We start from the raw sequence: 229355 nt of genomic DNA, 5'->3' as shown, positions 1-229355 counted from the left end.
GGGTCGCACCGGCCCGATGGGCCATTCGTGCGCATGCCCTGTTACAGTTCATCTCGACATGGCCGACAGGAATTCCCCCGAGCGCAAGCCCCAGCCCAGCGGCTCAGACATGGGCTGGCGCGCTCTGGGATATCTGTTGTCCGGCATCATCTTCTGGGGTGGTGTCGGCTATCTCGTCGACCTGTGGCTCGGACTGCCCAAAGTCGGGCTCTTGGTTGGAATGCTTGTCGGTGCGGCAGCTGGTATCTACCTGCTGCTCAAACAGATGTCGCCGTTATTGACCGACACTGACTGAGAGGCGTGACTCGGTGACCGACTCAGCCATGGTGCTGGCCTCAGAATTCCCCCCGGGCGTGGACAGCTTCGATTACCGCGACTGGTTCACGGGACTCAGCGACACCGCACTGACCAACGTCTTCACGACAGTGACCTTCGGCGTGTGGCTGGCCGCCGCCGTCCTGATCGTGTTCTTCCTCTGGGCCTACCGCAAGCCCCGCCTCGTTCCCACGCGCATGCAGTGGATGGCCGAATCGGCCTACGGCGTCGTCCGCAACTCGATCTCCGTCGACATCCTCGGCAAAGAGGTCGGCGTCCGCTTCGCCCCGTACCTGACGACGCTGTTCATGTTCGTCCTGCTGACGAACTTCCTGGCGATCGTGCCGGTCATGCAGATCTCCCCGAACTCCCACATCGCCTTCCCGGCGGTCCTGGCCATCATCACATGGGTCATCTACGTCTCGGTCGGCATCAGGAAGCACGGCCTCGGCCAGTTCCTGAAGATCACGGTCATCCCCCCGGGCGCCCCGGCGTTCATCCTGCCGCTGCTGATCCCGCTGGAATTCCTCCAGAACCTGGTCCTGCGGCCGCTGACGCTGGCGCTGCGACTGTTCGCGAACATGTTCGCCGGACACCTCATCCTCCTGGTGTTCATCCTCGGCGGCTTCGCGATGCTCGAATCGGGCAACGTCTTCATCCAGGGCCTGTCGTTCGTCTCCATGCTCATGGGGATCGGCCTGACGCTCTTCGAGCTCATCGTGATCGTCCTGCAGGCGTACGTCTTCACTCTGCTGACCACGCTCTACATCCAAGGCTCGCTGGCAGACGAGCACTAGGGACGAGATCCCCCGCACCCCCCAGATTTTCGACAAATGAAACACAACGTGCGCGTGACGGACACGCCACGCTGACACCTAGGAGAAAACGCCATGGAAGGCTCTCTCAACGTCATCGGTTACGGTCTTTCCGCCATCGGTCCGGGCATCGGCGTTGGCATCATGTTCGCCGCCTGGATGACCGCCACCGCCCGCCAGCCCGAGTCGGCCGGGGTCACCCGCCCGATGCTGTTCATGGGCTTCGCCCTGGTCGAGGTGATGATGCTGTTCGGTCTCGTCCTCGCCTTCATCCTTCCTGTTTAGCCGAGACACACGGAGCGATCATGATTCTCGCCGCCGAAGGAGGGATCGGGATTCTCATCCCGGTCTGGCAGGAGATCGTCGTAGGCGCGATCGCCTTCGGTCTGCTGTGCTTCGTGCTCATGAAGTTCGTCTTCCCCCGCATGGAGGCGACCTTCGAGGCACGAGTGGACGCGATCGAAGGCGGCATCGAGCGTGCCGAGAAGGCCCAGGAAGAGGCCGCTCAGACGCTCGAGGAGTACCGCCGGAGGCTCTCCGGAGCCCAGGACGAGGCCGCCGCGATCCGCGACGAGGCCCGCGCCGACGCCGTCTCCGCCAAGGAGGAGATCCTCGCCTCCGCCCGCGAAGAGGCCAACCGCATCATCGCGGCGGGCCACGCCAATGTCGAGGCCTCAAGGCAGCAGCTCGTCCGCGAGCTGCGCGGCGAGGTCGGCAACCTGGCGGTCGACCTGGCCGGGAAGATCATCGGCCAGCGACTGGCCGGCGAAGCCTCGACCGAGCGGACCGTCGACCAGTTCCTCGCCGAATTGAGCGACGACACCGCTAACGAAACGAGCGGAGCTCGCTGATGTCGACGACTGGACGCGAAAGCATCGAGGCCGGTCGCGCCACCCTGGAGGCGTTCGCCTCCGGGGCCACGGCCGAGCAGCTCACCGAGTGCGGCGAACAGCTGCTGGACGTGACGCGATTCCTCGTCGACCAGCCTCGGCTGCGTCGCGCCCTGTCCGACCCCGCCCGCGAAGCGGACGACCGGGAGGGCCTGGTCAGGCGGCTCATCGCCGACCAGGTCGGCGCGGCCGCGACCGACATCACCGCCACGCTGGTGCGCGGCCGCTGGGGCGCCCCGTCCGAGCTCGTCGACGGCTGCGAGACCCTCGCCGTCGAGTCGCTGCTCGGTGCGGGAGCGAAGGAAGGCACCCTGGCCGACATCGAAGACCAGCTGTTCCGCTTCGGACGCCTGGTTGACGGAGACGCCGAACTGTCGTCAGTATTGGGTGCGACGGGCACCGACCCGAAGGGCCGCGCGGCCCTGGTCGAGCGCCTGCTCGACGGCAAGGCCGAGCAGGTGACGGTCGAGTTGGCCGTCGCCGCCTGCTACGGCATCGGCGGCCGCGGCTTCCACGCCTCGCTCGAACACCTCGTCGAGGCCGCCGCGTCGGCCCGCGACGAGGCCGTGGCGTACGTGACCGTGGCCGGGCCGCTCGACGAGGCCGGCGAGCGCAAGCTCGCCGCCAAGCTCAGCCTCGTCTACGGCCGCCCCGTCGGTGTCAAGGTCACCGTCGACCCCGCGATCGTCGGAGGCATCCGAGTGCAGGTCGGCTCGGACCTGTGGGACGGCAGCGTCTCGCGCCGCCTCGACGAAGCCCGCCAAGCCTTGGCCGGACGCTGATCCAGCCGGTAATACCAGAAAGGGAAACGTTCAGATGGCTGAATTGACCATCTCCTCTGACGAGATTCGTAGTGCGCTCGACGACTACGTCTCGTCGTACCGGCCGGAGATCACCCGCGAAGAGGTCGGTACCGTGACCAGCGCCGGCGACGGCATCGCCTTCGTTGAAGGCCTGCCCTCGACCATGGCCAACGAGCTGCTCGAATTCGAGGGCGGCGTCATGGGCCTGGCGCTGAACCTCGACGTCCGCGAGATCGGCGTCGTCCTCCTGGGCGACCCGGTCAAGGTCGCCGAGGGCCAGACCGTCAAGCGCACCGGCAAGGTCCTGTCCGTGCCGGTCGGCGAGGGCTACCTCGGCCGCGTCGTCGACGCGCTGGGCAACCCCATCGACGACCTCGGCGAGATCGAGACCGAGACCGAGCGCGAGCTCGAAGCCCAAGCCCCCAACGTCATCGATCGCCAGTCGGTGTCCGAGCCGGTCGAGACCGGCATCAAGGCGATCGACTCGATGACCCCGATCGGGCGCGGCCAGCGCCAGCTCATCATCGGCGACCGCAAGACCGGCAAGACGCAGGTCTGCATCGACACGATCATCAACCAGCGCGCCAACTGGGAGTCCGGCGACCCGAAGAAGCAGCTGCGCTGCATCTACGTCGCCGTCGGCCAGAAGGGCACGACCGTCGCGGGCATCAAGTCGATGCTGGAGGCCCACGGCGCGATGGAGTACACCACCATCGTCGCGGCCAACGCCGACGAGCCGGCGGGCCTGAAGTACCTGGCCCCCTACACCGGTTCGGCCATCGGCCAGCACTGGATGTACCAGGGCAAGCACGTCCTCATCGTCTTCGACGACCTGTCGAAGCAGGCCGAGGCCTACCGCACCGTCTCGCTGCTGCTGCGCCGCCCGCCGGGCCGCGAGGCCTTCCCCGGCGACGTGTTCTACCTGCACTCGCGCCTGCTGGAGCGCTGCGCGAAGCTCTCCGACGAGCTCGGCGCGGGCTCGATGACCGGTCTGCCGATCATCGAGACCAAGGCCGGCGACATCTCGCAGTTCATCCCGACCAACGTCATCTCGATCACCGACGGCCAGGTCTTCCTCGAAGAGGGCCTGTTCAACTCGGGTGTGCGTCCGGCGATCAACGTCGGCACGTCCGTCTCCCGTGTCGGTGGCGCCGCCCAGACCAAGGGCATGCGCTCGGTCGCCGGTTCGCTGCGACTCGACCTGGCCCAGTACCGCGAGCTGGAGGCCTTCGCGGCCTTCGCCTCGGACCTCGACGCGGCGTCCAAGGCGCAGCTCGAACGCGGTCTGCGCATGGTCGAACTGCTCAAGCAGGGCGTGGCCGAGCCGTACCCGATGGGCGAGGAGACCATCGCCATCTGGATCGGCGTCTCCGGTTCGATCGACGACGTCCCGGTCGGCGAGGTCCGCCGCTTCGAGTCCGAGTTCCTGTCCTACATGCGGTCGAACCACGCCGACATCGTCGCGACGCTCGGCGAGGGCAAGACCAAGGTCGAAGGCGACATCGAGGAGAGCCTGAAGAGCGCCGTCGCCAAGTTCAAGAAGATGTTCAAGGCCGCGGCCGACGACATCCACCTGAACGAGGCGCCCGAGGAAGCGCTCGAGGGCGACGTCGACGTCGAGACCGTCAAGCGCGTCAAGAGGGGTTAGCCATGTCAGCGCAGCTTCGAGTGCTGCGGCAGCGGCTCAAGTCCACCCAGTCCATCAAGAAGATCACCAAGGCGATGGAACTGGTGGCCACGAGCCGCATCGCCAAGGCCCAGGAGCGGGTGGAGGCGTCGCTGCCGTACGCCCGCGCCATGACCGGCGTCATGACCTCACTGGCGTCCAACGCCTCGGTCGACCACCCGCTGCTCCAGCCGCGGGAGCGCCCGAGGCGCGCCGGTGTGCTCTTGGTCACGTCCGACAAGGGCATGTGCGGAGCGTACAACGCGAACCTCCTGCGCAACGCCGAGCAGCTCATCACGCGCCTGACCGAAGAGGGCAAGGTGCCGGTGCTGTACGTGACCGGACGCAACGGCGTGCGCTACTTCCAGTTCCGCGACCGCCCGGTCGAGGCGTCGTGGACCGGGTTCTCCGACGTGCCGAGGGTCGCCGACGCCCAGGAGATCACCAGGACGCTGCTCGCGGCGTTCATGGCCGGCGCCGACGATGGGGACGACGGACCGGGTGAAGACGGTATCCTCGGAGTGGACGAACTGCACATCGTCCACACCAGGTTCGTCTCGCTGCTGACGCAGACCCCCGAACCGCGCCAGCTGGCGCCCCTCGAGGTCGAGGAGGTCGAGGAGCACGAGCTCGAAGAGGGCACGCTGCTCCCCGACTACGAGTTCGAGCCGGACGCCGAGGTGCTGTTGGACGCGCTGCTGCCGAAGTACCTGACGACTCGCATCTACGCGGCGCTGATCGACGCCGCGGCCAGCGAGCTGGCGTCCAGGCGCAGGGCCATGAAGGCGGCGACCGACAACGCCGAAGAGTTGATCAAGACCCTGCGGCGGAGCGCGAACGCGGCGCGGCAGGCGGCGATCACGCAGGAGATCAGCGAAATCGTGGGCGGGGCCAGTGCCCTTTCCTCCGCAGGAAGAGAGTGACGATGACTGACACTGATGGAGTGGGACGCGTCGTACGGGTCATCGGGCCGGTCGTCGACGTCGAGTTCCCGCGCAACGCCATCCCGGAGATCTACAACGCGCTGCACACCGACATCGAGTACGGCGGCGAGAAGAACACGCTGACCATGGAGGTGGCCCAGCACCTGGGCGACAACCAGGTCCGCGCGATCTGCATGGCGCCGACCGACGGCCTGGTCCGCGGCACCGAGGTGCGCGACACCGGCTCGCAGATCAAGGTGCCCGTCGGCGACGGCATCAAGGGCAAGGTCTTCAACGCCATCGGCGAGTGCCTCAACCTCGAAGAGGGCCAGGAGCTCCAGGCCGACGACTACTGGGAGATCCACCGCCACGCCCCCGCGTTCGCGCAGCTGGAGCCGAAGACCGAGATGCTGGAGACCGGCATCAAGGTCATCGACCTGCTCGCCCCGTACGTCAAGGGCGGCAAGATCGGCCTGTTCGGCGGCGCCGGCGTGGGCAAGACGGTGCTCATCCAGGAGATGATCATCCGCGTCGCCCAGAACTTCGGCGGTTCGTCCGTGTTCGCCGGTGTCGGCGAGCGCACCCGTGAGGGCAACGACCTCATCGCGGAGATGGACGAGTCCGGCGTGCTGGACAAGACCTCCCTGGTGTACGGCCAGATGGACGAGCCGCCGGGGGTGCGCCTCCGCGTCGCCCTGTCGGCCCTGACGATGGCCGAGTACTTCCGGGACGTCAAGAACCAGGAGGTGCTGCTCTTCATCGACAACATCTTCCGGTTCACCCAGGCCGGCTCCGAGGTCTCGGCCCTGCTGGGCCGCATGCCCTCGGCGGTGGGCTACCAGCCGACCCTGGCCGACGAGATGGGTGAGCTCCAGGAGCGCATCACCTCGCTGCGCGGCAAGGCCATCACCTCGATGCAGGCCGTGTACGTCCCCGCGGACGACTACACCGACCCGGCGCCGTTCACCGCGTTCACCCACCTGGACGCGACGACGAACCTGGAGCGGAAGATCTCCGACAAGGGCATCTACCCGGCGGTCGACCCGCTGGCGTCGAACTCCCGCATCCTCGAGCCCGAGGTGGTCGGCAGCGAGCACTACGCCGTGGCCAGCCAGGTGAAGCAGATCCTGCAGAAGTACAACGAGCTGCAGGACATCATCGCCATCCTCGGCATGGACGAGCTGTCCGAAGAGGACCGGCTCGTCGTCGGCCGGGCCCGCCGCATCGAGCGGTTCCTGTCGCAGAACACCTACGCGGCCAAGCAGTTCACCGGCGTCGAAGGTTCCTTCGTCCCGGTGAAGGAGACCGTGGAGGCGTTCAAGAAGATCGCCGAGGGCGAGTACGACCACTTCCCCGAGCAGGCGTTCTTCATGTGCGGTGGTCTCGACGACCTCCACAAGAACGAAGAGGAGCTCCGCAAGAAGGCCTGAGGCCCGCAACGGAGCAACGACTGCGGCCCCCGACCTCGCGCGAGGTCGGGGGCCGCAGTGTCTCGTGGCTCAGTCGCCTCCGCCGTCGTCATCGTCGCCGTCGGCGTGCGCGCTGGCCTGCGGGCTGCCGTCGACGCAGGCGATCGTGTACTCGGCCTCGCCGTCGTCGTCGCTGTCGCCCTCGAACTCGATCTCGGCGTCCTCGTCGGGGCCGGGGTCGACCGACGAGATCCGCCAGCCTTGAGCGGCCGACCACCACACCAGCTCGATTCGGCCGTCGGCGCCGCAGCGGGCCATGACGGTGCCGCCGTCGACGGCGATGACCTGCTCGTTGGTGCCCGCCCCGTCCGAGGGCGCCGTCTCCAGCTCCCCGGTGGGCGTGGGCGAGACTTCGGGGGAGGACGACGTGCCCGGCGTGGCCGACTGCGCCTGCTCCAGCTCCCTGAGCGCCTCCTCCTGCGTCATCGGCTCGGACGCGGGGTCGAGCGTGCCGCCCTGCGCCAGCGCCACCGCCCCGATCCCGGCGGCCACGGCCACCGCCGCCGCGCTCGCCCAACCGGCCACCACCCACTTCTGTCGCATGGTCCCAGCTTGCCGCCACCGGCGTTAAGAAAGCGATAAGGGGCCCTTAAGTCCCCGCCGCGCCGCCCTCGGCAGTGGACCGGCGCCGCCGGGGCGGCATAGAGTCCCTGCATGGCCCAGCTGCTCCTGATCGAAGACGACGAGCGCGTCCGCACCGCACTCCTGCGGGCACTGCGGGACCTCGACCACCAGGTCGCCTCCGCGCCCGACGCGATGACCGGGCTGCGGGCCGCCGTCGACCACCGGCCCGACCTGGTGGTGCTCGATCTCGGCCTGCCCGACCTCGACGGCGGCGAGATGCTGCGGATGCTGCGCGGCGTCTCCGACGTGCCGGTGATCGTCGCGACCGCCCGCGACGACGAGGACGAGATCGTGCGGGCGCTCGGCGCGGGCGCCGACGACTACGTGGTGAAGCCGTTCACGGCCAGGCAGCTGGACGCGCGCATCCAGGCGGTGCTGCGACGCTCCGCATCGGGCGCCCAAGCGGAACAGGCGGTCGCGGTCGGGCCGCTGCGGATCGACCCGAGGGGCCGGTCGGCCCACCTCGACGGCCGCGCGCTCGAACTGAGCCCCAAGGAGTTCGACCTGCTCCACTACCTGGCCTCCCGCGCCGGGGAGGTCGTCGCGAAGCGGCAGCTGCTCACCGACGTGTGGAACCTGCCGTTCGGCGGCGCGGACAAGACCGTCGACGTGCACCTGGCGTGGCTGCGCCGCAAGCTCGGCGAGACCGCGCAGCGTCCGCGGCTGCTGCACACCGTGCGCGGCGTCGGCGTCAAGCTCGTCGACCCCGGCGAAGGGGACGCCTCATGAGGGCGAGGCTGACGCTCCTGGTGGCCGCGACGACGACGCTCATTCTGCTGGCGTTCGCGATCCCGACGGCGATCCTGCTGCGCAACACCGCCGCCGAACGGGCCGTCGCCGCCGCCTCGCAGGAGGCGCAGCTGCTCACCACCGCCGTCGCCACCGGCGACAAGGCCGACGTCGCGACCTACCTCCAGGGCGCCAACGTCTCCTACGACCACCCGATCACCGTGTTCTGGCCCGACGGCACCGTCATCGGCGCCGAGGCGCCGCGCTCGGCGGCCGTCGAGCTCGCCGCGATCGGCCGCTCGCTGACCGCCGAGGTCGACGGCGGCCGCGAGATCCTCTTCGGCGTGCAGAACCGCGAGGGCGCCACCGCGGTCATCCGCGTCTACGTGGACGATGCGGACCTGATGGAGGGCGTCGGCCGGTCGTGGCTGCTGCTCGGCGCGATCGCGGTGGCGCTGCTGGGCTTCGGGCTGCTCCTGGCCGCGCGCATGGCGCGGGTGCTGCTGGTGCCGCTCGCCGACCTGGAGGCCGTCTCGAACCGCCTCGCGAGCGGCGACCTGGAGGCCAGGGCCGCCGCCTCGGGACCGCCCGAGGCACGGAACGTCGGCACCGCCCTCAACACGCTCGCCGACCGCATCAAGGACCTCCTCGAAGCCGAGCGCGAGCGCGTCGCCGACCTCTCGCACCGGCTGCGCACGCCGCTGACGGTGCTGCGCCTGGAGGCCGAGGCGCTCGCGGACTCGTCCGAGCGCGAGACCGTCGACCAGGCCGTCGGCGAGGTCGAGCGGGCTGTGGGCGCCGCGATCCGCGACGCCCGCAACCCCGGCGCTTCGGGCGCCGCATGCGACGCGGCGGCCGTGGTGGCCGAGCGCGTCGAGTTCTGGTCGGCCCTCGCCGAGGACACCGACCGCGAATGCCGCGCCGACCTGGATCCGGGGCCACTGCCGGTGCGGCTCTCGGCCGAGGAACTGGCCGCGGCGATGGACGCGCTGCTGGCCAACGTCTTCGCCCACACCCCGGACGGGACCGCGTTCGCGGTGCGGCTGCGCCCGCGCGAGGGCGGCGGGGCCGTGGTCGACGTGGCCGACGAGGGTCCGGGGCCGCCGGACCCGGCGCTGTTCGAGCGCGGGCGCAGCGGCGGCGGCTCGACCGGCCTGGGGCTCGACATCGCCCGCCGCGCGGCCGCGTCCTCGGGCGGGCGCATCGCCTTCGGGCAGGGGCCGGGCGGCACCGGCGCGCTCATCGGCCTCGAACTGGGCGCGCCGTGAACGAGAGCGCTCAGATGCCGCGTCCGCGGCGGTGGAGCGCCGCCATGACCGTCGGGACGCCGACGAGCCCGGCCGCCGCGGCGGCGGCGACGGCCGCCCGCGGCTCGCCCGGGTTCGACCGCGCCGCCTTGAGCGCCCAGCGCAGCGCCTCCCTGCGGTCGCCGATCGCGGCGTGCCAGCAGGCTATCTGTCCGTAGACGCGGGCCGAGCCCTCGGGGCTGCCGTGGATCTCCGGGTGCCGGTCCAGGATCCACCGCAGCGAGGAGATCTTGGTGTCCCAACGGGTCTCGAAGTGCGATCCGGCCCAGTTGACGAGCGCCAGCGGCGTGTCGACGTGCGCGATCGGGCGGCGCCTGGCCGCCCGCAGCAGCATGTCCCAGTCCTCGTTCTGGCTGCCGGGCGCGTCCTCGGCGACGAGCCCGAGGCCGCCCATGAGCGCCGAGCGGCGGAAGACGAACGTGGAGGAGTGCAGCATCATCATCCGCGACCTGAGCAGGTCCGCGTGCCGCACGGCCGTCCGCTCGGCCAGGCGCGCGTTGCGCCGCCCCCGGTAGTCGACCTCGATGGCCGTCGTGCACATCTCCGCGTCGGTGCCCAGCGCGGCCACCTGCGCGGGCAGCTTGCCCGGCAGCCACTCGTCGTCGTCGTCGAGGAAGGCCACGAGGTCGGTCTCCAGCGCTGCGATCCCGGTGTTGCGGGCCCCGGCCAGCCCGGGCGTGCGCTCGTTCTTGACCACCCGCACCGGACGCTCCCCATCGGCCGCGAGCTCCTCGTCGGGCTTGGCGCGGTCGAAGACGACGACCGCCTCGATCCGCCCCGGGTAGAACTGGGTCAGCACCGAGCGCAGCGCCGCCCGCACCTGCCGCGGCCGGTCGTGCGTCGGGATGACCACCCCGATCGAGGGCCACTCACTCACGCGCGGCCACCTCCGCGGGGAGCTCTTCGGGCACCCGCTCGTCCTCGGCGAGGTAGCCGTAGCGGCCCAGGAGCGGGCGCGTCAGCGTCGACACCATCCGGCGGGTGCCGTGTGCCATGTCCTCGGCCCACGCCTCGTCCGGCCGGATGGGGATGCGCCCGACGGTGAACCGCATCGGGTTCCCGGCGGCCGAGTGGCTCGGGCCCAGGTCGGCCCAGCCGGGGCCGATGAAGTTGAGGTCGGACTCGACCAGGTCGAGCCCGCAGAAGCGGGCCAGGGAGGCGATGACCCGGCGCGGGCGCTCGATGACCCGCTCGTAGCGCACGCGCCGCACCGGCACGCCGCGCCTGGCGAGCAGGCTGAACGCGGCGTTCTGCGCGTTCCACAGCATCGCGGCCTTGGCGGGGGAGTAGCGGGTCATCTGGTCGCCGGTGGGCGACTCGGGGCGCCGCACCTGCTTCGTCCACGAGTAGGCCACGCCGCGGGAGTCGCGCACGACGTGCAGCACCCGCAGGTCGATGTTCGGCGACCATCGCAGGCAGTACGCCAGGGAGGCGTGCTTGGAGGAGTCGACGATGACGCGGGCGTTCGTGTCGGCGGCCGCGGCCCGGTAGACCCGCTCGAAATAGGAGACGTACTCGCGGACCAGTTGGTGCTGGGCGGGGGCGAGCTTCTTCGCGGCGAGCGCCGGGATGTGCCGAGTTCGGTCCACAGTGGCCTTGAGGGCGCCCAGGCGCTCCACGTCGACCTCGTCCCAGGACCCGAACGCGGCCCCGCCGACCCGCTGCCAGAACTCGCAGTACGAGAACGTCGCCCCGCAGGCGCACATCTCGTTGCCGAGCAGGTCCCGCTCCCACAGATGGGTGATCTCGCCCAGCGGCATCACGCCCGGCAGCTGCCCCAGCAGCCGCTCCAGGAGCGTCGTGCCGCTGCGACCCAGACCACCGATGAACACCACCCTGACGGGGTCATCGGACTGCTCGGCCGTGTCGGCGATCTTGACGCTCACTGCTGCCTCATCCCTCTCGATCGGACGGTTCCGGTACGGGTATAACGATGCTGGGTGGGGTCGAGGACACGCCCTGAAGTGAAAAAACCCGGAAAGTGCGGCCCGGGCCCTTACCGTCTGATGGCATGGAGCGGTTCGGCCCTGCGGGGCACGGCGGGCGCGGTGACGCGGCACCGCCTCGAATTCGACTGGGCGGCATCGGCATCGACCGAGTCGACGAACAACAGGCCGTGGCCCGCGTGCTCGACGCGCTCGAGTCCGGCCGCGGCGGGCAGATCGTGACGCCCAATGTCGACATCGTGGCCGCCGCCAGGCGCAGCAGCGAACTGCGCGCCCTCATCGAGGCCGCGGACCTCGTCGTGGCCGACGGCGCGCCCCTGGTGTGGGCCTCCAGGCTCGCCGGGACGCCGCTGCCCGAGCGGGTGGCCGGGTCCGACCTGGTGTGGAGCCTGTCGGTGGCGGCCTCCGAGCGCGGCCTGCGGATCGCGCTGCTGGGCGGCACTCCCGACGGGGCGGCGCGTCCCACCGAGCGGGCCGCGGCGGTCTTGGAGGAGCGCTACCCGGGCCTGAAGGCCGTCGGCGCGTGGTGCCCGCCGATGGGCTTCGAACACGACGACTCGCACTGGAGCGCACTGGTCGACCGCCTCGACGCGGCGGCCCCCGACCTGGTGTACGTGGGCCTGGGCTTCCCCAAGCAGGAGCAGGTGATGGCGCGCCTGGGCGCGGTGGCGCCGCGCGCGTGGTTCCTCGGCTGCGGCGCGAGCATCGACTTCATCGCCGGATACCGGCGCCGGGCCCCGGAGTGGATGCGGCGCAGCGGCACCGAGTGGCTGTTCCGCCTGGCCTCCGAACCGGGCCGCCTCGCCCGCCGCTACCTCCTCGACGACGTCCCCGAAGCCCTGCGCCTCCTCGCCGAGGCCGCTCGCTCGCGCCGCTCCTAAGGTCTGTCCTGTGGATCAGACCGGTCGTTATCCGGCCCATTCGGCCCGCCCGTCGCCCGCCCCCGCCCGAGATCGCGCTCTGTATAAAGACTGCGTTGTCGAGGCGCCCAGATACAACACCGGTATCTGGGCGCCCCTCCGCCCTCTCGGCAGTGCCGCTTTACGGCTTGCAAGCTTCGCCAAGGGTGCTTGCGAGCCGTAAAGCGGCATCGCGAGCGAACAAGCGGACTCGAATACCACCTCGCCCTGATCCACAGGACAGACCTGGCGCTCCGCGCACACTCAGAGGCATACTTTCGACATGGGCGGTTCAGCTGCGATCAAAGTTTCGGTGGAGCTCCGTGACCGGATCGCCAAGTTGGCGGAGGACCGCCATCTGACCATGGCCGATGTCGTCGAGCACGCACTCGATGTCGCCGAGGAATCGGAGTTCTGGACCGAGTCCAGATCCGCCATGGGAACTCACGCGGCCGTGGCCGACCTACGGAGCCAGAGTGAGCGATTCGCCTCCTCGCTCTCGGACGGACTGGAGCGAGAAGACTGGAGCGACGTGCTGTGAGGACGTGCTATGAGACTGTGGCGCGATGACCATCGGTGTGATCACGGCGATCCGATCGGCCACGATCGCAGGGCCACATGCGGGTCGAGCTCATCCTGCGTCGGATCCTCGGCCTGACCTGACGACTCAGCGGCGGCGGGCGATGTAGACGACGTCGGTGCACCGCTTCGACATCGCCGAGGCCAGCGCCGCGTCGGCGCACTTCGAGGCCCACGCCCACGGCCCGCGGTAGCACCCCTGCGTGAACAGCGTGAAGCCCTGCATCCCGACCAGTTCGAAGCCGTGCCGGTCGAACAGGGCCCGCATCTGCCCGTGCGAGAGCTCCCGGAACCACGTCGAGGCGTCCACGCGCCCGAACGTCTTGCGCAGGTGCCGCAGCGACGCGGCGTTGCCGTGGTTCTCGACCATGAGCAGCCCGGCGTCCGCATCGGGCAGCGCCAGGGAGGCGAACTCCATCATCTGGTCCCGCAGGAACCCGTCCGCGTTGAGCGCGAAGCGGAACGCCGTCACCAGCGCGGGCCTGCCCGGCACGGCCTCGGGGACCGCCCGGCCGGGCCGCACCAGGTGCGCGTGCCCCGGCGTGCCCACCTCGACGCCCTTGGCCAGCATCGCCTCCGAGGTGTCGTACCCGTGCGAGACCTCCACCAGGCCGCACAGCATCCGCGCCACCCGCCCGGTGCCGCAGGCGAAGTCGTGGTGCACCGGCGGCACCGCGAACGCGGTCGGCACGAACCCGCGCAGCCAACCGGTCTGCCGCGAGCCCACGATCGACGAGAACGTGCCGGGCGCGTACGTGTACTCGGCGTACTTCTCGACCGTGGAAAGGTCCTGGAACACCTCGGTGTAATCGGCGGCCATGCGCCATCCTCCATCGGGGTTTAGGGGGTGTGCGGTGGGTCAGACCGGGCGTTATCCGGCCCGTTTGCCCGCTCGCTGCGTTGTCGGGCTCCCAGATCCAACACCGGGATCTGGAAGCCCTTCCGCCTTGCGAGCGAACAAACGGACTCGGATACCGCCTCGCCCTGACCCACCACACACCCCCTAAATTCTGCGTCGGTAACGCAGCAGCACCCCCGCCCACGCGAGGCCCGCCGCCACGAGCGCTGTCAATGTCCACCCCGCGCCGAGCAGACCCATCGCCGCCGGCACCGCACCGAAGCCGAGGCCGGTCGCCAGCAGCGACCGCCTGGTCAACGCGCCGAACGGATGCAATCCGAAGGTCCGCCACAATTGCGCGAGTGGAATCAGATTATTCACCACAACGGCCGCCGACCACGCGATCGCCGCGCCGACGACGCCGAGCGAAGGAATCAAGAGCAGGTTCAACGACACGTTGACCGCGAGCGCGATCGCCACGTCGGCCAGCTGCCACGAGGTCTTCCCCGCCATCGACAGCATCGAGTCCACCACGCCGCACGCCGCGCCGGTCATCATCGCGGGCACCAGGACCCACACCACCGCGCGCGCCGTCTCGGTGGCGTACCCGCCGCCGAACAGCCGCAGGTAGTAATCGGCCCCGAGCCCCACGGTCAGGTAGACCGGCCACGTGAGCGCCACGATCCACGCCGTCGACTCCTGGTAGAGCCGCTTTGCCGACAGCGCTTCACCGGCGGCCATCGCCGCCGCCGCGCGCGGCTGCACCGCGTGCCCGACCGCCCCCGACGCCAACTGCCCCACGATGACGAACCGCGTCGCCACCGTGTACACCGCGGCCGCCCCGAGCCCGGCCAGGGCCGCCACCAGGATGATGTCGAGGCGCTGCAATCCGATCTGCGCCACCCCCGCGACCGCGCGCGGTGCGGTGAAGCCCCAGAACGCCCTGGCCTGCACCCGGTCGGGGAACCCCGGGTCGCTCGCCCCGCGCCGTCGCCGCCACAGGTACCACCCGGCCGCGGCCGCCGCGGGCAGGTACGGGAGCGCCCAGGCGGCGGTGACCGCGAGCGCCGACGACGCGCCGGTCAAGACGACCGCGCCGAGCGCCGCCAGCTGCGTCAGCGTCCGCCCGAACTTGTCGATCAGGACCGTCGGCCCCATGAGCCGGTAGCCGCGCGTGGCCGCCAGGAGCGCCTCCATCGCCACCGAGGCCGGCAGGAAGACCGCCACTAGACGTACGAGCTCGGGGCGGGCGAACATCGGCGCCGCCGCGAACAGGCCGATCGCGGCGGCCACGGCGACCGCGACGGCCGGGCGCAGCGCGATCCGCAGCACCGAGCCGATCGCCGCCTCCCGGCCCGCCTGGCGCAGCCGCGCCACCCAGTACACGAGCCCCGTCGGCGTGCCCAGGCGCGCCAGCGCCGCGGCGAGGAGGAACACCGACGTCACCGAGAAGAACGCGCCCGCGTCGGACGGCGAGAGCGCCATGGCCACCAGCCAGGTGACCGCCAGGCCGCCGCCGCCCGCGACCGCCGCGCCGACGAGGTTCACCAGGCCGCCGCGCGCGGTGCCGCGCAGCTCGGCCCGGTCCGGTTCGGCGCGTGGTGCGGTCAGCGTCTCCAACTCGGCGCCCCGCCCAGCCAGTCGGCGAGCCGCTCGTCGTACGGCTCGTAGTGCTCGCTCAATCGCTCGCGCAGCGCGGGCGGCATCGGCGAGGGGCGGCCGCGGGCGTTGTGCCTGGCGAAGGCGAACTCGCCCAGCCACGGCAGCCCGAGGAACCGCAGGACCCGCTCGAAGGCGTCCTCGGGCCTGGTGAAGAACTCGCCGGAGTCGAGCACCAGGACCCGGTCGCGGCCCACCGCCTCGGCGAGCGGCTCCAGGTAGTCGGTGTATCGGCCGCGCGCGGTGTAGGCGTGGTGCTGGTGGTCGAAGCTGTAGTGGCCCTCATCGGCGCGCAGCCGCTCCTCGGCGCCGCGCAGCCGCTCGTCCTCGGCCGCGACGGCCGATGCGAAGTCGGCGAGGTCCTCGAAGCCGCGGGCCACCTCGTGGGCGTGGTGGGACCAGGCCCGCTCGACGGGGTCGCGGACGAGCACGATGACCTTGACGCCGGGCAGGTCCCGGGCGAAGCGCCGCGCGGCGAGCGGATGGTAGAGGTAGTACGGGCTCGACTCGAAGCCGATGGGCGCGAGCCCGGTGTGGTCGGCGACGCGGCGGGCGGCGGCCTTGGTGGGGAAGTGCGCCCGGTACCAGGCGAGGTCGTGGCCGTAAGCGGTGTCGAAGTAGTGGACGCCCTTGTGGCAGATGGGCTTGAGGATCGCCGGATGCTGGGCGAGGGCCCGGTACAGCGACGTGGTGCCGCAGCGCTGGCCGCCGCACAGCAGCAGGCCCGGCAGGATCCGGGACGAGGAGGTCAGGCGCCCGAAGGTCCGCGTGGAGTGGCCGACGACGGCCTTGACGGAGGTCGGGACGCGCTCCCGCAGTGTTCGCTCGCTCAAACGGTGCTCCTCAATAGTCCACAGTGGTCAAATCATGTCGCGATGCCGTTCCGTGCGCCTCGCACCTTCGGTCGCCGCGCGCTGTGCTTCACGCGTCGCGCCGTCTCGCTTTGGGCTTCACGCATCGCGCTGGCGCGCGCCCTGCTTCATGCATCGCGCTGGCGCGCACTCTGCTTCATGCATCGCGCTGGCGCGCGCCCTGCTTCATGCATCGCGCTGGCGCGCGATGTGCCTCAGCAGCGTCGGCAGCAGCCAGCTCCCGAGCGCCCCCAGCGCGGCACCCGCCTGCTCAGCCTGGTCGCTCATGTAGCGCGCCGCCAGGTCCACCAGGTACAGCAGCGTCGTCGGCTCCGCCTCCGACGGCGCGACCCCCATGGGCGTCAGCACCGCCGAGGCGTTGGCCGCCAGCAGCAGCACCGCCGTGGTCGGGTCCACCTGGTGGGTCACGATGTCGGCTTGGAGCCGGTAGTGCACCGCGTCGAACCCGTACGGGACGCCGGTCTCGAACCGCTCCAGGTCCCACAGGTAGATCACGTCGGCGGCCTCGCACGTGTTCCACGGCGACCAGTCGCCGTGCCAGGCACCGAAGGTCAGCTCGGTGCGGGCGAACCGGTCCAGCAGCGTCGCCCCGGCCGCCACCAGCGTGTCGGCGTCGGTGCCGGTCTCACCGGCGGCGCGGCTCCGCGCCGCGAGCGCGTCGAGCCGGGCCCGCAGCCTCGCGGCGTACTCCGACGCGCCCAGCGGCGACCGCACTGTGCCGCCGACCCGTGCCAGCTCGCGCATCGCCGCGACGCGGCGCGCGTCGCCGTGCTCGACCGGCTCGGTCCAGGCCGGGAGCGCCGAGGTGACCATGAGGTTGTGTCCACGCCACGTCCCCGAGTGCAGCAGTGCGGGCACGCGGAGCATCTTCAGCCGCCCGAACTCGCCGAGGCGCCGCGTCGCCGCCGTCTCGGCCTCCACGAGCTCGCGCGTCAGCTCGTTGACGCCGAGCTTGGCGAAGGCGACGGTCCTGGCCTCGCCGTCGAGGATCTGGAGCACCGGCTTGCGGTTCGCCCTAGCGGGTCCGATGTGGATGCTCAGGTGGACCTCGTGGCCGAGCACCGTGCTCAGGTGGTCGTCGATGCCCTCGGCCGCCGACACCTCGATGCGGTGCGGCAGCAGCAGCCGGTCCAGGCCCAGGCGCAGCGCCCACACCGCGGCGTCGCGCTTGGCGCGGGCCGCGCGCGCGGCGGGCCGGGAGTACCGCGACAGCGCCCCGGCGGCGACCTTCCGCGTCGAGGCCGGGATCAGCACCCGCGGCCGGCGCCGGTTCGGCACGACGATGTACGGGCGCGTCTCGCGCTCGGCCCGCCGCTCCCGCGCGGACGCGAACCGGCCCGGCCCGGGGTACAGCTGGCCGACCACCTCGGCGAGGTAGGTGGCGCGCCGACGCAGGTCGTCGGCGGTCTGCAGGGCTCTGCTCATGACTTCTCCGTGGTTGTTCCCAGTGGCACCGGTATGCGGTTGGCGGCGAGGAGCGCGTAACTGAGGAGGGTGAGCAGCAGCGGGGTGACCAGGGCGTTGTAGTAGAACATCGAGAGCAGCGACAGCCAGATGACCGACGACCCGGCGATGCCGACGGCGGAGTGGTCGGATCGGAAGCGCCACAGCGCGACCAGGGAGAACCCGAGGTAGGCCACGGTCCCCGCGAGGCCATGCGCGAACAGGACCTGCCACAGCTGGCCGTTGCCGCCCAGCGTGCGGGCGCCGCACCGCGGGCACTCCGGCGTGGGCCCCACGGCGATCGACTCGGCGGAGCCGAGCGTCTTGCGGGTCGAGCCGAAGCCCAGCACGGGGGAGTGGCTGATCACCAGTTCGGCGGCGGTCTCCGAGGAGAAGGCGCGCCCCTCGTTGGAGTGGCCGTGGTCGAGCCGCGCCTGCACGACCGTCCCCAGTGGCGTGAGCACCACCAGCAGGACGGCGGCGATCCCGGCGCCGCCGAGCGCGGCGAGCCCTGCGGGCCTGCCGGAGACGAGCAGCCGCAGTGACGCGAAGACCGCGATCGCGGCCAGGCCGAGCCACAGACCCCGGTTCATCGAGTACACGGCCGGGACGAGCGAGACGGCGAGGAGCGCGGTGGCCGCGATGCGCCAGCGCGTGGCGACCGGCAGGCAGAAGGCGGCCACGACGAGCCACACGACGGTGATGGCGAAGTTGTTGCCCCACGTGTTGGTGTAGCCCCACGGCGCGGCCGGGCGCGGCGTCTCGTACCCGAGGAAGTCCATGGTCTGCGCGGCGGCCGGGTGGACCAGCGACTGCACGAAGCCGTCCGAGGCCACCGACTTCGGCAGCAGCGCCTCCACCGGCGAGGTGTACTCGAAGCCGCCCGCGAAGGTCCCGAGCAGGCCCCCGGCGACGGTGACGACGAACAGCCACGCCAGCAGCCGGATGAGCCGCTCCCTGGGATAGCGGCCCTCGGCGAGGAGGTTGTGGGCCCACAGGACGATGAGCGTGACGCAGCAGTAGAAGCCGAGCCGGAACGTCGCCCCCGGCAGGTTGGAGACCCACGACTCGGCGACGGTGCCTGGCGGGTCGACGCCGAGGTTGGCCAGGCTGAGCACGACGGTCAGCAGGAACAGCAGCCACCAGCCGAAGGCGGGCGGGACGGCGACGGACCTGCGGCGCAGCAGGTGCACGGCCGCGACGGCGGCCACGAACGGGACGACGAGGACGCCCATGCCCAGCGCCCACCACAGCGGGTAGGCGGCGAGCAGCCAGGTGAGCGGCCGTCCTTCCCTTGAGGACGCGGGGCCGTCCGGCCGGGCGCGGCCGGTCCGCACCGCTCCGGTGAGGGTCATCGCGTCTCTGCCGCCGGCTGCCGCCCCGGACTCGGCTTCCTCGCCGCTTTCGGCGGCGCTTGCGAGTCGTTGATCGGCAGGGGCGGCGCCTCGGCGGGCTCGTCCCTGCGGGGCGGCTCGTGCTCAGCCTCCTCGACGACATCGAGCGAGTCGGTGGGCGTCTCGTCGGCGGGCGCGTCGGGCCGCCGCGAGCGCGGGAGCTCGCGCACCTGCCCGCCGGGCATCGGCGCGTTGTTCATCGGGCCCAGCGCGTTCGGCAGCAGGACCGCGCCGAGCAGCGGCGTGTCGATCTGGCGCATCGCGACGGCGGCGGCCGAGGTCTCCGAGACCGAGTCGCGCTGCGACTGGACGGCGAGGATGACGGCGTCGGCGTGCGCGGCCAGCAGCTGGGCGTCGGCCGAGCACGACAGCGGCGGCGCGTCGACGACGACGAACCGCCCCGCCTCGGCGAGCTTCGCGAACGTCTCGGCGGCGGCCTCGCTGGTGGGTCCGGCGGCCCGCGCGGCGGCGCCGGGGCCGACGACCGACAGGCTCGGCTGCCTCGGTGCGGCCTGCATGGTCTCGGACAGGTCGACGCGCCCGGACCACACGTCGGCCAGGCCGGGGACCGACGCGGTGCCGAACAGCTCGGGCAGGCCGACGGTGGTGCTGGGGTCGGCGGCGACGGCGGTGACGCGGTCCCCGGCGCGGGCCATCGCGGTGGCGAGGTTCGCGGCGACGACACTGGCGGCCGGGCCGGGCGCGACCCCGGCGACGACCACGACGCGCTGATCGCCGGTGAGCTGTGAGGCGATGACGTTGCGCATCTGGGAGAAGACGCGGCCGCCGGGGCTGTAGGCGCCGAAGACCTCGCGCCGCTGGAACTTGACCGACTTCGGCACCGAGCCGAGGACGTCGAGCTCGCACCGGTCGACCAGGTCGGCGGGGTAGCGGACGCGGCGGGCCAGGCGGTGGCGGGCCCAGGCGAGCATGAGGCCGAGCGGCAGGCCCGCGCCGAGCGCGGCGGCGAGGTTGAACAGCGGGTTGGGCGAGATGGGCGACTCGGGCGCGGGGGGCTGGTTGATGATGCGCCCGGGCGTGGTGGCGCTCAACTCGGCCTCCATCGCCGCGATCGTCGACTCGACCTCTCCGGCCTGGCGGTTCAGGTTGTCCAGGCTGGATTCCAGGGCGGCGCTGTCGTCACCGCCGTCGAGTGAGTCCAGTTCGTCTTCGACGCCGTCAATCTCGGTGTTGATGGCGTCGAGTCCGGTCTGCTCGGCGGTGATCGCGCCCTCGATCGAGGCGGTGGCCGCCGCCATGCGGTGGGCGAGGTAGGCCTCGCTGAAGGCGATGGTGCCCGCCTGGGCGGTCTCGGGGTCGTCGGCGCGGAAGCTGATCTTCAGCACCGAGGTGTTGGGCGGCACGGCGACCGAGACCTGTTCGGACAGTTCGTCGGCGGACGGCGCGCCGAGGCGCTCGGCGGCGGCCTGGGCGACCTCGGTGGACTTGACGATCTGGGCCTCGGTGTCGAGGTTGACCTGCCCGGAGGTGCGCGCCCCGGCGACGTCGGTGTCGGTGGCGGTGGGCATCACCAGGACCGAGGCGGTGGACTCGTAGACCTCGTCCGTGGCCGCGGTGTAGCAGATCCCGGCCGCGAGGGCGGCGGCGACGGTGCCGACGATGAGCCACCACGAGCGGCGGGCGATGATGCCGTAGTCGGCGAGGGTGCGGGCGGCAGGGGTCCTCAACGCGAAAGCCTTTCTCGTTCACGGGATCTCGCCCATGTAACGAGTCAGTGAGAGGAAAGGTGACGGGCACGGGGGTCCGTCCGAAAAGTATCGCCGGTGCGGACGGGGTCGTTGTGCCGCGAGAGTCGATTAAAACCATTATGTTCGCTATCATGTGAATCACGGTATTTGAGGGTGTATCGCGTGAAACTCCCGTGAGGTGGGGACGAAGATGGGCAATTCACACAAGCAGCAGGCCTCGCTGAGGACGGGCCGCGGCCTGATCGCGCTGCTGGCCGCCGTCCCACTGGTCTTGGGCGGCTTCGTCGTCGGCTACAGCGTCGGCACCGAGCAGGGACCGAGCACCCGGAACGCGTCAGCCGGAGACGAGCTGCCCGGCCAGGTCGACCACGAGCCGGTCATCGCCTCCTACACCGCCACCGAGGTCGACCATGCCGCCCCGGCCGGGTCGCCCGCCCTGCCCGTCGGCACCACCGAGGACCTCGGCATCGCCGTCACCCACCTCCAGTTCGTCGTCGACGAGTCCACAGTGGCTCCAGAACACACCGCCGAGCTGCGCATGCCGGTCCTCGTCCCGCCCGACACCGATGCGATGACCATCGAGGTCTCCTCGGTCCACGCACTCCCGTGCACCTGCGCGCTCACCGCCGACTCCGCCCCGCCCTACGGCCGCGTCTGGGACACGGCCGTGGTCGGCTCCACCACCACTGAGGTCGTCTTCGACGTCACCGGCGCGATCGACGCCCCCGGACGCTACGGCTTCGCCGTCTCCACGCCCGACCTCGACGACTACCTCGAATTCGAGGGCACGCAACTGGCCGGCCGCGGCCCGATCCTGCGCACCGTCCCCGCGGCGCCCGAGCCCTCGCCCGGCGTCCTCGACCCGCCCAGCCCCGGCCGGCCCAGTCCGGACCAGCCCAGCCTGACTCCGGCGCCCGCCGCCGACCGGCCCGACCCGCTCCTGCCCGAGGCCGGCCAGGCCGAGGGCAACCTCGCCACCTGCACCACCGGCGAGAAGCTCATCCCCACCTGCGGCGCCCTCATCGGCGTCGCGCCCGCCGCCCACACCAGCCGCCCCAAGGAGGAGGCGCTCCTGGAGTTCGAGCAGGCCGCCGGGCAGACCCAGCACATCTACCACGCCTATGAACGGGCCGACGAGGAGCTGTTCCCCACCCCCGAGCAGATCGCGCTCACCGAGGACCCCGAGCACCCGCGGACGCTGTTCATCAACTGGAAGCCGCAGATGGCCACCTGGGCCGAGATCGCCGCGGGCGACCCGGACGTCGACGCGTTCCTCCTCAGGCTCGCCGACCACATCAACGCGAACTTCGACAAGCCGTTCTTCTTCACCGTCCACCACGAGCCCGAGAACGACGTCGTGCAGGAGGACGGCTCGGGCATGGAGGCCGGCGACTACGCCGAGATGTTCCGCTACGTGGTGACCTTCCTGCGCGGCCACGGCGTCGACAACCTCGTCACCGTCATGAACTACATGGGCTACCTGAAGTGGGTCGAGATGCCCTGGCACAACCAGCTCTACCCCGGGGACGACGTCGTCGACTGGATCGGCCTGTCGGGCTACAACCAGTCCCTCAAGGACGACGGCCACTCCGACTTCACCGAGATCGTCGACGAGACCGACGAGGACTCGTGGCCCGGTTTCTACCACTGGATCGCCCGCCACCACCCGGACAAGCCGATGATGCTCGCCGAATGGGGCGTGTTCCACGAGAGCGAGTACCCCGACCACCAGCGGACCGTGTTCGCGTCCGCCGACGAGCAGTTCGCGCACTACCCGAGGCTCAAGGCGATCGTCTACTTCTCCTCGCCGGACGCCGAGGGCCGCAACTCCGAGATCGACCGCGACTCCGAGGCGAACCAGGCGTTCCGCGAACTGATGAACTCGCCGCGCTTCGACGTCACCCTCGAATGAGACGCCCTTGAACGACGCTCACTCCTCAGACGCCGTTATACCCTATAAGATATAGCAAGCCTACGCCTTCGTGCCTTCAAATCTTATAGGATATAGAGTATAGGATAAAGGGGAGTTTATGCCTCGGATGCGAGCGCCTTCGGGTGGCGCTTGTACGGGGAGACGAACGCGTCGCCGTCGATCCAGAACCGCCACGGCACCTCGGCGGCCTTCGTGATCCCCGTCCGGGGACCCGACCGCACCGCGAGATCGCCTGCTCCGCGCCGCACCGAGCCGACCATGTCGGCGCCGTCGTCGTCGCGGTCCCAGCCCATCGCCTGCGCCAGCCGCGCCGGGCCCCTCCCCAGGTCCCTGAACGCGATCCGCTCGCCGCGCCTGGCCTGGGCGGTCGCGACGCCGTCGACGACCTCACCGGCGCGCAGGAGCACCGCCGCGCCGAAACCCTCCGGGCCGCACGAGATGTTGGCGCAGTAGTGCATCCCGTAAGTGAAGTAGACGTACAGGTGCCCGGCAGGACCGAACATGACCGCCGTGCGGGCGGTGCGGCCCCGGAACGAGTGCGACGCCGGATCGTCCTGCCGGTAGGCCTCGACCTCGGTCAGGCGCACCGTCACCCCGTTCGCGGTCACCAGGCAGCCCAGCAGCTCCGGCGCCACCGCCACCGAATCGCGGTCGAAGAACGACCGGTCCACCGGTCCGCCCCCGTCCGTCCGAACCGGACCGGACGCCGCGCTCACGAGCAGCCCGACGGCGCGTCCTGCGACGCGGGCACCGCCTCCGCGATCGTCTTCGACAGCCCGCTCAGCACGTCCACCGGCTGCGGGTAGTCGTCGGGGACGGTCACGCCGACCGGCACCTGCCGGTCCACGGTCGTCCACTCGGTGCCGCCGTTCTCCTCGGTGAACCAGCAGACGCCGTTCAGCAGGTACACCACCGCGGTGTCCTCGACCTCCACCGCGTCGGCCCCGCACGTGGCCACCACCGCCGGATCGCCGTAGGCGAGCACGAACTCCGAGGCGTGCGCCTCGCCCTCGACCGGCCTGGCGGGCAGATCGGCGACGCTCTCGGGCGCCTTCGCGGTCATCGCCAGGCACACCACGGCGTCCTCGTCACTCAACCGCGGCACCTCGACGCTCACCGGCGACAGGTCCTCGTCGAAACGGGAGTCATCGGCGGCGGGCGCGATCGCGTTGAACACGACGACGCCCGCGACGGCGGCCACCGGCACCGCCACGGCCGTGGCCACCACGGCCGGAAGCTTCGCCTTCCCCACGGCACTCCTCAGAGACGCAGAATCGAACAGGTCAGCGTGCGGGTAACACCCGCCACCCGCTGGACTCTACTCACCACGGACGCGTCCAATCGGTCACCGGAGTCGGTCTCGGTGAGGATCACCACGTCGTACGGGCCGGTCACGGTGTCCACCCGCACCACGCCGTCGAGCTTCGCGACGGCCTCGGACACCGCCGCGGCCATTCCGACCTCGGTCTGCACCAGAATGTACGCCTGCACCATCGACAGGCCTCCCAACGCTCGCGGGAAAGGGGTCGGCGGCCGGAAGACGATGCCCGGCGGGCCTGACCGGCTCACGATCGCCGTTGAGCGAAGATTACGCAGTGATCTCCAGACCGTCAACTGCCCGAGACTGGAAGCAACCGTGAGCGAAACCGTCGCCGAGGTCGGGGAATTCCGGCTCATCGAGCGCTTCACCAGGCACTTCACCACCACCGACGCCGTCGAGCTCGGCCCCGGCGACGACGCCGCCGTCGTGACCGCCCCCGACGGCCGGGTCGTCGCCTGCACCGACATGCTCGTCGAAGGACGCCACTTCCGCCTCGACTGGTGCTCGGCCGCCGACGTCGGCCACCGCGCCGCCGCCGCCAACATCGCCGACATCGCGGCGATGGGCGCGGCGCCCACCGCGCTCCTCGCCGCCGTCTCGGCCCCCCAGGACACGCCCGCCGCATGGATCGAGGAGTTCGCCTCCGGCCTGGCCGCCGAGGCCGCCGCCGCGGGCGCGGCCGTCGTCGGCGGCGACACCACCCGCGGCTCGCAGCTCACCGTCACCGTCACCGCGCTCGGCGACCTCGAAGGCCGACCACCGGTCACCAGGTCCGGTGCGCGGCCGGGGGACGTGCTTGCGCTGGCGGGCAGGACCGGCTGGGCCGCCGCGGGACTGCACATCCTCTCCCGCGGGTTCCGCTCGCCCGGCGCCCTGGTCGGCGCCTATCGGCGCCCGCACCCGCCGTACGCGGCCGGGCGCGACGCCGCCCTCATGGGCGCCAGAGCCATGATCGACGTCTCGGACGGGCTCTTGGCGGACGTCGGCCACCTCGCCGAGTCCTCGGGCGTGGCCGTCGACATCGACACCGCCGTGCTCGACGTCCCCGAGGCGATGGCCAACGCCGCCGAGGCGCTCGGTGCCGACTCGCTCACATGGCTGCTGTCGGGAGGCGAGGATCACGCCCTGGCCGCGGCCTTCCCGCCCGGCGTGATCCTGCCCGAGGGCTGGCGGCGCATCGGCACGGTCGCCGAAGGCGCGGGCGTCACCGTCGACGGGCAGCCGTGGACGGGCCCGACCGGCTGGGACCACTTCCAAGGGCAGTGAAGGCCGCCGGCCACGACGAAACGCCGCCGGGAACGGGCCCGGCGGCGTGAAGTCTTGATCGTCCCTTAGCGGGTCACCTTGTTGGCCTTGAGGCACGAGGTGCAGACCTTGGCGCGGCGCTTGTTGTCGCCGGAGCCAGTCGCGATGCGAATGGTCTGGAGGTTCGGGTTCCAACGACGCTTGGTCTTCTTGTGGGACCACGGGACGTTGTTGCCGAAGCCCGGGCGCTTGCCGCAGACTTCACACACGCTCGACATTTTCCAAACTCCTGCGTTGACGATTCAGCGGCCCGCCCCCACGGCGGGCAACCCGGCAATTCTAACGGACCTGCACCGCACTGCCCCATCCAGGGCCGAGGGGCCGCGTCACAATCCATTCGGACGCCCAATACAGACGATTCCGACGTACCGCTCGAAGGACTTCGCCGAGGTGACGGGCATCGATGCACTGTGGTGGCTGCCGCGAGCCGCCACGGTCGACCACTCTAGGATTGGTCCTGATCCCGTAGGCTACCCACATACAGTGATGTGCCGATGCCCATATTTTCGTTGGTGAGTCGATCATGAGCAACACCCCGCAGCCGCCGGCCGACGGCTGGCAGCCGCCGCAGTCTCCGCAAGAGCCACCGGTGTACCGGCCCCACGAGCAGCCTCCGACCGAGGAGCCTCCGCCGTGGTCGCCGGAGAGCCAGCGCGTGTCCCCTCCGCCGAACCAGCAGATGCCGGTCGAGGACGTCGACGGCACGGTGAAGTACGCGAGCGGACCGGGGAGCCAGCCGCAGGCGCCGTTCGGGCCGCCCCCCGGCGTGCCGGTGTCGCCGTTCGACGCCCCGCCGCAGCACCCGGGCATGCCGCCCGTCTCGGGCATGCCGGGACAGGGCATGCCCGGACAAGGCATGCCTCCCGTGTCGGGGATGCCCGCTCCCGGCATGCCGCCGGTCTCCGGGATGCCCGCCTCGGGCATGCCGGTCTCGCCCGGCCAGGGCCAGTTCGGCCCGCAGGGCGGCCAGCTCGTCCCCGTCTCGGGACCGGCCGGGCAGCAGCCGTGGGGCGGCGCCCAGCCCGGCCAGATCCAGCGCAAGAAGAAGAGCGGCGGCAAAGGCCCGCTGTGGATCCTGCTCGTGGGCGTCGTCGTGATCGCCGCCGCGCTCGGCGTCGGCGGGTTCATCCTGTTCAACCCCGACGACGGCGAGCCCGCCGACGACAAGACCGCGACCATCGAGGAACCCCCGGCCGCCGAGCCCGCGCTGATCAGTGACGAGTCCGCGGGCCTGAAGTTCGTCGTCCCCGACGGCGCCGCCTGGGCCGAGTCGACCGAGATCCCCCCGGTGTTCTCCAGTGCCGCCGGGCGCGCGGTCGAGGACGGCAGCGCCTCGGCGTTCGTCGGCGCGATCAACCCCGAGGCCATCGGCGCCACCGCCGAGACGGGCCTGGACGACGTCGGCCCGGCCTTCGAGGCCGCGATCGCCGAGCACCTGGGCGGCGAGATCAGCGGCGAGTCCGAGACCGTCAACTACTGGATCGACGCCCGCCAGGCCGAGTTCCACACCTTCACCGTCGGCGACACGACCGTCTACGCCGCGCTCGTCCAGGTCGACGGCGGCTTCGAGGGCTTCGTCGGCTTCGCCACCGGCGACCGGGGCGAGGCCGTCGACGCACTGCGCAACACGCTGCGCTACGGCGACCTCTAGACCTCCCGCGGGCCCGTGGCGCCCGGCCGATCACGGTGGCGACGCCACGGCCCCGGGGAGGCGCGTATCCTCATGGCCCGTGGCAGACATCCCTGAACACGGCCCGCACGGCCTCGACGCCGACACCATGCGAGAGTGGGCCGCGCGCGGCATCGACACATTGACGCGGCACCGGCGCGGCGTCGACGAGCTCAACGTGTTCCCCGTCGCCGACTCCGACACGGCGACCAACATGGTCGCCACGCTCCAGGCCGCCTTCCAGGGCGCGACGCCGAAGCCGACGCTGCACGCCCTGCTCGACGAGGCCGCCGGACGCGCGCTCCTCTCGGCCCGCGGCAACTCCGGGGTCATCCTCGCCCAGATGCTCCGCGGCCTGGCCGACGCCTGGACCGCGGAGGCGGTCGACGCCAAGGGCTTCGCCGCCGGACTGCGCTCGGCCACCGACGCGGCCACCGCCGCCGTCGCGGTCCCCACCGCGGGCACCATCCTCACCGTCGCCGAGGCCGCCTCCTCGGCCGCCGCGAAGGCCGCGCCGTTCGGGCTCGTCTCGGCCGCCCGCGCCGCCGCCGAGGCCGCCGCCGAGGCCGTCGCCGCCACCCCGACCCAGCTGCCCGCCCTGGCCCGCGCGGGCGTGGTCGACGCGGGCGGGCTCGGCCTGGCGCTGCTCTTGGAGGCCCTGGTCGAGACGCTCACCGGCTCCACCTCGACCGGTGCGCTCGACCTGCTCGAGAGCCACCGCACCAGGGCCGCCGGGCCCGTCGAGGAGGTCCCGCGCGAGACCGGCTCCGAAGCCTACGACTACGAGGTCCAGTACCTGCTCGAAGCGTCCGCCGAGTCGGCCGCCGACCTGCGCCGCCGCCTGACCGAGCTGGGAGACTCGGTCGTCATCATCGGCTCGCGCGCCGATCGGGCGGCCACGACGTTCAACGTCCACGTCCACGTCAACGACGTCGGCGCGGCCGTCGAGGCCGGGATCGAGCGCGGCCGCGTCCACCGGATCTCGGTGACCCGCTTCGATGACGCCTACTCGCGTCACCCCACACAGGACCTCGACCGTGCCGTCGTCGCGGTCACCTCGCAGCCGCAGCTGCGCGCGCTGCTGGAGAACGAGGGCTGCCGCATGGCCGCCACCGGCGCCGTCGACGACGTCCTCATGGCCGTCCGCGCGGGGGGCGGCCCGAACGCGACCGTGCTCGTCGACGACCCCGCCGCGGTCGACGCGGTCCGCGGCGCCGCGCACGCCGCCCGCGGCGACGGCTACCGGGTCGCGGTCATCCCCACCGGGTCGATCATGCAGAGCCTGGCCGCGTTCGCCGTGCACGACCCCGAGCGGCCCTTCGACGACGACGTCATCGCCATGGCCGAGGCCGCCGCCTCCTGCCGCACCGCCGAGGTCCGCTACGAGGGCGGCAGGGCGCTCGGCCTGGTCGACGGCGACGTCGTCCACACCGGAACCGACCCGGCCGTGGCCGCCCTCGACCTGGTCGACCGGCTGTGTTCGGCCGGGGCCGAACTCATCACGCTGCTGGTCGGCGCTGAGTCGGACCCCGAAACTGTCACAGCCCTCAGCGATCATGTGGGAAGGGCGTGGCCGCTGGTGGAGATCCAGCAGCTGCCCGCCGGGCAGGACCGTCCGCTCATGCTCATCGGAGCCGAGTGATGGCCCTGGGCACGAGCCGCCGGCGGCCGAGACGGCGGTGAGACCGGGTGAGATCGAACGCGAACAGTGGAGAGGTGACCGTTGGCTGTAGGTTTGGACGCCCGCCTGCGAGACGTCGTCGGCGCGAAGACCGCCGCCGCGCTCGACAAGGGACTGGGACTGGAGACCGTCGGAGACCTGCTGTCCCACTACCCGTTCCGCTACGCCCAGCGCGGCGAGCAGGCCGACCTCGGCTCGCTGCGGATCGGCGAGGAGGTCACCGTCTTCGCGCAGGTGCGCGCCGCGGTGCCCAAGCCGCTGCCGCCCAAGCCGCCGCGGCCCGGCAAGCGCGCGATCAAGCGCGACCTGCTGGAGGTCATCGTCGCCGACGAGATGGGCCGCACCGTCACCCTGACCTATTTCAACCAGGGCTGGCGGGCCAAGGAGCTCAGGCCCGGGCGCTGGGGCCTGTTCGCCGGGAAGGTCGGCCAGTTCCGCGGCCGGCTCCAGCTGAACTCGCCGCAGTACCGGCTGCTCGCCGAGGACGCCTCCGACCCGGCCGAGGCGGTCGAGGAGTTCGCCGGGGCGTTCATCCCCGTCTACCCGGCCACGGCCGACCTGCCGACGTGGAAGATCGGCCAGTGCGTGCGCATCGCCCTCGACCTGCTGGAGGACCCGCCGGACCCGCTGCCCGCCGCGATCCGCTCCCGCCACCGCCTGATGGGCTACGGCGCCGCGCTCCACCAGATCCACCGCCCCGAGTCGTTCGAGTCCCTCGGCGCGGCCAAGAAGCGCCTCAAATGGCAGGAGGCACTGGTCATGCAGGCCGCGCTGGTGCGCCGCAAGGCCGAGGCCGCCGTTGAGCCCGCCACGCCGCGGCCGAAGGGCGGGGCGATCCTGGAGGCCTTCGACGCCTCGCTGCCGTTCCCGCTCACCGACGGGCAGCGCCGCGTCGGCGCCGAGATCGCCGACGAACTCGCCGGGGAGCATCCGATGCACCGGCTCCTCCAAGGCGACGTCGGCTCCGGCAAGACGCTCGTGGCCCTGCGCGCCATGCTCCAGGTCGTCGCCCACGGCGGCCAGGCCGCGATGCTCGCGCCCACCGAGGTCCTCGCCGGGCAGCACCACCGCTCGATAGCCGAGATGCTCGGCGACCTCGCCAAAGGCGGCGAACTCGGCGCCCCGATGGAGGCCACCCGCGTCGCCCTGCTCACCGGCTCGGCCACCGCCGCGCAGCGCCGCGCCACGCTCGAAGCCGTCGAATCCGGCGAGGCCGGGATCGTCGTCGGCACGCACGCCCTGCTCTACGACGGCGTCGACTTCCACGACCTCGGCCTCGTCGTCGTCGACGAGCAGCACCGCTTCGGCGTCGAGCAGCGCGACGCCCTGCGCTCCAAGGCCGAGCGTCCGCCGCACACGCTCGTCATGACGGCCACCCCGATCCCCAGGACCGTCGCCATGACCGTCTACGGCGACCTGGAGACCAGCCGCCTCACCGAGCTCCCGGCCGGGCGCAGCCCGATCGCCACGCACGTCGTGCCCTACACCGACCAGCGGTGGATGGCCCGCACGTGGACGCGCGTCCGCGAAGAGGTCGCCGCCGGACGCCAGGCCTACGTCGTCTGCCCGCGCGTGGGCGGTGAGGACACCGAGGACACCGGCGGCGGCGACGACCGCCGCCCGCCGCTGGCCGTCACCGACATGATCGAGCAGCTGCGCAGCGGGCCCCTCCACGGCCTGCGTCTCGGCCTCCTCCACGGCCGCCTCGACGCCGAGGAGAAGGACCGCGTCATGCGCGCCTACGCCGCGGGCGAGATCGACGTCCTGGTCGCCACCACCGTCATCGAGGTCGGCGTCAACGTCCCGAACGCCACCGCCATGGTCATCCTCGACGCCGAGCGCTTCGGCATCTCCCAGCTCCACCAGCTGCGCGGCCGCGTCGGGCGCGGCAGTCACCCGGGCCTGTGCCTGCTGGTCAGCGAGGCCGCCGAGGGCACCGCCTCCCGCGATCGGCTCGACGCCGTCGCCTCCACCACCGACGGGTTCGCGCTCGCCGAGCTCGACTTGGAGCAGCGCCGCGAGGGCGACGTCCTCGGCGCGGCCCAGTCCGGCACGAAATCGCACGTCAAGCTCTTGTCGCTGCTGCGCGACGTCGACATCATCGAGGAGGCCAGGGCCGACGCGGTCAAGCTGATCGCCGCGGACCCGCGGATGCGCTCGGAACCGGCGTTCGCGGCCCTCGTCGACGACCTGGCCGCCGACCGAGGCGAATATCTGGAGAAGGGGTGAGGCGCCGCCCCTGGGTTAGAGTGGTCATCTCATGACTAGGATCATCGCCGGCGCCCTCAAGGGCCGCCGCCTCGCCACGCCTTCGGGTGACCGCACGCGGCCCACCTCCGATCGGGTCCGCGAAGCGCTGTTCAACTCCCTCGCGCCCGGCGGCGACCTCGAAGGACTCCGCTTCGCCGACCTCTACGCCGGGTCGGGCGCGGTCGGGATCGAGGCGCTCTCGCGGGGCGCCGCGCACGCCCTGTTCGTCGAGTCCCACGCCCAGACCGCGAAGCTGCTGCGGCGCAATATCGCCGATCTGGGCATCGCCGACGCGCATGTGATATCCGCCCCTGTCGAGAAGGCGCTTGCCTCAGGCGCCGCCGAGCCCTACGACATCGTCTTCGCCGATCCGCCCTATGCGGTGACCGATCAGGCGATCGGCGCCATGCTCGCCGCCCTGGTCGAACACGGCTGGCTGGCCGACGGCGCCGACGTCGTGATCGAGCGAGCCGGGCGCGACGCGGACGTGCCGTGGCCCGAGAAGGTCGCAGAAGACCGCGTCCGCCGCTACGGCACCACCGCCCTTTGCTACGGTCACCGGCTGTGAAACCTGAAGCTCGGCACGCCGTCTGTCCCGGATCGTTCGATCCGGTGACATACGGTCATCTCGATATCATCCGCCGCACCTCACAGCTGTACGATGAGGTGTGGGTCGCGGTCTTCCACAACGCCTCCAAGAACGCGGTGTTCACCGTAGAGGAGCGAGTCGAGCTCCTCAGGGAGACCACGACCGACATGCCGAACGTCCGAGTGGCGTCATTCCGCGGGCTGGTCGTCGACTTCTGCGAAGAGCACGGAGTCGGCGTCATCGTCAAAGGGGTCCGCGCCGTCTCGGACTTCGACTACGAACTGCAAATGGCCCAGATGAACTACGGCTTGAGGGGCATTGAGACGGTGATGATGCCCACCAATCCGCTGTACTCTTTCCTTTCGTCCTCGATGGTCAAAGACGCGGCGAAGTGGGGCGGGGACATCTCCCCCCATGTGCCGGAAATCGTCCAAAGGCGACTGGTGGAACGCATGCGTCAGGATTGACACATGGCAAGGCCCCGATACGGGACAATAGCCTCATGACAGATATCGACGGGAGCAAATCGGTGGGTTCGCTCGACAGGATCGAAGAGATCATCGCCTATGTGGAGGCGGCCAAGGCCGTCCCGATGTCCCGCAGCTGCAAGGTGGACCGCGCCGAGCTCATCGCGATGCTGGAGGAGCTCCAGAACGATCTGCCCTCGGACATCCGCCGCGCCGAGGCCATGCTCCAGGAGCGCGACAAGATCATCGAGGCGGGGGAGCGCGAGGCCGAGCGGATCATCTCCGAAGGCGAGGCCGAGCACGCCAGGCTCGTCTCGCGCCACGAGGTGACGGTCTCGGCCGAGCACGAGGGCAACCGCATCATCGGCGAGGCCCGCGGCGAGGCGCAGCGGCTGCGCGACGAGGTGGACGAGTACGTCGACACGACGCTCGCCAACTTCGAGCAGTTCCTGCACCGCGCCCTCTCCGGCGTCGAGCGCGGGCGCGACAAGATGCACACGCTCCGCGAGATCGGCACCTTCGCCCCGCACCAGCACGACGAGATCGAGGACGAGCGCCCGCTCCCGCAGCTCTAGCGCCGGACCGCCGTCCCGATGCGGGAGCGAGTCCACCCGACGCGCGCTGAGCCGCGCTCACGCGGCCGATGGCGGCCGCATCCCGCCGCCCTGCCGGACGGAGCGGGACTCGACGAGACCCGACGTGTCGGCCCGCCACACGCCCCGCCGGGCCGCCCGCCTGCTTTGAGACGTCCGCGACGCTGAGGTAGCATTGTCGGTCGGCCTCGATCGAGGCGCATCTCCCTGACGAAGGACTGCCGTTCACCGATGACCAACACTGCCCTGGATCCCGCTTCTCCGCTGGTGGTCGACACCGCGGAGCTCGAGCGCAGCGCCGGCGCGACCATGCGGGTCGAACGCGAGGTCGCCGCACCCGAGGCGCTCGGTCCCGACGTGTTTCAGGTCCCGGAGTCGTCCCCGCTGTCCATCGACGTCACGTTCACCTCGGTGAGCGAGGGCGTCCTCGCCGACGGCGACGTCGAGGCCACCGCCGAGGGCGAGTGTGCGAGGTGCCTCGCACCTGTCGAGGACACCCTCAGGGTCCGAGTGCAGGAGCTGTACGCTTATGAAGGCTCCGTCACCGAAGAGACCACTGACGCCGACGAGATTCTGCGGCTCCAGGGGGATCTGCTCGATCTGGAGCCCGCGGTTCGGGACGCGCTGGTGCTGGCGATGCCGGTCACCCCGCTGTGCCGACCTGACTGCCCGGGGCTGTGCGCCGAATGCGGCGTCCCCTGGGATGAGCTGCCCGACGACCACCGTCACGAGACGGTGGACCCGCGTTGGGCGGCATTGGACAAGTTGCGGTCAGTCGACGCCGAAGGCGACGACAGGCCCGAGTAGCACAGCGTAAAAGTATGGAGTTCTGAAGTGGCTGTTCCGAAGCGTCGTATGTCGCGTAGCAACACCCGGCACCGCCGTTCGCAGTGGAAGGCTGCGCCGGTGCGTCTGGTCGAGTGCCCGCAGTGCCACGCCAAGAAGCGCGGCCACCAGGTCTGCGATGTCTGCGGCACCTATAAAGGCCGCCAGGTCTTCGAGGCCTAGTTGAGTTAAGCGCCGTTGTAGTCGGGCAGGGCCGCCTCAGAGCAAATCTGAGCCGCGGCTCGCTCGTCGCAAGTACCGCTCCGCTGCGCTCCGCTTTTGTACTAGCTCCTCACGACCCTTGTCAGATTTGCCCTGAAACGGCCCCGTTGGGCCTGGCAACCCTGACGCGGTCGGTGGACACGGAGATAATCCAGGCCGGCGTTGAGGTGGGAGGCTCATGGGCGACAAGGCAGTACAACATTTCGAAGCGGTGTTCGGGGTCAGTGACATCGACCCCGAACTGCTGCGTCTTGCCCTGACCCACCGGTCGTACGCCTACGAGCACGGCGGCATCCCCACGAACGAGCGCCTCGAATTCCTCGGCGACTCGGTGCTCAGCCTGGTCATCACCACCGCGCTCTACACCAACCACCCCGAACTCCCCGAAGGGCAGCTCGCACGGCTCCGGGCGTCGGTGGTGAACATGAAGGCGCTGGCCGTCGTCGCGCGCCGCATGGGCGCCGGCGGGATCGGCCCGCACCTGTACCTCGGCAAAGGCGAAGAGTCCTCGGGCGGGCGCAACAAGAACTCGATCCTCGCCGACGCCGTGGAGGCGCTGCTCGGCGCGGTCTACCTCCAGTACGGCGTCGAGACCGCCAAGCGGGTGGTCCACCACTTCTTCGACCCGCTCATGGAGCGCGCCGCCGGACAGGGCGCCGCCCTGGACTGGAAGACCAGCCTCCAGGAGCTCACCGCCGACTCCGGGCTCGGCGTCCCCGAATACCGGATCAGCGAGTCGGGCCCCGACCACGCCAAGGAGTTCACCGCCTGGGCCGTCGTGGCCGGCGAGGAGTTCGGCGAGGGCACCGGCGGCTCGAAGAAGGACGCCGAGCAGATCGCGGCCGAACTGGCCTGGCGCGTCCTCTCGGACCGCCTCGGCGTCAAGCAGCGCTGAGCCTCAGCGCTGGCACGCCGGGCAGTAGTGCGCCGAGCGGTCCCCGATCACTTCCCTGCGGATCGAGGTGCCGCACCGTCGGCACGGCTGGCCCGCCCTGCCGTACACCGCGAGCTCCCGCGAGAAGTACCCCGACTCGCCGTTGACCCGCACATACAGCGGGTCGAACGACGTCCCGCCCGCCTCCAGCGCCTCCTCCAGGACCGCCCGGACGTGTCCGAGCAGCTCCAAGGCCTTGCGCCGCGAGATCCGCTCGCCGAGCCGCCGCCCGCGGATCCCGGCCCGCCACAGCGCCTCGTCGGCGTAGATGTTCCCCACGCCGCTGACCCACCCCTGGTCCAGCAGAGCCTTCTTCACCTCGATGCGCCGCGAGCGCAGCCTGGCCGCGCACCGCTCGGCGTCGAACTCCGCCTCGAACACGTCCGGCGCGATGTGCCCGAGCGTCTTCGGCACCGTCCCGTCGGAGTCGACGACCTCCAGGAAGCCGAAGGTCCGCTGGTCGACGAACCACAGCTCGCGATCGTCCTCGAACCGCAGCCGCACCCGCAGGTGCCGGTGCGCCTCGGCCCCGGCATCCATGACGCGGAACTGCCCGCTCATGCCCAGGTGGCACACCAGGACGCGGTCCCCTCCGGGAAGAGCGCCGTCATCGGCGAACGGCTCCGCGTCCAGGTGCAGCCACATGAACTTTCCGCGCCGCCCGCTGCCGGTGACCGTCAGGCCGCGCAGGCTCGCGGTGAAATCGTCGATGCCCGCCGCATGGCGGCGCACCGACCTCGGGTTGTAGACCTCGACGGCGCTGATGCGTCCGCCGCGGAAGGCCGCGTCGACCCCGCGGCGGACCGTCTCGACTTCGGGAAGCTCTGGCACCGCTCAATTATGCGCGCGCCTCAGCTGAGCTGCGGATGCTGCTCCCGCACCGACTCCAGGCCGTAGTTGATCGCGAAGGCGATCGCGGCCAGGCGCGAGTTCACGCCGAGCTTGCCCAGGACGTTCTGGACGTGGGAGCGCACGGTCGAGACCGACACGCCCATCGAGTCGGCCATGTAGCTGGTGGCCTCGCCCCGGATGATGCGGCGCAGCACGTCGTCCTCGCGGGGAGTGAGGTGATGTGCCAGCTCATGGGCGTCTTGCGCGCCGAGGAGCGGCGCCGGTTGGAGGGCGGCCCGAAGGAGCTGCGGGTCGTAGTACGGGGGACTGTTGATGCCCTGGTCGATCGCGTGGAGCAGATCCCTCGGGAGGATGTGCGTGCACGCGATCCCGGCCGCGGCGACCGAGACGGCCTTGCGCAGGACCGAGCCGTCGTCGCGATCGGTGATGAGGAACACCGGCCTCTTGCAGTCGGTCAGGATCCTGCTCCTGGAGACCGCCTCCAGGGCGATCAGGCAGCAGTCGACATGCTCGTCCGCGGCGAGCGCCTTGGCGTTCTTCGCCTCGATCGCGATGTCGCCTCGGCGGTGGAGCAACGGTCGGATGCTGGCTGAGAACACCTGATTGGGGTCGTACAGCATTACACGCACGGTGGCACCTCGTCCTTCAGGTTTTTGGTCGCCTCCCCAGTCGCGCGCCCATGCAGGCGGCCATCCCAGAATGACCGGTTGTAATCGCCGAGTCCAGCTTTGAGTCAGATGCCCGACACAACTGGGTATGAAGCGGGTCCGAGCTGCGATAATGCGAGTCCGGTGCGTTGCGGACGGTGACCGCCGCACCGGCGAGACGCCGGGCCGGGGCCGCAAGGTCGCTTGGTGGGTCTGCCATGCGGCCGAAGCGGTTCCGGTCCGGCCCCGAGCAGATGTGGTGCGGTGCTCGGGGCGGTTTCCGCGCGACCCGCTGTGTCGGTGCTCGGGTTCCTACGCCGGCCGTTGCTCCCTCTGTTCGGCTTCTGCCGCGATCCGCTGTGCCTTCTGTTCGGGTTCCTACGTCACCCGCTGCGCTCTCTGTTCGGGTTCCTCCGTCACCCGAAATCCTGCACCCAGTACTTGGAGTACGTGGAGCCCTCGACGCCGTCGGCGACGCCGAGGCCGATCACGTCGTAGTCGCAGTTCAGGATGTTCGCCCTGTGGCCTTCGGAGTTCATCCAGCCCTCCATGACCGCGGCGACGTCCGGGTATCCGGCGGCGATGTTCTCGCCGACGCCGCCGCTGTAGCCCTGCTCGGCCGCGCGGTCGGTGGGGCTGCGGCCGTCGAGTGAGGTGTGGCTGAAGTAGTCCTGCTCCGCCATGTCCTCGGCGTGGAGGCGCGCGGCGGCGTCGAGGGTCGTGTCGCCCTCCAGCGCCCCGCAGCCGGCGTCGGCCCGTTCGCCGTTGACCGCGGCGAGGAGGGCCTCTTCGGTGGTGCGGTCTTCATCGGGCTCGGACCCGCCGTCGTCCCCACCGCCGCCATCGCCTCCGCCATCGTCCTCGTCGGGCTCCGGTTCGGACGACGTCTCGTCCTCCGCGGGCGCCTCGGTCGTGGGTTCGACCTCGGCGTCCTGGGGTTGGACGGCGGAGTCGCCGAGCTGCAGATCGGGCAGCGTGCCACCGTCCGGGGCGTCGGTGGTCTCGGCGGTGGCGTCGCCTTCACTCGAAGCGGTGGTCTCTTCGAGTGGCGAGTCGAGTGCCCAAAGTGAGGTGGCCGCCGCGCTGAGCCCGAAGGCCAGGAGGATCGCGAGGAACATCCGGCGTCGGCTCTCGGCGGGATCGCGGTGGCGCCCGCCCCTGGGTCTGCTCATCGGAGTGTGGGGGCCTCGTTACGGGAGGTTGCGTGAGGTATGTTCCGATTTTCAGGCACCTTATCAGGCGCGAAGGCGTAGCGCGAGCCACGCGGTGTGACCCCGGTCGAATCCGTGGGGCAAAGCCTGTGTAAAGCTTGACGAGAACCGCCGTGTAGGCGGATGATGTTGAGAGACCGCCGGTGTTCACGAGCCGTGCTCCACCGGTCCCGCGGGGGCAGTTGGCTCTTGCGGCAAAAATTCACTCAAGCTATATGCGACGTTATTCATGGTGCGTACACCACCGTCACCAAACGACGCGATCGCAAGGAGAAACTATGGCGAAAGCCCTCTATGGCCACATCGGCCAGGCCCCGAACAAGCGCCTGCTCGAAGAAGTGGTCCAGCTACGTGCGCGAGTACGCAACCTCGAGAGCGAGCTCGCCGAGCTGCGCGCTCGTGAGAGCGAGGTACAGCACGACGAGGCCGAGGAGTTGATGCGGCTGTCAGAGCCCGCGTTGACCTAGCCGTCACTCGCACAACGAAACACCAGCGCGCCAGCTGCACTACAGCCGGCGCGCATCGTCGTGTCCGGGCCCGTTTCCCACCGCCGACGTCCTCCCTCGTCTCGACGACAGGCGGCCTCCGCCGTTTCGGAGCGGTCCTCGGACCCCCGACCCCCGGCCGCGCCTCCACCGCCTCCCGTGCGGTCCCGCGCCTCGAAAGCGCTTGACCCCGAACGAGATCAGTCCGTCGCGGCCGTCCCCGCTCCTTCGCCCCCCGCCGTCCACCTCTGCGAACGTCCTTCTCGACCGGCACGCCGACCGTCTTGGCAGGCGAGCGCCGCGAGCCGATGTACCCGCTCCCGTCGGGGCCTCCTTGTAGTCTTGGACCGACCCAGCCACGCAGAGCCGCGCCACGGAGTTGACCGTTGTACCTCAAGAGCCTCACGCTGAAGGGATTCAAGTCCTTCGCCTCGGCCACGACCCTGCGCTTCGAGCCCGGCATCACCTGCGTCGTCGGCCCCAACGGCTCCGGCAAGTCCAACGTCGTCGACGCCATCGCCTGGGTCCTCGGCGAGCAGGGCGCCAAGTCCCTGCGCGGCGGCAAGATGGAGGACGTCATCTTCGCCGGCACCACCGGCCGTCCCGCGCTCGGCCGCGCCGAGGTCACCCTGACCATCGACAACTCCGACGGCGCCATCCCCATCGACTACACCGAGGTCTCCATCACCCGCCGCATGTTCCGCTCCGGCGAGGGCGAGTACGAGATCAACGGCGACCGCTGCCGCCTCCTCGACGTCCAGGACCTCCTCTCCGACGCAGGGATAGGCCGCGAGATGCACGTCCTGGTCGGCCAGGGCAAGCTCGACTCCTACCTCCACGCCCGCCCCGAGGACCGCCGCTCCTTCATCGAGGAGGCCGCGGGCGTCCTCAAGCACCGCAAACGCAAAGAGAAGGCCCTGCGCAAGCTCGAAGGCATGCAGGGCAACCTCGACCGGCTCTCCGACCTCACCGCCGAGCTGCGCCGCCAGCTCAAGCCCCTCGGCCGCCAGGCCGAGCTCGCCCGCCGCGCCCAGACCATCCAGGCCGACCTGCGCGAGGCCCGCCTGCGCCTCCTCGCCGACGACCTCCACGGCCTGCGCACCGACATCGCCAAGGACCTCGCCGACGAAGCGGCCCTGCGCGAGCGCAAGGCCGTCCTCGCCGAGGAGCACGAGCGCCTCGCCGCCGGGATCGGCGAGATCGAGACCGCCCACGCCGCCGACAAGCCGCGCCTGGCCCGCCTCCAGGAGACCTGGTACCGCCTCCAGGCCGTCGCCGAGCGCCTGCGCTCGACCGCCCAGGTCGCCGCCGAGCGCCGCCGCTACCTCTCCGAGAACACCGGCGACGACCGCCCCGGACGCGACCCCGACGTCCTGGAGACCGAGGCGCAGCGCATCCGCGAGCAGGAGGTCGACCTGCGCGAGGGCATCGCCGAGGACTCCGAGCGCCTCGCCGCCGCCGCCCTGACCCGCGAGGAGACCGAGGCGGCCCTGTCCGGGGCCGAGCAGCGCATCGTGGGCGCCGTCAAGGCCGCCGCCGAGCGCCGCGAGGCCCTCGCGAAGCTGCGCGGCCGCGTCGACTCCCTGCGCTCGCGCACCGCGGCCGCCGCCGAGGAGCTCGAACGCGCCGCCGTCGCGCTCGCGGAGTCCAGGGAGCGCGCCGAGGCCGCCGCCGAGGCCGTGGCCGAAGCGGAGGCCGAGGACGAGGCCGCCCTGGCCACCACCGAGTTCGACGAGCACGACGCCGCCGTCAAGGCCCGCGTGGCCGCCGCCAAGGCCGAGGTCGACCGGCTCGCGGGCGCCGAGCGCGAGGCCGACCGCGAGGCCTCCCAGTGGACCGCCCGCGAGGAGGCCCTCGCCGTCGGCCTGCGCCGCAAGGACGGCGCCGCCGCACTCCTCGCCCGCGGCGAGGCCGTCCCCGGCCTGCTCGGCTCCGTGGCCGCCCTGCTCACCGTCGAGCCCGGCTACGAGGCCGTCCTCGCCGCCGCGCTCGGCCGCCTGGCCGACGCCATCGCCGTCACCGGAGCCGACGGCGCGGCCGCGGCCCTCCAGATCCTGCGCGACGAGGACGGCGGGCAGGCTTCCTTCTTGATTGAGCACAGTGCTCCGGCCGCCCATGCCGCGGTGCCGCCGCAGTTCAAGGCCGTCGCCGACACCGTCTCGGCCCCCGCCGGGCTCGCCGGGGCCGTCCGCGCCGTCCTGGCGGGCATGGTCGTCGCCGACGACCTCGACGAGGCCCGCGCCGTCGTCGCCGCCCACCCCGAGCTCACCGCCGTCACCCGCGAGGGCGACGTCCTCGGCGCCGCCACCGCCCACGGCGGCTCCGCGGGGGCCCAGTCCTACATCGAGATCCAGGCCGCCGTCGACGAGGCCCGCGACCGCAAGATCGCCGCCGAGTCCCTCGCCGCGCAGCTGCGCGAGCAGCTCGACGAGGCCCGCGACGCCCTCGGCGAGGCCGAAGCGGCCGCCGAGGAGGTCCGCGCGGCCAGGCGCCAGGCCGAGGCCGCCCACAACGCCGCCGGTCGCCGCCTCGCCGAACTCGGCGCGGCCGCCCGCAGCGCCGAAGCCGAGGTCGCCCGCCTCGCCCAGGCCAAGGACCGCGCCCAGACCGCCCGCGAGTCCGACACCGCGGGCCTGGCCGACCTCGAGGCGCAGCTCGAAGACCTTGAGGCCGAACCGGAGATCGAGGAGCCCTCCACCGATGAGCGCGACGCCCTCGCCCGCGAACTCGAGGCCGCCCGCCAGAACGAGATGGAGACCCGCCTGGCCGTCCGCACCGCCGAGGAGCGCGCCTCCGCGCTCGCCGGTCGCGCCGACGCCCTGGCCCGCCAGGCCCAGTCCGAGCGCGCCGCCCGGGCTCGCGCGCAGGCCCGCCGTGCCGCGCGCGCCAGAGGCGCCGCCGTCGCCGCACTCGTCGCCGAGGCCGCCGAGGCCACGGGCGTCCATCTCACCGACTCCCTCGAAGAGGCCGCCATCGAACGCGACCGGATCGCCGCCGAGCAGTCCCGCCGCGAGGCGCAGCTCGCCGAGCTGCGCGAACGCGCGAACACCACGGCCGCCGAACTCGAGCGGATCACCTCCGCGGCCCACCGCGACGAGGTCGCCCGCGCCGAGCAGCGCCTGCGCATCGAGCAGCTCGAAGAGAAGGCCGCCACCGACTTCGGCATCGACATCGAGACGCTCCTGGCCGAGTACGGGCCCGAGCAGCCGGTCCCGCCCACCGCCGACGAGATCGCCACGGCGGAGGAGAAGGGACGGCCCGAGCCCGAGCCGCACCCGTTCGACCGGGCGACGATGGAGAAGCGCGCCGCCAGGGGCGAGCGGGAGCTCAAACTGCTCGGCAAGGTCAACCCGCTCGCGCTGGAGGAGTTCGCCGCGCTCGAAGAGCGCTACCGGTTCCTGGGCGAGCAGCTTGAAGACGTCAAGAAGACCCGCGCCGACCTGCACCACGTGGTCAAGGAGGTCGACGAGCGCATCCAGACGGTCTTCGCCGAGGCGTACGAGGACACCGCCCGCGAGTTCGAGCACGTCTTCCAGACGGTCTTCCCCGGCGGGGAGGGGCGGCTGATTTTGACGGACCCGGAGGACCTGCTGCACACCGGCGTCGAAGTCGAGGCCAGGCCGCCGGGCAAGAAGGTCAAGCGGCTCTCGCTGCTGTCGGGCGGGGAGCGGTCGCTGACGGCGCTGGCGCTGCTGTGCGCGATCTTCCGCGCCCGGCCCAGCCCGTTCTACCTCATGGACGAGGTCGAGGCCGCGCTCGACGACGTCAACCTCGGGCGCCTGCTGGACCTGCTGCGCCAGCTCCAGGACCATTCGCAGCTGCTGGTGATCACGCACCAGAAGCGCACGATGGAGATCGCCGACGCCCTGTACGGCGTGACGATGCGATCGGGCGTGACGCAGGTGATCAGCCAGAAGTTCGTGAAGGAAGAGGTCTGAGCGCCGCACTGCGGGAGTGCACAGCGGCGGAAGCTCACGGCCCCCGGCCGACGGCCGCCAGTACAGTGGTGAGGCACTGCGACTTCCTGGAGGGTGACAACCGTGGACAACCTGTGGATCTGGCTCGTGGCGGCGATCGCCCTCGTGGCGGCCGTCGTCGGCGGGGTGCTGCTCGCGCGCCGATCCGGGTCGAAGGCCGTCGAGACACGGCCGACGGCAGAGCCGACGGCGAAACCGGAGGTCGAGGCTGAACCCGAGGCGGAACCGGAAGGGGAAGCCGAGCCCGCCGCTCCCGCGGTCGAGACCCCCGCGCCCACGGCCGGGCGCCTCGTCAGGCTCCGCTCGCGGCTCTCGCGCTCCAACAACGCCCTCGGCAAGGGCCTGCTCGCGTTGCTGTCCAGCGACAAGCTCGACGACGACGTCTGGGAGGAGGTCGAGGACACGCTCCTCGCCGCCGACGTCGGCGTCACCGACACCACCCAGATCGTCGAGCGCCTCCGCGAGCGCGTCAAGGTCCTCGGCACCCGCAGCCCCGCCGAGCTGCGAGCGCTCCTGACCGAGGAGCTCACCGCCGCGCTCGAACCCGGCCTCGACCGCTCCCTGGCCACCGCCTCTCCCTCCGGCGAGGGCCCGGCCACGGTCATGGTCGTCGGCGTCAACGGCTCGGGCAAGACCACCACCTGCGGCAAGATCGCCCGGGTCCTCATCGCCGACGGCCACACGGTCCTCCTCGGCGCCGCCGACACCTTCCGCGCCGCCGCCGCCGAGCAGCTCGAGACGTGGGGGAGCCGCGTCGGCGCCAAGGTGATCCGCCGCGGCGAGGGCGCCGATCCCGCCTCGGTGGCCTTCGACGCCGTCAAGGCGGGCGCCGACGAGGGCGCCGACGTGGTCCTGATCGACACCGCCGGGCGCCTCCAGAACAAGACCGGCCTGATGGACGAGCTCGGCAAGGTCAAGCGCGTCGTCGAGAAGCAGGGCCCGGTGGCCGAGACGCTGCTGGTCCTGGACGCGACCACCGGCCAGAACGGACTCCAGCAGGCCAAGGTGTTCGGTGAGGTCTGCCAGATCACCGGCGTGGTGCTCACCAAGCTCGACGGGACCGCCAAAGGCGGGATCGTCATCGCGGTTCAGCGGCAGTTGGGGGTACCGGTTAAGCTGGTCGGACTCGGGGAGGGTCCGGATGATCTGGCCCCGTTCGAAGTAGGAGAGTTCGTCGGCGCCATCGTCGACGGCACCGAGGGCTGATTCAGCACACGGCGGGCACTGCGGGGACCGGTGAGCCAAGACGAGATTCCGCTTATTGGCGGTAACACGAGCACCGTGGTCCGGTTGGGCGACACGGTCCGGCGGAACACCGGCCCGTGGACGCCATCGGTCCACGCCCTGCTGCGGCATCTCGAGCAGGCGGGGTTCACCGGCGCGCCCAGGCCGCTCGGGATCGACGAGCACGACCGCGAGGTGCTGTCGTTCGTCGAGGGCGAGCCGGGGAAGTACCCGCTGGCGCCGCACTGGACGACCGACGAGACGCTGACCGCGGTGGCGAAGATGCTGCGGATGTTCCACGACGCCCAGTACGGGTTCCGGCCGGCGCCGGGCGCGACGTGGCGCTCGTTCGGGCCGCCGCCGCCGGACACCGAGATCATCTGCCACCACGACGCGGCGCCCCACAACGTGGTCTGGCGGCCCGACGGGACGCTGTCGCTCATCGACTTCGACCTGGCGAGCCCGGGGGCGCGGATCTACGACGTGGCGTACGCGGCGTGGACGTGGGTGCCGGTCTTCACCGACCGGGACTCGATGACGCTGGGCTGGAAGAAGCCGGACCGGGCCAGGCGGCTGCGGCTGTTCGCCGACGCGTACGGGCTGACCGACCGGGACCGGGCCAGGTTCATCAAGGTGATCCGCAAGCGCATCGTCGACCACATCGAGGGGATCCGCCGCATGGCGCAGGCGGGCGACCCGACGTTCGAGCGGATCGTACAGAAGGGCCACCTCCGCCGCCCCGCGAGGGACCTGCGCCTGCTCGACGCCGAGCGGTACATCCTCGACGAGGCGCTCCGCTGACAGAAGACGCCTGGTCGGGTGCCGCTGCTCCGGTCGGTGCAAGACCTCCGAACGGGCGTTATGCGGCCCGGTCGTCGGCCCGTCACCACCGCTTTTCCGGAGGGCCGATCGTCTTCGCGGCCGTGAGCGGCGGCGCGGCTTCGCCGTCTCCGCTCGTCGCGGCGTTTCGGGGGAGCGGTGCTGACCGAACGCCGTCCGCCCGCCCTTCGAATTATGCGGCGAGGGGCCGCCGACGAGCCGGGAGCCGACGGTTGCCCTCACCGCACACTTGCGTCCCTCCGCGGCGCATTGCGCCGCAAATCCACTGGAGCGCTCCCAAGGAATTGCGAAAAAGCAGGGGCCCCGGTAGTCCGAGTGTTGATTCTCGAAGGATTTTGAGGGATTTGAATATGAACATACCTTGGGAGCGCTTGCCTGTCAATACATCGGGTCACATCAATATCTAGATCTTGGTGAGGCCCCTGCTCACCCCGCGGTCCACCGCAGCTCCCGTGAGGACAGCTCGCCGTACGGCGTCACGGCCGCCAGGTCGGCGCGGTGCTCCCCGGGCGCCGTGCCGAGCGCCCAGGCGCCCTCGGCGCTCGCCCGCCCCTCCATGGCCCCGCCCACGGCGTACGGATGGGTCGGCACCACCCGCACCGCGGGCGAGCCGTCCAGCGAGGTCACCGCCACCGCGATGTCCGACAGGCGCGGATAGGCGTCGGCCGCGTCGCGCAGCAGCCGCTCGGTCTCCACGACGGACCGGTGCTGGAAGACCGGCACGAATCCCTCGGGGTCCCAGGCCGCGCCGGTCACCGAGGCGTGCCGGAAGTAGGCCGCCCACAGCGCCACGTCCTCGATGCCGTCCCGCGGGCCGACGCTCACCGGCCGGGCGGGCCGCTCGCGGGCCTGGAGTTCGGGCAGAGCGAGCGGCCGCGCGTCCTCGTCGACCCAGTAGCTGCCGTGCTGCCCGTCGAGCACCACCCACGAGTCGAGGTCGTCGATCCACGCCTCCGCCACGGCGTGGCCCTTCCCGACGCCGTCGTGGTAGTCCCCGCGCCGCAGATCCGCCTTCCTGGCCGGGATGCGCAGCGCGTTGAGGCTCTGCGCCAGCACGATCGAATACTCGACGCAGCTGTAGCGCGCCCCGAGCGCCACCTGTTCGAGGATGTCGAGCGAATCCCCGGCGTTGATCCGCGCGTTCGCGTGCCGCCACAGCCCGTTCGTCCAGGCCAGGAGCGTCCGCGCGGTCTCCCAGGCGCTCGCGGCCGGGCCCGGCAGGCGGCCCCGCAGCTGGGCCTCGCGGTGCGCGGCGATCGCTTCGAGCCGCAGCGGCGCGGCCGCTCGCGGCTCGGGCCAGGCGGTGATGCGCAGCGGCGGCCCCGGGACGTTGGCGCGGGCCCGCTCCAGCACGCCGTCCCAGTCCCCGTCGCGGCCGAACGCGGCCGAGAGCTCCGGCTCGAACAGGTCGACCTGGTGGAAACCGGCGTCGATGGCCTCGTCGAGCCGCTCGCGCGCGGTCGGCAGGCCCACCTTGTGGGCGGCGATCGCCAGGCTCGGGGCCCACAGGTCGCGCCAGAACTCGGTGTCGGCCCGCAGCGTCCGCTCCAGGTCGAGGAGCGTCCACCAGCGCCCTCCGCGCATGGCGTCCTGGGCGGCGGTCCGGACGCGCGCGAGAGCGGCGGGGCGGGGCGTGCTCATGCTGAGAAGGGTAGCCAGTCGCCGGAACGACGTCCCGCGAGCTGCGCCGCCGCAATCCCGCTTGTCGGCGGTGGGCCGGGGCGCTAGAGTGTTGGGCATGATCCTTTAGATGAGATTCGGCCGTATTCCGATCGGCCGCGCCGTGCGCGCCCTCCAGGTTGCCGCGCACGACTGAGTGTTCCAAATCTTCTCGACGCTGGGCCACTCCGGGCGACATCACGGCTCGCCGAATCCGTCTGGTGCTCGCGTCGTTTCCAATTCGACCCGCGAAGGGATCCACATGACCACCGAATCGCCAGAATCCGCTGAGCCGCAAGAAGAGGCCGACCAGCCGCTCAACCGCGAAGAGCGCCGGGCCGCCGCCCGCGGCAAAAAGGGCGCGAAGGGCGGCAAGCAGCCCATCGGCTCCAAGAAGTCCAAGGTCCGCTCGCAGATGCCGAAAGGCGGCGTGGGCAAGTTCCAGCTGCCGACCAAGAACGGCTGACCCAGCGCATCGAAGAGGGCGGCGGGCATCGTGCCCGCCGCCCTCTGCTCGTGCGGTCGTTATGCGGCGTTGCAGGTCACGTCAGGCGTGGCCGCGGTGCCGGTGCCGATGAAGCCGAAGACCTCCTTGGTCTGGCCGGAGGCGATCGAGCCGTTCCAGCCGACGTCGGAGGCGGTCACCGAGCTGCCCGAGGTGGTCAGGTCGGCGTTCCAGTGGCTCTGGACGGACTGGCCCCCCGGCCAGGTCCAGTCCAGCGTCCAACCGGACAGGTCGGCCTCGGCGGTGACGGTCACCGACGCCTGCCAGCCCGAGCCCCAGTCGTTGACGATCGCGATCGCGGCGGTGCAGTCGCCGTCGCCGGTGGGCGGCGGCGTGGTCTCGTCGTCAGGGGGAGTGGTCTCGTCGTCCGGAGGCGTGGTGTCGTCGTCGCCCGGATCGTCGCCGAAGACCGAGGCGCGCTCGGCGGTGTTGGCGACGCCGTACTGGCTGTCGAAGACGTGCTCGCCCCAGGTGGTCTTCTGTGCCGGGTCGAAGTCGAGCACCTGGTCGAGCCTGTTGTCGGAGTTGCCCGAATAGGACCAGGCGATCCAGCCGATGCCGCGGGCCTGGGCCTCGGCCTGGATGGTGTCCCACGGGACCGGCTGGTCGCCGAAGGCGTCGCCGTACTCGCCGACGATGAGCGGCAGGCCCATCGCCTCGAAGGCGTCGAAGTAGTCGATGACCGTCTGCGGGTCGGTGAAGACGCCGTACATGTGGATCGAGAACAGCGTGTTGCCGTCCTCGTCGGCCGCGGCCACCGCGGGGGCGTTGTCGCGCATCACGTACTGCCAGTCCTGGCCCCAGTTGGGGGCGTCGACGACCAGGGTGTGCTCGAAGCCGATGCCGCGCATCCGCTGGACGGCGGCGATGGTCGCGTCGGTCCACTGGGCGGCGTCGGTGTTGCCGATCGGCTCGTTGCCGATGTTGATGAGGACGTACTCCTCCTCACCGGCGAGGACGTCGTACAGGCCCTCCCAGAAGTCGACGGACTGGTCGAGACTGGCCGCGCCGGCCTGCTCGCCGTAGCCGGTGGTGTCGTGGTTCTCCAGGACGCAGATGACGCGCTGCGCCTTGCATTCGGCGACGATCTGGGCGACGCGGTCGGGCGTGGAGACGCCCCAGGCGCGCTCGCCGGAGCCGAGGACGACGCGGACGGTGTTCACGCCGAAGTCGCTGAGCTCGCCGATGCTGTCGAGCTCGCTCTGGAACCACACGTCGGGGTGCGTCGAGCCGCGCATGATGAACGGGTTGCCGTTCGCGTCGATCAGTTGCGTGCCGTTGATGGAGAACCCGCCCTCGGTCTGAGCGCTGGCCGGCAGCAGCGCCCAGATGCCGGCGAGGGCGACGGCGAGCGCGGTCGCCGCGGCGAGCAGCCACTTGCGCAGCGCCCGTCCGCGCGGAAGCGCTCCCGCCGTGGGGTCGATATTGCTCATGGTCATCCTTCGGAAGAAGCGGATCAGTGAATCCCAACCTCAACATAGAAAACCATAAATGTCTTTTGATGGCAAGGAAAACTTAGGCGGGTAAAGAAAAAGGGGCGGCAGGTCAGACCCGCCGCCCGCGCGTATTCCGTTGGGGTTAAGCGGCGCTGCAGGTCACCTCGGGCGCGGCCGCGGGGCCGCTGGCGATGAAGCCGAAGACCTCCTTGGTCTGGCCGGAGGCGATCGAGCCGTTCCAGCCGACGTCGGAGGCGGTCACCGAGCTACCCGACTGGCTCAGGTCGGCGTTCCACTGGCTCTGGACGGTCTGGCCGCCCGGCCAGGTCCACGTCAGCGTCCAGCCGCCGAGGCTCTCGCCCGCGGTGACGGAGACGTTGCCCTGCCAGCCCGAGCCCCAGTCGTTGACCACGTCGATGGCGGCGGTGCAGTCGCCGTCGCCGGCGGGCGGCGGCGTGGTCTCGTCGTCGTCCGGAGGCGTCGTGTCGTCATCGGGCGGGGTGGTGTCGTCGTCCGGCGGGGTGCCGCCGAAGACCGACGCGCGCTCGGCGGTGTTGGCGATCCCGTACTGGCTGTTGAAGACGCGGTCGCCCCAGGTGGTCATCCGGTTCGGGTCGAAACCCAGCACCTGGTCGAGGTTCTCGGCGCCGCTGCCGTTGCCCGAGTAGGACCAGGCGAGCCAGCCGATGCCGCGCGCCTGCGCCTCGCTCTGGACGGTCTGCCACGCGACCGGCTGGCCCTGGTGCTCGTCGCCGTACTCGCCGACGATGAGCGGCAGGTCCATCGCCTCGAAGGCGTCGAAGTAGTCGATCACGGTCTGGCTGGTGCCGAAGACCTGGTACATGTGGACCGAGAAGAGGGTGTTGCCCTGGCTGTCGGCGGCGGCCACCTCGGGAGCGTTGTCCCGCATGATGTGCTCCCAGTCCTGCCCCCAGTTGGGGGCGTCGACGACGAGCGTGTGGTCGAAGCCCGCCGCGCGCATCTCCTGGATGGCGCTCTTGGTGGCGTCGGTCCACTGGGCGGCGTCGGTGTTGCCGATCGGCTCGTTGCCGATGTTGATGAGCACGTAGGCCTCCTGGCCCTCCAGGACGCTCTGGATGCTCTTCCAGTAGTCCACGGCCTGGTCGAGCGTGGCGGCCGCGCCGTCCTCGCCGTAACCGGTGGTGTCGTGGACCTCCAGGACGCAGATGAGCTGGTTCGCCTTGCACTCGTCGATGATGTCCGCGACCGTGGACGCCGGGCTCGGTCCCCAGCGCTGGCCGGAGCCGAGCACGACGCGGACGGTGTTGGCGCCCAGGTCGCTCAGCTCGCTGTAGCTGTCGAACTCGCCCTGGTACCAGACTTGGGCGTGCGAGGATCCGCGCATGACGAACGGGTTGCCGTTCGCGTCGATCAGCTGCGTGCCGTTGATGGAGAACCCGCCCCCGGTCTGGGCGCCGGCCGGCAGCAGCGCCCAGGCGCCGGCGAGGGCGACGGTGAGTGCGGTGACGGCGGCGAGCAGCCACTTGCGCAGCGGCCTGCCGCGAGGGGCCGTTCCGGCCCGGGAATTGATGTTATTCATGTAAATCCTTCGATCTAAGATGAATCGGTTAATCCTGACCTCAATATAGAGAAACACAAATATCTATAGAGGTCAATATCGAAGTGCGAAGGTCTTGCGCGCAACGGTATCGACGTCAGTGCGCACTGTTGCTGAACCGAGAAAGTCGTTCAGTGATGGGCGGTGCCGCGTCCTCAGACCGCCAGCGGCCCCGTGGATCCTCGCGGCGAGAGCTGCGCCGGGGCGCACCGCACCGAGAACGCCGGTTCCTCCAGCCCCGAGGGCTCCCCGCCGATGATCGACAGCAGCAGCTCCACCGACTTCGAGCCGTACGCCGGTATGTCGCGGCTGAACGCCGTCAGCGACGGATGCGTGAAGCGGCACAGCGGCGAGTCGTCCCAGGCCACGATGGACAGCTGGTCGGGCACCGCCAGCCCCAGCTCGTGCGACACGCCGAGCCCCGAGATCGCCATGACGTCGTTGTCGTAGATCAGCGCCGTCGGCCGCACCGAGTGCGTCAGCAGCCGCCGCGTGATGCGCGCCCCCTGCTCGCCGGAGTAATCGCTGTGGACCGTCTCGAACGACTCGAAGTCGAGCCCGCCCGCCACCTCGGTGAAGGCGGCGTCCCTGATGGTGGTGTGCAGCAGCCGCGGCAGCCCCGCCACGCGCGCCACCCGCCGGTGCCCGAGCGCGAACAGGTACTCCAGCACCTCCCGGCACGGCTCGGCGTCGTCGTGCCACACCGACGGCAGCGCCGCGCCCCCGATCGGGCCGCCCACGGCCACCGCCGGGAGCCCCAGCCGCGCCACCGCCTCCAGACGCCGGTCGTCCACGCCGATGTCGCACAGGAGCACCCCGTCGACCCGCCGCTCGGCCCACCACCGCCGGTACACCTCGAGCTCCTCGTCCACCGAGCCGACGATCTGCAGCGTCAGGCCGAGTGAACCGGCCGACAGCGTCGCCTCGATGCCGCTGATGAGCTCCATGAAGTACGGCTCGATGCCGAGCGTGCGGGCCGAGCGGCGCAGTGCGATGCCGACGGCTTGGGCGGAGGAGACCGACAGCGAGCGAGCCGCCCGGTTCGGCACGAAACCCATCTCGGAGGCGATCGCCAGGATCCGCTCCCTGGTCGCCGCCGAGACGCCCGGACGCCCGTTGAGCGCGTACGAGACCGCGCCCTTGGACACGCCGGCCGCCTGGGCGATGTCGGCGATGGTCGTGCGTCTGCTCATGTCGTCTCCTCCTGCCCCCGCGTGCGGATCAGGACCCGGCCGCCGCCCAGTGGTCCTCGTCCACCTGGGTGAGCGCGGGCGGGGCGAGTTCCCGGTCCCCGTCCGGTTCGAGCTCTTCGAGCTCGTCCGGCGCATCGGCCCACTTGCGGTGGAGCTGCGGCACCGAGGCCAGCAGGTTCCGCGAGTACGGGTGCCGGGGGTCGCCGAACACCTTGCCCGTGGCACCCATCTCGACCACGGCGCCGTGCCGCATGATGATGACCCGCTCGCTGATGTAGTTCGCCAGCGACAGGTCGTGAGTGACGAACAGCACTCCCAGGCCGCGTTCCTTGAGGTCCCCCAGCAGGTTGAGCACGTCGATCCTCGTCGAGGCGTCGAGCATGCTGATGATCTCGTCGGCCACCAGGACCTCGATGTCGAGCAGCAGCGCCCGGGCGATGAGCATCCGCTGGAGCTGCCCGCCGCTGAGCTGGTGCGGGTACTTGCCCCGCACCGCGGTCGGGTCGAGCCCCACCGACAGCAGCGTCCGCTCGACCTTGTCGCCCCACTCGGAGCGGCTCGTGCCCGGGAAGAACGACTCCCGGACGGTCTCCAGCACCCGGTCGGCCTTGAAGATCGGGTTGTAGCTGCTGAACGGGTCCTGGAACACGCCCTGCACGCGCCGGTAGTACTCCTTGCGCTGGGCGTGCCGCGCGGCGGTGATGTCCTGCCCGTTCAATCGGATGGTGCCCTTGCTGACCGAGATCAGCTGCAGGACCATCTTCCCGATCGTGGTCTTGCCGCTGCCGGACTCGCCGACGACCGAGAGCACCTCGCCGGGGGCGATGGTGAAGCTGACGTCCCGCACGGCGGTCAGCCGCTTCGAGCCGAGCGAGCCGACCCGGTAGGACTTCCACACGTTCTCGAGTTCGAGCATGTCAGCTCTCCACCTTCCAGCACGACGCCACGTGGTCGTCGGCGATCTGCACCGCGGGGGGCTCCTCGGCGCAGCGGTCGTGCGCGAGCGGGCACCGGGCGCGGAACCGGCATCCGGTGGGCGGGTTGAGCAGCTGCGGCGGCTTGCCGGGGATGCTCTTGAGCCGCTTGTCGCCGTATTCGAGCCCCACCTCGGGCAGGGCCCCGATGAGGGCCTGCGTGTAGGGATGGCTGGGCGACTTGATGATCGTGTCGGCCGGGGCCTTCTCGACGACCTGCCCGGCGTACATGATCATGATCGTGTCGGCGATCTGGTAGACCAGGGACAGGTCGTGGGTCACCACGATCATGCTCTTGACGAAGCCGAGGTCGCGGAACCGCACGAGCGTCTCGGCGACGGCCTTCTGGTTGGACACGTCGAGCGCCGAGGTCACCTCGTCGGCGATGAGCAGGCTCGGGTCCAGCAGCGTCGACAGCACCATGACCATCCGCTGCTTCATGCCGCCGGACAGCTCGATCGGGTAGTTGTCGAGCACCTTCTCCGACAGCCCCACCAGTTCGAGGCGCCGCACGAGCTCGGGCTTCACCTCGCGGTAGGACTTGCCCTTGGCGCGCAGCAGGTCGGCGGTCAGCTTCCCGATCTTGCGGGTCGGGTTCATCGCGCTCATCGAGTACTGCGGGATGATCGACACGTCGTTGAACCGGCGGGCGTTCATCGCCTTGTCGTCGTTGATCGGCAGCTCCTCGCCGTCGAGCACGGCGGTGCCGCCGACGTGCCGCATGCGGCCGTCGAGCCGGATCAGGCTCTTGCCCAGCGTGGTCTTCCCGCAGCCGGACTCGCCGGCGAGACCCATGATCTCGCCGTCTTCGAGCCCGAACGAGACCCCGTCGAGGGCGCGGACGTCGCCGCGCATGGTGCGGTAGTGGACGCGCAGGTCCTCCACTTGCAGTGCCATGGCTACATCTCCCTCAGCTTGGGGTTGAAGACCTCGTCGAGGCCGACGTTGGTGATGTACAGCGAGCCGACGATCGCGGTGATCGCCACCCCGGGCGGGACGAACCACCACCACAGTCCGAGGTGGAGCGCGCTCCAGGCCATGGACTGCTGCATCATGGTGCCCAGCGAGACGGCGTTGGTCGGGCCCAGGCCGATGAAGTCGAGCATGGCGGCGAACAGGATCGCGCCGCCGAACAGCAGGATCACCGACATCAGCAGGTAGGAGGCCATGTTCGGCATGATCTCCTTGATGATGATCTGCGGGGCGCGCTTGCCGGTCAGCTTCGCCAGGTCCACGTAGTCGCGGTTGCGCAGCGTGAACGACTGGGCCCGCACGGCTCTGGCGACCCACGGCCACGAGAACAGCCCGATGATGATCCCCTGGCTGACCACGCCGCGGACCTCCAGGTAGGAGCTGATGACGATGAGGACGGCCAGTGCGGGGAGGACGAGGACGACGTTGGTGAGCATGTTGAGCAGCTCGTCGACGATGCCGCCGCGGTAGCCCGCGGTGAAGCCGACGCTCAGCCCGATGGCGAAGGCGATGACGGCGCCCAGGCCCCCCACGAGGTAGGACGAGCGCAGGCCGTGCACGAACTGCGAGAACACGTCTTGCCCGAAGTAGGTCGTGCCCAACCAGAAGTCGCCCGAGGGCCCTTCGGACTTGGGCCCGATGTACTCGTTGGGGTCGTTGTTCAGGAAGAACGGGCCGATGACGCCGAGCAGCAGCAGCCCGATCACGATCGTGAGCCCGATGACGACCTTGGGGTTGCGCAGCGCGAAGTACAGGTGCTCGCTGCGTTTGCCGATCACGTCGGCGTCGGGAGTGACGCTGGTGGTCATGACTGGCCTCCTTCGAGTCCGAGGCGGGTGCGCGGGTCGACCAGGACGTAGACGACGTCGGCCAGGAAGTTGAACAGGAGCACGCCGATCACGATGAACAGCAGGATGCCCTGGAGCAGGAAGAAGTCCTGGTTCTGGATGGCGTTGAGCATGAGGCTCCCGAGCCCGGGGTAGGCGAAGACCGCCTCGGTGACCAGGGCGCCGCCGACGACGACGCCGAGCTGGAGCGCCAGGCCGCTGATCTGGGGCAGCATCGCGTTGCGGAACGCGTAGCGCCGCACCAGCCGCTGCGGCGCGCCGAGCGCCTGCATGTAGTTCGTGTAATCGGACTCGAGCTCGTAGATCACGAGGTTCCGCATGCCGATCGCCCAACCGCCGAGCGCGACGACGAACAGCGACAGGAACGGCAGGAACCAGTGCTGGACGAGGTCGACGAAGAACGTCCACGTCGGCGCGGGAAGGAGCGCGAAGCTGTAGCCCCCGGCGACGGGGAACCATCCGAGGATGATGCCGCCGGTCCAGGCGAGCAGGATCGCCAGCCACATGTACGGCACGGCCGTGAACAGGTAGCCGATCGGCAGGACGGTGTTGTCGAGCAGTTTGTTGCGGGCGGCCATGGCGCCCAGGCCGTTGCCGACGAACCAGCTGAGCAGGATCGAGGGCAGCAGCAGCGCGAGCGTGTACGGCAGCGCGTCGAGCACGACGCTGGAGACCGAGGAGGGGAACGCGAAGATGCTGACGCCCAGGTCGCCCTGGAAGAGCGCTCCCCAGTAGTTGAGGTACTGCTGCCACATCGGCACATCGAGGCCGAACAGGTTGTCGAAGTAGGAGCGCAGCGCCTCCGAGCTCTCCGGATTGGACACCGCGTTGCGGGAGAGCATGCGCGCCACGGGATCCCCTGGCATGAGCCGGGGGATGGCGAAGTTGATGGTGACGGCGATGAAGAAGGTGATGCCGTAGATGAGGAGTTTGCGCCTGAAGTAGCGGCCCATCGTGGCTCCTTGAGGTCGGGCCGGGGCCCCGCCGTACGCGACGGCGGGGCCCCGGGGGCTGCTATTCGGCGAGTTTGAGTTCGGTGATCATGTAGATCGCGCCCATGTTCCACATCCCGTTCCAGGTGCACGGGTAGGCGTCCGGGGTGTCCTCGGCCTCGGAGGGCCAGTTCGTCCAGACCTGGTTGCTGGCCTGGGCCCAGATGCCGTTGTACCAGATCGGGATGGCCGGCAGCTCCTCCAGGGAGATGCGCTGGAGCTCGGAGAGGACCTCCTGGAAGCGCGGGTCGTCGCTCGCGGTGCCGGCGAGCTCCTCGGTCAGGTCCCACGCCTCCTGGGACTCCCAGCGCTGGAAGTTGGCGTCGTGCTGCTCCTCGTTGATCGGCAGCTGGAACATGTAGCGGTAGTGGGTCCACGGCGAGTGGCTCACACCGCTCTGGTTGTTGAGGATCAGCTGGAAGCTGCCGGAGGTGCGGGCGTCGTCGACGGCGGCGGCGTCGATGAACTCCTCGGTGACGTTGATGCCGACGTCGCGCAGGTCGCTGGCGATGGACCGGGAGGCCTCCTCCCAGTCGGTCCAGCCCGCCGGGACGTTGAGCTTGAACTCGAACGCGTTGCCGTCCTTGTCCTCGACGAAGCCGTCGCCGTCGTTGTCCTCGTAGCCCGCCGCGGCGAGCATGTCCGCGGCCTTCGAGGGCTCGAACTGGAAGCCGTGCTCGGCCACGACGTCCTGGTCGACGTAGCGGTCCCACAGCGGGAGGAGACCGGTGGGGTTGGACGCGGCGACCATGCCGCCGTACACCGTGTCGACGACCTCGCCGGCGCTGATGGCGAAGGCCATCGCGCGGCGGAAGGCGGGGTCGTCGAGCGGCTTGAGCGTGGTGTTGGGGATGAGCATGGCCGTGTTGCCCGGCAGCATGTAGGGCGGGCCGTCGAAGTAGGTGCTCAGCGCCGGCTGGCCTTCGAGGAGGTCGGTGATGCCGGGCAGGAAGTTGTTCGACAGGTCGACCTCGCTCTGCATCAGCATGTTGAGGGTGACCTCGTTGCTGGTGTTGACGATGTCGACGATGAAGGTCGGCTTGGCCTCCAGGTCGAGGTGCTCGGTGGCCCACCAGTCGTCGCGCTTGACCCAGGCGACGCGGTCCTGGTCGTAGCTGTGGATGGTGTAGGGGCCGGTGACGACGGGGTCCTCGTTGGTGCCGGTGAGGATGTCCTCTTCGGAGTACTGCGACCAGACGTGCTCGGGCACGATCACGTTCGAGTACAGGAAGTTGTCCCACTCCTGGTGCCGCGCGTCGGTGAAGTTGACCCGGACGGTCAGGTCGTCGACGGCCTCGACCGACTCGACCCAGCCCCAGATGTTGTGGTACGGGACCGACTCGATCTGGCCGATCTCGAGCGTGTGCTTGACGTCGTCGGCGGTCAGCTGCTCGCCGTCGCTCCACTTGACGCCGCTGCGGAGCTTGAGCTCGTAGACCAGCTCCTCGGTCCACGAGCCCGACTCGGCGAGCCACGGCGTGAGGACGGCCTCTTGCGGGTCGAACAGGAAGAGGGATTCGAAGCCGAGCCCTCGGAGGCCCGTGACCTCGCCGGGCGTGATCGGGTTCCAGTCTCCGGGCGGCGCCCAGGCCGCACCGGTGGTGTAGAGGGTCTGATTGCGGGGGAACTCGCCCATGGAGAGGTCTTCGGGATTGCCGCTCGCACCTTGGCTGTCGTCGGTGCATGCCGAGGCCGTGGCCGCGACGGCGGTACCCGCCATGAGGGCGATGACGTGTCGCCTGTTCGTCATGATCTGCTCAACTTTCACATTGAGGGATGGTCGGTTCCCGGCATCTGACGATGCACCGGCGTTCTGGAGGGGTCCAGGAGTTTGTGACGGGGGCATCTTAACCGGGTCAGTGAGGTTTACTGAATCATGAGTGTATTTCAATGTCAAGCCGCCGTGTGACCCGGTCGGCGGGAGCGGTCCCGCGGTCCCCCGCGACCCGATGCTGGAAAACCTGTATACATACTGGTAGCACCCAGTGACGTGAAGGAAAACGGCGCGTTTTGTTGCAATATGGTCACGGCGGTGCCGGCCCATTGACGGGACTGGATATGGTCGATAGATTCTGGTCACTTACCCGGTTAAGTTCGTGCCGGATCACCCCTGACAGCGAACGAGAGCGAACGCACAGTGAACCCGAGAGCCAGACGCACCTGAACACCGCCATCGCCGCAAGCCCGAGCCGCCGGTCGCCGCGAAGGCGGCGAGGGCACGGCATCAAGGGCATGGCCCTGTCCGGCACCAAGGCGCGGGCCTCAACGGCGAGACCTACCCGATCATCAAGAAAATATAAGGAGCCTCATTGAGCGCCAAGCGAACCCTCCACGAAGGCTGGACCGTCACCGCGGGCGGGGAAAGCCCGATCGCGGTGGACGATCTGGTCGCGTCCGTACCCGGATGCATCCACACCGACCTCCTGGCGGGCGACCTCATCGACGACCCGTACGTCGACGACGCCGAACGCGAGCTGTCGTGGATCGGGCGCACCGACTGGACCTACCGCACGTCCTTCGACTACCGGGCCGAGCCCTGGGACGGCGTCGACCTGGTCTTCGACGGGCTCGACACGGTGGCGCAGGTCAGACTCAACGGCGAGGCCGTCGGCGAGACGGCCAACATGCACCGCCGCCACCGCTTCGACGTGAAAAGCCTGCTGCGCGAGGGCGCCAACGAGCTCGAAGTGGCCTTCACCTCGCCGTACGCCTACGCCGAGGCGCAGCGCGAGCGGCTCGGGGCCCGGCCCAACGCCTACGACCCCGAGCCGGGCAACTTCATCCGCAAGGCCGCCTGCAACTTCGGCTGGGACTGGGGCCCGAACCTCGCCGGCGTCGGCATCTGGCGGCCGGTGCGCCTGGAGCAGTGGAACCTCGCCCGCATCGACGAGGTCGTCCCGCGGGTCCGCGTCGAGGACGGGCGCGGCATCGTCGACCTCGCCGTCCGGCTTCACAAGGCCGTCGCCACCGACGTCGAGCTCGTCTGCGAGGCCGCCGGGCAGCGGGTCGAGGTCCTCCTGGCCGCCGACCAGACCGCCGCCGAGGTCAGGATCGAGGTCGACGGGCCGGAGCTGTGGTGGCCCCGCGGCCACGGCGAGCAGCCGCTCTACCCCGCCTCGGTCGCCGTGCGGGCCCTCGGCGCCGAACTCGACTCCTGGGAGCGCCGGATCGGCTTCCGCACCGCCGAGATCGACAACGCCCCCGACGACGAGGGCCGCCCCTACACGCTGAAGGTCAACGGCGAGCCGATCTGGATCAAGGGCGTCAACTGGATCCCCGACGACGTCTTCTTCTCCCGCATCGACGCAGGCCGCTACGAGCGCCGCCTGCGGCAGGCGGCCGACGCGGGCGTCAACTACGTGCGCATCTGGGGCGGCGGCATCTACGAGTCCGAGGACTTCTACGACGCGTGCGACCGGCTCGGCCTCATGGTGGGCCAGGACTTCGCGTTCGCCTGCGCGGCCTACCCCGAGGAGGAGCCGTTCTGGTCCGAAGTGGAAGCCGAGGCGCGGGACAACCTCGCCCGCCTCGCGCCCCACCCGAGCCTGGTGACGTGGACGGGCAACAACGAGAACATCTGGGGCTGGCACGACTGGGACTGGCAGCGCCGCCTCGACGACCGCAGCTGGGGCGAGGGCTACTACCTCGACCTGCTCCCCAAACTCGTCGCCGAAGTGGACGGCACGCGGCCCTACTGGCCCGGCAGCCCCTACTCCGGCGACCCCGAGCTCCACCCCAACGACCAGCGCAACGGCTCGATCCACATCTGGGACGTGTGGAACGACCTCGACTACGCCCACTACCGCGACTGGAAGCCCCGCTTCGTGGCCGAGTTCGGCTACCAGGCGCCCCCCACGTGGGCGACGGTGCGGCGCATGGTCACCGACTCCCCGCTCCAGGCCGAGACGCCGAACATGCTGTGGCACCAGAAGGCCGTCGACGGCCAGGCCAAGCTCCAGCGCGGCCTCGACGCCCACCTGCCGCCCGCCGCCGACTTCGACGACTGGCTGTACTACACGCAGGTCAACCAGGCCAGGGCGATGCGGCTCGGCATCGAGTACTTCCGCTCGCTCCAGCCCTACTGCATGGGCGCGGTCATGTGGCAGCTCAACGACTGCTGGCCGGTGACCTCCTGGGCCGCGGTCGACGGCGAGGAGCGGCCCAAGCCGATGTGGTACGCCCTCCGCGACGTCTTCGCCGACCGCATCGCCACCTTCCAGCCCGACGGCGAGCGGGGCGTGAAGCTCGTGGCCGTCAACGACTCCGCCGAACCGTGGAACGACGTGATCGGCTTCTGGAAGTGCAGCGCCGAAGGGCAGATCCTCGGCCGCGCCCTGCTCAAGCTCGACATCGACCCGAGGGACGCCGCCGACGTCGAACTGGGCGAGGACGTCCTGCCCGCCGACGGCGAATTCCTGGTGACCGGCCGCGACGACATCCCGCGCGCCACCTGGTTCACCAAGGAGGACAAGGACATGGACTGGCCGAAGGCCCGCTGGACCGCCGAGACCGAACCGGTCGACGGGGGAGTGGCGGTCACGGTCACCGCCGAGACCGTCCTGCGGGATCTGTGCCTGTTCGCCGACCGGCTCGACCCCGACGCGCACGTGGACAAGGCGCTCCTCACGCTCATCCCGGGGGAGACGGCGACCTTCACCGTCACCAGCGAGAAACTCAGGACCGCACCGGAACTGGCCGAGGCACTGACCTCGAAGCCGGTCCTGCGGGCGGTCAACGACTAGGACGTCGCAGTCCGAGGGAAAGGGAGGGCCCCGCCGAGCGCGGCGGGGCCCTCTATTCGCATGCTTCGCTGCGAGCGCCGTCGACGGCCCCGCTCGGGGGCCGCGCTATTCGGACTCGTTCTCGACGACGTTGTCCGCATCGCTCTGCGGCGCGTCCCCGGCCTCCTCGGCGGCCAGCGGCAGGGCCGCCGACAACCGCAGGGACTGCTGGAGCAGCTCCCAGCCGAGCACCAGGCCCGCGCCGTCGCCCAAGCCGAGCCCCAGACCGACGTCGTCGGCCAGGCCGCCCTGCTTGGCCAGCTTCGCCACCACCGGGTGCGGCGAGCGGTTCGGCATGTAGCACCACTTCGGCGACGCCAGGCCGTAGTCGCGCGCGAGCGTCATCGCCGCCACGGCGGCCGGGCCGTCCAGCAGCATCGGCGTCGACCGCGTCGCCGCGGTCAGGATCGCCCCGGCCATCGCCCCGACCTCGGCGCCGCCCAGGCGCGAGACGAGCGAGGCGGGCTTGCGCTTGAAACCGTGGTTGAACGCCAGGTGGTCGCGCAGCGCCGCGACGCGCCGCATCCACGACGAGTCGTCGACCAGGCCGCCCGGCGCGTGCAGCTGCGGCATGTACGCCGTGATGTCCTCCTTGGCGACGAACGAGCAGACCGCCACCGCGGCCGTCGCCGCCCCCGCCCCGAGCCCGGCGATGAGCAGGAGGTCCGCACCGCCGTCGACCGCCCGGTCGGCCGTCTCGCGGCCCAGCGCCAGCGCCTCCTCCAGCGCCGACTCGTCCAGCAGGGGGCCCTCGCCGCCGCCGCTCGCGCCCGTCTCGATGACCTCGACCGGGATCCCGGCCCGCGTCACCTCGGCGCCGATCAGCCCCTCGCCGCGCTGCACCGCCAGCACCTGGTCGGCCAGCGGCGACGCGTCGCCCGCGTCCCAGTCCTCCGGGTACTCGCCCGCGAACAGCAGCATCCTCGGCGACGTGAACGGCTCCGGCGCGTCGGTGGCCTGCATCCTCGCGGCCCAGCCGACGGCGGCGTGGAGGTTCCCGAGCCCGGTGCCTTCGATGAGCGCGTCCTGGAGCCGCGCGTTCGCGCGCGTCGTCCACACCCCGTTGGGGAACTTCGGCTTCAGATCGTCGAGGGGTCCGGCGTCGGTCGTATCAGTCACGGGACAAGGCTATCTCGGAGCCATGCGGCACAATTGGCGTGTGACCACGATCCACTTCGCCAAGGGGCACGGCACCGGCAACGACTTCGTCATCGTCCCCGACCTGGCCGACGAACGCCCGCTCGCGCCCGCCGACGTGGCCGCGCTGTGCGACCGCCGCTTCGGCATCGGCGGCGACGGCCTCCTGCGCGTCGCGCCGTCGTCCGAACCCGGGACCAAGTGGTTCATGGACTACCGCAACGCCGACGGCTCGATCGCCGAGATGTGCGGCAACGGCGTCCGCGTGTTCGCCCGCTACCTGCTCGAACAGGGCCTCGCCGACGGGCCCGAGATCCCCGTGGCCACCCGCGGCGGCGTCAAGCACGTGCGCCTCGAAGGCGACCAGTTCAGCGTCGACATGGGCCCGGCGACGTTCGGCCCCACCTCACAGGCCGGCCTCGAAGGCTTCGAGTGGCCCGGTCAGGCCGTCTCCATGGGCAACCCGCACCTGGTCTGCCACCTCGGCGAGACCGACGAGCTCGACGCGCTCGACCTGCACCGGCAGCCGCGCTTCGACCCCGCGGTCTTCCCCGACGGCGTCAACGTCGAATTCGTCGTCGGCACCGCCCCCCACGTCCGCATGCGCGTCCACGAGCGCGGCGTCGGCGAGACCTTCTCCTGCGGCACCGGCGCCTGCGCCGTCGCCGCCGTCGCGCTGCGCCGCGCCGGGAGCGACACCGGCACCTGCGAGGTCGACGTCCCCGGCGGGACCCTCACGGTCACCGTCGCGGACGAGACGATCCACCTCGCCGGGCCCGCCGCCATCGTCGCCGAAGGCACCGCCCGCCTCTAACGCATGACCTCCTTGACGGCGGCCGCCACCGCCGGGGCCACGTGCGGGTCGAACACGCTCGGCACGATGTACGTCGCGTTCACCTGCTCCTCGCCGACGCTGTCGGCGATCGCCATCGCCGCCGCCAGCGCGGCCTCGTCGTTCCACCCGCGCGCCTGGGCGTCCAGCAGCCCCCGGAACACCCCCGGGAACGCCAGCACGTTGTTGATCTGGTTCGGCTGGTCCGACCGGCCCGTCGCCACGATCGCCGCATAGCGCGCCGCCTCGGTCGGGCTGATCTCCGGGTCCGGGTTGGCCAGCGCGAACACGATCGGGTCCTTCGCCATCTTCGCCACGTCCGAGCCCTTGAGAATGTTCGGCGCGCTCACCCCGATGAACACGTCCGAGCCCTCGACCGCGCCCGACAGGTCCCCGGCGTAGCCGTCCTTGTTGAAGTTCTCGGCCAGCCACTTCCACGTCTCGTTGTCGGTCTCCAGCTCCCGGTGCAGCGCCCCGTCCCGGTCCACCGGCACGATGTCGCCGATCCCCGCCTTCGCCAGCAGCCGCATGATCGCCGTCCCGGCCGCGCCGCAGCCCACGACCGTCGCCCGCACGTCCGCGAAGTCCTTGCCGACCACGCGGAGCGCGTTCGTCAGCGCCGCGAGCACCACGATCGCCGTCCCGTGCTGGTCGTCGTGGAACACCGGGATGTCGAGCTTCTCGCGCAGGCGCGCCTCGATCTCGAAGCAGCGCGGCGCGGCGATGTCCTCCAGGTTGATGCCCCCGTACGTCGGCGCCAGCGCCGTCACGATGTCCACGATCTCGTCGGTGTCCTGCGTGTCCAGGCACACCGGCCACGCGTCCACCCCCGCGAACTTCTTGAACAGGGCCGCCTTGCCCTCCATGACCGGCATCGCCGCCTCGGGGCCGATGTTGCCCAGTCCCAGCACCGCCGAGCCGTCCGAGACCACCGCGACCGTGTTGCGCTTGATCGTCAGGCGCCGCGCGTCGTCGGGGTTCTCGGCGATCGCCATGCACACCCGCGCCACGCCCGGCGTGTACGCCATCGACAGGTCGTCGCGGTTCTTCAGCGGCACCTTCGGCTGCACCTCGATCTTGCCGCCCAAGTGCATCAGGAACGTCCGGTCCGAGACCTTCTTGACGTCGAAGTCCGGCATCGCCCCGAGGATCTGGGTCACCTGCTCGGCGTGCGCGGCGTCGGAGGTGTCGCACGTGAGGTCCACGACCATGCGCCTGCTGTCAGAGGAGACCACGTCGAGCGCGGTGACGATGGCCCCCGCCTGCCCTACGACGGTGGCCAGCCGCCCGGCCGCGCCGGGATCGGCCGAGAGCGCCAACCGGACCGTGATCGAGAAACCGGCGCTGGTCAGTCGCGCAGAAGTCATGCCACTCCTTGATAGTCACCACGCTGTGAACTGGAAAACGAGCACCGCGAGGCCGAAACGCCACGTCGTGGGCGCAGCACCCGGGTACGGCAATTCTGCCACCGTTTCTCCCGGGGCCGCCCGCGCGCCCGCCCCGGCCGTGACCGCCGCCCGCGCGCCTCCCGCCCCGGGCGACCCCGGACACAGCCCCACCGCCGCCCCCGCCCGATCGGGCGTGTCCCCGCCCACACCGGACAAAGGGCGAGCGCGGCACCGAATATTCGCTTCGTATCGACGCGAATACGTGTCAAGCTTGAGGCGATGCAGATGGAGTATCAGAACTTGAACGAACAATCTTCCGCGAACACCACGGAGACCCCGTCCACCGGGGAACTGGACCTGGAGGCGCGCCAGGCGCTGCGACGCGTCTCCGGTCTGGCCTCCACCGAACTCGCCGACGTCAGCGACGCCGAATACCGGCGCCTGCGCCTCGAGCAGGTCGTCCTCGTCGGCGTCTGGACCGAGGGCACCGCCGAAGACGCCGAGAACTCCCTGAACGAACTGGCCGCCCTGGCCGAAACCGCCGGATCCGTCGTCGTCGACGGCCTCATCCAGCGCCGCTCCAAGCCCGACCCCGGCACGTTCATCGGCTCCGGCAAGGTCCGCGAGGTCAAGGACGTCGTCGAGGCGCTCGGCGCCGACACCGTCATCTGCGACGGCGAGCTCTCGCCCGGCCAGCTGATCGCCCTGGAGAAGGCCGTCAACGTCAAGGTCATCGACCGCACCGCCCTGATCCTCGACATCTTCGCCCAGCACGCCAAGAGCGCCGAGGGCAAGGCCCAGGTCGAACTCGCCCAGCTCCAGTACCTCCTGCCGCGCCTGCGCGGCTGGGGCGAGGCCATGAGCCGCCAGGCCGGCGGCCGCGCCGGATCCAACGGCGGCGTCGGCCTCCGCGGACCCGGCGAGACCAAGCTCGAGACCGACCGCCGCCGCATCCGCGCCAAGGTCGCCAAGCTCCGCCGCGAACTGGCCAAGCTCACCGTCACCCGCGAGACCAAGCGCGACTCGCGCACCCGCAACCGCGTCCCGGGCGCCGTCATCGCCGGCTACACCAACGCCGGCAAGTCGAGCCTGCTCAACGCCCTCACCGGCGCGGGCATCCTCGTCCAGGACGCCCTGTTCGCCACGCTCGACACCTCCACGAGGCGCTCGCGCACCGCCGAAGGCCGCGAGTACACCGTCTCCGACACCGTCGGCTTCGTCCGCCACCTGCCGCACCAGCTCGTCGAGGCGTTCCGCTCGACCCTCGAAGAGGTCGCCGAGTCCGACCTCGTCGTGCACGTCGTCGACGGCTCGCACCCCGACCCCGTCGGCCAGGCCGACGCGGTCCGCGAGGTGCTCGCCGAGGTCGGCGCCGAGGACGTCCCCGAACTGCTCGTGGTCAACAAGGTCGACGCGGTCGACCCCGACCGCCTGCTCCAGCTGCGGTCCGACTGGCCCGACGCGGTGTTCGTCTCCGCCCGCACCGGCGAAGGCGTCGACAAGCTGCGCGACGCGATCGAGCGGGCCCTGCCGCAGCCGGACGTGACGCTGCGGGTCTGCGTGCCGTACGTCCGCGGCGACCTGGTCTCGCGCGTGCGCTCGCGCGGCGAGGTCCTCTCCACCGAGCACCGCGGTGACGGGACGGTGATGGACGTCCGCGTCGACCCCGCACTCGCAGGGGAATTGCGGCCTTTCGTCCTTGAATCGGACTTATCTCCCGTGGCCTTGAACATGTCTCACCGGGGTCCCGCTATCGTGCAGGCGTGTTCTGGAACACTTGCCTGATGCGAGAGCGCCGTGGGATCCGTCCTGCCTGGACAACGCGACTCGTCGCCGGGGCGGCAGGTGCCCTCCTGGCGACGGCCGCGTCTCCGGCATATGCCCAAGACAATGAAGAGGCGACCGGCCCGGAGCAGCTCTGCGGCCTGCACGACTACCGACTGCGCGGCGCCTCCGGCATCACCACCGCGGGCGACGACGGCTGGTGGGTCGTCGTCAACGGCGAGAACCAGGACCCGACCCTGTCCGTCGAGCACGTCGGCGCCGACTGCAACCCCCGCACCGAAGACGAGGTCTTCATCGACCACCAGCCGCGCGACCCCGAGGCGCTGGCGCTCGACACCGACGGCTACCTCTGGGTCGCCGACACCGGCGAGGCGACCGACCGCGACAGCATCGCCCTCAACCAGGTCGAGCCGGGCAACCTGTCCAACAACGTCATGTACCGGTTCGTCTTCCCCGACGGCCCGGAGGAGACCGCGGCGTTCCTGATCCTCCCCGACGTCGACACGCCGGTGTTCATCACCGCGGGCGACGGCGAGGCGAACCTGTACCAGCCGACCGGCGACATGCTCGAATACGACACTCCCATGGAGAAGGCGGGAGCGGTCACCCTCGCGAACGGCGGCTCGGTCACCGGCGCGGCCCTCAACGCCGACGCCACGAAGGTGGTGCTCCGCACCGCCGACACCGCCTACGAATGGCCCGTCGAAGGCGGCGACGTCCTCGGCGCGCTGACCGGCGGCGAACCCACCCTCACCCCCCTCGCCGACGAAGGCGACGCCCAGGACATCACCTACGACGCCGAGGGCAACTTCATCACGCTCTCGCAACTGGACAGCGAGGACACCTTCGCCTCGATCAACAAGTACACCCCGGCCGCCCCCGAGGCCCCTGCCACCGAGGACACCGCCGAAGCCGCCGACGACCAGGCCGCCGGCGAGAAGAGCGGCGGCGGCATCGTCGACTTCATCCTCGACCTCGGATTCGACAACATCGTCAGGATCCTGGCCGCGATCGCCGTCGTCGGCTTCATCGTGATGGTCGGCGGCATCTTCGCCATCCGCAAATCACGGCGCCAGCGCGCCGCCGCCGAAGAGGACGACGACACCGAGACCGCCGCCGCCGAGGAATCGCCCTTCGGCGACCTCAAGGGCGGCCCTCCCGACCCGGTCGACATCGGACTCGAGGCCGGCCAGCCCGACGCCGAGGTCGGCCAGATCGCCCAAGGCGGATCGGTCTACGGCGCTCCCAAAGCCGAGGCGGCCGGGAACGTCTACGGCGCCAAACGGGCCGAAGCGGGAGGCAACGTCTACGGCGGCGCCAGGCCCGAGGCGGCCGGAAGCGTCTACGGCGCGGCCGAACCCAAGGCCGAGCAGCCGGGCACGGCGTACGGCGCCCGCTCCGAACCCCAGTACGGGGCCTTCGAAGGCGCGGGACAGGGCAGCATCTACAACAACGCCGGCGAATCCTTCGCGGCCGAACCGGCACCGCCCGCGGGCGGCACCTACGGCACCCCCCGCCAAGGCGGCGTCTACGGCGCGGGCGGGCAGTCCCCCGATGTCGAATCGCCCGGGACGGTCTACGGGGCCGGCGGCGGGCGGGGAGACGAGCGGGAGGCCGACGAGGGCTATTGGGGCCCGCCGCAAGACGACGGACGACGGCGCTAACGGCGCACCCACTCACTGGTGCGACCGCGCGCCTATCGGTGTGCGGCCCACCGGGCCGCGGGGCGGATCAGATCTTCCGGAGGACGGCGACGACCCGGCCGAGGATCTCGGCCTCCGAGGCGTCGATCGGGTCGTACAGCGAGTTGGCGGGCATCAGCCACGGCTTGCCGCCCTTGCGCTTCCACGTCTTGACGGTGGCCTCGCCATCGATCATGGCGGCCACGATCTCGCCGTTGAGCGCGTCGGGCTGCTGACGCACCACGACCCAGTCCCCGTCGGTGATGGCCGCTTCGATCATCGAGTCGCCTTTGACCCGAAGCAGGAAGTGGATGCCCTCGCCGACGAACTCCGCCGGCAGCGGCATGACGTCGTAGTCGCGCTCCTCGGCGAGGATCGGCTGCCCCGCGGCGATCTCGCCGACCATCGGGACATAGCGCGGACGCGGGTGCTGCGAGCAGGTCTGCACGCCCCCCGGCGTCGACTGCTTGACGCCGACGGCGCGCGGACGCCCCGCCAGGCGGTTCAGGTATCCCTTGCGTTCGAGCTGCTTCATCTGGTAGGCGACGCTCGAAGCCGACGCCAGGCCGACCTCCGCGCCGATCTCCCGGACGCTGGGGGGATACCCCTTGTTGTTGATGAACTCCTCGATGTACTCGAGGACTTGCTGTTGCCGGCGAGTCAGCTTGCGCGTCTTCGCCCTGGCTGTCGTGGTCTCGGTAGCCACAGGAAGCTCCTGTAAGACAAATGGGACGGTATGTCTGATTCCGACAATGTAACTCAGGCTCGGTGTCAAGTCAAACATTCGTGCGACTTCGGCGTGTCGCCGCAGTCGCCTGAATGTGGGCGTGATCGTCTTTCCCCGTTCCCCGCACGGGTGTTCGCCTCGAATATGGTGAGCTGAACGGCATCCGGCGACCCTCCTCGCTCGAATATGTGCCAAATCGAGCTACCATTGCCACTAGATCTTGTGGTGTGATGTATCGTCTCTCACTAGGTGTTGGGGTTTTAGCCCACGCACGGTGACCGGGCCCCGCGATTCGCGGAACCGAGCCGATCAGCGGCCCGCAGGCTTCACCGGGAAGACGACCGCCAAGAAGGAGAGTAGCGATGCGATGCCCTTACTGTCGTCATCCCGACAGCCGCGTGGTCGACTCCCGAGAGGCCGAAGACGGAAAGATCATCCGCCGCCGCCGGGTCTGCCAGCAGTGCGAGAAGCGCTTCACCACCGTCGAGGAATCCGTCCTCGCCGTGGTCAAGCGCAGCGGCGCCACCGAGCCGTTCAGCCGCGCCAAGGTCAAGCAGGGCGTCTGGAAGGCCTGCCAGGGGCGGCCGGTCGACACCGACGATGTGGCGAAGCTCGCACAGGCCGTTGAGGACGAGATCCGCTCGCGCGGCGCCGCCGAAGTGCCGAGCCACGAGGTCGGCCTCGCGATCCTCGAACCGCTGCGCCAGCTCGACGAGGTCGCCTACCTGCGCTTCGCCAGCGTCTACCGCGGCTTCGAATCACTCGAGGACTTCGAGGCCGCCATCGCGCGGCTGCGCGAGCAGAACGCCGCCAACCACGACGGCTAGAACACCAGCACAACCGAAATCACCAGGGCATGAGAGACAGGGGCGAGGAGACATGCCGAAGACCGCCAAGAACGCCGTGAAGAAGACCGGCGAGGGCCTGCGAATCGAACGTGTGTTCACTACCGAGGGCGTCCACCCGTACGACGAAGTGCAGTGGGAGTCCCGCGACGTCGTCATGACGAACTGGCGCGACGGCTCGGTCAACTTCGAGCAGCGCGGCGTCGAGTTCCCGGAGTTCTGGAGCCAGAACGCCACCCAGATCGTCACCTCGAAGTACTTCCGCGGCGCCGTGGACACCCCCCAGAGGGAACGGAGCCTCAAGCAGCTCATCGACCGCGTCGTCCACGCCTACCACACCGCGGGCGAGAAGAACGGCTACTTCGCCACCAGCGCCGACGCCCAGATCTTCGCCGACGAACTCACCTGGCTCCTCCTCCACCAGTACTTCAGCTTCAACTCTCCAGTGTGGTTCAACGTCGGGACCGAAGCGTCGCAACAGGTATCAGCGTGTTTCATCCTCAGTGTCGACGACACCATGGACTCGATCCTGGACTGGTACAAGGAAGAGGGGATGATCTTCAAGGGCGGCTCCGGCGCCGGGGTCAACCTCTCCAAGATCCGGGCCTCGGCCGAGCTGCTGTCCTCCGGCGGCAACGCCTCCGGTCCGATCAGCTTCATGCGCGGCGCCGACGCCTCGGCCGGGACCATCAAGTCCGGCGGCGCCACCCGCCGGGCCGCCAAGATGGTCGTCCTCGACGTCGACCACCCCGACATCGAGGACTTCATCGCCACCAAGGCCCGCGAAGAGGACAAGATCCGGGCCCTGCGCGACGCCGGCTTCGACGTCGACCTCGGCGGCGAGGACATGTTCTCGGTCCAGTACCAGAACGCCAACAACTCGGTGCGCGTCTCCGACGAGTTCATGCGCGCCGTTGAAGACGGCACGGACTACGCCCTGACCGGCCGCCTCGACGGCAAGGAGATCGCCCGCCGCGACGCCCGCGAGGTCTTCCGCAAGATGGCCGAGGCCGCCTGGGAGTGCGCCGACCCGGGCATCCAGTACGACGACATCATCAACGACTGGCACACCAACCCCAACACCGACCGCATCTACGCGTCCAACCCCTGCTTCCCCGCGGATGAGCGCGTGGTCACCGACAAGGGCCTCATCAAGATCGGCGATCTGGTGCGGCGCTCGGCCGAAGGCGAGACGTTCGCCGTCTTCACCAACGACGTCACCGCCGAGACCGACGCGGCGGACCGCGTCGTGGCGACCAACCCGGTCCAGTACATGGTCACCGGCACCAACGAGATCGTCGAACTCCGCTTCTCGGACGGCTCGCGGCTCCGCTGCACCCCGAACCACCGGCTCTGGACGAAGAACCGCGGATGGGTCCACGCCGACCAGCTCCAGCCGGAGGACAAGGTCGTCCGCTCCAACCAGTATGCGCCGCGCGCCTCGTCCAGCGTTCAGATCCCGCGAGCCGCCCTGGACGCGGCGCAGCAGCGTGGCGTGCACAACAACATCGCCGCCGTCAACCTGCCTGAGAAGTGGGGCGAAGACCCTGACCTCGCCCACTTCATGGGCTGGCTGGTCGGCGACGGCTGCCTTAAGAAGAACGGTGTCGTCACGGTGTACGGGACCGAGGAGGAGCAGCGGGAGCTCCTGCCTCGTCACCAGCGAATGCTGGAGCGGTTCACCGGGCATGTGAGCAAGCCGAGTCTGCAGCCCAATGGCACGCAGCAACTCCGAGCACTGCGTTCGAATCTCGCGGAGTTCTTCAAAGCGCTCGGTTTCTCGACCGAGAGAGCGGCGCAGAAGGTGTTTCCGGAGTCGCTTTTCGAAGCCCCGGAGGAAACTCTCACCGATTTCCTGCAGGGGTTGTTCGACGCTGACGGCTGTGTCGTCGAACAGGACAACGGGACCCGGTACGTGGGGCTTGGAAGCAAGTCCGAGGAGCTGCTGCTCGGGGTGCAGGAAACCCTGTCTTCTCTAGGTATCAGCGCGCGGATCTACCGCACCGAGAACAAGGACGCGAAGTTCCAGTACACGAGGAAGGACGGCACCGAGGTCGAGTACGCGTCTGAAGGGCCGTTCTTCGACCTTCGGATCAGCGGGCCGTCGATGGTCGAGTTCGCCGCGCTCATCGGCTTCGCCCTGCCCCGGAAGTCCGCGAAGCTCGCGTCGATGCTCGACTTCAAGACCCGCTACAACACCGACCGCACGGTGCGGCTCACCAGCCGCGAGAGCGTCGGATTCGAGACGACCTACAACCTCACCGAGCCGCGCAACCACTCCTACATCGTCAGCGGCGTCGTCGTCTCCAACTGCTCGGAGTACATGAGTCTCGATGACTCGTCTTGCAACCTCGCGAGTCTCAACCTCATGAAGTTCCTCGGCGATGACGGCTCGTTCGACGTCGAGCGGTTCGTGAAGACCGTCGAGTTCGTCATCACCGCCATGGAGGTCTCGATCTCCTTCGCGGACTTCCCGACCGAGAAGATCGGGCAGACCACCCGCGACTTCCGCCAGCTCGGGATCGGGTACTCGAACCTGGGCGCCCTCCTCATGGCCTCGGGCCACGCCTACGACTCCGATGAGGGCCGCGCGATCGCCGCGGCGATCACCTCGTTGATGACCGGCGTGTCCTATCGCCGCTCGGCCGAGTTGGCCGGTGCCGTCGGCCCGTACGCGGGCTATGCGATCAACGCCGAACCGCACCAGCGCGTCATGCGCAAGCACGCCGAGGCGGCCGCCGAGGTCCGCACCTTCGGCGACGTCGACGCGTCCATCATCGAAGCGGCCAAGTCCGAATGGGACCGCGGCAATGGCATTGGGGCGCAGCAGGGATGGCGCAATGCGCAGGCCTCGGTGCTCGCGCCGACCGGCACCATCTCCTTCATGATGGACTGCGACACCACGGGCATCGAGCCGGACCTGGCGCTGGTCAAGCACAAGAAGCTCGTGGGCGGCGGTTCGATGGAGATCGTCAACCAGACCGTGCCGCGCGCCCTCGCCAGCCTCGGATACAACGAGGAGGACGCGAAGGCCATCGTCGACTACATCGCCGAGCACGGCCATGTGGTGGGCGCTCCGGCGCTCGCCGAGGAGCACTACTCGGTGTTCGACTGCGCCATGGGCGAGCGGGCCATCTCCCCGATGGGCCACGTCCACATGATGGCCGCCGTGCAGCCGTTCCTGTCCGGCGCCATCAGCAAGACCGTGAACGTCCCCGAGAGCGCCACCGTGGCCGACTTCGAGGAGATCTACTTCCAGGGCTGGAAGCTCGGCCTCAAGGCGCTGGCGGTCTACCGCGACAACTGCAAGGTCGGGCAGCCGCTGTCCGCCAAGAAGAAGGAGATCGACGCCGCGGTCGAGGAGGTCGTGGAGAAGGTCGTCGAGGAGATGTCCGTCCACAGCCCGGTGCGCCGCAAGCTCCCCAAGCGCCGCCCGAGCCAGACCACGTCGTTCACCGTCGGCGGCGCGGAGGGCTACATGACCTCGTCGTCGTACCCCGACGACGGGCTCGGCGAGGTCTTCCTCAAGATGTCCAAGCAGGGCTCGACCCTGGCGGGCGTCATGGACGCGTTCTCGGTGGCGATCTCGATCGCGCTGCAGTACGGCGTGCCGCTTGAGAAGTACGTGGAGAAGTTCACCAACATGCGGTTCGAGCCGGCGGGCATGACCGACGACCCGGACATCCGCATGGCCGCTTCGGTGGTGGACTACATTTTCCGGCGCCTGGCGCTGGACTACCTGCCCTACGACGAGCGGGCGGCGCTGGGGATCCTGACGACGGACGAGCGCACGGCCGAGGTCAACGGCGAGGACCCGTCCAAGGTCAATGCGGAGTCCGCCGTCGACCTCGACGAGATGCGGGCGTCCGCGCCGATCGAGGAGGCCGCGAAGCAGCAGCTGAAGCTGGAGTCGAAGCCCGCAGGCGACGACGTCTTGAACTCGGCCCAGGCCAGGAGCGCCGATGCGCCGCTGTGCATGAACTGCGGCACGAAGATGCGTCCGGCCGGTTCGTGCTATGCCTGCGAGGGCTGCGGCGCGACCAGCGGTTGCAGTTAGCCGTTCTGGAGCGGGGCGGGGAGCGCGAGGCGTTCTTCGCCCCGTTTCGCGTCTGCATCCGATCGTCGGAAGCCGACGGGACCCGGGTCCGGTCGGAGCGGACCGCGGTCATCGCCGTTCGGGATGCGGAAAAGGGCCCGGCCCCCGCCGTACTGGACGGCAGGGACCGGGCGTCTGGTGACGGGCGAGCGGGGTCACTCGTCGTCGTCGTGTTTCTCCTTGAAGTCGTGGACGGCGCCTGCGGCCTTGTCGCGCAGGTCGTGACCGGCCTCCTCGGCTTCGCCGACGACCTGGTCGCGTTTGCCCGAGTTCTCGAGGTCTTCGTTGTCGGTGGCGTCGCCCACCTTCTCCTTGGCCTCGCCCATCTTCTGCTTGGCCTTGTCCTTCGCCTGGTCGAACCCCATGGCTCGTCCCTTCCCTCGAGTGCGTCTTGCCGGCAGTGGATACCCGTCTGGGCGGGGCTCAATCGTGACGGTGAGGACACGCCTCGATTTTTCAGCACGACCGTGCTAGTTTTATGGCGTGCGCAAGGGCGAACTCACCAGGCAGGCGATTCTCGACGTCGCCGTCCGCATGGCCCGCTACAGCGGCCTGTCGGGGCTGACCATCGGGTCGCTGGCCGCCGCAGCCGACATGTCGAAGTCGGGGGTCTACGCGCATTTCAAGTCGAAAGAGGCGCTGCAACTGGCGTGCATGGAGCGCAACGCCGAGCAGTTCGTCGACGAGGTGATCAGGCCCGCGCTGGCCAAGCCGCGCGGGGTCACCCGGCTCCGGGCGATCGTGGAGTACTGGATGCGCTGGTACGCCCACCCGGGCGGCTGCCTGTTCCTGGCCGCCGCCGCCGAGTTCGACGATCTGCCCGGCCCGCTGCACGACCTCATGGTCACCGAGCAGCGGGACATGCTCGACTCGCTCGCCAGGATCACCGCCACGGCGGTCGCCGAGGGCGAGTTCCGCGAAGGCACCGACGTCTCGCAGGTGGCGCAGGAGGTCTTCGGCATCCTGCTGTCCTACAACTGGATGAGCCGCATTCTCAGCAATCCCGACGCCGCCGATCGCGCCTGGGAGGCGTTCGACCGGCTCGTCGACGGTCGCAGCAACTGATCGGGAAGGTCGATACATGGCGCAGCAGCAAGGGGCCGCCGCCCCCGCAAAGAAAAGCACGACCGTTCGTGCCCCTTGGCATGTGCGTGCCGCCTTCGCCGCCGCCGAGCGCTTCGCGCCCGGCCCGGCGGCCAAGGTCCTGAGCAAGCTGTGGTTCAAGGTCCCCGGCGGCCCCGAGAAGCGCCTGCGGGGCAAGGCCCCCGCCGGAGCCGAGGTCTTCACCCTCGACTGCCTCGGCAGCGAAGTGTGGGGCTACGACTGGGGCGAGGGACCCCTGGTCTACCTCGTCCACGGCTGGGGCGGATGCACCGGCGACCTCGACTTCATCGGCGCGAGCCTGGTGGCGAACGGCATGCGCGTGGTGGCCTTCGACGCCCCCAGCCACGGCAACTCCGGCCCGGGCCCGTGGGGGCCGGACTACTCCAACGGCCCGCATCTGGTCGGCGCCATGAGCGCCGCACTGGACAAGTTCGGCGCGCCGCACGCGGTCGTGGCGCACTCCATGGGCTGCCTGACCTCGGTGCTCGCCATGCGCGAGGCCGGGTTCGACCCGGTCGGCACCCGCCTGGCCATGATCGCCCCGTTCATCGGCGGCACCAGCGGCTTCAACGACACCCTCGGCGCCATCGTCCCGGTCGGCCCGCGCATCATCGGGCGCCTCATCCCGATGGCCGAGCAGCGCGCCGACGTCGAGCTCTCGAAGATCACCCTCCTGGACCCGCCCGTGGAGGCCCCCGCGCTCATCGTCCACGACAAGGGCGACCGGCCCAACCCGTTCCGCCACGCCGAGGAGCTGGCCGCCGCCTGGCCGAACGCCGAGCTGGTGGGCACCAGCGGGCTCGGGCACCGCAAGGTCCTGGTCAGCCCCGAGGTCAACCGGCGCGTCACCGCGTTCATCACCGGCAGGTAGACGAAACGGGGGCCGGACTCGCGTCCGGCCCCCGTTTGCGGTCTGCTAGCCCTCGTAGTGGATCGTCAGGCGCGTCCAGGCCCCGATGTTGAGGTAGGAGCCGTCGCCGATCACGATCTCCACGTTCGGCGCCAGCGGCTCGTCCGAGCCGTTGAGGAACGTCCCGTTCGAGGAGCCCACGTCCATGATCGTCCAGGAGCCGTCCGGCTTGGCGAACAGCTTCGCGTGCTGCGCGCTCACACCGGGGTCGGCCACGTCGCCGGACAGGTCGATGTCCGGCGTGACGCCGCGCTTGGCGCTGTAGCGGCCGATCGTCAGCTCGCCCTTGTCCAGCGGGAAGCGCCGCGGCTTGGCGAACGACGGGTACTGCAGCTGCGAGGCCCCGTCCGAGGCGGCCACCTTGTTGAAGTAGCCCTGGTCGGCCGTCACGGCCACGATCCAGCGCGTCGCCGTGGCCTGGCCGGGCGGCGCGTAGTTCGACGCCAGGTCGTGCGGCTGCGAGTCGGGGACGCTGAACCCGCTGGTCGGCGACGCGGACGGGGGAGCGGAGGTCGGGGCGCCGAACGGCGCGGCCGGGACGCCCGGAGGCGGCCCGGGAGGCGCCGACGTGGGCGCGGGCGGAGCCGAGGCCGGGGCGCCGTACTGCTGCGCGTACGGGTCCTGCTGCGGCTGCCCGTAGGGGTCTTGCTGCTGCGGTTGGCCGTAGGGATCCTGCTGACCGTAGCCGGGCTGCTGTCCGTACGGGTCCTGCTGCTGGGGCTGGCCGTAGGGGTCTTGCTGCCCGTATCCCGGCTGCTGGCCGTAGGGGTCCTGTTGCTGCGGCGGCTGCCCGTACGGGTCCTGCTGCTGCGGCTGGCCGTAGGGGTCCTGCTGACCGTATCCCGGCTGCTGGCCGTACGGGTCCTGCTGCTGGGGCTGACCGTACGGATCCTGCTGGCCGTACCCCTGCTGCTGCGGTTGGCCGTAGGGGTCCTGTTGACCGTAGCCGGGCTGCTGGCCGTAGGGGTCCTGCTGCTGCTGCGGCTGCCCGTACGGATCCTGCTGGCCGTAACCGGGCTGCTGCTGGCCGTAGGGGTCCTGCTGCTGCGGCTGGGCGTACGGGTCGTTCGGCGGGTAGCCCTGCCCGAACGCGGCCGGCGACTGCGGGGGTTGGCCTTGCTGCCACGCCGGGTTCGGCGTACCGCACTGCTCGCAGAACTGGGCCTGGGGGAACGCCCCGCAGGCACACTGGTATCCGCCCGGCTGTGGGGCACCGCCGCCGGGGTAGGTCGGCTGGTAGGTCAAGGTCGTCCCCCTCCAAGCAGTTCCGTGTACTCGGCCTCACTGGCGACACCGAGCAGCGATGTGGAATCACCCTGCTCGGGATCCGGATCGGCATGTTCCTGCGCATGCTCGTCGACCTGGACCGAACCGGGGGATTCGAGTTCCACCACCGCGACACTGATGTTGTCGTGCCCGCCGTGCGCGAGCGCTTGTCGTGTCAACGCTACAGCCTTGTCGCCAACACCGCCGTCCGGCAAGGGCAGCAGATCGGCGTCCTCGTCGAAATAGCGTGACAGACCGTCACTGCACACTACGACATGTCCGCCGCCGAGGTCCACTCGGAGGAGGTTCGGGTTCAGGGTCGGCGCGTCGGCCCCCAGCCAGGCCAGCAGCGCCTTCGAGTACGGGTTCTTGTACCGGTCGTCCGAGGGGTCCACGCCCTGGTATTCGAGCCGGGCGTGAATCGTGTCATCGACGGTGAGGCACCTGGCCTCCTTCTCCCCGGCCCAGTAGGCGCGCGAATCGCCCACCCAGCACAGGACGGCCTGGTTTCCCTCCACCACCGCGGAGACGTACGTCGAGGACGGCGGCGAGTTCGGGTACTGCTTGCCGACCGCGGCCACCGCCGAGTGGGCCGCGCTCACGCCGCGCCGCGAGGCGTCCTCGGCGCTGAGCCCCTCGCCGAGTGCGGCGCGGATCTCAGTGACGGCCGCTTCAACCCCGGCCAGCGAGGCCCGCTCGGAGTCGGACGCGCCCGAGACGCCGTCGCACACGACCGCGATCTTGCGGCCGTCGTCGGCGAGGCTGATCGCCAGGGAGTCCTGGTTGTAGTGGTGGCGCTTGCCCACGTCGGTCGCCGCGCCGATCCCCGGCAGGGAGAACGAGGTGTGGTCGTCCGAGCCGCCGGGGTGCTCCGGGTTGTCCTCGGTGGCGGCCGAGGAGAGCCACGCGGCCGTCTCGGCGGGGCGCTCGTGCTCGACCAGGTCGCCGCCGCACGCCTCGCAGTAGCGTCCGACGTCGGCGTCCAGGCCGCAGGAGGGGCAGTGCTTCGCGGGGCCTTGCGTGGCTGTCGGTGAGGACGGCATTCGGTGCTCCTTCGCTACAGCATCGTGCGGGGGCGGTGGCGGTTGGCCTGGTCGAAGTAGTAGACCTGGTCCTCGCGGCCGGTGCAGGTGTGGGCGAGCCTACGGTAGGCCGCCTCCAGCGCCAGACGCAGTTCGCGCTCTTCGGGCGCGGCGCCGAAGATCGGCGGCTCGGCGGCCGGGCCGGTGCGGGCGACCAGGTCGATCGCCGCGTGCAGGATCCTCGTCGAGACCAGGTGGCGCCTCCTGGGTTCGAGCTTGAGCTCGTCGAGGCGCCCGGCCATGTGGTGCAGGTCCATCAGCGAGGGCGGCGCGGTGCGGCTGTGCAGGGACGTCTGGATGGCCGCGGTCTGCGCGATCCCGTACTGGGAGGAGGTCTTCGGCACCTGGTGGAGTGTGGTGATCGCCTCGGTGGACTGGCCTTCGAGGTCGAGCAGGCGCGCCCGGCCGTACGCGGCCGAGACGAAGCGGTGGTCGCACGCCCAGATGCGCGTGTAGTGCGGCAGCGCCAGGTCGCGGCGCCCGGCCAGTTCGGCGCAGGCGGCCAGCGCCAGGCGCGGCGCGAGCTCGCCGGGCAGGTGCGAGTAGACGGCGTCGAAGTGGGCGGCGGCGGCGGGGAAGTCGGCGGCCAGCAGCGAGATGATGCCCCGCATCCACGTCACCTGCCAGGTGTTGCCCTCCTGGGCGGCGAAGTGGTCGAGCGTGGCGTTCGCCACGTGCAGCTCGCCGGCGTTCACGAGCGTGCGCACGCGCCGCAGCTGCACCTCGGGGCTCTGGACGGGCGCGGTGGCGAGCTCGGCGAGGATGCCGCCCGCGTCGGTGGCGGTCAGGCTCGCCAGGAACGAGGCGCCCGGGTCGGCCAGGTCGACCATGGTGGTCGGCAGGGCGTGGGCGACGTCGAACGGGTCGCCGATCGCCGCGACGTCGTACTCGACGTCCGGTTCGCCGAACACCGACTGCTCGGGGCTGAACAGCGTCGACGGCTCGAACCTCGGCTCGCCGCGCTTGATCGACTGGACCTCGTGCAGGACGCCCTTGACCTGCGTGCGCATCTCGTCGGCGTCCTGGAAGCGCGAGCGCGGGTCGGCGTGGCACGAGCGCAGCAGCAGCCGGTGGAAGGAGCCGAACTCCTGGAATACGGGCGTCTCGGCGGCGGGCGGGAACGAGTCGCGGAACTCGCCGGTGAAGCCCTTGAACCGCAGGGCGAGCACGGCCATGGACCGGCCGATGGTGTACAGGTCGGAGGTGACCGACGGGCCCACCGAGAGGATCTCGTCGTTGGGCACCGAGTAGCCGGGCGTGCCGTAGATCGCCGACTCCTCGTCGTCGACGCGGCGCACCGCGCCCAGGTCGATGAGCTTGAGCCAGGTCTCGACGTGGATGACGTTGTCGGGTTTGAAGTCGCAGAACAGCAGGCCGCGGTCGTGCAGGTAGGAGAACGCCGGGAGCAGCTCGGAGGTGTAGGTGAGGACCTGCTCCAGCGCCAGGGGGCTGCGGTCGCCGTCCTCGCCGACCGCGTCGCGGATGTCGCGCAGCGACTTGCCGGCGACGTACTCCATGACGATGTACGACTGGAGCTGGCCCGAGCGCGGGTCGGGGGCGGCGACGAAGTCGTGGATGTCGACCACGTTCGGGTGGTCGATGCCGACCAGGAAGCGGCGCTCGTTGATGGCCGACTCGATGGCGTCCTCGTCGGTGGTGTTGATGAGGCCCTTGATGACGACCCACCGCTGGGTGAGGTCGTCGGCGAAGTTCTTGTCGTTGGCCAGGTAGATCCAGCCCAGGCCGCCGTGGGCGATCGCGCCGAGGATCTCGTAGCGCTCGGAGAGGAGGTCGCCGGGCTCCAGCGAGGGCGTGAACCAGTACCGGGACCGGCAGTACGGGCAGTAGCCCTCGACGCGGCCGCCGCGGCCCGCCTGCGGGCGCCCGACCGGCTTCCCGCACGAGCCGCAGAAGCGCTTCGACTCGGGGACCTTCGGATCGGCCAGGACCGCCTCGGCCGGGTCCCTCGGCGGGACCGGCGGCATGTCGGACAGACCGCCCCGCTGGCGGGAGGTGGCCGTCGCCGAGCGGGTGACCGGGCCGGTGATCGGCTGCGGCAGCGGCGCGGCGGGAGCCCGGTAGGGCGCGGGGGGCGGCGACGGCGGGGCCTGCGCGGGGGAGACGACGTGCGAGACCGGCTGGGCGGAGATCGGCGCTCCGGACGTCTGCTGCGGGGCGAAGCCGGGCGCGGCGGGCACGGCCGGGGGCGTGCTCAGGCGCTTGCGCACCCGCAGCGTGTCCGAATCGGACTCGTTCTCGGCGTCGCTCTGCTGGACCTGCCGGACGCTCGGGGTGTAGCGCTGGGTGTGTTCGGGCCGCTCGTCGCTCATCGCGCTGACCTTCAATCCTGGTAGACGGGGTCCGGGGCGGTGGCGGCGCCGAGGTGCTCGGCGAGCCACTTGTCGTAGATGTCCTGCCAGGTGCCGTCCTCGCGCATGGTCTCCAGGACGCCGTTGACGTAGCGGGCCAGGTCGGTGTTGCCCTTGGCGAAGGCGATGCCGTAGGGCTCCTGCGAGAACGCCTCCCCGACGACCTCGAGCGTCGGGTCCTGGATGGCCATGCCCGCCAGGATGCAGTCGTCGGTGGTGATCGCGTCGACCGTGCCCTGCTGGAGCAGCACCAGGCAGTCGTTGAAGTCCGGGACGGTCACCGGCTGGGCCTCGGACTGCTCGGCGATGTTCCTCGGGGACGTCGAGCCCTTGCCGGTGCACACCTGGTGGTCGGCGGTCAGGTCGCCCAGCCCCCCGATGCCCGAGCCGGTGGGGACGAGCAGGCGCTGGCCGCCGTGGTAGTACTCGCTGGAGAACTCCACGCTGTTCCAGCGCTTGCACGTCATGGTCATGGTGCGCACCACCATGTCGACCGTCCCGGAGTTCACGGCCTCCTCGCGGTCGCCGGAGGTCATCGGCACCCACTTGACCTTCGTCTCATCGCCCATGAGGTGGGAGACGATGGCCTTGGCGATGTCGATGTCGAATCCGGCCAGGTCGCCGGTGACGGGGTCCCGGTAGCCCATGAGGTTCGTCGACTGGCTGATGCCGATGACGACGAGGTCCTGGTCGCCCAGGGTCGCCCGCGCCTGCTCGGCGGTGACCGAGCCGGGGGAGTAGGAGGCGACCGGTTCGCAGCTGTCGTCGGCCGTGCCGGTCTCGATCTCGGGGTCGAAGTCGATGCCCTCGGGCAGCGGCGTCGGCACGTCCACCTCGGGCGGCTCGATCGAGACCGGGCCCGAGCAGGCCGCCGCGACGAGGCAGGCGCCCAGCGCGGCCGCCCATCGCGGCCGCCGCTTCGCGCTCGACTGGGGAACCGTTGACCTGTGCAGAATCATGCGTGATACTCCGCCACTCGCATCTGGATGCCGATCGCCGCGCTCACCAGGGCCAGCAGGCTCAGCGCCGCGAGGCCGGCCGCCGCGCCCGACAGGGAGCGCTCGGCGTCGCCGGTCGCGTCGACGAACCGCTCGGCGCTGATGGCGGTCGCCTCGGTGAGCTGCTCGTCGAGCGCGTCGAACGAGGTCGCCAGGCTCTCGTCCGAGTCGCCGACGGCCAGCTCCACGGCCTCGGCGTAGGACCCGGCCTTGGCGAGCTTGATGACCTCGTCGTGCCCGGCGCTCCAGGCCCCGGCCGACTCCTCGGCCGCGGCCAGCGGCCCCGACAGGTCGGGGTCGTCGCCGTAGGCCTCGCTCAACTGCGCGAGCAGCCCGCCCTCGCCCACCAGCAGCGCCATCTGGTCCGTGTAGCGCTCGTCGGCCTTCTCGTCCTCGCCGCGGGCGATGAGCAGCAGCGACTCCTCGGCGCGCGCCTGCTGGGCGGTGATGTGCGCCTCGGCGAGCAGCTCCAGGGGATCGGATCCCTCCTCATGGGACCGCTCGGTGTGGCTCGCCGAGGCCAGCGCCACCAGCACCAGCCAGCCCGTCATGCCGATCATCGCCACCGTCGCGCCGACCAGCCCGAGGTTGAACACGCGGTTGGTCCTGCGGGTGAGCCACAGCTGCGCCCACACCAGGACGCCGAGCGCCGCCGCGGCGAGCGCCGTGGCCACCCACGGGAATGCCGACGCCTCGTCCCTGGCCTCGTTGAGCTGGTCGATCGCGTTGTGCTGGAGCGTGTTCGCGTCGGGGAGCATCTCGCTGCGCATGAGCGTGGAGGCCTGGCGCTGGTAGGTGGCGCCGACCGGCTCGCCGAGCCGGTTGAACGTCCTGGCCGACTCCACCAGGCCCGTGTAGACCGGCAGGTGCGCGTTCAGCTCGGCCACCAGCTGGGCGTCGGCGTGGGTCTCGACCTCTCGGGCGGCCGTGGTGAGCGCGACCGTCGCGTCGCGCAGCGCCTCCCGGTAGGAGTCGTGGACCTCCTCGGAGGCCGCCCCGGCCGTCAGGTAGGAGCTCGCGGCGCTCGCGTCCGCCTGCGACAGCGCCTGGTACAGCTCCAGCGCGGCCACCGACAGGCGGCCCGACTGGCTCGTGGTGTCCTCGATGACGGCCGACTTGCCGAGGATCGAGGTCGCGGCGGTGACGCCCGCGCCGAGCGTCAGGACGACCAGGACCGCGAGGATGCCGCGCAGCTGCCCGGGCGTGTGGCGCAGCGACGAGGAGAGGCGCGAGAACCGCTGCCGCCCGCTCTCGGCGGCGCCCGCGGGGCCGGGCACCGGCGCGGCCGGTCCGCCTTGCACCTGCGCTTGAGGCGGGGCGGGAGGAGACTGGACGGTCAACTTCACCTCTCAGATTCGCGACTGCGCGGGCGTCGCCGAGAGCGCAGCGTTCGGGGGTCGTCCTCATGGTATCGGCACGCGGCAACGCGGCGTGACGGCCGTCATTCGGTGCGCCGGGCGCGGTATGTTGGCGCGGTGCCGCAATCCGAAGCAGACGCCCGCTGGATGGCCCGCGCCGTCGCCCTCGCCGAGCGGTGCGAGCCCTCGCCGACCGCGTTCAGCGTCGGCGCGGTGATCGTCCTCGACGGCCGGGCCGTCGGCGAAGGCTATTCACGCGCCGAGCAGCCGCACGACCACGCCGAAGAGGTCGCCCTGCGACACGCCGAAGGCTCCGTCGCGGGCGCCGTCGTCTACTCGACCATGGAGCCGTGCGGGCAGCGGGCCTCCCGGCCCGCGCCGTGCGCGCGGCTGCTCGCCGACGCGGAGGTCGCCCGCGTCGTCTACGCCATCGCCGAGCCCGAGCACTTCGTCCAGGCCCCCAGCGGCATCGCCGTCCTGCGGGAGGCGGGCGTCGAGGTGGAGGCCATGCCGGCGTTCGCCGCGGCGGCCGCACGGCCCAACGCGCATCTCCGATAGCCTGGGAGCCATGAGGCCACTCATCGCCGCCGACGAGGTCGCCGGACTCGCCGAACCGGTCGTGCTCGACGTCCGCTGGACGCTCGGGGGTCCGACCAGGGAGCCGGACTACCGCGAAGGCCACCTGCCCTACGCCGTCTGGATCGACTTCGACCGCGACATCTGCGGGCCCGTCGGCGAGAACGGCGGGCGCCATCCGCTGCCCGACCCCGACTCGCTCCAGGAGGTGCTGCGCGCGGCGGGCGTGAACGAGGACTCCACCGTCGTGGTCTACGACGACGGCGACGGCATGGCCGCCGCCCGCACCTGGTGGACGCTGCGGTGGGCCGGGCACGAGGACGTCCACGTCCTCGACGGCGGCATCGACGCCTGGATCGCGGCCGACTACCCGCTGGTCTACACCGACCCCGAGCCCGAGCGCGGCGACATCGCCGTCCGCCCCGGCGCCCTGCCCGTCCTCGACGCCGAAGGGGCCGCGGCCTGGGCCGAGCGGCACGAACTGGTCGATGTGCGAGCCGCGGAGCGCTACAGAGGCGACAATGAACCGGTTGATCCCGTCGCCGGGCACATACCCGGGGCGATCAATCTGCCGCTGAGCGGCGACAACGCCCCCGAGGGCGGCCTGGCCGACGCCGAGGCGCTCCGGGGGCGGTACGAAGACCACCGCGAGGCGGCGTTCTACTGCGGCTCGGGGGTCGGTGCGGCCCGTGCCGCGCTGGCGTTCACGGCCGCGGGACTGCCGACGCCGCCGGTGTACATCGGCTCATGGAGCGACTGGGTCTCGCGCGGCCGCGAGGTCGCCACTGGGGAGGAACGATGAGAAGACTCGCAGCGATCCCGGCGGTGCTGCTGCTCGCGCTCGGCGCGTGCGGTGACGGCGAGGACGAACCGGAGGGCCCGGTCGAGACCGCCGACACCGAGCAGTCGCCCTCGATCGATCCGAGCGAGACGGTCGAGCTCGACCTGGAGAGCGCGGGCGGGGCGTGCCCGTTCATCGACGGCGCGCAGCTGAACTCGATCACCGGCGAGGACTTCCGCTTCGCCTCCGGCGGCCCGGAGGAGGACACCGGGGAGGACGCCCCGGACCAGGCGACGTGCGCGGTCCAGACCGGCGAGGCCGCCTACCCCGACCTGACGCTGTTCATCATCGGCACCGATGCCAGCGTCGACGTCTACAAGGAGCAGGCGCCCGAGGACTCCAAGAGCACCGAGGGCCTCGGCGAGGCGGGGTACTGGATCGTCCACACCGAGGACACCGGCGCGGGCCCGGCCCTGGAGATGGGCTGGTACGACGGCGGCGACATCTTCGAGATGCGCTACACCACCCCCGAGGGCACCGACCCGGCGGCGGTGGAGGCGCTCGTCAACGACTTCGCCGGCCTCGCCAACGGCATCAACGACGCCCACGCCGCCCAGGACGAATAAACCACGAGAACCCGTTACGACCCGACGACCGTGACGCTTCCGGGCTCACCGGCCCAGCGCTTGTCGCCGGTCAGCACCTCTGCTCGGAGAACGGTTCCCGTGGCGAGCACGAGGGCGTCGGGGAGCCTGACGCCGGTCCGCCTGGCGCGGACCGACGCCGCCGCCCGCGCCACTTCGCGGTCGATCGGATATATCTCGGAGGCCAGGTCGTCCACCATCGCCTCCATCCGATCCGCCGTGCGATCGCCCAACTTGACGGCGCCGACCATGACCTCGGCGAACACACTGGCGGGCACGATGAAGTCCATGTCGTGGCGCTCGCGCAGCGCTTCGGCCGAGGGGCGGTGCAGGGCGTCCTGCGGGTCGGCCAAGCCGAGCAGCACGCTGCTGTCCAGCACTACTCGTCCCATTCGCCGCGCAGTCCCTCCAGGTCCGTGGCGGCGGTCAGGCCGGGAAAGGACCCGGCCCATTGGTCGATGCGGTCGCGCTCGCGTACCAGCACGACGCGGCCCTCGCGGTCGGCCCGCACGAACAGCTCGTCGCCGACTTCGATCCCCGCCTCGCGCATCACTGCGACCGGCAGGGTTATCTGGTGTTTCACCGACACCTTCGTCATGCCTCTTCTCCGCTTCGGTTGCTTCTTTACTTTTTCAATCATGAAGTAAAGATACTGAGCGCTGCGGAAGGCGTCGAGGGTTGCTCCGGTTTTTCCCGGGCGCGGCAGAGCGCCCTCCTCGCCGGGGGAACAAGGAGGGCGCTCTGATGGGAGTGCGGTATGCGGGCGCTCAGTCGGTGCCTTCGCGCTTGTGCCAGTCGTCGGCGAACAGGTTGAACTTGGCGCGGTCCTGCGGCGTCGCCGCGGCCGCCTCGGGGTCGAACTCGACGCCCAGGCCCGGTGCCGTCGGCAGCGGGAAGAAGCCCTCGTCGTCGACCTCGGGCGCGCCGGGCGCGACGGCCTTGATCCCGGAGTCGGCGAAGTCGTTGAAGTGCTCCTGGATCTTGAAGTTCGGCGTCACCGCCGCCAGGTGGACGCTCGCGGCCGTCTGGACCGGCCCTCCCACGTTGTGCGGGGCGATGAGCACGAAGTGCGTCTCGGCGGTCGCCGCGAGCTTGCGGGTCTCCCACAGCCCGCCCATGTTGCCGATGTCCGGCTGGATCACGTCGGCCGCCTGGAGCTCGAACAGCTCCCGGAACTCGGCCCGGTCGTGGATGCGCTCGCCGGTGGCCACCGGCAGGTCGAGGTGGTCGGACACTTTCTTGAGCGCCTTGAGGTTCTCCGGCGGCACCGGCTCCTCGACCCATCCGGGCCGGAACGGCGCCGCGGCCTGGGCCAGGCGGATCGCCGTGGACGGGCTGAAGCGCCCGTGCATCTCCAGGAACAGTTCGGCGTCCTCGCCGATGGCGTCGCGCACCGCCTCGATGAGGCTGATCGCCCGGCGCGACTCCGGCCAGTCGAGCTCGGCGCGGCCGGCCCCGAACGGGTCGACCTTGAGCGCCCGGTAGCCGCGCGCGACGACCTTCTTGGCGGCGGCGTGGAAGTCCTCGGGGTTGCGCTCGACGGTGTACCAGCCGTTGGCGTAGGCCGGGATGCGGTCGCGGACCTTCCCCCCGAGCAGCTGCCATACCGGGACGCCCAGGGCCTTGCCCTTGATGTCCCAGCAGGCCATCTCGACCGCTGCGATGCCGCTGGACATGACCTCGCCGGGGCGGGCGTAGTCGTTGCGCTTCATGCGGCCCACGAGGTCTTCGATCGCGAACGGGTCGGAGCCGGCGACGTGGTTGCGCTCGGCCTCCTTCAGGTAGCCCAGGAGCGCGTCGGTGTGCCCCAGCATCCGCGTCTCACCGACGCCGGTCAGGCCCTCATCGGTGTGCACCTGCACGTAGGTCAGGTTGCGCCATGGTGTGCCGACGACATGGGTGGTGAGATGAGTGATGCGCATATGGGCGGCCCCTCGTGCAGCAGCAAGCGGTTTCACAGTCACCGTCACCATACCGGCCCGTCACCGTATGGTCAATGGGCTACTCGATCGGTGCGGCGAACACCTTCGCGGCGTCGTCCACGGCCAGGCGGATCGTGTCGGCCTCTGTGGTGACGATCACTTCGTGCTCGGCGCGGTCGACCACGACCTTCGCGCCGGGGTCGATCCCGGCCTCGTGCAGGGACGTCAGCAGATCGGGGTGGGTCTGCGCCGACTCGCACAGGCGCGTCACGCGCACCTTCGCGCCGGGCGCCACCACGCTCATCGGCCGCTCGTCCCGCTCGCCGAGCGCGACCTCGGCGGCCGAGTCCAGCTCCTGGAGCCCGGGGATGGTGTTGCCGTACGGCGAGTGCGTGGGGTGCTCCAAGAGCTCGTACACCCGTTTCTCCACCGAGTCGCTCATGACGTGCTCCCATTTGCACGCCTCGTCGTGGGCCTCGGTGTAGGACATGCCGATGACGTCGACGAGGAGCCGCTCGGCCAGGCGGTGCTTGCGCATGACCGCCACGGCCTGCCTGCGGCCCTCCTCGGTCAGTTCGAGGTGCCGGTCGCTCTTGACGTTGAGCAGCCCGTGGCGCTGCATCCGACCGACCGTCTGGGAGACCGTCGGGCCGCTCTGCTCGAGCCGTTCGGCGATCCGGGCGCGCAGCGCCGGCACGCCCTCCTCTTCCAGTTCGAGGATGGTGCGCAGATACATTTCGGTAGTGTCGACGAGGTCCGTGGTCACAGCTTCGTTCCTTCACTAATGCCGCCCGGGCTCGGCGAGGCCGCTTACGGCCGGCAAGCCGTGAATCGGCTCACGCCCCAGGGCGGGGTGGGTCAAGTGCCGCCAGACCCCTGTCCACACCAATCATATATGCCGATCAGGCCACATAGTCGGCGAGCCGTCCGGCGTAGTCGGGCTGGCGGAGGCGGTGCAGCGCGTTCTTCTCGATCTGGCGCACCCGCTCCCGGGAGAGCCCGAAGTCGGCCGACACCTCTTCGAGCGTGCGCTGGCGCCCGTCATCGATGCCGAAACGCAGCCGCAGCACGGTTTGTTCCCGCTCGGGCAGGCTGGCCAGCACCGACGCGATGTGGCGGCGCAGCAGCGCGTAGGAGACCGACTCGTCGGTGGCCGCCTCGCGGGGCATGTGCGCGACGAGGTCGCCCAGGGCGGTCGAGTCGTCCTCGCCGACGGTCTGGTCGAGGCTGACCGGCTCGCGGTCGTACGACATCAGTTCGAGGACCTTGCCGGGGGTGACGTCGAGCTCCGCGGCGATCTCCTCGTAGCTCGGCTCGCGGCCCAGGCCGGCGAGCAGGTCGTGGCGGGCCCGGTTCATCCGCTTGATCTGGTCGACGGTGTGCGCCGGGACCCGGATCGTCCGCGACTGGTCGGTGACCGCCCGGTTGATCGCCTGGCGGATCCACCACGTGGCGTACGTGGAGAACTTGTAGCCCTTCTGGTAGTCGAACTTCTCGACGGCCCGGATGAGTCCGAGGTTCCCCTCCTGGATGAGGTCGAGCAGGCTCATGCCGTGCCCGGAGTAGCGCTTGGCGACGCTGACGACCAGGCGCAGGTTCGACTCGAGCATGCGCTGCTTGGCCGCTCGCCCTTCGGCGGCGATCTTGGCGAGGTCGCCGCGCAGGTCGGGCTGGGTCGTCTCGCAGATGCGGCGCTCGGCCATGAGGCCGGCCTCGATGGCCTTGGCGCATTCGACCTCTTCGGAGGCGGTGAGGAGCCGGTGTTTGCCGATCCCGTTGAGGTAGGCGCGCACTGGGTCGCCGGAGTACTCGGCCGCACGTTGAGCCGGCCGCTGACGGATGCTGTCGACGGGTGCCATCGTTGGTTCGCCTTTCGCTGCTGACCCTCGCATGCGGTGGTGTCCCGCACCTCGCCCGGTGGGGGACCGGGCGTTGAGGTACCAGCTTGCAGCGGAAATCGGCGGATGAAACCCTTCAGAGTGAAGGGTGGCACGATACCGGGAGACAGTCTCAGAGATTCGGCTTCGGCGCCTGCCACCGGTACTTGATGGCGACCAGCCGGACGACGAAGATCGCCGCGGTCGCGATGGCCGACAAGGTGAAGGCCCCGATCTGCGACTCCCACCGCGCGCCTGCGGCGACGATGACCGAGCCGACCGCGGCGGCCAGCGCGTAGAAGTCGGCGCGCAGGACCACCGGGATCTCGCGGGTGAGGACGTCGCGGAGGATGCCGCCACCCACACCGGAGAGTACTCCGACGATGCAAGCGGCGTAGACGGCCAGGCCGTAGTCGATGCCCTTCGCGGTGCCGACCACGGTGAACAGGGCCAGTCCGGCCGCGTCGAGCACCAGCATCGCGATGCGCAGGCGCGAAAGAGCCGGGTGGAAGAAGAACACGGCCACCGCGGCGAGCACGGCGACGGCCGCATAGCGCCAGTCGGCGAGCACGAGCGGCGGCGCGTCGATGAGCACGTCGCGCATGGCGCCGCCGCCGAGCGCGGTGATGGCGCCGATGACGACGACGCCGAACATGTCCAATCGCTTGGCGACCGCGGCCGAGGCGCCGGAGGCGGCGAAGACGGCGGTGCCGACCAGTTCGGCGGCCAAGGTCAGAGAGTAAGGCTCCACCTAGGCGTTATAGCAGGCAGAGCCAGGTCACACCGCCAGCGAGGCGCGCGGTGCGGGCTGCGACTCGCCGACGAATGCGGCCTGCGGGCCATGCGCCGTCGGCGCGATGGCGACCAGCGGAGACGAGCGCTCGCACTGCCGTCCGCCGATGCGGCCTACTTCTTCATCTTCGCGTAGATCTCTTTGCAGCTCGGGCAGATCGGGAAGCGGTCGGGGTCGCGAGTGGGCACCCACATCTTCCCGCACAGCGCCTTGACCGGGATGCCGTCGACCATGGCGGCCATGAGCTTGTCCTTCGGCACGTAATGTGAGAAGCGCTCCTCATCGCCGTCCTCGTAGGTGTAGTTCGGCTGGATCTCGGTCTGCTCGTCGAGCATCGTCGAACCACCAGTGCTGGGAAGCTCGCTCACGTCAAACTCACTCCTCGATTGCGGGCAGGATCCGTCAAGTCTGCCACGCGGGCGGGCGGAATCACAGCTCGCGGCCGCGCGGCGGCCTCGCCGTTCCCAGGCTCGCGCGTCACCGAACGGCCACCGGAGCACGACCGGTCCCGCGCGCTATTTCGGGTCGATCATGGGGTGCTCTGGAGGCGGGAGCCGCTTGGCGTGCTGCCGGTGGCGCACGAACACGCTGCGCTTGTTCTTGGCGAGCCGGTCGTTGGCCAGCAGGACGGCCATCCACGGCAGGACCGCCATGCCGACCAGGCCGAACGGGAGCCACAGCCACAGCAGCGGCGCGTGGACGATCACGAGGATGCCGCACACGACCACCAGAACCGCGCGGATCGACATCATCAAGACATAGCGGATAGTCCTGATCCGCAGCTCCTCATCAGGGGAGAGCTGCACGTCGGTGATGACCGTAGCCTTCTCACGCCGTCCCACCCTTCGAGCCTACGCCGATCCGATGCGACATGATCTGGGGCATGAGAGCTGTTGTGCAGACCGTCAGCGAAGCCGAAGTGACGGTGAAGGAGGAGCGCGTGGGCGCGATCCGCGACGGCCTGCTCGTCCTGGTCGGCGTCACCCATTCGGACGGTCTCGACGAGGCGCGGTGGATCGCCGAGAAGATCTGGAAGCTTCGCATCATGGGCGATGAGCAGTCGGCGTCCGATCTGGACGCGCCGATCCTCCTGGTCAGCCAGTTCACGCTCTACGCCGACACGCGCAAGGGCCGCAGGCCGTCCTGGAACGCCGCCGCGCCCCGGCCGGTGGCCGAACCGCTCGTCGACGCCGTCGCCGCCGCCCTGCGCGACCTCGGCGCCCACGTCGAGACCGGCGAGTTCGGCGCCATGATGGAGGTTCGCAGCGTCAACGTCGGCCCCAACACCATCCTCCTGGAGCGGTGAATGTGACGGCCCTCGCCCCTTAGAATCGAGCGGGTCTGTCCGTGTCGAGGCCGACGCCTCGCACGCTTCGGTGAGAGAAGAAGGAGCCCGCATGATCCCGGCCGCCCCGCCCGAATCGCTTCCCTCGCTTCGGGTCTGGCAGCGCAAAGCCATGGTCGCCTACCACCGGGGTCAATCGGAGGACTTCCTGGCGGTGGCGACCCCCGGCGCCGGGAAGACCACGTTCGCGCTGCGCATCGCCTACGACCTCTTGGCCGACGGCACCGTCGACACCGTCACCGTCGTGTGCCCCACCGAGCACCTCAAGGTGCAGTGGGCCGCCGCGGCGGCGAACTTCGGCATCCAGCTCGACCCGTCGTTCCGCAACGCCGACGTCCACAATGCGGCCGACTTCCACGGCGCGGTCGTCACCTACGCGCAGGTCGGCGCCGACCCGTCGGTCCACCGCCGCCGCACCCTCGCCAGGCGCACCTTCGTCATCCTCGACGAGATCCACCACGCGGGCGACTCGCGCTCGTGGGGCGAGGGCGTCCAGACCGCCTTCGACGAGGCCGAGCGGCGCCTGGCGCTGACCGGCACGCCGTTCCGCAGCGACGACAACCCCATCCCGTTCGTGGACTACGAAGAGGCCCCCGACGGCTCGAAGCGCTCGCGGGCCGACTCGCTGTACGGCTACCGGGACGCGCTCTCCGACGGCGTCGTCCGGCCGGTGATGTTCATGGCCTACTCGGGGCAGGCGAAGTGGCGCTCCAGTGCGGGCGACGAGCTGGCGGTGCGCCTGGGGCAGCCGCTGACCAAGGATCTGACCGCGCAGGCGTGGCGGACGGCGCTGGACCCCTCGGGGGAGTGGATCAAGCAGGTCATCCGCGCGGCCGACCACCGGCTCACCTCGCTGCGCGCGGCCGGGATGCCCGACGCGGGCGGGCTCGTCATCGCCTCGGACCAGGACACGGCGCGGGCCTACGCCGGGATCCTCAAGCGGGTCACCGGGAAGAGCGCGCAGATCGTGCTCTCGGACGACGCGGGCTCCTCGGACCGGATCGCGAAGTTCGCCGCCTCCGACGAGGAGTGGATGATCGCCGTCCGCATGGTCTCCGAGGGCGTCGACATCCCGCGGCTCGCCGTCGGCGTGTACGCGACCAACGCGCAGACGCCGCTGTACTTCGCGCAGGCCATCGGCCGGTTCGTGCGCTCCAGGCGGCCCGGCGAGACCGCGTCGGTGTTCCTGCCGAGCGTGATCCCGCTGCTGCAGCTCGCGGAGAGCCTTGAGGCCGACCGGGACCACGTGATCCGGCCGAAGTCGGAGGACGCCGATCCCGAACTGCTGCTGGAGCAGGCGCAGCGCCAGCTCAACGAGGGCACGGAGCTGGGGCAGCGCGAGACGCTGGAGAGCAGCGCCGAGCTCGACCAGGTGATCTTCGAGGGCGGCTCGTTCGGGCTGCCGGTGCAGGCGGGGAGCCCCGAGGAGCAGGAGTATCTGGGCCTGCCGGGGCTGCTCACCTCGGAGCAGGTGCACCTGCTGCTCCAGAAGCGGCAGCGCGAGCAGATGGCGAAGCAGAAGAAGTCCACGACCGAGACGGCGGCGAAGCCCTCGGCCGAGCCGCCGATGACGAACGCGCAGCGGCGCCTGAAGCTGCGCAAGCAGTTGAACGCCTTGGTGGGCGCGCAGTCGTTCGCCACGGGCGAACCGCACGGGAAGATCCACGCGAAGCTGCGCTCCAAGTGCGGCGGCCCGCCGAGCGCGCAGGCCACGATCGAGCAGCTGGAGGAGCGGATCGCCACGATCCGATCCTGGTGAGCGAGCGGCGCATGGTGCGGTCGCCTCCGTGCCCGGGCCCCTCACCGCCTGCGTGATCTCCAGGGCCGTCGCTGCGCCGGCAGTCGCCTCGTCGATCCCGCGTAGGCGGGCTGAGAGCGCTTCGTCGCGGTCGCCGGCGTTCGTCCCAGGCGCATCGCCGCACCGCCGTTGCCCGCTCGCGGGAACGGCCGCACGCAAAAGCGAGCCCGGACGGTCCGGGGACCGTCCGGGCTCGCTTTCAAGCCTGTGCGCGCTAGTTCTCGGACGCCATGAGGTCGGTGCCGCGCCACTCGAACTCGGGGTCGGCGTTGAAATCGATGGCGATCGGTACCAGCTTCTCGGCGTACTGGTTCGCGTGGTGTCCGCAGAAGACGAGATCACTGCCTTCAGCGAGCATGACGCGAAGTTTCGCCGCGGCGCTACACCGATCGCAGCGCTCGCCCGCGATCGGACGTTCCTCCGTCTGGGGCGGGGGCGTCAGGGTGGATGTCATACCAGGTCCTCCGCTGCGTTCGGTAGTCGTTGGTTCTTACGTCGGCCCGTTGACCGGCTCATCCCGTTCAACGCCTGCACTGTACTACCTCTTCCCTAGAACTGCTTAGTGAGACTCGGCTCACTCTGCCCTAGATCGCGATAGTTGTTCCACACCGTAGCCCACGGATCGGCGAACGGCAACCTGGCGAGGCGGCCGCTCATCCACCCGTTCGGGTGATCCATGCCGTGCGCCACGGGTGGCCCCGCAAGCGCTGCCACGGGCGGCCCGCGGTCCGCGGGCACCGGCTGGGGTGCCGGTATTCGTGTGGTGAGGTTCTTCGTCCCGGGATGAACGGATACCCGCTCCGCGTCCTTTTAATCGAGGTAGTCGCGCAGCACCTGCGAGCGCGACGGGTGGCGCAGCTTCGACATCGTCTTCGACTCGATCTGGCGGATCCGCTCGCGCGTGACGCCGTAGACCTGGCCGATCTCATCGAGCGTGCGCGGCTGGCCGTCGGTGAGGCCGAACCGCAGCCGCACCACGCCCGCCTCGCGCTCCGAGAGGGTCTGCAGCACCTGCTGGAGCTGTCCCTGCAAGAGCGAGAAGGAGACCGCGTCGACGGCGACGATCGCCTCGGAGTCCTCGATGAAGTCGCCGAGCTGGCTGTCGCCCTCGTCGCCGATGGTCTGGTCGAGGCTGATCGGCTCGCGCGCGTACTGCTGAATCTCCAGGACCTTCTCCGGCGAGATGTCCATCTCCTTGGCCAGCTCGTCGGGCGTGGGCTCGCGGCCCAGGTCCTGCAGCAGCTCGCGTTGTATGCGGCCGAGCTTGTTGATGACCTCCACCATGTGCACCGGGATGCGGATCGTGCGGGCCTGGTCGGCCATGGCGCGCGTGATCGCCTGCCGGATCCACCAGGTGGCGTACGTGGAGAACTTGTAGCCCTTGGTGTAGTCGAACTTCTCGACGGCGCGGATGAGGCCGAGGTTGCCCTCCTGGATCAGGTCCAGGAACGCCATGCCGCGGCCGGTGTAGCGCTTGGCGAGCGAGACGACGAGGCGGAGGTTGGCCTCCAGCAGGTGGTCCTTGGCGCGGTCGCCGTCGCGGACGATCCACTCCAGGTCGCGGCGGATCTGGGTGGGGATCTCCTCGCCGGCCTCGCGCATCTGCTTGAGGCGCTCGACGGCGTACAGCCCGGCCTCGATGCGCTTGGCGAGCTCGACCTCTTGGGCCGCGTTCAGCAGCGGCACCTTGCCGATCTGCTTGAGGTAGGCGCGGACCGAGTCGGCCGAGGCGGTCATCTCGGCGTCCTTGCGGGCCTGCTTGAGCGCCTCGGAGTCCTCCTCGTCCCACTCGAAGTCGTTCTCGTCGGGCTCGTCCGAGTCCTTGTCCTTCTTGGACGCCTTCTTGGCGGCGGACTTCTTCGCGGCCTTCTTGCGGGTGGCCTTCTTGGCCGGAGCGGCGGCGGCCTCCTCGGCGGCGAGGGTCTCGGCGGCCTCCTCGTCATCCGGAGCGGCGGTCTTCTTGACGGCCTTCTTCGCCGCCTTCTTGGCGGTCTTCTTCGCGGTGGCCTTCTTGGCGGCCTTCTTCGGCGCTTCGGTCTCCTCGCCGTCGCCGGCCGGGACGCTCTTGGCGACCGCGGTCTTCTTGGCGGCCTTCTTGGTCGACTTCTTCGCGGTCTTGGCGGTGGCGGTGCGCGAGGAGGTGGCGGTGCGGGCGGCGGGGACGCGCTTGCGGCCGGAGGAGGAGCCGTCGACGACGACGGTGACGTCGGCCTCGGCCAGTGCCCTGAGCACCAGCTTGCCCTGGGCGGGGGAGGCCTGCGCCGACTCCAGGACCTGAGCGACTTTCGCGGACGTCAGCTGTCCATCGCTCTCACGGGCCAGTTCGAGCAATGAGTCGGTCAGAGAATTGACGTCGGTGCCGTTGGGACGTGCGTCAGTCACGAGCAACCTTCCGAGGCAATGGCGGGCACGGCGAAGCCGGGCTCCATGGCGGGTGAGCATTGGATATTGGGTCGGCAGCCCAGGTCGCAACACGACCGGGCAAGCGTGAATTGTAGCGCCGAAAATCGCTACCGGCCCGTCCGTGATGCCGTTTCGAGCTGAGTTTCCGCATTTTCAGTAACAATGTCAGTGGTTCGAGGGGGCGGTGGCGCCCTATTCTACCGGGCAGGTGCCATCGGGCGCCGTGATGCCGCCGCTCTGGGCGAACGACTGGCGCGCATCGGAAGTGGAGCGGACCTCTTTGAACGCGTCGCCGAGGATGACGGTGATCGGCTTGTCCCACTCCAGGTCGAAGCCGTCGCGGCCCTGGTAGAAGTACGCGTGCGTGTGCAGTCCGGCCGCGTACTCGTCGGGGCCGTACTTCACCAGCGCCGAGCCGTCGAACGTCTCGTCGGTGTCGCCCACTTCGATGACCTGGAAGCCGCGGTCCTTCAGCTGGTTGGCCGCCTGCTCGGCCAGGCCCGTCCGGTCGGTGCCGTTGAGGACGACGATCTCGATCTGCTCGGGGTCGGGGATGGGCGAGGTCTTGATCTCGACCGCCCCCGGCTCGCACGAGGCGCCCCCGGCCTGCTGCGAGTCGTTCTTGATCGCCCACAGTGTCGCCAATGCCGCTACCAGCGCCAATGCGCACAAAAACGTCAACGCGCGGATACGAGCGATTCGCACTGCGGCCTCCCCGACTCTCGATGTAATCCAAAGGCTATCGTGCGCGGAACGTCCTTGTGGGCGAGAGGCGGTACACTCACCGATCGCGCCACAAGAGTGTTTCTCGCCACAATGGGGATGAAAAAGCGAGCGGCATGGTGTATACGAATGGACTGCACGCGGTAAGGTACGCCGCCTGCAGGGACGGACAGAACCCGCCAGGAAACCGAAGTCGAACCGAGCGCCTCCGAACAAGATGCCCCAGCGGCACCCGCCGCAGTCATCGGAGGCGTCCGCTTCGACGCACCTGTGCCAGAGAAACCAATGGGAGTGGAAACGATGGCAACCGACTACGACGCCCCGCGCCGGGACAAGGAAGAGGCCACCGGCGGCACCGACAGCATCGAGGCGCTCGCCAAGGGCCGCAGCGACCAGTCGGGGTCGGTGGACGTCGATGAGGCCGAAGTGGCCGAGAACTTCGAACTGCCCGGCGCCGACCTCGGCGACGAGGAGCTCTCGGTCAAGGTCCTGCCGATGCAGAACGACGAGTTCCGCTGCTCCAGCTGCTTCCTGGTCCATCACCGGAGCCAGTACGCCAAGGAGAAGAACGGCCAGCCGATCTGCAAGGACTGCGCCTAAGCGGCGTGGGACGGCGATCGAGCGCGTCCGGAACCGACAGAGGCCCCCTTCGCGGGGGCCTCACTGCGTTCACGCCGGCTCCAGCGCGGCCGCGCGCCGTGCTCGCCCCCTCGCGGGGGCCTCACTGCTTTCAGGTGACCCGCGTCGCGGCTCAGACGGCCGCCTCGCGCCTCGCGGCGAGCGCCTCCCGCAACCTCTCGGGGTTGCGGGAGGAGACCACCCAGTAGGGCGTGGGGTCGTCCGCGTCGTCCAGGACGACGCGGACCCCGCGCCTGATCCAGGGCCGCTGCACCACGAACGCCAGCGGGTGCAAAGCCACGCCCAGCGCGTCCGAGTAGGCCGTCCGGTCCAGCACCTGGACCTCGGCCACCGCCGAGGCCGGCAGCCGCGCGTCGTCGACGTGCAGCCACACCTCGCCGCCGTCCTCGACCACCCGCACCCGCAGACGGCCCAGCCACCACGCCCCGGCCAGCACCGCGACGAAGATCGCGACGCTCGCCGCGACGCGCCACCACCGCAGGTCGCCCATGTTCGACAGCCCCGCGGCCAGCGCCGCGAACACGAGGGCCGCGAGCCAGCCCGTCCACGGCACCCGCATCCGCTCGGCGTACCGTTCTCGACTCTCCATGTCTGAGACCATAGCTCTCGACCGTAAGGAGGCAGCAGACTGTGAACGACGACGTGCCGGTCGCCATCAGGCGCATCGACCCCGAACTGCCCGTTCCCGCGTACGCCGAGCCCGGCGACGCCGGAGCCGACCTCTGCGCCGCCGAAGGCGTCCGGCTCGAGCCCGGCGGGCGCGCGCTCGTCCCCACCGGCATCGCCGTGGCCATCCCCGAGGGCTGCGTCGGCTACACCAACCCCCGCTCGGGCCTGGCCCACCGCCTCGGCGTCACCATCGCCAACGCCCCCGGCACCATCGACTCCGGCTACCGCGGTGAGATCAAGATCAACCTCATCAACCTCGACCCGGAGCGGACCGCCGTCATCGAACGCGGGGACCGTATCGCACAATTGGTAATCCAACCTGTTGTACGAGCCCGCTTCACCGAGGTCGATCGACTGAGCCCCACGCAGCGCGGCGCGAACGGCCACGGTTCCACCGGCGGACACCGCCGACTCGCAGAGGAGAACGAACGTGTTTAGACGGCGACGCTCGTCAAAGAAGCAGCGTCCCAGCGAAGGAGCGGTCCTCGACTCGCTGGCCGAGAGCGGCGAGGAGACCGTCCGCGAGGCCACCGAGGGACCCTTCGACGCCGCCGACGCCCCCGACGACGAACTGCGGCGCCTCGACTTGGGAGCGATCCGCCTGCCCATCCCCAAGGGCGTCGGCTTCCAGGCCCAGACCGACGCCAAGGGCAACATCAGCCAGGTCGTCCTCACCACCGGCTCCTCCGCCCTCCAACTGCTCGTGCGGGCCGCCCCGCGCACCGAGGGCATCTGGGAGGAGATGCGCGAGGAGCTGAGCGGCCAGGTCACCGGCCAGGGCGGCACGGTCGAGCCGGTGGAGGGGCGCTGGGGCACCGAGCTCATCGCCAAGATCAGCGGCAAGAAGGGCACCAACACGGTGCGCTTCGTGGGCGTCGACGGCCCGCGCTGGTTCGTCCAGGCCACCTTCCAGGGCAAGCGCGCCACCGACGAGGACGCCGCCCCCGAACTCGACGAGGCCCTGCGCAACGTCGTGGTCGACCGCGGCAACCTGGCCATGCCCGCCAGGGAGGCCCTGCCGCTCAAACTGCCGCCGAAGATGGCCGAGGAGGCCGCGGCGCGCATCGCGCAGCGCAAGGCCGAGGGCGGCGACGGCACCCGCGCCATCGTCGCGGCCGGCGACACCCCGCAGCCGAAGGTCCGGCGCAAGCCCTCGCCCCGCCCCCGCAAGCGGTAGGCCGGTCACCGATGGCCAGCGGGCCCCGCCCAGGGGCGCTCCGGTGACCGAGCACGACGCCGCCGGATGGAAGCGGTGGCTCCGCCGCCTTGCGGCCCCCTCGCAGGAGCTGTTCGCCGCGGACGTGCGCGACGAGGTCACCTCCCGCGCGCTCAGGCGCGACGGCGAGCCCGAGGCCGACTACACGCCGGTCGACCGCCTTGAGGCGCGCCAGGCGGCCACCGTCGCCGGGCGCCTGCGCACCGTCGTGCTCCGCACCGAGGGCCGCTCGCCGTCGGTGGAGGCCGAACTGTTCGACGGCACCGGCCAGGTCACACTGGTCTGGATGGGTCGGCGGCGTATCGTTGGCCTGGAGGCGGGGACGAGGATCGTCGCCCGCGGGCGAGCGGCGCGGGCCGCCGACGGCCGGCTCGTCATCTACAACCCGATCTACGAACTGCGCCCCTGAAGACCGCCCAGACCCGGAAGGCACGCTTTTTGAGCACCGAGACTTCGCAGCGGACCGACCCCGACGAGCTGCCCCCCTTCTCCGAGCAGCTCTCCCAGCAGCTCGGCGGCGTCAAGGGGGTGATCGAGGCCGCCGTCCCCATCACCCTGTTCGTGGTCCTCAACCCGATCCTGGGCGAGCGCCAGCTCGGGCCGCTGGACGGGCTGCAGTGGTCGATCATCATCTCGGCGGCCAGCGCCGTGGGCATCGCGATCTGGCGCGCGGCGCGCAAGGAGTCGATCAGGTACGCGCTCAACGGCCTGTTCGGGATCGCGCTCGGCGCGTTCCTGGCCTGGAACAGCGACGACGCGCGCGACTTCTACCTGCCGGGGATCATCTGGGGCGTGGTCTACGGCGTGGGCTTCATCGTCTCGGCGATCTTCCGCCACCCGATCATCGGCTGGGTCTACGCCGTGATCGCCCAAGGCGGCAAGAAGGAGTGGCGCCAGAACAAGCCCCTGGTCGACGTCCTGTGCTGGATCACGGTCCTGTGGGGCGTGGTGTTCCTGCTCAAGAACGCCGCCCGGGTGTGGCTGTATCTGCTCGACGCGGACAACGCGCTGGGGTGGGTGACGCTGTTCGGCGGCACGCCGGTGACGATCGCGCTGACGGCGCTGACGATCTGGGCCGTGCGCCGCAGGATGAAGTCGGTCCCGGCCGAGGAGGCCGAGACCGACGAGGCTCCGGCGCAGCAGCCGTAAGGCCGCCGTGCCGAAGGACGTTCCTAAGACGCCAGGCAGTCGAATTCCGGCGACGACGTCAGTGAGCCGCTGACGTTGAAGCCGAAGGAGACCGATCCGCCCGAATCGATGGACTGGTTGTAGCCGACCGGTTCGGCCATCTCCATGTCGCCCATCTGCGAATGCGAGGCGTTCCAGATGTTCGTCACGGCCGCGTCCGAGCCGTCCGGCCAGTTCCAGTGGAGCATCCAGGCGTGGACCGTCCCCGAACCGATGTTGGACACCGTGACCTCGACGGTCGCGCCCGAGCCCCAGCTGTTGACCGTGGCGCTCGCCGAGCAGGCCAGGTCGCCGTTGTCGGCGGGGGTCGTCGGGTCGTCGGGCTCGTCCGTGGTCGGCGGGTCGTCGGTCGGGTCGTCCGGCTCCTCGGTCGTGGGGTCGTCGGTCGGGTCGTCGGGCTCATCAGTGGGCCCGCCGGAGCCGAACCACACGTCCGAGCAGGAGTAGAACGCCTGGTCGAGGTGGCTGGCCTGCCAGATCACGTAGACCACGTGGCGGCCGGTGCGGCCGGGGGCGCTGACGGGGATGTCGACGGTCTCGCCGGGCTGGTAGACGCCGGTCGTGGCGACCCGTTCGAGGTCGTCCCATCCCAGTGGCTCGCTGGTGACGTCGAATCCCTGTTTCGTCACGTACACCCAGTAGTAGTCCGCGCCGTGGTTGGCCGCGTCCTCGTAATGGAGCGTGAAGTCGTTGGCCAGCGACGTGGTGTGCCAGGGTCCGACCGCGTCGAGCGAGTTGTAGCGCCCGCCCTCGGCGTGGCCGCCCGAGCACAGCTGGCCGTCGGGGATGAGCGACTCGTGCTGGCCCTGCATGTCCATGCGGAGGAGCCCGTTCCAGTTCCACATGGTGTTGGGGTTCTCCTGCCAGGCCTGCCAGCACATGGGGTCCTCGTCGGCCATGTCCGGGTTCTGGAAGTCGTCGCCCCAGCGTTCCCAGCAGCTGTACTGCCGGGAGGGCGGGCTGGTGGCGGTGCCGTGGCTGGAGGCGGGCTGCACGAACAGCAGCGCCGAGCCGCCGGCGACGACCACCGCCGCGAGGGCGATCAGCACGCTTCGGAGGCGTTTCGGTACTTTGAGCATGATAGCGCTCCCAATCGATTAAAATATCGAGAACTTTAAATATATGATGGAAGCGTCCGAATTGTAAAGGCTACAGCGCCAAGTTACGTCCCATAACCGGCCGAAACCGGCGCCGTTCAGCGCGATTTGCCCAGAATGACGGCCCGCGTCGCGTCCTCGGCGTCCTCGTTGCAGACGAACACGAGCTCGTCGCCCGGCTCCAGCGTGTCGTCCGGGCTGGGAGCGATGACCCTGCGCCCGCGGATGATCGCCACCAGCGCCACGTCCCGCGGCAGCGGCACCTCCGCCACCGCCTTGCCCACGTGCGGGGCCTCCAGCGGCAGCGTGATCTCCACCAGGTTCGCCTGCGACTGCCGGAAGCTCAACAGCCGCACCAGGTCCCCGACGCTGACGGCCTCCTCCACGAGCGCGGCCAGCAGCCGCGGCTTGGAGACCGAGACGTCGACGCCCCACTCCTCGTCGAACAGCCACTCGTTCTCGGCGCGGTTGACGCGCGCGACCACGCGCGGCACCGCGAACTCGGTCTTCGCCAGCAGGCTGACGACCAGGTTCACCTTGTCGTCGCCGGTGGCGGCCACCGCCACGTCGCAGCCCTCCATGCGCGCCTGCCGCAGGTTCTCCAGCTCGCAGGCGTCGGCCAGCAGCCACTCGGCCTCGGGGACGCGCTCGGGACGCATCGCCTCCGGGTCGCGCTCGATGAGCAGCACCTCGTGGCCGTTGCCGACCAGCTCCGCGGCGATCGAGCGGCCCACGTTGCCCGCTCCGGCGATGGCGACGCGCATCAGGCACCTCCCTGCGGGGCCCGCCCCGCGATCTGGGCGACCTGCTCGGCGCCGTCGTCACCCACCAGCATGTACACCTGGTCGCCGTCCTGCAGCACCGACGAGTCGGTCGGCAGCGTCGCGCGCCCGAATCGCGTCACGTAGGCGACCCGGTGCCCCGTGGCCGCCTCCAGCGCCCCCAGCGGCCTGCCCACCCAGCCCTCGTCGTAGAGCACCTCGACCATCGACAGCGTCGCGGTCGGGTCGCGCCACAGCGGCTGCTGGTCCTCCGGCAGGAGGTGCATCAGCAGCCGGTCGGCCGTCCAGCGCACCGTGGCGACGGTGGGGATGCCGAGCCGCTCGTACACCGAGGCCCGCTGCGGGTCGTAGATGCGGGCGATGACGTTGCGGACGCCGTAGTTCTCGCGCGCCACGCGCGCGGCGATGATGTTCGAGTTGTCGCCCGAGGAGACCGACACGAACGCGTCGGCGCGCCCGATGCCGGCCTTGGCCAGCACCTCGCGGTCGAAGCCGTTGCCCCTGACCGTCGTCTCGTCGAAGGTCGGGCCGAGGCGCCGGAAGGCCTTGGGGTTCTGGTCGATGACGCCGACCGTGTGCCCCAGGTCCACCAGGCCGCGCGCCAGCAGCGAACCGACGCGGCCGCAGCCCATGATCACCACGTGCACCCGGCTCACTCCCTCTCTCAGGACATCGATGCGACGATACCGCGACGCCCCGGCGCCCCCGCGCACACACTACCGGCGATGCGCTCCGCGATCCGTCCCAACGGCTGACGGACATGCGCACCGCTCACCACAGGACGATGCCAGGCGCTATGTTATGGCCGTGACCCGGTCCTTGTCCGTCTTCAAGCGGCTGCTCGTGGGCGAGCCGTTCACCTCAGAACGCCAGCACGCCCTCGAGCTGTCGAAGCGGTACGCCATCCCACTGCTCGCCGTCAACCCCATCTCCTCGATCGCCTACGCCCCCGAGCAGGTCTTCCTCATCATGGCGGCCGCCGGATCGGCCGCCTACGCGTACTCGATCTGGACCGGCCTGGCCGTCGCCGTCGTCATGCTGACGGTCATCGCCTCCTACCGCTACACCGTGCAGGCCTACCCCGGCGGCGGCGGCGACTACCGCGTCGTGACCGCGAACTTCGGGCCGCGGGCCGGGGCCCTGACCGCCGCCGCGCTCGTGCTCGACTACATCCTCACCGTCGCCGTCTCCGTCTCGGCCGCCGTCTCCTGCCTGGCCGTGCTGTGGCCCGGCGTGCGCGAGACGCGCGAATGGGTCTGCGCGCTCGTGCTCGTGCTGCTCACGGCGTTCAACCTGCGCGGTCAGCGCGTCTCGGGGCGCGTCGCCGCCGGGCTCGCGCTGCTGTTCGTGGCGGGCATGGCCGCCACCGTCGTCGTGGGCCTCGTCCGCCTCGCCGCGGGCGAGCAGATCGAACCGCCGTCGGCGAGCTACGACACCGTCGGCGAGGCCACCGACATGACCTCGGCGGCCCTGTTCGTGCTGTGCGCCCGCGCCTTCGCCGGCGGGTCGGTCGCCGTCACCGGCATCGAGACGTTCACGACCCGCGTCCGGTTCTTCCGCCCGCCCAGGGGCCGCAACGCCGCCGCCGCGATCACCGCCGTCGGCGCCGCCACCATCGCGCTGTACGTCGGCATCGTCGTCCTCGCCTACCTCGTGGGCGCCCAGGCCACCGTCGACCCGCAGACCCAGCTGGCCGGGGTGCCCGAGGACTACGTGCAGAACCCGCTCATCTACCAGCTCGCCGCCGCGGTCTTCGACTCCGAGGCGCTGCTGCTGTGGCCGATCATGCTCGCGGCCGCCGGAGTGCTCATCCTGGCCGCCAACGCCGCGTTCGTCGGCTTCCCGCAGCTGGCCTCGGTGTTCGCCAAGGACTACCTGATGCCGCGCCAGCTCCACAAGCGCGGCGACCGGCTCGTCTACTCCAACGGGATCATCATCCTGGCCGTGGCCGCCGCGATCCTCGTCATCGGCTTCGGCGGCGCCACGTTCCGGCTCATCGGCATGTACATCGTCGGCGTGTTCCTGTCGATGGTCCTGGCCCACGCGGCGATGGTCCGCCACTGGCGGCGGGTCCTCGAAGTCGAGCGCGACGCCGCCCGGCGCGCCCGGGCCCGCCGGGCGAGGCGCACCGCGGCCGCGGCGGCGCTCATGTGCGCGATCGTGCTCGTCATCGTCGCGGTCACCGACTACCGGCGTGGCTGGATCGCCGCCGTCATCATCGCCGCGGGCTACGCGATGATGTGGTTCGTCTCGCGCCACTACACGACCGTGGCCGAGGAGGTCGAGCTGCCGCCGGGCAAGCCGCGCCTGCCCTCGCGCAACCACGCGATCGTGCTGGTCTCCAGCGTCAACCGGCCGCTGATGCGAATGCTCGCCTACGCCAAGGCCACCCGGCCCGACACGCTCACCGCGCTGACGGTCAACGTCGACGCCGCCGCCTCCAGGGCGCTCCTGGCCGAGTGGGAGCGGCGGGGGATCGGGATCTCGCTGACCGTGGTCGACTCGCCCTACCGCGAGATCACCGGCCCGATCGTCGACTACGTCAAGGCCGAGCAGCGCGACGCGCCGCGCGACGTGGTCACCGTCTACATGCCGGAGTACGTCGTCGGCCACTGGTGGCAGCGCAAGGGCGATGCGCGCAACTACTTCCCCTGGTCGGGGTGGCTCCTGCACAACCAGACCACGAAGGCGATCCAGCGGCAGCTGAAGTACGTGCCGGGCGTCATGATCGTGACCGTGCCGTGGATCCTCGGCGAGAACCACGAGGCCCCGCCGCTGCGGCGCATCCGCAGGTAGCGGGGCCGAGAGGACGGTCCCGGCGGGCGAGGGCCACCGGGGCCGCGGGCCGCACCACCGGTTCAGTCTGCGGCGACCTCCAGGTAGTCGATGTTCGGCAGGCCGCCCGAGCCGGTGGCGACGAGCCGGACCGTGTCGCCGCCCGCGTCCAGGGACACGGTGACGGTCGCGGTGGACCAGTCCGTCCACCCGTCGGTGGCGTCGAACGGGATCGAGCCCGCCTCCGCGCCGTTCACCGACACCTGCGCCGGACGGCCGTCGCCGCCGCCGTTGGCGAAGCGGATCTCCAGCGTCGCCGTGCCCGACTCGGGCGCGTCGACGGTGAACTGCGCGAACGCGCCGGTGCGGTTGTCGGTGTTGCAGAAGCCGCTGCCGGAGAAGCCGGCGTGGTCGGCGTCGATCGTGCCGTCGCAGTCGGCCGAGGCGCCCTCCGCCTCGTAGCGGCCGGGCTCGGTCGCGCCGCCCCCGTCGTCATCGTCATCGTCGTTGTCGCTGAAGTCGGCGCCGAGATCCGAGTGGCCCTGCGGCCGCAGGAAGTCCGTGGCCGGGATCGAGCCGTCCGGTCGGCGCGGCCCGGTGATGGCCGCGGTATCGGTGCTGATCAGGTCCGCGTCGCTCCAGTCGTCCTTGACGTCCCAGGAGTTGCCGCTGCCGCCGGAGGAGCCCAGGCTGACGGCGGTGGCGTTGCCCACCGACAGGTTGCCGTTCAGCGTGGAGGTCGAGCGGTCGAAGACGAAGCCGGTCTCGGCGTTGTCCCAGGCGGTGTTGTGCTCGATGAGCATCGAGGCGGGGTTGCCGTTGTCGATGATGCCGTGCTGGGCGTTGCCGAAGGCGATGCTGTCGCGAACGGTGTGGGTGGCCGTGTCGGCGCCGCGGCCGAGCTTGAAGCCGTTGCCGTCGCCCTGAAAGTCCGGGAAGCCCCAGCGGTCGAAGCCGTTCCCCCAGGCGACCGAGTCCTCGATGAGGATCGGCGAGGTGAACTCCCAGGAGTCGAAGCCGTCGTCGACGTTGTTCCACAGGCGCGCCCCGCGCACCACGTTGCCCTCGCCCGAGCCCTCCTTGATGGCCAGGCCGTCGGCGCTCTCGCCGTTGTTGCGGGGGTCGAAGTTGCCGTAGCTGTCGAGGTTGCGAATGAGGTTGCCGCCGGACTCGAGGAACAGGTGGAGGCCGGACTCGTAGTTGTCGCGGGTGACCAGGCGGTCGAAGACGTTGTCGTTGCAGTTCATGCAGAAGATCCCGTAGGGGCCGTGGATGATCTCCAGGTCTCGGAAGACCCACCAGTCGCCCTCGACGTGGAGGGCGCCGCGGTCGGGCCGGGGGATCGAACCGTCGAGCTCGCCGGGCGTGTAGGGCATGTTCTCGCCGTCGATGACGACGTGCTCGCCCCTGTAGGCGGTCATGGTGATCGGGTCGCCGGGCTCGCCGTCCTTGTTGATCTGGACGTTGGCCTCGGGCGCGTAGACGCCGCCGCGGATCTGGATCACGGTGCCGGGTGCGGCCAGATCGACGGCGTGCTGGAGGGTCCGCAGCGGCGCGGACAGGGTGCCGGGGTTGTCGTCGTCGCCGTTCGTGGCGACGGTGAGTGTATTGGCTCGCGCCACGGCAGGTTGCGCCAGCGCGGTGGCGCCGAGCAGGCCGAGGACGGCCGCGATCAGCGCGATCGGCACCGCGCGGGGGCGCGGACTTCGGATGCGGACGGACATGAGGGTGCCTCCCTGGGCGAAATGCAAGCGGTTGCAAGATGGTCCTGAAGGCACTGTATCGACCGTTTGCCTTGGAAGTCAACAATTCAAATACATCAATGTCACGCGCAGTGCGCCGTGCACCCGCGCTCCGCCCGGCGCCGCGGGTAGTAACCTGGCGTCCGTGCTTTCACCGGGTCGGGAGGGCCGCCGACGCCCGTCGGGCGGCCCCGGCCCACCAGATCAGGGGTTGATGAGGACGATGATCGTCACCGTAGGGGACGTCGCCGCCGGAGGACACTGCGTGGCCCGCGTCGACGGCGAGGTGTACTTCGTGCGCCACGCCCTGCCCGGGGAGCGGGTGCGCATCGAGGTCACCGACCGCAAGAAGCGCTTCGCGTTCGCCGACGCCGTCGAGATCCTGGAGGCCTCGCCCGACCGCGTCGAGCCGCCCTGCCCGTGGGCCGGGCCCGGCAAGTGCGGCGGCTGCGACTTCCAGCACGCCACCCACGAGGCCCAGCTGCGCCTCAAGACCCGCGTCCTGGCCGACCAGCTCACCCGCATCGGCGGGCTCGACGCCGCCAAGCTCGACGGCGTCGCGGTCGAGGCCCTTCCGTGGAAGGAGGGCCCGCTGGGCTGGCGCACCCGCATGCAGTACGCGGTCGACCCCGGCGGCAGGGCGGGGCTGCGCGAGCACAAGTCCCGCGACATCGTCCACATCGACTGGTGCCGGATCGCCAGCGAGCCGATCCGCTCGGCGCCGGTCCTCTCCGAGGACTGGAAGGGCATGGGCGCGGTCGGCGTCGTCGACTCCGATGACGACGAGCTCGCCGTCTACACCCAGCTGCGCCGCACCTCCCGGCCGCACCGCAAGCGCGGCCCCGCGACCGTCCACCAGCGGGTCGGCGAGGTCGAATTCGAGCTCGGCTTCGACGGCTTCTGGCAGGTCCACCCGGCCGCCGCCGGGGCCTTCCTCGAATGCGTGCTCGAATTCCTCGAGCCGCGCGAGGGCGAGGCCGCCTGGGACCTGTACGCCGGTGCGGGCCTGTTCGCCGCCGGGCTCGCCGAGACGGTGGGGGAGTCGGGTCGAGTGGTGGCCGTCGAGAACGCGAAGTCCTCGCACACCGCCGCCAACCTCGCCGACTGGAAGCACGCCGGGGCGATCGACGGCGACGTCGCCGCTACCGTGCCCGCCCTCGGCGGCGTCGACATCGTGGTGCTCGACCCGCCGCGCAGCGGCGCCGGGCCCGAGGTGGTGGCCTCGCTCGTCGAAGCGCGGCCGAGGGCGATCTGCTACGTCGCCTGCGACGCCGGGGCGCTGGCCCGCGACGTCAAGGCCTTCGCCGATCACGGCTGGGAGCCGAAGCGGATGCGCGCCTTCGACGCCTTCCCGATGACCCAGCACTTCGAGACGATCGCCCTGTTCGAACCGAGCGAGTGACGCGACGAAATCTCGGATTCGCCGCAGTGGGGGCGCTCCGGTCGCCACAATGAGGCCATGAGACCTTCGAACCCGGTCGTGGCCGCGCTCGTCGACGCGGTGAACGCGGGCGATCGCACGGCCTTCTACGACCTGCTGACCGGCGACGCCGCCCTGACCGACGACGGCGTCGCGCGCGACCTCGCCGAATGGTGCGACGCGAACCTGTTCGACGCCGACGCCCGATTGACCCCCGAACGCGAGGCCCTGGACGGCTCGCGCCTCATCGTCGCCGTCCGCGACGACAAGTGGGGCGAGATGACGACCTACTGGGACTTCACCGTCGACGGCGACAAGATAGGCCGCATCGACACCGGCCAGGCCGCCGCCATAGGCGAGGACTGAACCGCTCGGCACCGGCGGTCAGCTGCAATCGCAGGCGCAGCACTCGCAGCAGGAGCAATCGCAGCAGTCGCGGCAGCAGCCCTCTCTGGGCTTGCGCGACCAGGCGCCCTCGTAGCGCTCTTTGCAGCAGCACTGGCAGGAGCAGCACAGGCCGATGCCCACGCACAGCCCCGCCCAGAATCCGCGCGGCGTCGTCTTGCGGCCCATGTCGTCGTGGTACTCGTGATGTCCGGAGCGCCGTTCCGGCCTCCGGTAGGTCGCGCACGTCGAGCCGAACGTCTTCGACACCGCGTGCGAGGCGTAGCGGTCCAGCAGCAGCCGCACCATCGCCTCGTCCACGAACGAGGCGGCCTCCAGCGCCATGCGCATGTCGGCCAGCGCGCCCCGCGCGAGCGAGCGGGCCTCGTCCAGGCCCGTGCCGGTGGCCGCCAGCGGGTTCCACGCGCCGTGCTCGGCGTCGTCCTCGAAGTCCTCGGCGGCGTCCAAGAGGTGCGCCAGGCGCCCGAACGCGGCCCCCGCGGCCCGGAACGGCCCGGTGTTGTCTTCGTTGCCGCCCAGGACCGCCGCGTGGGCGAACAGGTCGGCCGTCGCCCGCTCGGTCGGCGCGGTGACCTCCGCGAGCGGCGTGCCGGGCCCGCAGGCGCCTTCCACGGCCTGCTGCCGGTCGACCGAGGCCATGATCTGCTCGACTGGCAGCCCGATCGACTCGCCGATCGCCAGGGCCTTCGAGCGGTAGCGCCCGGCCGCCCTCCCGGCCAGGCCCGCCACGCCGCGGCGGGCGACGAACCCGTCGCCGTCCTCGACGTGGTCGCGCAGCTTCGCCGAGGCCAAGAGCAGCGATGCCGCGGCCGCCAGGCGCGGGCCGCCGCCGGTGGCGATGCGCTGGCGGCGCATCCCGCGCAGTGCGCACGGCCCGGCGTCGCGCCCGCCCGCCTCGGACCCCTGCTGGGCCTCGACCAGGACCGACAGCGCGAGCGTGTCGTAGTTGGTGGTCAGCCGCGAAAGGTGCCCGGCGTCGTCGCGAAGCTCCAGGCACAGGCCGCAGAAATGGCCCATCCAGCGGGGCTTGAGGTCGTCGGGGGTGCGCGAGGGGCACGGTGCGAGGATGCCGAACATGGGGCCGCTTGTCTCCTGATCGCCGGGGGACGGTCGAGAGGCATCCTATCGGCGGCATGCAAAGCGGCCGCCGGACGATGCCGGCGGCCGCGTGGAAAAGCGGTGCTAGGAGGCGAACAGCTCCTGGAAGGAGTTCTCCTCGAGCCAGGCGGTCACGCCCGCCTCGACGTCGCCCTCGTGCTCGTCGAACACGACCTGCTCCAGGCCGGCGAGCTGCTCGTCGGTCATCTTGAACGTGGAGAGGACCTCGGCGAGCTCGGGGTGCTCGTCGGAGAACCCGGCGGTGGCCAGCGTGTTGATGGTCTCGATCTCGCCCAGGGTCTTCTCCGGGTCCTCGAGGTTCTTGAGGTCGTACTTGGAGTAGGCCCAGTGCGGCTGCCACAGGGTCACCACGATGGGCTCCTCGGCGGCGATGGCCGAGTCGAGCTCGGACAGCATGGTCGCGGTCGTGGAGGTCTCCAGCTCCAGGTCCTCGATGCCGTACGTGGGGATCGTGTTCTCCAGCACGGCCTCGGTCAGGCCGGCGCTCGGCTCGATGCCGACGATGCGGTTGCCGAACATCTCGGCGTTGTCGTTGAGCTCGGTGAGCGAGTCGACGTCCTCGACGTAGGTCGGGACGGCCACGGTCAGCACCGCGTTCTCGTTCCACGTGCCGATCTTCTCGAGCTGGTCGCCGAACTCCTCCATGTAGCTGGCGTGCGTGATCGGCAGCCAGCCGTCGAGGTAGACGTCGATGTCGCCGTCGGCGAGCCCCTGGTACAGCACGCCCGCCTCGGAGACCTCTTCGACGGTCACGTCGTAGCCGGCGTCCTCGAGGGCCTGGCGCCACACCTCGGTGGCGACCACGCCTTCGTCCCAGCCGGGGATGATGGCCATGGTCAGCTCGCCTTCGCCCTCGGGCAGGTTGAAGTCGATGCTGTCGCTGGAGCCGCCGGAGTCACCTCCGCCCTCTTCCTCGACCGAGCAGGCGGACAGGCTCAGCCCCAGTGCGGCTGCGGCACCGATGGCGGTGGTGCCCTTCATGATCGAACGACGTCGCATGTCGTCTCCTTCTCTGTTGTCCGGTCTCTTGCCGATTTCCGGGTCTTCGGGGCGTCTTCAGGGGTCTCAGGCGCGCACTCGCGCGGCTCGGGCGACCGGCGTGCGGTCGGCCAGGCCCTGCATGACCCGGTCGAGGAAGACCGCCAGGACCACCACGGCCAGTCCGGCGTTGAAGCCCTTGGCGATCTCCACCCGGCCCAGGGCCGAGACGATCACGCCGCCGAGGCCGCCGCCGCCGACCATGCCCGCGATGACGACCATCGACAGGGCGAGCATGATGACCTGGTTGAGTCCGGCGGCGATCGTGGGCAGCGCCAGCGGGAGCTTGATGCCCGCCAGGATCTTGGCGGGAGAGGCGCCGAAGGCCTGCCCGGCCTCGACGACCTCCTGGTCGACCTGCCGGATGCCCAGCTCGGTCAGTCGCACGCCGGGGGGCATGCAGAAGATGATCGTCGCGATGATGCCCGGCGTGACCCCGATGCCCCAGAGCATGACCACCGGCAGCAGGTACACGAACTGCGGCAGGGTCTGCATGAAGTCCAGGATCGGGCGGGCGATCGCCGAGGCCGTCCGGTTCTCGGCCGCGAGGATGCCCAGGGGGATCGCCAGGACCGTCGCGATCACGGTCGCGATCAAGACCATCGCGAGCGACTCCATGGTCTCTTCCCAGTACGGGGTCCAGGCGGCGACGAACATGCCGACGCCGACCAGGGCCGCCAGGCGCCAGCCCTTGGCGAAGTAGGCGATGGCCGCGAAGATGATCACCATCAATCCCGACGGCAGCCACAAGAGCGCGTCGGACAGTCCGGTGTGGAGCGATTCGAGGAAGGTGTTGGTCCCCTCGAACAGCGGCGCCCACGCGTCGCGCGCCCAGCGGACGAACGACTCCATCCAGTCGCCGAAGGGGATGTCCGGCAAAGGCTTCCAGATGTAGGTCCAGAACCAGTCGTGCAGGTAGTCGATCATGCGTGCTCGGGCTCCTCGACGGCCGCGTCGGCCTCGTCGTCGGGTTCGGGGGCGAGGGACTTGATGATGCCCCTGGGAGTGACCACGCCGAGCGGGTCGGCGCGGTCGTCGACGACGAGCACCGGGTCCTCGGAGGACAGGACGTGCTCGTACAGCTCCGAGACGAGCGTGTCGGACTCGACGGTGTCGAAGTCGCTGGTGTCGGTGTTGCCGCAGGGCTCCATGACCGCCTCGGCGGTGAGCACGCGGGAGCGGTCGACGTCGGCGGTGAACTCGGCGACGTAGTCGTCGGCCGGGTGCAGCAGGATGTCCTCGGCGGTGCCGAGCTGCACGATCCGCCCGTCGCAGATGGCGATGCGGTCGCCGATCTTCATGGCCTCGTTGAGGTCGTGGGTGATGAACACGATCGTCTTGTTCAGCGTCTTCTGCAAGTCGAGCAGCTGGTCCTGCATCTCCTGGCGGATGAGCGGGTCGAGCGCGCTGAACGCCTCGTCCATGAGCAGGATCTCGGTGTCGGCCGCCAGGGCGCGGGCCAGGCCGACCCGCTGGCGCATGCCGCCGGACAGCTGCGAGGGCAGCTTGTCCTCCTGGCCGGCGAGGCCGACCATCTCGACGGTCTCCAGGGCCTTGGCCGTGCGCTCGGCGGTGGGCGTCTTCTTGATCTCCAGGCCGAAGGCGACGTTCTCGAGCACGGTGCGGTGGGGGAGGAGCGCGAAGTGCTGGAATACCATGCTGACCTTGTCGCGGCGCAGCTCGCGTATGCCCTTGTTCGACAGGCCGCCCAGTTCGACGCCGTCGATCCAGATGGAGCCGGCGGTGGGTTCGAGCAGGCCGTTGAGCATCCGGATGAGGGTGGACTTGCCGGAGCCGGACAGGCCCATGACGACGAAGATCTCGCCGGAGGCGATCTCGAAGTTGTGGTCGATGACCGCTGCGGTCACCTTCTGGTTGGTCAACTGGTCGCGGGGGACGCCGGACTCCAGTTCGGCGACGGCCTGGCGGGCGCCTTTGCCGAAGACCTTGTACAGGGAATCGACTGCTAGGGCAGACATCGCTTCCTTCCGGTTGTCGGGCGGCAACCGCAGCAACACTAGTCAAGACCTGGGTTTTCGACACGCGAGCAGGGCGTGAGAAGATCAACACGGCACGTAGACGATCAGTGTTTTCGCAGGTGGAAGGCCTGCGTTCCGCGATCACGCAGTCGGCGTTCCGATTGTCTGCAATCCGACGTTGTCACGAACGTTGCAGAACAGTAACCAAACCGACCGCGATTCAGGTCCCGGCGGGCGCCTCCGGCGCCCTCTTTCTAGGGCAGCCTGGCGGCCCTCGCCCGCGCCGAGACGGCGTCCAGGTCGGCCTCGCTCAGGCCCAGCGAGGCGGCCTTGGCGTACTCGGCGGCGATGTCGGTGCCCATCCGCATCGGCGAGTCGGTGCCCAGCGCCACGTCCACGCCCGCCTCCAGGAACCGCGGCAGCGGGTGGTCCTCGAGCCGCGCGACCATGCCGAGGAGCACCGCCGAGGTCAGGCACACCTCCACCGTCACGCCGCGCTCGGCCAGCAGTCGCAGGATTCCCGGGTCGTCGGCGGCGCCGACGGCGTGGCCGATCCGGCCCACGCCCTCCAACTGGGCCACCGCGGCCACGTTCGAGGCGTTGAACGCCCCCGCGGGGACCGTCACCCCCAGGCCGGCCTGCGCCGCCGCGTCCGCGACGGCCTGACCGCGCGTCCAGTCCGCCTCGGCCGCGTACGGGACGTAGATGAGCTCCACCCCGGCCAGTCCCGCCGCCGCGGCGTCCCCGAAGGCGTCGCAGATCTCCTTGACCGTCGGCTCCCACAGATTCAGGCTCAGCACCGCGCGCGCCTCGAAGGCCGGGAAGCGCTCGGCGACACTCCGCTTCGCCGCGTCGAACCGCTCCATGAAGCCCGGGTAGGCCACCGACTCCTGCGGCAGCCGCAGCTCGGTGTAGACGGCGCCGGCCGTGGCCGCCGCGTTCAGGGCGCCCTCCAAGATCCCCTCGTACACCTCGCCCTCGACCGCGTCGAGATCGAACCGCGGCACCGCCGACATGCGCTGGAGCCGCGCCAGGCCCGGCACCACGTCCTCCTCGACGCTCTTGCGCCGGACCGCCCAGTCCACCGGCGAGGAGCCCAGCACCTGATCGAGACGGGCGGGCCACTCGGTGTTCTGGTACAGGTCGATGAGGTCCATGTCGCGATGATCACACCTCGATGGCGAGGCATGCAGGACTTTCGCCCGGCGTGTCCCTTTCGGGGAATGACTGTTTTCCGACACTCGATAGGGGTATGCGGCCGGCCTCAGTGCACGTCTTGGACTAACACCCGCGCCGCGGCCGCCGATAGACTTCGGCGTTATGAGCTCATACCCGCTGCTGTCGACCATCGGCCGACTCGCCGATTTCAAATCGCTGGACGAGGCCGACCTGCCGCGGTTGACCGAGGAACTCCGCGAGTTCCTCATCGACGCCGTCGCCAAGACCGGCGGGCACATCGGCCCCAATCTCGGGGTCGTGGAGCTCACCATGGCGATCCACCGCGTCTTCGACTCGCCGCACGACCAGGTCGTCTTCGACACCGGCCACCAGTCCTACGTCCACAAGGCGCTCACCGGGCGGGCCGGGCGGTTCGACGGCCTGCGCCGCCGCGGCGGCCTCACCGGCTACCCCAACCGGGCCGAGTCGCCCCACGACCTGGTCGAGAACTCGCACGCCTCCACCGCGCTGTCCTACGCCGACGGCCTCGCCAAGGCCCACGCCCTGTCCGGCGACGACCGCCACGTCGTGGCCGTCGTCGGCGACGGCGCGCTCACCGGCGGCATGTGCTGGGAGGCGCTCAACAACATCGCCGCCCGCGACGACCTCAAGCTCGTCATCGTCGTCAACGACAACGGGCGCTCCTACGCGCCCACGGTCGGCGGCCTCGCCAAGCGCCTCGCCGGGCTGCGCCTCAACCCCGGCTACGAGCCCGCGCTGCGCAGGATCCAGGAGTCGGTGGAGAAGATCCCCGTGGTCGGCCGCGCCGCCTACTCCGCGCTCCACGCCGCGAAGACCGGCCTGAAGGACGCGCTCGCCCCGCAGGGCATGTTCGCCGACCTCGGCCTGAAGTACGTCGGCCCCGTCGACGGCCACGATCTCGGCGAGCTCACCGAGGCCCTGGAGCGCGCCAAGGGCTTCGGCGGGCCGGTCATCGTCCACGCCCTCACCGAGAAGGGCCACGGCTGGGCCCCGGCCCGCGCCGACGAGGCCGAGCAGATGCACTCCCCGGCGGCCTTCGACCCGATGACCGGCGAGCCGGTCGGCGCCTCCAAGCGCCGCTGGACCGCCGCGTTCGCCGAAGAGCTCGTCTCCCAGGCCGAGATCCGGCCGGACCTGGTGGCCATCACGGCCGCCATGCCCGGCCCCACCGGCGTCGACAAACTGATGAAGCGCTTCCCCGACCGGGTCTTCGACGTCGGCATCGCCGAGCAGCACGCCGTGACCTCCGCGGCGGGGCTCGCCATGAACGGCCTGCACCCCGTCGTGGCCGTCTACTCCACGTTCATGAACCGCGCGTTCGACCAGACCGTGCTCGACGTGGCCATGCACCGGCTGCCGGTCACGTTCGTGCTCGACCGCGCCGGGATCACGGGCCCCGACGGGCCCAGCCACTATGGAGTGTGGGACACCTCGATCTTCCGCGTCGTGCCCGGCCTGCGCATCGCCGCGCCTCGGGACGAGGCCACGCTCCGCCAGGCGTTCGCCGAGGCGCTCGCCGTCGACGACGGGCCCACCATGCTGCGCTTCCCGACCGGCGCGATCCCCACCGAGGACCTCGCCCCGGTCGATACGCGCGAAGGGCTCGACTTCCTGGTCGAGCCGCCTGCCGAGGCCGACCTCCTCATCGTCGCCTGCGGTCCGCTGGGCGCCGTTGCCGTCGAGGCGGCGAAGCTCCTCGCCGCGCAGGGAGTGGACGCCGCGGTCGTCGACCCGCGCTGGGTCTGTCCGGTCCCGGACGCCCTGGTGAAGCTCGCGGGCCAGTACAAGCTCGTCGCCACCGCCGAGGACGGCATCCGCACCGGCGGCTTCGGCGACGCGCTCGCCCAAGCGTTGCGCGACAGCGGCGACGACGTGCCCCTCGTGGACTTCGCCGTCGCCCGCGACTGGCACCCCCACGGCACACGGAGCGAACTGCTCGCCGACCTCGGCCTCACCCCCGAGGCCATGGCCGAGCGCCTCCAAGAGGAAGTGGCAAGAAGGGCCGGATAACCCGGCCCCCCAACCGTCGCGCCGGGTCGCGCCGGGTCGCGCCGGGTCGCGCCGGGTCGCGCCGGGTCGCGCCGGGTCGCGCCGCTTACTTCCTATATCATATAAGATATAAGATATAAGATATAAGATGTGAGCAAGTTATAGAATATAAATTATACCTATACCCTATATTTTATAGTCCATAAAGTAGCTTCGCCCTAGCGCATCGCCCTGAGGCCGTTGCGCAGTCGGACCAGATCGCGGCGGCGCTTCTCGAATGTGGCGCCCGCGGCGATGAGGATCGCCCCGCCCACCGCCGGCGCGATCCACTGCGGAATCGCGTGCCAGACGAGAGCGAGCTCGTTGATCGTCAACACCACCAAGGCGATCGAGCCCAACACCAGCGGCGCCTGCCAGCGTCGCGCCAGCCCCGCCACCACCACCGCCAGGGCGGCCGCGCCGACCCCGACACGCCGCACCGGGTCGCCCTCTTCGCCGAGCGCCAGCAGCAGGCTCGGGCCGATGCCCACCGCGATCGGCGCCGCCAGCTGCGCCCACGAGCCCGCCTCGGGGCGCCGCAGCAGCTGCCACAGGCCGAGGATGAACAGCACCAGCGCCGGAGGCCCGGTGAACACCTCGAGGGTCTCCTCTCCCAGCGCCGTCAGGAGCGTCCACCATGCCGCGGTGCCGGTGGCCAGCGCCGCGATGACGTATGGCTGCTTCTTGACCGGCGCCATCAGCGCCACGCCGGTGAGCGCGAGCGTGTAGATCCCGAGCGCCGCGGGCAGGTACAGGCTCGCGTTCGCGTCGCTGATGAGCTGTCCGAACCATTCGGCGACCATCATCGTCCCGGCCGTGACTCCCGCCAGGACATGCGCCAGGATCGCGGCGAGCACCCGGTCGATGCGGCTGCGCCTGGGCGCCCCGGCGGCGGTCGCGAGCATCGCCGCCGCGGCGGCCACCAGGCCGAACCCGAGCTGTGACGCCGACGCGTCGATCGAAGAGCTCGCGCCGGCCGCGCTCGCCGTGAGCGGCAGCCAGACGACCAGCAGGCACCAGCTCGCGCAGCGCCCCCCGAGCGTCGAGGAGGCCATGGCGCCGACCAGAGCGATCAACGCCGCCAAGGCGAACCCGACGACCGGCATCGCGTCGAACCGCGACGGGTCGCCGTGCCACAGGAGCATGGAAGCGGCGATCGCGGCGAGGGTCAGCGCGATCGCGACGACGTCGAAGCGTCGCTGCTCCGGCACCAGCGCGGCGCTCAGCGCCAGGAGCGCGAGCACGATCGGCACCTCCCAGGTGAGGAGCTCGGGAAACCCGGAGTCCCACCACAGGGACGGCAGCGCCGCCAGCGCGATTGCCGTGGCCGCGGCCGCGATGGCGCCGCCGCCGATGTAGGCCGCGTGCCGCAGCGAGCGGCGCAGCGGCTCGGGCAGCGCCAACGACAGCAGCCCGACCAGCACGGCCGCGATGAGATAGGAGGTCAGATCGGGCGCGTCGGTCACGACGATCGCGAACGCCGCCAGCGCGGCGATGGCCGCCAGTCCCGACGCCTTCCGGGAGGCTTCGCCGTCGGTGCCCGCCAGCTCGTCGATCGCCGCCGCGGCGATCGCGGCCAGCAGTGCGAGCGAGGGGATTATCAGCGCGGTCTCGTCGGAGCGGGCCGCCAGCACCCACGCGGCGACGGTCATGGCGACGGTCGCGGAGGAGGCCACCATGACCGTGGTGATCGCGGCGCCCGCGCGGCGGGCGTAGACGGTCGCCACCAGGTTCCCCGCCGCCAGTACCGTCATGACCGCGGCGATCGGCGCCACGAGTTCCTTGTCCAGGTCGAAGGCGATGCGGAGACCGGCGAGGAAGGCCAGGACGACGGCGCCGCACAGCAGCAGACGCGAGGCCCACAGGTCCGAGCGCGGATGGCGGCTGGGGCGGTGCCCGACGATCCAGGACCCGGCCGCGAGCACGACCGCGATGCCGGCCATGAGGAGCGCGGCGTTCGTCGTCTCGCCCGCGGCGGCGTACGCCGAGCCCACCGCCGCCAGTGGCAGGAGCGCCCAACCGGAGGCGGTGGCGGTGATTCCGGCCCGGTACGCGGCGAGAACGGCGAGCACCAGCATCGTCCAGGTGCCGACGGCCTCAGCTGTGAGCGAGGCGCCGGAGGGAAGGATCTGGTAGTACCCGGCCAGGGCCGAGCACCACAGTGCGAGCGCGGCCAGCGCCGCGAAGGTCTCGGCGGTGGCCCACAGGCGGAAGCGGATGAGCACGGCCGGGAGCGACAGCATGAGCGCGGTGAAGGCGCCGAGGACCAGGAGTCGGCCCGTGTCGCCCATGTGGCGCCAGGCAACGGCGGTGAAGATGATGATCGCGGCCGCCACGAGCAGCCCGCCAAGGCCCAGCAGCAGGGTCTGGACGGTCTTGGAGCCGACCTCGCGGCGCGGCCGGACCGCGACGGGCGGCGGCGTGGCCGGGAAGCCGCCGGGCAGCGGGGGGCCGGCCGGGGTCTGTGGCGGGGGAGGCCCCTGCGGCGCGGCGGGCATCGCGGCCGGAGTGCCAGCTGTGGCCGGGGTGTGGATGACGGCAGGGGTATCGGCGGTCGGAGGGCTGGTGACCGGAGCGGCGGTCCGGTAGGAGGCCGCGAGGCGCCCCAGCTCGTCGAGCACCTGGACCCGTTCGGACTCGACGGCGCTGCGGCTGTTCGTGCCGGAGGAGAGCACCCGCAGTGCCGCGTCGAGTTCGGTGAGGCGGGTGAGGAGCGGCTCGGGCCCCCGGCCGCACGAGGGACACCGCTCGGGCGTGCTCGGACGGCCGCAGCGGGGGCAGTTGAAGGTCGTCATCACAACAGTGTCGCCATCCTGTCAACTCGCGGACCCGACGAAACGGACATTGATTGTCGGCGGGCCACAACTCGTTGTGGCCGTTGCAGTGTTTTGGGCCCGAATCTTCGTGGATTCCTCTAAACGGTTCGCCGCACTCTGCCGCGTCCAGGGGCAGCGAAAGCGGGCACGGGTGATTGCCGGAGCGCTTCCGCGCCCGCGGGAGTGTGAGGAGACAAGACCGCGCCAGATCGTCCGGCCGGTCGTGCTTTCGCGGGCTGCTATCCGGGTGTGGATTGGGTGCTGTCGTCGTGTCGTCGTGTCGTCGTGTCGTCGTGTCGTCGTGCCGTCGTGCCGTCGTGCCGTCGTGCCGCCGTGCCGCCGAGCCGCCGAGCCGCCGAGCCGCCTGCATCCTATAGAATATGCAAGCTTATAGGTTATAAGTTATATCCGTTTTATATAATCTATAACCTATAAGCTTTCTCTGGCTTAGCGCATCTCCTTCAGGCCGTTGCGCAGGCGGGCCAGGTCTCGGCGGCGTTGTTCGAGCGTCGCACCTGCGGTGATGAGCACTGCCCCGCCGACCGCCAGGGGGATCCACTTCGGGACCCTGCCCCACAGGAGCACCAGCTCGTTCACGCTCAAGGCCGCGAGGACCAAGGCACCGATCACCAGCGGCGCCTGCCAGCGCCTCGCGGAGGCGACCAGCAGCACCGCCAGCGCGGCGGCGCCGACGAGGACGCGCCGCAGCGGTTCGCCGTCGGGCCCGAACGACAGCGCCAGCGACGGCCCGAAGCCCACCGCGAGCGCCGGTGCCAGCGCCGTCCACGAACCCCTCTCGGGGTCGCGCCGCAGCAGCCACAGACCGATTCCGAACAGCAGCACCGCGGGCGGCACGGTGTAATACTCCAGATCGGCGACCCCGCCGCGAGCCGCCAGCAGCAGGTGCGCCGCCGTCGCGGCGCCGAACGCGGCGAAGACGTGGCCCACCCGATATGCGGGCGCCGCCCAGGCGGCCACGGCCAGCGCGGCGGCGTAGACCACGAAGCCCGCGGGCACGAACACCGAGAGCGGCTCGCCGCTCATGGGCTGGACCGTCGTCAGCGACCACAGCAGGTGCAGGCCGATGAACGCGTGCGCGCCGATCCGCGCCGCCACCCGGTCCGGCCCCCGGCCCATCGGCGCGGTGAGCGCCACTATGAGCAGGACGGCTCCCGCGGCGACACCGACGAAGGCGAAGAGCGCCGGATCGGCATCGCCGGAACTCTGGCTGTAGGCGGCCAGGATCGCGGCCGCCGCCCACGTGTACGCGCCGACCCAGCCGATGCAGCGCCGGACTAGCCCAGAGGAGCCGATCGCCACGATCAAGGCCGCGGCGGTAACCAGGGCGAATGACGCGGCGGGCGCCCACGGGCGCTCCCACAGCCCGCCCGCGGCCAGTACCGCGATCGCGGCGATCACCGTGAGGAAGTCCAGCCGCCACCGCTTCGGCACCATCGGCAGCCCCACCGCGCTCACGAGGGCGATCGCCGACACCTCCCAGCCCGGCAACCAGCTCGGCTCCGCCCCGAAGGCGACGGGCACCGTCCACAGCGCGAGCGCGGCGCACCAGGCGAGGACGGCCGCCCCGACGGCCGCCGCTGCCCGCCGCAGGGCGGTGCGCAGCGCCGCCGGGAAGACCGGCGCGACCGCCGCGGCCAGCACCGCCGCGCCGAAGTACGAGGTCGCCTCGTAGGCGTCGGTCAGGACCACGCCGAGAGTCCCGAGCGAGACGATGACCGACGCGGCGGCCGCGGCCAGCGGCAGCCAGACGGGGCCGTCAGGATCCGTCCAGGCGGCCAGGGCGGCGATGACGACGGCCATGAGCAGGAAGGCGGGGAAGATCATCGCCGGATCTGCCGAGCGGACGGTAAGGATCCACGCGGCGACGACGAGCGCGCCGGTGGTCGAGGCGATGACCGCGAGCGCGGAGACCGAGGCGCCCTCGCGCCGGACGTGAACGGTGGCGAGCGCCCCGGCCGAGGCGGCCAGGCAGGTCGCGGCCGCCACCGCCGACAGCAGCGAGGCGTCGAGGCCGAACGCCACGCGCAGGCCCGCCAGGAAGACCGTCACGATGGCCGCGCACGCCAGGATGCGGGCCGACCACTGGTCGGAGCGGGTGTGCCGGGTCGGCAGCGCACGGACCGTCCAGGCGGCGCCCGCCAGGACCGCGCCGATGACGACCATGTGGAGGGCCGCCTCGAAGACGTCGGCGACCGCGGCGAAGGAGGCCCCCGCGGCGGCCACCGGGAGCAGGGCCCAACCCGGGGAGCTGACGCGGGCGGCGATGCGGTACCCGGTGGCGCCGATCAGGACCGGCGTGGTCCAGGCGGCCACCGACGCGGCGGTGAGCCCGGTGCCGGCCGGCAGGTACAGGTAGTACCCGGCCAGTGCCGAGCACCACAGCGCGAGCGTGGCGATGGCGGCCAGGGTCTCGGCGGTCGCCCACAGGCGGAACCTCGTGAGCGCCATTGGAACCGCCAGGAGGAGCCCGGTGAACCCGGCGAGGATGGCCAGCCGCCCGCCGTCGCCCATCTCGCGCCATGCCACGGCGGTGAAGACGATGACCGCGGCGGTCAGGAGCAGCCCGCCCAGGCACAGCAGGACGACCTGGACGGACTTGGCGGTGATCTCGGCGCGGCCGCCGCGCCGACGCGTGGCGTCGCCGGCCTGCGGGCCGCCCGAAGCGTGCGGAGGAGTGATCTGTGTAGACATACGGTCAGTGTCGGGTTCATGTCAAATCGTGAAAGAGACGAAACGGACACGATTTGTCAGAGCGGCACAACGGCCGACGGAGTGTCGGCCGAACCGGCGCGGATATTTCGTGGATTCCTCTAAACGGTCCGCCTTTGCGAGCGGCTGCGTCCAGACCCAAGCTCATCCTTGACTACGGGGCGCGGTCCGTCCCTGCGCGAGCGGCTGCGCCGAGCCGACGGACGCGGAGCCGGCCGAGGCGCTGCCGGAAGCACCGCCGACCGGATCCGCCCTGCGCGAGCGCTGCGTCGGGACCGCGCTGCTCCTTCGGCCGTTCGCTGTGGTCCGCCCCGCGCGAGTGTCGACATTGATCATATATCTTATAGAATATAAGTTATATGATATAAGTTGGATGTGGACGGCCGTGCCTCCGTTACCGTACGGCCCGGTCGACGATCCGCCAGGCCAGGTCCTCCCACTGCGCGTAGTAGTCGGGGTAGGCCGAGACCTGGACGGCCTGCGCGGCGCCCGCGATGGACATGTCCTCCCAGCCCGAGACGTCCTCGAGGCCGTCGTAGAACTTGGCCGCCGAGGTCGCCGGGTCCATGAGCTCGGCGACCGTGCCCCAACCCATGGAGGGCCGCTGCTGGAACATCCCGACCGAGTCGTGGTCGGCGTACTCGGCCTCCCAGTCGTAGTCGTACGACTCGGGGACGGCGGGGTTGGCGGCGTTGTAGAGCTTGGCCTCCTGCATGGCCGTCGCCAGGGCCACGGCCCAGGCGCGCTCGCCGAGCCCGCGGTCCATGCCGACCTCGATGACCGTGATCGCGTTGGCCATCTGCGTGCCGTCGATGCCCTCGACCGGCTCGGCGTCGGGGTCGACGGCCGGGCCGATCTCCGCCTTGACCTTCCCCGGCTCGGGCGCCGACGAGGCCAGGCCCTGGGGCAGGATGCTCGGCATCGGCGCGACGGAGTCCCAGTCGCGGTCGGCCTCGGCCGCCTCGGTCACGATGTGCGCGGCCAGCCGCTCGCGCGGCGTGTGGTCGTCGGTCCTGGAGATCGTTCCCGCCGCCGCGGCGGCGGAGGCCGCGGCGATGACGGTGGCGGCGCCCGCGACGGCGATGCGACTGACCAGCGACGGAGGCGCGTGGTGTCTGCCGGGGCTGACGCCGATCTGGTCGCCACGGCCGCGTTCGGTTGTCGTCTCGGAGTCCGGGGGATCGGAGTGTTTCCGCATTCGCGCAAGGTTAGAAGTGCAAAAGCGCTGCTCAGACGGACAGCGTGGGCGTCGCCGCGCGGACGTGGGGCTCCGATCACCCGTCGGGGTGAGTGCCCCATTCGCCGGGAAAGCGCGCTATCACTGCATCTGTGTGCGCTCCCACAATCTTGCGGGCCCCGTCTCGGCCGTTCGGTCGAGCGCCCGCAGTCCGCCGGACGACGCGAAATCACCGAGTGTGCAGTGTGTTCGTGATCATGTCGGCGGAGTCGTTGATCGGTGACGGAACGTGTTGAATGCGGATACGGGAACGGGCCCCGCATGCGCGAGGCCCGTTCCTTATGGGAGGCGGAAGGTAAGTCTTCCCTTGATGGGTTGCGGGTTATGAGTGGGCGTCCTCGTAGGACTCGATGATGTCCCAGGCCAGGTCCTCCCACTGCGCGTAGGCGTCGGGGAAGGCCGAGACCTGCACGGTCTGCGCCGCGATGGTCACGGGCATGTCCTCCCAGTCGTCGACGTTCTTCAGCGACTCGTAGAACCTGGACGCCGAGGTCTTCGGGTCCATGAGCTCCTCGACCGTGCCCCAGCCCGAGGAGGGCCGCTGCTGGAAGAGGCCGACCGAGTCGTGGTCGGAGCCCTCGGCCTGGTACTCGTAGTCGTAGGACTCGGGAACGTTCACGTTGGCGTAGTTCCTGAACTTGGACTCCTGCATGGCCGTGGAGAGCGCGACCGCCCAGCCGTCCCGGTCCAGGCCCTCGTCCTTGCCGGCCTCGATGATGGCGACGGCGTTGTCCATCTGCGCGTCGCTGAGGCCGCCGACGGGGTCGGGCTCGGCCGCTTCGGCCTTCTTGGCCTCTTCGGCGGCCTGGGCCTCGGCCGCGGCGTCGGCCTCGCTCTGCGCGTCGGCGATCGACTCGGACATGCTCGAGGCGTCCTCGGCGATCCCGGCGATGGTCAGGGCGGTGGTGTCGTCGTAGGTCTGCTCGGTGAAGGTCTCGCCGGGCGGGACGTCCATGGCCGTGATGGCCCAGGCCGTGCTGCCGGTCGAGCCGACGAAGACGGCCGTGGCCGCGCCGATGACGGTCACGCGGACGCCGAACCGGTCGGTCACGCGGGTGACCAGCGGCCGGGCCAGGTCGGCGGCGGCCTCACCGGCCCGCCGGGCGGCGTGCCCGGCGACGGCGGCGAGGTCCTTGAGCAGGGCGTTCCAGGGCTCGATGCGCTGAGCGACCCAGGAGGTCAGCGGCCGGCTGCGCTCGGCGGCGACGGCGGCGGCGCGCTTGAGAAGGTCGATGGCGGGTTCGAGGTGCTTGGACAGCCGGGCGGCCAGCGGCCGGCTGCGGTCGACGGCGATGGCGGCGACGCTGATGACCGCGACGGTGGCGGTGATGGCGGCGCTCGCCAAGCGGGAGACCAGGGGCTTGCTGAGGGTGATGACGGAAAGGGCGAGGCCCTTGAGGTAGGCGGCGAGGTTCGCGGTGATCGTTCCCAGAACGGTCAGTCGCGGCCCGAGCCTCTCTTGCAACTGAGAGGTGAGCGATAGCAGTCGGTTGCGGGTAGCAATTGCGGCACTCCGGGCGGAGCCGGTCGCGCCTTCGATCGTCTCGCGAAATTGCATTCGACTACCGTAGGACCAAGAACCCCCAGGTCAAAGATTGTTACTTGATGGTATGCAAAGGAATGGGAGCGGTTCCGTCAATTCTTTTCCGGCTTGTGCGGTTTCCCCGATAGCGACGGATTCGGCAACTTTGGACGGTTACCGACCGTGTGCGCATGTTAACGGGTCCCCACGCGGGACAAGGGCCGAGCCCGGACTCATCCCAACGGATGAGTCCGGGCTCGGACTAAAGATAAAGTGACTGCCGTCACATTTCCATGGCGCCGAACGAATCTCCGGACACCTCGGCCGAAATCCCCGCCCGGTCCAGGTACGGCGTGAGCCCCCCGAGCCAGAACGGGAAGCCCGCGCCCAGGATCATCGCCAGGTCGATCTGCCGCGGCCCGGGCACGACGCCCTCGTCGAGCATCAGGGCGACCTCCTCGGCCAGACCCGCCAGCACCCGGTGCCTGACCTCCTCGGCCGTCGACGCCTTGTCGCCGAACTCGAGCAGCGCCTTCCCTGCCTCGGTCAGACGCCCCCGGCCCTTCGCGTCCGGGTCGAACACCGGCACGTCGGCCTCGGCCAGGCGCCGCAGGTTCGCCGAGACCGGGAAGCGCGGCCCCAGGTCCTCGTTGAGGTGCGCGCACAGGTGCCAGGCGACCTGGAGGCCCACCAGCTCCAGCAGCGCGAACGGCCGCATCGGCAGCCCCAGCTCGTCGAGCGCCACGTCCGCCGCCTCCACCGGCGTGCCCTCGTCCACCGCGCCGGTGACCTCGGCCAGCATCCGGCCCAGGAGCCGGTTGACGATGAACGCCGGACGGTCCGCCGAACCGACGGCGGTCTTCTTCAACTTCTTGGCCACCGCGTAGGCCGTCGCCAGCGTCTCCTGGTCGGTCGAGGCGGTCGCGATGACCTCCACCAGCGGCATGACCGCCACCGGGTTGAAGAAGTGCATCCCGACGAGGCGCTCGGGGCGGGCCAGCTTCGCGGCCATCGCCGTGACCGACAGCCCCGAGGTGTTGGTGACCAGCAGGCACTCCTCGGAGACGATCGGCTCGATCTCGGCGAACACCGCCTGCTTGACCTTGAGCTCCTCGAACACGGCCTCGATGACCAGGTCGCAGTCGGCGTAGACGCCCTTGTCGGCGCTGGCCGACACGAGCGAGCGCAGCTTCGCGGCCTTGAGCTTCGAAGCCCGGCCCTTCGCCTCGAGCTTGTCGATCTCGGCCCGCACGTGCGCCAGGCCCCGCTCGGCCCGCTCGGCGTCGAGGTCGGTCATGACGACCGGGACCTCCAGGCGCCGCGCGAACATGAGCGCGATCTGCCCGGCCATGAGCCCGGCCCCGACGACGCCGACCTTGCCGATCTCCTTCGCCAGTCCCGCACTCGGCGCGCCTTCCGGACGGCGGCCGAGCCTCCGCACGAGGTTGAACGCGTACAGGCTCGTCTTGAACTCCGGCGAGGCGGCGCAGTCGGCCAGCGCCTCGTTCTCGGCCGCCGTCCCCTCGTCGAACGAGGCGGTGCGGGCCAGCTCCAGCAGGTCGAGCGCCCGCATCGCCGCCGGAGAGGCATTGTGCACCTTCTCCTCGACCATCCGGCGCACCCCGGCCATGACCGCCTGCCAGGACTCGCCGTGGTCGATCTGGGCCCGTTCCACGGTGATCTCGCCGTTCACCACGGCCGTCGCCCACGCCACCGACTCCTCGAGGAAGTCGGCGGCCTCGAACTGGGCGTCGGCGATGCCGAGCTTCGTCAGATCGGGGCCGCGCATCATCTTGTTCTGGTTGAGCGGGTTGCCGATGACGACCTGCGCGGCGGCCTCGGGCCCGATGAGGTTCGGCAGCAGCTGCGAGCCGCCCCAGCCGGGGATGAGCCCGATCGAGACCTCCGGCAGCCCGAGTGCGACGGCGCCGGCCGACACCGTCCGGTAATGGCAGTGCAGCGCCAGCTCCAGGCCGCCGCCCAGCGCGGTGCCGTTGACGAACGCGAACGTCGGGATCGACGAGTCGCGCAGCCGCCGGTACAGCGCGTGCCCGGCCCGGGCCATGTCGACGCCCTGCTGCCGCGTCTCCAGCAGCGGCATGAGCTTGATGTCGGCGCCGGCCAGGAAGATGAACGGCTTGCCGGTGACGGCCACGAACTTCGCGTCCGAGGCCAGCGCCTCGTCGAACGCGTCCCACAGGTTCCGCATCCCGGCCGGGCCCATCGACGTGGGCTTGGTGTGGTCGTAGCCGTTGTCGAGGGTGATGAGCGCCGCGCGGCCGCCCAGCCCCGGCGGCTCGATGTAGCGGACGAGCGCCTCGGTGACGACCTCGTCGGGGAATTCGGGAAGCTCGACAGGGAAGGTGCTCATGACTTGTCTCCCTCGAAGTTCGGGTTCTCCCAGATGACCGTGCCGCCCTGGCCGAGGCCGACGCACATGGTGGTGATGCCGTAGCGCACCTCGGGGTGCTCGGCGAACTCGCGCGCCAGCTGCGTCATCAGCCGCACGCCGGAGGAGGCCAGCGGGTGGCCCATGGCGATCGCCCCGCCCCACGGGTTGACTCGCGGGTCGTCGTCGGCGATCTTGAAGTGGTCGAGGAAGGCCAGGACCTGGACGGCGAAGGCCTCGTTGATCTCGAAGAGCCCGATGTCGTCGATGGTGAGCCCGGCGCGCGCCAGGGCCTTCTCGGTGGACGGGATCGGCCCGACGCCCATCGTCTCGGGGTCGACGCCCGCGAACGCGAAGCCGACCATCGTCATGGCCACCGGCAGCCCCAGCTCGGCGGCGGTCTCGGCGTCGGCCACGAGGCAGGCGGTGGCGCCGTCGGTCAGCGGCGCGGCGGTCCCGGCGGTGACCCGGCCGTGGGGGCGGAACGGCGTGCGCAGGTCGGCCAGGCCCTCCACGGTGGTCTCGGGCCGCGGCAGCTGGTCGTCGGTGGCCACGGTCCAGCCCTCGTCCGCGGAGCGGGCGGCCATGGTGGCGAAGTCGGCCCTCAGCCGGTCGAGCGCGGCGGCGTAGCGGTGCTGCGTGCCCGCCGCGTAGGCGTCGGCGCGCTCCTTGGTGATGGCCGGGAACAGGTCGTGCAGGTTCTCGGCGGTGTTGCCCATGACCAGCGCGTCGGTGTCGACGAGCTTCTCGGCGACGATGCGCGGGTTGGGGTCGACGCCCTCGCCCATGGGGTGGTTGCTCATCGACTCCACACCGCCGGCGATGGCGATGTCGTACTGGCGCGAGGCGATCGCGGACGACACGGCGGTCACCGCGGTCATCGCTCCGGCGCACATGCGGTCGATCGAGAAGCCGGGAACCGAGCGGGGCAGGCCCGCCAGCAGCGCCGCCGAGCGGCCCAACGTGAGACCCTGGTCGCCGATCTGGGTGGTGGCCGCCAGGGCCACCTCGTCGACGCGTTCAGGCGGCAGCGCCGGGTTGCGGCGCAGGAGCGTCCTGATGCAGCGGATGATCATGTCGTCTGCGCGGGTCTCCTCGTAGAGCTTCCCGGCCTTGCCGAACGGCGTCCTCACTCCGTCGACGAAGACGACATCGCGGATGGTGTCTCTCACGCTTGCCCTCCTTTGGGTATGCGGCGTCACACGCGATGTTACTCGCAAGTAAGATAGATGTCACGCCTCGCCCCGGCGCGTCGCGCGGGCGTTCCCTCCGCAGGTCGCGAGCCGCTAACGCAGCGCCGCGGCCAGGCCCTCGGCCAGGAGGTCCACCTGCCACGGCCGGGCTCCCGCCTGCAGGAGCGTATCCCGGACGTGCTGCTCGGAGACCAGCTTCGGCGGTTCCCACGCCAGGGCCCGCACGATCGAGGGCGTGATGAGGTTCTCCGGCGGCAGGCGGTGCGCCTCGGCCACGCCGGTCACCACCTCGCGGGCGGCGGTGAGCCGCTCGGCCGCGTCCGGGTCGCGGTCGGCCCAGCGGTGCGTCGCCGGCGGCCCCTCCTGCGGCGGCGTCGTCGACGGCAGGTGCTCGCCCTCCAGGCCCCTGGCCGAGGACAGCGCCGAGAGCCACAGCCGCGCGTTGGTGCGCCCGCCGCGCCGCCGGAACCCCGGCAGGCTCATCAGCTCGGCGAAGTCGGTCGGGTCGTTCACCGCGGCCTCCACGATCGCCGCGTCCGGCAGCACCTTGCCCGGCGCCCGGTCGAGCTTGCGGGCCAGCTCGTCGCGGGCCTCCCAGACCGCGCGCACCCGGCTCAAGGCCTTCGCGCCGCGCACCTTGTGGATGCCGGAGGTCCGCCGCCACGGCTCCCGGCGCGGCTTGGGCGGCCCCGCGGTGCGCACGTGCTCGAACTCGGCCTCGGCCCAGGCGCTCTTGCCCTGCTCGGCCAGCTCGGCGGACAGCTTCCCGCGCAGCTCCAGCAGCAGCTCGACGTCGAGCGCGGCGTAGACGAGCCAGTCGTGCGGCAGCGGGCGCGAGGACCAGTCGGCCGCCGAGTGCTGCTTCTCCAGCCGGAACCCGAGCAGCTGCTCGGTGATCGAGGCGAGCCCCACCTTCTCGAAGTCGCACAGCCGCGCCGCCAGCTCCGTGTCGAACAGGCTGACCGGGTGCAGGTCGAGCTCGGCCAGGCACGGCAGGTCCTGGCTCGCGGCGTGGAGGATCCACTCCGGACCGCTCAAGGCCGCCCGCAGCGGCGCCAGGTCGTCGATGGGGATGGGGTCGACCAGGACGGTCCCCGCACCGGCGCGGCGCAACTGGATGAGGTACGCGCGACCCGAGTAGCGGAAACCCGAGGCGCGCTCGGTGTCGATGGCGATGGGACCCGAACCGGACGCCAGCCGCGCCGCCGCCAGGGCGAGGTCGGCGGAGGTCTGGATGAGCGGCGGCATCCCTTCTCGCGGCTCGGTCAGGAGTTCGGTGTCTGGTTCGGGCTGGGGATCGGTCACCTGTTCACGGTACGGCCAGGCCCGCAGGTCGCGCCACTGCCCCGCCGGACAGGAGACCGATATACACCCGAACGTGGGCCTATTGCACTATTCGCACCTACTGATAAGTAGCGCCCCGGACACACCCCCGCCACGGTGCGCGCCACATCGCACTCGCCGATGCGGGACGGGCGTCCCCCAGCGTGCCAAGATGGCCGTGTGCGTACCGCTGCTGCAACTCCGGCCGAGGCGAAGAGCGCCTCGACGTCCCCGTTCCTCGCCGCCTGCCGCGGCGAGGAACCCGACCGCGTCCCGGTCTGGTTCATGCGCCAAGCCGGGCGCTCGCTCCCCGAATACCGCGCCGCGCGGGCGGGGACCACCATGCTGGAGGCCTGCCGCACCCCCGAACTGGTCTGCGAGATCACCATGCAGCCGGTCCGCCGCTACAAGACGGACGCTGCGATCTTCTTCTCCGACATCGTCGTCCCCCTCGCCGCCATCGGCCTCGACATCGAGATCGTCCCCGGCACCGGCCCCGTCGTCGCCGAGCCCTTCCGCACCGAGGCCGACGTCGACCGCCTGCGCAACCTCGACCCGTGCGACGTCGGCTACATCACCGAGGCCGTCGGCCTGCTCACCGCCGAACTCGGCCCCACCCCGCTCATCGGCTTCGCCGGGGCGCCCTTCACCCTCGCCTCCTACCTCATCGAGGGCGGCCCCTCCAAGGACCACGCCAAGACCAAGGCGCTCATGCGCTCGCGCCCCGACCTGTGGCACGCCATCGCCGCCAAGCTGGCCGCGATCTGCGGCGAGTTCCTGCGCGTCCAAGTCGAGGCCGGGGCCAGCGCCGTCCAGCTGTTCGACTCCTGGGCCGGGGCGCTCTCGGAGGCCGACTACCGCCGCTTCGCGCTGCCGCACTCCACCGCGGCCCTGATGGGCGTGGCCCAGTCGGTGCCGCGCATCCACTTCGGCGTCGGCACCGGCCACCTCCTCGAGGCCATGGCCGAGACCGGCGCCGAGGTCATCGGCGTCGACTTCCGCATCCCGCTCGATGAGGCGGCCGCGCGTCTGCCCGGCAAGACCCTCCAAGGCAACCTCGACCCGGCCCTGATCCTCGCCGACGACGAGCCGCTCCTGGCCGCCACCGACGAGGTCCTGCGCGCCGGACGGGCCGCCCGGGGCCACATCTTCAACCTCGGCCACGGCGTCCTGCCCGACTCCGACCCCGGCAAACTGGCGCTCGTCGTCGACCGCGTCCACGAGGCGAGCGCCCGATGAACGCCGCGCTCACCCCGTCCCGAGCGAGCAGTGGACGGACGCGGGTCCTCATCGTCGGCGGCGGCATCACCGGCCTCGCCGCGGCCCACCGGCTGCGCGAGCGGCTCGGCGAGGACGCCGAGATCGTCGTCGCCGAGCGCTCGACGCGCCTGGGCGGCAAGATCCACACCGTCGACCTCGCCGGACGGCCCGTCGAAGCCGGGGCCGAATCGCTCCTGGCCGCCAGGCCCGAAGCCGTCGGGCTCGCCCGGGCCGTCGGCCTCGGCGACGCCCTCGTCCACCCCGCGGGCCTGGCGCCCGCGCTCAGCCTCGACGGGCGCCTGCGCGACTTCCCGACCGGCACCATGATGGGCATCCCCGCCGATCCGGCCGACGTCGCCGCCGTCGCCGACGTCAAGGAGGCCCCCGACTCCGGCGAGCCGATCCTCGCCCCCGGCGCCGACATGTCGGTGGGGGAGCTGGTGCGCACGCGCCTCGGCTCGGAGGTCCTCGACCGGCTCGTCTCGCCGATGCTCGCCGGGGTCTACGCCGGCGACGTCGACCGGCTCTCGGTCACCGCCGTCATGCCGCAGCTGGCCGAGGCGCTGCGGCGCCACGCCCGCCTCACCGACGCCGTCGCCGAGGTCAAACGGCCCTCTACGGGGAAGCCGGTCTTCGCCTCGATCGACGGCGGCCTGGCCCGCCTCGTCACCGCCACCTCGGCCGCCTCCCGCGCCGACGTGCGCCTCGGCATGACCGTCCGCGAACTGCGCCGCACCCCCTACGGCTGGGAGGCCGTCGCCGGTCCCGTCCCCGACCCCATGCGGCTGGACGCCGACGCGGTCGTCCTGGCCGTCCCGGCCTCGCCCGCCGCCCGGCTCCTGCGCGGCGTCGAACCCGAGGCCGCCGCCGCGCTCTCGGGCGTCGCCTACGCCTCGGTCGCCCTGGCGTCCTTCGCGTTCGACGACATCGACCTGCCGCCTCGCTCGGGCTTCCTGACCCCGGCGAGCAACGGCAAATCGGTCAAGGCCGCCACGTTCACCTCCCGGAAGTGGCCGCACCTGGGGCGGCGGCGCACGCTCCTGCGCGTCTCGATGGGCCGCCTCGGCGAGGAGGCGCTGCTCCAGCACGACGACGCGACGCTCGCCAAGACCGCCCTGCGCGAGCTCGGCGAGCACCTCGGGCACCGCGTCCCCGAACCGGTCGCCCAGCGCGTCGACCGCTGGGGCGGGGCGCTCCCGCAGTACGCGCCGGGCCACACTGCGCGCATTCGCGCCGCCCGCGAGCAGCTGCGATCCCACCGCGGCATCGCGATCGCCGGGGCCGCCGTCGACGGGGTCGGCATCGCCGCGTGCGTCGCCTCCGGGCAGGCCGCCGCCGACGACATCGCCGCCCAACTCACCGAATCCGACTAGTGCCGAAGGACCGCAACGTGTCACAGCAGTCGAACAATCCCAACGCCCAGCGCATCAAGGAACTGAACGAGACCGTCCGCTACACGCTGTGGTCGGTGTTCCGGGCCGCCGAGCCGCTCCCGTCGATCCGGCAGGACCTGGTCGCCGACACCGAGTCGTTCTTCGAGAAGCACTGCGCCGACGGCGGCGTGACGGTGCGCGGGACGTACGACCTGACCGGCATGCGGGCCGACGCCGACCTCATGGTGTGGTGGCACGCCGAGTCGCCCGACCAGCTGCAGAAGGCCTACTCGGAGCTGCGGCGCACTGCCTTCGGGCGGCACCTGGCGCCGGTGTGGTCGAACATGGCGGTGCACCGGCCCGCGGAGTTCAACCGCAGCCACCTCCCGGCGTTCGTGGCGGACGAAGCGCCGCGGAACTACCTGTGCGTGTACCCGTTCGTGCGCTCCTACGAGTGGTACCTGCTGCCGGACGAGGAACGGCGGGACATGCTGCGCGAACACGGCATGCAGGCGCGCGAGTACCCGGACGTGCGGGCCAACACGGTCCCGGCGTTCGCGCTGGGCGACTACGAGTGGATCCTCGCGTTCGAGGGCGACGAGCTGCACCGCCTGGTGGACCTCATGCGCGAGCTGCGCGCCTCCCGGGCGCGGCGGCACGTGCGAGTGGAGATCCCGTTCTTCACCGGCCGCCGCCGCGCCATCGGCGAGATCATCGACGACCTGCCCTAGTGAGAGCCGTCTTCTTCCTGGTCGCGGCATTGGGCGGCCTGCTCTTCTGGGCACTCGTCGCGGTATGCGCGGTGTTCTTGGTCTTCGCGGTGCCGTCCCTGCTCGCCGGGGCTCGCAGGCAGAGAGAAGGCGTTCAGGGGGAGGAAGGCGGCATCGATGGGCTCTTCTAACTGGTGGCTGAGCGCGCTGGCGCTCCTCGCGGCGGTGGCGCTGGTGATCGAGGGCGTGCGCCAGCTGCGGCGGCGCTGGATCCTGGTGAAGATCGAAGGCGAGAGCATGGAGCCGGAGCTGCGCGACGGCGACGAGGTGCTCGCCAAGCGCACCCGCAGCATCGCGACCGGCCAGGTCGCGGTGGTGGCCGCGCCGGACCCGGCACTCGGCTGGGCGGAGGCGCCGAAGGCCGACCGCGGCCCGTGGTGGGTCAAGCGCGTGGCGGCCGGCCCGGGCGAGCCGATGCCCGGCTCGAACGATCCCGTGCCGCCCGGCCACTACTTCCTCCTCAGCGACAACCCGATCGGCGAGGACTCCCGCCGCCACGGCCCCTGCCCGGCCGAAGCCGTCGCCGGAGTCATGATCCGCAAGTTCTGAGCGTCACGGAACTGTCACAACCAGCGACTATCGTTGAAATTGGGGGTCCCCAAGCCCGAGGCGCCTCCGGCATGCCCCGATGCGGCCGCCGGGTTCGTTGAAACCTAGGCGATCCTAAGGTGCGGGCGGTTGGTCCCGGGATCTGGAACGTGGCAGACTTACAGGATGCCAGCGCTTCGTTCACGCACTTCCACTCACGGCCGCCAGATGGCCGGCGCACGCGCGCTGTGGCGCGCCACCGGCATGACGGACTCGGACTTCGGCAAGCCGATCGTGGCCATCGCCAACTCCTACACCCAGTTCGTGCCCGGCCACGTGCACCTCAAGGACCTCGGCGAGATCGTCGCCCAGTCCATCGCCGAGGCCGGCGGCGTCTCCAAGGAGTTCCACACCATCGCCGTCGACGACGGCATCGCCATGGGCCACGGCGGGATGCTCTACTCCCTGCCCAGCCGCGAGATCATCGCCGACTCCGTCGAGTACATGGCCAACGCCCACTGCGCCGACGCGCTCGTGTGCATCTCCAACTGCGACAAGATCACCCCCGGCATGCTCATGGCCGCCCTGCGCCTGAACATCCCGGTCGTCTTCGTCTCCGGCGGCCCCATGGAGGCCGGCAAGACCGTCGACACCAACGGGGTCGTCACCCGCAAGCTCGACCTCATCGACCCGATGGTCGCCGCCGCCAACGACGACGTCTCCGACGCCGAACTCGGCGTCATGGAGGCGGCCGCCTGCCCCACCTGCGGCTCCTGCTCGGGCATGTTCACCGCGAACTCCATGAACTGCCTCACCGAGGCCATCGGCCTCTCCCTGCCCGGCAACGGCTCCACCCTCGCCACGCACGCCGCTCGCGAGGCCCTGTTCTCCGAGGCCGGGCGCGTGGTCATGGACCTCGCCCGCCGCTACTACGAGCAGGACGACGAGTCGGTCCTGCCGCGCAGCATCGCCACCCACGACGCCTTCGAGAACGCCATGGCCCTCGACGTCGCCATGGGCGGGTCCACCAACACCGTCCTGCACCTGCTGGCCGCCGCCCGCGAGGCGGGCCTGGACTTCTCCGTGGCCGACATCGACGCGGTCTCGCGCCGCGTCCCCTGCGTCTCCAAGGTCGCCCCGAACTCGCCGGACTACCACATGGAGGACGTCCACCGCGCCGGCGGCATCCCCGCCATCCTCGGCGAGCTCCACCGCGGCGGCATGCTGCACGAGAACGTCCACGCCGTCCACTCGCCGACGCTCGACGAGTGGCTCGGCAAGTGGGACATCCGCGCCGAGAACCCCGCGCCCGAGGCGATCGAGCTGTTCCACGCCGCGCCCGGCAACGTCCGCACCACCCAGCCGTTCTCGACGCGCAACCGCTGGTCGAGCCTGGACACCGACGCCGAAGGCGGCTGCATCCGCTCCGTCGAGCACGCCTACACCGCCGACGGCGGCCTGGCCGTCCTGTTCGGCAACCTCGCCGAGGACGGCTGCGTCGTCAAGACCGCGGGCGTCCCCGAGGAGAACCTGACCTTCTCCGGCCCCGCCCGCGTCTTCGAGTCCCAAGAGGACGCCGTCACCGGCATCCTCGACAAGTCCGTCCAGGAAGGCGAGGTCGTCGTCATCCGCTACGAGGGCCCCAAGGGCGGCCCCGGCATGCAGGAGATGCTGTACCCGACCTCGTTCCTCAAGGGCCGCGGCCTGGGGCGCAAGTGCGCGCTCATCACCGACGGCCGCTTCTCCGGCGGCACGTCGGGCCTGTCGATCGGGCACATCAGCCCCGAGGCGGCCGGCGGCGGCCTGATCGGCCTGGTCGAGGACGGCGACGTCATCGAGATCGACATCCCCGCCCGCCGCATCGAGCTCAAGGTCGACGACGCGGCTCTGTCCGAGCGCCGCGTGGCCCAGGAGAAGCGCGAGCGGCCGTTCAGCCCCGAAGGCCGCGAGCGGACCGTCAGCGCGGCCCTGCGCGCCTACGCCGCGATGGCGACGCCCGCCAGCGACGGCGCGGTCCGCAAGGTCGACTAGCGCAGCAGTGAGACGGCCGGGCCCCGCTTCGGGGACCCGGCCGTTTGCGTGCTCAGGCCACAATGGGACTCCCCGAATCCCTCTTCCCGGAGCGACCGCTTATGCCCCGTGTCAACTATTGGAACTGGAACCTCGAAGGCGCCCAGATCCGTGCCATCAACGAACTGGACGAAGAGCTGGCCGCCCAGGCCGGCATCACCCAGCGCCGCATCCACGAGACTAAGAGGGAATTGCAGAGCCACCTCAGCCAGGTGGACCGGCGGCTTGTCTCGGTCGCCGACCGCATTGACACCGTCCTGGAGTGGACCGAGCTGCGCTTCCAGCTCATCGAGTTCGACGAGTACGCCGCCCGCAAGGCGATCCGCAAACCGTTCCGTGCCCTGGCCGGAGGCCTGCCCGCCACCGCCCCCGACGTCGCGGACGTCCCCGGCTACTGGATGCCGCCCGCCGCCCTCGCGCTCCTGCGGCTGGTGGCCCGCGGCGGCGCTCCTTCCGGCCCGTTCGCCGACCTGAGCGCCAGTCTGGAGCTGGCACGCGAGCGCGACGCCGTCCGCGCGGAACTGTTCAGCCTCACCGTCGCCCTGTGCTTCGACCAGCCCGCGTTCATCGACGCCGCGGTCCTGCGACTGCTCGGCGAACCGGCCGACCTCGGTCTCGCCGAGCCCGGCGAGGTCGCGGCCGGGTGGCGGGCGCTGTGGGAGCACGCCGCCCGCGGCGAGTTCGGCCCGAGCGCCGCCGATCTGCTGACCGAGCGGCTCGCGGCCATGTTCGACCCCGAGACGCTCGACGAGGAGGAGCTGCGGGCCTGGGACGAGGCGATCCTCTCGTTCGGCGGCGTCGAGTCCGCTCCGCTGCCGAAGACCGAGGCGTTCGCGCTCCTGCGCGAGCACTTGTCGGACGCCGAGGCCCCGCAGGCGGCGGGCGGGACCGTCGAGCCCGACGAGCGGTGGCGACGGTACCTCCAGGAGCTCATCGAGGAGCCCAGCCCGGCGGAGCTGCCTCTGGTGGAGGCGATGGAGGAGCTGCACCTGTCCGAAGACCGGCTCCAGCGCTCCAAGCCCACCTGGTCCGAACCGGAGGGGAGCGTCGCCGAACTGCTGCGCCAGGACCTGTTCGACCCCGACGGCCCGGTGGCGCTGCGGGCGCTCGCGTTGGAACTGGCCGCGCCGCTGCTGCGCTCGCGCATCGAGCTGGTGGGCGAGTCGCCCGAGTCGACGGAGCCGATCATCCGGATCGTCAAGCGGGTCGGCTCGAAGGTCAGGGTCGGCCGCGACGGCCACGATGCAGCCGAGCTCGAGGCGGCCGAGCGGCGGATCGAGCAGCACATGGACCTGGAGGGGCCCTCGGCCATGGTGGCCGTCGTGACGGCGGCCGGTTTCGCCCTGGCCGGTCTGGTCCTGGTGTTCAACGGCCTGTGGCCGCTGGCGCTGCTGTGCCTCATCGGCGTGGTGGCGCCCGTCTGGCGCTACTCAAAGGGCAAGTCCGAGCAGGCGGCGAAGCGGGACCGCTGCGACCAGCAGCTCGCGGACCTGCGCGCGGAACTCATCCGCGCCAGAGAGGGCGTCAGGGAGGCCGAAGACGAGCGAGCCGAGCGCACCGCCGCCGTCGGCCGAGCCCGCGACGAGCTTCTGGCGGCCCTGCCGGGGGCCCGCTCGGGAACCGCGAACCACTGAGCGGAGTGCGCTGAGACGGGAAGCAAAGGTTATATCTTATAGCATATAGAGATGTTATAGGATATAAGATATATGCGAGCTATAGCTTATAGGTTATATGCCGTAGGGGTGTGGCCGCCGCGGGAGAGTGGACTACGGCGGATATGGCCCCGCTGCCGCGAGGACCGCTGGCAGCCGCCATGGCGACTGCCAGCGGCCCGAACCGGGCGGCCGCCGGTCGGCGGGAGCGGGGTCGGTCATGCGGTCGGGTTGAACATCCTGCGACCCCGGGGTCCGCGCTCGGAGTCTGCTCAAGCTCGAAGGCGGCCGCCGGCTCGGTGGCGGCCCTGCGGTCGTAGGGGGGCGCCTCGCCCGCCGTGGCGGTGGACGTTTTCGGACGGTGTGCGGCTGCGGTCGTGATTCATCCGGCCTTGCGGGGCGCCGCCATGGTCGTTTTCGGCCCCATCGCAGGGGCGCTTGAAAAATTGGCACATTCGCATCTCTGCGCTTGGCAAGCGCTGCGCACGCCATGCGGGGCAACGAATTCGTCACTGAAGGTATGCGCGTGGACACGCGCCCACCTGAAATGCCTTGTTTGCCGATTTCCGTTGTCACGCATTGTTGTATCGTCGACACTCTCCATTCCTGGAGATCCATAAAGGATGCACATGCATTTCGCGTCTGCCCGAGGGCGCGGTTCCCATCCGTTCGAGGATGGGGCATTCTGTATGGCACGAGGCTTCCTAGGATTGGGCTCTGTGCATGTCGCCATCACCCCGCCGCGCGCGCCTCCTCACGTCGTGGATCGCGGCCGCCGCCGTGTGGTGCTCCGTGCTCGCGGCCGCCGTCGCCATCGGCCTGCGCTCGTCTCCCGGCAACCTGAGCGTCGCCACCGCCGCCGGAATCGGCAGCCTCGGCGCCGCGTGCGCCGGACTGCTCATGTGGCGCGTCGCCGCCCGCCTCAGACCCACCCGCCGCATCGCCTACAAGATCATGGCCGCCGGACTCCAGACGACCGCCTGCACCGTCGCCGCCTCCTGCTGGCTGCCCTCCGGCACCGCCGCCTTCGTCGCCGGCATCGGCTTCACCGCCGCCATCGTGCTCTACGGCCTCGCACTGCTGCGCATGCCCGACGACGGCTGGGACGGCGCGGCCGTCCAGCGCCGCCTCGTCGACGGCAGCTTCGTCGGCATCTGCCTGCTCTTCGCCTTCTGGCTCGTCATCGCCCGCCCCTGGCTCCACGACTACCGCGGGCACCTCGCCAACAGCGACCTCGCCATCATCGTCCCCGGCATGCTCGGGATGATCCTGTTCGGCGTCGGATGCACCACCACCTTCCGCCTCAACCGCTGGCGCCGCCGCCACGCCTTCGCCTACCTCGCCGTCCTGGCCGTCCACACCAGTGGCATGGCCCTGTTCGCCTCCTGGCAGTGGCACCGCCCCACCGCGGCCACCTTCTGGTGGTCGGTGGGCTGGATCGCCTCCTCCGCGGCCCTGCTCGGCGTCACCTACCTGGCGCTGCGCCAGAAACCCGCCGTCGACAAGCGCAACTACCCGACCGTCCACTACGCCGTCATGGTCGGCGCCGCCGCGCTCGCCACCGGCGTGTTCCTCCACAACGGGGCCGCCTCAGGCCCGCTGCCGCTCGACGCCGCCCTCATCGCGCTCGCCGCCGTGGCCGCCCTCGGCGGCCGCCTCGTCCTCACCCACCTCGACGTCCGCCGCGTCACCGGCGACGCCGCCAACCGCCAGCGCCGCCTCTCGGCCATCGTAGGGGTCGCCTCCGACACGGTGCTCGTCCTCGACACCGACCTCACGGTCACCTGGCGCCCCGAGGACTCCGCCTGGCAGCCCGCCACCGAGTCCGGCGGCTGCTGCATCGGCGCGCCCTTCCTCGACCTGGTCCACCCCGAGGACCGGCGCGGCGCCGAAGAGGACCTGGACGCCCTGCTCGACGGCGTCAACGCCACCGGCCAGATCGCGCTGAACGTGCGCGTGCGCGACTCGGCCCGCCGCTGGCGGCACACCGAGACGATCGTGACCGACCTGCGCGGCCAGCCCGAGGTGCGCGGCCTGGTCGCCCGCGTCGAAGACGTCGGCGCCCGCCGCAGCCTCGAGAACGAACTGGCCCGCATGGCCTACTCCGACCCGCTCACCGGCCTGGCGAACCGCCGCGCCCTGCTCCAGCACCTCGAGGACGGCGTCGCCGCCGAAGAGCACAAGACCGCGCTGCTGCTGCTCGACCTCGACGGGTTCAAGAACGTCAACGACACCCGCGGCCACGACTTCGGCGACGAGCTCCTCGTCGAGGTCTCCAGACGCATCAAGGAACTGCTCCAGCCCACCGACCTCGGCGCCCGGCTCGGCGGCGACGAGTTCGCCATCCTGCTGCGCGCCAGCCGCACCGAGGCCGTCGCGATGGCCCGCGACCTGGTGGCGAAGCTGTCCGACCCCTACGAGTTCCACGACGAGTCCACCGTGTTCACCACCGGCTCGGTCGGCATCGCCACCGCCTCGGACGGCCTGGACGACCCCGAGATCCTCCTGCGCAACGCCGATCTGGCGCTCCGGGCCGCCAAGCAGGCCGGGAAGAACCGCTACGAGACCTACGACGCCGAGTTCGACCGCCGGGTCCGGCGGCGCAACGAACTGACCCAGGAGCTGCGCGGCGCCATCGGCCGCGACGAGCTGCGCCTGGTCTACCAGCCCGTGTTCTCCCTCAAGGACCGCAGCATCGTCGGCGCCGAGGCGCTCCTGCGCTGGCGCCACCCCCGGCTCGGCCAGGTCAGCCCCGGCGAGTTCATCCCCGCCGCCACCGAGTCCGGCCTCACGCAGGACCTCGCGGTGTGGGCGGTCAACCGCGCCGCCGAGCAGCTCGCCCAGTGGCATTCGGCGGGCATCAAGACCTGGATCTCGGTCAACGTCTCGGTCAAGGAGCTCCACACCCACCTGTTCGCCACCGAGGTGAGCTCGGCGCTCATCACCGCCGGCGTCCTGCCCTCGCGCCTGGTCCTCGAAGTGACCGAGCACGATTTCTCCCACCAGATGAACACCCTCGTGGCCCAGCTCAAGGCGCTGCGCGGGGCCGGAGTGCGGATCGCCTTGGACGACTTCGGGTCCGGCTACTCCTCGCTCGGCCAGCTCGACCGGCTCCCGGTCGACATCATCAAGATCGACCGCGACCTGGTCGCCAAGGACGACGGCGGCGTCGGCCCGCTCGCCGAGGTGACCGTCGAACTCGGCAGGCGCCTCGGCATGGAGGTCATCGCCGAAGGCGTGGAGACCGACACGCAGCTCGAAGCCATGCTCAGGACCGAGACGCCGCCCCTCGTCCAGGGCTACCTCATGGCCCGGCCCATGCCCGCCGACGATCTCACCAGGTGGCTGCGCGAAGGCGTCACCGCCATCACCGCCGCGTGAACGGGGGGTCCCACCCGTCGCCCACCACCCGAACCAGTCGCCGCCGCGCGGCGGCAAGCCGTGTGCCCGTCGCCCATCACCCGGACCGGACGCCGCCGCGCGGCGACGATCGCCACTGCCGCGACATCCCGCAGTCTGAGAAAAGTTGACTCACGGGCCGGAATCGTGCATGCTGGAATCGTGCCGCAGCAGAGCTACCTCAAGACAGCCGCCCCCGAGCGGCTGCTCGTCGTAGTACTTATCTAGCGCACCGTCGTTTCCCCGACGGTGCGCTCGCCCCGTGCGTCTTTGCACGCGGGCGATTTTTTCTGCCCGGGAAACGACGTCCCAGTGTCGAATCAGTCAGAACCCTAATGGACGAAGGACATGAGCACACCAGTGAAGGCACCGAAGCCAGGGCCGCAGGCTGTCAAGGCTCAGCCTGCCAGGCCGAAGGCCCCCAAGCCAGGACCGCCCCACAGCACCCAGGCCGCCGCGCCCGTGCTCACCGGCGCGCAGGCCGTCGTGAGGACCCTGGAAGAGCTTGAGGTCGAGGCCGTCTTCGGCATTCCGGGAGGCGCCATCCTCCCCGCCTACGACCCGCTCCTGGACTCGGAGAAGGTGCGCCACGTCCTCGTCCGGCACGAGCAGGGCGCCGGGCACGCCGCCGCCGGCTACGCGCTGGCCACCGGCAAGGTCGGCGTCTGCATGGCCACCTCCGGCCCCGGCGCCACCAACCTCGTCACCCCCCTGGCCGACGCCCACATGGACTCCGTCCCGATCGTCGCCATCACCGGCCAGGTGGCCTCCACCGCCATCGGCACCGACGCCTTCCAGGAAGCCGACATCGTCGGCATCACGATGCCCATCACCAAGCACTCGTACCTGGTCACCGACGGCGCCGACATCCCGCGCGTCCTCACCGAGGCCTTCCACGTCGCCGCCACCGGCCGCCCCGGCCCCGTCCTGGTCGACATCCCCAAGGACATCCTCAGCAAACCGGCCCCGTTCGTGTGGCCCCCGCGCATGGACCTGCCCGGCTACAAGCCGACCACGCAGCCGCACGGCAAGCAGATCCGCGAGGCCGCCGCGCTCATCGCCGAGTCCAAGCGCCCCGTGCTGTACGTCGGCGGCGGCGTCATCAAGGCCGGCGCCCACGCCGAGCTCCTCGAACTCGCCGAGCTGACCGGCGCCCCCGTCATCACCACGCTCATGGCCCGCGGCGCCTTCCCCGACTCGCACGCCCAGCACCTGGGCATGCCCGGCATGCACGGCTCCGTGCCCGCCGTCCACTCGCTCCAGAAGGCCGACCTCATCGTCGCCCTCGGCGCCCGCTTCGACGACCGCGTCACCGGCAAGCTCGACACCTTCGCGCCCGAGGCCAAGATCGTCCACGTCGACATCGACCCGGCCGAGATCGGCAAGAACCGCGAGGCCGACGTCCCGATCGTCGGCGACTGCAAGGCTGCGCTCGCCGCCATGGCCGAGGCCTACACCGACCCGGGCCAGGACCGCCTCAAGGCCTGGTGGGACACGCTCAATGACCTGCGCGAGCGCTACCCGCTGGGGTACGAGCCGCACGGCGAGGGCGAGATGACCGCGCCGCAGTACGTCATCGAGCGGCTCGGCGCTCTGGCCGACCCCGACACGATCTGGACCACCGGCGTCGGCCAGCACCAGATGTGGGCCAGCCAGTTCATCGCCTACGAGCAGCCGGCCACGTTCCTCAACTCCGGCGGCCTGGGCACCATGGGCTTCGCCGTCCCGGCCGCCATGGGCGCCAAGCTCGGGCAGATGGACCGCCCCGTGTGGGCCATCGACGGCGACGGCTGCTTCCAGATGACCAACCAGGAGCTCGCCACCTGTGCGATCGAGGGCATCCCGATCAAGGTCGCCGTCATCAACAACGGCAACCTCGGCATGGTCCGCCAGTGGCAGACGCTGTTCTACGACCAGCGCTACTCCAACACCGACCTGAGCACCCACCACAGCGAGGACTCCCCGCGCGTGCCCGACTTCGTCAAGCTCGCCGAGGCCCTCGGCTGCGTGGGCCTGCGCTGCGACCACCCCGACGAGGTCGACGAGGTCATCAAGCAGGCCAACGCCATCAACGACCGGCCCGTCGTGGTCGACTTCACCGTCGGCCCCGACGCCATGGTGTGGCCGATGGTCCCCGCCGGGGTCTCCAACGACGAGATCCTCTACGCCCGCGACATGCGACCCACCTTCGAGCACGAGGGAGCCGTCTGAGATGAGCACGCACACCCTGTCGGTCCTCGTCGAGAACAAGCCGGGCGTCCTCGCCCGCGTCGCCGCCCTGTTCTCCAGGCGCGGGTTCAACATCGACTCCCTGGCCGTCGGCGAGACCGAGCACCCCGGCGTCAGCCGCATCACCATCGTGGTCGACGTCGAGCCGGGCTCGCTCGAGCAGGTCACCAAGCAGCTCAACAAGCTCATCCACGTCCTCAAGATCGTGGAGCTCGAGGCGGGCGCCTCCGTGCAGCGGGAACTGCTGCTGGTGAAGGTCCGCGCCGAGGCCGCCACCCGCGGCCAGGTCGTCGCCGCCGCGAACCTGTTCAAGGCCAGGTCGGTCGATGTCACACCCGACACGGTCACCTTCGAGGTCACCGGGAGCTCCGACAAGATCGAATCGTTCCTCGAAGTCCTCGAGCCGTTCGGCATCAAGGAGCTCGTCCAGTCGGGGACCGTCGCTCTGGGGCGCGGGGCCAAGTCGATGGCCTCGCTGTCCCGCTACGTCTCACCGAGCTAAGTCAAGTAAGGAAGAAATCAGACACATGTCCGCTGAAGTGTTCTACGACGACGACGCCGACCTGGCGCAGATCCAGGCCAAGAAGGTGGCCGTCCTCGGCTACGGCTCCCAGGGCCACGCCCACTCGCTGAGCCTCCGCGACTCCGGCGTCGAGGTGGTCGTCGGTCTCCAGGAAGGCTCCAAGTCGCGTCCGAAGGCCGAGGAGGCGGGCCTGAAGGTGCTCACCCCGGCCGAGGCCGCCGCGTGGGCCGACGTCATCATGATCCTGGTCCCCGACACGATCCAGGCCAAGCTCTACGCCGACGAGATCGCGCCGAACCTGGCCCCGGGCAAGAGCCTGTTCTTCGGCCACGGCTTCAACATCCGCTACGACCTGATCCAGGCCCCGGCCGACGTCAACGTCGCCATGGTCGCGCCGAAGGGCCCGGGCCACATGGTCCGCCGCCAGTTCGTCGACGGCAAGGGCGTGCCCGCGCTGGTCGCGGTGGAGCAGGACCCGTCGGGCGACACCCAGGCCGTCGCCCTGGCCTACGCCAAGGCCATCGGCGGCACCCGCGCCGGCGTCCTGAAGACCACCTTCAAGGAGGAGACCGAGACCGACCTGTTCGGCGAGCAGGTCGTCCTCTGCGGCGGCACCGCCGAGCTCATCCGCGCCGGCTTCGAGACCCTGGTGGAGGCCGGCTACGCGCCGGAGGCCGCCTACTTCGAGTGCCTGCACGAGCTCAAGCTGATCGTGGACATGATCTACGAGGGCGGCCTGACGAACATGTGGTACTCGGTGTCCGACACCGCCGAGTACGGCGGCGTCTCGCGCGGCTCGCGGATCGTCAACGACGAGACCCGCAAGGAGATGAAGCGCGTCCTGACCGAGATCCAGGACGGCACCTTCGCGAAGGAATGGGTCGCCGAGTCCGAGAAGCGCGAGAACTTCAAGAAGCTCCAGGCCGTCCAGACCGACAACCAGCTCGAAGAGGTCGGCAAGAAGATGCGCGACCTCATGCCGTGGGTCCAGCGCAAGATCACCGAGACGGCGTAGCCGCACCGTAGCGTCTCAGCTCTGCCAGCCCCGTGCAGCCTCTGGCCGCACGGGGCTTCTCATATGCGTACGCGCCTTGGGGCTCGCGTCCGAGTCGCAGGCTCGACGAGATGATCCGTTTATAGAATTCTATATTGAACGGTAGAATGACGGACATGGCATTGAGCATCAAAAGCCCCGCGGCCGATCAGCTCGCCCGTGAACTTGCGGCGGCCACCGGGGAATCCCTGACGGAAGCCGTGGAGACGGCGATCCGCGAACGATTGGATCGGCAGGTTCGCGGCGTTCGCCCTCGGCGCATCCATCGCCGGTTGAACGCGCTCCGCGCCGAACTGCGGACTTTGCCGGTCGTCGACGATCGCGCCGGCGATGACATCCTCGGCTACGACGAGCACGGCCTGCCCGCGTGACCGCCGCCGACTACTTCGTCGTCGACACTTCCGCGGCCGTCGCCGTCTTGAGCGACGAGCCCGGCGCCGAGTGGCTGGCCGACATGCTCGCGCAGGCCACTGCGGCGGTCATGCCCGCGGCGACTTACCTTGAGCTCGGCATGGTCCTGGAGTCCCGCTTCGGGCTGCTGGGCACCGGAGCCGCCGCTCGGTTCGTCCGCGACGCCGAAATCGAGATCGTCGATGTCACCGCCGGTGCCGCTGAACGGGCGCTCGAAGGATGGCGCAGATTCGGCAAGGGGCGCCACCCTGCCAAGTTGAACTTCGGTGACTGCATTGTCTATGGCGTGGCCGCCGATCTCGACCGGCCGGTCCTGTGCGTCGGCGAAGGCTTCGTGCACAGCAACATCGCCGTCCTGCGGCCGCCATCTGAACCCGGCCCGTAGAGGCGCGTGTTTCGTTCCGTCGCTGGATCCGGCGCAAGATCATTGAGACGGTGCAGCCGCGAAGTGATCCGGCGGTACGGCACCGAGACGGCTTGACCGCAGGCACGCTGCAAGGCCGGGAGCCGCTTCTCCGTCGGTGCTGTGGAGGCTGTCACCAATCGCATCGGGCGGCACCAGCCGATACCGGCCTTGCCGTGTCGTCATCAGACGATGACTTGGCATGTCAGTTGCTCTAGGCCCCTAGAGATCGATACTCTAGGGGCGATAGAGTCGCATGCCATGATGATGGCCGTACCGATCAAGCGGCGAGAGGTCGTGACCGCACTGCTCAAGGCCGGTTGCTCCCCGCGAGGCACCGCCAAGCGGGGAGGCCACGAGATCTGGAAGTGCCCGTGCGGTGCGCACACGACGGCGCTGCCGCGACATCGGGACATCAGTCCCGGGACCTGCGCCAGCATCATCCGGCATCTGGCATGCCTGGAGGAGGGGTGGCTTCGATGAAGAGCTATACGGTCACTGCGACGCGTGTCCACGGTTTGTGGGAGCTCGATGTCCCCGACGTCGGCATCACCCAGTCGACCACCGCCGGCGCCGCCGAAGAGATGGTCCGCGACTACCTCGACTGCCTCGGCGCGACCGACGCCGACATCGCACCGATCACCATCGTCTGGCGCATCGCTCCTGAAATCGACGCCCGCATCGCCGCCGCCAGAGCGAACGCGGCGAAGGCCGCCCAGCTCCAAGCGCGGGCTTCGAACATCAACCGAGAGACCGTGCTGCTGCTCAAGAGCGAGGGGATGACCGGTCGTGACATCGCGGCGGTCCTCGGCATCTCGGAGCAGCGTGTCTCCCAGCTCGCGAAGTCGGCGGGCAAAGCCGCCTGACCGGCACGGGGACCGGCGTGCGCGGTCAGGCGCGTGTGTCGCCGATGCCGTATCGCCGATTCATCGGCGCAGCGCCGAGACCGCTCGGCAGGCCGGTCGGGAGGGCCGGGAACGAACGGATCCCGGCCTTTTTCGTGTGATGCGCCTCGCGTCTATCCTGGGGGAGTGGCTGAGACAGGTGTGAAGACTTACCAGGTGCGGACGTTCGGGTGCCAGATGAACGTCCACGACTCCGAGCGGATCGGCGGCCTCCTCGAGGAGGCCGGCTACGTCCCCGCCGAGGGCGGCGCCGACCCCGACCTGGTCGTGTTCAACACCTGCGCCGTGCGCGAGAACGCCGACAACAAGCTCTACGGCAACCTCGGCCACCTGCGCCCCGCCAAGACCGCCAACCCCGACATGCAGATCGCCGTCGGCGGCTGCCTCGCCCAGAAGGACCGCGGCGAGATCGTCAAGCGCGCCCCCTGGGTGGACGCGGTCTTCGGCACCCACAACATCGGCGCGCTCCCGACCCTGCTCGAACGCGCGCGCCACAACAAGGCCGCCGAGGTCGAGATCCTCGAATCGCTCGAGGTCTTCCCCTCGACGCTGCCCACCAAGCGCGAGTCCACCTACTCCGGCTGGGTCTCGATCTCGGTCGGCTGCAACAACACCTGCACGTTCTGCATCGTCCCCTCGCTGCGCGGCAAGGAGAAGGACCGCCGCCCCGGCGAGGTCCTCGCCGAGGTCCGCGCCCTGGCAGCTGAAGGCGTCTCCGAGGTGACCCTGCTCGGCCAGAACGTCAACACCTACGGCGTCGAGTTCGGCGACAAGTACGCCTTCGGCAAGCTCCTGCGATCCTGCGGCGAGATCGACGGGCTCGAGCGCGTCCGCTTCACCAGCCCGCACCCGCGGAACTTCACCGACGACGTCATCGCCGCGATGGCCGAGACGCCGAACGTCTGCCACTCGCTGCACATGCCGCTCCAGTCCGGATCGGACCGCGTCCTCAAGGAGATGCGCCGCTCCTACCGCTCGAAGAAGTACCTGGAGATCCTCGACAAGGTCCGCCAGGCCATGCCGGACGCGGCCATCACCACCGACATCATCGTCGGCTTCCCCGGCGAGACCGAAGAGGACTTCCAGGCCACGCTCGACGTGGTCGAGGCCGCCCGCTTCTCCAGTGCCTTCACCTTCCAGTACTCGATCCGGCCCGGCACGCCCGCCGCCGAGATGGAGCACCAGGTCCCCAAGGCCGTCGTCCAGGAGCGCTACGACCGCCTGGTGGCCCTCCAGGAGCGCATCTCCTGGGAGGAGAACCGGAAGCTCGAAGGCGCCGAGGTCGAAGTGCTCGTCACCGTCGGCGACGGCCGCAAGGACGAGGCCACCGGCCGCATGACCGGCCGCGCCCGTGACGGGCGGCTCGTCCACTTCGCGGCCGGTGCGGGCGTGCGCCCCGGCGACGTCGTCACCACCGCCGTCACCTACGGCGCCCCGCACCACCTGGTGGCCGACTCGCCGATCCTGGCCCACCGCCGCACGAAAGCGGGGGACGCCTGGGAGGCGGGCACCGCCCCGAAACTGCCCGGTGTGCGCCTCGGGATGCCCACGATCGGCCGCAAACCGGCCGCCGCGGCCGAACCGGACGGCTGCGCCTGCGGTAGTCACTGACCGCTTCGGCGCCGGGAGTGCCAGAATGTGTCGGTATGACACAGGATTCAAGCGCTCAGGAACGGCGCGACTTGATGTACGGCGAGCACGATCTGAGCTCGCTGGCGATCTTCTCCGGTTCGTTCATCAACTACGGGTACTGGACCGGCGCGCAAGGGGACCGGCCGATCACGGTCGATGAGCGCACCGAGAGCCAGGCGGAGATGTACCGCCAGGTAGTCTCGCGGCTCGAACCCCGACTGGGCGACCGACTGCTGGAGCTGGGCTGCGGCATCGGCGTGGGCGCGGCCATGGTGGCGCACGAGTTCGGCGTCATGGTCACCGGCCTCGACCGCTCGGACGAGCAGCTCGAACGCGCGCGGGACGTGAACGCCGAGGCGATCGCGGGCCTGCCCGACCGCCTGTCGTTCGAGAAGGGCTCGGTCACCGATCTGCCGGTGGCCGACAACGCCGTCGAGGGCGTCTACGCCGTCGAGATGCTCCAGCACGTCGACGACCTCGCCCAGACCGCCCGCGAGGTCGGCCGCGTGCTGCGCCCCGGCGGCCGCTTCGCGACCGCCGGGTTCTTCGCGCCCGAGGCCGGCCGGACGCCGATCGCCGAGCTGATCGAGACGGTCGAGTCGGGCATCGACGTGATCCGCCCGGTGGGGGAGTTCGCCGCCGACCTCGGTGACGCGGGCCTGGAGGACGTCCGGGTCGATTCGATCGGCGAGCACGTCTGGCCCTACTTCGACCGCTGGGTGGCCCAGACCGAGTACGCCGACTCCTGGGGCCGCAACTGGCTGCGCTGCTACGAGAACGGCTGGATCGACTACTACATGGTCACGGCCCGCCGCTGAAAACATGAAGCTATCACTTCTTTTAAAGTGATAGTATCGATGGCGTGAAACAGCTGCTGCTTCGTGTCGACGATGAACTCCATGCTCGGCTCAGCGAGCGCGCGAAGCGTGAGCACCGGTCCGTGAACGCCATCGCGAATGAGATCCTCTCGGTCGTCCGCGAAGACGACCGGCGCTCGCTGGAGGAGCGGGTCAAGGCCAGAGCCGCCGCGCTCGGTGTCCTCGCGACCCCGCTCCGGCCAGTCGAGAAGACCGAGGACATCGATGCACTGCGGGCGCGCGCGATCGAGTCGATGCGAGGAGCCGGTCGGATCCTCGATGCAGTCCTCGACGAGGATCGAGACCGCCTTGATCGTTTATGCCGATTCCTCACTGCTGGTGCGCGCCTACCTGCCCGATGAGCAGGACCACGCCAGGGCCTGTGCACTGCTTCGCGATCGGGACACCGTGGTCGTCACAGGGACCTGGACTCGCATCGAGGTCGCCGGGGCGCTCGTGCGGGCGGCCCGGGCGCATCGCGGCGACCAGATGCTGATGCTCGATTCCTGGGAGCGGGACACTGGTCCCGAGGGGCCCGTCACCGTCCTCAGCGCTCCGCAGGAGGCCCTCGAAGCGGATGCCCACGACCTCGTGATCACTTACGGCATCCGGGCCGTGGACGCTTGGCACCTGGCATGCGCCTCGATCGTGGTTCCCCAGATCGCGGGGGACGAGCCCGTCGCGTTCGCCTCCCGCGACAAGGAGCAGGCCGAGGTGGCCGCCGCCCGCGGTTTTACCCTCGTTTAGGCCGAGGCGCTGAGGACGAACGATCGGATGCTTCGCGGTGCCGTTCTACGGCCCATTTGAGGACGGTGTTCACCGTGCACTCCACGGAATCGGTACCGATGATTTCAGCCGCTTGCGCGACGAGTTCGCCATCGAGATAGAGGACCGTCCTTGACATGTGTTGAACGTAGCCGCCGAATGGCGCAGCGCCGCGAGTCTACGAGGGTGTGTCGCGAACATCGGCCAGTAGCAGGAGTGGCGCATGCCGAGCTCTGCTGGGCGGCGAGGCCGTCGAACGGTCTTGTGTTAAACGAGGCTGGCCTCCCACTGGCGGTGGAGTTCGGCGTAGTTGCCTCCGGAGTCGATCAGGGCCTCGGGCGGGCCGTCCTCGATGATGCGGCCCGCCTCCAGGACCAGGACGCGGTCGGCGATCTCGACGGTCGAGAGGCGGTGGGCGATGATGATCGCCGTCCGGTCGGCCAGGATCGTGCGCAGCGCGCGCTGCACCAGCCGCTCCGAGGGGATGTCGAGCGAGGAGGTCGCCTCGTCGAGGATCAGCACGCGCGGGTCGGCCAGGAACGCGCGCGCGAAGACCACGAGCTGCCGCTGGCCGGCCGAGAGCCGCCCGCCCTTCTTGCGCACGTGCGTGTCGTAGCCGTCGGGGAGCGCGTCGATGAACTCGTGCGCGCCCACCACCTTCGCGGCCTCGACGATCTCCGAGCGCGGCGCGCCCGGCTTGCCCAACTCGATGTTCTCGGCGATCGTGCCGTTGAACAGGAAGTTCTCCTGGGTGATCATGACGACCTCGCCGCGCAGGTCCGCCTCGGACAGCTCGCGCAGGTCCACGCCGTCGAGCGTGACCGCGCCGCCCTTCGGGTCGTAGAAGCGGCTCACCAGCTTCGCGATCGTGGTCTTGCCCGCGCCGGTCGCCCCCACGAGCGCCACGGTCTGGCCGCCGGGCAGGTGCAGGTCCAGGTTCGGCAGGACCACCTTGTCGTCGCGGTAGTAGAAGGTGACGTCGTCGAAGCGCAGCTCGCCGCGCGGGTGCTCGATCGTGCGCGGCCGCTCGGGCTCGGCCACCTCGATCTCCTCGTCGAGGACGCCGGAGAGCTTCTCCAGGGCGGCCGTGGCCGACTGGAGCACGTTGTAGAACTGCACCAGCTCGTTCAGCGGGTCGAAGAACCGCTTCATGTAGAGCAGGAACGCGGCCAGCACGCCGACCTCGGTGTTGCCCTGCATGACCTGCCAGCCGCCGAACGACAGCACCACCACCGTCGCCAGGTGCCCGATGCCGCGCATCCCCCCGGCCATGATCGCGTTCTGCTGGTGGCCCTTGGCCTGCGCGAACCGGTTGTCGGCGTTGAGGCGGCCGAAGATGTCGCGGTCGCGCTCCTCGCGCCGGTAGGCCTGCACCGCGCGGATGCCGCCCATCGACTCCACGAAGTAGACGATGAGGACCGCGACGGTCTCGCGGGCCTTGCGGTAGGCGATCGCCGAGACCCGGCTGAACCACTTGGCGAGCAGGAGCATCAGCGGGAACGTCAGCAGCGACACGGCCGCCAGCACCGGCTCGATCACGAGCATGACGACGGTGATCGTCACGACGTTCATGGCCGCCAGCACCAGGTCGTCCACGCCGTTCTCGGTCATCTCCCGGATCGACTCCATGTCGGAGCTCTGGCGCGCCGTCACGCGCCCGGAGGTGAACCGCTCGTGGAAGGAGACCGACAGGCGCTGGAACTTCCAGAACACCCGCTTGCGCAGCGCGTACAGCATCGTGTTGCCCACCCGCGCCGACTGCACGGTGTAGAGCCGCACGCAGACGTATTCGAGCGAGGCGCACAGCGCGAACGCCACCGCGATGACGACCATGATCGTGTAGTCGCCGTGGTCGGTGACGGCCGGGATGCCGTGGTCGATGCCGTACATGACCAGGATCGGCGTGGCCATCGTCGCCACGTTCTGGCCCACGAGGATCGCGACCAGCGCCGCGATCGACTGCTTGTGCGGCCGGATCATCGAGCCGAGCAGCCGCCTGCTGCGCTCGCGCAGCCGCTTGATCGCCTCGGCGTCGTCGAGCTCGGCGCTGGTGCGCTCGGCGTCGGCCTGCTCGGACCGGCCGCGCCAGGCGGCGTGCTTGTCCTGCTGCGCCGGTATCTGCTCCTGTTGCAGCGTCATGCCGCGACCTCCTCGGATTCGGCTGAGAGCACGTCGACGTATGCGGGGCTGGTCTCCATCAATTCGGAGTGCCGCCCCACGGCGGCGATGCGTCCCTCGTGGAGCAGCGCGACCCGGTCGGCCAGCGCCACGGTCGAGGGCCGGTGGACCACGACCAGCGCCGTCGTGTCCTTGAGGACCTGCTCCAGGGCCCGCTCGACCAGTTCCTCGGTGTGGACGTCGAGGGCCGAGAGCGGGTCGTCGAGCACCAGCACGGCCGGGCGCACCACGACCGCGCGCGCCAGGGCCAGGCGCTGGCGCTGCCCGCCCGACAGCGACAGTCCCTGCTCGCCGATGCGCGTGTCGAGCCCGTACGGCAGGTCGTACACGAACTCGGCCTGAGCGACGCGCACGGCCTCGGTCAGGTCCTCCTCGCTCGCGTCGGGCCTGCCGAGGGCGAGGTTCTCCCGCACGCTCATCGAGAACAGCGTGGCCTCCTCGAAGGCGGTGGTGACGACCTGCCGCAGGCTCCCCAGCTGGAGGTCGCGGATGTCGGTCCCGTCGAGGGTGATCCGCCCGCCGGTGGGGTCGTTGAGGCGCGAGGGCAGGGAGACCAGGGTGGTCTTGCCCGAACCGGTCTTGCCGGCGATGGCGAGCGTCTCGCCGGGCCTGACGTCGAGGTCGACGCCGCGCAGGACCTCGCCGCCCTCGTCGTAGGCGAACCTGACGTCCTCGAAGGCCAGCCTGCCGCGGACGGTCGAGCGGTCGACGGCCCGCGCGCCGGGCCGGTCGCGGATGTCGGGCTCGGTGTCGAGCACCTCGTAGATGCGGTCGGCGGCGGTCATGGCCTCGTTGCCGTGGGCCATGACCCACCCGGCGGCCTCGATCGGCCACAGCAGGTTGAGCTGGAGCATGATGAACGCGGTCAGCTGCCCGACGGTGAGCTGGCCGTTCGCCACCATGATCGCGCCGGTGACGAGGGTGGCGCCGAGCATGGCCGAGGCGATCGCGCCGAAGGCCGACCAGGAGCGGGCGGCGATGACGCTCTTGCGGATGCCGAGCACGCGCAGGCGGTCGGCCTCCTTGTCGAAGCGGGCGGCCATGAGCGGGCCGCGTCCGAGCGCCTTGATGGCGCGGATGCCGTTGGCCGACTCCTCGGCGGCGCTGGAGACCTCGCCGGACTGGTCCTGCTCGGCGCGGGCCGCCGGCAGGAAGCGCTTGAAGAAGTCGCGTCCGATGAGGAACAGCGGCACGGCCGCGACGGCGACGATGAGCGCCAGCCGCCACTCGATCCAGAACAGCTGGACCATGATGATGGTGATCATCCCGGTGGAGGTGATGGCGAAGACCAGGCCGCCGGCGAAGAAGCGGCGGACCATGCCGAGGTCGACGGTGACGCGCGCGAGGAGCTGGCCGGTCTGCCACCGGTCGTGGAAGCCGGTGTGGAGGCGCTGGAGGTGCTCGTAGATGTCGTCGCGGATGTCGGCCTCGATGGCCATGGCCGTGGCGGTCTGGAAGTAGCGCCGGGTGAGGTTCAGCAGGGCGTCGAGGGTGCCGACCGCGGCGATGGCGGCGATGAAGCCCCACAGCGCGCCGAGGTCGCCGTCGGTGATGGGGCCGTCGATCGCGGCGCCGACCAGCGGCGGGACGGAGAGTCCCGCGCCGATGTTGAGGAGCACCATCGTCCATAGTGCTCCGAGACGGAAGCGGTAGGAGTGGAGGTACTGCCGCATCCTCCACAGGTTCGCCAGAGGGGACCGGCGATCGCTCGGATCGCCGGTATCGGACTGCTTTGGAGATGTGATGCGCACTGAACCCACCCGGCCACCGTACGGTGGCCGGGTGACCAGCGGCAAGCGATTTTCTAGCCGCGCGGCTAGTTGTTCGGTGAGAAGTGGGTCACGTTGGGGTCCCGGTCATCGGATTCGACGCTCTTCGATGACCGGAGGTGTCCGCGCGGCTACTCCAGGAGCAGCTCGCGGAGCCGGTCGGCCTTGTCGAAGCCGATCGCCCTGGCGTAGGCGCCGAGGGACCCGAACCGCGCGTTCATCTCGTCGAGGGTCTCGCGCATGGCCTCGGCGGGGGTGCGCAGGCCGCGGTCGACGGTGGGCTTGCCGACGTTGGCGTCGCGCCACGCCCGCCACCGCGTGATGCCCACGTTGGACAGCTCGTAGTCGGCGGCGATGTCCTCCTCGTCGACCCCGAGGAGCGAGAGCAGGAGCGCCGCGATGATCCCGGTGCGGTCCTTGCCGGCCATGCAGTGGAAGACCACCGGCTCGCCCAGGGCGATCACCTCGAGCGAGTCGCGGATGGCCCGGTAGCCGGCCTCCATCATGCCCGAGTAGCGCTGCCGCAGGAACGTGACGATCTCCTCCTGCGGAGAGTCGTTGTACACCTGGAGCTCGACCGACTCCCAGGCGATGTGGAGCAGCTCGAAGTGGTGGAACGTGACGCCCTCGGTCTCGGGGAAGCGGCCGGTCTGCTCCAGCTCGGCGGGGCGGCGCAGGTCGATGACGTGGCGCACGCCCAGCTCGTTCACGACGTAGTCGATGTCGGCCTCGGTGGCCTGGCCGAAGTTGTCGGAGCGGAAGACCCGGCCGCTCCTCACCTTCTTGCCGCCTGCGGCGTCGAGGCCGCCGAGGTCGCGGAGGTTGAAGACCTGCTCGGTGGGGAGGAACTGCTGCGGGAGGGTTTCCAAGGTCATACGGCTGCCTTCCTGTCGGCGGGGTGTCACGCCCGGGGACGTGTCGCGCCGGTCCGCGCGATGTCACCGTGAGTATTGTCCCTCACGGTGAAAACGGCGTGAACCGGTACAGTCCACGCCGTCGTAGGTCTTCTATTATCCAGATTTCCGGGGAACGATCGACCGCGAATTACTTCGAGCCCTCGGCCAGCTGCAAGAACTGCTTCTTGCCCGCCAGGTCCGCCTCGGCCTTCTTGATGCGGCCCGCATTGCCGTCGGCCTTGGCCCGCTCGAGCTTCTCCTCGGCCTCGGCCACCTGCTGCTTCATCTGCAGCAGCAGCGGGTTCTCCTCGACGGGGACCTTGCGCCACGCCGTGTCCAGCGCCTCGCGCAGCTTGTCCTCGACGACTCGCAGCCGCCGCTGGAGCTTCGCCTGGTTCTTGCGCGGGACGGCGCCGGTGTCGTGCCAGCTGCCCTGGATCTCCCGGAACGCGGCCTGCGCGGCCTTCGGGTCGGCGGCGATGTCGAGCGCCTCGGCGCGCTTGAGCAGCTCCTCCTTGGCGGCCTGGTTGGCCTCCAGCTCCGCGTCGCGGGCCGAGAAGACCTCCGAGCGGGCGTTGAAGAATACGTCCTGGGCGGCCCTGAACCGCTTCCAGGCCTTCTGCTCGGCGTCGGGCGCGAGCCGCCCGGCCTCTTTCCACTCGGCCATGAGCCCCTTGAGCCGGTCGGCCGTCGGACCCCAGTCGGTCGAGGTCGACAGCTCCTCGGCGGCGGCGATGAGCTCTTCCTTCTTGGCGGCGATCACCTTGCGCTCGGCGTCGAGCTGCGAGAAGTAGGCGCCGCGGTGCCTGGTGAACGTGTCGCGGGCGGCCGAGAACCGGCGCCACAGCTTCTGGTCGGTCTTGCGGTCGACCCCGTGGATCGACTTCCACTCCTCGACCATCTCGCCGAACCGCTGCCCCGAGGCCTTCCAGTGGCTGTCGCGCTTGGCCAGCTCCTCGGCCTCGGCCACGAGCGCCTCCTTGGCGGCGACCGCCTCGGCCCGCTCGGCGTCCTTGGCGGCCTTGAACTCGCCGACGCGGTCCTCGGTGTGCTTGGACAGCTCGTCGAGCCGGGCGCCGAGCGCGTCGACGTCGCCGACGACGGCGGCGGTGTCCAGGCTCTCGCGGAGCTTGCGCAGCTGCGCCGCGGCCTGCTCCACGTCGGCCGAGTCCGAGTTCACCCGCGCCGCGATGAGATCGACTTCGACCACCAGGTCGGCGTACTTGCGCGCGAAGTGCGCGAGCCCCTCGTCGGTGGAGCCGGCCTGCCAAGAGCCGACCGCGCGCTCGCCGGAGGAGGTTTTCACGTAGACCGTGCCATCGGCGTCGATGCGGCCGAAGCGGGTCCAGTCTCCGAGGTCACTCATCGCGGTAATCTCAAATCCTTCACACGAACTAAGGGACGTACTTCCCGTACCTTACGGTGGTTGCCGGGTCGCTGCCAGCCGGGGCCGTCCGCCTGAAAGGACGAACGGTGCCAAACCGCGCGGTCCGGCGGACAACGGGTCAGGCGCGCCTGCCTGCCCACACGAACCGAAGGGGTATTCAGTTGACGGTGCGACGTTATGGCCCGTAGGACCGACCATGGGGGCGGCGGCACCTCCACCCTACAGCCGACGGTGATCGCGGTGGTAGGCCCTACCGCGGCCGGGAAGACCGCGCTGTCGGTCGCGCTGGCCCGCAAGCTGTCCGCAGAGGTGGTCAACGCCGACTCGATGCAGCTGTACCGCGGGATGGACATCGGCACCGCCAAGATCACCGAGGCCGAGCGGGACGGGATTCCTCATCACGTCTTCGACGTCCTCGACGTCACCGAGGCCGCCGACGTCGTCCGCTACCGCTCGCTCGCCCGGGCCGCGATCGACGGCATCGCCGCCCGCGGCAAGGCCCCACTGCTCGTGGGCGGCTCGGGGCTGTACGTGCAGGCCGCGCTCGACGCGATGGACTTCCCCGGCACCGACCCCGCGGTCAGGGCCCGCCTGGAGGCCGAGCTGGAGCGCGAGGGCCCGGCCGCGCTGTGGCACCGGCTGCGCGAGGCCGACCCGGCCGCGGCCGAGGCGATCCTGCCCTCGAACGGGCGGCGCCTGGTGCGCGCGCTGGAGGTCGTCGAGCTCACCGGCTCGTTCACCGCCTCACTGCCCGAGCCGAAGGCCCACTACGAAGCGGTGCGCATCGGCGTCGACCTCGACACCGAGGTGCTCGACGAGCGCATCGAGCGCCGCGTGGCGGCCATGTGGGACGCCGGGCTCGTCGACGAGGTCCGCCGCCTGGAGGCCGAGGGGCTGCGCGAGGGCCGCACCGCCTCCCGCGCGCTCGGCTACCAGCAGGTGCTCGCCTTCCTCGGAGGGGAATACGACGAGGACGAGGCCTTCCGCCGCACCGTGCAGGGCACCCGCCGGTTCGTGCGCCGCCAGCGCTCCTGGTTCAAAAGAGACGGCCGCATCGAATGGCTCGATGCGGCCGATCCCGAGCTGCTGGAGCGGGCGAGCGCGCTCGCCCGCTCGGGGATGGCGGCGGACAGGAACGCCTGAATCCGGCCGCCGCCAGTGCGGTCCCTTACGGGCGCGGCTTCGGGCTCTGCGTCTTGTTCGGGTCCTTGACCGAGACCGGGTCGAGAATCTCGTTGACCTTGTCGTAGACCTCGGCGTCGAGCCTGACGCCGACGGCCTTGACGTTGCTCTTGACCTGCTCGGGGCGGGTGGCGCCGATGATCGCGGCCGAGACGTTCGGCTGCTGGAGCACCCACGCCAGCGACAGCTGCGCGAGGGTCAGGCCCGCCTCCTCGGCGACCGGGACGAGCTGCTGGACGCGCTCGAGCACGTCGTCCTCCAGCCAGCCGGAGACGAAGTGCCCGAACTTGGGGTCGGCGCCGCGCGAACCCTCGGGCGCGCCCTGGCCGGGCTTGTACTTGCCGGTCAGGACGCCGCCGGCGAGCGGGGACCACACGATCTGGCCGATGCCCAGCTCCTCGCAGGCCGGGATGACCTCGTCCTCGATGACCCGCCACAGCGGCGAGTACTGCGGCTGGCTGGAGACCAGCTGGATCTTCAGGTCCTTCGCATAGGCGTGGGCGCGCCTGATCTGGTCGGCGGTCCACTCGCTGACGCCGATGTAGTGGGCCTTGCCGGCGTGCACGACGTCGGCGAAGGCCTGCATGGTCTCCTCGAGCGGCGTCTCGTGGTCGTAGCGGTGGGCCTGGTAGAGCTCGACCCGGTCGGTCTGGAGCCGCGCCAGGGAGTTGTCGATCGACTCCTTGATGTGCTTGGCGCCCAGGCCGCGGTCGTTCCTGCCCTCGCCCATCGGCCAGTAGACCTTGGTGAAGATCTCCAGGCCGTCGCGGCGCTCGCTCTTGAGGGCGCGTCCGAGGACCTCTTCGGCGGCGCCGTGGATGTAGGCGTCGGCGGTGTCGAAGGTGGTGATGCCTTCGTCGAGCGCGGCCTGGACGCACGCGATCGCGGCGTCCTCCTCGACCTGTCCGCCGTGGGTGATCCAGTTGCCGTAGACCATTTCAGAAATAACGAGGCCGGAACGGCCGAGATGACGAAACTCCATGCCGATGAGCCTACCGGCCGCTCGGCTAGTGTCAACGAAACGAAAATCACAGGGTTGTAGAAAGCGCCTGCTCTACAGCGGTCCGTCGTCGATCGACACGGCCGCGTCCAGGGTCCGGACCGCCTCGGCTCGGTCTACTCTGGGCGGTATGAGCTCGGTGCCGTCGAGCCCGAGCGTGCCCCACGTGTAGCCGTCCATGGAGACGAGGAACCCCGCCGGGTGGACGGCGATGTGCTGGTAGCGCGGCGCCACGACCACGCGCCCGGAGCGGTGGACGACGCCCGAGCGCCCGCGCTGGGCGGCGACGGCCACGCCGCCGACGAAACCGGTCACCGTGCGGCCGTCCACAGTAGGCGTGTCGAGGGAGCTGTAGAGCATGGGCACGACGACGGTGCCCTGCTTGTCGATGGCGCCCCAGTCGGCCTGGCAGACCGCGGCCACGCCGCCGCGGAAGTCCCCGGCCTGGCTGAACGCCGCCTTGACCACCGGCCGCCCGTTCGGCCCGAGGTAGCCCCACCGCCCGGTCTGCTGGTCCTGGTAGCGGTCGGGCGCCGGATGCCCGGCCCGCTCGGGCCACCCGCGCGGCCCCGGCCCGAAGCCGCCCTTCGCGGCCAGCTCCTCGGCCAGACCGAGCGCCGTCTCGACGATCTGCATGACGAAGCCGTGCGGGTTCTGCTCGCTGGCCCGCTGGAGGTGGATGAGGCCCTCGGTGACGCGGCCCTGCGAGAGGCACGACAGCGCGGCGTAGGCGCGCACCGCTCCGGTCAGCGTGCGGGGGAGCTCCCCGGCCTCGGCCAGCGCGAACAGCTGGTCGGCCTCGGCGTAGCGGCCCTGGACGCGGAAGACCTGGCCCAATCGGGCCCGGGCGGGGGCGAGCAGGAGGTCCGCGCCGACGGCCTCGGCGTACTTGACCGCGGCGGCGGCGTCCGCCTCGGCGCCGTCGAAGTCGCCGAGCACCCGCATGGTGACGGCCCGGACGCCGAGCAGCCGCGACTGGTCGGCCTCGCCGCCGTGGCGGGCGAGCCGCTGGCCGGCCTGCTCGCGGATCTGCTGGAGGCCGACGGTGTCGGCGATGGCGTGGCGCAGTGTGGCGCGGTCGAGGGGTCCGAGGGCGCGGACCAGCCCGGCACGCAAGTCCGCCGCGACATCCACCACGTTGACTTCTTTCCCGGTAACTGAGGGTTACGACATTCAGATTAAGCCATCGGGGACCCGGAGGCGAGTGGCGAAGACGCCCGGTCCCGGTGACTCGCAGGGGCGCTGTCTCGGATCGTGCCCGAGCGCTACCTGACGACCTGGCCCAGGTCGTCCTCGGTGGCCTTGTAGCTCATGCGCGGCTTCGGGGTGCGCATCGAGCGGAACATGATCGACCGCTGAATCGCGTACCAGTACAGGCCGCCCTTGCGCTGCTTCGTGTTCGGGAACCGCTTCCACACCAGCTTGCGGACCTTGCGGCACAGGAAGTACGAGTCCAGGACGAGGCCGGCCATCATGGCCACCCACACCAGCATGAGGATGCCGACGGCGTTCAGGAAGATGTTCGTGGCCAGCAGCAGGACCATGGTGAACGCGAAGAAGTACTGGGCGACGGTGCGCCGCGAGTCGACGATGTCGCGCACGAGCAGGCGCTCGGGGCCGCGGTCGCGCGGCAGGTGGTACTTGTCGTAGAGCGGGTCGCCCTTCCACTGGCCCTCGGCGATCCGGGCGCGCTCGCGGCGCACGTCGTCCTTGGCCTGCTTCTTCTGCTCGGGGCTGAGCTTGGACGACTTCGCCTGCTGCCTCGCTTCCTTCGCGGTGAGCGGCGGCTTGGCCGGGGGACGGGCCTTGGCCTGCTTGACCTGCTTCGGGGTGGCCTTCCCCTTCTTATCGGTGGCGGCGGCCGGCTTCGATTCCTCGACGGCCGGAGCCTGCTCGGCGGACTTCTTCCCCACGGGGCGATCGCCCTTCCTCAACTCGCGACGGCATGCTGCCCTCCAGCATACCCAGCGTTCGGAGCCGCTGATCCGAGCGGCGCTCGGGCCGCTCGGCGGTGACCCGCTAAGCGGCGGCCGGGGCCGGGCGCTCGATCTTGGCGCCGAGGCCCTGGAGCTTCGCCTCGAAGTTCTCGTACCCGCGCGTGATGTAGCGGTCGACGCCGTAGACCCGCGAGGTGCCCTCGGCGGACAGGGCCGCGATGAGGTGGCTGAACCCGGCCCGCAGATCAGGGATCTGCAGGTCGGCGGCGTGGAGCTTGCTCGGCCCGGCGATCACGGCCGAGTGCAGGAAGTTGCGGCGCCCCCACCGGCACGGGGTCCCGCCCAGGCATTCGGAGTACAGCTCGATGTTCGCGCCCATCTGGCGCAGCTCGGAGGTGTAGCCGAGCCGGTTCTCATAGACGGTCTCGTGCACGATCGACAGGCCGTCCGCCTGCGTGAGGGCGACCACGATCGGCTGCTGCCAGTCGGTCATGAGGCCCGGGTGCACGTCGGTCTCCAGCGCCACCGGCTTGAGCGGGCCGCCGGGGTGCCAGAAGCGGATGCCGCCCTCGACGGGGTCGTCGTCCACCTCATAGGCCCCGCCGATGGAGCGGAAGACGTTGAGGAACGTCATCATGTCCGCCTGCTCGGCTCCCCGCACGAACACGTTGCCCTCGGTGGCCAGCGCCGCCGACGCCCACGAGGCGGCCTCGATGCGGTCGGGGAGCGCCCGGTGGGAGTAGCCCTTGAGCTCGCCGACGCCGACGATCTCGATGACGCGGTTGGTGTGGACCTTGATGATCGCGCCCATCTTCTGCAGGATGCAGATGAGGTCGACGATCTCCGGCTCGATCGCGGCGTTGCGCAGCTCGGTGGTGCCCTCGGCCATGACGGCGGTGAGCAGGACCTGCTCGGTGGCGCCGACCGACGGGTACTCCAGGGTGTACTGGATGCCGTGGAGGCCGTTCGGGGCCGACAGGTGCGTGCCCTCGGGGCTCTTCTCGACGACGGCGCCGAACTCGCGCAGCGCGTCGAGGTGGAAGTCGATGGGGCGCCCGCCGATGTTGCAGCCGCCGAGGTCGGGGATGAAGGCGCGGCCGAGGCGGTGCAGGAGCGGGCCGCACAGCAGGATCGGGATGCGGCTGGTGCCGGCGTGGACGTTGATCTCCTCGACCCCGGCCGACTCGACGGAGGTGGGGTCCATGTACAGGGTGTCGCCCTCGAGTGCGACGTCGACGCCGTGGACGCGCAGCAGCCCGGTGACGACCTCGACGTCGCGGATGGCCGGGACGCCGCGGAGGACCGAGGGGGAGGTGCCGAGGAGCGCGGCCACCATGGCCTTGGACACGAGGTTCTTGGCGCCTCTGACGGTGACTTCGCCCTGAAGCGGAGTTCCGCCGTGGATGATCAGCATGTCTTCCGGGGTGGTCGCGGTGCCGCTCAACAGGTCTCCTCAGATGGGTGGATAAGACCGGGGTCGTCGCCCAACGATAACGGAACGGCCACGACCAGAACCCCCAGGCCAGGGGATAACCGACGGTGATCATAGGCACTACTGGAGCGCGCAACCGCATTCCCGTCGGAATCGTGTGCCGTCCGCGGCTCAGGGCAGTTCCAGCATCCTGTCGAGCGCCGCCCGCGCCTGCTTGGCGGTCTCGGCCTCCACGGTGATCTGGTTCGGGACGCGCCCGGCGACGAGCTCTTCGAGGGCCCACACCAGGTGCGGCAGGTCGATCCGGTTCATCGTCGAGCAGTAGCACACCGTCCGGTCCAGGAACGAGATCTCCTTGTCCGGGTGCGCGTTCGCCAGGCGCCGCACCAGGTTCAGCTCGGTGCCCACGGCCCAGGAGCTGCCGGGCTCGGCCGCGTCGAGTGTCTTGATGATGTACTCGGTCGAGCCCACGTGGTCGGCCGCCGCCACCACCTCGTGCTTGCATTCGGGGTGGACCAGGATGTTGACGCCGGGCTTGCGGGAGCGCATCTCCTCGACGCACTCGAGCGTGAAGCGCCCGTGCACCGAGCAGTGGCCCTTCCACAGGATGATCTTCGCCGCGCGCAGCTCCTCGGCGGTCAAGCCGCCGTTCGGCTTGTGCGGGTTGTACAGCGCGCAGTCTGCAAGGTCGAAGCCCATCTGCCCGACCACGGTGTTGCGTCCCAGGTGCTGGTCGGGCAGGAACAGGACCTTCTCGCCGCGCTCGTAGGCCCAGCGCAGCGCCCGCTCGGCGTTCGAGGAGGTGCACACCACGCCGCCCTCGCGGCCGACGAAGGCCTTGATCGCGGCCGAGGAGTTCATGTAGGTCATCGGGACGGTGGCCTCGGCGACGCCCGCGGCCGCCAGGTCCTCCCAGCACTGCTCCACCTGCGAGGCGGTCGCCATGTCGGCCATCGAGCAGCCCGCGGCCAGGTCGGGCAGGATGACCCGCTGGTGGTCCCCGGTGAGGATGTCGGCCGACTCGGCCATGAAGTGGACGCCGCAGAAGACGATGTACTCCGCGTCGGGGCGGGCCGCGGCCTGCTGGGCGAGTTTGAAGGAGTCGCCGGTGACGTCGGCGAACTGGATGACCTCGTCCCGCTGGTAGTGGTGCCCGAGGACGAAGACGCTGCCGCCGAGGGCCTCCTTGGCGGCGCGGGCGCGCTCGACGAGGTCGGGATCGGAGGGCGCGGGCAGCTCGCCGGGGCAGTCGACGCCGCGCTCGGAGTCCGCATCGGTGCCTCGGCCGAGCAGCAGGAGCGCGGTCTGGGTGGGAGCAGGTTCATTGAAGCCCGTCATGGCGACGATTCTAATGGCTCGCGAACGGTTGTCGGATGCTCGCGAGTCCGGGTGTGCGCCGTGTGATCCGCTCGGTGCCCCCTAAGTGCTTGGCAAGCGGTTACACACGGGTTCGGGGCATGGATTAGGCTCTCGGTGTGCGCATCCTCATAGCTCCCGACAAGTTCGCCGGCACCATGACCGCCGCCGAGGCCGCGAGCGCCATCGCCGACGGCTGGCGACGCGCCCGCGGCGCCGACACCGCCGCCGAGCTCCCGCTCGCCGACGGCGGCCCCGGCTTCATCGACGTCCTGGAAGCAGCGATCCCCACGGCCGCAAGGCGAACGGTGGACGCCTGCGACCCGCTCGGCCGCCCCGTCAAGGCCGACTACCTGCGTGAGGGCGGCACCGCCTACGTCGAATCGGCCGCCACCTGCGGCCTCCACCTGCTCACCGCCGCCGAACGCGACCCGCGCCGCACCACCACCTACGGCCTCGGGCAGGTCATCGGCGCCGCCATCGAGACCGGCGCGCGGCGCGTCGTGGTCGGCCTCGGCGGCTCGGCCACCAACGACGCGGGCACCGGCATGCTCACCGCCCTCGGCTACACCTGCCGCGACCTCGCCGGCTCGGCCCTCCCGTACGGCGGCGCGGCGCTCGCCGCCTGCACCTCGATCGACGGGCTCCCGCGCACCAGGGGGGTGGAATTCGTCGCCGCCACCGACGTCGACTCCCCCCTGCTCGGCCCGCACGGCGCCACCTACATGTTCGGGCCGCAGAAGGGCGCGGGGAAGAGCGACCTGCCGCTCTTGGAGGCGGCGCTGGCGAACTTCGCCGAGATCGCCGAACGCGACCTCGGCCCCGTCGGAGCCTCCGGTTGGCCGGGCGCGGGCGCGGCGGGCGGCCTCGGTCTGGCCTTCTTCCTCCTCGGCGGCCGCCGCGCCTCGGGCGCGAAGCTGACGTGCGAGGCCGTCGGCCTGGACGCCGCCGTGGCGGCGTCCGACCTCGTCATCACCGGCGAAGGCTCCTTCGACGCCCAGAGCCTGCGCGGCAAGCTCGCCGCAGAGGTCGCCTCGGCGGCCGCGGCCCACGGCAAGCCGTGCCTGGTGCTGGCGGGAAAGTCGGACCTCGACGAGCACCCGGACCTGGCAGGCGTCCACTCGGTCACCGAGCTGCTCGGCAGCGTCGAGAAGGCGATGAAGGCCCCCGCGGAGGGTCTGAGGGCCCTTGCGGAATCGGTCGCCCGCACCTGGCCCGGGTCAGAGGAGTCGTAATACAACCCCGCCCAGCGCCCGGATTCGGCACATAAAGTATAGCCTATATCCTATAATATATTTATAGGTTATAAAGTATAGGATGTAAGCCGGACATGGCTGTGCGGCGTCTTCGCCGCCGAGCCGCCGAGCCGCCGAGCCGCCGCGCCGCCGAGCCGCCGAGCCGCCGAGCCGCCGAGCCGCCGAGCCGCCGAGCCGCCGAGCCGCCGAGCCGCCGAGCCGATCTTATATCATATACCCTATAGGCTATATGATGACGGTGTCTTCGGGATAGGCGCGCTGTGGGCGCCATCCCCTCAACTCAGGCTCGGGAATAGAGACACGTCCGGTGCCGTTGGGTACTGTTGACAAGTCGAAGACCCGATCGACGCCGTTGATCCCAACTCAGCAGAGGGAGCTACTAGTGAGCGCTACTCAGCAGGCCGAGGACGTCAAGGAGACCGCCGCCACCGGCGTGAAGCTCACGGACGCGGCCGCCATCAAAGTCAAAACCCTGATCGAGCAGGAGGGCGAAGAGGGCCTGCGCCTGCGCGTCGAGGTCAGCCCCGGCGGCTGTTCCGGCCTGCGCTACGGCCTCTACTTCGACACCGACAACCGCGAGGGCGACGTCGTGCAGTCCTACGACGGCTTCGAGGTCGTCGTCGACCGCATGAGCGTTCCCTACCTCATGGGCGCGAACATCGACTTCGCCGACCGCATCGACGCCCAGGGCTTCACCATCGACAACCCGAACGCCCAGGGTTCCTGCGCCTGCGGCGACTCCTTCCACTAGCCCTTCCGCTAGCGGTCGAGGGTCCGCCGGATCGGCACCGACCCAGACGTTCATTCACCTAAGGTGACCCATAAGCTAGAAAGCCCGGTCGAACCCACCCATATCTGGTCTCGTCGGCCGGGCTTCACCGTGTCTCCTGCGAGGTCCAATCCATGAAGACCGCCGTCACCGGCGCGGCCGCCCTTGCCATCTCCCACGGGATGAACCAGCTCGGCAAGCCGGTCATCGCCCTTGAGCCCGGCCAGACGGCATTCGACCTCATCGAGGTCATGGAGCAGTCCGGGCCGTTCGCCCTGCTCCATATCGGCGCCGACGACCCGAAGGTCATGCTGTCCTACGCCGAGCAGTGCCGCGATCTGGGCCTGGACTTCAGCGCCGACCCCGGCACCCTCGACGGCGCCGACGCCGCCGAGTTCATCGAAGGCGCGAAGTTCCTGGTCACGAGCCAGGACCGCTACCAGTTCCTCCAAGGCGTCACCGGGCTGAGCGACGACGAGATCCTCAAGCGGGTGCGCGTGCGCGTGACCACCCTCGACGCCGAGGGCACCGAGATCGTCGGCCACGACATGGACCGCGTGCGGGTGCCCCTGGCCCGCGCGAGGGAGCTCATCGATCCCGCCGGCGCCCCCGACGCGTTCGTCGCCGGACTGCTGGCCGCGCTCGGCTGGGGGATGCCGCTGCGCCGGGCCGCCGAGATCGGCAGCCAATTGTCCGCAGTTGCACTCGAATCCGTTGGGACACGCGGATATACGCTCAATCCAGCAGAATTCGTGCATCGTCTCGAGCAGTCCTACGGTGCCGCCTGCGCCGCCGAGGCCTCCGCATATCTGTTGCCAGAGTGAACGCTCTGGTCATTCTCAGTGACTCTGACAACACCCGCCTCATTGATTTATATTTAGCTAGGTATAAAAACTTATATTTGTCAATGCAAGGTCTCCACTGGTGTTCCTCTAGGTAACGATTTCACAACGCACCCTTTCATTTAGCTGTGTTGTACGACATGGTGTGAGTCATCCCACGATTCAACTCACCTCCATGGAGCGTCCAGTGAGACGAATGAAAATCGCGATGGCCGCAACCGCGGCCGCAGTACTCGCGCTGACCTCCGCCTGTGCGGGCGACCCCGATGACGTCGAAGGCGAGGGCGACGGCGGTAGCGTCCTCAACATGCAGATCGGCGAGCCGCGAAGCCTCATTCCCGGCGGCTCCGGCGAATCCGAGGGCTTCCGCATCATCAAGAACGTCTACGAGGGCCTGGTCTACTACGACGCCAAGACCGGTGAGCCGGAGAACCTGGTGGCCGAGTCGATCACCACCGAGGACAACCAGACCTGGACCATCAAGATCAAGGAAGGCCTCAAGTTCCACAACGGCGAGCCGGTGAACGCCGCGGCCTTCATGCGCTCCTGGAACCGTACCGCTTACGCTCCCAACGTGCTCCCGCTCAACGGCTTCTTCTCCACCTTCGCGGGCTATGAGGAGATGAACCCCGAGCAGCTCCCGGAGGAGCAGTGGGCCGATCCGGAGGTCCCCGAGTTCCCGCCGGTCGACGTCAAGGAGCTCTCGGGCGTGACCTCTCCCGACGAGTACACGATCCAAGTCGAGCTCGCCGCGCCGTTCGCCTCCTTCGCGACCATGCTCGGCTACGAGGCGTTCTTCCCGGTCGCCGAGGAGTGCCTGGCCGACACCGAAGCCTGCGAGAAGCAGCCGATCGGCAACGGCCCGTTCATGTTCGAAGAGCCTTACAGCATCGAGAACGGCGGCACCGCCGTCGCCTGGGATGAGTACCAGGGCGACCACGCGCCCTCCATCGACGCCGTCCGCTGGCACGTCTACCTCGAAGGGGACGATTGCTGGGCCGACTTCCTCACCGGTGACATCGACGTCTGCCGCCCGAGCGCGGCCGACTACGAGTCCGCCGTCAACGATGCCGAGCTCGCCGAGCGCCGCATCGTCCAGGACGGCACCAGCATCGTCGTGCTGGGCTTCCCGCTCTACGACGAGACCTACCAGGACGTCAACCTGCGCCATGCCATCTCCGTGGCCATCGACCGCGAAGGCGTCCTCAATGTCATCGGCCCCGACCGGTACAACCCGCTCGACTCCTGGGTGCCCGCCTCGATCCTCGGCGGCGGCCAGAGCGCCTGCGGCGAGTTCTGCACCTACGACCCTGAACTGGCCACCCAGCTGCTCGAAGACGCCGGCGGCTGGCCCGAGGGCGAGAAGCTGCGGATCTGGGTCAACGACGCCAGTGACAACGTCGACATCTTCCGCGCCATCGGCGACTCCATCTCCCAGACGCTCGGCATCGAGTACGAGATCGTGAGCATGGACTGGCCGGACTACCTCGCCGCCCGCGAGGCCCACAACCTGGACGGCCCCTTCCGCGACGGCTGGGGACCTGACTACAACCTGAACGAGAACTACCTCGAGCCCATCTACGGCAACGGCGCCCTCAAGAACGACAACGGCTTCGAGAACGAGCAGTACGAGGCCAACATCGCCGAGGCCGGCACCGCCTCCACCATCGAGGAGGCCGTCGAGCTCTACCAGGAGGCCGAGAGGACCCTCGCCGAGGTCTTCCCCAGCGCGCCGATCTTCGTCGAGCAGGTCAGCTACTTCCACACCGAGCGGGTCAGCAACGTGATCGTCCACCCCATCTACTCCGGACCGGGCGGTGACGCCGAACTGCGCGACATCGTCATCAACGAGTAGACGACCGAAAGGCGGACCGCGGGCGGGCCACGAACCCGCCCGCGGCTTCTAGAAACGGACACATATGGGACGCTACGTCATCCGACGCCTGCTCCAAGCGCTGCTCACCCTCGGTGTCGCGCTGTTCCTCCTGCACTACATGATGGCGCTGTCGGTGCAGATCCGCGGCAACCCGGCGCTGCTGTTCTTCGGCGGGAAGCGCACCCCCGACCCCGCGATGCTCGCCCAGGTCGAGCGACTCTACGGCCTGGACAACAAATGCTATGAGCGTCCGGGCGACCCGTGCCTGACGCCGTTCGTCGAACGCCTCCAGGACTACGCCAGCGGCGATTTCGGCACCACCCTCAGCGGCAACCGCGACGTCGGCGAGCTGCTGGCGGTCTACATTCCGAATACGCTGCGGTTGTTCATGTTCTCCACCGTCACCCTCGTCATCCTGGCCATGCTGCTGGGCACCTGGGCGGCCCGCCACCGCGGCAGGGTCATCGACCACTCGGTGCGGGGCACCACCATCCTGATCGACTCGGTCCCGGTCTTCCTGATCCTGCTGGCCTATACGTACATCATCGCCGTCCCCCTCACTCAGTGGGCCAGAGGCATATGGGGCAGCGAATCGTTCATGGGACAGCTCTTCAGACCCAACTACAGTCCCGACTATCCATGGACGACCATGATCGTGCCTGGCATCATCCTCGGCACGGTCGGCCTGGCCACCCTCACCCGCCTGGTGCGGGCCAGCCAGCTGGAGAACCTCGGCTCCGACTTCGTGCGCACCGCCAAGGCCAAGGGACTGAAGAAGGCCCGCATCACCGTCGTGCACGTGGTGCGCAACTCGATGATCCCCATCATCACCGGCATCGGCTACCTGTTCGCGTTCATGCTCTCCGGCGCCGTCCTCACCGAGGGCGTCATGGGCATCCCGGGCATGGGCCGCATGATCTTCCAAGGCGTGCAGCGCCAGGAAGTGAACCTGGTGATCGTGGGCCTGACCGTGAGCGCCGTGGTCGTGGTGCTCGTCAGTCTCGCCGTGGACCTGTTGTACGCCGCGCTCGACCCGAGGATCCGCTATGAGTGAGCTGACCGCGCCGAAGGCCCAGCCCGACGCCCCGCAGGCGTCGCTGTGGAAGGACGCCTTCCGCACCATGGCGCGCCGTCCCGACGTCATCTTCGCCACCCTGATCCTGCTGTTCGTGTTCACGATGGCGGCCTTCCCGACCCTGTTCACCGACAAGGACCCCACGTACTGCATCGGACGCGACGCCAGGCAGCGCCCCGACACCTGGTTCGCCGGTGAGCACCCGCTCGGCACCGACGGCTTCGGCTGCGACTTCGCGGCCACCGTCGTCCACGGCACCAGGCCCACCATCGTGCTGGCGCTCACCGTCATGATCCTCGCGGTGATCATCGGCCTGGTGCTCGGCATCCTCGCCGGCTACTACGGCGGCTGGCTGGACGCGCTCATCTCCCGGGCGCTCGACGTGTTCATCGTCCTGCCGATGTTGCTCGGCGCGATCCTGCTGCTGAGCCTGTTCCGCAACGGGGGCTCCTCGGGCGGCCTGCTCTCGACCGTGGGACCGCCGGTGATCGCCCTGACCGTGTTCGGCTGGATGGAGTTCTGCCGGTACACGCGCGCGGCGACGATCGAGACCAAGAACCTCGACTACGTCACCGCCGCCAAGTGCCTGGGCGCCAAGGACCGGCGCATCATGTTCCGCCACATCCTGCCCAACGCGATCGTGCCGGTCACCGCCGTCATCCCCACCACCATCGGCGGCATCATCGTCACCGAGTCGGCCCTGGCGGTGCTCGGCATCGGCGTCCAGCCCCCCGCCACCAGCTGGGGCGTGCTGCTGGCCAAGGGCACCGAGTGGGCCGGCGGCGGCTACATCTACCTGTTCGGCATCCCGCTGCTGCTGCTCATCGGCACTGTGTTCGCGTTCGCGACCTTCGGTGACGCGCTGCGCGACGCCCTCGACCCGAAACTGAGGTGAGACGCATGGCAGAGAACCTCCGCGTCGTCGGCGACACCCTGCCGGGGGCCGACCTGAACGCCCCGCTGCTCGAAGTCGAAGACCTCCGGGTCGAGTTCAAGGTGCGCGGCAAGCGCATCCCGACCGTCCGCGGGGTGAGCTTCACGCTCGAGCAGGGCAAGACCCTCGCCATCGTGGGCGAATCCGGCTCGGGCAAGTCGGTGACCTCGCAGGCCGTCATGGGCATCCTCGACTCGCCGCCCGGCTACGTCACCGGCGGCGAGGTCCGCCTGCGCGGCGTCGACCTGCTCGCGCAGGACGAGGAGAGCCGGAGGACGGTGCGCGCCAACCACATCGCCATCGTCTTCCAGGACGCGCTCTCGGCGCTCAACCCGCTGTGGTCGGTCGGCTTCCAGATCGGCGAGCTCTTCCGCGTCCACCGCGGCACCAGCCGCGCCGACGCCAAGCGGCGGGCGATCGAACTGCTCGACCAGGTCGGCATCCCCGACGCCAAGAACCGGGTGGGCCACTACCCGCACCAGTTCTCCGGCGGGATGCGCCAGCGGGTCATGATCGCCATGGCGCTCGCGCTCGATCCCGAGGTCCTCATCGCCGACGAGCCGACCACCGCGCTCGACGTCACCGTGCAGGCACAGATCATGCGCCTGCTCAAGCAGATCCAGGACGAGCGCAACATGGGGCTCATCCTCATCACGCACGACCTGGGCGTGGTCGCCGACGTCGCCGACGACGTCGCGGTCATGTACGCCGGGGAGATCGTCGAGCGGGCGAGCATCCACGACGCCTTCAAGCGCCCGGCCCACCCCTACACGAAGGCGCTGCTGCGGGCCATCCCGCGCGTCGACACCGTCGGCCGGGAGCTGGAGGTCATCCCCGGCCTGCCGCCGAACCCGGCGGCGCTGCCGAGCGGCTGCCCCTTCCACCCCCGCTGCTGGGCGGTCGACCCTGAGCGGTGCGCGACCGAGGCGCCGCCGTACGAAGAGGTCACCGACGACCATCGGTCCCTCTGCCACTTCGCCAAGGAGGTCTACAGGGATGAACGCTGAACTGGGACAGGCCGAGGCCGGGCCCGAACCGGTGCTGGAGGCCACCGGAGCGGTCAAGCACTACCCGGTGCAGCGCGGCATCGTCATCAAGCGGACCGTCGGGCACGTGCAGGCCGTCGACGGCGTCGACCTGAAGCTCTACGCGGGCAAGACGCTCGGCGTCGTCGGCGAGTCCGGCTGCGGCAAGTCGACGCTCGCGAAGCTCCTGGTGGGCCTGGAGCCGCCGACGTCCGGCTCGATCAAGGTGCTGGGCAAGGAGATCGGCAACCTCTCCGCCAGGCGCATCCGGTCGGTGCGGCGGGATGTCCAGCTGGTGTTCCAGGACCCGTACACCTCGCTGAACCCGCGCATGACCGTCGGCGACATCGTCGGCGAGCCGTTCGAGATCCACACCGACGTCGTGCCGCGCGCCAAGCGCCCCGCGGCGGTCAAGGAGCTGCTCGACATGGTCGGGCTCAGCCCCGACCACGTCAACCGCTACCCGCACCAGTTCTCCGGCGGGCAGCGCCAGCGGATCGGGATCGCCCGCGCCCTGGCGCTCCGGCCGCAGGTGCTGGTGTGCGACGAACCGGTGAGCGCCCTGGACGTGTCGATCCAGGGACAGGTGATCAACCTGCTCGAACGGCTCCAGGACGAGCTCGGGCTGGCGTACGTGTTCATCGCCCACGACCTGTCGGTGGTGCGGCACATCGCCGACGAGGTCGCGGTCATGTACCTGGGCAAGGTGGTCGAGTACGGCACCGGCGCCGAGATCTACGACCACCCGAGGCACCCGTACACGCAGGCGCTGCTGTCGGCGGTGCCCGTTCCGGACCCGGAGCTGCGCGGCCACCGCGAGGAGATCGTCCTCCAAGGGGACGTGCCCTCGCCGATCAACCCGCCTTCGGGCTGCCGCTTCCGCACGCGCTGCTGGAAGGCCACCGAGAAATGCGCCGACGAGGTCCCCGGCCTCGACGTCGGCGACCACGGAACACATCCGACGGCCTGCTTCTACGCCGAAGAAAGGGACGTCACCCACGCCGTGAAATAGGAACCGAGAACAGGGCCCTCGCGCGCGAGCGCGAGGGCCCTCTACCCAAGTCCCGCACCGATAAGAGCCGCCGGCCCGTTCGACGATCGGAAGAGGAGACGGCCCTGTGTAGCATGAGCCCCATCGCCGTACGCAGGCGGCGACCAGCACACCAGTCGAGACCAGATGGGCGACCATGACCGACGCCGTCCCCGGTGCCAGTTCGCTCGTGTCCTACATCCTCACCGGCTCCAGGCACGACCGCACCGCCTACCGGGCGCTGCCCGAAGAACAGCACACCGCCTACTACGGCCTGGTCAACACGGTGTTCTCGGTGCTGGTCTCCTACCACTTCGGCGGCGAGTTCCTCAAGACCGACGTCGACCGCCTCATCAGGCGCGTCGCCGAACGCCACCCCCAGTACGGCGGCGGCGTCAAGCGCGTCCTGCGCTCCCTCGTCGCGGGGGAGGACCGCCGCTCGGAGCTGAGCGTCCAGCAGATGCGCACCGCGCAGCACCTGGTGATACGGGAACTCGCGAAGATGTACCCCCACGTGCAGACCAACGCCGAGCAGATCGTCGCCGAGGCGGCCGCCCTCACCCACCTGATCGAGCCGCCTCCGCCCAGCGTCCCCGCTCCGACACCCGAACCGGAGCCCGAACCCGCCCCGCGACCCGCCGAGGGCGTCATCGACGGCGACCCCGAGATCACCAAGCTCAAGTCGGAACTGGCCGACCTCGACCGCAGGTACCTCGAGATGCGGTCGGCCGTGACCGAAAGCGAGTTCACCGGCTCCGACGCCGAGCACCTGGCGTCGGTCACGCTCGGGTACACCGGCGCACTGCGCCGCCTCGAATTCCGTTCCGGAGCCGAACGCAAGGGCGGCAGGAGCATCGCCGAGGCGGTCATCGCCGCCTGGAACGTCGCCGAGCGCGAACGGGCCGCGGGCGGCGAGGAGCTCAACCGCCGCTTCGGCGCCGCCGGCGACTACGACCCGGCCGTGCTGGAGCCCACCAGCGTCGAGGTGCGCTCCGAGACGGGCGCGTGCCGCATCGGCGTCGACCGGCACGGGCGCCTCAGCGAGGTCGTCTTCCTCACCAACGACCTGTTCGGCTCGGCGGGCCGCGACGGGCTCGCCGACGAGGTCGCCGCCGCGATCCGATCCGCGCAGTCGACCGCCGCGACCTCCGGAGGCCACCAGTGACCGCACCGAACGAGTTCCACGCCGACGAGGTCCGCGCCGCCGCCCGCCGGATCCGGGCCCTCCCCGACGACACCGGCCGCGTCCCCGTCCGGATCGCCGACGCCGTCCAGCGGACCGCCCACGCCAACCGGGGGTTCGCCTCGGCCGCGGGACTCGCCGCGATCGCCGACGAATACGGGCGGTCCGTCGCCGCGATCGGCGAGCGGCTCGACGACCAGGCGGTCCGCGTCATCAGGGCCGCCGACGACCGCGAGAGCGGCGACGAGGCCGCCGCCGCCGAATTCGACCGCATCGACCCGCCCTCGTAGATCGGAGAGACATGCCGAACTATCAAGAGGTACTAGACGCCGCCCCGGCCGAATTCGAGTCCTGCGGCGACGAGTTCGAAGGCGCGGCGGCCGACCTGTCGTCCGGCCGGGAAGGCTACCGCTCGCACGTCGACGGCATCGGCGCCGCTTGGACCGGGGCCGACCACGAGCGCGTGCGCGAGGAGGCCGCGGTCCTCGAAGACGAGCTGAACGGCCTCGAACAGTCCCTCGGCGAGCGAGCGGCGATCCTCAAGACGCTCGGACCGGCCCTCGCCCTCGCCGTCGAGACCCTCCAGCACACCGATCAGGAGCTCAGGGGCGCCGGCTACGAGGTCGACCCCGCCCCGCGGGTGCGCTGCGGCGCGTCGCCGATCGAGCCGGGGCCGTTCGGGCCCGCGCTGCGGGCCCTCGACGAGCTCACCGCCGAGTCGGCGACCGTGCTGCTCAAGATGATGCACCGGGCCGTGGTCATCATGGACGAGACCATGGCCGAGGCGCTCAGCGCGGGGGAGCTGCCGCCCGGGCGGGCCCAGGCGCTCCTCGACGAATGGGAGGACATAGCCGAGGCCGCCGACACCGTACGGGGACGGATCACCGAGACCGTCCCGGCGGACGGCCCTCCGCTGGCCGGAGCGGCCGCCGGGTCGCCCGCGCTCACCGCCGGGAGCACCACCGAGGCCGCCCTGGAGATCGCCGCCCGGTTCGCCGACCTGCGCTGACCGCCCGCCCCTCGCGGCGCGGCCCGCGAGCCGCGCCGATAAGGAGGAGAGGCGCCGGATGCCCTCCACGACGCCCGGCAGGACTTCCAGGAACCGGTCCACCTCCGCCTCCGTCGTCTCGCGGTGCAGGGAGACGCGCACGTTGCCGTGGCTGAGCACGCCCATCGCCTGCAGCACGTGCGAGGGGCGCAGCCGCGTCGAGGCGCACGCCGAGCCCGAGGAGACCGCGAAGCCCGCTCGGTTCAGCTCGGTGAGCAGCACCTCGCCGTCCACGCCCAGGCAGGAGAACGTCACGATGTGCGGGAGCCGGTCGACCGGGTCGCCGGGCAGCTCCACCTCCGGGACCGTCTCGGCGATGTGCTCGCGGATCCGCTCGGTGAGCGCCCGCGCCCGCTTCGCGAGCGCCTCGCGCTCGGCCACCACCGCCCGCAGCGAGGCCGCCGCTGCGACCGCCGCGGGCACGTCCACCTCGCCGATCGCCTCCTGCAGCGAGGAGTCCTCCCCGGGGAACGGGTTGCGCCACCTCGTGCCGCCCCGGACCACCAGGATCCCGCACCCGGCCAGGCCGCCCCATTTGCGGGCGCTCGCCGCCAGGACCGACCAGCCGTCCGGCACCGGCTCCCACGGCAGGCTCGCCGCCGCGTCGCACACCAGCGGGACGCCGCCCAGGCCCGCCGCGATCGCCGCGACCGGCTGGCGGGTGCCCACCTCGTGGTTGGCGCTCTGCACCGCCACGAGGGCCGCCTCGCCGGTCTCGGCGAGCGGATCGGCGTCGACGCGCCCGAGGCGGTCCACCGGTACCTCGACCGCCGCGCCGCCGCGCTGCTCGTGCCAGCGGGCCGCGTGCAGGACCGAGGAGTGCTCCACCGCGCCGTAGACGAGGGCGCCCGGCTCGCTCCGCGCCGCGATCACGCCCAGTACCCCGGCGTGCACGGCCTGTGTCCCACTCGATGTGAAAGTGACCTCATCGGGCGCCACCCCCAGCGACGCGGCCGCCGACCGGCGCGCCGCCTCCAGCAGCATCCGCGATCGTCGGCCCAATGTGTACAATCTGCCGGGGCCCGCCCAGCCCTCCGACAAAGCCGCAGCATATGCGTCCTTGGCGGCCGGATGCGGTGGCTGCGCGGTCGCACCGTCGAGGTATGTCTCGGTCACCTCCCCAATCTAGAAGACGCGGAGCACCCAACCCAACCCCTTGCGCCCGGGCCCGGTACCGGGGCAGTAGGCTCTGGTCCGTTAGATCTGCGTGGCGCCGCCTGCCCGGCGGCGGCCAGTCGCAGCCGAGCGCTGAGAAAGGCATGAGACAGGTGGTCGGAAAACCGTCCCGGGAATCTCGCGGCCGAGCCCGCCGCGCCATAGGTCTCACCGGAATCGCTGCGCTGCTTCCCGTGCTGCTCACCGGTTGCAGCTTCGAAGACGCCCTGTACTTCGGGTGGCCCCGGACGACGCCGACCGACCAGTCCGAGATGATGATGAGCCTGTGGATCGGCGCCACCCTCGCCGCGCTCGTCGTCGGCGTCATCGTGTGGGGCCTGACCTTCTGGTGCATCGCCGCCTACAGGAAGCGCGACACGAGGCTCCCGTCGCAGGAGCGCCTCGGCGAGGAGTTCCTCCCGCCGCAGACGAAGTACAACCTGCCCGCGGAGCTCACCTTCACCGGCCTGCCGTTCATCCTCATCGGCGTGCTCTTCTACTTCACGGTGATCGTGCAGGACGAGGTCACCTACGTCAGCGAGCACCCGAACGCCTGCACCGAGGTCACCGCCTTCAAGTGGAACTGGCAGTTCGAGTACAAGGGCGAGGACTGCGAGCCGATCGAGACCGCCCAGGGCGAGCCGATCGTCGAGACCGGCGACTCGGAGTACATCCCGATCGTCGTGGTCCCGAACGAGGACGACGTGCGCTTCGTCCTGCGCTCCGAGGACGTCATCCACTCCTTCTGGGTTCCGGACCTGCTGTTCAAGCGCGACGTGATCCCCGGTGACGACAACCAGTTCAGCGAGTTCGAGGTCGACTTCAACACCGAGGGCACCTACGTCGGCCGCTGCGCCGAGCTGTGCGGCGCCTACCACGCGTTCATGAACTTCGAGATGCGCGTGGTCTCGCCGGACGACTACGAGACCTTCATCGACGAGCGGATCGACGGCGCCACGACGGCCGAGGCGCTCGAGGCGATCGGGCAGGACCCGTACGCCACGACCACGCACACCTTCGACACCGACCCGAACTCGGGCACCGCGAGCTAAGGGGCGACGATCATGAAGACCGAGAGCAAGCTCTTCCTCATCACGGCCGTCACGATGTTCGTGTTCGCGGCCATCTACGCCTGGTCCACCTACAACAACGAGAACCCCGCCTACGGGCACCCCGACCAGGTCGAGTGGGTCGGGACGCTGGCCCTGATCTTCTCGGGGCTCCTGACCGGCATGGTCTGGCTCGTGTTCTGGATGATCTCCCGGCGCATCGACCCGCGCCCGGAGGACCGGGCCGACGGCGAGATCTCCGACATGGCGGGCGAGGTCGGCTTCTTCAGCCCCGGCTCGTACTGGCCGCTGGGCCTGGCCCTGACGGCCGTGCTCGCGGGAATCGGCGTCGTGTTCTGGCAGCCGTGGCTGATGGCGACCGGCGGGGTGGCGCTGCTGTTCGCCACCGGCGGTCTGACCTTCGAGTACTACACGGGCACGCGCAAGGTCGGCCCGCAGTAGTCCACGACCTCTGCACGGGGGCCGGGTGCCGCACCCGGCCCCCGTCGCTATGCCTGCGGGCCGAGCCCGTAGTGCGACAGGAGCCGGGCCGTCGCGCGCGTCATCTCGGGCAGGGCCCCGACCGGGTACCAGGCGGCGTCCCACACCTCGTGGCCGTCGACGATGACCTGCGTGGTGGCGGGGTCGCGCACCAGGCGGAAGACGTTGTCGACCCAGCGGCCGCTGGTGTGCACCACCGCGCAGGGGACCCCGGGGACCAGCTCGTCGAGGTCGGCCTCGATCCCGGTCTCCTCGGCCAGCTCGCGCCTGGCGCCCTCGACGGGCTGCTCGCGGCGGTTCAGCAGTCCTGCCGGGAGCGTCCAGCGCCGCCCCGGCGGCTGGCGCAGCATGAGCAGGTGCTCGCGCGCCTCGTCCATCACCAGCACGACCGACCCGAGGGTGTAGGTGGGCGTCGCGATCCGCACGATCCGGCGCCGCACGGGGTGCGGCAGGCTGTAGAACACCAGGCCGACGACCCGGCGGACCAAGGGCGCCCGGCGCCGCTGCACAGAGGGAGTCACCGGCACACCCTATCGGGCCCAGGCGCTGTGTCCGTGGACTGTCAGGCGGACTCGGACGCCGGGGCTTCGTCGGTCCCCTGATCCGGCGGCTGCTCGGGTCGGCGGGGGCCGCGGCGGTGCAGGACGAGGATCACCGCGCTCACGAACGCGGTGGTGAACTCGCCGAGAGCCCGCAGGATGTCCGGGCGTTCCCGCGGCTTGCTGCCCCTGAGCGACAGGAAGGAGACGAACGCGACGAGACCGGCCAGCACGACGACGATCGCCAGGAACAAGAAGGTGACATTGTTTCCCATAGATCGGTTATAGCCGCAGACGGTGATCATTTTGCACGTGCCTCAGACCGTGCGGATGCACGTGCATATGCACAATTTGATCCCTGGGCGCTTGACTGCTAAAATCGTTCGGCTCGAATGCGCGCCCTCGTGAGCGCTTGCCTCGAATGCTCCAATCGCACCCTATGTTCCATGCGAATCGGCGCCATTCGGCTACCCGCAGTCACGTGTCGGCGCAACCCCACTGCCGGAGCAATGCGGCGATCTGGCATGTCGGATATCCGACTTGATGTCGAAACTGGGGGACGAGTCGGCCGATACGCCGGATTCTGTCGTGGGCGGCCATCCATCTAGGCGCGCCGTTGCCGGCGCGCTCGAGCGGTCTACCCGCGAAGGTCGGCGTCGATTCCATTCGGCGCGCTTCGGGCGGGCCGCCCTCCAACCTTCGCGCAGAGCCGCGAACGGCTCCTCTTGACCTTGCTCCGGGTGGGGTTTACCGAGCCGCCGCCGTCACCGGCGGCGCTGGTGGTCTCTTACACCACCGTTTCACCCTTACCGGCCTTCCGCGCCACCGAATTCACACTCGGTTTCGCGAAGCGACCGGCGGTCTGCTTTCTGTGGCACTGTCCCGCGGGTCGCCCCGGGTTGCCGTTAACAACCACCCTGCCCTGAGGAGTCCGGACGTTCCTCGACAGCTGGAGCCGCGCCTCAAAAGACACAGCCGTCACTGCCGCGACCGCCTGGCCGACTCGTCCCAGCGCTCAAGCGTACGCTGTCGGACGCCATGATGCTGCTTCAGGTCTCCGGATTGCTCCTTGCCGGGCTCGTCGCGGGCGGGCTCAACGCCGTCGCCGGCGGCGGCTCCCTCGTCACCTACCCCACGCTGCTGGCCGTCGGCGTCCCCCCGCTCCACGCCAACGCCACGAACGGCATCGCCGTCGCCCCCGCCTACGCCGCCGCGGCCTTCGGCTCCAGGAGCCACCTCCGCGACCAGCGCCGCCGCCTCCTCGGCCTCATCCCCACGGCCGTGATCGCCGCCGTCGGCGGCACGCTCCTGCTGCTCAACACCTCGCACGCCGTCTTCGAGAACCTCGTCCCGTTCCTGGTCCTGGCCGCCACGCTCCTCATGGCCGTCGGCCCCTGGGTCAACCGCAAGGTCACCGCCCTCAACGGCGGCAAGGACCTCCACCCGGTCGCCCTGCACCTCGGCGTCGGCCTCGGCTGCCTCTACGGCGCCTACTTCAACGCCGCGCTCGGCCTGGTCCTCATCGCGGTCATCGCCATGAGCCTGAACGAGAAGCTCGTCCGCATCGGCGCCCTGAAGAACTTCTGCACCTTCATCGTGGGCGTGGTCACCTCCATCGTCTACGGTGTCTTCGCCGACGTCGCCTGGTGGGCCATCGGCGTGCTCGTCCCGGCCACCTTCGTCGGCGGCTACCTCGGCGCCCGCGTCTTCCAGAAGCTCCCCGAGCGGCCGCTGCGCATCGCCATCATCGTCTACGGCTTGATCCTGAGCATCATTCTCATGGTGAAGTGACGACAGGTGTTCCCAGGGGGAACAATGGGCGCATGCCGACGCTTCGTATCGCACTCGCCCAGGACAACCCGACAGTGGGTGACCTCGACGCCAACGCCGAACTCATCCGGCGCGCCGCCACCGCCGCCTCCGAGGCCGGGGCCCACCTCCTCGCCACCGGGGAGCAGGCCCTGACCGGCTACCCCGTCGAAGACCTCGCCCTGCGCCACTCCTTCGTCGAGGCCAGCCGGGGCCGTCTCGATCGGCTCGCCGCCGAGCTCGCCGCCGACGGCAACGGCGCCCTCCCCGTCGCCGTGGGCTACCTCGACGCCGACGGACCCATCGGCAACCCCCACGGACACGGCATTCGCAATGCACTTGCGCTCATCCAGGACGGCAAGGTCCTATTCCGCTACTACAAGCATCACCTGCCGAACTACGGCGTCTTCGACGAGGACCGGTATTTCGTCGCCGGCCACGAACTGCACCTCGCCCGCATAGGCGGCGTCGACGTGGCCTTCACCATCTGCGAAGACCTCTGGCAGGAGGGCGTGCCGTTCGCCGCCGCCGCCGAGGCGGGCGCCGGGCTCGTGGTCAACATCAACGCCTCCCCCTACGAGCAGGGCAAGCACGGCGACCGCATCGAGCTGCTGCGCCGCCGCGCCGCCGCCCTCGGCGCCCCGATCGCCTACCTCAACATCGTCGGCGGCCAGGACGACCTGGTCTTCGACGGCGGCTCGACGATCGTCGGCGCCGACGGCGGCACCGTCGCCGCCGCCCGCCGCTTCGGCACCGAGCTGCTCGTCGCCGACCTCGACCTCGCCTCCGCGGGCCAGGAGGGCGACCGCCCCAACGACGCCGCGACGCTCATGCGCGTCACCCGCCATGTCGTCTCCGAGGCCGTCGAGACGCCCGAGTGGCCGGTCGAGGCCGCGTCGGTTCCCGCGCTCGGCCGCCACGAGGAAGTCTGGGAGGCACTGCGCCTCGGCCTGGGCGACTACGTGCGCAAGAACGGCTTCAAGTCGGTGCTGCTCGGCCTCTCCGGCGGCATCGACTCCGCGGTCACCGCCGTGCTCGCCCGCGACGCGCTCGGCCCCGACGCGGTCTGGACCGTGGCCAACCCCAGCCAGTACTCCTCGGAGCACTCCGTGGACGACGCCGCCGACCTCGCCGAGCGCTGCGGCATCCACCACAGCGTGGAGCCGATCCAGCCCATCGTCGACGCCTACCTCGCGCAGATGTCCCTCTCCGGCCTGGCCCTGGAGAACCTCCAGGCGCGCGTGCGCGGCGTCATCTGGATGTCCCTGTCGAACCAGCACGGCCACCTCGTCCTCGCCGCGGGCAACAAGAGCGAGTACGCCGTGGGCTACTCGACGCTCTACGGCGACTCCTGCGGCGGCTTCGCCCCCATCAAGGACGTCCCGAAGACGCTCGTCTACGAGCTGGCGACGTGGCGCAACGAGCACGCCAGGCAGCTGGGGGAGACCGAGCCGATCCCCGAGAACATCATCCTCAAGCCGCCGAGCGCCGAGCTGCGCCCCGACCAGAAGGACTCCGACTCGCTGCCCGAGTACGCGGTGCTCGACCCGATGCTGCTCGCCTACGTCGACGGCGACGCCGGGCGCGAGGACCTCGTCGCCCAGGGCTACCCGGCCGACCTCGTCGCGCGCGTCGCGAACCTGGTCGACGGCGCCGAGTACAAGCGCCGCCAGTCCGCGCCGGGCACCAAGATCTCCAGGAAGTCGTTCGGCCGCGACCGCCGCCTGCCGATCACGAACCACTTCAGGGGGAAGGCCGCGGGGAGTTCGTCACACGGTTCGCTCGGGGAGTGACGCACACATAGATGAGCGTTAGTCTCGGTCTTGGAGCAGCCGAGAGGCCGCGCATGCGGTCCGGCTGAAAGACCCGGGGACCGGCGAGGGCCGGCCACGAGGAGATCCAGGAGTACAACGATGTCGCAATCGAAGTCCCCAGACGAGATCCCGAGCCTGTACGGGCCGGGCAAGACCGTCAAGCGAGTGCGGGCGCGCCACCTCGTCGACGCCAAGGAGCGCGGCGAGAAGTGGGCGATGCTCACCTCCTACGACACCTACACCGCGTCGCTGTTCGACGAGGCCGGGATCCCGGTCCTGCTCGTCGGCGACTCGGCCGCCAACAACGTCTACGGCTACGACACCACCATCCCCGTCACCGCCGACGAACTCGTCCCGCTCGCCTCGGCGGTGGCTCGCTCCACCGAGCGGTGCCTGGTCGTCGCCGATCTGCCGTTCGGGTCCTACGAGGCCGGTCCGGCGCAGGCGCTGGAGACGGCGGTGCGGTTCATGAAGGCCGGGGCGCACGCGGTCAAGCTGGAGGGCGGGCGGCGCATGGCCGCCCAGATCCGGGCGCTGACCGACGCGGGCATCCCGGTGATGGGCCATGTCGGGTTCACGCCGCAGAGCGAGCACGCCGTGGGCGGCTACCGCGTCCAGGGCCGCGACGCCCAGGCCGCCGAGGTCGAGGCCGACGCGCACGCCGTCGCCGAGGCCGGGGCGTTCGCCGTGGTCCTGGAGATGGTGACCGCCGCCGTGGCCGCCGAGATCACCAAACAGCTGTCCATACCGACGATCGGCATCGGCGCCGGACCCGACACCGACGCCCAGGTCCTGGTCTGGCAGGACATGGCCGGGATGCGCCGCGGCAAGGCGCCGCGCTTCGTCAAGCGCTACGCCGAGGTCGCCGACGTCCTCCAGGACGCGGCCAAGGCGTTCGCCGACGAGGTCCGCGGCGGGCAGTTCCCCGCCAAGGAGCACAGCTTCGAGTAGGGCCGCCGAACCGTTCGAGTGAGCGACGCCGCTTCCTTCTTTCGGGGAGGCGGCGTTTCGCGTAGGGTCGTCTCGCGTGACCTCTGACGCTATCCTGCTCTTCGACTTCGACGGCACCGTCTGCCTCGGTGACGCCCCCGCCTACGACTACGCCCGCCGCGTCGCCGCCGCCCTCGACGCGGACGACGGGCGCGCCTTCCTCGTCGCCCACGACGCCTTCTGCAAGGGCAGGCCCACCACCGCCTCCACCTTCGACGCGTTCGACCCGTACAACGCCGTGCGCCGCCTCGCCGGCGAGTACGGCGTCGACGACGAGGTCCGCCAGGCCGCCTACCTGGCCGCCCGCGCCGGGATGGCCGACGGGGCGTTCGAGCTGTCCGCCCCCGAAGGGCTGCGCGAGCTGCTGTGGGACCTGCCGCGCGGCGTCCAGACCGTCCTGGTCACCAACGCGCCGTTCGACGGCCTGGAGTCCCTCCTCGCCCACATCAAGCTCGACGGCCTGTTCGACCGGGTCATCGGCGACGCGGACAAGCCCGACGGGCTCGGGGCGATCCTCGACGGCCTCTTGGAGGGCCGCGAGCCGTCCTCGCTGCTGAGCATCGGCGACATCCCCCGCAACGACCTGGTCCCCGCCGCCGATCGCGGCTGCGCCACGGCCTACATCGACCACTTCGGCAGGCCCTGGCCGCGGGCCGACGCCTCGGGGAACTCGATGGGGGAGCTCTACGGCTTCGTCCACCGCTGGGTCGCCGACCGGACCGCTTGAGAACGGTTGCAGCTCAGAACGAAGCAAATCCCACCGCCGGTGTACCGAACTTGTCGCCCCCGCGGCATAAGCTGAAGAGGCGCCCTGAGCCGACCGATCCCCGGCTCAGGGCGTCCACTCGCGCCGCCTCAGGCCGCGACGGGGTCGCCCACGCGCACCGTCGCCGCGTCGGCGGTCTTGAGGTAGACGCCGAAGAGGTTGGCGTGCTCGGTGATCAGATGCCGCTGGAAGGCCTTGTCCCTCTCGCGCCCGAACGGGTCCCAGCTGGGCAGCACGCACCGCTCGCACTGCTTGTGGACGGTGAACTCGCCCCCGCCGATCTTGACCGGCAGGCCGGGCTCGAAGAACTGCTCGGCGAACGGCTCGGCGTCGGTCTCGACCAGCATGTTCGGTCGGAACCGCTCGATCTCCACCGCGTGGCCGACCTCCTCTTCGAGGCGCCGCATGCTCGATGCGAACAGCACCAGGATCCGGCCGGCGGTGCCGTCCACACCGCCGCGCAGGGCCACCCCGGCGTCGATGCCGACGTCGGCGCCCATCTCGGCCCCGAGCCCCGGGTCGTCGGCCGCCCAGGCCGCGCCGCTGGGGGAGTAGACCACCGGCGCGTCGCCGGTGCCGTCGGCGCAGCCGCACTGCGCCGGCCAGGCCGCCTCCCAGCCCAGCAGCCGCGGGTGGGCCCCGGCCCACGTGTGCTTGCCGGTGCCCTGGTCGAACACGGCCAGCACGCGGTCGCCCTCCATGCCGCGCGCGTCGATCGACGCGCTCTGCACGGTCTCGCCCCGCAGGCCCTTGACCGGCCAGCGCCACATCTTCGTCACCGATCCTGAGAACACGCGTTCCATGGTATCCGCCTTCACGTTGCGGGGCGATCGGTGCGTGACGCGGCGTATGGGTCACCGACGCCGCCATGTCCGGTTAACGTCGGGGACACAATCAAGTGAGACACTGGAGCCCCAGGACCGAGAGGAAAGGCACCATGGAACGGCAGAAGGAGTTCGTGCTCCGCACGCTCGAAGAGCGCGACATCCGGTTCGTCCGGCTGTGGTTCACCGACGTGCTCGGCACGCTGAAGTCCGTGAGCGTCGCCCCGGCCGAACTCGAGTCCGCCTTCGAGGAGGGCATCGGCTTCGACGGCTCGGCCATCGAGGGCTTCGCGCGCGTCTACGAGTCGGACATGGTCGCCATGCCCGACCCGACCACCTTCCAGGTCTTCCCGTTCGAGGGCCGCGGCATCGGCGAGTCGGCGCGCATGTTCTGCGACATCCTCACGCCCGAGGGCGCCCCCTCCTGGGCCGACCCGCGCCACGTGCTGCGCCGGTCCCTGTCGAAGGCCGCCGACCGCGGCTTCACCTTCTACGTCCACCCCGAGATCGAGTTCTTCCTGCTCTCGGACACGCCCGAGGACGGCTCGGACCCGATGCCGGTCGACGACGGCGGCTACTTCGACCACACCACGCACTCGGTCGCCCGCGACTTCCGCCGCGAGGGCATCCTCGCGCTCGAGCGCGTCGGCATCTCCGTGGAATACAGCCACCACGAGGTGGCGCCCGGCCAGCAGGAGATCGACCTGCGCTACGCCGACGCGCTGGCCACGGCCGACAACATCATGACGTTCCGGCACATCGTCAAGGAGGTCGCCCTGTCCTCGGGCGTCATGGCCTCCTTCATGCCCAAGCCGTTCAGCGACCAGCCCGGCTCGGGCATGCACAGCCACCTGTCGCTGTTCGAAGGCGAGGACAACGCCTTCCACGACCCGGGCGACGAGCAGCGCCTGTCCAAGACCGCCAAGGCCTTCATCGCCGGGCTCCTGCGCCACGCCCCGGAGTTCACGGCGATCACCTGCCAGTGGGTCAACTCCTACAAGCGCCTGTACTCCAGCCCGCAGCCGGGCCGGATCTCCGAGGCGCCCTCCTACGTCTCGTGGGGCAAGGCCAACCGGTCCGCACTGGTGCGCGTCCCCGCCTACGGCAAGCCGAACTCGGCGCGCGTCGAGATCCGCTCCCTGGACTCGGCGGCGAACCCGTACCTGGCCTACGCGGTCATGCTCGGCGCCGGGCTCAAGGGCATCGAGGAGGGCTACGAACTCGTTCCGGGCACCGAGGACGACGTCTCGGCGCTCACCAACGCCGAGCGCGTCGCCGCCGGGTACCAGCCGCTGCCCTCCTCGCTCAACGAGGCCCTCGACGCGATGGAGTCCTCCGAGCTGGTGGCGGAGGTCCTCGGCGAGCACGTCTTCGACTACTTCCTCAAGAACAAGCGCAGCGAGTGGGAGGACTACCGCACCCAGGTCACCGCCTTCGAACGCCGTCGATACATCAACTTGTGACCGATTAGTATGAGACCGTGACCACCGCACTCGTCATCGAGAACGACCCCGCACAGGGCCTCGGGCGCGCCGGGGACTGGCTCGCCGAGGCGGGCATGGAATTCGACGTCCTGCGCCCGCACGCGGGCGACGCCGTGCCGCGGACCCCCGGCGGCCACGAAGCGGTCGTCGCCCTCGGCGGCGGCCGCGGCAAGGAATGGGCCGACGACCTCACCGGCCTGCTCCAATGCGCCGTGGCCGACTCCACCCCGACGCTCGCGCTGTGCTCCTCGGCGAGGATGCTCGCCGGGGCCTTCGGCGGCGCCGTCGAGCCCTCCGAGGAGCCGAACGGGCCGAGGATGCTCGCCAAGCGCGACGCCGCCGGGCGGGACCCGCTGTTCGGGCCCGCGCCCATGACACTCGACGTGATCCGCTGGCGCACACAGGAACTGGTGACCCTCCCGCAGGAGGCGACGCTGCTGGCCGGTTCGCCGTACGGCTCGCTGGACGTCTTCCGCATCCGCGATGCCGCCTGGTGCGTCCAGTCCCACTTCGAGTTCACCGTCGACCAGCTCGCCGGGTTCGGCGCCTTCGACGAGGCGACGCTCGCCAAGGCCGCCGAGGTCGACCACCACATCGTCGAGACGTGGCGGCCGATCGTGCAGCGCTTCGCGCGCGTCGCGGCGGGGGAGCGCAGGCAGCTGCCAGTGGTCGATGCCTGACCTCGACGGCGCGCGCCAGGCGGTGATCGAGGCCAGCAACGCCCTGGCCGACTTCCTGAGCGCCCGCCCCGACGCCGAGGCGGCCCTGACCGAGGATGAGGAGGCCGGTCTCGCGCGCGTCCGCGAGGCCGAAGCGGCCGACCTCAATGCCGCGTGGAAGGCGAACCTGCTGCGCATCAGCGCCGCCGACCTCACCGGCGAGGCCGCCCTGCCCGCCACCTCCGAGGCGCTCAGCCGCCTGGCCGACGCCGTCCTCGCCCGCGGTCTCGAATTCGCCCGAGCCGAGGTCCCCGGCGAGACGCGCCTGGCGGTCATCGCGATGGGCAAGACCGGCGCCGAGGAGCTCAACTACGTCTCCGACGTCGACGTCGTGTTCGTCGCCGAGGGCGACCTCGACCTCGCCACGCGCCAGGCGGCCCGCATGATCCAGATCGTCGGCCCCGCCACCTGGCCGGTCGACGCCGCCCTGCGGCCCGAGGGCCGCCACGGCGCCCTCGTGCGCACCGTCGACTCGTACCTGTCCTACCTGCGCGAGTGGGCCCGCACCTGGGAGTTCCAGGCGCTGCTCAAGGCCAGGCCCGCCGCGGGGGACCTCGGACTCGGCCTCGACTGGCTCGCCGCCGTCCAGCCCCTCATCTGGGGCGCCGCGAACCGGCCCGGCGTGGTCGAGGACATCCGCGACATGCGGCGCAAGGTCGAGGACTCGGTGCCGCGCGCCGAGCGCCGATACGAGATCAAGCTGGGCCCCGGCGGCCTGCGGGACATCGAGTTCGCCGTGCAGCTGCTCCAGCTCGTCCACGGCCGCGGCGACCCCGCCCTGCGCGTGCGCTCCACACTGGAGGCCCTGGAGGTGCTCGTCGCGGGCGGCTACCTCGCCCGCCGCGACGGCGACGAGCTCACCGACACCTACGTCTTCCTGCGCACCGTCGAACACCGCCTCCAACTCCAGCGGCTGCTGCGCACCCACCGCGTCCCCGAGGGCGGCGAGGCGCTCCACCAGCTCGCCCGCGGCCTCGGCTACACCGCCGACGAGGGCTTCCTGACCGCCTGGCGCACCCACGCCGCCACCGCGCGGCGCCTGCACGAGAAGCTGCTGTACAAGCCGCTGCTCGACGCCGTCACGCGCGTGCCCACCGCCGAGCTGCGCATGACCGAGTCCGAGGCCGCCTCGCGCCTGGCCGTCCTCGGCTTCGCCGACCCCGACAGCGCCCTGACCCACATCCGCAGGCTGACGGCCGGGATCGGCCGCACCGCCACCGTCCAGCGGGCGCTGCTGCCGGTGGTGCTGCACGAGCTCGCCGACTCGCCCGAGCCCGACCGCGGCCTGCTCGCCTACCGGCAGGTCTCCGACAAGCTCGGCGCCACCCCCTGGTACCTGCGGCTGCTGCGCGACGGCGGACCGGCCGCCGTCCGCCTCGCCCGCCTGCTGGGCACCTCCCGCTACTTCACGAGCCTGCTGCTCCACGTGCCGCAGTCGCTCCGCTTCCTGTCCGACAACGCCGACCTGCGGCCGAAGAGCCGCGACGACCTCGCCGTCGGCATGCGCCAGGCCGCGGCCCGGCACTCGGACGCGACCGCGGCGGTGGCCGCGGTCCGGGCGATCCGCCGCCGCGAGCTCATCCGCATCGCCGCCGCCGACCTGCTCGGCCTCCTCGACGACCAGCAGGTGGGCCTGGCCCTGTCCGACCTCGTCGACGCCGTCCTGGACGCCACGCTCACCGTCGCCTCCCGCGACGTGCCCCACGCCCCACCGATCGCGATCATCGGCATGGGCCGCCTGGGCGGCAGGGAGACCGGCTTCGGCTCCGACGCCGACGTCGTCTTCGTGCACAACGGCGAGGACGACGCCGGGCGCAAGGCCGCCGGGCGGATCGTCGAGTCCGTGAAGCGCCTGCTGGCCGCGCCGACCGCCGACCCGCCCGTCGAGCTCGACCTCGGCCTGCGCCCGGAGGGCAAGGGCGGCCCCCTCGTGCCGAGCCTGGCCGCCTACAAGCGCTACTACTCCGACCGGGCGCGGCTGTGGGAGCGCCAGGCGCTGCTGCGGGCCCGCGCCGTCGCCGGGGACGCCGACCTGCTCGATGCGTGGACCGAATTCGCCGACGCCGTCCGCTACCGCCCCGGCGGGCTCAGCGAGGCCGAGCGGATCGAGTTCCGCCGCGTCAAGGCCCGCGTCGACTCCGAGCGCCTGCCCAGGGGCGCCGACCCCAACGGGCACACCAAGCTCGGGCGCGGCGGCCTGGTCGACATCGAGTGGGCCGCGCAGCTCCTCCAACTCGAGCACGGCGACGACCCGCTCATGCGCACCACGCGGACCGTCCCGGCCCTGGAGGCGGCCGCCGCAGGCGGGTACCTCGACCCGGTCGCCCTCGACGACCTGCGGCTGGCGTGGGAGTTCGTCTCACGGGTGCGCAACGACATGACCCTGGCGCGCGGGGTGCCGCGCGACGAGCTGCCGCGCTCGGGGCCCGAGCTGACCGCGCTGGCGCAGACGCTCGGGTTCGGCTCGGACACCCAGGAGTTCCTCAACTACTACCGGCGCCTGACCAGGCGCGCCCACGAGGCGGCCCACCGGATCGTCTCCGGCCCGACCCAGCCGCACTTACACTGGTGCGCATGGTCGGCTACTCGGTGACCGCCCCCGGCGGCGTGGAGCGGCGCGAGGGCGACCCGGCCGCGATCGCCCGGGCCGCCGAGCGCCTCGGCGAGGGCGAGCACCTGTGGGCCGAACTCGACGAGGCGAGCGGGACGGAGGTCGACCGCGTCCTCGACGCGCTCGGCATGGCGCGCTTCGGTGCCGAGGGTCGCGGCCGTGGCCACCCCAAGGTGGAGCGGGCCGGCGACACGGTCATGCTCGTGGTCAAGACGCTCTGGTACATACAGGACACCCGGCAGATCGAGACCGGCGACCTCGTCGTCTACGCCGACGGCCGGTCGCTGGTGACGGTGCGCCGCGGCCAGACCGATCCCATTCCGGCCGTGCGCGATCGCATCGCGGGCGACGCCGCGCTGCGCGCCGACGGCGTCCCGGCGATCGTGTACGCGCTGCTCGACCGCGTCACCGAGGACTACGCCACCGCGCTGGAGTCGCTGTCCGACGAGATCGAGAGCCTGGAGCGGGCGGTCTTCTCCGGGGCCAGGCGCGACTTCATCGAGCGGATCTACTCGCTCATCCGCGAGACGCTCGAGTTCCAGAACGCGGTCGAGCCCTTGGTCCCCTTCGCGCGCACGGTGAGGCAGCGGCGCGCCGCCTCGCCGGTGTTCTCGCCGTCGTACCTGCGCGACGTCGCCGGGCGCCTGCTGCGCGTCGAGGGCGCGGTCGACTCGTGCATGAGCCTCTTGACGACCGTGCTGACCGCCCATCAGGGACAGATCGGGACCTGGCAGAACGAGGACATGCGCAAGATCTCGGCCTGGGGCGCGATCGCCTTGGTGCCCACGGCGATCGCCGGGATCTACGGCATGAACTTCGAGCACATGCCCGAGCTGCACTGGGTGTTCGGCTACCCGCTGGTCATCGCCGTCATGGCGGTGACCTGCCTGCTGCTGTACCGCGGGTTCAAACGCAACGGCTGGCTCTGATCGCCCCCAAGGCATGAGATGAGGGGCGGACCGGTCCACCGGTCCGCCCCTCTGGCCCTGCCTGCCTTCGCCTACACGATAACCATGCCGTGCAACCCGGCCGAGGGCGGCCGTCCGGGCGGACCGCGAACCCGGCCGGTGTATTGACGTATGTGAACTTTTTGTTCTAGAGCCTTGACTTACCAGGCGGCGGCCGTAAAAATAAAGATACTTATCAATTAAGTCTCTTTACTTTTGGGAGGACGTCTTGAGACTCAAATCCAGACGGCTGATCGCCGCCCTGACCGCCGCGCTGGCCGTGGCCGCGTCGGCCGCGATCGTCGCCGTCGCCAATCCCTTCACCGCCCAAGCCCAGACGGCCTGCTCCGAAGCGTGGCAGTCCGACGCGATCTACGTCGGCGGCGACCAGGTCAGCTACAACGGCACCGAATACCGCGCCAAGTGGTGGACCACCGGCGAGGAGCCCGGCACCACCGGCGAGTGGGGCGTCTGGGAGTCCCTCGGCGCCTGCGGTGGCGGCGGCGACCCCACCGACGATCCCACCACCGACGACCCGACCGACCCCCCGACCGACCCCCCGACGGACCCGCCCACCGAGCAGTACAACGCGGCCTACTTCACCGAATGGGGCGTCTACGGCCGCGACTACCACGTCAAGGACATCGTCACCTCCGGCTCGGCCGAGAAGCTCACCCACATCATGTACGCGTTCGGCAACGTCCAGAACGGACAGTGCAAGATGGGTGACTCGTTCGCGGCCACCGGCAAGGCCTACACCGCGGCCGAATCGGTCGACGGCGTCGCCGACGCCTGGGACGACCCGCTGCGCGGCAACTTCAACCAGCTCCTGAAGCTCAAGGAGATGTACCCGCACCTCAAGATCGTCTGGTCCTTCGGCGGCTGGACCTGGTCCGGCGGTTTCGGCCAGGCCGCGCAGAACCCGGCCGCGTTCGCCCAGTCCTGCTACGACCTCGTCCACGACCCGCGCTGGGACGGTCTGTTCGACGGCATCGACATCGACTGGGAGTACCCCAACGCCTGCGGCCTCAGCTGCGACACCAGCGGCCCCGACGCCTACCCGACGCTGATGAGCGCCCTCCGGTCCGAGTTCGGGAACGAACTGGTGACCTCGGCCATCACCGCCGACGGCACCGAGGGCGGCAAGATGGACCTCGCCGACTACGGCCAAGCGGCGCAGTACGTCGACTTCTACATGGTCATGACGTACGACTTCTTCGGCGCCTGGGACAAGGACGGACCCACCGCCCCGCACTCGCCGCTCACCGATTACGACGGCATCCCGATCCAGGGATTCAACGCGGAGACGTCCATCGCGAAGCTGAAGTCGCTCGGCGTCCCGGCGAACAAGATGCTGCTCGGCTTCGGCTTCTACGGCAGAGGCTGGACCGGCGTGACCCAGTCCGAACCCGGCGGCTCGGCCACCGGCCCGGCGCAGGGCACCTACGAGGCGGGAATCGACGACTACAAGGTCCTCATCGACCAGTGTCCGCCGACCGGCACCGTCGCAGGAACCGCCTACGCCCACTGCGGCAACGAGTGGTGGAGCTACGACACCCCCGAGACGATCTCCGGAAAGGTCGACTGGCTCAACAGCCAGGGCCTGCTCGGCGCGTTCTCCTGGGAGCTGTCGGGCGACTCCAGCGACGGCGAACTCCTCGCCGCCATCCACAACGGACTGAGCTAGCAAGAACCGAAGCGCTGCTCCCACAGCGGCGGGCGGCCCGGCCTCGGCCGCCCGCCGCACTCCCGCCGCCGGACCGCGTCGGCCTCCTCAGGGGCCGCGGCAGGGCCCGCGCCCTCACAAACGACGCCCCGGCGCGCACGGTTCCGTGCGCGCCGGGGCGTCCCTCGCAGTGTGCTACCGGTACGGGTAGCCCGGGTAGATGTACCCCGCGCCCCAGTAGGGCATGGTTCCGTAGTACCCGTAGACGTCCTCGTACGGACGCTCGGGCTCGGGAGTGAGCTCGGGGTCGTAGACCGGGCCGGAGGCGACGTGCTCGCGGTCCTGGTTGATGTACACGTGCTCATCGTCGACGCTGGTCACGGCGTCCACCGGGACGAGCACCCGCTTCTTCCCCATGCCGAGGAAGCCGCCGGAGCTCACCTCCAGGAAGCGGACCCTGCGTTCCCGCTGGTCGATGATCAGTCCCTCGACATCACCGGTCTCGTCGCCGTTCCGGTCGAGCACGGTGCGGCCGCGGACGTCATCGACCTCGGCGGCGAGCGTCAGATCCGTGTCGCCGAGCCGCACGAGCGTCGTTGCCTCATCGTCAGCCATGATGTTCCCTCCGTCGCGATTGACGGGCACCGGATACCCCCGCCCGCCGCCCGCGAAACGCCCCGAGCGGCAATCCGCACCGCGGACGCCAGGGCCCGGAGCTGCGACCATGGCGCTCGCAGCGGTGCAAGTCACCTTTGTGGACGTGTGGACATCGGAGCATGGGCGGAACGCCGCGGCGGCGACCGACGCGAGCACCTCGGCCGCATCCGGCCGGCGACCGCGTGCGGTCAGGTCCGGCTCCCGGAGTCGTAGGCGTCGCGGGCCCGTTCGACCTTGTCGAGGTTCGGCGACCATTCGGCGAGAGCGGCGAAGAGCGGGGCCAGACTGCGGCCCAGGTCGCTGATCTCGTACTCCACTCGGGGCGGGACCTCGGGGTGGTAGGTGCGCACGACCAGGCCGTCGCGTTCGAGCCGGCGCAGGCGCTCGGTCAGGACCTTGGGGGAGATCGTGGCGATGCGGCGCTCCAACCGCACGAACCGCTGCCGCCCGAACTCGTTGAGCGTCCACAGGATCGGCGTGGTCCAGCGGCTGAAGACCAGATCGACCACCGGGGCGATCGGGCAGGCCAGTTCGGGCGTCACCGAGGTGTCGTCGATCACGATATCCCCACTTTCCTCTAGGTACCTACTGTCTTCTCGAAAGTAGCGTGGCGGAGTCCGAACACGAAAGCGATGCACGGGAGTACATATGATCACGGTGACCGGAGCCACCGGGAACGTCGGTCGGCCGCTCGTCCAGGCCCTCGTCGAGGCCGGAGAGGAAGTGACCGCCGTCTCGCGGACGGCGAGCCGGGCGCCCGAGGGCGTCCGCTTCCACCGGGCCGACCTGACCGAGCCGCGGCGCCTGGCGCCCGCCTTGGAAGGATCCGATGCGCTGTTCATGCTGACCAGCGCCGACTTCATGGCGGGCGGCGACCTCGGCGAGGTCATGGCCGTCGCCCGCACGGCGGGGGTGAAGCGGGTCGTGCTGCTGTCCTCCCAAGGCGTCGCCTCGGGACGCCACCCCTCGTCCATGGAGGACGCGGTTCGGCAATCGGGTCTGGAATGGACGGTGCTGCGACCGGGCAACTTCGCCTCCAACGCGCTCCAATGGGCCGACTCGGTCCGCGACAGGAGGGAAGTGGCGGCGCCGTTCGGCGATGTCGCGCTCCCGGCCGTCGACCCGGCCGACATCGCCGCCGTCGCCGCCCTGGCCCTGCGCCGACCCGGCCACGGCGGCGAGGTCTACACCCTGACCGGCCCCGAACCGGTCTCGCCCCGGCAGCAGGCCGCGGCGATCGGGGACGCGCTGGCCGAACCCGTGCGGTTCGTCGAGGAGGCCCGTGACCGGGCGCGAGCCCGGATGCTGGGCTTCATGCCGGGGCCGGTCGTCGAGGCCACGCTCGATGTCCTCGGCGCCCCGTCCGCCGCCGAGCGGGCCGTCAGCCCCGACGTCGAACGGCTCCTCGGCCGCCCGCCGCGCACGTTCGCCGACTGGGCGGCGCGCCACGTCACCGCGTTCAAGTAACCTGCCGGGGAACGGGATCGGGCCCGCCCGTCCGGAACTCGGACGAGCGGGCCCGCTCATAGCGGCCGACTTCGGTGCGGTCGGCCGGATCGGTGGTTACGGAAGGACCTGGGTGCCGCCGAAGGTGACCACGAGGGTGCCGTCGGAGGTGAAGTGCCAGTCCATGCTGCCGTCGTAGTCCGAGCAGCGGGAGCCGTTGGAGCCGCTCCACCACTGGTTGCCGCCGGCGTCATTGCCCACGATCCGGTCATCGTCCCCGGAGTCGCAGGAGGTGTTGTTCGTGAAGGTCGAGGAACCCTCGTCGAAGTTGAAGTTGCGTTCGGCGTTGCCGATGGCCGCGTTGCCGCTGATGGTCATCGAGCCGGGGTTGGAGTTGTAGGTGAAGCCGTGGTGGCCGTTGTCGTAGGCGATGCTGTTGGTCACGATGTGGTCGACCTCGATGTCCTCGCCACCGAGCTTGAAGCCGTTGCGGTCACCGCTGCCGGCCTGGCCGCCGTTGGAGAGCGTCCCGTTCCCGTAGGAGAGGGAGTTCTCGATGGTGACCGCGCCGATGGGCCCGGTCTCTCCCTTGGTGTACAGGTCCCAGCCGTCATCGATGTTGTTGTGCGAGACGGTGTTGCGGAAGACGTTGCCCGGACCGCTGGTGAGCTTCGCGGCGAAGCCGTCGGCGTCCTCGCCGTCGGAGTCGACGTTGTCGTGCGACTCCGAGGAGACCACCAGGTTGTAGGCCGGCCACTCCGAGGACGGGGCACCGGCGGTGTAGCGGGAGAGCTGGAGCCCGGTGTCGGCGTTGTAGCGCGTCACCACGTTTTCGATGATGTTGTGGTCGCCGCCCAGGAGGATCCCGTTGTCACCGGAGTTCTGGACGATGAGCCCCTTGAAGTGCCACCAGTTGCCGCCCATGGCGATACCCCGGTTGGACGAGTCCTCGCTCTGCGCCGAGAAGTCGATGATCGGGGTCTCACCCGGGTAGGCGAACAGCTCGGTGCGGTCGGAGGAGGTGCCGTCGTTGCCCGGCTCGATGTAGAGCGTGTCGGCCATGTTGTAGGTGCCGCCGCGCAGGTAGATCGTGCCGCCGGGCTCGATGCCCTCGACCGCCGCGGTGATGGTCGTCGGGTCGGACTCGGTGCCGGCCGCGCCGTCGCTGCCGTTCGGCGCCGCGTACAGCGCGTCGCCCGTCGGCGGGTCGGTGTCGTCGCCGCCGTCGTCGTCACCGCCGCCGTCGGACGGGGTGCCGGCCGTGGTGTCGAGGTAGTCGACGTTCGGCAGGCCGTCCGAGCCGGTGGCGATCAGTTGGACGGTGTTGGTGCCCGCGTTCAGGTTGACCGTGACCGCTTCGGTGGACCAGGTGGTCCAGCTTCCGGTCGACCCGAAGGCGGCCGAGCCCTGGGTCGAGCCGTTCACCACGACCGAGGCCGAACGGGCGCCGGAAGCGCCGTTGGCGTAGCCGATCTCCAGGGTCGCCTCGACCGCGGCGTCCGCCTCGATGGTGAACTGCGCGCTCGCGCCGACGGCGTTGTCGGAGTTGCAGAACCCGCTGCCGGAGAAGCCCGAGTGGTCGGAGTCGATGGTGCCCTCGCACGTCGCCGAGGAGCCCTCGGCCTCGAGCCGCACCGTCTCACCGGTGTCGCCGCCGCCATCGCTGCCGCCGTCGTCGCCGGTACCGTCATCGGTGCCGTCGTCGCCACCGTCGCCGCCGCCCGAGGGCGTGCCGGCGTAGGTCTCGAACTCGGCGATCCTCGGGGTGCCGGACGAGCTGCCGATCACGAAGTCGATCTTGCTCAGCGTGGTCGAGGAGAAGGTGATGACACCGGCTCCGCTGCCGCTGGCCAGGACGTCGCTGTTGTCGTGGTTCATGACCTCCCAGGAGCCGATGTTGCCCTCGGCGCCCGAGGCCTCGCGGATGTTGATCGAGGAGACCGTCTTGTCGGAGTCCCACTTGACCGAGACGCGACCGGTCGAGCCGGAGGGCGACCAGTAGGTGCCCATGTCGCCGTCGATGACGTTGCCGTAGCTCGTGCCGTCGGCCTTGCCGGAACCGTCGGCGCCGGCGTCGGAGGCGAGGCTCAGGTTCTCACCGCTCGGCTCGCCCGGGTCGCCGTCGTCGGGCGGGGTCGTCTCGTCGTCATCGGGAGGCGTCGTCTCGTCGTCGTCCGGGGGCGTCGTGCCGTCGTCCGGCGGCTGCGAGGAGCAGCTGCCGTCCGACACCCGCAGGCCCTTGCCCGCGCCCGCCGTCTCGCTGAGGATGCCGGGGATGCAGTCGGCCTCGTCCATGCTGTAGGAGTACGGGATGGAGACACTGGTGGTCGACTGCGGGTTCGGCCCGGCCGGGTAGTTCTCGCTCCCCTCTTCGGACCAGGTGATGTTGTCGTAGATGTTGCCGCTGACCTCCCAGTAGCCGCGCTCGTCGGTGTAGAAGGTGCCCAGGACGTCCTTGGAGTCCTGGAAGTAGTTGTTCTCCACCTTGACCTTGGCGCCGACCCGGGAGTTGATGCCGGACTTGACCAGGCCCACGAAGTAGTTGTTGTAGGTGTGGGCCGTGCCCGCGCGCAGCAGGGGCGTGCGGGAGTCGATGTTCTGGTACACGTTGTGGTGGAACGTGACGTAGCCGTTGCCGGTGTCGCTCTCACTGGAGCCGATGAGCCCGCCGCGGCCGGAGTTGCGCAGGATGCTGTAGGACAGGGTCACGTACTGCGTGTTGTCCTTCATGTCGAAGAGCCCGTCGAACCCCTCGTCCTCGCCGCCCGAGGCCTGCAGGGTGGCGTGGTCGACCCAGACGTTGCGGACGTTGCTCTCCATGCCGATGGCGTCGCCGCCGTTGGAGGTGGGCGAGCCCGACTTCTTGACGTTCTGGACGGTCACGTTCTGAATGATGATGTTGCTGGAATCACGAATGTGGATGCCCAGCTCGTCGAAGACCGCTCCGCTGCCGACGCCGATGATCGAGACGTTGCTGATGTTCTTGAGCTCGATGCGGTCGTCGGCGGTGTCGCAGCTGTCGCCGTCGACGTCGCTGGTGTTGCCGTGGTTGATGGTGCCCTCGACCTCGATGATGATCGGGGTGTCGCTGCTGGCCCGGTTGCACAGGGCCTCGTGGATCTCGGTGCCGGTGCTCGCCTGCACCGTCTGTCCTCCCGCGCCACCGGTGGTCCCGCCGTTCTGGGTCGCATATCCGGTGGCGCCCGTAGACGCCGCTGACGCCTGGGTCATCGATAGGAGGACTCCGCTCACGACGACGGCCGCGGTGGCCACCGCCGTTCCGATGCGGAGCTTGGCTGATCGTCTCATCCGTTCGCTACCTCTCCTGAGGGAAATATTGAGGCATTTGAATGAATCTAAGGCAAAGGCTTTCATGGAGTCAAGGGAAAACGCGCAACCGTTTGCAAAAAATCTGGACACCGAGATGAATCGATGTCGATTTCGTTGGGGCCCTTGAGTATCGGCGAAATCGATCCGGTATGATCCGATTTATTGTTATATGCGGGTCAATCTACTGCCCTGCCGGTCCTCCATAGGCGGGCCGAGCGGTCCGGACCAGCATCTCGCCGAACCCGCTGCCGCGCCGATCTGCACGCGAGCGCGTGTTGAGGGCCGCGCCGAGGCAAAATCGCGTCAAGCGGTTGCATCAGATCGATGCCGAAGCCGCGGATGGCTGACATGAATAATATCGACAAAACAGTCAAGAAGACAGGATTCGAACCTGCGTCCCTTCGCCCCCAAAACGCGTGCGCCATTTCGCTAAGAACGGCCATCTACCTGTCGTAGCGCCCCGAACCCATCGCATACCAGGGAAACTTCGGCACGTATTCGGCACGGCCCCGTCCGACACGCCTATCGCGCTGCTGAGGAAATCGGCGATGTCCGAGCCCGGCCGTCGTTCAGCGGTCGCACCATTCCCTGACCGAGTACGACCACAGCAGCGCGAAGCCGACGACATCGACGACCGTGCCGACGGTCCCTCGCACGCCGAACTGGTAGTCGACGGTGTCGGACAAGGCGAGCGCCGCGACAGTCAGGCCGCAGACGATGAAACCGCCTGTGGTGATCAGCGCCCATCGTCGGGCGGTCCCGCTGCGGCGGCGTTGCGGGGGCGGAGTCATCGAGAACGTCGATCTCGCGAACAACGGGAACAACTCGATCTTGATCGAGAACTGCTCCAACGTGACGATCGAGGGCGGGACGGTCAACGGCGGCGGCGAGGTCCGTGTCGCGGCCCGTTCGGCGTTCTCCAATGCGCGGGAGGTGTGGATCACCTTGCGGGTGAACAACACCTCGGTGCGGGAGTCGCAGTGCGGTGACAACGTCAACTGGGACCTCTCCGGTAGCGCCTCGATCAACGTCTGCTGGCGATCAGGTGAGTTCGGGATCGCGAGCGCGCCCGCGACCCCGCTGGGCGTTCGCTTCGGAATTCGTCCACCGGTAGATAGCACCCTTCGGCATGGCTTGCGCACGCACAATTTCTACAGGTCTCAAGTGTCGGCCTGATGCCGATCCAAGCTTGCCCGGCACAGCTCCGCGACGCCGGTCAAGAAGGGCTCTTCGCGGCAGCGGGTGTAGTCGGGGGTCTGTCGGTTTCCGAGGTCTGTCCGCGCGGGCGCACTCCTATGCGCGCGAGGAGAGGGTGCGCTCGGAAGTGAGGCTATGCACTGTCGTTGCCATCGCGCAGGGAATGGATCATGCTCCGCAGGATGCGGAACGCGCCTGACCGCTCGGTCTCGGTCATGCCGGCCAGCATTCTGTCCTCGACGGACCGGACCGCCACGGTCGCCTTCTCAAGGCTTCGTCGACCGCGAGGCGTGAGCCGCGTGGGAAGCACCTTCCCGACGCGTGCCTCCGCGGGCCTGGTCACGTGGCCCTCTCGTTCCAGGGTCTGGAGCAGCACGTTCATCGTCTGCCGTGTCACGAACGCGCCGCGCGCGAGCTCGGAGTTCGACAAGCCCGGTCGTTGCGCCAGCAGCTCGAGGCAGGAGTAGTGCGTCACGCTCATCCCGAGCGGCCGCAGCACCTCCTCCATGGCGGCGCGGAGGGCGCTCGACGCCTCTTTGAGCAGGTAGCCCAGGGACGTCTCCAGATTGATGCCGGCACCGTCTTGACTCATGTCAGTACTCTGACATAGAGTGGTCTATGTCAGAAAACTGACACGAAGAGAAGGAGCACCATCATGCCCGCCACCGGCCCCGACTTCATCTCCCTGCAAGCCCGAGACCTCGACGCTTCGCAGGCGTTCTACGAGCAGTACCTCGGCCTCGTCCGCTCGCAGGCCGGACCCGCGCACGCCGTCGTCTTCGAGACGAAACCGATCGCCTTCGCGCTCCGCGACGTCGTTCCCGGCACCGATCTCGCCGCTGCCGCCCAGCCCGGCATCGGCGCCGCGATCTGGCTCCACGCCACCGACGTCCAGGCCATCCACGATGCCCTCCTCGCCGACGGCCACACCATCGTCGCCGCACCGATCGACGGCCCCTTTGGCCGGACGTTCACCTTCGCCGACCCCGACGGCTACCAGATCACGCTCCACGACCGCACCTGACCGACCGAACCCCCCACGACCACCGTTCGCCGACGAACAGCTCATCATCGCTTACCCACAACGCCACACAGCGCGAGTCCACACCGCCCGAACCGTCGGGGCGGGACCACGCGCCGCGTGCTTCCGAGCATTCCGGTTGCGCCAGTGGTCTTCCGTCTTTCAGGTGTAGGCGGATTGCACCTCCCACGACTCTGCCGTGTGTCAAGCGGTGGAACCGGTCCGGTGCCGAGGGATGATGCCTAGAAGGCATCCCGCATTTCTTTGGCGCAAAGACCCTGGGTTCGTCCAGGGCAAGCGCCGTCCGTCGGCGGAGGTCAGCACCGCTGCTTCGAGAACGCGGCGGATGAGTCCACGGGAGACGAGGAGGGCGGACGGCGTAGGCCTGGGAGATACGACAGCGGCAGGCCCGTAACGAGGCACCGACGGACTCATCGAGGCAGGACACGAGTGGATATTGTCCGCCGCGGTACTGGAGGGCTTGCTGGCGCACGGCCTTACGCTGTCGCGATGAGTGTGGTGACGGCGACTGAGACGTATCGGATCGAGCCGTTCTCGGGCCTGCGTCCTCGTGTGTTGGCCCGCCTGGTACGCCGACTGGAGAGCGCTGACGCGCCTCGCCAGGGTCGTCCCCGGAGCCTGCCGCTGGCGGGAGTTCCACCCTGAATGGGGACACCGTCTATTTGGTCAGTGGGACGATATCGAGTTGTCGTTCGTAGTCGACCGGCGACTGGTGCTCAAGTGACGAATGCCGTCTTTTGAGGTTCAACCAGTTCAGGTAGGAGAACACCTCCAGCCTGGCGGTGTCGGCATCAGCGAACGTGCCGCCAGAGCCGAGGTGCTCGCGTTTGAGCGAGGCGTGGAAGCTCCGGCAGAGTCTTCAGTTCCCACTGCGGCAAGGTGCTTTCAGCCCGCACCTGCCAGAAAGTCTTCGCCAAAGCCCGCGAGCTCGCCTACACCGAGACCGAGCTTGCCTCGCCACTCACCAGGCGGATCTACCACCTGCGGCATTCGTGCCTGTCGCGGTGGCTCAACGCGGGCGTTCCCGCCACCCAGGTCGCCGAGTGGGCCGGGAACTCGGTCGAGATCCTCCTGCGCATCTACGCCCACTGCATCGACGGTGAACTCCATCTCTACCAACAGAAGATCCAAGTCGCCGAACAACACGCCGCGGGTAGACCCGTCATACACGCGACAGCAGCGTAACGACACCTGAAAACGGTGGTGGGAAGGCCTTAAAAAGGCCTTCCCACCACCGTAAGAAATCCGAACAAATCGGTCGGGACGACAGGATTCGAACCTGCGACCCCTCACTCCCAAAGCGAGTGCGCTACCAAGCTGCGCCACGTCCCGATGGCCGCTCGTGGGCGGCCGTAGCCAGGGTACAGCACCCACGCCGAGATTCGAGGCTCGGCCGATCGCGACGCGAGTTATGGGCCGATGATGAGATCTGGCAGCCCTTCGGCAGCGAGCACAACACGCGAACTTCGCGGTTATAGACTATAAGTAGTAGAACTGACTCGTGGGGCAGTTTCTGCCGTGACCGGAGTCGGTTGGATACTGTCGGCGTAGAGTCAGCCGGTCGAGCCGCCTCATTAGTCATGCATGGGGTTGTCGACTCGCTTATGGCGTGGAGCCTATGGCCGCTGGACCAGTCCAACGCGCGCGTGAACTTGATCTGGCATCGACAGATCGTGGCGGCGCGGTCCTGAGACGCTGTCCGGTCAGAGGATTCCCTCCACCATATGCGATCGCCACAATGGACTCCATGGGTTTGAAGGATTGGCTGGCGAGAGCGTGGAATCTCCCGGTCGAGCAGCCGGGTCACGATGAGAGCGCTTCAGAATCCGGGGAAGTGCAACTGTCGGGGACGACGACGGTCGCGAAGATGGCCGTGGCCGGTCTGGTCCAACGGCATGGTCTTCCCGAGCGTGGCATGCTCGACTGCGTCGCCGTGCTGCGAAGGGAACCGGACAATCCGGTCGATACGTCCGCCGTAGCCGCCTGGGTCGATGGTGAACACATCGGTTACCTGCCCTCGCACCTCTCGAAGCGGTTCCCGTTGCACGTTGGCGCTGAGCTGCCGGTGCCGATGCGGCTCTTCAGTCTCCGCCGGGACGGGAAGATTCGAGGGGAGGCATGGGTATGGCTCGGCACCGATGCGCCGCAGTGGCAGTACAGCGCCACGAACCCGCCTCCGTTGACACCGGAGGAGAAACACGCCGCTGAAGCGGCCTGGCGTACGAATATGGTTCACGATGCGCTCGTTGAAGGCGGGCGGCGGGCCGAACAATTCCGGACCGGAATGGTCGACGGCGTCCACTACCTCGAGCTGGTCGAACCGATCAAGCAGCTCAAACGCGAAGGGCGCCTGCGTGAAGCCCTCGAGTTGTGCTACCAGGCGATCGAAGGTGCCGAACGGGACGCAGGCGGCCGCGAACCGGCACCCGCGTACACCGAGCATGCCGCGATCATTCACCGCAAACTCGGCGAGCGCGACTTGGAGGTCGCGGTGCTTCGGCGGTGGCTCGACCATGCGCCACCAGAGCGGCGTGAGGGCTCGAGAATCGCCGAACGGCTTGCGAAAATCCGACGTTGATGCTCTGGGTCTGGCAACAGCCACTCAGGGAACCTGTTTCAAGCTGATTGGCGTTCGTAGTCGTTGAGGACTTGGACGGCTTTGGCGAGCTGGGTGGTTCGGTGCGGGTCGCAGCGGACCTGGTCGAACACACCCCAGCTCTTGAGCTGGGCGAACATGCGCTCGCCGGGGCCACGGAGTCGGGCGTGGAGACGGTTGTAGTCCTTCTGCCACTCGGGCTTGTCCTTGCCCTTGATCGGCGTGACCACCAGATCGTGGTCGAGCCCGTCGTATCCCTTGTCGCCCAGAGCAAACAAGCCGTGCTCGGCCAGCAGGCGCGGAATCTGGGGAGGGTCGGCCCTGCGGGCGGTCTTGGTGTCGTGCGTGGCGCCTCTGATCGCGCCGGAGATCCACAGCAGGTTCCCGCGCGCATCGGCGATGGCCTGGAGGTTCATGCCGTGCCGCTTGTGTTTGCCGGAGTAGTAGGGCCGGTCGATCTGGTTGCGGTCGATGTGGAGCGGGGTGCCGTCAATGATCACGAACGCCGCGCCGGATCGTTTCGCGTGCCGCAGCGCGTCTCTGATGCCTGGGGCGCGGGCGGCGAGGAGTGCAATGGTCTCGCGGGTGTGTCGCCAGGCGGTGGCCGCGGAGATGCCGAAGCTGGCGGCTAGGTCGCGCAGCCGCTCGCCTTTGCGCAGGTAGGCCAGGGTGAGCAGGGCTTGTGTGCCCGCATCGAGGACGCGCCAGCGTGAGCCGATGATCTTTCGGTGGGTGCGGATGAGTTCGGCGACTTGGTTGAGGGTCGAGGTGGACAGCGGCAGCGCGGCAGGGTAGAACAGCAACAGGGGCTCCTGGTGGTCGATCAGGCAGAAGTAGCATTCGCCGTTCTACCAGGAGCTTCTTCATGCCCTCAACCCGCATGCCAGCTGAACACGCTGCACCCCAACAAGAGTCAGTCAGGATGCAACAGGCTCTATGCGTCGGTCATTCCGATGACGGCTCAACGCCCACCATGCCGCCGCCAGGGTGTAGCCGCACAGGACGGCGATCCCCGCCCAGGCCGGCAGCGGGAAATAGCCTGCGGACGGTGCGTAGTGGGCGACCACCTGCGGGTATTCGACCGTTGTCTGCTGGACGGCGAAGGCAGCGGCCGGGGTGAGTCGCAGCAGCCATTGCGAGACGGCGTCGGGCAGCAATGGGAATGCGGTCACGGCGTAGGGTAGGGCGACGAGCGACAGGACGACGGCGATGGCCGCCCAGCCTCGCCGCAGCAGAGTTCCGAGCCAGTACGCGAAGGCGGAGCACAGCGCCAGCACTACCGCGAGTCCGATGACGACGCGGGAGCCCGTCAGCAGGGGAACCGGCGGAACGGGAACGCCGTTGCGCTCGAGGACCGCGATGCCGATCGGCAGCACCACACCGATCGCGACCAGTCCCGTCACGAAACTCGCGGCACCGACCACGACAGCGCGGCAGACGAGGCTCGGCCCCGGCGCCGGAACGGCGGTCCGGGCGCCGAATCGGGCGGCGACGACGAGGACGACGATCAGCCCGGCAGCCAGGCCGGCCAGGAGGTTCCTGACGGTGCGGCCGCCTTCTTCGCTGTGCGGGCCTATGTCCCCGGTGCCGCTGACGGTGATCACGCCGTCCTGCTCGACCGCTCCGGAGGCGTTGTGGTGCTTCTCCCAGTCGGTGCGGTTCATTCGGCCGATCGGCTCGCTCAGCCATGCACCGTCGGCCGCGCCTTCCAGGGCGATGCTGTCGAACACGCCGGTGGCCTGCGTGAAGCGCGATTCCTCGATCACGCCGCCCAGGCCGACCTCTCGGAGCGTGAGGTCACCGGGGGAAGCGGCGAAGAGTCCGACTTGGACCGTGTTCGGCAGCCCGGTCAGCGTCGCTGTGCCGATGGCGCGCCATTGTTCGCCGTCAGATGATTCATAGCCGGTGATGGTGTCCGCTGAGCGGGTCAGGCGAAGCCACCGCGGCGACTCGGGCGAGGCCTCGCCCCTGCTTCCGGCGATGTCGTGCTCGTAGTCGTACTGCATGCGCACGCCGTGGTCGCCGGTCATCATGACCGCCGCGTAGGCGGAGCCCTGCTCGATGCCGTCTTTGACGATGATCCCGGTCTTCGCCCAGGGGACCAGACCGGGGACGATCTCGTCGTGGTCGGGCGGCGGGTAGGTGATCGTGCCGGTCATGGACGTCAACCGTGCGGTGATGGAGCCTTCCGGGCCGAGATCACGGTGCACGAACCAGAACGTGTCGCTGACGATCGAGCCGTCCGCGGCGGTCGGGACGGCGGGGCACGGTCCGCCGCAGTCCGAGCGGCTGCCGAAGGCGAAGAGCAGGCCGAAGGCGATCACGGTGAGAGTGGCCGCCGCTAGGGCGGTGATTCGGCCGGGACGGCGGAAAGCCGTCCATTCGCGTTGCAGGAGTGCTGTGTCGAACATGCCTCGGTTCTACGCATTCGGACATAACACGGTCCGAACCTCGCTTGTTATACCGCTGTTAGGTCCCGCCGTGCATGCTGGACGGATGAACAGACTGCGTGGTGCGACGGTCGGACTGCGGTTTGCGATCCTGTACAGTGCCGTCTTCCTGGCATCCGGGCTCGCCATGCTGACGCTGGCCTTCCTCCTGTCCGGTGGGACTGTCGGCGACGTCGAACCCGTGCCCGGACAGCACCCGCTCGGCGACGGCGATCCGACTGCGGCCCAACAGCGCATCGGGGAGTTGCAGGACCAGTTGGCCGCATCGGATGCGCGGCAGGCCCGGAACATGCTGATCGGATCGCTGCTGGCCCTGCTCGTCATGGCCATCGTCTCCCCACTGGTCGGCCGAATGCTGGCCGGACGGGTGCTGCGTCCGCTGCGGCGCATCACCGAGCAGACCCGGCACATCTCGGCCGACGACCTCGACAAGAGGCTGGGAGCCACCGGCCCGGCCGACGAAGTGAAAGACCTCGCTGACACCATCGACGGGTTGCTGGAACGGTTGGAAGCGTCATTCACCGCCCAGCGCCGATTCGTCGCCAACGCCTCGCACGAGCTGCGGACCCCCCTGGCGACGATGCGAGCGTCGCTGGACGTCGCCGTCGCCAAACCGGACGTGGGACCGCGGACGCTCGGCTTGATCGATCGAATACGGCCGCAATTGGACCAAGTGGAGGGCCTCCTCGACGGCCTGCTGGCGCTCGCTCAAGCGCAGCACGGGGCGCTCGGCGGCACAATCGAGGTCGACGTGTCCGAGCTTGTGCGGCGGGCGCTGGCCGGCAATGCGGAGGCGATCGCGGCGAAAGGATTGAACGTGACCGAAGGGCTGCCGCACGGCATGCGCACTCGGGGCGACGCCGCGCTGCTGTCGAGGATGGTCGCGAACGTCGTCGACAACGCCGTGGTCCACAACGTCCAGGGAGGCTGGATCCACGTCGCGACCGAGTTGGAGGGCGACGACATCCGCCTTGCGGTACTGACCGGAGGGCGCGTGCTCGATCCTCGAGAGGTGGACGGGCTGGAACAGCCGTTCCGGCGGCTCGGCAGCGACCGCACCGGGTCCGGGAACGGCGCCGGTCTCGGGTTGTCGATCGTGGAGTCCATCGCGTCCGCCCACGGCGGTCGTCTCGCATTGACGGCCCCGAGCGAGGGCGGGCTGCTGGCCGCGATCACGCTGCCGGCGGTCGCGGTTCCGGCCGAGGCGAAGGCATGAGAGTCCTGGTCGCCGAGGACGCGCGACCCCTCGCCGACATCCTCGCCGAGGGGCTGCGCGATCAGGGGATGGCCGTCGACCTGGCGTACGACGGACTGTCCGCGGCGGCCAAGCTCGACCTCACCGCATACGGCGTCGTCGTTCTGGACCGCGATCTGCCCGGCCTGCACGGCGACGCGCTCTGCCAGATGATCACCGAGCAGCCCGATCGCCCCATGGTGCTGATGCTGACAGCGGCGGGGACCGTCGACGACCGTGTCAGCGGCCTGACCCTTGGAGCGGACGATTACCTGGCCAAGCCGTTCCACTTCCCCGAGCTGATCCTGCGGGTCCATGCCTTGGGCCGCCGCAGGCCGGATGCTCGCCCGCGGATCCTGCGTGCTGCCGGAGTCGAGCTGGACCCGCTCCGCCGGACCGCCATGCGCAGCGGCCGGCGGTTGGACCTGTCGGTCAAGGAGTTCGCCGTATTGGAGGCGCTGATGCGGGCCACTCCCGGCTTTCTCAGCGCCGAGCAATTGCTGGAGGAGGTCTGGGATGAGAACACCGACCCCTTCACCAACACCGTGACGGTCACGATCGGGCGACTCCGTCGCAAGCTCGGCGAACCACCGGTCATCACGACGACACCGGGCATCGGTTACCGCATCGGCTGAACGATCGCTCGTGCCGCCTTGGCCGGACATCTCACGCTGCGGATGCCGATGCCGCAGCGTGCGGCCAGGGCCTTCTGCGGTGTGCCGTAGGGTCCCGACCGCTTTCGGCCTCGATCCGCAGTGCGCGGCAGCGTGAATTCGCCTGGCCGACATCCGTGTGGAAGTCCAGGTCCGGGAGCGCGACCGAGGAGTTCGCAACCCGTTGGTCGCCCCTCCGGCGGGGAAACATGGTCGAGCGGAGGATGCGGCGGGGCGGTTGTGGGGTCCCGATGCGGGGGTCCATGTTGGCTTGGGCAGAAACTTGGGCACGTATTTGGCAGGGGTCTGCCGGAAACTGCCGAGGGCAGTCGGACCTGACGGGGCCATATCGGACCGTCAGGGTGGACTCATAACCGCAGGTAGGTTGACGTTTCTGTAGGTTGGAAGGGCGTTGGCCGGGTGGTCGACTGGGGTTCCCGAACCGAGTGCGCTACCAAGCTGCGCCACGTCCCGATGGCCGCCCGCAGGCGGCCGTAGCCAGGGTACACAGCACCGCGGCGGGGAATCCGGTCTCGGTCGATCGCGGGCGGGGGTACCGAGAGGGAGGGGCGGCCCCGCCGGGGCCGCCCCGTCAGGGTCGGTCAGAGGGTCCACTGCTGGTTGGCGCCGCCGTAGCAGTCGTACTGCTGGAGCCTGGTGCCGTTGGCGGTCGAGGAGTCGATGACGTCGAGGCACTTGCCGGAGTGGCGGGCGACGAGTTCGACGTAGCCGTTGCCGCTGTCGCGCAGCTCCCACTGCTGGTTGGTGCCACCGTTGCACGGCCACTGGATGGCCCTGGCGTTGTTGGCGGTGGAGGCGCCGTCGATGTCGAGGCACTTGCCGGACGCCTGGGAGACGATCTGGTAGTAGCCGCCGCCCGCGTCTTGGATTCGCCACTGCTGGTTGGCGCCGCCGTGGCAGTCGTACTGGATGATCTCGGCCCCGTCGGCGGTGGAGCCCGAGACGACGTCCACGCACTTGCCGGAGTTCCGGTTCACGATGTCGGTGACCTGGTCGCCGCCGCCGTCGTCTCCGCCGCCGTCGCCGATGTCGTCGCCCCAGCCGTAGCGGATGCGGTCGGCGCCGCTCTGGTTGCGGATGGTCAGCGACAGATCGGTGCCCGAGCCGTGAAGGGCGAACATGGAGTACCAGTCGTAGCCGATGTCGCCGGGCTTGCCGCCGAGGGCCGGCCAGTAGGTCCCGCCGACGCCCTGCTCGTGCATGACGTCGGTGACGGCGCGGATGTGGCGCACGAAGTTGTCGGTGCTGGCGGCGTTGCCGTAGTCGCGGCCGTCGCTCATGGGGGCGCCGAACTCGGTGACGACGGCGCGGTCGGCGCAGTTGCCCAGGCGGCTCTGGAAGTGGCTGCGCCAGGCCGAGTAGCTCATATCGCCGTAGAAGAACGCGTAGTGGTGGATGGCCAGCAGCGTGCCGTCGAAGCGGCTGTCGTCGCAGACCGGCCTGAGGTCCTGGCTGTAGCCGGTCCCGGCGATGAGGACGTGGTCGGGCTGTGCCGAGTAGTGGTAGTCGAGCCAGTCCGCCGCGACATCGCGCCACTCGGACGAGGAGTAGCCGTGGGGCTCGTTCATCGGCTCGAAGTAGACCAGGCTGTTGGAGCCGTACTGGGAGGTCACTGTGGACCACATGGTGTTGAAGGCGGCCATGTTCGTGATGCGGCCGCCGGAGGCGGCGCCGTCCTCCCAGTAGGCGAGGATGACTTTGAAGCCGCGGTCGGTGGCGGCGTCGATGGCGCCGCGGTAGGCGTCCCACCAGGCGGTGCCGACCGTGTGGGTGTTGATCGGCAGCCGGACGGTGTTGACGCCCATCAGGGCTTCCATGTCGTCGTAGATCGCGTTGGCCTTGGCCCGCACGGTGTCGTAGCTGTCCGAGGAGCTCAGTCCGTCGATGACGAGCGGGCCGTGGCTGAAGTTGTCGCCCAGCACGGCCCAGTTCACGCCGCGGAAGTCGCTGGTGTCGGCGGCCGCCGGAGCGGCGCCGGTGAGGACCGCGGCGGGCACCAGCGCCAGCGCGGCCAGCGCGCTGAAGAGGATTCGGCGGAGGCGCCGCCGGGGCGGGTGGTTGGATCTCATGGTCTCGTCCTGTCTCGTGCCGCATGGCACGTGTGAGGAGGCGAATCGAACGATATGTATGTATTTAAATCAAGGAATATATTTGGCGACGGGGTTTGATCGATAACATCCGCGCGGCGGCTGTTCGTGCGGCCGCTCGGTTTCGATGTGTGTCACCGGCTCCGAGCGACGGACGGTATCGAGCCTGAGTGATCGGCCCGCCGCCGCGCGCGGCGGCCGCGGCCGTGTTCAGACTAACAACAACCCATAGAAGAAGTCAAGTGCATCAATATATCGGGCTGCTCTGCCGCTGCGGGGCCTCGCGGTCGACCGGCTCGACCGCGAGGCCCCAGGGCCTTGTTTCCGCGGAACTCAGTCCTCCCCAGGGACCCAGCGGAGTATGTCTCCCGGCTGGCATTCGAGGGTGCGGCAGATCGCCTCAAGGGTCGAGAACCGCACCGCCTTCGCCCGCCCGTTCTTCAGCACCGCGACGTTGGCGGGGGTGATGCCGACGGCCGCGGCGAACTCGCCGACGCTCATGTTGCGCCTGGCGAGTTCGACGTCGAGGTCGACGATGATCGGCATAAGACCACCTCGGCCATCTCGGTCTCCAGGTCGGTCGCCTTGCGCAGCAGGCCGCGCATGATGAGCATGAACATGATGAACGCGACCCCGACCACGACGCACACCACCGAGCCGCCCAGGGCGCCGAGGAGTTCCATGCCGTCGGCGGGGCTGGGGATGTCGCCCACGAACAGGTGGACGCAGACGCCGAGCGCCAGGAGCGTCGCCACGCCCGCGGCGCCGATGATGGTGTCGACCCAGCGGAAGGCGCGCGAGGTGAAGAACGCGCCGCGCCGGACCAGGGCGAGGAGCATCCATGCGGCGACGAGCGTCACCTGGACGCAGGCGACGCCGACGATCGCGATCGCCACGTAGGGCGCGGCGAACGGCTCGTACGGAGGGAACTTGTCGACCTCGTCGGCGGCCGTGGTGGGGATGACGACGATCTGCCCGAAGAGTCCGACCAGGATCGCCCCGGCGATGGCGAGGCGGAGCATTGCGATGAAGAAGCTGTTCATGCATCGATTCTCGATTGAAATCGATCGAAAATCAATAGATCGCTTGAGGTTGTGGCACGATCTGGGGAGTGACGCGGCCGATGTCTCGTGTGAGGGTCATTGACCGGTTACCGCGGGTTCGGTTCTCTCGCTGAAGCCTTCGTTCAGCCGGGGAACGACAGCTCGCGCCAGGGCGGCGGGGGATCGGCGAGGAAGAACCGCATGGTCTCCAGGATGCGGTTGCCCGGCTGGGCGCTCCAGTGCGCGGCGCGCGGCTCGGGCGGGGTCGGGAGGCGGCCGAGCGCCCAGTGCAGGTGGTGCCACAGGACGCGGGCGGCCCAGCCCTCGCAGGCCTCGCCGAGGTAGCCCTCCAGGACCGGCGGCACCGTGCGCAGCGGGAGCTTGGCGAACTCGACCGCGGGATCGGCCCAGGCCGCGTCGCCCCAGTCCAGGATCGCGGTCAGTCCCTCCGCATCGGCGAGCAGATTGGTCGGGCTGGCGTCGCCGTGGATCAGCCGGGCCCGCGGCGCGGCGGGCATCAGCGGCTCCAGACGGTCGAACCAGCCGGTGAGCCAGTCGGCGACGTCGGCGCTGAGGTACCCGCGCCCGGCCAGAGCGGCGAGGTCCGCCCGGGGGTCGCCGCCGATGTCGACCGGGACCCCCGCCAGATCGTCGACGCCGTCGTGGAGGGCGGCCAGCTCGGCCCCGAGCTGGCGGTACACCGGTCCCCACCGCTCGTCGGCCGGGGCGGCGGGAAGGCCCGGCGCGGTGCCCTCGGCCCGCTTGAGCACCATGTACGGCTCTTCGAGCAGCTCGTCGTCGAAGGCCACCACCTCGGGGGTGCGCACCCCGGCGCGTACCGCCGCCGGAATCACGATCGCCTCCTTGCGCAGGTCGTCGGCGGACTCGGGTCGCGCGATCCGCAGCACGAGCCGGTCGCCGAGGAAGTACACCCGGTTGGCCACGCCTTGCAGCGGCGCGGCGGTGACCGCGCCGGGATCGACGCGGTGGCGCCGGGCGATCTCGGCGAGCAGTGGGGGAGTTGGCACCCGGTAACGGTACGGCCGCCCGCCGCGGCCCGCAACGGCATTGCGTCCCGGTGCGGAGCCGCGGCGACGAAGCCCCGCCCCGTGCGCGGCCGATGCCGCGCACGGGGCCGGATTCGTCAGAGCGCTTCGGTCGTCGGCTCGCCCAGCAGGCGCGGGGCGATGACGACGCGGTCGATGTTCGGCGCCCATGCCTCGGCGTTGCCCAGCCGCAGCGGTTCGTCCGCAGTGGAGAGCGTCACCGGGATGCTCCGCTCCCAGAAGCTGTCCCACGAGTACGTGTAGCGGAAGTACGCGTGCCCGACCTGCTCGGCTCCCTCACTGATCTCCAGGAGGCGGTCGACCACCTGCGGGTTGTAGTCGTGGTCGCCGGAGAGCTCGGCGTTCGCGTAGTGGACGGTGACGTCGTAGTCGCCCGCCTCGGCGAAGCCGTCGCGGGGAATCTCGATCGCGTTGGCCTCCCCGTCGCCGATCCAGCCCGCATAGGCCAGACCGGAGGCGTTGGAGCCGGTGCTGCCCGCGAGGGTCGTCACCGACGCCGCGCCGTGGAGCACGGCGTCCTCGGCCTCGACGGACACCGCGGCGTCGTCCGCGGCACCGGCGCGCACCGTGGTGAGCGATTCGACCACGGCCCCTTCGGGAGAGCGGACCTCGATCTCGTTGACGCCCTCGACGAGGTGCACGCGCGCGGTCGAGCGCCACTCGCCCGCCTCGTCGGCGCTCAGCGTGGCGGTCGGCATGCCGCCCACCGTCAGCTCGACCGCGGAGGCCGCCTCGGAGGACCAGTCCACGACGAGGTCGTAGTAGCCGGTCTCCATCGCCGTGGCGTACAGGTCGGCCCGGCCCTCGCCGCTGATCGCCGCCCCGCCGCGGACGTCCGAGCGCTCGTCCCAGTCGAGCGAGGCCCCGTCGTAGAGGCGGAAGCCCGAGGCCGGGTACGCGGTCGGCTCGCCCTCGCCGACCGAGGTCAGCGAGACCTTGTCGAGTGTGATGTCCGAGTTCGGCAGCGCGGTCTGTCCGTCCTCACTGGCGCGGATCGACAGCGTGTGCTCGCCCGCGGTCAGATCCACCAGGACCTCGGCGCTGCCGCGGTACTGCCACCGGCTCGTGTCGTTCAGCGCGAGGTCGGCGGTGTACTGGATCGTCCCCGCCGCATCGTCGTCGACGAAGAGCGCGTGCCGCCCCGGCACGCCGGGCGCGCCGCCGATGACCTGGAGCCGGTACGTGCCGTCGCTCGGCACGTCCACGGTCCACTCGGCGCGCGAGCCCGCCTGGTTGAACGAGCCGACGTCCTGGCCGCCGGAGGCGAGGAACTGCCAGCCGCCGTTCCCCTTCGGGTCGTGCGAGTACACCTGCGCGGCGGTCAGGTCCATGTCCTCGGCCTCAATGGAAGCCGTCCACGCCTGCGCCTCGGCCGCGGCCTCGACGTCGCGCGACTGGCCCGGGGTGATGACGAGCTGGTAGCCCGCGTACCGGTCGTAGGTCGGCACGTCGAGCTCCAAGGCGCCCCGCTTGAGCTTGACGCCGTCGTAGGCGGCGATGACGCGGGGCGTGTTCGCCAGGCCCTCGGCGCCGGTCAGCGCGATCTCGCGGACCTCGATGTCGACGCGGTTGCCGAAGACCTTCTCGTCAAGGCCGCTCAGGTCCAGCGTGACGTCGTCGTCCGTGCCTCCCCACAGGACGGTGGCGCGGCGGTTCTCGTCGTCGACCGCGCCGATGCCCTGGAGGGTGTCGACGCTGTCCGGGCTCGGCGGACTCACCCGCACGGTCTCGGACCCTTCGAGGTCGCCGTACCACTTGAACATCCACCAGCCGGCGTTCGCGCCGTTGGGACGGGCGCTGTTGTCGGAGAAGTTCCCCGCGTAGTTCCAATACGCGGTCTGCGCGTCGACCTTGGTGTCCTCGAACATGGAGAACCACTGGACGAGCTGCCCGGGGACGCCCATGTCGCGCAGCATGCCGTACTCGGTGATGTTGACCGGGATCGGGTCGAGGCCGAGGGAGGCTTCCAGCTCGCGGTAGTCGGCGAAGTGCTGCCGGTAGTTCGCGAGGTTGTCGATGCCCAGCTCGTGCCAGATGAAGACGTCCGGCAGCGAGCCGTTCGCCTTGGTGTAGGCCAGGAAGTCGGCGCTGCGCTCGGGCTGCCAGCGGGTGTCGCCGGGGCCGCCGATGCGCGCGTGCCCGAGGCCGTGGCGGTCCCACACCTCCTGGATCGTCTCGTAGGCGGCCTGCCAGTCGGCGAGGAACCGGTCCTTCTGGTTCGCCCAGTCGGGGTACCAGTTGCCGCCGTCGGGCTCGTTGTAGGGGATGAAGACGTAGTTCTCGGGGCTGCCCGAGTCGGTGGCGACCGCTTCGGCGACGAACTCGACGACTTCGAGGTAGTCCCAGACGCCGTTGGCCGCTTCGGTGTAGCTGCCGTCCGATTGGTCGTAGGTGCGGGTGTCGCCGGGCCGCTGGCTGCCGTTGTACGGCCAGTCGGGGTAGTAGTCCTGGACGTAGATGTACATGTCCTCGCCGTGCTTGGCGAAGAAGCCGTCCTCGACCTTGATGGCGTCGCCGGAGGGGTGCTGGGTGCCGTAGGGGGCCTTCTGCGAGACGTTGGTGATGTGGGCGCCGTTGATCAGCGCCTGCGTCGGCGCGCCCTCGTCGCCGAGGCCGTAGAGCGTGCCGGTGGCGCCGCCGCGGAAGGCGCCGGTGCGGTCGGCGAAGTCCACCGCCAGCACCTCGGACTCCACCCCCTCGGCGACGCCTGCGGAGCCGTCAGTCGGCTCGGCGGCGGATGGGCCCGCCAGTCCGGTGACGGCGGTCGCCGCCACCGCCGCAGCAGCTGCCATGGTCATCGATCTCCTCATCGATCGGTCCTCTCTACATTGAGACACGGGGGTCAGACCCTTGATCGTGGGTTGACGGTACCGAGATTTGATAACGATTTCAAGACTTGACTTGAAATCGATTTCAAAAATGGCTAGGGTTTCGTCTGAAATCGCTACCAGGCGGCCCGAGGCCGCCAGCAGCGGAAACAAGTACCGACAAGGGGTGTCGTGACCGATCAGTTGTGTTGGGGCAGTGATGTCTTCGGGCTCGTATTCGAGTGGGACGCCGACTCGCCCGTCAGCGTCGCCCGCATCGAGCACGCCGGAAGGGGCCTCGCGGTCCACCGCGTGCCGCTCGTGGAGATCCTGACCGCGGGCCGCGGCCACCTCCCGGCGTCCGACCGCCTCGCGCACACCGAGCTCGGCTCGCGCCTGCGCTACGTCGCCCACGAGGAGCAGTCGCACGAGCGCGGCCGCCGCCTCGTCATCCGCCAGGCCGCCGACGGCGTCGAAGCCCGCCTCACCCTGGAACTCCTCGACGGCGCGGACGCCGCCGTCCGCTCCACCGTCGAGGTCCGCGCGAGCGGAGACCGGCCGCTCGTGCTGCGCTCGGTCGCCTCCTGGTCGATGGGCTTCACCGCCGAAGACGGACCGGACGACAAGCTCACCGGCTGGGACCGCGTCCGCGGCACCGGCGACTGGCTCGGCGAAGGACGCTGGACGCGCGAGCCGCTGCGCGGCCCCGACTTCCCGCGCCTCGCCGAGGACCGCACCGGCCAGAACCCGCGCGGCGCCTGGGCGCTCACCTCCGACGGCACGTGGTCGACCGGCCGCCACCTGCCCACCGGCGCCGTCGACTCCGCCGCCGAAGGGCTCGCCCTCGCCTGGCAGATCGAGCACAACGGCGCCTGGCGCTGGGAGATCGGCGAGGACACCGGCGGCGGCTACGTCGCCCTCTCCGGCCCCACCGACGCCGACTCGGCGTGGACGCGCCTGCTCGCGCCCGGCGAGGCGTTCACGACCGTCCCGGCCACGATCGCCGCCGGGGCCGACTTCGAGGGCGCCCTCGCCGCCCTCACCGACTTCCGCCGCGCCGCGCGCCGCCGCCACCCCGACAACGCGGCCATGCCCGTGGTCTTCAACGACTACATGAACACCCTCGACGGCGACCCGACGACCGCGAAGCTCCTCCCGCTCATCGCCGCCGCCGCCGAGGCGGGCGCGGAGGTCTTCTGCATCGACGCCGGCTGGTACGACGACAGCGGGAACTGGTGGGACACCGTCGGCGAGTGGACCCCGTCCACCACCCGCTTCCCCGGCGGCCTCGGCGAGGTCGTCGACGCCATCCGCGGCGCGGGCATGGTCCCCGGCCTGTGGCTCGAACCCGAGGTCGTCGGCGTCCGCAGCCCCGTCGCCGACGCCCTCCCGCGCGAGGCGTTCCTCCTGCGCCACGGGCAGCGCATCGTCGAGCACCACCGCTACCACCTCGACCTGCGCCACCCGGCTGCCGTCGGACACCTCGACGGCGTCGTCGACCGGCTCGTGGCCGACTTCGGCGTCGGCTTCTTCAAATTCGACTACAACATCAACCCCGGCCCGGGCACCGACCACGACGCCGACAGCGTCGGCGACGGCCTCCTGGCGCACAACCGCGCCCACCTCGCCTGGCTCGACCGCCTCCTGGACCGCCACCCGCACCTGATCGTGGAGAACTGCTCCTCGGGCGCGATGCGCATGGACTTCGCGATGCTCTCGCGCCTGGCCATGCAGTCCACCTCCGACCAGCAGGACTTCACCAGATTCCCGCCGATCGCCGCGGCCGCGCCGATCTCGCTCCTGCCCGAGCAGGCCGCCAACTGGGCCTACCCGCAACCGGGCATGTCCGACGAGGAGGTCGCGTTCTGCCTCGTCACCGGCCTGCTCGGCCGCTTCTACGTCTCCGGCCACCTCAACCGTATGAGCGGGGAGCAGCGCCGCACGGTCGCCGACGCCATAGCGATCGCGAAGACGCTGCGCGAGTCCGTGGCGAACGGCCACCCGCACTGGCCCGCCGGGCTCCCCGGCTGGACCGACCCGTGGACCGCCCTCGCCCTGCGCGGGCCGGGCGAGGACCTCGTCTCGGTCTGGCGCCGCGGCGGGCCCTCCAGCACCGAACTGCGCTTCCCGCACCTCGCCGGATGCGACATCGCCGTCTCGACGGTCTTCCCGACCGGCCTTCCCGAATGGAAGACCGCCTGGGACGCCGCCACAGGCACCCTCACCGTGCACGCGGACGGCACCGGCACCGCCGCGCGCACCCTGCGCCTCACCGTCCAATCCCTCGAGAAGGAATCAGGAGCAATGCAATGAAGAACAAGTTCCGCACCGCGCTGGCGCTCGCCGCGGCGGGCGCGTTGACCCTCACCGGGTGCTCCGACCCGGGCACCGGCACCGACTCCAGCGGGCCGGTCGACTGGCCCGCCCAGGACGCCGACCTGAGCGGCACCACGCTCACCATCTGGGCCGCGCAGAACTCCAACACCGTGCCCGACAGCGTGATCGCGGGCTTCGAGGAGCTCACCGGCGCCGAGGTCGAGGTCGTCACGATCCCCGACCCCTACGAGCAGGGCGTCCAGACGAAGGTCGCCACCGGCGACAAGCCCGACCTCGCGTTCTGGCAGCCGACGGCCTCGCAGCTGACGGCGCTCAACGCCTCCCAAAACCTCCAGCCGCTCGACGACGCGCCGTGGCTCGACTCCTACAAGCCCGAACTGCGCGACATCACCGGCATCCTGGACGACACCCGCTACGCCGCCCTCATCACGACCCCCGCGGTCGAGGGCGTCTACTACAACAAGGAGGTCTTCGCGGCGAACGGGATCACCGAGACCCTCACCGACTGGGACTCCTTCCTCCAGACCGCCCGCGACCTCAAGGACGACGGCGTCACCCCGTTCTACGAGATGGCCGCCGACCGCTGGGGCACCCAGTGGTGGGTGCAGGTGCAGCTGGCCGACGCCGCCGCCGACGGGCTGTGGGACCGGGTGAACGCGAACGAGGAAAAGTTCACCGACCCGACCATCCAGGGCGCCATCGAGACCTACCAGGGCCTCATCGAAGAGGGACTGTTCAACGAGGACATCAAGACGGCGACCTTCGAGGACCAGGGCGCCGCGCTGCTCGCCGGCGACGCCGCGATGGCCGTGCAGGTGAACTCCTTCTTCGGCCAGCTCCAGTCGCTCGCCGATACCGCCGAGCTCGATCAGAAGATCGGCTTCTTCCCGATCTCGCCGTCCGGCAACGTCGGCACGTTCATCCCCGACCAGTCCAACGCCCTGGTGGCGTTCAAGACCGGCGACGCCGACCGGGAGGCCGCCGCGCGCCAGCTCCTGTCGTACTGGCTCGGCGACGGCTACGGGGACTTCGTGAACGCCCAGCAGACCGTGTCCCTCCAGACCGGCGTCGAGACGCCCGCCGACGTCCCCGAGGCGCTGCTCGCCGTCAGCGACTCGCTCGCGGACTCGGTCGGCTCCATGCAGGCCCTGGCGATCGCCAACCCGGACCTGTACATCTTCCTGGCCGACATGATCCAGGGCACGAAGACGCCCACCGAGGTCGCCGAGGCGACCCAGGCCCAGTTCGAAGAGCTGGCGAAGGCCCAAGGCGCCGAGGGCTTCTAACGCACGCCGGGGTGGCGGCCGCGGCCGCCACCCCGGCGACGCATCTCCAGGAAAGGCATCATCCGCATCGTGACTGCGAACATCACGCTCTCCAAGGGGACGGCGCGCCGCCGCAGCGACCATCCACTGTGGTTCCTGATTCCGGCGCTCGTGATCCTCGTCGTCTTCTTCTTCGTCCCCACGCTGTCCAACTTCGTCTACGCGTTCACCGACTGGTCGAGCTTCAAGAGCGCCATCAACTTCGCCGGGATCGACAACTTCACCTCCCTGTTCTCCAACGGCACGCTGCTCAACGCGCTCAAGGTGACCCTCGTCTACGCCGTGCTCGTCGCGATCTTCCAGAACCTCTTCGGGCTCGCGCTGGCGCTGCTGCTCGAACGCGACACGCGCGTCAACCGCGCCGTCAGGGTCGCGTTCTTCATCCCGGTCATCATGTCCGCGCTCGCGGTCGGCTACATCTTCCAGGCGCTGCTCAAGCCCGACGGCGCCCTCAACGGCATCATCGGCGCCCTCTTCGGCACCGAAGTGGCGATCCCCTGGCTCGGCAGCACCACCTGGACGATCGTGGTCGTCGCCGTCGTCCACGCCTGGAAGTGGATGGGGCTGTCGATGCTCATCTACCTCGCCGGGCTCAAGACCATCGACGAGGACGTCCTCGAAGCGGCGCGCCTCGACGGCGCGAACCGCTGGACCATGTTCCGGTCCATCAGGTTCCCGCTGCTCGCCCCGGCCGTGACGTTCAACGTCGCGACCGCCCTGCTCGGCTCGATGAACGGTTTCGACATCGTCCAGGCCACCACCGAGGGCGGGCCCGGCGGCACGACCGAGCTGCTGAACATCTTCATCTTCCGGACCTTCGGGCAGGGCCTGTTCGCCCAGGCCACGACCATGAGCCTCGTGCTGTTCCTGACGGTGACCATCCTCGCCTTCCCCGTGATCCGGTTCCTGCGCAAGAGGGAGGACGTCCTGTGACCGCCACCGCCGCACCGTCCCGGACCGCCGTCCGCGCGCGCCGCGCCCCGCGCCGCCGCCTCCGGCTCCAGCCGATCGCCGCGATCCTCATCGCGCTGCTCACGCTCGGCGTGCCGTTCTGGCTCGTCGTCGCGACCGCCTCCAAGACCCAGGCCGAGGCCCTCGATCCCGACCTCTCCCCGCCGAGCGAGTGGCGGCTCTTCGACAACTTCGCGACCGTGTTCACCGACGGCGACATGCTCTCGGCGTTCTTCGGGAGCCTCCTGGTCATGGTCCCGGCCGTCGTCGGCGTCCTCGTCCTCGGCTCGATGGCGGCGTGGATCCTCGGCCGCCGCGGCGGCAGGCTGAGCGCCGCGATCTACGCCCTCGCCATCAGCGGCATCGTCCTGCCCCCCGCCGTGGTCACCATCGTGCTGCTGCTGCGCCAACTCGGCCTGGCCGGGACCGCGCTCGGCATGATCGGCGTCTACATGGGCATGTACCTGTCGACGGTGGTCTTCTTCGTCACCGGCTTCGTGCGCACCATCCCGCCCGAGCTCGAAGAGGCCGCCCGCGTCGACGGGGCCGGGCCGGTCAGGGTCTTCGCGCGCATCATCCTGCCGCTGCTGCGGCCGGTGCTCGCCACCGCGACCATCCTGATCTGCCTCTACATCTGGAACGACGTGTTCTACGCGCTCTTCGTCATCGGCGGCCGGATCGACACGCTTCCGCTGAACCTCTACCAGGTGGCGAGCGCGGGCCTCTATCTGCAGAACTGGCACCTGATCTTCGCTTATATCATCCTCATGAGCCTGCCGCTGCTGATCACCTTCGTGGTCGCCCAGCGCAGGATCATCTCGGGCATCACCAGCGGGGCGGTCAAGTGAGCACGAAGAAGGCAGCGGGCGGGAACGCCAGGAACCCGACGATCACCGACGTCGCCGAGCGCGCGGGGGTGTCGGTCCCGACCGTCTCGCGCGTGCTGACCGGCGCCGCCCGCGTGAGCCCGGCGAAGCGGGAGCTCGTCGAGGCGGCCATCGCGGAGCTGCACTACCGGCCCAGCGCGGCGGCGCGCGTGCTCGTCTCCCGCAAGTCCCAGACGATCGCCGTCATCGCCGGGAACACCTCGCGCTACGGCTACGCCGAGACCATCCGCGGCATCGAGATCGCGGCCCGCGCCGAGGGCTACACGGTGATGATCACCGTCGTCGAGAGCGCCGACGAGGACGAGGTGGACCGCGCGATCGCGGCGACGCTGACGCAGGCGCTCGCCGGGATCGCGGTGCTCAAGTTCGACCCGCCAGGGGTGGCGGCGCTGCGGAAGATCCCCTCGGACCTGCCCGTGGTCGCCCTGTCGGGGACGCGGGAGACCGGCATGCGGCAGGCGGTGCTCGACGAGGCCGCCGCCGCCGAGGAGCTCACCGATTACCTGCTGGGGCTCGGCCACGAGACGGTGCACCACGTCCGGGTGCCGCCCTCGCGGCGCGTCGACGGGCGGACGACGGGCTGGAAGCGGGCCCTCGCCAAGGCGAACGCGCCGATCCCGCCGGTGCGCGACGCGTCGTGGCTGCCGCGCAGCGGCGTCGAGGTCGGCCGGGAGCTCGCCGCCGACCCGAGCGTCACCGCGGTGTTCTGCGGCAACGACGAGATCGCCATGGGGGTCATGCGGGGCCTCGCCGAGGCGGGGTTGCGCGTCCCCGAGGACGTCTCGGTGGCCGGGTTCGACGACCACCCGCTCGCGGAGCTGTGGAACCCGCCGATGACCACTGTAGACCAGGATTTCGCGGACCTCGGCGTCCGCGGCTTCCAGCTGCTTCTCCAGGCCATCGACGGCACCGGCGACCGCCTGTACTCCTCCGAGCGCCCGCGGCTCGTCTTCCGGGAGAGCGCCGCGGCCCCTAGGCCCCGCGGCGTGGGCTGACCTGTCCGCCGCCGCTTGTGGTCGTGTCTCCCTATAACTTATAGGATATAACATATTGCCTATGGTCGTGCATGCGACCCTAGTCTTCTTATAGATTATAATCTCCTGTTCGCAGGCGCGCTCTTGAAATGTTTCCTTTGCGACTTGAAACTTAACGGGTTCGGTAATAATCTATCGATGTTCATCGATTCACCTGGTAATCGCGGCAGCGTATTCGTATTGCCCGGTTCAGTGATGCGACGACATCGACCGCATCGTCCGACGGCGGCATGGGACGCCGCCGCTGAGGACGCCTCCAACGGCTATCCACACTGCGCCAACGGCAGTGCGAGCGACCCCGACGGTGACGGCTGGGTTTGGGAGAACGGCCAGTCCTGCGTCGTCCAAGGCGGTGGCGGCGGGGGAGGAGGCGGCCTCACCTGCCGCCACCAGGCCCAGAGCCACTGGGGCGAGTACGTCTGGTTCGCCGGGCACCGCGACGGCCAGACCGGCCTGAGCAACCCGAACGCCGACGACATCGACAAGTACCGCACCGCGGTCTACTGGATCAAGGGCCAGCTCGAGTCGAACTCGGCCAACCGCTCCAACGACACGCGCTTCTGGGTGGACGTCCAGGCCATCTGACCGATGGCGCGGACCGGCAATGGCGCATGAAGTCCTTGCCCCGCGATCCCCGCGGACACGCGGAAATCGCGGGGCAAGGGCCTCGCCGACGCTCAGCGCGGCTCGTACGACACGCGGCGCACCAGCGCCCGCTCGCCCGCCGAGCCGACGGCGAGCATGCGGCCGGTGAAGCCGGTGGCGACCTCAGTGGAGAGGTAGCGGCCGTCGAGCCGCCCCAGCTCGCTGAAGCCGTCGCCGCCATCGAACGACAGCACCACGTCGTCCGGTCCGATGACCGTGGGGGAGACTTTGGTCGCGGGCTCGGCGGCCTCGATCCGCAGCACCGCCGTCTCGCCGGGGCATTCGGCCGAGCCGAGTTCGTGCAGTATGCCGCCGATCCGGACGTCGGCGCGGACACGGCCGCCCTCGAAGACCAGCTCGTACCAGTGGCGGTCGTCGATCAAGAGCCGTAGGCGCCCAGCGCCGGTGAAGGCGGCCTCGCCGGTCCACGCCAGGTCGCGGACGCGGGCGCACAGCAGCCCCGGCGTGCCGTCCGGCGCCTCCCGCAGCTCCAGGCCGCCGTCCGGGCGGTGGACGGCGACGGCCTCGGGCTCGCCGCCGGGCACGACCCACCTGAGGTCCAGATCGGATGATTCGAAGCGGTCGTTGAACGCGGTCTCGACCGGCGGCACCGTGAAGCGGTCCTCGTCGAAGACCGGCCACCCGTCGACCCAGTCGACCCCGGCCAGGAACGTCTCGCGGCCCAGGACGTGGAACTGGGGCGTGAATCCGTGCGGGCGCACCGCCAGGTACACCGCCGCCCACGAGCCGTCCGGAGCCTCGACCAGGTCGGCGTGGCCGGTGCTCTGCACCGGCTTCGCGGTGCTGCGGTGCGTGAACACCGGATTGTCCGGGCACGGCTCGAACGGCCCCGCCGGGCCGTCGCCGCGCGCGATCGTGACGGTGTGGCCGCGCTCGGTGCCGCCCTCGGCCAGCATCAGGTACCAGTGCTCGCCGATGCGGTACAGGTGCGGGGCCTCGGAGGCGGCGAGTCCGATGCCCTGCCACACCGGATAGGGGTCGTCCTTGAACTTCCCGGTCTCGGTGTCGAGGCGGCCCTGGAAGATCCCGTCGCCCTCCCCATTGAAGACGGTGCCCTTCCACGTCAGGTAGCACTCGCCGTCCTCGTCCCAGCACAGGTCCGGGTCGATGCCGACGGCGTCGCGCACGAACACCGGCTCGCTCCACTCCCCGGCCGGGTCCTCGGCGGTGACGATGGTCTGGCCGGACCCGGCGTCGCCGACGTTCGTGGTCACGAACCAGAACCGGCCGCCGTGGAACCGCAGCGTGGAGCCGTAGATGCCGCCCGAGGGCCGCCCGTCGCCGCGGAGGAACTGGGAGCGCCGGTCGAGGATGTTCCCGATCTGCTTCCAGGAGACGAGGTCACGGCTGTGGAAGATCGGCGCGCCGGGGAAGTACTCGAAGCTCGAGTGCGCGAGGTAGTAGTCCGATCCGACCCGGCAGATCGTCGGGTCCGGGTGGAACCCCGGCACGACCGGGTGCTCGGCGGCGGATGCTGGCGGACGGCTCAAGGCGACCTCATTCTGTCGACGGCGGGTCACAGATTAAGTTGTGAGTCCCAACTTTGTCAAGCGGCTTCGCCGGGTCTCGGTGTCGTATCGGGGGCCGATGCAGTGGGCGGCACACGACTTGTCGCCGCGCACCGGCGTACGGTCCGGGAGCGCCCGGACCGGCCCTCAGCGCGGCGGGGCGGTGCTCTCCCTGACGACCAGCTCCGTGGCGATCTCGACGCGGCGGCGGTGCAGCGGTTCGCCGTTCGCCAGCGTCACGATCATGCCCGCCGCGGTGGCCGCCATCTCTTTGAGCGGCTGGTGGACCGACGTGAGCGGCGGGATGTTCCACTCGGTCATCGGCAGGTCGTCGAAGCCGACGACGCTGAGGTCGTCGGGAATGCGCAGCCCCGCCTCGGCCGCCGCTTGATAGACGCCGACCGCCTCGCCGTCGTTGCACGCGAAGACCGCCGTGGGCGGATCGTCCAGCCGCAGCAGCTCGCGCGTGAAGCGCCGCCCGTCCTCGATCTGGAAGTCCCCGACGCACACCAGCGCCGGATCCACCGGAACGCCCGCCATGTCCATCGCCGCCCGGTACCCGTCGAGCCTGGCGCGGCTGGAGAGCATGTGCGCGGGCCCGGTGACCACGGCGATGCGCCGGTGCCCGAGTTCGAGCAGGTGCCTGGTGGCCGCGAGCCCGCCGTTCCAGTTGCTCGCCCCCACCGAGGGCGCGTCGTGCCCGGGCTCGCCCGTGGGATCGAGGAGCACCAGCGGAATGCCCCTGCTGCGCAGCTGCGCGCTCTGGTCGTCGGCCAGATGCGAGAAGACCGAGATGACGCCGGTCGGGCGGCGCGCGAGGACGTCCTCGACCCAGCCGCGCCCCGGCGTGTGGCGCCCGCCCAGCTCCGAGACCACCGCGGCCAGATGGTGCTCGCCAGCCACCTCGTTGACGCCGTTGAGGATCTCGATCCCGTACAGCCCGCGCAACTCGTGGAAGACCACCTCCACCAGCGGGGCGGGCCGGGCGGCCCGCTTCTGGCGGCGGTAGCCGTGGCGGCGGATCAGCTCCTCGACCACGTTCCTGGTCTCGGGCGCGACGTCGAGCCGACCGTTGACCACTTTGGAGACGGTGGCGATCGAGACGCCCGCGCGCTTCGCGATCTGCGCGATGGTGAGCGGTTCGCTCGGCGAGGCGGCTTCGTGAGCGGAGGTCATCGCGAAAGTCTAGCCTTGCGGGCCTTGATCGTTTCGGCAGCTTACGAGCGCTTCCCTCCGGAGGGGCGGCGAGGCGCCGTTCAATGCACGCGGTTGCAATCACATTCGTTTCCGTGACGGCTCCGAAACGTTCGAGGCCGCCTCACTCGTGCGGCGAGCGGCTCCGGTAGGCCGTCGGGGCCATGCCGTGGACGCGGGCGAACTGGCGCGAGAAGTACATCGGGTCGTCGTACCCGGCGGCGCGCGCCACGGCGGCGACGGGCAGCTTCGTGCCGTCGAGCAGCTCCCTGGCCCGCGCCATGCGCAACTGGGTCTGGTACTTCAGCGGCGAGACGCCCAGCCGCCGCCGGAACAGCGCGCTGAGCTGGGAGGTGCTGAGGCCGACCATCGAGGCGAGCGCGGTGACCGCCGTGTGCCGCGGCGCCGTCGCCCGCAGGTGCTCCACCGCCCGCTCGAACGGCCCCAGATCGGACCCGGGCGCCCGCCGCCCGGTCGCGATCACCTGCGAGAGCGCGTGCCACGCCGCCCCCGAGGCCCGGATGAAGCCCGCGGTGGTGGTGCCCGAGTCGAGCGCGTCGATGATCTGGGAGATCAGGCTCGCGACCGGCGCGGGATCGCGCAGGTGCGTCACGAGCCCGCCCGCCGAGGCGCGCGCCGCGCCCACCAGGTCGGCGGCGTCGGCGCCGACGAAGTGGAACCACCACAGCGTCCACGGATCGGACCTTGAGGCCCCGTAGGCGTGCGGTCGATCGGCCGGGAGGACGACCGCGCCGCCCGGCGAGACCGTGAACTGGCCTTCGTCGGTGCGGCACCACCCCGCGCCGCCGGTGCACACCAGCAGCAGGTGCTGCCCGGCCCCGGCCGCCCGGGTGCGGCCGTGGCGGGCCGCGTGCGGGAAGAACCCCGCGTCGGTGACCAGCAGCCTCCCGGTCACCGGGTGGCGCAGCGCCTGGGCGACGGTCCGGCGCGGCACCACGAGCATCCGCTGACCCGCGAACCCGTCGGGCAGGGCGTCCGGACCGATCGAGGCAAGCGATTCGTCCATGCACTCCAGTGAAACAACCATCGACATGTCATGTCAAACCGTCGTACGGTCAAATGCATGTCCAGCGAAGAGTCGAGAATCGTCCTGCCTCCGGCCCCCCAACCGATCGCCGACCGGCCGGTGCGGGCCTGGAGCGAGCCCGTCTCGATCGATTCCTACGAGCCCGGCGAGCCCGACCGGTACCCGGCCTACCTCGATCGGCGCGTCTACCAGGGATCCTCCGGCGCGGTCTACCCGCTGCCGTTCATCGACGAGGTCGCGAAGGAGAAGGCCCCGCGCGACTGGGACGCGGTGCACCTGGAGAACGAGTACGTGCGGCTGATGGTCCTGCCCGAACTGGGCGGGCGAGTCCACATCGGCCTCGACAAGACCCGCGGCCACGACTTCTTCTACCGCAACGAGGTCGTCAAACCGGCCCTCGTCGGCCTGCTCGGGCCGTGGATCTCCGGCGGCGTCGAGTTCAACTGGCCCCAGCACCACCGGCCCGCCACGCACCTGCCGACCGAGACGTCCATCGAGTCCGATGAGGATGGATCGGTGACGGTGTGGTGCTCCGACCACGACCCGTTCGCCCGCATGCAGGGCATGCACGGCCTCCGCCTGCGCCCCGGCAGCGCGCTCATCGAGCTGCGCGGCCACCTGGTCAACCGCACCGACGACGTCCAGACGTTCCTGTGGTGGGCCAACGTCGCCGCCGAGGCGAACGACGACTACCAGTCGTTCTTCCCCACCGACGTGCGCGTGGTCGCCGACCACGCCAAGCGGGCCACCACCACGTTCCCGGCCGCCGAAGGCCGCTACTACGGCGTCGACTACCCCGCGCGGCGCACCCCCGAGCGACCGGACGGCGACCGCCTCGACTGGTACCGCAACATCCCGGTGCCCACCTCGTACATGTGCCTGGGCACCGAGGACGACTTCTTCGGCGGCTACGACCACGGCGCCCGCGCCGGGTTCGTCCACTGGGCCGACCACCGCATCGCCCCCGGCAAGAAGCAATGGACGTGGGGCAACGCGCCCTTCGGCTGGGCCTGGGACGCGCACCTGACCGACACCGGGGGCCCCTACGTCGAGCTCATGGCCGGGGTGTTCACCGACAACCAGCCCGACTTCGCCTATCTCAAGCCCGGCGAGACCAAGACCTTCTCGCAGTACTGGTACCCGATCCAGGACACCGGGCCGGTCCACCAGGCCACCCGCGAGGCCGCCGTCCGCCTCGACTTCGATCCCCAAGACGACGGCACGCGCGTGCGGATCGCCGCCGCCGTCACCGCCCCGCGCCCCGGCGCCCGCGTGGTCCTGCGCTCCGGCGACCGCGTCCTCCACGAGGCCGCCGTCGACCTCGCGCCCGGTGCGCCCTACGTTCACGAGGCCGTCATCGACGCGGCCGTCGAGCCGGGCGAGTGCGAACTGGCCGTGGAGCACGGCGGCGAGACGCTCATCGCCTGGCGCCCCCGCCCCGAGCCCGAAGCCTCCAACACCGGCCTCGCCGAGCCCGCGACCGAACCGCCCGCACCCGCCGGCATCGACTCGGTCGACGAGCTCTACCTCACCGGCCTCCACCTGGCCCAATACCGCCACGCCACGCGCTCGCCCGAGCCGTACTGGGAGGAGGCGCTGCGCCGCGACCCCGGCGACGCCCGCTGCAACACCGCCCTCGCCGCCCGATGCCAGCACACCGGCCGCCTCGAAGACGCCGAAGCGCACCTGCGCACCGCCGTCGCCCGCCTCACCCGCCGCAACCCCAATCCCCGCGACGGCGAGGCCCACTACCGCCTCGGCCTGGTCCTCGCCCGCCAAGGGCGCACCGCCGAGGCCCGCGAGGCCCTCGGCAAGGCCATGTGGGACCGCAGCTGGCTCGACGCCGCCACCGTCGCCTCGGTCCGCCTCGACCTCGCCTCCGGGCACACCGACCGGGCCGCCGAAGACCGCGCCGTCGCAGACCTGGACGCGCTGCTGCACCGCTCCCCGAACCACACCCAGGCTCGCAACCTCGCCACCGTCGCCGCGATGCGGCGCGGCGAGGTCGACCGTGCCGCCGCCCTCGTCACCGGCACGCTCCGCGACAACCCGCTCGACGCCTGGGCCCGCGATCTCGCCTCACGCCTGGGCCACGGCGAGACGACCGACGATGCGACGATCGCCCTGGACGTCGCCCGCGAATACCTGTCCGTCGGCGAGGACGAGACCGCCGCCGAGCTGCTCGAACAGGCCGCGCGCATGCCGCTGGTCCTCGGCCGCACCAACGTCGCGCCCCTCGCCTGGATCCACCGCGCCGACCTCGAACTGCGCCGCGGCGACGAGGCCGCCGCCGAGGCCGCCCTCGACCGCGTCCGCAGACTCGACCGCACCTGGTGCTTCCCCTCGTCCGCCGACAACGACGCCCTCGCGCGCCTGCGCCGCCACCGGCCCGAAGACCCCGTGCTCGCCGCGCTCGCCGGACACTGGCTCTACGCCGCCGGACGCCGAGACGAGGCCATCGCCGCCTGGGAGACCGCCACCACCACCGAAGACCCGGTCGTGCTCCGCAACCTCGGCGTCGCCGCCCACAACGTCCAAGGCGACCCCGCAGCGGCCGCCCGCTACTACGGGCGTGCCCGCGCGGCCGCGCCCGACGACGCCCGGCTGCTCTACGAGGCCGACCAGCTCGCCGCGCGGCGCGCCGCCGCCCCCGCCGAGCGCCTGGAGACCCTGCTGGCCCGCCGCGACCTCGTCGACCGGCGCGACGACCTCTCCGTCCAGCTCGCCGAGCTCCTCACCGCCGAAGGCCGCGAGAGCGAGGCCCTCGACGTCCTCGCGGGCCGCGCCTTCCAGCCCTGGGAAGGCGGCGAGGGCCGCGTCCTCGCCGCCTGGGAGGAGGCCCACCTCGCCTCGGCCCGCAAGGCCATCGCCTCCGGTGAGGCCAAGCGGGCCGTCGACCACGCCACCGCCGCCCTCCACCCGATCGCGGGCCTCGGCGAAGCCCGCCACCCGCTCGCCAACACCGCCGACCTGCACCTCGTCCTCGGCGACGCCCTCGCCGCCGCGGGAGACCACGAGGCCGCCCGCGAGGCGTGGGCGACGGCCGCCGCCCAGCAGGGCGACTTCCAGGCGATGCGGGTCCAGACCTACTCCGAGCGGACCGCGGCGTCGGTGACCGCGCTGCGCCGCCTCGGCCGCGACGACGAGGCCCGGCGCCTGCAGGGCGGGCTCGCCCGCCACATCGCCGAGCAGGCCGAGGCCACCGCCCGAGTGGACTACTTCGCCACCTCGCTGCCCGAGATGCTGCTGTTCGACCAGGACGTCCAGGCCGCGCACGACGAACGGGTCCGCGTACTCCGATCCCAGCTCGCGAGCCTGGACGGCCGTCCGGCCGCATGAGCCGAACCACCACTTCTCAAAGGAGAGAAATGCACGACGAGACATCGGCGGCACACCGCACCCGGCCCCGCCCCACGGCGCGCGCCCTGCGCTGCCCGCCGCCGGGCCCGGTGGCCCGAGGCCGCCTTCCCCTCGGCGAACCCCCAGGTTCCCCCGACCGCATCGAAGTGACCGGACGCTGGATCGAACGCGGCGGCGCACCGTGGTTCCCCGTCAGCGGCGAGGTCCACTACTCCAGGATTCCCCGCGAACGCTGGGCCGAGACCCTCGGCCACGCCCGCGCCGGAGGGCTCGACACCGTCGCCACCTACGTGTTCTGGCGCTCGCACGAGCCCGAGCCCGGCCGCTTCGACTGGGACGGCGGCCTCGACCTGCGCGCCTTCGTCGAACTCGCCGCCGCGCACGGCCTCGACGCCGTCGTCCGCATGGGCCCGTGGGCCCACGGCGAGGCCCGCCACGGCGGCTTCCCCGACTGGCTCGTCGAACGCGACGTCAAGACCCGGACCGACGACCCCGCCTATCTCGAACTGGTGCGCGCCTTCTACGCCGAGACGATCGACAGGCTCGGCGGCCTCACCCACGCCGAAGGCGGTCCCGTCGTCGCCGTCCAGGTCGACAACGAGCTCTACGACCAGCCCGGCCACCTCGCCACCCTCCGGGCCATCGCCGAGGACCTCGGCCTGCGCGTCCCGATCTGGACGGCCACCGGCTGGGGCGGCGCCCAGGTGCCCGGGACGCTCCTGCCGGTCTACGGCGCCTACACCGACGGCTTCTGGGAGGAGGCCGACACCGAGTGGCCCGCCTTCGCGCCCGTCCACTTCCGATACAGCGAGGTCCGCGACGACCTCTCGGTCGGCGCCGACCTGCGCGAAGGGATCGATGGCATCGAGGCCGACACCGCCGCTGAACCGGAGAAGGACGCCCTGCCGTTCGCCACCTGCGAGCTCGGCGGCGGCATGCACGTGGCCTACCACCGCCGCCCCCTCGTCGCCCCCGAGGACGTCGCCGCGATGGCGCTGGCCAAGATCGGCTCCGGCTCGGTCTGGCAGGGCTACTACATGTACGCGGGCGGCACCCAGCGCACCGGCGCCGCGGGAGGCGAGCAGGAGTCCCACGCCACCGGCTACCCCAACGACGTCCCGCGCCTGACCTACGACTTCGGCGCCCCCATCGGCGAGCACGGCCAGATCCGGCCCCACCACCACCTGCTGCGCCGCCAGCACCTGTGGCTCGCCGAGGACGGCCGCCGCCTCGCCGCCATGCCCGCCTTCATCGGCGGCGGCGACGACCCGGACGAACTGCGCTGGGCCGTCCGCTCCGACGGGCGCAGCGGCTACCTGTTCGCCACCACCTACCAGCCGCCGAAGCGGCCGCTCGGCGCCCAGCGCGGCGTCCAGTTCACGATCGGGCTCGAAGGCGGCGACGTCACCGTCCCGACCGCGCCGATCGACCTCCCCGCCGGAGTCTCGCTCGCGTGGCCGCTGCGCTACCCGCTCGCGCCGGGCCTCGAACTCCGCAGCGCCACCGCGCAGGTCCTCACCCGCGTCGCGGACGAGGAAGGCGACATCGTCGTCCTCGCCGCCACCGACGGCGTCCCTGTCGAGATCGTCCTCGGCGATGGCACCGTCGTCGACCTCCCGGCCGAGCCGGGCCCCGAGTGCCTCGTGCGCCTGCCCGGCGCGCGGCTCCTCGTGCTCGACGAGGCGAGCGCGAACCGCCTCTACAAGCTCGACGTGGCCGGACGCGAACGCCTCGTCCTCGCCGACGTCCCCGTCTACGCCGAAGGCGGCGAGCTCGTCGCACATCCCGACACCGAGCGGTGGACCGTCGCGCTCCTGCCCGCCCCCGAACGCCTCGCGGGCGACCCCGGCGAGCTCCGAGGACCGTGGCGCACGTGGGCGTTCACCAGCCCGAACGCCGGTCCGCTCACCCTCGCCGAAGACCTGCGCCCCGAGCACGGCGACCCGCCGCCGCCGCGCCGCGGCGGCCCCATGGACCGGCTCAGCGCCCCAGAGGACTACGCCGGCGCGGCCGAGGTGCGCCTCGACGTGCCGACCGGCGCGTTCGAAGGCGCCGACCGCGTCCTGCTCCGCGTCGACTGGACCGGCGACACCGGCCGCGCCCACATCGGCGATCTATGCATATCCGATCATTTCTGGCATGGTCGTGTGTGGGACGTCGACCTGACGCCCCACCGCGACGCGGCCGCCGACCACGGCGTCCGGCTCGAACTGCTGCCGTGGCGGGCCGAGACCGGCATCTGGGTCGACCCGGCCGTGCGCGGCGCCGCCGACGGCGTCACCGTCGCGTCCGTCTCGCTGGTGCGCGTCGGCAGAGTCCGGCTCCACGCCGAGGAGGCCTCATGAACCTCGACCGCAGACGACTGCTCAGGCTCCTCGGAGCCACCGGGCTGGGCACGGCCGGACTGGCCGCCTGCTCCTCGCCCACCGAGGGCCCGCCCCTCCAATCCGGTCAGGCCGACCTGACCCTGTGGACGCACGACCCCGGGTACGCCACCTTCTTCACCGAGGCCGCCTCCGATCCCGGCCTCGTCGGCGGGAGCGACTGGACCTTCTCGGTCGAGGTCACCTCGATGGCGCCGCCCGACGTCATCGCCCGCCTGGTCAGCCAGGCCGTCGCGCAGCGGCCGCTGCCGAGCCTCGCCGGACTGGAGATCGGCCAGTTCCCGCGCATGATGGGCTCGGACATCGCCCCGAACCTCCTGTCCGACCTCACGCCCCTGACCGAGCCGTTCGGCGACCGGCTGCTGAAGACCCAGCCGTACACCGTCGACGGGAAGGTCTACGCGCTCGAGTCCGACAACTCGGTCTCGGTCATGTACTACCGCGCCGATCTGTTCGAGGAGCTCGGCATCCCCGAGGACGTCGAGACCTGGGAGGAGCTGCTGGAGATCGGCGCCGAGGTCGCCGCCGACACCGGCCAGGCCATCGGCATGGTCTCCGACGGCGACAACACCGCGATCGTCCAGGGCTTCACCCAGATGCTGCTCCAGCGCGGCGGCGGCCTCTACGACGCCGACGGCAACCTCACCGTGCTCTCCGAGGAGTCGATCGAGGTCATCGAGCTCATGGCCGAGGGCGTCCGCACCGGCGCGTTCCTGTCCCTGGCCGACCCGTACGGCAGCGCCACCGCCGCCGCCCTCAAGGGCGGCAGCCTCATCGCCACGGTCATGCCGAACTGGTACAAGGTCTACGGCCTTGAGGCGAACGTGCCCGACCAGGCCGGCCTGTGGCGGGCCCGGAACATCCCCCGCTTCACCGGCGGCGGCTCCGTGTCCTCCACCATGGGCGGCACCGCGTTCGGCGTCGTCAAGGACCAGATCCTGACCGACGCGGCGCTCGACTTCCTCCAGCGCTGCTACCTCACCCCCGAAGGGCAGCTCGCCCGCTACTGGGCGGGCGCCTACCTGCCCACCCTCGCCGACCTCTACGAGACCCCCGAGTTCCAGGACATCACCGACCCCTACCTGGGCGACCAACGCATCTTCGAGGTCTACGGCGTCGCCGCCGACGAACTGCCGGTCTACTACCAGGGCGCCGGGCTCGTCGTCCTCCGCGACAGCCTCGGCGGACCGATCCTGCGCGCCCTCAAAGGCGAGATCGGCGCCGAGGAGGCCCTCACCGAAGGCATCAGCGCCTACGAAAGGCAGGTGCCCGAGCAATGAGCGCCACCACCGTCACCCAGAACAAGCGCAGACGGACCGGGCGGCGCCAGTGGGCGCCCTACGTCTTCATCTCGCCGTTCTTCGTGCTGTTCACCGTGTTCATGGTCGTGCCCATCGGCGCGGGCGTCTACTTGAGCCTGACCGAATGGGCCGGGCTCGGCACGCCCGACTTCATCGGCTTCGACAACTACGCGCGGCTGTTCCAGGATCCCAGCTTCGGCACCTCGCTGCTGAACACGGCGTTCTACACCGTGTTCGCGCTCGCGGTCGTCCTGCCCGCCTCGCTGCTCATCGCGCAGGCGCTCAACGCTCGCGGCCTCAAACTGCGCGATCTGTTCCGCCTGGTCTACTTCATGCCGGTCGTCCTGTCGCCGATCATCATCGCCCTGATCTTCGGGCTGATCTTCGACGGCGAGTACGGCCTGTTCAACGCCGTCCTCGAAGCGCTGTTCGGCTTCGGCGGCATCTCCTGGCTCACCGACCCGCTGTGGGCGCGCATCGTGGTCGTCATCCTCGTCTTGTGGCGCTGGACCGGCTTCCTGACGATGTTCTTCCTCGCCGGGCTCCAGAACATCCCGCGCGAGCTGCACGAGGCCGCCGAGGTCGACGGCGCCGGGCCGGTCCGCCGGTTCTTCTCGGTGACGCTGCCGCAGTTGGGGCCGGTGACCGCGTTCATCGCGGTGACCATGCTGGTCAACACCGCGCAGATCTTCGAGGAGCCGTTCCTGCTCACCCAGGGCGGCCCGGGCGAGTCGACCATCTCGGTGTCGATGTTCATCTACCGGGCCGGCTTCCAGCGCCTGGAACTGGGATACGCCGCGGCCGCGGGCGTGGTCATGTTCCTCATCGTCTTCGCGCTGGGCCGATTGAGCATCAGCGCCTTCGGCGTAGGGAGGAACCGATGAACGCCGCCACTGCCACCACCGACGCCCCGAGCACCGCCCCCGAGCGCCGCAAGCGCTCGTCCAGCGGCGGGCGCGTCCTGCTGTACGCAACCCTCGTCCTGCTGGCCCTGGTCTACATCGCGCCCCTGGTGTGGGCGCTGTCGTCCTCGTTCAAGGAACGCAGCGAGATCTTCGCGTTCCCGCCGAAGCTGTGGCCCGACCCGGTCACGATCGAGAACTACGCGAACCTGCTCGCCGAGCAGCCGTTCTGGCGCTGGATGCTCATGAGCACCGTCGTGGCGCTGCTGAGCACGACCGCGGTCGTGTTCTTCTGCTCCCTGGCGGGCTTCGGCTTCGCCAAATACGAGTTCCGCGGCAAGCGGCTGCTGTTCGACGTCATGTTCTCCTCGCTGGCGATCCCGCTCGCGGTCATCCTCGTGCCGCTGTTCATCCTGGTGGCCAAGCTCGGCCTCGCGCATCCGCTGTTCGCGCTCATCGTGCCGTGGGTGGCCCCGGCGTTCGGGATCTTCATGATGCGCCAGTACACCGAGCAGGCCATCCCCGACGAGCTGCTCCACGCCGCCCGCATCGACGGCTGCTCGGAGTTCCGCATCTTCTGGTCCATCGTGCTGCCGCTGCTGCGCCCGGCCATCGGCGCGCTCGGCGTGTGGAGCTTTCTGACCACCTACAACAACCTGCTGTGGCCCTTGGTCATCGTCTCCGAACCGGAGTACTACACCGTCCCGCTGGGCCTCCAGGCGCTGTTCGGGGCCGAGGGCCGCCAGTACGACCTGGTCATGGCCGGCTCCATCCTCGCGGCGATCCCCGCGATCGCCGTGTTCATCCTCCTGCGCAAGCAACTCGTCTCCGGCCTGACCACCGGAGCGGTGAAATTATGACCACCACCGGAAGGAGCGCCTTGAGCGCCGACACGATCCCCGACCACCTGCCCGAGCGCCTGGCCATCACGCTGTGGGACTTCTCCTGGTACGTCCGCACCGGCCCGGGCGAGCCGTTCGAGGACCTCGACGCCGCGTTCGCTCGGGCGGTCGGGCTCGGCTACAACGCGGTGCGCATCTGCGCCATGCCGTTCCTGCTCTTCAGGTCCGGCCTGGACACCTCCGCGCTGCGCCTGGAGCCGATCGGCGGCGGCTACGCCTCGCGCGTGCGCTGGTACGACGTCCGCGAGCCGACCACGATCGACGCCCGAGCCCACCTGCTGGAGTTCTTCCGGGCCGCCGACCGGCACGGCGTCTCGGTGATCGTCTCCTCGTGGGAGTACCAGCAGAGCCCGGCCTTCGCCGCCGACCGCGCCTGGCACGACGCCCTCCAGGCCGTCGACCCCGAGGAGCGGCTGACGGTGCTGGGGGAGGCGCTGGCCGACCTGGTCGACCTCCTCGCCGAGCACGGCCTGAAGCACACCGTCGCGCTCGTCGAGCCCCACAACGAGGTCCAGGCCGGGCATCTGACCGAGGGCCTGCCCGGCGCCGAGGACCCGGTCGTGGAGCTGCGCGGGCGCCTGGAGGACGGCATCGCCGCCTTCAGCGCCCGCCACCCCGACGTCCTGTGCGCGCCGAACTACGCGGGCGTGCCGGTGGCCGCGATGCGCGGCCTGCCGCGGAACGCCGGGGCGCTGGTGTTCCACCCGTACGTCTACGGCGTCCTGGACGACCTGGTGCGCGAGTTCGCGCTGCGCGGGGCGGCGGCCGACTTCCCGCAGGAGCGGGCCGACGCCGAGCTGCTGCGGCCCGGCGCGCCCCGCTTCGCCGAGTGGGCGCCCCCGGCCGACCAGGAGTGGAAGCGGCATGCCTCGATCGTGGGCCGCGGCGAGATCTACGTCCACGACTGGTGCGACCCGGAGAAGGTGGACCGCTGGCTCTACGAGCGCTACGGCGCCCACCGGATCGCGATGGCCCGGCAGCTGCACGAGTGGATCGGCGTCGCCGCCGACCACGCCGAGCGCCTCGGCGTGCCGCTCGTGTTCGGCGAGGGCTGGGTGGGCTACACGCCGCGCGACTGCCGCTTCGAGGAGGGCCCGGTGGGCGCGCGGATCTGCCGCGACGCCATGGTGCTCTCGCGGAAGGTCGGCGCGTGGGGTTCGATCGTGTGCTCCAACGCCGCCCCGCAGCACGCGATGTGGGACGACGCTGAGCTTCAGCGCGAGTGCAACGCCCTCTTCCTGGAGAAGACCGCCT

At 70.3% G+C, this 229355-nt stretch carries 197 protein-coding genes, 1 tRNA gene, 1 other RNA gene and 2 pseudogenes (1 of these 201 only partly in view); 108 read left to right on the top strand and 93 right to left on the bottom strand.

From position 1 onward, the window contains the following. Positions 1 to 58: 58 nt before the first annotated feature. The 8 genes from H613_RS0101510 to atpD all read left to right on the top strand — a co-directional run bounded on the left by H613_RS0101510 (position 59) and on the right by atpD (position 6842). Positions 59 to 295, top strand: coding sequence for an AtpZ/AtpI family protein (locus H613_RS0101510; protein ID WP_026922401.1), 237 nt, complete (start codon positions 59 to 61; stop codon positions 293 to 295). 13 nt (positions 296 to 308) lie between these two features. Next, positions 309 to 1112 (top strand): F0F1 ATP synthase subunit A, encoded by an 804-nt coding sequence (gene atpB / locus H613_RS0101505; protein ID WP_156925766.1) that lies wholly within the window; start codon positions 309 to 311, stop codon positions 1110 to 1112. 93 nt (positions 1113 to 1205) lie between these two features. Continuing rightward, entirely contained in the window at positions 1206 to 1415 is a 210-nt protein-coding gene (locus H613_RS0101500; RefSeq protein WP_026922399.1) for an ATP synthase subunit C-like protein, read from the top strand. Between the two features lie 17 nt (positions 1416 to 1432). Continuing rightward, positions 1433 to 1981: a F0F1 ATP synthase subunit B gene (locus H613_RS0101495; RefSeq protein ID WP_156925785.1), complete on the top strand. Its 549-nt coding sequence runs from the start codon at positions 1433 to 1435 to the stop codon at positions 1979 to 1981. After that, entirely contained in the window at positions 1981 to 2802 is an 822-nt protein-coding gene (locus H613_RS0101490; protein ID WP_051392802.1) for a F0F1 ATP synthase subunit delta, read from the top strand. Before H613_RS0101495 ends, H613_RS0101490 begins: the two co-directional genes overlap by 1 nt. A 34-nt stretch (positions 2803 to 2836) precedes the next feature. Next, positions 2837 to 4471, top strand: a complete 1635-nt coding sequence (atpA, locus tag H613_RS0101485) for a F0F1 ATP synthase subunit alpha (RefSeq protein ID WP_026922396.1) — start codon at positions 2837 to 2839, stop codon at positions 4469 to 4471. Positions 4472 to 4473: 2 nt separating this feature from the next. Then, positions 4474 to 5412, top strand: a complete 939-nt coding sequence (locus tag H613_RS0101480) for a F0F1 ATP synthase subunit gamma (RefSeq protein WP_026922395.1) — start codon at positions 4474 to 4476, stop codon at positions 5410 to 5412. Between the two features lie 2 nt (positions 5413 to 5414). Further along, positions 5415 to 6842, top strand: a complete 1428-nt coding sequence (atpD, locus tag H613_RS0101475) for a F0F1 ATP synthase subunit beta (RefSeq protein WP_035735515.1) — start codon at positions 5415 to 5417, stop codon at positions 6840 to 6842. A 69-nt stretch (positions 6843 to 6911) separates the two neighbouring features. Here atpD and H613_RS0101470 read toward each other — a convergent pair whose 3' ends face one another. After that, positions 6912 to 7424 (bottom strand): hypothetical protein, encoded by a 513-nt coding sequence (locus H613_RS0101470; RefSeq protein WP_026922393.1) that lies wholly within the window; start codon positions 7422 to 7424, stop codon positions 6912 to 6914. A 111-nt stretch (positions 7425 to 7535) separates the two neighbouring features. Between H613_RS0101470 and H613_RS0101465 the strand changes: the two genes are divergently transcribed. Further along, complete coding sequence (locus tag H613_RS0101465) at positions 7536 to 8234, top strand: response regulator transcription factor (protein ID WP_026922392.1); 699 nt, start codon at positions 7536 to 7538, stop codon at positions 8232 to 8234. After that, positions 8231 to 9502: an ATP-binding protein gene (locus tag H613_RS0101460; protein WP_026922391.1), complete on the top strand. Its 1272-nt coding sequence runs from the start codon at positions 8231 to 8233 to the stop codon at positions 9500 to 9502. The genes H613_RS0101465 and H613_RS0101460 overlap by 4 nt, the downstream gene beginning before the upstream one ends. Positions 9503 to 9512: 10 nt before the next feature. Here H613_RS0101460 and H613_RS0101455 read toward each other — a convergent pair whose 3' ends face one another. Together H613_RS0101455 and H613_RS23755 are read right to left on the bottom strand one after the other, a co-directional pair. Then, complete coding sequence (locus H613_RS0101455) at positions 9513 to 10418, bottom strand: glycosyltransferase family 2 protein (RefSeq protein WP_026922390.1); 906 nt, start codon at positions 10416 to 10418, stop codon at positions 9513 to 9515. Next, the gene (locus H613_RS23755; RefSeq protein WP_245598430.1) at positions 10411 to 11427 is read right to left on the bottom strand and encodes a sulfotransferase; all 1017 of its coding nucleotides are present in this window, start codon (positions 11425 to 11427) and stop codon (positions 10411 to 10413) included. The genes H613_RS0101455 and H613_RS23755 overlap by 8 nt, the downstream gene beginning before the upstream one ends. 125 nt (positions 11428 to 11552) lie before the next feature. Between H613_RS23755 and H613_RS0101445 the strand changes: the two genes are divergently transcribed. Next, positions 11553 to 12368, top strand: coding sequence for a WecB/TagA/CpsF family glycosyltransferase (locus H613_RS0101445; protein ID WP_051392801.1), 816 nt, complete (start codon positions 11553 to 11555; stop codon positions 12366 to 12368). Positions 12369 to 12669: 301 nt separating this feature from the next. Continuing rightward, positions 12670 to 12927 carry a hypothetical protein gene (locus H613_RS23750; protein WP_156925765.1) on the top strand — a complete coding sequence of 86 codons (258 nt, stop codon included), beginning with the start codon at positions 12670 to 12672 and terminating at the stop codon, positions 12925 to 12927. Between the two features lie 126 nt (positions 12928 to 13053). On the opposite strand, the gene H613_RS0101435 is transcribed toward H613_RS23750, so the two are convergent. The 6 genes from H613_RS0101435 to H613_RS23730 all read right to left on the bottom strand — a co-directional run bounded on the left by H613_RS0101435 (position 13054) and on the right by H613_RS23730 (position 20859). Then, positions 13054 to 13785 (bottom strand): class I SAM-dependent methyltransferase, encoded by a 732-nt coding sequence (locus tag H613_RS0101435; RefSeq protein WP_026922388.1) that lies wholly within the window; start codon positions 13783 to 13785, stop codon positions 13054 to 13056. A gap of 183 nt (positions 13786 to 13968) precedes the next feature. Then, complete coding sequence (locus H613_RS23745) at positions 13969 to 15423, bottom strand: lipopolysaccharide biosynthesis protein (RefSeq protein ID WP_051392800.1); 1455 nt, start codon at positions 15421 to 15423, stop codon at positions 13969 to 13971. Continuing rightward, complete coding sequence (locus H613_RS23740; RefSeq protein ID WP_035735510.1) at positions 15411 to 16295, bottom strand: sulfotransferase; 885 nt, start codon at positions 16293 to 16295, stop codon at positions 15411 to 15413. Before H613_RS23740 ends, H613_RS23745 begins: the two co-directional genes overlap by 13 nt. Before the next feature lie 204 nt (positions 16296 to 16499). After that, positions 16500 to 17759 carry a hypothetical protein gene (locus H613_RS0101420; protein WP_026922387.1) on the bottom strand — a complete coding sequence of 420 codons (1260 nt, stop codon included), beginning with the start codon at positions 17757 to 17759 and terminating at the stop codon, positions 16500 to 16502. After that, positions 17756 to 19132 carry an O-antigen ligase family protein gene (locus H613_RS23735; protein WP_051392799.1) on the bottom strand — a complete coding sequence of 459 codons (1377 nt, stop codon included), beginning with the start codon at positions 19130 to 19132 and terminating at the stop codon, positions 17756 to 17758. The genes H613_RS0101420 and H613_RS23735 overlap by 4 nt, the downstream gene beginning before the upstream one ends. Continuing rightward, the gene (locus H613_RS23730) at positions 19129 to 20859 is read right to left on the bottom strand and encodes a Wzz/FepE/Etk N-terminal domain-containing protein (protein WP_051392798.1); all 1731 of its coding nucleotides are present in this window, start codon (positions 20857 to 20859) and stop codon (positions 19129 to 19131) included. Before H613_RS23730 ends, H613_RS23735 begins: the two co-directional genes overlap by 4 nt. 211 nt (positions 20860 to 21070) lie before the next feature. Between H613_RS23730 and H613_RS28790 the strand changes: the two genes are divergently transcribed. Beyond that, complete coding sequence (locus tag H613_RS28790; RefSeq protein ID WP_051392797.1) at positions 21071 to 22792, top strand: glycoside hydrolase family 26 protein; 1722 nt, start codon at positions 21071 to 21073, stop codon at positions 22790 to 22792. Between the two features lie 116 nt (positions 22793 to 22908). On the opposite strand, the gene H613_RS0101400 is transcribed toward H613_RS28790, so the two are convergent. Genes H613_RS0101400 through H613_RS0101390 form a run of 3 tightly spaced genes read right to left on the bottom strand, consistent with a single transcriptional unit; the run spans position 22909 to position 24307 of the window. Continuing rightward, positions 22909 to 23484 (bottom strand): DNA-3-methyladenine glycosylase, encoded by a 576-nt coding sequence (locus H613_RS0101400; protein WP_026922386.1) that lies wholly within the window; start codon positions 23482 to 23484, stop codon positions 22909 to 22911. 41 nt (positions 23485 to 23525) lie between these two features. Next, on the bottom strand, positions 23526 to 24065 hold the full coding sequence (locus H613_RS23720; protein WP_051392796.1) for a DUF3515 family protein: 540 nt from the start codon (positions 24063 to 24065) through the stop codon (positions 23526 to 23528). A gap of 8 nt (positions 24066 to 24073) precedes the next feature. Beyond that, positions 24074 to 24307, bottom strand: a complete 234-nt coding sequence (locus tag H613_RS0101390) for an Lrp/AsnC ligand binding domain-containing protein (RefSeq protein ID WP_026922385.1) — start codon at positions 24305 to 24307, stop codon at positions 24074 to 24076. A gap of 142 nt (positions 24308 to 24449) precedes the next feature. On the opposite strand from H613_RS0101390, the gene H613_RS0101385 reads away from it, so the two are divergent. After that, positions 24450 to 25400 (top strand): thiamine-phosphate kinase, encoded by a 951-nt coding sequence (locus H613_RS0101385; RefSeq protein ID WP_026922384.1) that lies wholly within the window; start codon positions 24450 to 24452, stop codon positions 25398 to 25400. 65 nt (positions 25401 to 25465) lie between these two features. On the opposite strand, the gene rpmB is transcribed toward H613_RS0101385, so the two are convergent. Further along, the gene (rpmB, locus tag H613_RS0101380; RefSeq protein ID WP_026922383.1) at positions 25466 to 25657 is read right to left on the bottom strand and encodes a 50S ribosomal protein L28; all 192 of its coding nucleotides are present in this window, start codon (positions 25655 to 25657) and stop codon (positions 25466 to 25468) included. A gap of 305 nt (positions 25658 to 25962) precedes the next feature. Between rpmB and H613_RS28785 the strand changes: the two genes are divergently transcribed. The 9 genes from H613_RS28785 to rnc all read left to right on the top strand — a co-directional run bounded on the left by H613_RS28785 (position 25963) and on the right by rnc (position 34630). Beyond that, a complete protein-coding gene (locus tag H613_RS28785) occupies positions 25963 to 27090 on the top strand; it encodes a flagellar basal body-associated FliL family protein (protein WP_051392795.1) in 1128 nt (375 codons plus the stop codon). Positions 27091 to 27169: 79 nt separating this feature from the next. Then, positions 27170 to 28750 carry a DAK2 domain-containing protein gene (locus H613_RS0101370; protein WP_026922382.1) on the top strand — a complete coding sequence of 527 codons (1581 nt, stop codon included), beginning with the start codon at positions 27170 to 27172 and terminating at the stop codon, positions 28748 to 28750. A gap of 81 nt (positions 28751 to 28831) precedes the next feature. Then, positions 28832 to 31018: an ATP-dependent DNA helicase RecG gene (gene recG, locus H613_RS0101365; protein WP_026922381.1), complete on the top strand. Its 2187-nt coding sequence runs from the start codon at positions 28832 to 28834 to the stop codon at positions 31016 to 31018. Between the two features lie 31 nt (positions 31019 to 31049). Next, a complete protein-coding gene (gene rsmD / locus H613_RS0101360) occupies positions 31050 to 31607 on the top strand; it encodes a 16S rRNA (guanine(966)-N(2))-methyltransferase RsmD (RefSeq protein WP_026922380.1) in 558 nt (185 codons plus the stop codon). Beyond that, positions 31604 to 32095 (top strand): pantetheine-phosphate adenylyltransferase, encoded by a 492-nt coding sequence (coaD, locus tag H613_RS0101355; protein ID WP_026922379.1) that lies wholly within the window; start codon positions 31604 to 31606, stop codon positions 32093 to 32095. Before rsmD ends, coaD begins: the two co-directional genes overlap by 4 nt. 35 nt (positions 32096 to 32130) lie before the next feature. Continuing rightward, complete coding sequence (locus H613_RS0101350; RefSeq protein WP_051392794.1) at positions 32131 to 32670, top strand: hypothetical protein; 540 nt, start codon at positions 32131 to 32133, stop codon at positions 32668 to 32670. 249 nt (positions 32671 to 32919) lie between these two features. Next, positions 32920 to 33495: a YceD family protein gene (locus H613_RS0101345; RefSeq protein ID WP_026922377.1), complete on the top strand. Its 576-nt coding sequence runs from the start codon at positions 32920 to 32922 to the stop codon at positions 33493 to 33495. A gap of 27 nt (positions 33496 to 33522) precedes the next feature. Then, on the top strand, positions 33523 to 33696 hold the full coding sequence (gene rpmF / locus H613_RS0101340) for a 50S ribosomal protein L32 (RefSeq protein WP_026922376.1): 174 nt from the start codon (positions 33523 to 33525) through the stop codon (positions 33694 to 33696). Positions 33697 to 33913: 217 nt separating this feature from the next. Further along, on the top strand, positions 33914 to 34630 hold the full coding sequence (gene rnc / locus H613_RS0101335; RefSeq protein WP_026922375.1) for a ribonuclease III: 717 nt from the start codon (positions 33914 to 33916) through the stop codon (positions 34628 to 34630). Between the two features lie 3 nt (positions 34631 to 34633). On the opposite strand, the gene mutM is transcribed toward rnc, so the two are convergent. The 3 genes from mutM to H613_RS23705 all read right to left on the bottom strand — a co-directional run bounded on the left by mutM (position 34634) and on the right by H613_RS23705 (position 37340). Then, a complete protein-coding gene (mutM, locus tag H613_RS0101330) occupies positions 34634 to 35500 on the bottom strand; it encodes a bifunctional DNA-formamidopyrimidine glycosylase/DNA-(apurinic or apyrimidinic site) lyase (RefSeq protein WP_026922374.1) in 867 nt (288 codons plus the stop codon). Between the two features lie 20 nt (positions 35501 to 35520). Then, positions 35521 to 36096, bottom strand: a complete 576-nt coding sequence (locus tag H613_RS28780; protein ID WP_169731938.1) for a helix-turn-helix transcriptional regulator — start codon at positions 36094 to 36096, stop codon at positions 35521 to 35523. 488 nt (positions 36097 to 36584) lie between these two features. Beyond that, a complete protein-coding gene (locus H613_RS23705) occupies positions 36585 to 37340 on the bottom strand; it encodes a CAP domain-containing protein (protein WP_084546208.1) in 756 nt (251 codons plus the stop codon). 317 nt (positions 37341 to 37657) lie between these two features. Between H613_RS23705 and H613_RS0101315 the strand changes: the two genes are divergently transcribed. The 4 genes from H613_RS0101315 (at position 37658) to H613_RS0101300 (ending at position 43866) form a co-directional block, all read left to right on the top strand. Further along, a complete protein-coding gene (locus H613_RS0101315) occupies positions 37658 to 37846 on the top strand; it encodes a hypothetical protein (RefSeq protein ID WP_026922372.1) in 189 nt (62 codons plus the stop codon). Between the two features lie 404 nt (positions 37847 to 38250). Then, entirely contained in the window at positions 38251 to 41802 is a 3552-nt protein-coding gene (smc, locus tag H613_RS0101310; protein WP_026922371.1) for a chromosome segregation protein SMC, read from the top strand. Positions 41803 to 41904: 102 nt separating this feature from the next. Next, positions 41905 to 43047 carry a signal recognition particle-docking protein FtsY gene (ftsY, locus tag H613_RS0101305; protein WP_245598428.1) on the top strand — a complete coding sequence of 381 codons (1143 nt, stop codon included), beginning with the start codon at positions 41905 to 41907 and terminating at the stop codon, positions 43045 to 43047. Between the two features lie 30 nt (positions 43048 to 43077). Further along, on the top strand, positions 43078 to 43866 hold the full coding sequence (locus H613_RS0101300) for a phosphotransferase (RefSeq protein ID WP_026922369.1): 789 nt from the start codon (positions 43078 to 43080) through the stop codon (positions 43864 to 43866). Positions 43867 to 44331: 465 nt separating this feature from the next. Here H613_RS0101300 and H613_RS0101295 read toward each other — a convergent pair whose 3' ends face one another. Next, positions 44332 to 45546 (bottom strand): transglutaminase-like domain-containing protein, encoded by a 1215-nt coding sequence (locus tag H613_RS0101295; RefSeq protein ID WP_026922368.1) that lies wholly within the window; start codon positions 45544 to 45546, stop codon positions 44332 to 44334. 280 nt (positions 45547 to 45826) lie between these two features. On the opposite strand from H613_RS0101295, the gene H613_RS0101290 reads away from it, so the two are divergent. Continuing rightward, positions 45827 to 46030, top strand: coding sequence for a hypothetical protein (locus H613_RS0101290; protein ID WP_026922367.1), 204 nt, complete (start codon positions 45827 to 45829; stop codon positions 46028 to 46030). Between the two features lie 59 nt (positions 46031 to 46089). Here the strand turns inward: H613_RS0101290 and H613_RS0101285 are convergent, their stop codons facing one another. The 8 genes from H613_RS0101285 to H613_RS0101250 form a co-directional block, all read right to left on the bottom strand. Beyond that, complete coding sequence (locus H613_RS0101285) at positions 46090 to 47502, bottom strand: cellulase family glycosylhydrolase (protein ID WP_051392792.1); 1413 nt, start codon at positions 47500 to 47502, stop codon at positions 46090 to 46092. 145 nt (positions 47503 to 47647) lie between these two features. Beyond that, positions 47648 to 49066, bottom strand: a complete 1419-nt coding sequence (locus H613_RS0101280) for a cellulase family glycosylhydrolase (RefSeq protein ID WP_211234655.1) — start codon at positions 49064 to 49066, stop codon at positions 47648 to 47650. Positions 49067 to 49239: 173 nt separating this feature from the next. Continuing rightward, positions 49240 to 50277: a LacI family DNA-binding transcriptional regulator gene (locus H613_RS0101275; RefSeq protein WP_026922364.1), complete on the bottom strand. Its 1038-nt coding sequence runs from the start codon at positions 50275 to 50277 to the stop codon at positions 49240 to 49242. Positions 50278 to 50305: 28 nt separating this feature from the next. Beyond that, entirely contained in the window at positions 50306 to 51193 is an 888-nt protein-coding gene (locus H613_RS0101270; protein WP_026922363.1) for an ABC transporter ATP-binding protein, read from the bottom strand. Position 51194: 1 nt separating this feature from the next. Further along, on the bottom strand, positions 51195 to 52148 hold the full coding sequence (locus tag H613_RS0101265; protein ID WP_026922362.1) for an ABC transporter ATP-binding protein: 954 nt from the start codon (positions 52146 to 52148) through the stop codon (positions 51195 to 51197). A gap of 2 nt (positions 52149 to 52150) precedes the next feature. Beyond that, positions 52151 to 53032, bottom strand: coding sequence for an ABC transporter permease (locus H613_RS0101260; protein WP_026922361.1), 882 nt, complete (start codon positions 53030 to 53032; stop codon positions 52151 to 52153). Then, entirely contained in the window at positions 53029 to 54024 is a 996-nt protein-coding gene (locus H613_RS0101255) for an ABC transporter permease (RefSeq protein ID WP_026922360.1), read from the bottom strand. Before H613_RS0101255 ends, H613_RS0101260 begins: the two co-directional genes overlap by 4 nt. A 61-nt stretch (positions 54025 to 54085) precedes the next feature. Further along, on the bottom strand, positions 54086 to 55813 hold the full coding sequence (locus tag H613_RS0101250) for an ABC transporter substrate-binding protein (RefSeq protein WP_026922359.1): 1728 nt from the start codon (positions 55811 to 55813) through the stop codon (positions 54086 to 54088). A 559-nt stretch (positions 55814 to 56372) separates the two neighbouring features. Here H613_RS0101250 and H613_RS0101245 point away from each other — a divergent pair. After that, positions 56373 to 58805 carry a glycoside hydrolase family 2 protein gene (locus H613_RS0101245; RefSeq protein ID WP_026922358.1) on the top strand — a complete coding sequence of 811 codons (2433 nt, stop codon included), beginning with the start codon at positions 56373 to 56375 and terminating at the stop codon, positions 58803 to 58805. Positions 58806 to 58910: 105 nt separating this feature from the next. Here H613_RS0101245 and H613_RS0101240 read toward each other — a convergent pair whose 3' ends face one another. Continuing rightward, positions 58911 to 59963, bottom strand: a complete 1053-nt coding sequence (locus H613_RS0101240; RefSeq protein WP_026922357.1) for a nicotinate-nucleotide--dimethylbenzimidazole phosphoribosyltransferase — start codon at positions 59961 to 59963, stop codon at positions 58911 to 58913. 49 nt (positions 59964 to 60012) lie between these two features. Between H613_RS0101240 and dapF the strand changes: the two genes are divergently transcribed. Beyond that, positions 60013 to 60795 (top strand): diaminopimelate epimerase, encoded by a 783-nt coding sequence (dapF, locus tag H613_RS0101235; RefSeq protein ID WP_026922356.1) that lies wholly within the window; start codon positions 60013 to 60015, stop codon positions 60793 to 60795. Here the strand turns inward: dapF and H613_RS23700 are convergent. After that, positions 60792 to 62180: an NAD-dependent malic enzyme gene (locus H613_RS23700; protein WP_051392791.1), complete on the bottom strand. Its 1389-nt coding sequence runs from the start codon at positions 62178 to 62180 to the stop codon at positions 60792 to 60794. The two genes, dapF and H613_RS23700, sit on opposite strands and share 4 nt — an antisense overlap. A 306-nt stretch (positions 62181 to 62486) precedes the next feature. Between H613_RS23700 and hflX the strand changes: the two genes are divergently transcribed. Together hflX and H613_RS0101220 are read left to right on the top strand one after the other, a co-directional pair. Then, positions 62487 to 63986 (top strand): GTPase HflX, encoded by a 1500-nt coding sequence (gene hflX, locus H613_RS23695; RefSeq protein ID WP_084546252.1) that lies wholly within the window; start codon positions 62487 to 62489, stop codon positions 63984 to 63986. Then, positions 63986 to 65650, top strand: a complete 1665-nt coding sequence (locus tag H613_RS0101220; protein ID WP_026922355.1) for a hypothetical protein — start codon at positions 63986 to 63988, stop codon at positions 65648 to 65650. Before hflX ends, H613_RS0101220 begins: the two co-directional genes overlap by 1 nt. Before the next feature lie 67 nt (positions 65651 to 65717). Here H613_RS0101220 and lexA read toward each other — a convergent pair whose 3' ends face one another. Next, positions 65718 to 66374, bottom strand: coding sequence for a transcriptional repressor LexA (lexA, locus tag H613_RS0101215; protein WP_245598423.1), 657 nt, complete (start codon positions 66372 to 66374; stop codon positions 65718 to 65720). 383 nt (positions 66375 to 66757) lie between these two features. On the opposite strand from lexA, the gene nrdR reads away from it, so the two are divergent. After that, complete coding sequence (gene nrdR / locus H613_RS0101210; RefSeq protein ID WP_026922353.1) at positions 66758 to 67222, top strand: transcriptional regulator NrdR; 465 nt, start codon at positions 66758 to 66760, stop codon at positions 67220 to 67222. A gap of 52 nt (positions 67223 to 67274) precedes the next feature. Continuing rightward, a complete protein-coding gene (locus tag H613_RS0101205) occupies positions 67275 to 71297 on the top strand; it encodes a vitamin B12-dependent ribonucleotide reductase (RefSeq protein ID WP_035735497.1) in 4023 nt (1340 codons plus the stop codon). A gap of 194 nt (positions 71298 to 71491) precedes the next feature. Here H613_RS0101205 and H613_RS0101200 read toward each other — a convergent pair whose 3' ends face one another. Next, positions 71492 to 71701 (bottom strand): CsbD family protein, encoded by a 210-nt coding sequence (locus tag H613_RS0101200; protein ID WP_026922351.1) that lies wholly within the window; start codon positions 71699 to 71701, stop codon positions 71492 to 71494. A 118-nt stretch (positions 71702 to 71819) separates the two neighbouring features. On the opposite strand from H613_RS0101200, the gene H613_RS0101195 reads away from it, so the two are divergent. Further along, on the top strand, positions 71820 to 72401 hold the full coding sequence (locus H613_RS0101195) for a TetR/AcrR family transcriptional regulator (RefSeq protein ID WP_026922350.1): 582 nt from the start codon (positions 71820 to 71822) through the stop codon (positions 72399 to 72401). An 82-nt stretch (positions 72402 to 72483) separates the two neighbouring features. Continuing rightward, the gene (locus H613_RS0101190; protein WP_026922349.1) at positions 72484 to 73311 is read left to right on the top strand and encodes an alpha/beta fold hydrolase; all 828 of its coding nucleotides are present in this window, start codon (positions 72484 to 72486) and stop codon (positions 73309 to 73311) included. A gap of 45 nt (positions 73312 to 73356) precedes the next feature. On the opposite strand, the gene H613_RS28775 is transcribed toward H613_RS0101190, so the two are convergent. The 5 genes from H613_RS28775 to H613_RS0101165 are packed head-to-tail and all read right to left on the bottom strand — an operon-like array spanning position 73357 to position 80411. Continuing rightward, positions 73357 to 74595, bottom strand: a complete 1239-nt coding sequence (locus tag H613_RS28775; RefSeq protein WP_026922348.1) for an FHA domain-containing protein — start codon at positions 74593 to 74595, stop codon at positions 73357 to 73359. Continuing rightward, a complete protein-coding gene (locus H613_RS23685; protein WP_051392790.1) occupies positions 74592 to 75659 on the bottom strand; it encodes a PP2C family protein-serine/threonine phosphatase in 1068 nt (355 codons plus the stop codon). The genes H613_RS28775 and H613_RS23685 overlap by 4 nt, the downstream gene beginning before the upstream one ends. A gap of 14 nt (positions 75660 to 75673) precedes the next feature. After that, positions 75674 to 78028: a serine/threonine-protein kinase gene (locus tag H613_RS0101175; protein WP_051392789.1), complete on the bottom strand. Its 2355-nt coding sequence runs from the start codon at positions 78026 to 78028 to the stop codon at positions 75674 to 75676. Between the two features lie 11 nt (positions 78029 to 78039). Then, positions 78040 to 79026 carry a glutamate ABC transporter substrate-binding protein gene (locus H613_RS0101170; protein ID WP_026922346.1) on the bottom strand — a complete coding sequence of 329 codons (987 nt, stop codon included), beginning with the start codon at positions 79024 to 79026 and terminating at the stop codon, positions 78040 to 78042. After that, positions 79023 to 80411 carry a GlnX family signal transduction membrane protein gene (locus tag H613_RS0101165; RefSeq protein WP_156925762.1) on the bottom strand — a complete coding sequence of 463 codons (1389 nt, stop codon included), beginning with the start codon at positions 80409 to 80411 and terminating at the stop codon, positions 79023 to 79025. The genes H613_RS0101170 and H613_RS0101165 overlap by 4 nt, the downstream gene beginning before the upstream one ends. A 129-nt stretch (positions 80412 to 80540) precedes the next feature. On the opposite strand from H613_RS0101165, the gene H613_RS0101160 reads away from it, so the two are divergent. Genes H613_RS0101160 through H613_RS0101150 form a run of 3 tightly spaced genes read left to right on the top strand, consistent with a single transcriptional unit; the run spans position 80541 to position 82406 of the window. Further along, positions 80541 to 80981 (top strand): deaminase, encoded by a 441-nt coding sequence (locus H613_RS0101160; protein ID WP_026922344.1) that lies wholly within the window; start codon positions 80541 to 80543, stop codon positions 80979 to 80981. 10 nt (positions 80982 to 80991) lie between these two features. Further along, positions 80992 to 81801 (top strand): sulfurtransferase, encoded by an 810-nt coding sequence (locus H613_RS0101155; protein WP_026922343.1) that lies wholly within the window; start codon positions 80992 to 80994, stop codon positions 81799 to 81801. Beyond that, a complete protein-coding gene (locus H613_RS0101150) occupies positions 81798 to 82406 on the top strand; it encodes a hypothetical protein (RefSeq protein WP_156925761.1) in 609 nt (202 codons plus the stop codon). The genes H613_RS0101155 and H613_RS0101150 overlap by 4 nt, the downstream gene beginning before the upstream one ends. A gap of 14 nt (positions 82407 to 82420) precedes the next feature. On the opposite strand, the gene H613_RS0101145 is transcribed toward H613_RS0101150, so the two are convergent. From H613_RS0101145 to H613_RS0101110, 8 genes are all read right to left on the bottom strand, one after another. Then, the gene (locus H613_RS0101145; protein WP_169731937.1) at positions 82421 to 82816 is read right to left on the bottom strand and encodes a type II toxin-antitoxin system VapC family toxin; all 396 of its coding nucleotides are present in this window, start codon (positions 82814 to 82816) and stop codon (positions 82421 to 82423) included. After that, positions 82804 to 83007, bottom strand: a complete 204-nt coding sequence (locus H613_RS23680) for an AbrB/MazE/SpoVT family DNA-binding domain-containing protein (RefSeq protein ID WP_156925760.1) — start codon at positions 83005 to 83007, stop codon at positions 82804 to 82806. The genes H613_RS0101145 and H613_RS23680 overlap by 13 nt, the downstream gene beginning before the upstream one ends. A 184-nt stretch (positions 83008 to 83191) precedes the next feature. After that, the gene (locus H613_RS0101135) at positions 83192 to 84346 is read right to left on the bottom strand and encodes a mandelate racemase/muconate lactonizing enzyme family protein (protein ID WP_026922340.1); all 1155 of its coding nucleotides are present in this window, start codon (positions 84344 to 84346) and stop codon (positions 83192 to 83194) included. Positions 84347 to 84425: 79 nt separating this feature from the next. Beyond that, the gene (locus H613_RS0101130; protein ID WP_035735695.1) at positions 84426 to 85082 is read right to left on the bottom strand and encodes a metal-dependent transcriptional regulator; all 657 of its coding nucleotides are present in this window, start codon (positions 85080 to 85082) and stop codon (positions 84426 to 84428) included. Between the two features lie 166 nt (positions 85083 to 85248). Continuing rightward, positions 85249 to 86205 (bottom strand): sigma-70 family RNA polymerase sigma factor, encoded by a 957-nt coding sequence (locus H613_RS0101125; protein ID WP_156925759.1) that lies wholly within the window; start codon positions 86203 to 86205, stop codon positions 85249 to 85251. Between the two features lie 151 nt (positions 86206 to 86356). Next, a complete protein-coding gene (locus H613_RS0101120) occupies positions 86357 to 86974 on the bottom strand; it encodes a trimeric intracellular cation channel family protein (protein ID WP_026922337.1) in 618 nt (205 codons plus the stop codon). A 155-nt stretch (positions 86975 to 87129) separates the two neighbouring features. Then, positions 87130 to 87351: a DUF3039 domain-containing protein gene (locus tag H613_RS0101115; protein WP_035735491.1), complete on the bottom strand. Its 222-nt coding sequence runs from the start codon at positions 87349 to 87351 to the stop codon at positions 87130 to 87132. Positions 87352 to 87531: 180 nt separating this feature from the next. Then, the gene (locus tag H613_RS0101110) at positions 87532 to 87858 is read right to left on the bottom strand and encodes a DUF3099 domain-containing protein (RefSeq protein ID WP_026922335.1); all 327 of its coding nucleotides are present in this window, start codon (positions 87856 to 87858) and stop codon (positions 87532 to 87534) included. 41 nt (positions 87859 to 87899) lie between these two features. On the opposite strand from H613_RS0101110, the gene dtd reads away from it, so the two are divergent. Together dtd and H613_RS0101100 are read left to right on the top strand one after the other, a co-directional pair. Beyond that, positions 87900 to 88322 carry a D-aminoacyl-tRNA deacylase gene (dtd, locus tag H613_RS0101105; protein ID WP_026922334.1) on the top strand — a complete coding sequence of 141 codons (423 nt, stop codon included), beginning with the start codon at positions 87900 to 87902 and terminating at the stop codon, positions 88320 to 88322. A gap of 94 nt (positions 88323 to 88416) precedes the next feature. Next, positions 88417 to 90120 (top strand): DEAD/DEAH box helicase, encoded by a 1704-nt coding sequence (locus H613_RS0101100; RefSeq protein WP_439330233.1) that lies wholly within the window; start codon positions 88417 to 88419, stop codon positions 90118 to 90120. 253 nt (positions 90121 to 90373) lie between these two features. Here the strand turns inward: H613_RS0101100 and H613_RS32505 are convergent, their stop codons facing one another. From H613_RS32505 to H613_RS31245, 3 genes are all read right to left on the bottom strand, one after another. Next, positions 90374 to 90613: a DUF7455 domain-containing protein gene (locus H613_RS32505; protein ID WP_026922332.1), complete on the bottom strand. Its 240-nt coding sequence runs from the start codon at positions 90611 to 90613 to the stop codon at positions 90374 to 90376. A 356-nt stretch (positions 90614 to 90969) separates the two neighbouring features. Beyond that, on the bottom strand, positions 90970 to 92541 hold the full coding sequence (locus H613_RS0101090) for an RNA polymerase sigma factor (RefSeq protein WP_026922331.1): 1572 nt from the start codon (positions 92539 to 92541) through the stop codon (positions 90970 to 90972). Between the two features lie 213 nt (positions 92542 to 92754). After that, positions 92755 to 93267, bottom strand: coding sequence for a LytR C-terminal domain-containing protein (locus H613_RS31245; protein ID WP_169731936.1), 513 nt, complete (start codon positions 93265 to 93267; stop codon positions 92755 to 92757). Positions 93268 to 93585: 318 nt separating this feature from the next. Between H613_RS31245 and H613_RS0101080 the strand changes: the two genes are divergently transcribed. Beyond that, positions 93586 to 93885, top strand: coding sequence for a DUF4193 domain-containing protein (locus H613_RS0101080; RefSeq protein WP_026922329.1), 300 nt, complete (start codon positions 93586 to 93588; stop codon positions 93883 to 93885). A 151-nt stretch (positions 93886 to 94036) separates the two neighbouring features. Here H613_RS0101080 and H613_RS0101075 read toward each other — a convergent pair whose 3' ends face one another. Continuing rightward, a complete protein-coding gene (locus H613_RS0101075; protein WP_026922328.1) occupies positions 94037 to 94513 on the bottom strand; it encodes a DUF3093 domain-containing protein in 477 nt (158 codons plus the stop codon). Positions 94514 to 94554: 41 nt separating this feature from the next. Between H613_RS0101075 and dut the strand changes: the two genes are divergently transcribed. The 4 genes from dut to H613_RS0101055 are packed head-to-tail and all read left to right on the top strand — an operon-like array spanning position 94555 to position 96958. After that, a complete protein-coding gene (dut, locus tag H613_RS0101070) occupies positions 94555 to 95031 on the top strand; it encodes a dUTP diphosphatase (RefSeq protein WP_026922327.1) in 477 nt (158 codons plus the stop codon). Next, a complete protein-coding gene (locus H613_RS23675; RefSeq protein WP_051392786.1) occupies positions 95024 to 95770 on the top strand; it encodes a DUF3710 domain-containing protein in 747 nt (248 codons plus the stop codon). Before dut ends, H613_RS23675 begins: the two co-directional genes overlap by 8 nt. Before the next feature lie 43 nt (positions 95771 to 95813). Next, positions 95814 to 96218, top strand: coding sequence for a single stranded DNA-binding domain-containing protein (locus H613_RS0101060; protein ID WP_026922326.1), 405 nt, complete (start codon positions 95814 to 95816; stop codon positions 96216 to 96218). 29 nt (positions 96219 to 96247) lie between these two features. Continuing rightward, positions 96248 to 96958, top strand: coding sequence for a DUF3159 domain-containing protein (locus H613_RS0101055; RefSeq protein WP_026922325.1), 711 nt, complete (start codon positions 96248 to 96250; stop codon positions 96956 to 96958). A 23-nt stretch (positions 96959 to 96981) separates the two neighbouring features. On the opposite strand, the gene H613_RS0101050 is transcribed toward H613_RS0101055, so the two are convergent. The 3 genes from H613_RS0101050 to H613_RS0101040 form a co-directional block, all read right to left on the bottom strand. Then, entirely contained in the window at positions 96982 to 98076 is a 1095-nt protein-coding gene (locus H613_RS0101050; RefSeq protein WP_035735483.1) for a lytic polysaccharide monooxygenase, read from the bottom strand. 116 nt (positions 98077 to 98192) lie between these two features. Continuing rightward, positions 98193 to 98858 carry a potassium channel family protein gene (locus H613_RS0101045; protein ID WP_026922323.1) on the bottom strand — a complete coding sequence of 222 codons (666 nt, stop codon included), beginning with the start codon at positions 98856 to 98858 and terminating at the stop codon, positions 98193 to 98195. Next, the gene (locus tag H613_RS0101040; protein WP_026922322.1) at positions 98858 to 99523 is read right to left on the bottom strand and encodes a potassium channel family protein; all 666 of its coding nucleotides are present in this window, start codon (positions 99521 to 99523) and stop codon (positions 98858 to 98860) included. Before H613_RS0101040 ends, H613_RS0101045 begins: the two co-directional genes overlap by 1 nt. Positions 99524 to 99683: 160 nt before the next feature. Here H613_RS0101040 and H613_RS23670 point away from each other — a divergent pair, with 160 nt between their 5' ends. Continuing rightward, the gene (locus tag H613_RS23670) at positions 99684 to 101672 is read left to right on the top strand and encodes an APC family permease (protein WP_169731935.1); all 1989 of its coding nucleotides are present in this window, start codon (positions 99684 to 99686) and stop codon (positions 101670 to 101672) included. Between the two features lie 62 nt (positions 101673 to 101734). Here the strand turns inward: H613_RS23670 and H613_RS23665 are convergent, their stop codons facing one another. Then, complete coding sequence (locus H613_RS23665) at positions 101735 to 103375, bottom strand: right-handed parallel beta-helix repeat-containing protein (protein WP_211234653.1); 1641 nt, start codon at positions 103373 to 103375, stop codon at positions 101735 to 101737. 241 nt (positions 103376 to 103616) lie between these two features. Here H613_RS23665 and H613_RS0101025 point away from each other — a divergent pair, with 241 nt between their 5' ends. After that, positions 103617 to 104795: a class I SAM-dependent RNA methyltransferase gene (locus H613_RS0101025; protein WP_084546197.1), complete on the top strand. Its 1179-nt coding sequence runs from the start codon at positions 103617 to 103619 to the stop codon at positions 104793 to 104795. Positions 104796 to 104852: 57 nt separating this feature from the next. Next, complete coding sequence (locus tag H613_RS0101020) at positions 104853 to 105179, top strand: hypothetical protein (RefSeq protein ID WP_026922320.1); 327 nt, start codon at positions 104853 to 104855, stop codon at positions 105177 to 105179. Between the two features lie 18 nt (positions 105180 to 105197). Here H613_RS0101020 and H613_RS0101015 read toward each other — a convergent pair whose 3' ends face one another. From H613_RS0101015 to H613_RS28770, 5 genes are all read right to left on the bottom strand, one after another. Then, the gene (locus H613_RS0101015) at positions 105198 to 106295 is read right to left on the bottom strand and encodes a DUF5685 family protein (protein WP_026922319.1); all 1098 of its coding nucleotides are present in this window, start codon (positions 106293 to 106295) and stop codon (positions 105198 to 105200) included. 105 nt (positions 106296 to 106400) lie between these two features. Next, a complete protein-coding gene (locus tag H613_RS0101010) occupies positions 106401 to 107336 on the bottom strand; it encodes a glycine betaine ABC transporter substrate-binding protein (RefSeq protein WP_026922318.1) in 936 nt (311 codons plus the stop codon). 66 nt (positions 107337 to 107402) lie between these two features. Next, positions 107403 to 108302 (bottom strand): ABC transporter permease, encoded by a 900-nt coding sequence (locus H613_RS0101005; RefSeq protein ID WP_051392783.1) that lies wholly within the window; start codon positions 108300 to 108302, stop codon positions 107403 to 107405. After that, positions 108299 to 109354 (bottom strand): quaternary amine ABC transporter ATP-binding protein, encoded by a 1056-nt coding sequence (locus H613_RS0101000; RefSeq protein ID WP_211234652.1) that lies wholly within the window; start codon positions 109352 to 109354, stop codon positions 108299 to 108301. Before H613_RS0101000 ends, H613_RS0101005 begins: the two co-directional genes overlap by 4 nt. 254 nt (positions 109355 to 109608) lie before the next feature. Then, the gene (locus tag H613_RS28770; RefSeq protein WP_026922315.1) at positions 109609 to 110511 is read right to left on the bottom strand and encodes an amidohydrolase family protein; all 903 of its coding nucleotides are present in this window, start codon (positions 110509 to 110511) and stop codon (positions 109609 to 109611) included. Positions 110512 to 110674: 163 nt separating this feature from the next. Here H613_RS28770 and dxs point away from each other — a divergent pair, with 163 nt between their 5' ends. After that, positions 110675 to 112564 (top strand): 1-deoxy-D-xylulose-5-phosphate synthase, encoded by a 1890-nt coding sequence (gene dxs, locus H613_RS0100990; RefSeq protein ID WP_035735478.1) that lies wholly within the window; start codon positions 110675 to 110677, stop codon positions 112562 to 112564. 197 nt (positions 112565 to 112761) lie between these two features. On the opposite strand, the gene H613_RS0100985 is transcribed toward dxs, so the two are convergent. The 7 genes from H613_RS0100985 to H613_RS0100955 all read right to left on the bottom strand — a co-directional run bounded on the left by H613_RS0100985 (position 112762) and on the right by H613_RS0100955 (position 125717). Beyond that, positions 112762 to 115377, bottom strand: coding sequence for an SCO7613 C-terminal domain-containing membrane protein (locus H613_RS0100985; RefSeq protein ID WP_026922313.1), 2616 nt, complete (start codon positions 115375 to 115377; stop codon positions 112762 to 112764). Between the two features lie 468 nt (positions 115378 to 115845). Then, positions 115846 to 118110: an SCO7613 C-terminal domain-containing membrane protein gene (locus H613_RS0100980; RefSeq protein WP_026922312.1), complete on the bottom strand. Its 2265-nt coding sequence runs from the start codon at positions 118108 to 118110 to the stop codon at positions 115846 to 115848. Positions 118111 to 118522: 412 nt separating this feature from the next. After that, the gene (locus H613_RS28765) at positions 118523 to 119326 is read right to left on the bottom strand and encodes a hypothetical protein (protein ID WP_051392782.1); all 804 of its coding nucleotides are present in this window, start codon (positions 119324 to 119326) and stop codon (positions 118523 to 118525) included. A gap of 361 nt (positions 119327 to 119687) precedes the next feature. Beyond that, complete coding sequence (locus tag H613_RS28760) at positions 119688 to 120830, bottom strand: hypothetical protein (protein ID WP_051392781.1); 1143 nt, start codon at positions 120828 to 120830, stop codon at positions 119688 to 119690. A 340-nt stretch (positions 120831 to 121170) separates the two neighbouring features. Beyond that, positions 121171 to 123258 (bottom strand): 3-hydroxyacyl-CoA dehydrogenase NAD-binding domain-containing protein, encoded by a 2088-nt coding sequence (locus H613_RS0100965; RefSeq protein WP_026922311.1) that lies wholly within the window; start codon positions 123256 to 123258, stop codon positions 121171 to 121173. Next, the gene (locus H613_RS0100960; RefSeq protein WP_026922310.1) at positions 123255 to 124448 is read right to left on the bottom strand and encodes a thiolase family protein; all 1194 of its coding nucleotides are present in this window, start codon (positions 124446 to 124448) and stop codon (positions 123255 to 123257) included. Before H613_RS0100960 ends, H613_RS0100965 begins: the two co-directional genes overlap by 4 nt. A gap of 114 nt (positions 124449 to 124562) precedes the next feature. Next, complete coding sequence (locus H613_RS0100955) at positions 124563 to 125717, bottom strand: HRDC domain-containing protein (protein WP_084546249.1); 1155 nt, start codon at positions 125715 to 125717, stop codon at positions 124563 to 124565. Positions 125718 to 125933: 216 nt separating this feature from the next. On the opposite strand from H613_RS0100955, the gene hemE reads away from it, so the two are divergent. From hemE to H613_RS0100860, 18 genes are all read left to right on the top strand, one after another. Further along, positions 125934 to 127031, top strand: coding sequence for a uroporphyrinogen decarboxylase (gene hemE / locus H613_RS0100950; RefSeq protein ID WP_084546193.1), 1098 nt, complete (start codon positions 125934 to 125936; stop codon positions 127029 to 127031). Next, on the top strand, positions 127028 to 128425 hold the full coding sequence (gene hemG, locus H613_RS0100945; protein WP_051392779.1) for a protoporphyrinogen oxidase: 1398 nt from the start codon (positions 127028 to 127030) through the stop codon (positions 128423 to 128425). The genes hemE and hemG overlap by 4 nt, the downstream gene beginning before the upstream one ends. A 17-nt stretch (positions 128426 to 128442) precedes the next feature. Beyond that, positions 128443 to 129156 (top strand): hydrogen peroxide-dependent heme synthase, encoded by a 714-nt coding sequence (hemQ, locus tag H613_RS0100940; protein ID WP_026922306.1) that lies wholly within the window; start codon positions 128443 to 128445, stop codon positions 129154 to 129156. A 156-nt stretch (positions 129157 to 129312) separates the two neighbouring features. Beyond that, positions 129313 to 129744 (top strand): S24/S26 family peptidase, encoded by a 432-nt coding sequence (locus H613_RS0100930; RefSeq protein WP_026922305.1) that lies wholly within the window; start codon positions 129313 to 129315, stop codon positions 129742 to 129744. A 165-nt stretch (positions 129745 to 129909) separates the two neighbouring features. Next, on the top strand, positions 129910 to 131754 hold the full coding sequence (gene ilvD / locus H613_RS0100925) for a dihydroxy-acid dehydratase (RefSeq protein WP_026922304.1): 1845 nt from the start codon (positions 129910 to 129912) through the stop codon (positions 131752 to 131754). 101 nt (positions 131755 to 131855) lie between these two features. Beyond that, on the top strand, positions 131856 to 133427 hold the full coding sequence (locus H613_RS0100920) for a hypothetical protein (protein WP_026922303.1): 1572 nt from the start codon (positions 131856 to 131858) through the stop codon (positions 133425 to 133427). Between the two features lie 741 nt (positions 133428 to 134168). Beyond that, positions 134169 to 136826: an EAL domain-containing protein gene (locus tag H613_RS28755; protein WP_051392778.1), complete on the top strand. Its 2658-nt coding sequence runs from the start codon at positions 134169 to 134171 to the stop codon at positions 136824 to 136826. A 366-nt stretch (positions 136827 to 137192) separates the two neighbouring features. Then, positions 137193 to 139055 carry an acetolactate synthase large subunit gene (locus H613_RS23635; RefSeq protein WP_051392777.1) on the top strand — a complete coding sequence of 621 codons (1863 nt, stop codon included), beginning with the start codon at positions 137193 to 137195 and terminating at the stop codon, positions 139053 to 139055. Between the two features lies 1 nt (position 139056). Then, the gene (gene ilvN / locus H613_RS0100905; RefSeq protein ID WP_026922302.1) at positions 139057 to 139575 is read left to right on the top strand and encodes an acetolactate synthase small subunit; all 519 of its coding nucleotides are present in this window, start codon (positions 139057 to 139059) and stop codon (positions 139573 to 139575) included. Between the two features lie 25 nt (positions 139576 to 139600). Beyond that, a complete protein-coding gene (ilvC, locus tag H613_RS0100900; RefSeq protein ID WP_026922301.1) occupies positions 139601 to 140611 on the top strand; it encodes a ketol-acid reductoisomerase in 1011 nt (336 codons plus the stop codon). A gap of 155 nt (positions 140612 to 140766) precedes the next feature. Then, entirely contained in the window at positions 140767 to 141021 is a 255-nt protein-coding gene (locus tag H613_RS0100895; RefSeq protein WP_026922300.1) for a type II toxin-antitoxin system VapB family antitoxin, read from the top strand. Beyond that, complete coding sequence (locus H613_RS0100890) at positions 141018 to 141446, top strand: type II toxin-antitoxin system VapC family toxin (RefSeq protein ID WP_026922299.1); 429 nt, start codon at positions 141018 to 141020, stop codon at positions 141444 to 141446. Before H613_RS0100895 ends, H613_RS0100890 begins: the two co-directional genes overlap by 4 nt. A 210-nt stretch (positions 141447 to 141656) precedes the next feature. Beyond that, the gene (locus tag H613_RS32755; protein ID WP_084546192.1) at positions 141657 to 141947 is read left to right on the top strand and encodes a type II toxin-antitoxin system HicA family toxin; all 291 of its coding nucleotides are present in this window, start codon (positions 141657 to 141659) and stop codon (positions 141945 to 141947) included. Next, positions 141944 to 142330, top strand: a complete 387-nt coding sequence (locus H613_RS0100880) for a hypothetical protein (protein WP_026922297.1) — start codon at positions 141944 to 141946, stop codon at positions 142328 to 142330. Before H613_RS32755 ends, H613_RS0100880 begins: the two co-directional genes overlap by 4 nt. Positions 142331 to 142495: 165 nt before the next feature. Beyond that, entirely contained in the window at positions 142496 to 143980 is a 1485-nt protein-coding gene (miaB, locus tag H613_RS0100875; RefSeq protein WP_026922296.1) for a tRNA (N6-isopentenyl adenosine(37)-C2)-methylthiotransferase MiaB, read from the top strand. 35 nt (positions 143981 to 144015) lie between these two features. Further along, a complete protein-coding gene (locus H613_RS0100870) occupies positions 144016 to 144819 on the top strand; it encodes a class I SAM-dependent methyltransferase (RefSeq protein WP_026922295.1) in 804 nt (267 codons plus the stop codon). A gap of 44 nt (positions 144820 to 144863) precedes the next feature. Next, positions 144864 to 145220 (top strand): FitA-like ribbon-helix-helix domain-containing protein, encoded by a 357-nt coding sequence (locus H613_RS30565; protein ID WP_156925756.1) that lies wholly within the window; start codon positions 144864 to 144866, stop codon positions 145218 to 145220. Beyond that, a complete protein-coding gene (locus H613_RS0100860; RefSeq protein WP_156925755.1) occupies positions 145168 to 145605 on the top strand; it encodes a type II toxin-antitoxin system VapC family toxin in 438 nt (145 codons plus the stop codon). The genes H613_RS30565 and H613_RS0100860 overlap by 53 nt, the downstream gene beginning before the upstream one ends. A 285-nt stretch (positions 145606 to 145890) precedes the next feature. Here H613_RS0100860 and H613_RS0100855 read toward each other — a convergent pair whose 3' ends face one another. The 4 genes from H613_RS0100855 to H613_RS0100840 all read right to left on the bottom strand — a co-directional run bounded on the left by H613_RS0100855 (position 145891) and on the right by H613_RS0100840 (position 151832). Continuing rightward, positions 145891 to 147762, bottom strand: a complete 1872-nt coding sequence (locus H613_RS0100855; RefSeq protein ID WP_035735470.1) for an ABC transporter ATP-binding protein — start codon at positions 147760 to 147762, stop codon at positions 145891 to 145893. Then, positions 147759 to 149474 carry an ABC transporter ATP-binding protein gene (locus H613_RS0100850; protein ID WP_084546190.1) on the bottom strand — a complete coding sequence of 572 codons (1716 nt, stop codon included), beginning with the start codon at positions 149472 to 149474 and terminating at the stop codon, positions 147759 to 147761. Before H613_RS0100850 ends, H613_RS0100855 begins: the two co-directional genes overlap by 4 nt. A 227-nt stretch (positions 149475 to 149701) precedes the next feature. Beyond that, entirely contained in the window at positions 149702 to 150445 is a 744-nt protein-coding gene (locus tag H613_RS0100845; RefSeq protein WP_035735467.1) for a tyrosine-protein phosphatase, read from the bottom strand. A gap of 169 nt (positions 150446 to 150614) precedes the next feature. Next, entirely contained in the window at positions 150615 to 151832 is a 1218-nt protein-coding gene (locus H613_RS0100840) for a DUF349 domain-containing protein (protein ID WP_026922290.1), read from the bottom strand. 198 nt (positions 151833 to 152030) lie between these two features. On the opposite strand from H613_RS0100840, the gene miaA reads away from it, so the two are divergent. Beyond that, entirely contained in the window at positions 152031 to 152996 is a 966-nt protein-coding gene (gene miaA, locus H613_RS23630) for a tRNA (adenosine(37)-N6)-dimethylallyltransferase MiaA (RefSeq protein ID WP_051392775.1), read from the top strand. Between the two features lie 25 nt (positions 152997 to 153021). Here the strand turns inward: miaA and H613_RS0100830 are convergent, their stop codons facing one another. The 5 genes from H613_RS0100830 to nadA form a co-directional block, all read right to left on the bottom strand. Next, complete coding sequence (locus tag H613_RS0100830) at positions 153022 to 154017, bottom strand: aldo/keto reductase family protein (RefSeq protein WP_026922289.1); 996 nt, start codon at positions 154015 to 154017, stop codon at positions 153022 to 153024. Between the two features lie 72 nt (positions 154018 to 154089). Further along, a complete protein-coding gene (locus H613_RS0100825) occupies positions 154090 to 155172 on the bottom strand; it encodes a WG repeat-containing protein (protein ID WP_156925754.1) in 1083 nt (360 codons plus the stop codon). A 128-nt stretch (positions 155173 to 155300) separates the two neighbouring features. Beyond that, a complete protein-coding gene (locus H613_RS23625) occupies positions 155301 to 155948 on the bottom strand; it encodes a DUF3043 domain-containing protein (protein WP_051392774.1) in 648 nt (215 codons plus the stop codon). 106 nt (positions 155949 to 156054) lie between these two features. Further along, positions 156055 to 157386 (bottom strand): UDP-N-acetylglucosamine 1-carboxyvinyltransferase, encoded by a 1332-nt coding sequence (murA, locus tag H613_RS0100815; RefSeq protein WP_035735665.1) that lies wholly within the window; start codon positions 157384 to 157386, stop codon positions 156055 to 156057. A gap of 189 nt (positions 157387 to 157575) precedes the next feature. Next, entirely contained in the window at positions 157576 to 158742 is a 1167-nt protein-coding gene (nadA, locus tag H613_RS0100810) for a quinolinate synthase NadA (RefSeq protein WP_026922286.1), read from the bottom strand. 137 nt (positions 158743 to 158879) lie between these two features. Between nadA and H613_RS0100805 the strand changes: the two genes are divergently transcribed. From H613_RS0100805 to H613_RS0100760, 10 genes are all read left to right on the top strand, one after another. Then, positions 158880 to 159995 (top strand): glycerate kinase family protein, encoded by a 1116-nt coding sequence (locus H613_RS0100805; RefSeq protein ID WP_026922285.1) that lies wholly within the window; start codon positions 158880 to 158882, stop codon positions 159993 to 159995. Positions 159996 to 160398: 403 nt separating this feature from the next. Next, positions 160399 to 160767 (top strand): iron-sulfur cluster insertion protein ErpA, encoded by a 369-nt coding sequence (erpA, locus tag H613_RS0100800; protein ID WP_026922284.1) that lies wholly within the window; start codon positions 160399 to 160401, stop codon positions 160765 to 160767. A gap of 152 nt (positions 160768 to 160919) precedes the next feature. Continuing rightward, positions 160920 to 161609, top strand: coding sequence for a PfkB family carbohydrate kinase (locus tag H613_RS23620; RefSeq protein ID WP_051392773.1), 690 nt, complete (start codon positions 160920 to 160922; stop codon positions 161607 to 161609). 214 nt (positions 161610 to 161823) lie between these two features. Then, on the top strand, positions 161824 to 163482 hold the full coding sequence (locus tag H613_RS0100790) for a peptide ABC transporter substrate-binding protein (protein ID WP_245598442.1): 1659 nt from the start codon (positions 161824 to 161826) through the stop codon (positions 163480 to 163482). Positions 163483 to 163546: 64 nt separating this feature from the next. Continuing rightward, on the top strand, positions 163547 to 164557 hold the full coding sequence (locus H613_RS0100785; RefSeq protein WP_026922282.1) for an ABC transporter permease: 1011 nt from the start codon (positions 163547 to 163549) through the stop codon (positions 164555 to 164557). Further along, entirely contained in the window at positions 164550 to 165473 is a 924-nt protein-coding gene (locus H613_RS0100780) for an ABC transporter permease (RefSeq protein ID WP_026922281.1), read from the top strand. Before H613_RS0100785 ends, H613_RS0100780 begins: the two co-directional genes overlap by 8 nt. 5 nt (positions 165474 to 165478) lie before the next feature. Further along, a complete protein-coding gene (locus H613_RS0100775) occupies positions 165479 to 166519 on the top strand; it encodes an ABC transporter ATP-binding protein (protein ID WP_026922280.1) in 1041 nt (346 codons plus the stop codon). Beyond that, positions 166509 to 167549: an ABC transporter ATP-binding protein gene (locus tag H613_RS0100770; RefSeq protein ID WP_051392772.1), complete on the top strand. Its 1041-nt coding sequence runs from the start codon at positions 166509 to 166511 to the stop codon at positions 167547 to 167549. Before H613_RS0100775 ends, H613_RS0100770 begins: the two co-directional genes overlap by 11 nt. A gap of 175 nt (positions 167550 to 167724) precedes the next feature. Then, on the top strand, positions 167725 to 168732 hold the full coding sequence (locus H613_RS0100765; protein WP_026922278.1) for a hypothetical protein: 1008 nt from the start codon (positions 167725 to 167727) through the stop codon (positions 168730 to 168732). Continuing rightward, entirely contained in the window at positions 168729 to 169040 is a 312-nt protein-coding gene (locus H613_RS0100760; RefSeq protein WP_026922277.1) for a hypothetical protein, read from the top strand. The genes H613_RS0100765 and H613_RS0100760 overlap by 4 nt, the downstream gene beginning before the upstream one ends. 773 nt (positions 169041 to 169813) lie before the next feature. On the opposite strand, the pseudogene H613_RS32500 reads toward H613_RS0100760, so the two are convergent. Continuing rightward, positions 169814 to 170923: pseudogene (locus H613_RS32500) on the bottom strand (cysteine desulfurase family protein); the annotation flags it as partial. A 134-nt stretch (positions 170924 to 171057) separates the two neighbouring features. Here H613_RS32500 and ctaC point away from each other — a divergent pair. Next, positions 171058 to 172005, top strand: a complete 948-nt coding sequence (ctaC, locus tag H613_RS0100750) for an aa3-type cytochrome oxidase subunit II (RefSeq protein ID WP_051392771.1) — start codon at positions 171058 to 171060, stop codon at positions 172003 to 172005. 12 nt (positions 172006 to 172017) lie between these two features. Continuing rightward, positions 172018 to 172464, top strand: a complete 447-nt coding sequence (locus H613_RS0100745) for a cytochrome c oxidase subunit 4 (protein WP_026922275.1) — start codon at positions 172018 to 172020, stop codon at positions 172462 to 172464. A 47-nt stretch (positions 172465 to 172511) separates the two neighbouring features. On the opposite strand, the gene H613_RS0100740 is transcribed toward H613_RS0100745, so the two are convergent. The 3 genes from H613_RS0100740 to rnpB all read right to left on the bottom strand — a co-directional run bounded on the left by H613_RS0100740 (position 172512) and on the right by rnpB (position 174048). Continuing rightward, positions 172512 to 173024, bottom strand: coding sequence for an NUDIX hydrolase (locus tag H613_RS0100740; RefSeq protein WP_211234650.1), 513 nt, complete (start codon positions 173022 to 173024; stop codon positions 172512 to 172514). Between the two features lie 41 nt (positions 173025 to 173065). Then, positions 173066 to 173317, bottom strand: a complete 252-nt coding sequence (locus H613_RS0100735; protein WP_026922273.1) for a hypothetical protein — start codon at positions 173315 to 173317, stop codon at positions 173066 to 173068. A 281-nt stretch (positions 173318 to 173598) separates the two neighbouring features. After that, an RNA gene (gene rnpB / locus H613_RS28835) (RNase P RNA component class A) lies at positions 173599 to 174048 on the bottom strand. A gap of 32 nt (positions 174049 to 174080) precedes the next feature. On the opposite strand from rnpB, the gene H613_RS0100730 reads away from it, so the two are divergent. The 4 genes from H613_RS0100730 to H613_RS23610 all read left to right on the top strand — a co-directional run bounded on the left by H613_RS0100730 (position 174081) and on the right by H613_RS23610 (position 178382). Next, complete coding sequence (locus H613_RS0100730; protein ID WP_026922272.1) at positions 174081 to 174833, top strand: sulfite exporter TauE/SafE family protein; 753 nt, start codon at positions 174081 to 174083, stop codon at positions 174831 to 174833. A gap of 32 nt (positions 174834 to 174865) precedes the next feature. Continuing rightward, positions 174866 to 176644: an NAD+ synthase gene (locus H613_RS0100725; RefSeq protein WP_026922271.1), complete on the top strand. Its 1779-nt coding sequence runs from the start codon at positions 174866 to 174868 to the stop codon at positions 176642 to 176644. A gap of 120 nt (positions 176645 to 176764) precedes the next feature. Beyond that, complete coding sequence (gene panB / locus H613_RS0100720; RefSeq protein ID WP_026922270.1) at positions 176765 to 177616, top strand: 3-methyl-2-oxobutanoate hydroxymethyltransferase; 852 nt, start codon at positions 176765 to 176767, stop codon at positions 177614 to 177616. 76 nt (positions 177617 to 177692) lie between these two features. Next, entirely contained in the window at positions 177693 to 178382 is a 690-nt protein-coding gene (locus H613_RS23610) for an HAD family hydrolase (RefSeq protein WP_051392769.1), read from the top strand. A 128-nt stretch (positions 178383 to 178510) separates the two neighbouring features. Here the strand turns inward: H613_RS23610 and H613_RS0100710 are convergent, their stop codons facing one another. Further along, a complete protein-coding gene (locus H613_RS0100710) occupies positions 178511 to 179224 on the bottom strand; it encodes an MOSC domain-containing protein (RefSeq protein ID WP_026922269.1) in 714 nt (237 codons plus the stop codon). A 134-nt stretch (positions 179225 to 179358) separates the two neighbouring features. Between H613_RS0100710 and glnA the strand changes: the two genes are divergently transcribed. From glnA to H613_RS0100685, 5 genes are all read left to right on the top strand, one after another. Further along, positions 179359 to 180708, top strand: coding sequence for a type I glutamate--ammonia ligase (gene glnA / locus H613_RS0100705; protein ID WP_026922268.1), 1350 nt, complete (start codon positions 179359 to 179361; stop codon positions 180706 to 180708). A gap of 17 nt (positions 180709 to 180725) precedes the next feature. Next, positions 180726 to 181409: a type 1 glutamine amidotransferase gene (locus tag H613_RS31910; protein ID WP_026922267.1), complete on the top strand. Its 684-nt coding sequence runs from the start codon at positions 180726 to 180728 to the stop codon at positions 181407 to 181409. Beyond that, the gene (locus H613_RS23605) at positions 181402 to 184041 is read left to right on the top strand and encodes a bifunctional [glutamine synthetase] adenylyltransferase/[glutamine synthetase]-adenylyl-L-tyrosine phosphorylase (RefSeq protein WP_051392768.1); all 2640 of its coding nucleotides are present in this window, start codon (positions 181402 to 181404) and stop codon (positions 184039 to 184041) included. Before H613_RS31910 ends, H613_RS23605 begins: the two co-directional genes overlap by 8 nt. Beyond that, positions 184023 to 184988 carry a magnesium and cobalt transport protein CorA gene (locus H613_RS0100690; RefSeq protein ID WP_156925753.1) on the top strand — a complete coding sequence of 322 codons (966 nt, stop codon included), beginning with the start codon at positions 184023 to 184025 and terminating at the stop codon, positions 184986 to 184988. The genes H613_RS23605 and H613_RS0100690 overlap by 19 nt, the downstream gene beginning before the upstream one ends. A gap of 247 nt (positions 184989 to 185235) precedes the next feature. After that, complete coding sequence (locus tag H613_RS0100685; RefSeq protein ID WP_035735451.1) at positions 185236 to 186693, top strand: glycosyl hydrolase family 18 protein; 1458 nt, start codon at positions 185236 to 185238, stop codon at positions 186691 to 186693. 174 nt (positions 186694 to 186867) lie between these two features. Here the strand turns inward: H613_RS0100685 and H613_RS0100680 are convergent, their stop codons facing one another. Then, positions 186868 to 187287 carry a PRC-barrel domain-containing protein gene (locus H613_RS0100680; protein ID WP_026922264.1) on the bottom strand — a complete coding sequence of 140 codons (420 nt, stop codon included), beginning with the start codon at positions 187285 to 187287 and terminating at the stop codon, positions 186868 to 186870. A 230-nt stretch (positions 187288 to 187517) separates the two neighbouring features. Beyond that, positions 187518 to 187889, bottom strand: coding sequence for a winged helix-turn-helix transcriptional regulator (locus tag H613_RS0100675; RefSeq protein WP_245598415.1), 372 nt, complete (start codon positions 187887 to 187889; stop codon positions 187518 to 187520). 88 nt (positions 187890 to 187977) lie between these two features. Between H613_RS0100675 and H613_RS0100670 the strand changes: the two genes are divergently transcribed. Beyond that, positions 187978 to 188796 carry an NAD(P)H-binding protein gene (locus tag H613_RS0100670; RefSeq protein ID WP_026922262.1) on the top strand — a complete coding sequence of 273 codons (819 nt, stop codon included), beginning with the start codon at positions 187978 to 187980 and terminating at the stop codon, positions 188794 to 188796. 96 nt (positions 188797 to 188892) lie between these two features. Here the strand turns inward: H613_RS0100670 and H613_RS29710 are convergent, their stop codons facing one another. The 3 genes from H613_RS29710 to H613_RS0100650 all read right to left on the bottom strand — a co-directional run bounded on the left by H613_RS29710 (position 188893) and on the right by H613_RS0100650 (position 193894). Further along, entirely contained in the window at positions 188893 to 192084 is a 3192-nt protein-coding gene (locus H613_RS29710) for a right-handed parallel beta-helix repeat-containing protein (RefSeq protein WP_084546182.1), read from the bottom strand. A 590-nt stretch (positions 192085 to 192674) separates the two neighbouring features. Next, on the bottom strand, positions 192675 to 193247 hold the full coding sequence (locus H613_RS31235) for a hypothetical protein (RefSeq protein WP_169731932.1): 573 nt from the start codon (positions 193245 to 193247) through the stop codon (positions 192675 to 192677). A 188-nt stretch (positions 193248 to 193435) separates the two neighbouring features. Next, on the bottom strand, positions 193436 to 193894 hold the full coding sequence (locus H613_RS0100650; protein ID WP_026922260.1) for a MarR family winged helix-turn-helix transcriptional regulator: 459 nt from the start codon (positions 193892 to 193894) through the stop codon (positions 193436 to 193438). Positions 193895 to 193957: 63 nt separating this feature from the next. Here H613_RS0100650 and H613_RS0100645 point away from each other — a divergent pair, with 63 nt between their 5' ends. Then, entirely contained in the window at positions 193958 to 194326 is a 369-nt protein-coding gene (locus tag H613_RS0100645) for a VOC family protein (RefSeq protein WP_026922259.1), read from the top strand. A gap of 676 nt (positions 194327 to 195002) precedes the next feature. Here H613_RS0100645 and H613_RS32750 read toward each other — a convergent pair. Continuing rightward, positions 195003 to 195188 (bottom strand): annotated as a pseudogene (locus tag H613_RS32750) (IS3 family transposase); the annotation flags it as partial. Positions 195189 to 195223: 35 nt separating this feature from the next. On the opposite strand from H613_RS32750, the gene H613_RS23590 reads away from it, so the two are divergent. Then, complete coding sequence (locus tag H613_RS23590) at positions 195224 to 195529, top strand: site-specific integrase (RefSeq protein WP_051392766.1); 306 nt, start codon at positions 195224 to 195226, stop codon at positions 195527 to 195529. A gap of 73 nt (positions 195530 to 195602) precedes the next feature. On the opposite strand, the gene H613_RS0100635 is transcribed toward H613_RS23590, so the two are convergent. Continuing rightward, positions 195603 to 195676 (bottom strand) — tRNA-Pro (locus tag H613_RS0100635). Between the two features lie 415 nt (positions 195677 to 196091). Here H613_RS0100635 and H613_RS30550 point away from each other — a divergent pair. Then, positions 196092 to 196922 carry an HIRAN domain-containing protein gene (locus H613_RS30550; RefSeq protein WP_156925751.1) on the top strand — a complete coding sequence of 277 codons (831 nt, stop codon included), beginning with the start codon at positions 196092 to 196094 and terminating at the stop codon, positions 196920 to 196922. Between the two features lie 38 nt (positions 196923 to 196960). Here H613_RS30550 and H613_RS0100625 read toward each other — a convergent pair whose 3' ends face one another. After that, positions 196961 to 197743 carry an IS5/IS1182 family transposase gene (locus tag H613_RS0100625; protein ID WP_026922257.1) on the bottom strand — a complete coding sequence of 261 codons (783 nt, stop codon included), beginning with the start codon at positions 197741 to 197743 and terminating at the stop codon, positions 196961 to 196963. A 114-nt stretch (positions 197744 to 197857) separates the two neighbouring features. After that, positions 197858 to 199351 carry a DUF1349 domain-containing protein gene (locus H613_RS0100620; RefSeq protein WP_026922256.1) on the bottom strand — a complete coding sequence of 498 codons (1494 nt, stop codon included), beginning with the start codon at positions 199349 to 199351 and terminating at the stop codon, positions 197858 to 197860. Between the two features lie 85 nt (positions 199352 to 199436). Between H613_RS0100620 and H613_RS0100615 the strand changes: the two genes are divergently transcribed. Next, the gene (locus tag H613_RS0100615; RefSeq protein WP_026922255.1) at positions 199437 to 200606 is read left to right on the top strand and encodes an ATP-binding protein; all 1170 of its coding nucleotides are present in this window, start codon (positions 199437 to 199439) and stop codon (positions 200604 to 200606) included. Next, positions 200603 to 201259: a response regulator transcription factor gene (locus H613_RS0100610; RefSeq protein WP_026922254.1), complete on the top strand. Its 657-nt coding sequence runs from the start codon at positions 200603 to 200605 to the stop codon at positions 201257 to 201259. The genes H613_RS0100615 and H613_RS0100610 overlap by 4 nt, the downstream gene beginning before the upstream one ends. Positions 201260 to 201879: 620 nt before the next feature. On the opposite strand, the gene H613_RS0100605 is transcribed toward H613_RS0100610, so the two are convergent. The 5 genes from H613_RS0100605 to H613_RS0100585 form a co-directional block, all read right to left on the bottom strand. Further along, the gene (locus H613_RS0100605; RefSeq protein ID WP_026922253.1) at positions 201880 to 203367 is read right to left on the bottom strand and encodes an RICIN domain-containing protein; all 1488 of its coding nucleotides are present in this window, start codon (positions 203365 to 203367) and stop codon (positions 201880 to 201882) included. 351 nt (positions 203368 to 203718) lie between these two features. Further along, entirely contained in the window at positions 203719 to 203931 is a 213-nt protein-coding gene (locus tag H613_RS0100600) for a helix-turn-helix domain-containing protein (RefSeq protein ID WP_026922252.1), read from the bottom strand. Then, on the bottom strand, positions 203883 to 204428 hold the full coding sequence (locus H613_RS23585; protein ID WP_051392765.1) for a DUF2975 domain-containing protein: 546 nt from the start codon (positions 204426 to 204428) through the stop codon (positions 203883 to 203885). The genes H613_RS0100600 and H613_RS23585 overlap by 49 nt, the downstream gene beginning before the upstream one ends. A gap of 143 nt (positions 204429 to 204571) precedes the next feature. Continuing rightward, positions 204572 to 205456: a phosphotransferase family protein gene (locus H613_RS0100590; protein WP_026922251.1), complete on the bottom strand. Its 885-nt coding sequence runs from the start codon at positions 205454 to 205456 to the stop codon at positions 204572 to 204574. A gap of 116 nt (positions 205457 to 205572) precedes the next feature. Beyond that, positions 205573 to 208287: a carbohydrate-binding protein gene (locus tag H613_RS0100585; RefSeq protein ID WP_211234649.1), complete on the bottom strand. Its 2715-nt coding sequence runs from the start codon at positions 208285 to 208287 to the stop codon at positions 205573 to 205575. 207 nt (positions 208288 to 208494) lie between these two features. Between H613_RS0100585 and H613_RS23580 the strand changes: the two genes are divergently transcribed. The 6 genes from H613_RS23580 (at position 208495) to H613_RS0100555 (ending at position 215421) form a co-directional block, all read left to right on the top strand. Further along, complete coding sequence (locus H613_RS23580; protein WP_035735447.1) at positions 208495 to 210615, top strand: glycoside hydrolase family 36 protein; 2121 nt, start codon at positions 208495 to 208497, stop codon at positions 210613 to 210615. Further along, positions 210612 to 211925, top strand: a complete 1314-nt coding sequence (locus H613_RS0100575; protein ID WP_026922249.1) for an ABC transporter substrate-binding protein — start codon at positions 210612 to 210614, stop codon at positions 211923 to 211925. Before H613_RS23580 ends, H613_RS0100575 begins: the two co-directional genes overlap by 4 nt. A gap of 69 nt (positions 211926 to 211994) precedes the next feature. Beyond that, positions 211995 to 212897, top strand: a complete 903-nt coding sequence (locus H613_RS0100570) for a carbohydrate ABC transporter permease (RefSeq protein WP_211234648.1) — start codon at positions 211995 to 211997, stop codon at positions 212895 to 212897. After that, positions 212894 to 213763: a carbohydrate ABC transporter permease gene (locus H613_RS0100565; RefSeq protein WP_035735443.1), complete on the top strand. Its 870-nt coding sequence runs from the start codon at positions 212894 to 212896 to the stop codon at positions 213761 to 213763. The genes H613_RS0100570 and H613_RS0100565 overlap by 4 nt, the downstream gene beginning before the upstream one ends. After that, positions 213760 to 214797 (top strand): LacI family DNA-binding transcriptional regulator, encoded by a 1038-nt coding sequence (locus tag H613_RS0100560; RefSeq protein WP_035735440.1) that lies wholly within the window; start codon positions 213760 to 213762, stop codon positions 214795 to 214797. The genes H613_RS0100565 and H613_RS0100560 overlap by 4 nt, the downstream gene beginning before the upstream one ends. 234 nt (positions 214798 to 215031) lie before the next feature. Continuing rightward, positions 215032 to 215421 (top strand): carbohydrate-binding domain-containing protein, encoded by a 390-nt coding sequence (locus H613_RS0100555; protein WP_026922245.1) that lies wholly within the window; start codon positions 215032 to 215034, stop codon positions 215419 to 215421. A gap of 92 nt (positions 215422 to 215513) precedes the next feature. Here H613_RS0100555 and H613_RS23575 read toward each other — a convergent pair whose 3' ends face one another. The 3 genes from H613_RS23575 to H613_RS0100540 all read right to left on the bottom strand — a co-directional run bounded on the left by H613_RS23575 (position 215514) and on the right by H613_RS0100540 (position 219231). Next, positions 215514 to 216992, bottom strand: a complete 1479-nt coding sequence (locus H613_RS23575) for a glycoside hydrolase family 43 protein (protein WP_035735437.1) — start codon at positions 216990 to 216992, stop codon at positions 215514 to 215516. Between the two features lie 165 nt (positions 216993 to 217157). Next, a complete protein-coding gene (locus tag H613_RS0100545; protein WP_026922244.1) occupies positions 217158 to 218186 on the bottom strand; it encodes a LacI family DNA-binding transcriptional regulator in 1029 nt (342 codons plus the stop codon). A gap of 142 nt (positions 218187 to 218328) precedes the next feature. Then, positions 218329 to 219231, bottom strand: coding sequence for an AraC family transcriptional regulator (locus tag H613_RS0100540; protein ID WP_026922243.1), 903 nt, complete (start codon positions 219229 to 219231; stop codon positions 218329 to 218331). Positions 219232 to 219288: 57 nt separating this feature from the next. On the opposite strand from H613_RS0100540, the gene H613_RS23570 reads away from it, so the two are divergent. The 6 genes in view from H613_RS23570 to H613_RS0100510 are tightly spaced (at most 29 nt apart) and all read left to right on the top strand, a layout consistent with a single transcriptional unit that may run on beyond the window. After that, on the top strand, positions 219289 to 222591 hold the full coding sequence (locus H613_RS23570; RefSeq protein ID WP_051392764.1) for a DUF5107 domain-containing protein: 3303 nt from the start codon (positions 219289 to 219291) through the stop codon (positions 222589 to 222591). A gap of 29 nt (positions 222592 to 222620) precedes the next feature. Then, positions 222621 to 224957: a beta-galactosidase gene (locus H613_RS0100530; protein ID WP_169731931.1), complete on the top strand. Its 2337-nt coding sequence runs from the start codon at positions 222621 to 222623 to the stop codon at positions 224955 to 224957. Then, on the top strand, positions 224954 to 226276 hold the full coding sequence (locus H613_RS23565) for an ABC transporter substrate-binding protein (protein WP_035735432.1): 1323 nt from the start codon (positions 224954 to 224956) through the stop codon (positions 226274 to 226276). The genes H613_RS0100530 and H613_RS23565 overlap by 4 nt, the downstream gene beginning before the upstream one ends. Then, positions 226273 to 227181, top strand: a complete 909-nt coding sequence (locus H613_RS23560) for a carbohydrate ABC transporter permease (protein ID WP_035735429.1) — start codon at positions 226273 to 226275, stop codon at positions 227179 to 227181. The genes H613_RS23565 and H613_RS23560 overlap by 4 nt, the downstream gene beginning before the upstream one ends. Further along, the gene (locus tag H613_RS0100515; RefSeq protein ID WP_026922241.1) at positions 227178 to 228059 is read left to right on the top strand and encodes a carbohydrate ABC transporter permease; all 882 of its coding nucleotides are present in this window, start codon (positions 227178 to 227180) and stop codon (positions 228057 to 228059) included. Before H613_RS23560 ends, H613_RS0100515 begins: the two co-directional genes overlap by 4 nt. A gap of 20 nt (positions 228060 to 228079) precedes the next feature. Then, positions 228080 to 229355, top strand: partial view of a cellulase-like family protein gene (locus H613_RS0100510; RefSeq protein ID WP_211234647.1) — the 5' portion only. It continues 2 nt past the right edge of the window; only the first 1276 of its 1278 coding nucleotides appear in the window; it begins with the start codon at positions 228080 to 228082; only part of the stop codon is in view: it crosses the right edge, with 1 base visible at position 229355.

It is taken from the genome of Glycomyces arizonensis DSM 44726 (assembly GCF_000482705.1).
In the GTDB taxonomy this organism is placed as follows: domain Bacteria; phylum Actinomycetota; class Actinomycetes; order Mycobacteriales; family Micromonosporaceae; genus Glycomyces; species Glycomyces arizonensis.
Note: the sequence above shows the minus strand (reverse complement) of the source record. Positions and strands in the feature narration are given on the sequence as shown.

What these genes read in the sequence shown, in the direction of transcription:
- H613_RS0101220 (WP_026922355.1), top strand. Translation starts at nt 63,986, where the DNA reads ATGCGAGAGCGCCGTGGGATCCGTCCTGCCTGGACAACGCGACTCGTC.
- H613_RS0100515 (WP_026922241.1), top strand. Translation starts at nt 227,178, where the DNA reads ATGAACGCCGCCACTGCCACCACCGACGCCCCGAGCACCGCCCCCGAG.
- H613_RS0101445 (WP_051392801.1), top strand. Translation starts at nt 11,553, where the DNA reads ATGGAGCGGTTCGGCCCTGCGGGGCACGGCGGGCGCGGTGACGCGGCA.
- H613_RS0100845 (WP_035735467.1), bottom strand. Translation starts at nt 150,445, where the DNA reads ATGACCTTGGAAACCCTCCCGCAGCAGTTCCTCCCCACCGAGCAGGTC.
- rsmD (WP_026922380.1), top strand. Translation starts at nt 31,050, where the DNA reads ATGACTAGGATCATCGCCGGCGCCCTCAAGGGCCGCCGCCTCGCCACG.
- H613_RS0101260 (WP_026922361.1), bottom strand. Translation starts at nt 53,032, where the DNA reads ATGACCACCAGCGTCACTCCCGACGCCGACGTGATCGGCAAACGCAGC.
- H613_RS23665 (WP_211234653.1), bottom strand. Translation starts at nt 103,375, where the DNA reads ATGTCCGTCCGCATCCGAAGTCCGCGCCCCCGCGCGGTGCCGATCGCG.
- H613_RS23585 (WP_051392765.1), bottom strand. Translation starts at nt 204,428, where the DNA reads ATGAACAGCTTCTTCATCGCAATGCTCCGCCTCGCCATCGCCGGGGCG.
- hemG (WP_051392779.1), top strand. Translation starts at nt 127,028, where the DNA reads ATGAACGCCGCGCTCACCCCGTCCCGAGCGAGCAGTGGACGGACGCGG.
- H613_RS0100745 (WP_026922275.1), top strand. Translation starts at nt 172,018, where the DNA reads ATGAAGACCGAGAGCAAGCTCTTCCTCATCACGGCCGTCACGATGTTC.
- H613_RS0100545 (WP_026922244.1), bottom strand. Translation starts at nt 218,186, where the DNA reads ATGACCTCCGCTCACGAAGCCGCCTCGCCGAGCGAACCGCTCACCATC.
- H613_RS0101255 (WP_026922360.1), bottom strand. Translation starts at nt 54,024, where the DNA reads ATGGGCCGCTACTTCAGGCGCAAACTCCTCATCTACGGCATCACCTTC.
- H613_RS0100980 (WP_026922312.1), bottom strand. Translation starts at nt 118,110, where the DNA reads ATGTCTACACAGATCACTCCTCCGCACGCTTCGGGCGGCCCGCAGGCC.
- H613_RS0100985 (WP_026922313.1), bottom strand. Translation starts at nt 115,377, where the DNA reads ATGACGACCTTCAACTGCCCCCGCTGCGGCCGTCCGAGCACGCCCGAG.
- H613_RS23685 (WP_051392790.1), bottom strand. Translation starts at nt 75,659, where the DNA reads ATGCCGTCCTCACCGACAGCCACGCAAGGCCCCGCGAAGCACTGCCCC.
- H613_RS28765 (WP_051392782.1), bottom strand. Translation starts at nt 119,326, where the DNA reads ATGCGGAAACACTCCGATCCCCCGGACTCCGAGACGACAACCGAACGC.
- H613_RS0100690 (WP_156925753.1), top strand. Translation starts at nt 184,023, where the DNA reads ATGGTCGGCTACTCGGTGACCGCCCCCGGCGGCGTGGAGCGGCGCGAG.
- H613_RS0100650 (WP_026922260.1), bottom strand. Translation starts at nt 193,894, where the DNA reads ATGAGTCAAGACGGTGCCGGCATCAATCTGGAGACGTCCCTGGGCTAC.
- H613_RS0101435 (WP_026922388.1), bottom strand. Translation starts at nt 13,785, where the DNA reads ATGGCCGCCGATTACACCGAGGTGTTCCAGGACCTTTCCACGGTCGAG.
- H613_RS0100540 (WP_026922243.1), bottom strand. Translation starts at nt 219,231, where the DNA reads ATGGACGAATCGCTTGCCTCGATCGGTCCGGACGCCCTGCCCGACGGG.
- H613_RS0101275 (WP_026922364.1), bottom strand. Translation starts at nt 50,277, where the DNA reads ATGAGCAGACGCACGACCATCGCCGACATCGCCCAGGCGGCCGGCGTG.
- H613_RS0101390 (WP_026922385.1), bottom strand. Translation starts at nt 24,307, where the DNA reads ATGGTGCAGGCGTACATTCTGGTGCAGACCGAGGTCGGAATGGCCGCG.
- ilvC (WP_026922301.1), top strand. Translation starts at nt 139,601, where the DNA reads ATGTCCGCTGAAGTGTTCTACGACGACGACGCCGACCTGGCGCAGATC.
- H613_RS28755 (WP_051392778.1), top strand. Translation starts at nt 134,169, where the DNA reads ATGTCGCCATCACCCCGCCGCGCGCGCCTCCTCACGTCGTGGATCGCG.
- H613_RS0101500 (WP_026922399.1), top strand. Translation starts at nt 1,206, where the DNA reads ATGGAAGGCTCTCTCAACGTCATCGGTTACGGTCTTTCCGCCATCGGT.
- H613_RS28790 (WP_051392797.1), top strand. Translation starts at nt 21,071, where the DNA reads ATGGGCAATTCACACAAGCAGCAGGCCTCGCTGAGGACGGGCCGCGGC.
- H613_RS28770 (WP_026922315.1), bottom strand. Translation starts at nt 110,511, where the DNA reads ATGGACCTCATCGACCTGTACCAGAACACCGAGTGGCCCGCCCGTCTC.
- H613_RS0100840 (WP_026922290.1), bottom strand. Translation starts at nt 151,832, where the DNA reads ATGAGTGACCTCGGAGACTGGACCCGCTTCGGCCGCATCGACGCCGAT.
- H613_RS0100930 (WP_026922305.1), top strand. Translation starts at nt 129,313, where the DNA reads ATGGGCTCTTCTAACTGGTGGCTGAGCGCGCTGGCGCTCCTCGCGGCG.
- H613_RS0100600 (WP_026922252.1), bottom strand. Translation starts at nt 203,931, where the DNA reads ATGCCGATCATCGTCGACCTCGACGTCGAACTCGCCAGGCGCAACATG.
- H613_RS0101050 (WP_035735483.1), bottom strand. Translation starts at nt 98,076, where the DNA reads ATGCTCAAAGTACCGAAACGCCTCCGAAGCGTGCTGATCGCCCTCGCG.
- H613_RS0101295 (WP_026922368.1), bottom strand. Translation starts at nt 45,546, where the DNA reads ATGAGCACGCCCCGCCCCGCCGCTCTCGCGCGCGTCCGGACCGCCGCC.
- H613_RS0101465 (WP_026922392.1), top strand. Translation starts at nt 7,536, where the DNA reads ATGGCCCAGCTGCTCCTGATCGAAGACGACGAGCGCGTCCGCACCGCA.
- H613_RS23570 (WP_051392764.1), top strand. Translation starts at nt 219,289, where the DNA reads ATGTCCAGCGAAGAGTCGAGAATCGTCCTGCCTCCGGCCCCCCAACCG.
- H613_RS0101135 (WP_026922340.1), bottom strand. Translation starts at nt 84,346, where the DNA reads ATGCGCATCACTCATCTCACCACCCATGTCGTCGGCACACCATGGCGC.
- H613_RS0101460 (WP_026922391.1), top strand. Translation starts at nt 8,231, where the DNA reads ATGAGGGCGAGGCTGACGCTCCTGGTGGCCGCGACGACGACGCTCATT.
- H613_RS0100605 (WP_026922253.1), bottom strand. Translation starts at nt 203,367, where the DNA reads ATGAGATCCAACCACCCGCCCCGGCGGCGCCTCCGCCGAATCCTCTTC.
- H613_RS23700 (WP_051392791.1), bottom strand. Translation starts at nt 62,180, where the DNA reads ATGACTTCTGCGCGACTGACCAGCGCCGGTTTCTCGATCACGGTCCGG.
- H613_RS0101010 (WP_026922318.1), bottom strand. Translation starts at nt 107,336, where the DNA reads ATGCGACGTCGTTCGATCATGAAGGGCACCACCGCCATCGGTGCCGCA.
- H613_RS0101150 (WP_156925761.1), top strand. Translation starts at nt 81,798, where the DNA reads ATGAGAAGACTCGCAGCGATCCCGGCGGTGCTGCTGCTCGCGCTCGGC.
- hflX (WP_084546252.1), top strand. Translation starts at nt 62,487, where the DNA reads ATGGAGTATCAGAACTTGAACGAACAATCTTCCGCGAACACCACGGAG.
- H613_RS0101130 (WP_035735695.1), bottom strand. Translation starts at nt 85,082, where the DNA reads ATGTATCTGCGCACCATCCTCGAACTGGAAGAGGAGGGCGTGCCGGCG.
- H613_RS0100575 (WP_026922249.1), top strand. Translation starts at nt 210,612, where the DNA reads ATGAAGAACAAGTTCCGCACCGCGCTGGCGCTCGCCGCGGCGGGCGCG.
- H613_RS0100710 (WP_026922269.1), bottom strand. Translation starts at nt 179,224, where the DNA reads ATGGAACGCGTGTTCTCAGGATCGGTGACGAAGATGTGGCGCTGGCCG.
- atpA (WP_026922396.1), top strand. Translation starts at nt 2,837, where the DNA reads ATGGCTGAATTGACCATCTCCTCTGACGAGATTCGTAGTGCGCTCGAC.
- H613_RS0100680 (WP_026922264.1), bottom strand. Translation starts at nt 187,287, where the DNA reads ATGGCTGACGATGAGGCAACGACGCTCGTGCGGCTCGGCGACACGGAT.
- murA (WP_035735665.1), bottom strand. Translation starts at nt 157,386, where the DNA reads ATGCTGATCATCCACGGCGGAACTCCGCTTCAGGGCGAAGTCACCGTC.
- panB (WP_026922270.1), top strand. Translation starts at nt 176,765, where the DNA reads ATGTCGCAATCGAAGTCCCCAGACGAGATCCCGAGCCTGTACGGGCCG.
- H613_RS0100730 (WP_026922272.1), top strand. Translation starts at nt 174,081, where the DNA reads ATGATGCTGCTTCAGGTCTCCGGATTGCTCCTTGCCGGGCTCGTCGCG.
- H613_RS0100785 (WP_026922282.1), top strand. Translation starts at nt 163,547, where the DNA reads ATGGGACGCTACGTCATCCGACGCCTGCTCCAAGCGCTGCTCACCCTC.
- H613_RS0101000 (WP_211234652.1), bottom strand. Translation starts at nt 109,354, where the DNA reads ATGTCTGCCCTAGCAGTCGATTCCCTGTACAAGGTCTTCGGCAAAGGC.
- H613_RS0101205 (WP_035735497.1), top strand. Translation starts at nt 67,275, where the DNA reads ATGCCGAAGACCGCCAAGAACGCCGTGAAGAAGACCGGCGAGGGCCTG.
- H613_RS0100790 (WP_245598442.1), top strand. Translation starts at nt 161,824, where the DNA reads ATGAAAATCGCGATGGCCGCAACCGCGGCCGCAGTACTCGCGCTGACC.
- H613_RS23620 (WP_051392773.1), top strand. Translation starts at nt 160,920, where the DNA reads ATGAAGACCGCCGTCACCGGCGCGGCCGCCCTTGCCATCTCCCACGGG.
- H613_RS0101270 (WP_026922363.1), bottom strand. Translation starts at nt 51,193, where the DNA reads ATGCTCGAACTCGAGAACGTGTGGAAGTCCTACCGGGTCGGCTCGCTC.
- H613_RS0101020 (WP_026922320.1), top strand. Translation starts at nt 104,853, where the DNA reads ATGAGACCTTCGAACCCGGTCGTGGCCGCGCTCGTCGACGCGGTGAAC.
- H613_RS0101170 (WP_026922346.1), bottom strand. Translation starts at nt 79,026, where the DNA reads ATGATTCTGCACAGGTCAACGGTTCCCCAGTCGAGCGCGAAGCGGCGG.
- H613_RS0101080 (WP_026922329.1), top strand. Translation starts at nt 93,586, where the DNA reads ATGGCAACCGACTACGACGCCCCGCGCCGGGACAAGGAAGAGGCCACC.
- H613_RS0101155 (WP_026922343.1), top strand. Translation starts at nt 80,992, where the DNA reads ATGAGGCCACTCATCGCCGCCGACGAGGTCGCCGGACTCGCCGAACCG.
- H613_RS23605 (WP_051392768.1), top strand. Translation starts at nt 181,402, where the DNA reads ATGCCTGACCTCGACGGCGCGCGCCAGGCGGTGATCGAGGCCAGCAAC.
- H613_RS0100610 (WP_026922254.1), top strand. Translation starts at nt 200,603, where the DNA reads ATGAGAGTCCTGGTCGCCGAGGACGCGCGACCCCTCGCCGACATCCTC.
- nrdR (WP_026922353.1), top strand. Translation starts at nt 66,758, where the DNA reads ATGCGATGCCCTTACTGTCGTCATCCCGACAGCCGCGTGGTCGACTCC.
- H613_RS0100895 (WP_026922300.1), top strand. Translation starts at nt 140,767, where the DNA reads ATGGCATTGAGCATCAAAAGCCCCGCGGCCGATCAGCTCGCCCGTGAA.
- H613_RS23565 (WP_035735432.1), top strand. Translation starts at nt 224,954, where the DNA reads ATGAACCTCGACCGCAGACGACTGCTCAGGCTCCTCGGAGCCACCGGG.
- H613_RS0100780 (WP_026922281.1), top strand. Translation starts at nt 164,550, where the DNA reads ATGAGTGAGCTGACCGCGCCGAAGGCCCAGCCCGACGCCCCGCAGGCG.
- dxs (WP_035735478.1), top strand. Translation starts at nt 110,675, where the DNA reads ATGAGCTCATACCCGCTGCTGTCGACCATCGGCCGACTCGCCGATTTC.
- H613_RS0101470 (WP_026922393.1), bottom strand. Translation starts at nt 7,424, where the DNA reads ATGCGACAGAAGTGGGTGGTGGCCGGTTGGGCGAGCGCGGCGGCGGTG.
- H613_RS32505 (WP_026922332.1), bottom strand. Translation starts at nt 90,613, where the DNA reads ATGACATCCACCCTGACGCCCCCGCCCCAGACGGAGGAACGTCCGATC.
- H613_RS0101045 (WP_026922323.1), bottom strand. Translation starts at nt 98,858, where the DNA reads ATGCGCGTCGCCATCGCCGGAGCGGGCAACGTGGGCCGCTCGATCGCC.
- H613_RS23560 (WP_035735429.1), top strand. Translation starts at nt 226,273, where the DNA reads ATGAGCGCCACCACCGTCACCCAGAACAAGCGCAGACGGACCGGGCGG.
- hemE (WP_084546193.1), top strand. Translation starts at nt 125,934, where the DNA reads ATGCGGGACGGGCGTCCCCCAGCGTGCCAAGATGGCCGTGTGCGTACC.
- H613_RS23735 (WP_051392799.1), bottom strand. Translation starts at nt 19,132, where the DNA reads ATGACCCTCACCGGAGCGGTGCGGACCGGCCGCGCCCGGCCGGACGGC.
- H613_RS0101420 (WP_026922387.1), bottom strand. Translation starts at nt 17,759, where the DNA reads ATGAGCAGAGCCCTGCAGACCGCCGACGACCTGCGTCGGCGCGCCACC.
- H613_RS0100965 (WP_026922311.1), bottom strand. Translation starts at nt 123,258, where the DNA reads ATGAGCACCTTCCCTGTCGAGCTTCCCGAATTCCCCGACGAGGTCGTC.
- H613_RS0100830 (WP_026922289.1), bottom strand. Translation starts at nt 154,017, where the DNA reads ATGGAGTTTCGTCATCTCGGCCGTTCCGGCCTCGTTATTTCTGAAATG.
- H613_RS0101075 (WP_026922328.1), bottom strand. Translation starts at nt 94,513, where the DNA reads ATGGAGAGTCGAGAACGGTACGCCGAGCGGATGCGGGTGCCGTGGACG.
- H613_RS0101200 (WP_026922351.1), bottom strand. Translation starts at nt 71,701, where the DNA reads ATGGGGTTCGACCAGGCGAAGGACAAGGCCAAGCAGAAGATGGGCGAG.
- H613_RS23705 (WP_084546208.1), bottom strand. Translation starts at nt 37,340, where the DNA reads ATGAGCAGACCCAGGGGCGGGCGCCACCGCGATCCCGCCGAGAGCCGA.
- H613_RS0101025 (WP_084546197.1), top strand. Translation starts at nt 103,617, where the DNA reads ATGATCGTCACCGTAGGGGACGTCGCCGCCGGAGGACACTGCGTGGCC.
- H613_RS30550 (WP_156925751.1), top strand. Translation starts at nt 196,092, where the DNA reads ATGGGTTTGAAGGATTGGCTGGCGAGAGCGTGGAATCTCCCGGTCGAG.
- H613_RS0100920 (WP_026922303.1), top strand. Translation starts at nt 131,856, where the DNA reads ATGCCCCGTGTCAACTATTGGAACTGGAACCTCGAAGGCGCCCAGATC.
- H613_RS32755 (WP_084546192.1), top strand. Translation starts at nt 141,657, where the DNA reads ATGACTTGGCATGTCAGTTGCTCTAGGCCCCTAGAGATCGATACTCTA.
- H613_RS0101175 (WP_051392789.1), bottom strand. Translation starts at nt 78,028, where the DNA reads ATGAGCGACGAGCGGCCCGAACACACCCAGCGCTACACCCCGAGCGTC.
- H613_RS0101510 (WP_026922401.1), top strand. Translation starts at nt 59, where the DNA reads ATGGCCGACAGGAATTCCCCCGAGCGCAAGCCCCAGCCCAGCGGCTCA.
- atpD (WP_035735515.1), top strand. Translation starts at nt 5,415, where the DNA reads ATGACTGACACTGATGGAGTGGGACGCGTCGTACGGGTCATCGGGCCG.
- H613_RS0100775 (WP_026922280.1), top strand. Translation starts at nt 165,479, where the DNA reads ATGGCAGAGAACCTCCGCGTCGTCGGCGACACCCTGCCGGGGGCCGAC.
- H613_RS0101285 (WP_051392792.1), bottom strand. Translation starts at nt 47,502, where the DNA reads ATGAGCAATATCGACCCCACGGCGGGAGCGCTTCCGCGCGGACGGGCG.
- H613_RS23750 (WP_156925765.1), top strand. Translation starts at nt 12,670, where the DNA reads ATGGGCGGTTCAGCTGCGATCAAAGTTTCGGTGGAGCTCCGTGACCGG.
- H613_RS0100770 (WP_051392772.1), top strand. Translation starts at nt 166,509, where the DNA reads ATGAACGCTGAACTGGGACAGGCCGAGGCCGGGCCCGAACCGGTGCTG.
- H613_RS0101290 (WP_026922367.1), top strand. Translation starts at nt 45,827, where the DNA reads ATGACCACCGAATCGCCAGAATCCGCTGAGCCGCAAGAAGAGGCCGAC.
- H613_RS0100880 (WP_026922297.1), top strand. Translation starts at nt 141,944, where the DNA reads ATGAAGAGCTATACGGTCACTGCGACGCGTGTCCACGGTTTGTGGGAG.
- H613_RS0101265 (WP_026922362.1), bottom strand. Translation starts at nt 52,148, where the DNA reads ATGGCACTGCAAGTGGAGGACCTGCGCGTCCACTACCGCACCATGCGC.
- H613_RS0100620 (WP_026922256.1), bottom strand. Translation starts at nt 199,351, where the DNA reads ATGTTCGACACAGCACTCCTGCAACGCGAATGGACGGCTTTCCGCCGT.
- ilvD (WP_026922304.1), top strand. Translation starts at nt 129,910, where the DNA reads ATGCCAGCGCTTCGTTCACGCACTTCCACTCACGGCCGCCAGATGGCC.
- H613_RS0101350 (WP_051392794.1), top strand. Translation starts at nt 32,131, where the DNA reads ATGACAGATATCGACGGGAGCAAATCGGTGGGTTCGCTCGACAGGATC.
- H613_RS0101280 (WP_211234655.1), bottom strand. Translation starts at nt 49,066, where the DNA reads ATGAATAACATCAATTCCCGGGCCGGAACGGCCCCTCGCGGCAGGCCG.
- H613_RS0100850 (WP_084546190.1), bottom strand. Translation starts at nt 149,474, where the DNA reads ATGCGGCAGTACCTCCACTCCTACCGCTTCCGTCTCGGAGCACTATGG.
- H613_RS0101315 (WP_026922372.1), top strand. Translation starts at nt 37,658, where the DNA reads ATGGCGAAAGCCCTCTATGGCCACATCGGCCAGGCCCCGAACAAGCGC.
- nadA (WP_026922286.1), bottom strand. Translation starts at nt 158,742, where the DNA reads ATGACGGGCTTCAATGAACCTGCTCCCACCCAGACCGCGCTCCTGCTG.
- H613_RS0101145 (WP_169731937.1), bottom strand. Translation starts at nt 82,816, where the DNA reads ATGGGACGAGTAGTGCTGGACAGCAGCGTGCTGCTCGGCTTGGCCGAC.
- H613_RS0100725 (WP_026922271.1), top strand. Translation starts at nt 174,866, where the DNA reads ATGCCGACGCTTCGTATCGCACTCGCCCAGGACAACCCGACAGTGGGT.
- H613_RS0101480 (WP_026922395.1), top strand. Translation starts at nt 4,474, where the DNA reads ATGTCAGCGCAGCTTCGAGTGCTGCGGCAGCGGCTCAAGTCCACCCAG.
- H613_RS0100765 (WP_026922278.1), top strand. Translation starts at nt 167,725, where the DNA reads ATGACCGACGCCGTCCCCGGTGCCAGTTCGCTCGTGTCCTACATCCTC.
- H613_RS0101015 (WP_026922319.1), bottom strand. Translation starts at nt 106,295, where the DNA reads ATGTTCGGCATCCTCGCACCGTGCCCCTCGCGCACCCCCGACGACCTC.
- H613_RS0100615 (WP_026922255.1), top strand. Translation starts at nt 199,437, where the DNA reads ATGAACAGACTGCGTGGTGCGACGGTCGGACTGCGGTTTGCGATCCTG.
- H613_RS0100585 (WP_211234649.1), bottom strand. Translation starts at nt 208,287, where the DNA reads ATGGCAGCTGCTGCGGCGGTGGCGGCGACCGCCGTCACCGGACTGGCG.
- ilvN (WP_026922302.1), top strand. Translation starts at nt 139,057, where the DNA reads ATGAGCACGCACACCCTGTCGGTCCTCGTCGAGAACAAGCCGGGCGTC.
- H613_RS0100645 (WP_026922259.1), top strand. Translation starts at nt 193,958, where the DNA reads ATGCCCGCCACCGGCCCCGACTTCATCTCCCTGCAAGCCCGAGACCTC.
- H613_RS0100855 (WP_035735470.1), bottom strand. Translation starts at nt 147,762, where the DNA reads ATGACGCTGCAACAGGAGCAGATACCGGCGCAGCAGGACAAGCACGCC.
- rpmB (WP_026922383.1), bottom strand. Translation starts at nt 25,657, where the DNA reads ATGTCGAGCGTGTGTGAAGTCTGCGGCAAGCGCCCGGGCTTCGGCAAC.
- H613_RS0100735 (WP_026922273.1), bottom strand. Translation starts at nt 173,317, where the DNA reads ATGGGAAACAATGTCACCTTCTTGTTCCTGGCGATCGTCGTCGTGCTG.
- H613_RS0101115 (WP_035735491.1), bottom strand. Translation starts at nt 87,351, where the DNA reads ATGCTCGACGAGCAGACCGAGATCCAGCCGAACTACACCTACGAGGAC.
- H613_RS0100530 (WP_169731931.1), top strand. Translation starts at nt 222,621, where the DNA reads ATGCACGACGAGACATCGGCGGCACACCGCACCCGGCCCCGCCCCACG.
- H613_RS0100555 (WP_026922245.1), top strand. Translation starts at nt 215,032, where the DNA reads ATGCGACGACATCGACCGCATCGTCCGACGGCGGCATGGGACGCCGCC.
- H613_RS0100955 (WP_084546249.1), bottom strand. Translation starts at nt 125,717, where the DNA reads ATGCCGCCGCTCATCCAGACCTCCGCCGACCTCGCCCTGGCGGCGGCG.
- H613_RS0101250 (WP_026922359.1), bottom strand. Translation starts at nt 55,813, where the DNA reads ATGACGAACAGGCGACACGTCATCGCCCTCATGGCGGGTACCGCCGTC.
- H613_RS0100670 (WP_026922262.1), top strand. Translation starts at nt 187,978, where the DNA reads ATGATCACGGTGACCGGAGCCACCGGGAACGTCGGTCGGCCGCTCGTC.
- H613_RS28785 (WP_051392795.1), top strand. Translation starts at nt 25,963, where the DNA reads ATGAGCAACACCCCGCAGCCGCCGGCCGACGGCTGGCAGCCGCCGCAG.
- dtd (WP_026922334.1), top strand. Translation starts at nt 87,900, where the DNA reads ATGAGAGCTGTTGTGCAGACCGTCAGCGAAGCCGAAGTGACGGTGAAG.
- ctaC (WP_051392771.1), top strand. Translation starts at nt 171,058, where the DNA reads ATGAGACAGGTGGTCGGAAAACCGTCCCGGGAATCTCGCGGCCGAGCC.
- H613_RS0101490 (WP_051392802.1), top strand. Translation starts at nt 1,981, where the DNA reads ATGTCGACGACTGGACGCGAAAGCATCGAGGCCGGTCGCGCCACCCTG.
- H613_RS29710 (WP_084546182.1), bottom strand. Translation starts at nt 192,084, where the DNA reads ATGAGACGATCAGCCAAGCTCCGCATCGGAACGGCGGTGGCCACCGCG.
- rnc (WP_026922375.1), top strand. Translation starts at nt 33,914, where the DNA reads ATGGGCGACAAGGCAGTACAACATTTCGAAGCGGTGTTCGGGGTCAGT.
- H613_RS0101125 (WP_156925759.1), bottom strand. Translation starts at nt 86,205, where the DNA reads ATGGCACCCGTCGACAGCATCCGTCAGCGGCCGGCTCAACGTGCGGCC.
- miaA (WP_051392775.1), top strand. Translation starts at nt 152,031, where the DNA reads ATGGCCCGTAGGACCGACCATGGGGGCGGCGGCACCTCCACCCTACAG.
- glnA (WP_026922268.1), top strand. Translation starts at nt 179,359, where the DNA reads ATGGAACGGCAGAAGGAGTTCGTGCTCCGCACGCTCGAAGAGCGCGAC.
- H613_RS23635 (WP_051392777.1), top strand. Translation starts at nt 137,193, where the DNA reads ATGAGCACACCAGTGAAGGCACCGAAGCCAGGGCCGCAGGCTGTCAAG.
- H613_RS0101345 (WP_026922377.1), top strand. Translation starts at nt 32,920, where the DNA reads ATGACCAACACTGCCCTGGATCCCGCTTCTCCGCTGGTGGTCGACACC.
- H613_RS0100870 (WP_026922295.1), top strand. Translation starts at nt 144,016, where the DNA reads ATGACACAGGATTCAAGCGCTCAGGAACGGCGCGACTTGATGTACGGC.
- H613_RS0101005 (WP_051392783.1), bottom strand. Translation starts at nt 108,302, where the DNA reads ATGATCGACTACCTGCACGACTGGTTCTGGACCTACATCTGGAAGCCT.